Source organism: Planctopirus sp. SH287, assembly GCF_056500625.1.
The window spans coordinates 3823015-4053700 of sequence record NZ_CM151403.1 but is presented as its reverse complement, the minus strand read 5'-3'; the positions used below and the strand labels follow the sequence as shown (position 1 = coordinate 4053700).

Here is a 230686-nt window from a genome sequence, read left to right as displayed (position 1 = left end):
ACCTTGACCCCATGATGTTCAAAGACCTGGTCATTGGCCAGATCGGCAGCTTCTTCAAAGCCAAAGGCATACTTGAATCCGCTGCAACCACCGCCAGCAATGCCGACACGAACCAGAGTTCCGTCAGGCATCTGCTGCTCGGAAATGACTCGCTGGATTTCCTTCGCTGCGTTTTCAGTCAATGTTACGGACATCTCTTCAATTCCTCTCAAACGACCCACGGCCATCCCGTCAGTCTGATTGCGGGATTGTCATTGGTTAATTATACGGATCACCGGCCCAGAGCAATAGGTAAGTCCCTGATGTGAGCACGATCATTCCCAATTAGCATACCAATCAGAAAGCAGAATCCAACACGACGACGATTCCACGACCTGGCAGCTATTGTCATTCTCGCTTTCATCTCATGGTTGATCGCAAGGAAAACACGGCTTAAAGTAAATCTGTGAAAAGGTTTACGTCAGTAATTCAGAGGGGAAGCAGATTCTCAGCTTGAGAGAATCTGTTGTCGTTAGCGGCTGCCACTCTCAAAAGCCGCCTGCTGAGTTTTGATGGCCGACTCGTCGGTGGCGCCGTCATGAACCCACAATCCATAACGCAACGTCACGGTTTCGTTCTCTGATCCTTTTTTCAAAGTCACAGGGGCCGCTTTGCTGGCGTCATTCTGATAAGACCCTTGCCCAAAAGGACTTATCGTGAACAGTCCATAGTCGCGAACATGGTAGCGGCTGGGGCGAAAATTGGCAGGATCATCGAAGATCGTCATACCGAAAAGCTTGTCACCAACCGGCCCGGTATAATCCACCCATGCCGCTGGCTTCCCCCAAGCCTCTTTAGTCTTGGTGTCTCCATTTTTTGTCAGAATTTTGCCGCCTTGCAATTCTCGCATGGACTGAGCAATCCGAACCCCAAGAAAACCTTCCTTGGTGTCGCCAAAAACGACCGAGTCAACGAGGGGCTGCAACTTGATATCGGCAATGAACAGACGATCCTTGGTGATTGTCCAGAGTGTTGTTTCTTTCAGCTGAGCAACGCCTTCGCCGTTCAGCCATTCGTTTTCCAGCTGGATCTGGACTTCGTCACCAGAATCTTTGATCACAGTGGCTTTCCGGGTGACGATGGCTTCCCTTTCCATCCAGTGACGGGATCCATTGACTTCATCAATACTGATCCACAGTCCCTTGTGGTGAGGGTGATCTTTTTCGTTTTTTTCAATCGGCCGGGTCAGAATCGTTCCATCGCTGGCGAGAATCGGCCAGAAATAGGGCTTCTTCTGGTTAGGAGCCAGATGCAGCGTGGTGAAAGGACGCCCATCGATGGTGATCTCATAGCCTGAGTCAATCGCCTTGGCGACGACCGAGCCTTTGGCTTGAGAGACTTCCGCGTGTGCGATTACCGGAACCGGGCTTCCCAGCACACAAGCAGCGGCTAACAGCATCGCCCCCAGCCATGGTGAAAAAACGTGGGAGAAAAGAGGTTTCATGGGCCATTCCTTCGCAGCTCTAATGAAGTTAATCATGGTCTGTCATGATGGCCCAACATAAACCTCAGGATCGATGAAAGAAAGCCGCCCGATGAGATGGGCCACGATTCTACAGTTTTTCAGCCATGCGTTTGGCGATCGCTTTAATCCGGTTGGGGTCAGAAGACGAATTAAGCTGGGTATTTTCTTTGAGCAAGCTGGCCTTCAGGTTGGCGTCGGTCACGTTCTTTTCGATCGACTCCTGAATCCCCATCAAAGAGCTGCCCCCTTCACCTGAAGCAGCCACTTGCTCCAGCTTCTTTTTCAGTGCTGGTAAAGAGGAGGTCACATCTTCTGACACAACGTTGGCAGGGGATGGAATAATCACATCGCTTTTGCCGCATCCGACACTGGCCGCAGCCAGCACTCCAACACACATCATCAGAAACATGCGAGGCATGATGAGAATCCTCCGGGGGAGCCACCCCCATGATCAAATCAGGAAGTGAGAAGAATGAAGCTGAAAGAAAGACCGTCGGCCCAGGGGCAACCGACGGTCTTGGTTGTTTTTTACTAGTGAAAACTTATGGCGTGATTAGAACTCGCCCGTTGTCCGGCCGTCACTGACACCACCAATGGACTGCCAATTACCCAGATCAACATTGTCGGAGATAAACCGCACGGCTCCATCGCCCATCAAAGTATGAACGCCGCCTGTATGCCGACTGCGGGCGCCATAGACACCCTTACCATCCGTCACGCTACCTGTCGTGTAATTACAATCAGGATACTTCCAATTAGGTGGCGAAAGCGTGTTGAAAATCGTATTGCCTGTCAGGCCACTGGCCCAGTGTACTCGTCCGTTACTGTAATGGTTTGTCGCGCCAACAGTTTTACAGTCAAGCCCATAGGCTTCTACTTCCGCCGATGACCACAAGCCATTATCACCATTTGTCGTTGGCCATGCTGCTGTCCCCCCTTTAGTGATATCCGTGTTGGCATTAAAGATACTGCCATTACCGTCGCTGACGACAGACTCCATCATTGCTACTGTGTTGGAGGTTCCATCGACTACGTCACGAAAGCCAACCGAACGCAGCCGCTGAAACATCCCACGGGCATTCGCGGCACCTTGCCAAAAAGAGCATGGCCCGGCGCTGACGCCATAGTTGTTTCCCGGCCCAGACTCAAATTCACCTGTCAAGCTCGTGGTAAATGCGAGATCTGATGGGCACAAAAAAACTGCCAATTTTTGGCGAGCGTAAGTTAAATTTGTGGAATAATTCATCGTCCAGTTTTGATCAAACTTGCTATAGAGCGGAGCTTGATCCAGGAACGGCAGCATGGCCAGTAGCGCGCTGCGTGACTTGTAGTAATTGGCGTTATCGTTTCCGTTTGTGGTGACTCCTAAGGTTGTGATCCCCTGAGCCAGTGGGAACATGTTGTAGGTGTCATGATAGTTATGCAGAGCCAGCCCCAATTGCTTGAGGTTGTTCTTGCACTGGGAACGGCGGGCCGCTTCGCGGGCCTGCTGAACGGCCGGCAAAAGCAGTGCAATCAGAATGGCGATGATCGCAATCACCACCAGCAGTTCAATCAAGGTAAAACCTCGACGACAGACTGTGACGGTCGACATGGTAGAAACTCCGTGGAAAGCATAGAAAAAAGAATGGCCACTGGCCGGAGAGCAACGAATGAAAAAGAATCTTGTCTTGGGGGCAAGACCGCTGAAAGTTCTGTAAATCAGTGGAACCACTGACAAACACCCGAACAACACATGATAGATCAAACAGTTCTTATGTGCTAGTATGTTGTCGCGTCACGGCTTCAATTCCTTCAAAATATCTTCACCGGCTCTCTGCTGGTTTTTCGTAAAGAAAGAGGCTTCTATCTACTTGATCACTAGCTTTCACCGCCCTCCGAGTTCGGGGCGGCATATGCGAGCCGGTCGTTGATCCACGTTCGATCTGATACAGATCCCGGGATTTAACGGCGCTGAGTGTGCTCTGCCCACGGCCCGGAGCTGTCTTTTATCCACAACTTTTCCCAGATCAATTTGACCGTGGACGGTGTGCCGTGTTGGGAATTCAAGACTCTTCGTGTCCTACTCACCGGCTCTGAGTGAGCATGCACGAATGTGCGTTTGCGGTCGATCCTCACTCGTTTCAGAGGGCATGCTTGCTCTCAAAGCCGCAAGCATGGCACGAATGCCGCATGAATGCCGGGCACTCAACTTCTTCTCATCCCTGCTTTTTTGCTTCAAACCCGTCAAGGCTTATTGCCTTGAGGTGCCGGGCGATAAAGTGGCGCGACGCAAGAGATGCGGCTTGCGAGGACGGCGATCAAGCGTGCGGCGAATCGTTTCTTCACACAGCATGCCCAGGGATAATCCCATGCGCTGGGCTGCTTTCGGAACCAGGCTATGGTCGGTTAATCCGGGAACCGTGTTGATTTCCAAAACATAGGGTTCCCCCTGATGATCAAGCATTAAGTCGACACGGGCCAGGCCTGAAACTCCCAAAGCCTGCCGTGCCTGGAGACAGGCTGCTTCAAGCTTGGCATGAGTGACAGCAGCCAGCGGTCTGTCCAGAAGATATCGTGTGGAATCGTCTTCGTATTTGGCTGTCCAATCGAAGAATTCGCGGTCGGTCTCAATACAAATCGGCGGCAGGATCTCATCGTCGAGCAGACCGACTGTCCATTCCTGCCCGATAATGGCGGCTTCCATCAGCAGCGTGGAATCATAATGTCTCGCCTTGGCATAGGCCTCGAAGAGTTGCTCTGGATGACGAACAATTGTCACTCCCAGGCTCGATCCCTGCGATGCGGGCTTAATCACTAATGGCCAGCCGATCTCGGCAGCAATGGACGCTAATGACTGTGGTGTTTCATGTTCGGTGAGTTGACGCCAGCGGGGAGTAGGCACTCCACAGCGGTGAAAAGCCTGCTTGGACAGCGATTTATCAAAAGCGACACGAGAAGCTTCCGCATGGCTTCCGGTATAGGGAATTCCGGCCTGTTCTAGAAGTTCCTGCACTTGACCATCTTCACCAAAGCGGCCGTGGAGCGCAATGAAGACAGCGTCAAAACCATTCCAGTCAAGCCCTTGCAAAGAGACGACTGCCGGGTCAATGGGAAGGACAAAGTGGCCGCGATGACTGAGAGCAGCGGAGACGGCCTGTCCACTTTTCAGACTGATGGAACGTTCTTCGGACTCACCGCCCATGAGAACGGCAATTTTCCATTGTGGGGCAGGTGCTGTTGAGAGTTCAAACTTCTCGCGAGTCATAGCGTTACCTTCGAGACACAGCGATCAAAAAGAGCCAGCACCAAAAGGTTGATAGCGGAAGGGACGCGTTAATGTTGCTCTCGCTTTTTCAGATATTTTTCAAGGGCGTAATGGCCCGCTTCAGTCTGGCGGACGACCAGCGCCCCTGTTGAATGAAAGACACGGATGCTGCCGCTGATCGAGCCTTGCCAGGATTTGGGCTGAACCTTCGTCTGGATTTCGTTGACGAGCGCTTCAAAATCGGGCTGTCCATTGCTCAAAGGAGCGATCCCGGCCACTGGGTAAGTTCTGACGTAATAGTCTTCCGGTTTAGGCCTGAGTTGCTCAGCATGGCCAATCAGGATCACCTCATGCTTGATGGCATAGGTCAGTTCAGCGGCTGAGACCAGTTGCTCGATGACTTCATCTGCCGGTTGATTGGCGATAGCAAGACTCACTGGCAGGTCGAGGGCGGGACGTGATGAGACCAGAGCCGCGGGGTCAATAATGATGTTCACGCCAGCTTCTTGAGCAATTTTTCGCAGGGCAGAACGACGCGTCTCGTTAGAGATATTGACAGTGATCTTCCTGGACAAACGATCGAGCACCGATTCCACAACGGCCGGCGTTCCTGTGCCAATGGCTGCGGCATTGGAATTGGGTGTCAGTGGCGATGGTGTGGCTGGTAGGGTGGCATTGGCCAGTTTGGCGATTGGCTTGGCAGAGACATCGGGAAGCGATGGCATGGGCGGCAGTCCATCGACATCCAGCCGACGACTGTCACTGACCCCCGGAATTGTGGACTCCGGGGGTGCCAGGCTGCCAATTTGCGGCATGGCACCTGTTGATTCGGCAGCCTCGGTGAAGCGGTAAGGATTGGCAGCGGCGGTTCTCCCTTGAGGTGAGGGAGGGAGCGGCAGCGGATTAGCGACAAGTTCTCCTTGAGTACGGCTCAAGGAGTCAGAGATCGCCACATTGAACTCGAAACGTTGGCCGTTAGGTCGCTCCGAGACAAAACCTGCCGGCGTTCCCGTAGTCTGGATTCGCGGAGTGGCCACAACCGTCTGCACGCCCTGCTCATCAACTTCGATGACTTGCACCTGAAACAGATAGTATTTCACACGGTTAGTGGGAGTCCCGGACTGGCCAGCTGTCTGCACAATCGCTGATTTTTGTCTGTCGCCTGGAAGAGTATTTCCGGGAAGAGCCAGGGGAATGAGTCGATCCGGCTTAATGGCGAGATTTACCAAGGCAGGCGGCAACGCCGACTGATTTTCGGTACTGAGGGCGGAAACTGGCCCTTCATCCGCCATGTCGGCTGCGACGAGGGGACGGATCGATCCCCAGGACAGGGCCAGGAGAAGACCGCCAGTTGCCAGACCACAAGCCACCAGACTCGGCTTCTGAAAATGAAGCCTGGACTGCACCGTTTGTGGCTGAAAAACCGTCATTGTGACTCCTCCCTGAGTCGCTTTCCTGACGACACGATGCGCTGGCAAGTTCAAACGGCTGAAAACACCGTGATGAATTCGTCACATCCTGCCTATGGCACGGCCATCATTCCCAACCAACAACTTTTCTGCCCGGTTTTCTCCTTCATGGAGCCAACTGCGCAGCGGTCGACGGTCTCGTTGAAGCACGATTGGAAGGTGAACACGACGTCCACTTCCAGGAAATCGGCGATCTGAATGGCAAGGTCTACCAGATTTGGATTTCTGGCTCTAGATCGACCGCAAACTGTTCAGAAACCTTGCTTCGCACCAGATCCATCAGTCGTATCACATCTGACGACGTGGCGTTTCCATCCGATACGACAAAATTGGCATGTCGGTCCTGACTTCGGCCCCGCCAACCTTCGTTCCTTTGAGATTTGCCTGATCAATTAAAGATCCGGCAGACAATCCGCGAGGATTCTTAAAAATGCAGCCTGCTGATTGAGCAGCCAAAGGTTGGGACGACTTTTTCATGATCCAGGTCTTCCGGAGACGACGGACAATTTCGTCCGGCTCATCAGACGCCAGATCAAATGTTCCTTCCAGAATCACTAACTCGGTCAGGTTGCTCTGACGATATCCAAAAGAAAGTTCATCGTCGCTTCGATCAAGAACTTCACCATCGACCGTCAGCACTTTTACTGAGCGGACATATTGGCCGATATCGCCATTGCGTCCGCCCGCGTTGCCGCGAAGGGCGCCGCCAACGGTACCCGGAATGCCAGCCAGGTTTTCAAAACCAGCTAAACCGGCTTTGACCGCCAGAGAAATGGCATTGGAGAGCAGCGCGCCGCCACCAGCTACCAGCTGATTTCCCGTAATAGACACGTTCTGAAAGGCTTCGTGGGTCAACTTGATGACCGCGCCGCTGACGCCTTCTTCACGCACCAGCAGGTTCGAGCCACCACCAAGAACACGGACGGTGACCTTCTGGGCCGCGCAGGCCTTCACCACAGCCACGAGTTCTTCGAGACTACGCGGTTCGAGGAAGTACTGAGCTGGCCCCCCCAGTTTCATCCAGGTGTAAGGAGCCAGTGGCTCGTCGCGTTTGAGAATGTCTGGGAATTCGTCGAGAAAGCTCATAATGAATCCGGTCGATTTGGCCTGCGCCCGCAGTTAACAACACGTCCATCGTGCCGCGATTATGCTCTACGGCTGACCGCAGATGGTCAAGTGTCCCACAGATTTCTGTGGGAATTCCTTGTGTTTTCAACCGAGCTGCCAGCTCGGTCACCAACTGTTGTCCAGCCGCGTTTTCCCCTTCTCTAGCAGCAAATACCGGTGCGAGAAAGACTTGATCAGACATTGCCAGAGCGGTGGCAAAATTGTTCATCAAAAATTTGAGACGTGACGCCTGATGAGGCTCAAAGATCACCGCCAGACGCGAAGAACCAAACACCTGACGGACGGTTTTGATGGTTTCCCGCAGCGCGGTGGGGTGATGAGCATAGTCATCAATCATGGGAATCCCGCGCCAGACGCCCTTCCATTCAAAACGCCGACGAATGCCGCGAAATGTGCGGATGGCAGCAATCAGCGACTCATGAGGAACTCCGGTGGCGTGCGCAAGTGCCATCGCTGCCAAGGCATTGAGGGCATTGTGCTCGCCGGGAATCTGTAAAAAGACCTGTCCCAGGGAGTTTTCCTGATGGATGAGTTCAAACCTGCATCCTGATCCAAGAGGCTTGAATCCGTGGGCCTGCCAGTTCGCCTGTTGCCCACCATTGCTGCCGGAACCTTTGATCAATTCAAACGTTTCAACCGGACACGTCGCTCGAAGGGCGGCCTGCCGGGCACCTTCCGAGCCAGCAGGAATCAAAAGCTTTCCGTTGGATGCCACGTTGCTGGCAAAGCCGGAGAAGGCTTCGATTAATGATTCTTCTGTCGGGAAGCAGTCAAAATGGTCTGGCTCGCAGGAGAGGATCGCCGCAAGTTCTGGGTGATATTCCAGAAAGTGCCGACGGTACTCACAGGCTTCCGCAACCAACCAATCGCCCTCTCCGCAATGACCGGCCAGCGCCCCTTGAATGGGACATTGGCCTCTTCCCATCGCGAGATCTCTCCCCGCACCATGAGGCAGGCTGACATAAGAGGCAGAGCTTTCATTCGTGCTGTCATGCAGTGGGTCAATCAACTCTCCCCCCATGACAAAAGAGGGAGGCAAGTGGGAATTCCTGCAAGAATTGATGCCGGCGGAGCGACTGGTCTGCGACAACAGCCAAGCGACCATCGCTGTGGTCGTGCTTTTGCCGTGAGTTCCAGAAACGCAGATTCCTCTGCGTTGATTGATCAACCGGGCGAGTGCCTGATGATAACTCAAAACAGGGATCTGCTGTTCGCATGCGATCTGTAATTCGGGATTTGTCGCGGCCACAGCAGCGCTGTGAATGACGACATTCGCTGGAAGCAGTCCCGAGGATGCACAAGAGGGATTGCCGTAAGATTGAGAGAATGTTCGGGGATGAATGTGATGGCCACGGACATATCGCAAGCCGCGCGTCATCAGATTGCGGATGCCAGCTGTGGGAAGTTGCTCATCCGAACCACTGACCTGATAACCAGCGGAAAGCAGATATTCAGCAAGAGAGCGCATACCGGTGCCGCAGACGCCGACAAGATGTGCCTGGCGCTGTTGATTAGTATGCGGCCCAGGAGCAGCGGGATTCCTGAAAAGATCCCCTCCCTGGCCACTGAACGGAATGGATAGGCCGTCGAAAACATCATCCAAAGCGCACAGGTTCCTGCTAACTGTCATGAGAAGCGATGAAATTTGGCGGAGAATAAGCGGCGTAGTTATCTGCGAAATCAAATCTTTCGGCTAGCCCCGATTCAAGCCCACAACCCCTGTTTCAGCATTCGCCCTGCTCAGGCTAATCCTCGCTTGACGTAAGTCTTTTTAAGGTGAATGGTTACAGCGTGTTTTCGACTTGAACCGTGGCTTGGCGTCTGGCGAGGAATGCAAATCCGCTGGCCTTTCGCCATACTCAGTCTTCATCGAATCTGGTAAACCGAAGGAAGGCGACCGATGACCGACAGTTCCGTTTCCACAGCAGACCAGACCCCAGCGGAATGTTCACGAGCCGCCGTTGTCAGTGATCTTCGCTGGAAGAAGTTCCCGGTTCTCGATGACGGCTTTGTCTGCCTTGTGGATGTCATGGGCGATGACTCGTCGATCGTGCAAGCCGCCCGCGTCAGTTATGGCGAAGGAACCAAACGAGTCTCTGATGACCGGACTTTGATTCGCTATCTGATGCGGCACCGTCACTCGACGCCGTTCGAGATGGCCGAAGTGAAGCTGCTTGTCCGGGTGCCCATGGATTGCTGGCGTCAGTGGATTCGTCATCGCACCGCGAACGTCAACGAATACAGCACCCGGTACTCCGTCGCGATCGATTCAGCTCAAAGTACACCGATTAATGAATGGCGCAGCCAGTCGGTCTCCAACCGTCAGGGGAGTGCCGGATTCCTTCCCGATGAATTGGGAGCCGAACTGACGGCCGCTGAAACTGAGTTCCAGAATGCCGCACGTGAACTTTATGAAGCACGGCTGGCCAAAGGTGTGGCCCGGGAGCAGGCTCGCAAAGACCTCCCTTTGTGCACTTATACTGAAGCCTATTGGAAGGTCGATCTCCATAACCTTTTGGGGTTTCTCTCGCTTCGTATGGATAGCCATGCTCAATACGAGATCCGGACTTTTGCCGAAACGATTGGTGAAAAAATCATCCGGCCTCTCTTTCCCGTCGCCTGGGAAGCGTTTCTGGATTACCGCTATGAGGGGACTTTCTTCAGTCGGTTAGAAACCGGTGTGCTCAAACGACTCAACGAACAGGCAGCGACACAAAAACTGTCGCCTCCTTATTCTCATGACGCATTTCTGGCGGTGCAGGATCCCACCTGGGCAGGACTCACACGCAGCCGGGAACGGGATGAATGCCTGGCAAAGCTGATCGAACTGGGGATTGTGGAACCTCTGCCAATGTAGTGTGCATGCCAATGCTCCAATTCGATGTGAATTGCTAATGCTGGTGCATTTCACAGACTCCATGCACTCTTAAATAGCGGGAAGGCATCGCGAGGAAAGTGCGACATCCTTATCTCGACATCCCTGAACTGGCTGGGCTGCATGGCAGTGGGCCGCTGATCCGTATTCCGACACAGCAGGATGTCCCGTTTACTCCCCGCGTGCGGGCGTTAGTCGATACGACGGAATTTCAGCGGCTGGGACACATTTCACAACTGGGTTTGGCCTCACGCGTTTATCCGGGCGCCACGCATACCCGTTTCGAGCATTCACTGGGTGTTTTTCAGAACGCTCTGGAATACTTGTGGCAGCTAGGCCGCGATGAACGCTTTGCTGCAATCGTATCATCACGACAGGCTGAAATTCTGCTGGCAGCAGCCCTTTTGCATGATCTGGGGCATTGGCCCTTCTGTCATCCCATTGAAGATCTTGACCTGCCTGATGTGCCACATCACGAACATTTTGCGGCTCAGTTTCTTTCTCGCGACCGCGAAATCGGACAGGTTCTGCTGAAAGAATGGCAAATCGACCCCGATGAAGTGCTGGACTTGCTCGTCAAAAAAACGAATTCACCAGCGTTCAATCTGCTGAGGTCAATTCTTTCCGGCCCCGTCGACATCGACAAGATGGACTACCTCGAGCGTGACAGCCTGCACGCGGGTGTGCCATATGGAAGAAACTTTGATCGTCAACGGTTGATTCGCTCGCTGGTGGTGAATGAAGCCGGCGATGGTCTGGCGATCTCGGCTAAAGGACGGACGGCTGCCGAACTCATGGTCTTCGCACGCTATGTGATGTTCAGCGAAGTCTATTGGCACCACGCTGTCCGAGCCGCCACATGTATGTTCAGTCGCTCATTCTTTGAACTGCGGCAGCAGTTGGATCTGTCGGCCTTCTTTGAAAAGAGTGAGTGGGATGTCACGCAGGAGCTTCGCAAAAAAGCCCGTGGCACCATCGTCGAACCTCTCATGGAGGGGGTGTTCGGCCCTCAGCGAAAGCTGCATAAGCGAGTGGTCGAATTCAGTGAGCACCAATCGCCGGAGCTTTATCGCTTGCTGGCCGGTCGTCCTTATCAGGAACTGGTCGAGATTATGCAGCGACTGACCGAGCGAATGGGCCAGATCGCGGGCCTGAAACTCGATCCCACGGATCTCCTGATCGACGCACCGCCAGTGCATAAGGAAGTGGAATTCCGCGTGACGATCTGGTCGCCCAAAGAGAAGATCTATCAGCCACTTCGTGAAGTCTCGCCGGTGGTCGATGCTCTGGCACGCACCCAATTTGACGACTTCGTGAAGCGAGTTCGCCTGTTCGCCAAAGCCGAATGGAGAACCCCGCTTCAGGAGATCGAAGGGATCGAGACCGAACTTGCGAACATCGCCCGAGAGGTTTAAACCTAATCCCTGAATTAACACACATTCTAATTTGAAATAGCGCTCTGTGTGCCATGCTTGCAGCCAGCTTTGGGCAAGCATGTTTTTGCGATCATCAACGCGATATTTCAAGTTGCGATTCGTATAAGGAGTCGCGTTCTGGCGGCGTAAGCCCCATTCGATCCTTAACGACTGGCCCTCATACGCCGCCACAAACCCCGCAAGGGGCTGCGGATCATTAGCCCACATCCCTGCAGACAAGCCAAACCCCATAAGGAGTCGCGCTCTGGCGGCGTAAGACCCATTCGATCTTTAACGACTGGCTTTCATACGCCGCCACAAACCCCGCAAGGGGGGGGGCGCAAGGGGGTTAGAAGTCGGCGCTTTTGGGGGTGCGTGGGAAGGGGATACAATCGCGGATGTTCTGCATGCCAGTAATTAATTGAACGGTTCGTTCCAGGCCCAGGCCAAAGCCGCTGTGGGGGACGGTGCCGTATTCTCGCAATTCCAGATACCACCAGTAATCAGCGGGATCGAGGCCGCATTCCTGCATGCGTTGGATGAGGACATCATGCCGTTCTTCACGCTGGCTGCCGCCGATGATCTCGCCAATGCGAGGCACAAGCACATCCATCGCACGGACGGTCTTGCCGTCGTCATTGGCCCGCATATAGAACGATTTAATCTCGCGGGGATAGTCAGTCAGGATCACAGGTTGCTTGAAGTGCTGTTCCGTCAAAAAACGCTCATGCTCGGATTGCAGGTCTTTCCCCCAGGCGACGGGAAATTCAAATTTTTGACCCGATTTCAGCAGAATATCAACCGCTTCAGTGTACGTCAGCTTGATGAAGTCATTACCGGAAATGTTCTCTAGCGACGCCAGCAATGTCGGCTCGATCCGATCATTGAAGAACTGAAGATCATCGGGGCACTTGGCGATCACCTCTTTAATGATCGTCCGGACAAAGTCCTCGGCCAGCGCCATATTGTCTTCGAGTTCATAGAACGGCATCTCAGGCTCGATCATCCAGAACTCTGCCAGATGCCGGGTGGTATTACTGTTCTCGGCCCGGAAAGTCGGCCCGAAGGTGTAGCAGTCTCCAACCGAACACGCGAAAATTTCGGCTTCAAGCTGACCACTGACCGTGAGGCCGGCCTTCTTGCCAAAAAAGTCTTTCGTGTAGTCAATCTCCATCCCGGCAGGTGAGGCTGATGTTCCCTTGGATTGCTGAAGCTGTGATAGCTTGGCCATGTCCAAAGTGGTGACCTGGAACATATGCCCTGCCCCTTCACAGTCGCTGGTACTGATGATCGGGGAGTGAACATAAAGAAAACCACGTTCCTGAAAATAGCGGTGAATGGCATAGCAGATCGCATTTCGTACGCGAGCCATGGCACCGAAAGTATTAGTGCGGGGTCGCAAATGGGCCTTCTCGCGCAGAAACTCGAAGCTGTGTCCCTTCTTCTGCAATGGGTATTTGGCTGCGTCGGCCTGCCCCAAGACCTTCAGTGATTGAGCATGCAACTCGACTCTTTGGCCTTTGGCAGGAGACTCTTTCAGCTCACCAATCACCGCGATGCTGGCTCCCGTCTGTACCAGTTTGATCAGTGATTCATAGTCCGGAATCGACTTGTCGGCAACAACCTGCAATCCCTGAAAGGAACTGCCATCGTTGAGTTCAATGAAAGCGAATTCCTGCTTCGATTCTCGGCGAGTCCGCACCCAGCCGCGAACATCCACCACAGTCCCGGGCGCCACGCTGGTGAGGCAATCGACAATTCGAGTCCGCATCACTTGATTTCCTTCGATTGATCAATTGTCGGTGGTTCACCGAAAGCCATGGAGAATGGGCATCATGCAAAGGATGACAACTAATAGAGTTTAACTACTGATATATATCCAATCCCATTAAACCAGCGGATTAAGCACCAGGCCTGACCTTAATTTCGGATAGAAATAGGTCGATTTTGGCGGGAGCACTTCCCCTCCCTGTGCGATGACTTCCACCTGCGTCACTGTGGTCGCCGGCACCAGAACAGCCAGACCGGCCTGCTTTGTGGTAATCGCCTGAGCAGCCGCTTTGTCCTCATGGACATATTCGAGCACTGCGTCTTCTTTTTGTTCGACCAGAGGCGCCAGCCGTGGCAGGACAAGCTGATGCAGCACACTCACCGGGAGGCGGCACCAGTCCACGGATTTACCCGGTGAAGCCAAACGCATCGAGGCTTCATCTTTCAGTTCGGCAACAACCCATGTCTGGTCGGCAGAAGTGCCAATGGCCAGCGTGCAACCGTCGCCGCACGATCGCGCAAGATCCCAGGCATCTTCAGCAGCAGTGGAGTGGCTTCCCACAACATCGACTTCAAAAATCGGTGTCAACGCCATAGCCACCTGATCGGCAGTCAGACCATGCCAGTTGGATATGATGCGATGCGTAGGCAGCACCACCAACCCCGCGTCATCAGAAGAAACAAACATGCACATGACGTGATTGGCCGCATGCAGGTCGCTGGAAACGATTCCTTCGGCGATCAACTCATCGCGATAGGCCAGGGCCGTTTCATAACGATGATGCCCGTCGGCAATCACCAGTGCCCGATCCTTCATCATGGTAGCCACATCAGCCATCACGCGGGGATCACTAATTGGCCAGAGCTGATGCAGCACCCGGCGTTCATCAATGAGCTGCATGGCTGTCTGTCCCGCCAGAGCTTCTGTCAATCGATGTTCGACAGATCCTTGAGGGTCTTCATACAGGCCAAAGATGGGCGAAAGGTTGGTCTTCACCGCCTGAAAGAGTTTCAATCGATCAGCCTTTGGGGCCGCGAGCGTTTGCTCGTGAGGAAACACCTGCCCCTGGCCAAAGGCTTCCAGTTTTAACCGGCCAAGAAACCCCTTGCGAACATATTCAACGCCGTCCACCTGGAATGTCTGGTGATAGACATAGAACGCGTCGGCATGATCACGAGCAAGGATGCCATCCAGCTTGAACTGCATCAGCAGGGCACCGGCCCGCTGATACCGTTCGTCAGGCGATGGGTCATCAGGTTGTGATTCGGGCAAAATGAGGTGGACGATGTTGGCCTCGTGCCGCTGCCGGTACTTGACGAGTTCCTCCGGCCCGATGACATCATAAGGGGGGGCCGTCACGTCGGCGAGATCCCCCACTTGTCCCAATTGATAGCGCCATCCACAAAACGGGCTGACATCGACCATAACATCCTAACGTATCACACAAGAAAAAACGCAATCACCCGGCAACATACGGTCATCCGCACGTAGCCTTCTTTCCCGGAAGTGTCGCAGAAGGGAGAGAGAAGTTCGACCCTACCGAAGGGATCCTGTTCACGAGAGATGTTCCGGCGCTTTCCAAGTCCGGACATGAGCCGTCATTTTGAACCGATGGCGCACACTCTCACGTTTTTATGTTCGTGCGGCGGGGCTGCACATTTCGTTTTTCACGAACGGTGCCAGGACACCATGACTTCCCGGCGGAGTTATCTCAGGTTCTCGAACAATACCGTCGACAGATACCGCTCACCCGCGTCGGGAAGGATCGCTACGACAGTCTTGCCAGCAAATTCTGGCCGGGCTGCAACTTTCAATGCTCCCGCCATCGCGGCGCCGCAACTGATCCCGCAACTGATCCCTTCTTCCACAGCCAACCGGCGAGCCATCTCAATGGATTCTTCGTCAGTGACTCCCAGAATTTCATCCACAACCGAGCGGTCGAAAATCTCAGGCACGAACCCGGCTCCGATCCCCTGAATCTTGTGGCGACCGGCTGCCCCACCCGCCAGAACGGGACTGGCCGTTGGTTCAATGGCCACCACATGCACGGGATGCTTGCGTTCAAGTTTCAGATATCGGGCAACACCCGTGATTGTCCCCCCGGTCCCCACGCCAGCAACGAAGGCATCAATCTGGCCTTCGGTATCGTTCCAGATTTCCGGGCCGGTTGTTTTCACGTGGATGGCAGGATTGGCAGGGTTCTTGAACTGTTGAGGCATGAACCAGCCAGGTTGTGACGACAACTCTTCAGCTTTGCTGATGGCCCCTTTCATCCCATCAGCTCCCGGCGTGAGCACGAGATCGGCACCGAAGCTCTTGAGCATCATACGACGCTCAATGGACATCGTTTCCGGCATGGTGAGGGTGAGTTTGTAGCCGCGGGCCGCGCAAACAAAAGCCAGGGCAATCCCGGTGTTACCGCTGGTTGGCTCGACAACGTGCATGCCGGGCTTCAGTTTCCCCGATTGCTCAGCATCCCAGATCATCGCGGCGCCAATGCGGCACTTGACGCTGTAAGCGGGGTTGCGACCTTCAATCTTTGCCAACACCCGGCTGGAAAGCCCCTTGGAAATATGATTGATCTGCACCAGCGGTGTCCGTCCGATGGATTCAGAATTGTCCTTGAAAACAGGCATGTTGGATCCTTCCGGGGAGAATCGGGGCTTGTCTTGATGTTCGTAATGCCACATCCAGGACATGCGAGCGAAGAGCGTAGAACACGCGATGTGCTCGAATGGTTCCGATGCGGCTACAACAGGTGGGATCGATTATGGCGCATCTGTGCAAACCTGCAAAGCCCGTTTGCCAGAACTTGTTTACGGCGATTTTTTTCAATCCACGAGACGGATCAACCACCAATCGAATTCATCGGCCGAAGTGGCTGGATAAACCGGGCCGTATTGATCTCGTGCCCTTCTTTTTTTGCAGCCACGGATCGCTGAATGGCCTCAACAATTTGGCTGCCTCGATCAGAAGACGGTAGACCCTGCTGCCGAAGCAATCCCCGAAGATCCGTTTCATCCAGGCTGAATAAGCAGTTTCTCAGTTTCCCGTCAGCCGTCAGTCGCAGGCGGTTGCAACTGGCACAGAAAGGCTCGCTGACCGAGGAAATAAAACCGACCTGCCCAGTTTTCGACGGATCATCGGGAGCAGAAAACTGAAAATCTGTGGCGGGTGACCCAGGTTGAGCGACCCCAATCGGAGTGAGCGGCCCGAAATGCTCGGTAAGAGCTAACCGTATTTCTTCAGAAAACAGCACTTTTTCACGTTCCCACTGGTTCTCGGCATCCAGCGGCATGTACTCGATAAAACGGACTTCTGCCCCACTCTCAAGAGCAAAGTCACCAAAAGGAACGATCTGCTTTTCTGTCAATCCGCGAACGGCCACCGCGTTGATCTTGATTGGCCCCAGACCGGCAAGGCGGGCAGCTTCAATCCCACGCAAAACATCTTCCAGGCCATCTCGCCGGGCGAACTCGCGAAACCCTTCTTCGTCGAGCGCATCTAGACTGATATTCACACGTGATAACCCCGCATCTTTTAAGGCCTGAGCATGCTCCGCCAACAGAATTCCGTTGGTCGTCAGGCCAATATCGCGAATACCGTCAATCCGACGAAGAGACTCTACCAGTTTGGGCAGATCCTTCCGAACAAGCGGTTCGCCCCCTGTCAAGCGGATTCGATCAATGCCCAACGAGACAAAAATCCGGACGAGTTCCGCGATCTCTTCAAACGTCAACAATTCCTGCCTGGGCATGAACTTCACATGGCCAGCCGGCATGCAATAGAAACAGCGAATGTTGCACCGATCAGTCACGCTGATCCGCAGGTTGTTGTGAATTCGCCCAAAAGTGTCGATAAGCGGCATGATGCTCTTTGTTCCTCAAGCACCATGATACACCCATCCCATGCTTTTCTGTACCTGAACGCAAACGACCAGTATTGCGGCTTCTCCAAATCCCGACAGGCCCGCAACTCCAGACGAGTGAAGGTCGCAAGGATGACCCAGAGAGCAGAGCGGTGTTGAGGATGCCAGCACCAGCTCAGTGCTCTCCGGTAACGTCGGCCATAAAGTCAAAAAGCGGAACCGTTGAATGCCTCCAGAAGCCATGCAAACTTCCTGGCATATTCAGGACATTGCTATTCCAGTGATGGGGTTTCACCTGCCGCAATCGTGCTAATCGCGCGGACGACGCTGATATCCATGTTGTTGCTGAGAAATCGCACCGACCCGTCGCATAGAACCGTATGAGCGCCACCCGTGTGCTGGCTTCGCATTGAATAGCGGTAAGTCGAATTGTTCCCCTGATTTCCCTGATATCCCTGGCAGGGCATATCAACAGAATCAACACACCAGAACTGCGTCGTCGAACTGTTCAGCGGCATCTGATCTTTGAGCGGTGAATTGGGAGGAAGATTTCCCGTAAAACCGGTGGTGTGCGGGAAAAACGTCAACCCTCTAAGATCTTGATCTGCTTTACCGACTCGCAATTCGCCAAGCATCATGGTGTTGGACAGTCCGTCAGTGATGTCGGCAAATCGCGTGGAAAATCCTTCCGTAGTGACTGAATAGCGGAACGGGCCAGCGGAGTAATCGGCTCCATTAATACCGGACTGCCCTCCGAAATTGGTGTTCCCCATATTGAGAACATAATTATGTTGAGGAACCGCATTAAACCAGGCGACATCGATATCACTAGGGCACCGCATCACTGGCAACCGTGTTTTTGCCAGAGGAAGGTTAGCGGCGGATGTGTAACCTGCGTTTGAGTTCCAGGAATTCGCTAATGGCGTCTGGTCAATAAATGCATAGATATTGCGAATCCAGACATAACCTGAAGTGAGCGAGTTCACTCCTGTAAAAGCCCCTGACATACAGGCAATCGGCAATCGACCGTTCGCGTCGTGATAGTTGTGCATTGCCAATCCCAACTGCTTCAGGTTGTTGCGGCATTGAGTGCGTCTGGCAGCTTCTCTTGCCTGCTGAACTGCCGGCAGGAGAAGCGCAATGAGAACGGCAATAATCGCAATCACAACGAGCAATTCAATTAAAGTAAAACCAGCGCCATGCCGGCGAGATGGCGCGGCTGCCGATAGTTCACTGGTCGACACTCGATTAATGGGTTTCAGTGATTCCGAGTGAGCATGAAAAACCATAAAATTCCTTTGAAAGATAATAGCATCTGTGTTTCAGGAGATTGTGTTTTTGATTGATAGGGATGCGGCATCTTTTCAATCAGGCTGGCTTGTTGAATGAGCGTTAGCTACTGGGATGAGAGCATAAACGTGAATTCATTGGTGTCGTCATCAACGACCTCTGCAACCAACTCTGTTTTTTCATTATATTTTTCGGGAATCAGCGATTGCGTTTTCCATGATGAGTCCATGGACATGTCATCAACTGGCGGCGCGTCATTTCCCGGTGAATTGATGATGTAAATATAGGAGTTGACAGAGACACGATACTCTCCTTTAGGAAGTCCCTGGTCAGCAGTGAGCTGAAATTGCCCCTGCTTAATAGAAGCTCCCGACACCACAGGCCCACTTGACTTGGGGACGAACGTGATTTCGCCTTCCAGCAATGGTTGGCCATCCAGCATGACCATCCCCGAAACAGGCATCCTGTCGAAAGGATCGCCCGCTGTGCCGCACCCAGGAGAAGTTGCCAATACAACTCCTAAAACAAGGGCAGAGAATCGACCATAACACTGCAAACAAGAGAACATCATGGAAACTCATCACCGGAAATTGAAATCGAACCGAATTGTGCCGCCCTCTCTGTCGTGAAAAGGGACTGATCGTTACAGCGAACAAACTGAAATTCACCGAAACTTCATCAATCAGGCAGATCTCCTATTTCCTTCAAGTGAATTGGAGAAAAGTGGGGCACATTTCTACGATTGCTGGCGTACGAATGGCACACTGGTATTTCCCTCAACCGATATTCAGTCTGCGGCCTGCAATCTCTCTGAAGTCGACGTTTTTAACTTGCAAATATGCAAAGATTATAAATTCACCAATTCTCCACAAAGCGCACTCGCTACTCTCATCGTGAATGCCACATGTCTGATCTGCCTGATCCCCATGACGCTGAAGCAAGCCTGACACCCAAGCCAGTCAGCGGTATGTCACGTGCCGAGTCGCGTGAATTGCTCACGGTCAATTGGATGCAATCACAGGCAGCTATCACAGCCATCCTGCTGGCGACGTTACCTCAGTTTTCTGATGCCGAAGATCTCTTGCAAGAAGTCGCAGCCGAAGTCGCACGACGATTTGATGATTTCGACACCAACCGGCCATTCCTGCCTTGGGCGATCTGGGTTGCCCGGCTGAAAATTGCAGATTTTTACCGTGCCCGTGAGAAGCAGCCCATGAAATTTGTGGGAGATTCCATCGACGCCTTGACGATGGTTGTCGACCGCATTCAAAGTACACTGGCAGAAGAACGTGTTGCCCTCGATAGCTGTCTTGCAAGCTTGCAAGGCAAATCTCGCCAACTTATTGAATTACGATACTTTGACGATCAGACACCACAAGAAATCAGCGGTCAGGTTGGGATGTCATCAGGGGCGGTTCGCGTGGCCTTATCGCGAATCCGCTCAGCCCTGGCAGAATGTGTCCGCTCTCAACTGAAGTCGCAGGTTCAATAATTGAAACAATACCTATTGCATTGTCAAAGTATAAAATTCGGGTCTCTTCTGTTGTTAAGTCCGACAACGGAGGACGTTGCGGCGACATCAACCCGAAGACAAAGCCGTGACACGGCACTATTCTGCTCACGCTCCAGTCCATGGATCACCGCAGGAATCTCAAGAGGTCTCCCGGGCAACTGGGATTTCCTTGTGATTTGTGTGAGACACCGCCTCTTATTGCCATCTGAAAAGCAGAGAACAGGAGACTTACAGGACAGGATCGAATTCCATGGAAATGGATGAAGCCAGAGCGCTCGAACTGATTGATGCCCATCTCGACCGGCAGCCAATCAGCGAGGAAGACTCAGACCTGCTTTCTGCATGGATCAAATCTGATCCTGACCATGCGGAAGTTCTCTTTCATCGCATTTTCCTGCACTCATTCCTTCGTCAACGAGTGCGTTCGTTGGTTAGCGCATCGCGAGTGGTGACTGACTCCTCGGCTGCATCCCTCAAAGCCATCGGAAGCACAAGTCTTGTGGTGCCATCACCTCAGGAAATCTCGATCCCACTGGATGATCTTCTCCCTCAGGCTCAGACAGCAGTACAAGCTGTTGTCAAGCAGCGCATTTCCAGGGGTTGGTGGCAACCATTGGTGGCCCTCTTGATCCTGGGGATGGCAGCAGTCATCTGGTTCCGTCCCACGCTTATTTTCCCACAATTGTCTGACCAACTCTGGGTCTATGAAGGATTCTCCTATCCGCCCACTCGTCCTGAGGTGCCTCCTGCCGACGTCAATTTGTGGCCCACGACTGGCGGAATGAATGGACTTGCCGGCGGCCTTGGTTGGATGGGGGCCTGGGAGGAACGCGGCCCTAAAGTCTCGGTCTTGATCAACGATCCATTGGCGAACGCCTGGCGCGCCGATGATCTTCGGCAGTTTCGCAGGCTCAGTTTCGTTGATTCAGAGGGGCTGGTTCTTGAATCCACGGGAATACAGCTTCGTTCCGCTGCTGGCCCTCATAGCGAGACTCTCCGACGATTATCACACTCCGCTTTCCCTGAATCGGTTCTGGATGGCAATCAATCGCTGGGCCGAGATGGGGCTGTCATTTGGCTTGGTTTTCTCGCGCAATCCTTCTCGGGAGATCCATCGACGGCCTATTTGCAACTTGGAACCCATGATGCCGGATTCCGCTTTGGAAAATTCGCAGCCGTGACTTCCGGAAACTGGGCTGCCGCGGGTGTCACGAAGAATGCAGTGATCAATCTGCGAACCAGCACCGTCTCTTCTGGTCAAGCAACCTTTGTCGCGATTCGCATGCTCTTCAAGAACGGAGCGGAACAGGCACATATCTGGCTTAATCCTGATCTGGACACAAGCCCGTTGCCTGAGCGAGCCGCCATGCAGCTTTCTGTTCCTGATTTCCGATTTGATTCTCTTTCGATCTACTCCCGTTTCAGCACTGATTTCGATGAAATCCGCTTCGGCAACTCATTCCGGGCCATCGCCCCGATCCGCTAACGATCTGTCAAAAAAATTTGTGACAAGCGAATTGGGACGCAGGGAGTGGTCGAAATTTCACGGCCAGTGAGGAAACTCGCCCGCTCAACCTGCGTTCCCAATCGGGCACAGCATCAAGTTCAACTTCCCGCAAAATTCCAGCTGTGAATCTCCGCCAACTGGCCTCAGGACACCTGATCCGACATAATTTCTTAAGTTTGCCTTCAGAGATCTCTTCCCGCCGATAGTTTTCTGCAACCATCCTCCCGCCAGCGTTTTGTTGAAGGTCTTTCCATGAACGTTGTTGATCGTCGTCAATTTCTTGGACTGAGTCTTGGTGCCGCCGCATGGGGAGTCGCATCAAACCTGTTCCCTGAGTTTGGCGGCTATCCTCACGGGACTGTCCTGGGAGCAGATGGCGTGCCGCTTGTGGCTGAGGTTGAAGGGCCTGAAACGCTCTTTCTCACATGGCCCGGTGATCCGACTTCCACCATTAGTATTCAGTGGATCGATCAGAACCATGGGCAGGAGGTCACGCTGGCTTATTCACCACTCGACAAAGAGGAATGGCAGGTGGCAAAAGTTGTCACCAAGCCTTTCCCAATGACCAATGACAAGGTGTACCGAGCCAGCCTTTCATCGCTGAAACCAGGAACCGAGTACCGGTTTCGCATTGATGCCGATGCCGCCACTTTCCGGTTTCGCACGATGCCTTCCAAAATCACCGACACCTTCCACTTTGTCACGGGAGGGGATGCGGGAACTGGCAGCCATGCCATCAAAACGAACCAGTTAGCGGCCCGGCAAGAACCTTACTTCGCTCTTATCGCCGGCGATTTAGCCTACGACAACGGCAAATCACCGAAAACCTTCGTCAAGTTTTTGAAGAACTACCGCGCTCATATGGTGGATCCCGCAGGCCGACTCATCCCGTTGATTGCCTGCCCGGGCAATCACGAGGTGAATGGCAGTTATCGGCAGCCACGCGAGAAGGCCGGATCATACCTTTCGGTCTTTGACGGCTTCTATCATGACACCACTTATGGCGTGTTCGATATTGGCGACAACTTCAGCCTGGTCTTACTCGACACCGATCATATTTCCACGATTGAAGGGGAACAGACTTCCTGGTTGGAAAAAACGCTCGCAGAACGACAGGAAAAGCAGCATCTCTTCGTTGCCAATCATGTGCCCGCATATCCTTCATATCGCAGTGCCAATATCGGCAGTGAAAAAGCGGGAACCGGATTCGCTCAACGAAAATTCTGGTGCCCGCTATTCGAGCGATACAACGTCGATGTGGTTCTGGAACATCACGACCATCTGTTCAAACGAACGCACCCCTTAACCAATGGCATGAAAGACAAGTACGGCGTCCCTTATCTGGGTGATGGCTCATGGGGCATGTTGCGACCTCTCAAAGAACCTGAAATGCGGCCTTATCTGGCCAAACTCAGCTCGTCCTATCACATGACGGCTCATCATCTGGAAGGCGAAGAACGATTCCATATCGCCCTTGAAGAGAGTGGCCGAATTGCTGACGTCTGCATGACCAGGAATAAACGGGCCGCCAAGAGAGGATAGGGTCATCGTGTAAAGGTGGAAAGCTGAACAGCAAAAAAGGGAGAGCTTTTAAGCAAAGCCGGACAACTCTCCTTAAAGTCGGCCACTGCGGAAGATGCCATAGACCAGCCAGAGTGCCAGTATTGTCGATGTGACATAGATGGGGATGCTGAACCAGAGCGATTCCATCCCCTGACGAATCACAAGTGCCGAAGCCAGAATCAGCGAAGAAACAACGACACCAACCACCAGTCGGTTACTGGCACGCTCCAGTTCCAGAATCAGTTGTCCTAACCCTTGATGTTCAAGATGGACTCTCAGGTCATCCTGGCTGAGCTTCGCAACAGCTTTATTAATGTGTGTCGGGAGTTCATGGGCCACGTTCCAGAGCTTACGGGCTTCTTCCTTGAATTCCGTTCGCATACGCCGCGGTGAAAACCGGGCCTTCACCACATTCTCAATATAAGGCTGAAGCACGGGCGCCAGATTGAATTCCGGATCAAGCCGCCGACCAATTCCTTCCAGCGTCACAATGGCACGAATCAACAGCATCAGGCTGCCGGGGCAACGGATTTGATGAGTTGTGAGCAGCGACATAAAATCGCCCAGCAATGTTCCGACGTTAAGCTTGTCCAGCGGGACGCCGTAGTAATTTCCCAGAAAGTCCCGCATATCCACTTGCAGTAATGGCTCGTCGATCGCTGTCGAACTTTCTCCGAATTTGAGCACGGCGCGAACAGCCAACGGGACATCCTGCCGACTGACGGCCACAAACAGATCGACCAGTTGCTCACGGATTTCTGCGTCCAGAATCCCAATCATGCCGAAATCGAGCAGCACTATCGTACCGCAAGGTCTCACTCTCACATTGCCGGGATGAGGGTCACCGTGAAACACTCCCAGTTGAAAGGCTTGTTTCATATAGAGCCGGGCACCACTGGCGGCCACCGCACAGGGATCGCAACCAGCAGTCACCAACGCTTCGCGGTCATCCACCTTGATTCCGTCGATATACTCCATCGTCAGGACAGCTTCAGTCGTCAGATCCATCCAGACTTTGGGAACATAAAGCGATGAATCATCGGCAAACAAACGCCGGAACTCATCCATCGTCCGGCCTTCGCGAGCAAAATTGACTTCGCGCCGGATTGAACGGGCAAAGTGTTTCACCAGCCCTGTTGGATCAAACACCCGCGTTTCTGGAACATGGGTCTCAGCCAATACCGCCATCTGCTCCAGCAACGAGACATCCCGTTCGATATCTCGCACCACATTGGGCCGACGAATTTTGACCACCAATTGAGAGCCATCAAAGGCAACAGCCCGATGAACCTGTGCCAACGATCCCGCCGCCAGCGGTTCCATGTCGAATTCACGGAAAAGCTCATGAACGGGTTTACCAAGTTCGCTTTCCACTTCACGAATGGCGGCTTCACTGCCGAAAGGCGGAACCTGCTCCTGGAGCTTTTTTAACTCCATGATCATGGCTTGCGGCACAATATCAGGCCGGGTGCTCATGACCTGACCAAACTTGATAAACGTTGGCCCGAGGCTTTCTAACGTGAGTCGCACCCGTTCAACCGTGGTACATTTCTGTAATGGCTTATGCCGTCTCCAGAAAAAAACCCGCCGGATACTATGATACCAGACTTCCCGAAGGCCAATCCGATCAACAAGATCCCCGAATCCATGGTTGAAAAGAACCGTCGCAATTTCTCGCGTGCGGCTTAAATTACGCAGAATTCGAAAGGGGCTACTGTCCAACGCCGGGGCTCCCGCACCTGATCAACGGTCTGGGGCAAGTCTATCCATTGCCATGAGCTTGAGCCAGTGGCGCTGCCAGAGACCTCACTTCAGAAGATGTCTCAACAAAAAATGAGATCACACGTGAAATCTTGCGGTGTCAATTGGCTTTCAGAGAAAGCGACCATCGACGCCTGTTCGTCAACTCCTCGTTTCACGTGCGACATCCTCTATCACCATTGAAAATATTTCACAAAGACTGGTGTATAGATCTGGTGGCCCCACAGATTGAACCACGCCGCATAGCTATAGCTGAAAATAACAACCAGATAGATCAATCGGGCATAGCGTTCAAAAGTGACTGTCACTGCCACAAGTGCGATCAGTTGAACAATCTTGGCCAGCAATGGCCCCGCCAGCGGCCCTAAACAGTAGGAAGCCAGACGAACAGCCGGATGCAACTCATCTTCAATCCGCCCACTGCTCATGAATAGCCATGTGGAAATTCCGTCAGCCGCAGCAGCAAGAGCCGCCAACAAAAACCAGCCCCCAAATCGGCTCCAGTAGCGGGGCCAATGATCCTTAAACTGTTCGTAGAGGGTCTGATGAATGGTTCGCATGCTTTGAAGCGACCTCACACTATTGGCAACATCAAGCGATGAACTTTCTCGTGTTGTCTGATGGCTTTTTTTGACGTCTGTGCGAGACAGCCTCAATTCTTACGGTAAACGATACCCGTATCAACCAGTTGAAAGCCTGCTGATATCAGGACAGCCATCGCTGCGGGGTCGTCCATGCTCGCATGAGCTTCCAGAAGATCAATCCTGTCATCCTTCAAGTGCTTGCTGACGTCACAGAGCAAGGCCTGTCCATACCCCTGGCGGCGATGCTCCGGATGAACATTCACTTCATGCAGCGAAATTGCCCGCTTTTGCCATTTCGTAGCGAAGAGATCTAACCCGCAGATAGTCAACCATCCGACCAGCACGTCGGACTTTTTCATGATCAACCCCAGGCGAGCTGTTTCCAGACGACCACGATGTGTCAGAGTCCAGAAATCCTCTGGGACAGGATCATCAATCAGGCGTAATTCGGTGCCTCGACGAACACGAACCAGACGCAGGCTGATCGGGTCACGCTGCCCAATCGGGCGTTGAAATACCCCGATCATACGGACAGGACGATACTGCAAGGCTGTCAGGAATGGCTTCGACAGGCTGTCAGACTCCAGAAACCCGGCGCACTCACTCCCCCCGTAGAGACCATTCCAGAAAGGATTGGCAGGATCTGATGGCCCTGCCAGAATAATTTGAGCACCACGTTCCCGCAGATAATTTTCTGCTCGTTGGATAAGCTCGCGGCCCAAACCACGACGGCGGTACTCGGGATGAACAACAACCGCACAGATCACACCAGTCTGGTAATCAAGGCGTTGACGGTCTGATGAAATACTAAATCCTGCATGCACAAAGCCCACAATTCGAGGGCCATCCGTCACCAGAATCAGGCCATGTCGGTCAAAGTGTGGCTGGGCAAAAACCAGATAATCCAGTTCATCCGTTCCCTGAAGAATCGCTGCACCACGACCAAGGCCAGCACTGTTCCACAGTTCGGCAATCTGCGGCAGATCTTGATTCTGGAACGACCGAAACTCCAAGGAACTACCCTTTATTGGATCTGGCTGTCTTTGTCACGGTCTTTTCCATCATCCAGCACTTTATTCCATCATGCAACAAGGTCGCGTGGATACTCCACGCGACCTTGAGAAGTTTCGATCAACTTTTCTCTTTTTACGGGTTAGCGGCTGCAAACCTTCTCAGCGGCTTTCACGATGGCTTCAGCGGTGAGGCCGTACTTGACGAGCAGGCCTTCGGGATCGCCACTCTCAGCATAAGTGTTGCCAATGTTGACGAACTCGATGGGGCAAGGAGCCAACTGAGCGGTGACCGAAGCCACTGCCGAGCCAACACCACCGTGCGGCAGGTGCTCTTCAGCAACAACCAGGCGGCCTGTTTCCTTAACGGCCTTGACGATGGCTTCTTCATCGATTGGCGAGACCGTATGGAGATCCAGCACGCGAGCTGTAATCCCCTTGGCTTCCAATGCCACTGCAGCATCAAGCGCAATACCAACCATCAGCCCGTTGGCAATGATTGTCAGGTTCTTGCCATCGCGAAGCTGGTTGGCCTTGCCAATGGTGAGAACTGAATCCGGGCCATAAATTTCAGGCACATCAATACGACCACAACGCAGATAGACCGGGCCAACATGCTCAAGCATTGCCTTAACCAGATGCTTGGTACTTGGGGCATCTGCGGGAACAACAACGGCCACGCCAGGCAAAGCCGACATGAGAGCAATGTCTTCAATCGCCATCTGTGAAGCGCCGTCTTCACCGATCGAGATGCCCGCGTGTGAGCCGACCATCTTGACGTTGAGATGAGGATAAGCGACGCACATACGAATCTGGTCGTAGGCGTTGCAGGTCAGGAAGGCGGCGAAGCTGGAAACAACAGGGATCTTCCCGGCGGCGGCGAGACCGGCGGCAATCCCCACCATGTTGCTCTCGGCGATGCCAACATTGAATCCACGTTCGGGGAACGCCTTGGCGAAGACTTCCGTCCGCGTCGAATTGCCGACGTCGCCGTCGACGGTCACAACGTCGGGAAAGTCGTTGCCCAGTTCCTTGAGGGCGACACCGAAGGCGTCGCGTACCGCTTTGCCGAGCTTCAAACCGGCCGCTTGTCCGATAGTCATGGCGAAAATCCTGATCTACAGGCTTGAACGTATAAAAAATAGAAATCTTGGGGAACAGGCCCGTTCGTGAAATCCAGACCGGGCCATCCACCGAGGTGATTGAGTGGAGAACTAATCCGCGAGCAGGGCCAAAGCCTTCTCGGCGAGTTCCTTCGAGAGTGGCTTGCCGTGATAGTTGAGATCACCCGTGGGAGCCAGGATCGGCAGGATGCCGAAGCCCTTCTGGGTGTGCGAGACAATGGCGGTGGGATTGTCCTTCACCGAGCGGGCCACCTTGAGGGCTTCGATGACTTCCTCGATCACGTTGCCGTTGATCGTCTGGACATGCCAGCCGAAGGCTTCAAGCTTGGGCTGGAATTCGGTCAGCTTGAGGACATCCTTGGTGGCGCCCGTCTGCTGATAGCCGTTCTGATCGATGATGGCGGTGATGTTGGCGAGCTTGTACTTCTCGGCGGAGGCGAGAGCTTCCCAGACCTGGCCTTCACCCATTTCACCGTCACCCATCATGACATAGGTGTGAGCGGAGAGTCCGTCCATCCGGCAAGCCAGAGCCTGACCGATGCCGACCGAAAGGCCTTGACCCAGCGATCCGGTTGAAGCTTCGATGCAATCGAGGCGCTTCATGTTCGGGTGACCTTCCAGCCGGCTTCCCAGCTTGCGGAGAGTCATCAGTTCTTCCACAGGGAAGTAACCAGATTCAGCCAGAGCGGCGTAAAGCACAGGGACTGCATGCCCCTTGCTGAGAATAAAGCGATCACGGTTGTTCCAGCGAGGCTGGGCCGGATCGTGTTCCATGAAACCACCAAAGAACAAAGCCGTCACCATTTCCACGGCAGACATACTGCTGCTGGGATGGCCGCTTCCGGCTTCAGTGGTCATGCGCACGATGTGGCGGCGCAGTACCTTGGTCATGGCTTTAAGTTGATCCAGCGACAGCGGCTTGGAAATGGCCACTCGGTATTCCTTCGATTGGAGTCAGGAAAACGGCGAAACAATCGGTTATGGCAGATCTCGCTCGACCAGCATCCATTGTTGATTGGATGCCAGCGCAAGCTTGATTCCATGCCCGAAGAATCCTAACGCTGAAGAAATCGACCAGCAAGCCTTCACGGATGAACAAGTGGAAAGACTTCGGGCTTCCGAAGAATCCTTCACACTTTTCTGGTCAAAAATGAAGATTTCCTGTGGACTTTGAAGCGGAAAACGTCTCGCATTCACAAAATCCTTCTGGAACCAAGCCCGAAGGCGTGATAGTTCTCTCTCTGGCTGCTCCTTTGCAGGATTTTTGACCATTATGCCAGTGAAACCAACATTGTCAGAAAATTTGGCATCTATCGACTTTACCGACGAAGAAATCCGGGCCTGGCTGGACGAAACCCTTCCTCAGGAGAAAAGCGTTCTGCTGGAATCGGCCGCCCGGCAATTTCCGGAAATCCTCGCCAGAATTGAAACCCTCACACACTCGCGCGACCAGGGAGGCCTCACTATTGGCGAAGTCTGGAGGCGGCACCGCATCGGCTGCTTCTCACGCGATGTGCTGGCACGCCACCTGCGAGGAGAGACCGGTTCCGGCCTGTCCGAGCAGATCCGATTTCATCTGGAAACCGTTCAGTGCGTCTGGTGCCAGGCCACAATCGACTCCATGTCGCAGGCCGACCTCTCACGAACAACACGCGTCTTTCAAACCTCTCTGGGGGGCTTGAAACCGTAGCGCATCGTGGCTTGGTCGATGTTCAACTTCTCTCGGAATGGCGATAATCACTTCAAGACGGGCCGTTCGGTATCGCTCTCCGCGATAGGGAACACTGAGTGTGTCTGTGGCTTTCTGTTTATTCTCTACTTATTCAAGCTGCCCTGAACGACGGAAGTATTTGTCTAGCACGAGCAGAGAGATCAAATCCTCCTGGCGTGAATTCTTGAACTGCTGAACATAGGCTTTCGCGTTTTGGATAATTGCCAAGGCTTCTTCCGGGTGTGCCGAAAAATGGTCGATCTTCTCTTCCAGGTCGCTGTAGTCATCTTTAACTAGCGCATAGTGGTAATTCGGGATCAGGCGTCCTTCCATGAACCACGTTTCATAGCAAGGCTTGCTCATCAGGCAAAGAGAATTGGATGACATTATCCATTTCAGGTTGGTCGCGACATCGTTCCCTTCCACGCTGATGATAAACTTATACTCCAGTTGCCCATCACGAGACATATAGTCCTTCTGCCACGGGACAGCCGGAGTGAGATGGTTGGTTTGTCCGATATTACAGCGGGGGTTGCTGTAGTGATTCTGGACAAAACTCAGTCGAGGTTCAATATAAGCGGCGCCACGCCAGACCGCCTGTGTTTTCTTTTGCTCGTAAGGAATTCGGTCATCGACAAACACGAAGTGCCGATTCCGATCAAGCTTCATCAGCACGGAATTGGCGTTATCCCCAGCGATTGGCCGGCTTTTCAGGAACATTGGCTGGTCGGGGATGTTCGTGATATCACCCATTAAGTACAAAAAACGGTAAGCCGTCGGATAGCATCTTAAATAACGCTGGAGATCAAAAAAATAGGAACTATGTTTCGTATCTCGATAGTTTCCTACCGTTGGGCATGACTCGGGTAACGTGAAAGGCGATTCGATTTTATTGCAATAGTCGACCCGTGAGTTCAGGTACTCTTGATCATAATGAGAAATCTGGCTCAGCAGTTTGCGGCGATACTGCTGCATGAAGATTCGAGGGATCAGCATGCGAATGATGCTTTTTGAGTAATAGGTAAACTTGCTTTCCTGCCCTCGCGACCTGACACGCATTTTAATTTCAATCCTTGGTCGTGGTGGAATGGGTGTTAGAGATATCTCTCTATAATTGACAAGGACGTATGATCGAGGTGTTTTGAGTCCGTGATGCGAAACCGCAGGCCATTGGCATCAGAGAGCAGAACTCCGTTTTCACCCAACCGGCGAACGTCATCAATGGAAACAACGTCAATTGCCGTTGAGCCAGCACTGGTTTCAACTACCCATCGGCAGGGAGGAGAGACTGGCTCTGAGGAGACGATCCTTAAAATCTCGGGCACAAAATCCCGTTGGGCCAGATGCTGCTCAATCACTTGCCGGGTGGTGGGTGACAGAACGGAGACTTCCGGAATCAGCGCCCATTCCTGCCCTCGCTCATCAAGCAGGACGATATCATTCTCCGGGGAAGACCAGGGGAAACTGCGAACAGCTTCAACCGACACACAAGCATGTCCCGGCCAGTGGGCGACGAGTTTTCCAAACGCATCAACCGTCACCTCCAGCAGGTTCCAGTCGATACTTGCACCACCGGGCACCGTCGTTGTCATGGGTCTCTCGAACATAGAAGCACTGAAGCCTGTGAGTGGCATCCCGTCGACAACCACTTTCAAGGGATGATGGGCCATTTCAGATGGCAATGGTACAGGATTTCCTTTGCTTTTATATCGTGTTGCGATCCTGTGCCCAGCCAGAAATGTCACGTTCTGTTTCGTGAGCAATCGCCGTTAGCTGCTTCAATCGGCCTGTTTGCTGGCGGTATTGACTAACTGCTCAAGTCGAGTCAGGCGATGAAGGCAACGATCACGGCCAATGAGAGAGATGGCATCAAACAAGCCAATTCCCGCACTGCGGCCTGTCACACCCAGCCGGAGAGGAGCCACCACCTGCCCGATTTTTAACCCTTGAGCTTCCGCCCATTGATGAACCAGGGCATCAATGGTGGCTGCCTCGGTATCAGATGCCTCAAGGAGCAGCCGTTTGAGCGATGCAATGATCTCGGGGGACTGTGCCTGAGCGCGAGTTTTTTCAAGGGCCTTGGCCTCAAAATTTAACTCGTCGTCTCCCACAAAAAACTCGGCATAGTCGAGAATGTCGCTGAACACTTTGAGACGGTCGCCAATCGCCGGTAAAATCAATTCGAGATAACCCTCATCGGCTGACCAGCCCACCTTTTCCAGGAAGGGCTTCACGCCGGCGATTTTTTCCGGCATCGGCAAGACATTCATCCAATGAGCCTGAAGCGACTGAAGCTTGTCGGCATCAAAACCCGCGGAACTCTTCACGATACGATCAAGCGTGAAATTCTTCACGATCGTTTCGAGATCCATGATTTCGGTCTTATCGTCAAGTGACCATCCCAACCGGGCCAGCGTATTGAGAACTCCGACAGGCAAATAGCCCATTTTTTCGTAATACTCGACCATCACCGGGCTTAGCGTTTTGGAGTCTCCCAGGCCCAACTTGGGGAAAACATCATCAGCCCGGTCAAAGAGCTTTTTAAGAGCCGGAGAGTTTCGCAGCTTATCAAGATCTCGCTTGCTGAGCTTCTTGGTTGAGCCGGGAGCGGTAATGAAAGGGATATGAGCGAAGACTGGCAGTTCATGCCCAAGGGCCTGGAATAGTAGAGTCTGCACACACGTGTTCGCGAGATGTTCTTCTGCCCGGATCACATGGGTGATTTCCAGATGAGCGTCATCCACCACCGAGGCAAAGTTATAGAGAAAAGTGCCATTGGAACGCATCAGCACCGGATCTGGCATCGAATGGCATTCCCATGTGACACGCCCTCGGACAGCATCGTCGATGGTTACCGACTGATCGCGTGGCACGAGCAGACGCACCACATAGGGGGTGCCATTCGTTTCAAGTTCCTGAATTTTTTCAGGGGTGAGATCCAGCGAGCGACGGACGTTGACGTAGTTTTTCTTCGCAGCTTCGGCCTCGGCGCGATCCTGCTGAACGACATCGGCAGCGTCAAAATCTTTGAACGCTTTGCCGCTGGCCAATAACTTTTCAATAGCCTGTTGATAGAGAGGTGTCCGTTGCGATTGATAATACGGGGCGTGAGGGCCACCTTGATCCGGCCCTTCATCCCAGTCCAGTCCCAGCCATTTAAAGGCTCGGAAGATCGGTTGGAGAGCCTCGCTGACATTCCGCTGCTGGTCGGTGTCATCGATTCGCAGAATGAATGTTCCTCCCGTGTGGCGTGCCCACAGCCAGCAGAAAAAGGCCGTTCGCATGCCGCCAATGTGCATGTAACCGGTCGGGCTGGGAGCAAAACGAGTACGAACAGGTCGCGTGGCAGTCATGCGGATTATTTCTTTGCTAACAGCTTGGAGCGGCCATCAACCGGAAAACAGCTTGTGTGTGTCTATCAATACAGCCAATATTTTAGTCAATCAAACATCCGAACCCCAGTCCGAACTCTTCGCCTGCTGATTGAAGATTCACAACAGGATATTCGCTAGTTGAAGGCAGCCTTATTTGAGCTGACCTGTTTGAACTGACCAGTGATGTCCATAGCCCGCCGTGGGGCGGGTTTTTGTGATCAGCCATTCTTTTTCGCTTCTAACTCATCCCATCGCGCATAGGCGTTGGCCAATTGTTCGTGCAGTAAGGCAAGCTGGCTGGTGGCTGATGCCACTTCTTTTGCCGCCTTTTTGAAGAACTCCGGCGAGGCCATCAGCGCTTCCAGCTGACCCTGCTCTCTCTCCAGGGATTCAATTTTTGCCGGAAGCTCGTCAAGTTCTTTTTGTTCCTTGAAGCTGAGCGGCTTCCCTTTCTTCATCGCGTCTTTAGAGGCTTCTTTCGTTGTCGCAGACTGGGGAGAGGAAGCCGTGGAGCGTGAAGGGCTGGCCTTGCTGGTCGCCTTTTGTGCCAACCAGTCGTCATAGCCACCGACGTAATCGTTGACGATGCCATCGCCTTCAAAGACGAGTGTCTGTGTGACGACGTTATTCACAAACGCCCGGTCGTGGCTGACCAGCAGAACGGTTCCGGGATACTCAACGATCAGATCTTCGAGGAGTTCAAGTGTCTCTGCATCAAGGTCGTTCGTCGGCTCGTCAAGTACCAGCAGGTTGGATGGCTTCGAGAAAAGTCGGGCAAGCAGCAGCCGGTTGCGTTCACCACCCGAAAGATATTTGACCAGTGTGCGTGAGCGCTCGGGTGAAAAGAGGAAGTCTTCGAGATAGCCGATCACATGCCGCCTGCGACCATTGACATCGATCATGTCGGAACCAGGTGAGACATTTTCCTGAACAGATTCATCATCGCTCAGTTGAGCACGCAATTGGTCAAAATACGCAATTTCCAGTCGGGTTCCCAGCCTGAGGGTTCCCGATTGCGGCTGCAATTCTCCCAACAGTGTTCGCAGCAACGTCGTTTTGCCACAACCGTTTGTGCCGAGAATCGCGATCTTGTCACCACGGGTAATGAGGATCGAAACATCCCGCAGAATTGTCCGGCCGCCAATCGCATAGTTGACGTTTTGAGCCAGCGCGACAATCGTCCCCGAGCGTTCGGCTTCCTTGTGAAGTTCCACCTTCACGTTGCCCACTTTGGCTCGTCGCGCAGCCCGTTCCTTGCGCATTTCCATCAGGGCTTTCACGCGCCCCTGATTGCGGACATTGCGAGCTTTGACCCCTTTTCTGATCCAGACTTCTTCTTGAGCCAGCTTTTTATCGAAGAGCGCCTGCTCGTGTTCTTCTGCGGTGAGGGCCGCTTCTTTGCGTTCGAGAAACGTCTGAAAATCACATGTCCAGTCGAACAATCGGGCACGGTCAATCTCAATGATCCGCGTGGCCAGACGCTGAAGGAACATGCGATCGTGGGTGATGAAGATCAATGTTCCCTGATATCGCATCAAGAAATCTTCGAGCCAGCGAATGGCGTCGATATCCAGATGGTTGGTTGGCTCGTCGAGCAGCAACACATCGGGTTCAATCACGATGGATTTCGCCAGCAGAACCCGGCGTTTCATCCCCGAGGACAGGCTGGCGAATGAGGTGTGGGGATCAAGCTGCATTTTTTGCAGAATCTGCTCGACCTGATGCTCCCATTCCCAGGCATGTGAAGGGTCCAGCGTGGCGGAAAGGGCTTCCAGCTTTGCCTGTTCTTCTGGGGAGAAGGGGGTGGTGGCGTGGTGCAGTCGATATTGGGCGGCCACCGCTTCCCCATGATCACCCAGTCCTCGGGCGACTTCGTCAAAGATGGTTCCTTGCACATTTGTGGGAACATCCTGGATTTGCCGGGCGATCTTCGCCCCTGCCTGTAGTTCCACCGAGCCGGTGTCTGGCTTCAACTCTCCTAGCATCAGCTTCATGAGAGTGGATTTGCCTGTTCCATTACGCCCGACCAGGCAAACGCGTTCTCCGGCTTCCACCTGGACAGTCGCCCCCTCAATCAGCGGCTTCCCTCCATAAGTGAAACTCAGATCTTTCAGACCTAACACTGCCATCCAGAAAACACCTTGAACTGAAGATCCTGAGAATCAAACGGGGCCATCGCAACCAGCCTGACGAGCCTTGATCTGAAGGTTATCAGGATCGACACCCGCCTGCATGCCAACCGAAAAATTGGAGCATTTATCAAAACTCTTCCCAGAAGCAGTATCCTTGGCGGTATAAACATGTTCTGATGCGTTGGTTGCTATGTGTTGACCTCTGTCCAGATCATCTCGACTGGCGACATTCAAGCTCCGTTCTGCACGTCAAAAATTGCATTTCATTTTTTCAAAAGCACAAAGCACCTTTGGCGTTTTGCGGAAACCGTCTGTCTGGATTGAAGGCGTATCTTTGAAGTCATTTGATCCGAAATCACAGAAAAATGGGATGTATTTCATTTTCTGAAAACACTGTCTCCGGGAGATGACCGTGAACACAATCAGCGCGGCCTGCGTCGACCCGGCGTTTCCTGCTTTGGCTCAGTTACAAAGTGTGCTGGAAACGGTGCCCATGGGGGCTGAGCTGATTGATTCGCAAGGCCGTGTCATTTTTGCGAACGCGAAATTCTTTCAGATGTACCGGTTCCCTCCTGAATACGCTCAGGGGACACAATGGGTCTCTCGCTTCCCTGACGCAACCCGCATGAATGCCACCGGTTTGAGTGCCACAGAGCAGTGGCTTGGCGCAAAGCTTGGCCGCCCGACTCATGGGGAACAGATTGAATATCGATCAGATGGCACCCCTCGAATGATCCGTTATCACTTTGAACGGATCATCAATGCTGATCTTCCCCCATTATGGGTTCGTTATTCCGAAGAGATCACCAGGACGTCACAGACAGAGACCGCGCCCGTCAGTCAAAATCTGCTTCCACGGGAAAGCATTCTTGAACAACTACCGGTACTTATCTGGCTGGCAGATGCTGAGCATCGCCGTATTTACAATAATTCCTATTGGCAATTTTTCACAGGGAAGTCTGCTGCCAGCTATTTAGGTCATGAATGGATCGAGCAGGTTCATCCCGATGATCAGGCACAGCTTAAAACACTCTCAACACACCAAGAGACCCAGGAACGCCAGTACCGCCTACGACGTCACGATGGAGCCTATCGCTGGATGATCGATCGCAGTCAACGATTGGCGGATTCTCAAAATGTCACCATCGGCTATACGGGGGTTTGTTTCGATATCACGGAGAGTGTTGAGCAACTGGAAGCCATTCATCGACGAAACAAACAACTCAAAGCCATTATTCATCTCGCTCCCACAGTGGCTATTCAGTGGCTCGATGAACATGGTTGTATTCTGATATGGAACGAAGCAGCAGAGACTTTGTTCGGTGTGGCGGCTTCAGAGGCCCTCGGAAAAAACTTTGATGAGGTCGTGCATACCCCACGAGAATTCCGCAACTTGTTTGCTACATTAAAACGGAGGTCAAATGGAAATGACGTTGTCGGGCCGTATGAGTTTCATATCCATCGAAAAAATGGCACTGGAGGAACAGTTCGTTCCACCATCTTTCGTATCCCCCGCGCGGACGGAGAACCAACCTATTGCTGCATGAACATTGACATTTCGGAACGCGTTAATATCGAACGGGCACTCACAAAAAGTGAAGCCAGTTTTCGTGAATTGGCCAACACATTCCCGGACGCGATTTTTATTCTTGATCCCGACATGTCAGGGGTAGAAAAAGTTCCTCTGCAAATCCTCTTTGCCAATAAATCTGTCAAAGAGGTCTATGGCTACCGTCCCGAAGAGATCATTGGGAAATCATTGCTGGCTGTGTTTGATACCCCTGAAATGGCGAGTCGCGCTGAAGGGAGAGTTCAGGAGATCCTGCGGGACAAATTTATCTGCTTTGAAGGGACACATCTTCACCGGAATGGCCATCTGGTTCCCATCAGTGTTTGTGCAGGGCACTTCCTCTGGGAAGGGCGACAGGTCGTTCTGAGTATTGTCCGTGATTTAACACGCCAACGATCTGCCGAAGAAGCGCTAAGGGAAAGTGAAGCCCGGTTCCGTTCCGCGTTTTATTCGTCTGCGATCGGCATGGCGATTGTCTCGCTAGAAGGATGTTATACTGAGGTCAACGACGCTCTCTGTTCAATGCTGGGGTATTCACGCGAGGAAATGAAGCAGCTTCGATTCGCAGCAATTACTCATCCTCGTGAGGCCAAGCGTGATACCGCCGCCATTGGTAGATTAGTCCGCGGTGAGATTCCTTATTATTCCACAGAAAAACAGTATCTCTGCAAAAACGGCCAATACGTCTCAATACAGCTCACAGCGTCTCTGGTGCGAAAGCAGGACGGAACGCCGGCCTACTTTGTCTCCCAGATCATTAATATCACAGAAAAGAAACGACTGGAGCAGGAACTCATTCAAAACCAGCGACTTTCTGTAATGCGGCAAATGGCCGCTGGCCTGACTCATGATTTCAATAATCTTCTTACCGTGATTCTGGGCTATTGCGAGACATTGTTATGTAGCCCTGAGACCACCGACGCGCAGCGAAAACTGCTCGATCCTATTAGCAATGCTGGCCAGCAGGCATCACGGATTATCCGTCAGTTACTTGCGTTTAGTCGCCGTCAGCCTCTGTCGGTTGAACGACTGAATCTGAATTCCGTGATCCAAAAATCGCACAGGATGATTCACGGTGTCATCCGGGAACAGATGCATCTCGAATTGAAGCTCGCTCAAGACCTTCCCGATATCCTGGCTGATCAACTCCAGATTGAGCAGATTCTCATTAATCTGGCGATTAACGCACGCGATGCGTCATCACCAGGCGGCCTGCTGATTATCGAGACGCAGCATGTTGAGTCGATAGATGCGATACCTAAAGGCGCGGTTCACTCGCGTGGCAACGAAAATCTCACGTTACACCCTCTTGTTCGCCTGCGTGTGACAGATTCTGGCAGCGGGATTCCCCCGGAGGTTCTCCCGCGTATATTTGAACCCTACTACACGACAAAAAGCGATGGACACGGGCTGGGGCTAGCGGTCGTTCACGGGATTGCCACTCAGTGTGGTGGTGTGATTCGTGTTTCCAGCCAGCTTCATCAGGGGACAACATTTGAAATTGATCTGCCTGCCCTCACGACACCAGAGAGTGATTGATCGGCATCTATTTATCGGGCATAGAGAGAGTGAACGGTTCCTGATGGTGACGCAACCCTCTTGCTCAGACTCTGACCGATCCAGGTTCTACTATCTTGTGTTTATCGCCTGTGACTGAAAGTAGCGAGTGATTTCTACTTCCAGCCAGCCTGGATCGACCTGGAGGGCCGCTTGAAATTTGTGCCGCCTGCGGTTGGCTGTTCTCTCTGATGAACCCTCTTCAATAGCGTCTTGTTTTGAATCGTTGATCAGGAGTTTTACATACTGCCTTGGACGTGTTTCCATCAGATAAAAAGTGACACCCCAGGCAATCGCATAAGCCGTCAGCGGGTCTTGTTCAAACACGTCGTCAGAATCAATGAACTTTGTTAGCCAACCTGTGGGCAACGACGGAAGAATCGTTTGGAGACGCTGCATTCGCTCCCGGTTCCAACGCTGTGACGAATTTGCAAACTGATTGCGTGTTCTGAGATTTTCATTCTCAAATGCCATCGCCAACCCCTCGACTAACCAGTGCGTGTTGCGATCCATCCGTGAGTGGATGCCGTGATTGAACGCCAGTTGATGAATGGCTTCGTGAACCAGAGTTGATCGTTGCGCATCTGTCGTTTCACCGGAACGAATGGGCGAGAGCAGAATTCGATTTGTGTCCAGAAAATAAGCCCCCACAAGAGTCTTGTGCGGAGACCCTCCCATTTTTTTGAGTGTTTGATCAAACTCCGAGCGACTGCCGGGCATGACCACGATCAACGGATATTCACAAGCAGGGAGTTCTTGACCATAGGCCCGGAACCAGGTGCAAAAATCACGGCGAACTTCCCCAAAAAGGTCTTTCAGTTCCGTGGCCATATCGCCCGAAGCTGCAACAATTAATCCCTCGGCGCTCGCAATTCGCAGGGAAGGCCACTCCCTGCTCAAATTGCTCCGCATTTCGACGGTTGAAAATGGCTGGAAGTTCCGTGCAAGAACTTCATATCTCGTGACATCTGAAATTCGCACCAACTGCTGTGAGCCATCAGGCTGTCGGAACCAGCAATTAGAAGGATCTTTTGCGACGACCTTACCTACGAGTTCTTCGCCCTCTACCGAAATTTTCAGGAGAGGATCAGCAGCCAGCACGGAAGACGCAGTCATCATCCACAGACAGAGCAGAAGAGAAACCCTCAGGGCAATTCCATAAGACAGATGCTGCCATCGAAAGGGGTTCCTCTCGAAAAATTGAGACTTCACGCTCTGTCCCTCCAACGGACACCACAAAGTCCGGCTATGATGATCTTCTCGCCCATGGCGTCGTCCCCGCAGGCAGATCCCTACTACAATTTCAGGGGCGTGATGGTCAGGCGAAACATCAAGGTTGAAGCCACGTTTTCCCCAAGTTGTTTGCAGATCCAGACAATCCGTGAGTCCAGCACATGTGCGTCTTTCCAGCTTACCTCACATCTTTAGCTAACTGCCGACGTTTTCGTGGGCCAGATCATCGATTGGCGATTCCTCAAAATCCCTCTCGGTGTGAACAGGAGACTCTTCCCACACAAGACAACAGTCAGGGTCTGTTTGTAGCAATCAAATGGCTTGTGATGGGCGGGGTGATGGTGTTGTTTTTGGGGGGGATGCCTGTAACTCAGGGGCAAACAACGCAGCAAGAGTCTGAACCGGTGCCGCTCACCCGGCAGGAGATGTCGGCTCAGGCAGCTCAGGCCATTCGCCAGCTTTCTGCCCGGCAGTTAGAGGTTCGTCAAGCGGCCGAACGCCGGTTGATTGCCCTGGGGCCGGAGTTGCTCCCCTCGCTGCCAGCGCCTGATGTCCTGGGGGAAAGTTCGAGCCGGGAAGCCCTGCGGCGAGTCCGCCGCCAATTAGAACTGGAATTAGCCAAACAAGCAGCAAAACCAACTCGCCTCACGTTGCAAGGAAAGCTGTCTCCTGACGAATTGTCAGCAGAGATGTTTCGTCAGACGGGAAATTCCGTGATCTTTCAACGTGAGCGTCTGGCGGAGGTCGAAGCATCATTCCCGAAACCATCCATCACTCTTCCAACTCCTGGCGGCGATCTGATCGATGTTCACTGGAATCACCTGACGTTTTGGGAAGCCATTCATGACTTGCAAGCGTCGACACGTTTTCGGGTAGACGCCACACAAACCTCCACGTCGCTGGTATTGAAAGAATATCCCGCAGGAGATGCCCCACCGATTCCGCCATCACAAGCGTCTGGGCCGTTTTTCTGGGATGTTGTCGGGATCGAGCAGAAGCCTCTCGTTAACTCTGACGACAGCTTACTACGCATCCAGTTACGCTTACGTGCCGAACCCCGGCTTGAATCGCTGTTTGTTTTTGTGGATGCCGCTGACTGGACGATCACTGCAGAGCCTGTTGTTCCAATTTCGAGTTCTGAAGACACCCGAACAGAGCAGCCGAACAATTCACACCCTTCGTTTACATCACTCCCTTTATGGAATCCGGCGGCCCGTTACGAATTGGTGGCTGGCCGAGTGAACGAGGGAACGTCATTCACCATTGATGCCATTTGCCCTGAAAGGCTGACTGGTCATTCGTATCAGATTTCTGGCAAAGCCCGCATCCACCTGGCACTTGTCCGTCAGGATTTTGACTTTCCATTGGCCGATTTAAAGCCGGGGAAATCGCTTCGTCGCGGAGGCGTGACAATCAGCATCCGTTCGCTCACGCCCTTTGATCAACGTCCTGGCATGGTGGGGATTTCTGTTGCCTACGACGTTAGCGGCCCGGCTTTTGAGTCCCACCGGGCGTGGGTCTTTCATCGACATGCCTGGCTGAAACAGACCGGGAGCGACCAGCGCGAACCGTTCCATCAATTGACGGTCAATCAGGTGACTCCCGGGGTCACCTCGGCGGAGTTTGAGTTTTCTCACGGGTTGAAAAAAGAGGAGACATTCATCTATTCAGCACCTCTCCTTCTGACAGATCTCATGGCCAACCTGAAAATCACTGTTCCTGCGACCGCAGAAACAAAAACGCCATAAGTCAATGGTGGAGAGATAAATCGAGATTTCCGGGTCATTGCATTGTGACACCACGCCTCCTTGTGGGAAGAAGGCTTCAGCGATCGGAAAATTCTCTTGACCCGACTGCGAGCCTGATTCAAAACTCCGTGTCATAATCACGTTCAGGGTGGCAGTTCCCGCTCACTTCGGGGACGATCTCACTGACAGCCATGAAACTGGCTCTTGAAGCCAGATTGATAATTGAGGACAAAGACCGGACGTCGCGCATTCTCGTTCAACCGAAATGTGACTAAGGCCATTGCCTCGCTTCACTTTTTTCTTACCAATCAGACAGACTTCAATGACTCAGCGAAACATGGACAAGATTGTGGCACTCGCCAAGCGGCGGGGGCTGATGTTCCAATCCTCCGAGATCTACGGCGGCCTCAACGGCTTCTGGGATTATGGCCCGCTGGGCGTTGAACTCAAACGCAATGTCCGTCAAGCGTGGTGGGAAGACATGATCACCCGCCACGATGAGCTGACGGTTCCCGCCGGTGCTCCCACGACATTCGATATGGTCGGCGTTGAAACCTCGATCATCATGCACCCACAGGTCTGGAAGGTCTCGGGCCACTTTGACCTCTTCTGCGATAAAATGGTCGACTGTAAGGAATCGCGCAAACGCTACCGGCTTGACCATGTGAAAGGTCGCTGGGTTGAAAGTGTGAAGCGCGTGCAGGGCGAGATTCCGGAAGGAGCCGCTCCAGAACGTGTCTTTATCACCAGTATGGCCGAACTCAATGATCGCGACGATGACATTGAAAAGAAGTCGCTCCAATACTTCGGTCTTCGCAGTAAAGATTCGGCCAAGTTGAAGTTTGTCGGCGATGTGGAAGGCTTGCCACCTTTGTCTCAGTTTGGAGATGTGATTGCTCCCGATGCGAAGACCAAAGGGACATTCACCGATCCCCGCGACTTCAACCTGATGTTCAAGACGACGCTGGGCGCCCTGGGAACCGATGACGATGCCGCCTTCCTGCGACCCGAAACGGCGCAGGGCATGTTCGTCAACTTCAAGAATGTCTGCGATTCCAGCCGCGTGAAGTTGCCTTTCGGTATCGCCCAGATTGGCAAGAGCTTCCGAAATGAGATTACGCCGAGAAACTTCACCTTCCGCTCGCGCGAGTTCGAGCAGATGGAGATGGAGTTCTTCTGTCATCCAAAAGATTCGCTGGCGTGGTACACCTACTGGCGCGACCGACGTTACAAGTGGTACACCGACCTAGGGATCTCGCAGGAGAATTTGATTCTTCGCGAGCATACTCAGGAGGAACTGGCCCACTACTCTGTGGGCACGGCCGACGTCGAATATGCCTTCCCATTCCTGGATGCTGGCGAATACGGCGAACTTGAAGGGGTGGCACATCGCGGAGATTTCGACCTGCGTTCGCACTCCCAGGGCAAGCTGCGCAAAGACGGTACTGAACTGGTTGTGGAGCAGGGAGCAGACGGCAAGCCCAAGTACGCAGGCAGCGGGAAAGATCTCTCCTACTTCGACGACCAGACCCGGGAACGCTTCTTGCCGCATGTGATTGAACCGGCGGCAGGTTGCGACCGCGCGACGCTGGCTTTCCTGTGCGAAGCCTATCACGAAGACAAACAGCCGGATGAAAAGGGGGAGATGCAGGAGCGTGTCATGCTCAAGCTTCACCCGCGGCTGGCTCCGGTGAAGGTAGCCGTCTTCCCGTTGATCAAAAAAGATGGCATGCCCGAGAAAGCGGCAGAGATCTATCGTGAATTCAAGCGAGCGGGCATTGCGGTCGCTTATGACCAGCAGGCCGCTATTGGCCGCCGGTATCGTCGCATGGACGAGATCGGTACCCCTTACTGCATCACCGTCGATGGCGACACAATGTCACAAGACACTGTCACCATCCGTAACCGCGACACTCTGGAACAAATCCGCCTGCCGGTAAAGGAAGTCATTGACCATATCGCCAAACTGGTGCGGTAGTCATATTACCACCCTGTCTTGACAGATAATTGAACTCGTCTGCGGGTGAAAGGCCTGCGGACGAGTTCGTAGCTAAACCTGTTATACATTTTTTGGTTAATACTATTGCTTTTGCATGACATTCCTTGCGGTCAGGCAAGCCATTCTCTTTTTAGCCATAGAGATGAGGAAGATCATCGTTTAGCAACGGCAGTGCTAAAACTAAGTCCAGTTTCAAATCGTGATGCGTACTTATCTCAGGGGAGCGACATCGCGAAATGTCCCGCCCAGGCGGATTTCGTCGAAATCTGTTGTATAGCGGCAGCTGACCGAGAGCTGATCGAACTGAAAATCTGGCAATGAGGTTTGAAACATCGCGGTCTCAAGAGATGGTTCTGTTTCCAGAAGTGGGTCAAACCAGACTGCGACTTCGTCTTTTCCCGGCTGAAACGTGATTCGTGCCACGAAAAAAACGGCTTTTCCCGACGACACTTCGCTGGAAATGGCCTCCGTTTCCTGGCCGTCCTGAAGAGAAGCCATCGACCAGTTTCCTGAACTGACAGAGGCAAGCTTCCCAAGGCGTAGCCCTGAGTGATCATTGCCCAATTGAAGAAAAGCAAAGTTGCTCAATCCTCGCCCATCAAATGACTGAGCCAAAAAACTGAGCCAGACCACGGAGCCATCACGGCCCACCGCCCGATCAACAATGAACGACTCGGGAAAATTCGCGACTGCCATGGAACGCACCGTTGTGCTCAGCGGGCCGGCAGCGCCGCGAAGCTGAATGCCAGTCGTCTTCAGACTATTTCCCTGAGCGTCGGTGTAGCTCAGCGGGCCAGATTTCCGCATGTCATTCGGTCGCCAGGCGTTGTTCAATACGTCGGCGATCAGTACCGACACCTTTGACGCGGTTTCGCGCCACGGTTCTGACCAGCCAATGCCGCCCGCGTGTCCCTGAATCCCTCCCATGGTCGGCCAGTAAATCTGATTCCCGACTGGAGGAGCGGGCGATGTCGGCGGATAGTCAAAACCTTCGTAAACCCATAACCCGGACGGTGCCGCTGGGGCAGTGATCACCGGCGGGGCGATGGCAGGAAGTGGCGTTTGTCGCCATGGGAAAAAAACGGCTCCCCCCGCGACAATCAACAGGATCAGCGAAACGAAAACCATGGTGAACCAATGACGATGGCGATGTGCTATGACGGAACCTGCGGGGGAGATCGGTTGCGCCTGAGGAATTGTTGTCAGCCCCTCTGGAGAAGGGAATGCCTTGGTTGGCCGGGTGATAGACAATAATCCCTGGGCATCGTCAGGAGTCGGTAGTTGGGCGTATTGCAGACGCTGTCTGAGAAACGCATGCAGGAAGATTCGGCGGAATGCGCGGTCGGCATGTTCAGGATGTTCTTTCAGCCAGGCCGCCAATGCTTCTGCCTGTTCCGGCGTAATCTCCTGCTGATCCAGGTGGGCGTCGACCAGTTCAAAGGCGTCTGATTCATCCATGGGAGACTGCCAGCCCTTGAAGTGATTTGCGTACGCACTCCGAGAGAGCCGTACGGATTCGTGATAGCGAGACGCGAACCGATGCTGACTCCATATCAAGTCGGACACCGATTTCCTGTGGTTTTAAGTCTTCAAAATACCGTAACTGAAGTAACGCGCGCGAGCGATCTGTCAGATGTCTTAAGCATTGTTCCAGTGCATGTTTTTCATCAGCCAATGATTCATGGACTCTGACACAAGCCTCTGACAGCGCCTCGATGGAGTCACCCAGAAAAACGACCTGCCCTCGTTGCCGGGCACGATAAAAGTCCGCAATTTTGACTTTTGCTATCCCTAGGGCCCAAGGCAAGAATGGCCGCGATGGGTCATAGTCGTCAAATCGCAGAGCAACGTCAGCGGCAATCTCCTGAAGCAAATCCTCGGCATCAGAGAACTGCGGCGTTGATGTCATTAAAAAAGCCATCAGCGGAGACTGGGCTTTCATCCAATTTCTGGCCAGCAATTCACGTGACCGAGATTGGGACAGGGCCTGCGACTGGGCCGTCGTGTCTTTGGGTGAAGGATCCGGGTTGTTGCTCACAATCATGCTGCCTCTTGGGGAGCAATGAGAGTAACCCGTATTGTGTGTCTCCGTCGAGGGCCAATTTGGCGTCGCAACGAGGCGTGCAGAGGCTTACCTCGTCAAGAACGCGACCTCTGATGAAACGCGTCTGAGCAGGCAAAACCGTTCGCCATGGCACAGCCTTTCCGGGAGACACTTCCCTGAAATGATCATTGCCATAAAAAACGATGCCCGCTCTTCTGGAATTTATCGCAAGAAGACAGCGGGCATCATTGGGGCATATTCTGCAAGCAGGCAGGCCGTACTACTTGGCAGCGGCAGCTTCGGCTTGCTTCAGACTTTCAGACATCACCCGAACCTGGTTGCGGAAGCGATTGGAGTGATACATGAATGTCGCGCGCTTCACCGAGCTGCCAGCAATGTTTGCGAGGTTCGCATACTTGGCTGAAAGAGCGATCTTCACTTCAATCTTGTGCTTGAGAACTTTGAGAGACATTGCATCAACCTGAAATTCGAGAGACCAAGGTATTTTTAGAGCGACTCGCTTTGGCGCTGCACTCTCGCGATGTAAAGCAAAAGTGAAGGAAGGATAACCACTCCATCTCCATCTGTCACGCTTCAAAACAAAACCAGTTGCAGGCAAAAAAAGATCGGACATGTGAAAGAGGGCCATCACAGTCCGATCAATCGGGTTTAATGCCGTTTGTGAGTGCACAAGTGATTTATGGAAAACAGTTTACGGCGTCATGACCACTGTTCGCACTTCAAACATTGGCAGCAGATTTGTCATGCGCAGCACTTCCTGAATGTCTTCACTCGGGTTGTACAACTCGACACGATCGACTTGTTTGCGAAGTGTGGTGAGCAGACCGAGCATGCCGCTGGGCATTAATTTCACTCCACTGCAATCAAAAGCAAGTACCGAACAGGTGTTCTCGGCCAGTAGTTTCGCCAGCTGTTCCCGGTAAGCCGCAATGCAGACTTCGTCGGGAACATCCTGTCCACCGAAACCAACGACGGTCAGTGGGCCAGTCTGATAAACCTGTAGCACTTCATTGCGATAGCTGGTCTGTCCGCACCCCTTGTTGGGACTGCAGGCGGTGTCACCATCGTCAAAGAAACCTTCCGCTCGTGATCCTTGAGAAAACGAACTTTCAAAACCAGAAACAGACGCCATGGGAGTCCCCTCAAAAAAGTAAATGGGGAAAAACAGGCCATTCGTGGCCAAGCAAGAAACAAAGCGGCCCAATCAGGCCAACGGAAAACGAGAAAGGGAAATGAAAAAGCTTGTCGCTAATGTAACCACATCGGGGGGAAGAGATTTGAGATGAGATAAAGCCCGCCGGTTACCGGATCAAAACGCCCGTTATCGTGACACTCCCGCTCTTGGCATGCAAGGGGTGTTTCATTGATTGAGGATCTTCCAATCAATTTGGCGAACTCCTGGTCGACAAAATCAAAAGCCAGAAAATGATCAAATCTGGCAATTCAGTGTCAGCCATTGTTGGTTCGTGGTCTGTCATGCTTGAAAAGTGGGGACTTCAGATAAATCCCATGTCCGAGAACGCACGACGTAACATGCCATCAAGCCAAGAGATAAGGCCAGGGCATGGCACTAACGCAGGTTTTTGGGTGGCTTGCGGCCAGTGATTTTGTACACATACGCCAGTATCTCGGCAAAGACAGCGTACAGGTCACTGGGGATCGGGTCGCCGACTCGTACGAGCTTGAAGAGTGCCCGGGCAACCGGCTTGCGCTCGATGATCGGCACGCCGTTTTCCGTCGCCAGCCGACGAATCTGGGCGGCCAGTTCACCGGCCCCTTTCGCAACAACAATCGGAGCGGGCATCGTCGCGACATCATATTTAATCGCCACTGCAATTTCCGTGGGATTCGTCACCACCACATCGGCGGTTTTCACAGCCTGAAGCTCACGTCCCTGACTCAGTTTGCGATGCGCTTCCCGCCGGCGCATCCGAGTGAGCGGGTCGCCATCCATTTCCTTATGTTCGTCGCGAACCTCCTGCTTGCTCATCTTCAGGTCTTGTTCGTATTTCCACCATTGGAACCCAAAATCAGCAGCGGCTGCCACGAAAATGGCCATCGCCATCCAGAAGATCAGGGAGACAAGTTCACTTCCCGCCAGAATCGCCACCATCGAAAGAGGCTGATAAGCGATGGCAGCAAATCGATGCAATCCGTCATAAACAAAATAGGCCGCAACACTTCCGAGCAGGATCAGTTTTGCAAGACTGGCACCCAACCGGGCCGCAGAGCTAATGGAAAAGAGTCGCTGAATACCGGCCAGCGGATTGATTCGTTCAAACTTTGGTTCCAGTACCTGCGGCGAAAACAGAAACCCAACCTGCATCACATTGATGGCGATGGCCGAAAGAGCCAACAAGGCCAGGATCGGCGCGATTTGCCAGCCCGCGACACCCGCTTCAGCCCACGCGCGATCCACGAGATCATTGCGGTCGAATTGAACCCAGGGGTCAGCAGACAGACTGCCTCGCATCAGACGAGCCAGATATTCTGCCACTGCTCGTCCATAAAACCACAACACACCGGCTGACCCCAGCATCAGCGCGGCGGCCGTGAGATCCTGACTTTTAACGACATTCCCCCGCTCGCGGGCTTCACTGCGCCGCCGCTCGGTGGGATCTTCTGTTTTGTCTCCGGAATCATCTTCAGCCATGACGTCTGTCTCGAGGATCTGCCGCCAGCATCATGCCAGACGACAGGGAACTGCGCGAAGATCAGTTCCTGTTGAGATCAATGAGGATGTCACAACGCAGGAGTTGATGGCGATTCGTTCTGCTTTTGGTCATGCTGACCTGGGAAAAATTCCTTTTTGAAAATGGGAAGCAACAGATGAATCCTGAGCCTTGGGTTCCTGTCAAACTCTGTCAGGTTGTCTCAGAGGGAGAAGCCTTACTGGTCATTGCGATGCTCGAAGCCGAAGGAATCAAGGCCAGGGCTGTGGGAGGATTCATTGCCGGGTTTCGTGCTGAAGCCCCTGCCAATGTTGAAGTGCTCGTTGATGAACAAGATCATCCCCAGGCAATTCAGTTACTGACCACCCATCAAAAACAGATCGAGACGATTGACTGGGATCGGATCGATGTGGGTGAACCACTCGATTAGGCACCGACAGATCTTGTCATTTCCCGGTGATTTCCTCAGCGTGATTTCATCTCTCATGCCACCTTTGTGAAGGACAGTATGATCTCTCCCTCACGTCGCCGGCTTCACTACAGATGTTGGCTTCACAACAGATGTCGCCACCAGACACAATGATGACGCCGCGAGTCAACGATTTGCATCAATTGTCGATTCTGTAGAGAATTCGCCTGGGGTGTGAATGCTCTCGGAAAAATCATTGAGTCATAAATCACTGTTGCACCCCTGTCCCCCGAGAAAACATCGCATGGATGACGTCTTTACGAAGGGAGTCGAATTGTGGCAGGCTCTCATGGCATTGGTTCTGGCGATTCTTCCTCTCCTGGCGACCGCTTTGCCCTGGGTTGTCTGGGGAGCCTTCTGTTTCACCTGCATTGACTGGCAGATTTCACGCCGCTTCCTGAATGCCCAAACGCTATTGGCCTGGCTGCTGCTCTTCCTCTTTGTCAGCGCGGCGATGGCAGCAACTCAGGGATCAGGTTCGTCTCTGGTTGATGCGACTTCAGTTGATATGACCCCGAAAGAGATGGGATCTGGCGGCCCGTGGCGATTGGCAGCCTGGACAGCTGCCATGATTCAATTGACGCTGATCCTGAGCGTGGCGATTGCAGCAGGAACTCTGCAACTCGTGATAGGGTGGCAACTTCCCAGACTCTTATCAACAGCCGACGTCTCTCCTCATGAATTGCCTCCAGGGACAACTCACTGAAATCAACTGACATTAAAAGCTCGGCCATTTCCATCGATTGGCACAGCACCTCGTCAGATTCTTCCTTCCTGATTTTTAGAGATCGACAGAAAGATCGACATGACATCAGACGCCAGGCGAAATGAAGCCCATCCAGAAATGCGGATTGAGCATGACCTGATCGGCCCCAGAGAAGTCCCCGCCAATGTCTATTATGGCGTGCAAACGGTGCGAGCCATCGAGAACTTCAGCATCTCGGGCGTCCCCATTAACCATTATCCCCACCTGATTCGGGCGCTGGCAATGGTGAAGCTGGCCTGTGCTCGTGCCAACTTTGATGTGCAGAAACTCCCCGCAGAAATTCTGACCGGCATTGAGCGCGCCTGCCGGGATCTCATGGAAGGAAAGCACCATGACCAGTTCGTACTGGATGTGCTGCAAGGCGGGGCGGGCACCTCAACCAACATGAATGCCAATGAGGTCATCGCCAATATCGCTCTGGAGCATATGGGGCATAGCAAGGGCGAGTACCGATTTTGTGACCCGCATGACCATGTCAACAAGTCACAATCGACCAATGATGTCTATCCTTCGGCTTTGCATCTGGCGCTGTTACTTGGGAATACCGATCTGATTTCTGAATTCCGCAAGTTGATCGATTCTATTCGTATGAAGGCCGACGAGTTTTCCGAAATTATCAAAATGGGCCGCACTCAACTTCAGGATGCGGTTCCCATGACCTTGGGGCAGGAGTTCCTGGGCTGGGCTAACAGTCTTGAAGACGAACTGGATGCCCTTCAGTTTGTCGAGCAGGTGCTTCATGAAGTCAATCTGGGCGGGACAGCCATCGGCACAGGCTTAAATGCCCCTCGTGGCTATTCGCAGAAAGCCGCCGAACATCTGGCTGAAATCTCCCAGAAACCGATGCACCTGGCAAGAAACCTCGTCGAAGCCACACAGGACACTCAGGCTTTTGTGCTCTATTCGTCGACACTCAAGAGTCTGGCAATCAAACTGTCAAAGATCTGCAACGACATGCGTCTGCTCTCATCCGGCCCGCGCACGGGAATCAACGAAATCAACCTGCCTGCGTTGCAGCCTGGCTCAACCATCATGCCTGGCAAAGTTAATCCGGTCATGCCGGAAGTCGTCAATATGGTCTGTTTCCGAGTCATTGGCAGTGACTTAACCGTCACGATGGCTTCTGAAGCCGGGCAATTACAACTCAATGTGATGGAACCTGTCATTGCAGCCTGTTTGCTCGAAGCCCAGACACTTTTCATCAACGCGGCCCGTTCACTCCGCGTTTTCTGCGTCGATGGCATTACCGCCAACCGGGATGTCTGTCAGCGTTATATCGAACAAAGCATCGGAGTCGTGACGGCTCTCAATCCTCTTCTGGGGTACGAAAAAGCCACCGTTCTGGCAGCCGAGGCGATGAGAACCGGCAAGGGGATCGTCCAGCTCGTTCGCGAACAGCAATTGCTGACCGAGGAACAGATTTCGCAGGTGTTGAACCCGGCTCATATGACGGGACGATCGTCCCATCGTGAATAGGATTCCTGCCGGTTCGCTTCTCAGAGCGTTAACGGTTTGAAATGATCGTTATCGAACGAACATTTCAAAGACTTCTCGAAGAATATTTCCGCATGAAGATCATCGAAGCGAGCCAACTGTCCAAGTCTTACCGTGTATTTCGCAAGAAGGACGGGCTGCTGGGATCTCTCAAGAGCCTGTTCCATCGTGAATATAAAACGGTGGAGGCTGTGCGCGATGTCAGTTTTTCCATCGACAAAGGGGAAATGGTTGCGTTTCTCGGTGCCAATGGTGCGGGAAAGACCACAACTCTCAAACTTCTCTCAGGGTTGATTCACCCCACTTCGGGAGAGGCCACCGTTCTGGGGCATATCCCCTGGAAGCGGGAAAACGCTTATCGGCGACGCTTTTCGCTCGTGATGGGACAAAAGAATCAGCTCTGGTGGGATCTCCCTGCGATCGAATCGTTTCGTCTTCATCAGGAGATTTATCGCATTGAAGGGGCCGTCTATCAACGACGTCTCGATGAACTGACGTCGCTACTTGAAGTGAGGCCCTTGATCACGCAAGCTGTACGGGAACTGTCATTGGGCGAGCGCATGCGGATGGAATTGATCGCCGCTCTGCTGCACGCTCCCGAAGTCTTGTTACTCGACGAACCCACGATTGGCCTGGATGTTGTCTCGCAGCGACGAGTGCAGGAGTTCCTGAAGCATTACCAGCAGACTCAGCAAATCACTGTCATTCTCACCAGCCACTATATGAAAGATGTGCAGGCGCTTTGCAAACGCGCCATCATCATCAGCGGTGGCACCCTCCGTTATGATGGCCCGCTGGGGGAACTCGTTGAAAAATTCAGCCAGTACAAGCTACTCTCTTTGCAATTTGCCGGGGATTTTGATGTCGCCGAAATGGCCAGCTATGGCCGAGTGATCGAACACGCTCCCCCTCGGGTCAAGCTGGAAGTTCCCCGTTATAATCTGCCGGAGCTTCTGTCGAAGTTGCTGGCGAAATACACGATCGATGATCTGGAAGTTCAAGAACGTCCTTTAGAAGACGTCATCGCTGAAGTTTTTATTGAAGCCAAAGCGGCCGGGCAAAGGAGCAGCGACCAGATCTAATGGTGTTTCAATTCTGGTTTGACAGGTTAAGCAGTAGGTGATGAGCAGGCCAGCGAGCCTGCGGACGAACTCAACAACCTGTCAGCACAGAGTGGTCGTACCATCTAGCCCACTGGTCGGCCCCGACTGGCGGTGAGTCCTGATAATTCGATCTGAACCTCCACGGACGTTTCTCATGCGAATCGGTATTTACGGCGGTACGTTCAACCCGATTCATCTGGCACATTTAGTTCTGGCGGAAAGTTGCCGCGAACAAATGAATCTGGATGAAGTCTGGCTGTTGCCGGCTGCACAACCCCCTCACAAACCAGGACAGATCATCCTGGATGCGAAGCACCGCATTCAAATGCTGAAGCTTGCCATCGCAGGGATGCCCAACTTCCGCGTGGAATTGATCGAGATTCAGCGGGGCGATGTCTCTTACACCGTTGACACCTTGCGTGCTTTACGAGAAAAGCACCCGGAGCACGAATTCTTTCTCCTCATGGGGGCCGATTCGCTGAAAGCATTGCACACCTGGAAAGATCCGGCAGCTCTTTTTGAACTGTCGACTGTCGTGGCCGTCAATCGTAGCCGAACAGCCTCTCCAGAACCGGACGACCTGACCGAACTGTTGCCACTGGTCGACATTAACGTTCTCAAGGCGATTCAATACGTTTCGATGCCAGGGATTGATCTCTCCGCGAGCGATTTAAGGGAACGCGTCGCTGAGGGGAAAAGCATTCGTTTTCTGCTTCCCCGCGCTGTTGAGGCGTACATCACGGCCAATCGTTGCTATCAGTCTTCATAAACCGGCGGACTGGGAAAATGTCGCCCACAAGTGAACTTTTTGCCACAATTAAGGCCGAATTGCCGAAACTTGTTGCTAACAACAAAGTTCCTTGTAAGGGTCAGCGAATCTCCGGTTAGACTGAGATGACAGGTTCAAGTCGCTGTTTTCAAAGGAAATCGTTGCTGAGCCTGATCGATTGCCCTGTTCCTGACCGCCGCCATTGCGAGTCAGTCACCTCCCGCCTTCTGCCAGACACCGGTGATGCCCTCCATGACAGCTTCCAGCACGCCCATCATTGAGACTCTTCCTGTTCTTTCGGCGCCCGCTTCACCGCTGCCAATTGCCGATGCCCCGAACTGTGACGATTCGTCGCCAGAAATTGCCAAGGCGCAGGCCACAGAAGTCGGCAGTTATTTTATCTCTAATTACCCGCCGTTTTCGCTTTGGAACTCGGAGAATCTGCCGCGTCTTCAAAAAGCGATGGAAGCTCCGCCATCGAACGATGTGCCATTGGGACTTTACCTGCATATTCCGTTTTGCCGTAAACGGTGCAAGTTCTGTTATTTCCGGGTCTATACGAATCAGAACGCCAAGGCCATTGAGCAGTATGTTGAAGCGTTGGCCCATGAAGTGGAACTGGTGAGCCAGCTTCCGTCGATTCGTGGCCGTAAGCTGAAGTTTGTTTATTTTGGTGGTGGTACTCCCTCTTATCTCAGCTCGAAGCAACTGCGATTTTTACGCGACAAACTCAGTGCCTATATCAGCTGGGACGACGCAGAAGAAGTCACGTTTGAATGCGAGCCAGGCACCCTGCATGAAGACAAAGTGGCCACGCTCAAAGAGATCGGCGTGACACGTGTTTCTTTGGGAGTCGAGAACTTCGAGAATACGCTGCTGGAAGAAAATGGCCGTGCCCATAAAGCTCCCGAGGTTTACAAAGCCTACGAGTGGATCAAAAACGCCGGCTTCCCGCAGGTCAATATCGACCTGATCGCCGGCATGATTGGCGAAACCGACGCCAACTGGCTACGTAACATCGAAGAGGCCCGGAAGTTCTCGGCTCAGAACGTCACTATCTATCAGATGGAACTGCCGTTCAACACGATCATTTCCAAAGAAATGAAAGAGCGGGGAATGGAATCGCCCGTCGCCGACTGGGCGACCAAGCGTCGCTGGGTCAGCGAAGCGATGGATGCTCTCATCGCCGATGGCTATCACATTTCCAGTGGCAATGAACTGGTGAAAAACCCTCAAGCCGATCGATTCATTTATCGGGATAATGTCTGGCGAGGCTGTGATCTTCTGGCCATTGGTGTCTCATCGTTTGGCCACCTGCAAGGGGTTCACTATCAGAATCTCGATCGTATTGAAGATTACCTGGCGACGGTGGAACGGGGTGAGCTTCCTGTTAACCGGGCCTTGGAACCATCGGCTCATCAGCGGTTAATTCGGGAATGGATTCTCCAGATGAAAGAAGGCCATATTGACGCGAAGCCTTTCATCGAAAAGTTTGGTGTCGATCCGCTGGTGGAGTTTGCCGACGCACTGGCTAATCAAGCTGCCAAGGGGTATCTCGAGATCGAGGGGACGACCGTCAAGTTGAGCCGTAAAGGACTGCTACAGGTCGACAGCCTGCTACCGGAATATTTTGAACCTGAGCATCGGGCAGTCCGCTATACCTGATGCCATCGACTCACTGGCGTATTTCATGGCGTGAGACGAGGGAGGGGTGAAGTAAAATCCCGGAAGCCCGTTCGATCCGTCAAACTCTCTCATCACGTGTCAATCACCATCAATTGCGGGATGATCGGCCTTCACGATGAATGCACTGCACGCTCTGGAGTCCCTGACCGCCAAGTTTCCCTCAGTGGCTCCCTTCTTTTTGAAGGCTGTTCATCAGCCTCAATTGCTCACCCCTGAGCCTTACGCCGGGCTGCTGGTGCACAATGAGCATATGACTGTGGCCATGGAGACGTACCATCATGCCTCGGTCAATGTCAACGTGCTCGACAGGTCGTTGGATGGGGACATTCTCTATCGCAAGATTATCCTGCGAAGCAGTGAGACCAATGCGGTCGTGCAGTTTGGTCTGGTTCGCTTTGATCTCAGAACCGTCTCGCAAACTGTTCGGGATGAGATCATGGCAGAAAAGACGCCATTGGGGCGCATTCTCATCAATCACAATCTGTTGCGTCAGGTCGATCTCGGTGCAATCCTCGAACTGACCCTGGGGCAGGAACTGGCAGATTTGATGCAGGTCCCGGTGGGCACCACGACATTTGGACGCCTGGCAACACTTTTCTGTGACCACCAGCCCGCCGTCGATCTGCTGGAAGTCTCCCGTCCACTCCATTCAGACAACGCCATGGATTAAGACACAACAACAGAACCCATAGGTGCTGACGCTTATACTGACTCGCTATCACCCAACCTCATCCTTCTAAATGGCGAAGAGCAACGCATCGTCATAGGCGATGCGTTGCTCTTGATGAAGGAGATCGTGTTGCTTTTGGTGAGAGGCTGTCGATTGCTATCAGAAACACGGAAGACTAAATACCCCTCACCCCGGCCCTCTTCCGCAAACGGGAGAGGGAGCTGACTCGGACTGGCGATTAGACCACTTTCGTGATACCGGGGGTCGCAATCGGATAGACGCCGTTGCTGTCGGGTTTGACAGGCATGTCAGCATCCCAGGAGAGTTCTTTCGGGAAGAGGCTGATCTCGGAGTTAATCGCATCGTTCCAGTCGATGACTTTCCCCGAGTAGGTCGCCATGCGCCCCAGAATCGAAGTCATGGTGCTGTAAGCGCCGTTGTCAGCTTCGTTGTATTCCAGGCCATTCTTGATGGCTTTGAGCAGATCGTCGTGCTCGACAACATAAGGGTTAGGCTTTGGCCCCTTATAACGCCAGTCGTTTCCAGTACCGGTGATGCTGCCCGCAGGATTGGAATTTCCTTTGGAACCATGGACAAATTCAGAAACCTGGTTCCAGGTGTTCGGGATATGGCGGCACTGTGAATAGGTGCGTGAACCGTCCTTGTACTCGAATTCGACAGCATGGTGATCGTAGATTTCACCATATCGCTTATCAACGCGAACCTGTCGGCCGCCCATGCCGTTGGCGCGAATGGGGTATTCGCCCTTGACCCAATTGCAGACATCGAGGTTATGAATGTGCTGCTCGACGATGTGATCGCCGCACAGCCAGTTGTAGTAGTACCAATTGCGCAGTTGGTACTCCATTTCGCTCTTGGCGTTTTCTCGCTTGAGAGGTGGTTCCCACACGCCGGCGCTGTTCCAGTAAGCCCGCATGGCGACGACGTTGCCGATCTCGCCATCTTTAATACGCTTGATGGTTTCGAGGTAACCGACATCATGATGACGCTGCAAACCACAGCCGACTCGCAGGTTCTTTTCCTTGGCAAGCTTGCTGGCCGCCAGCACCTGACGCACACCGGGGGCATCAGTGGCCACCGGCTTTTCCATGAAGATGTGTTTACCGGCATTGACGGCGTACTCAAACTGCTGAGGACGGAAGCCGGGAGGCGTCGCGAGAATGACCAGATCCACGCCGCTATCGATCACCTTCTTGAAGGCGTCGAAGCCATGGAAGACCTTTTCGGGAGCCACATCAACCTTGTTGCCTTTTTCACCCAGGCCACCCTTGATGCTGCCCACAGCCCGGTTGGCGCGGTCTTCAAAGACGTCGCCGACAGCGACCAGCTTCACGTTGTGATCTGTCGATAAAGCATCGCGGGCGGCCCCAGTTCCACGACCACCTGAACCCACCAGACCGATTCGGATCACGTCATCGCCTTGTGCATAAGCACGCGAGGCCAGCCCGACCTGAGCGGCGAGAATGGCACCACCGGCCAATCCACTGGTTGCCAGAAAATCCCGACGCGAAGTATTCACGTGATCCATTACCGTCTCCTCGGAAGTTCATCGAGTGCAGAGAGAATGCCATCGTTGATCACAAGCAGGGCAATAGCGCACAGGAGCCTCGAGACCCCTGAAAGCTTGTGCTCATTTTGCGTCACACGACACATCAATAGTCGAGCATGCTTTGCCACCAAAGGCAAGCCATAGTGCCAGCGAAATCCTGGCCATCACCATTTTGGAGAGCACATTTCCGATGAACTGATTCTCACCGGAAATGTGCGTTATCCGCGATTGTTCTTAAACGATTACGTGATCGAACAAGAAATCATCAATTATTTCTTGAGAATCCAGATGTTTTGGAAGTGAACCTTGTCGCCGTGATTCTGGAGGAAAATAGCGCCAGGTTTTTGATCCTTCTGGCCACCGCCAGGAGTGGGCTTGAGATCCAGATTCTCATGAATCACCACGCCATTGTGTTTGACGGTTGTGCGGGCAGGAGCCGTCACGTTTCCTTGATCATCAAATTTCGCACTGACGAAATCGACGTCATAGGTCTGCCAGGTCAGCGGCGGCAGGCACATATTAATGCGGGGCTTGGAGTTGATATAGATCCCGCCGCACTCATTGTCAGCGCCATCAAGGCCAAATGAATCGAGAATTTGCGTTTCATACTGATCACCCAGATACATGCCACTATTACCACGAGCCTGACCACGTGCGTAAGGCATAAATGGCGAGCGAAATTCCAGATGCAGCGTGTAGTCTTCAAACTTATCCTTGGTGCGGGTTCCTACATTCAGAAGATTATCTTCTGTCTTGGTCGCATTCACCCAATGATCAGTGTTGGAGCCATCAAACAGAACAATGGCACCCTGGGGGGCAGCGGCTCCCAGAGTCGGTGACTGGCGTTTCACTTTAGGGAGATCAACCGACTTCGTGCCGTAGCGAATGATCGTATGACCGTTTTCGATGACAGCCTCATAATCACTGCCCGAAAGCAGCGTCTTGCCATCTTTGGTCGAGCCAGTGAGCTTGAACTTTTCTGTCTTGCCTTCAAAGCCTGCGCCAGGAAGGCCTCCCTGGTAAAGCACACCACGGAACTTGGCATCGCCATCGGCGATCACCTGAAATCCCCAGCCCTCTGTCGCATATTCGCCTTGAATCTCAAAATCTTTGCCAGCATCCGCGCCATTGAGATAGGCCGTCTTGGGATTTGTCTTTTCCTGAGCGTGGGCCGTTTCTGCAGCGAAACCGAAACAGGTCAAGGCCAACGCCGTGGTTGCGAGTGAGTAAGTGGCCAGAGAACGCAATAGCATCGTGAAGGTTCCTCAGAGATCGTTCTGCGTGGATCGCGACATCGCTTGATGAATTCAATGTTCAGTCTCAGCGAGTGACGAGATACCAGCTTATCCGTTTATCTGTGGAGATGTCACGCATCGATTATGATTCATGTCAAATGGCGCGTTCAAAAAATCCGACAACGAGAAGACTCCGAGAGCGGTTTTTCCCGCTGGACTCGTAGCACGAATGATCGATGCCTCGCTCTCCAGCAAACGTGAATGATGATTCCGCCACGACAAAAAACGTCAGGCCACTGGCTCGGTCAGCTGCACGGGAAAGAAGACTTTCAAATGGCTGCTTGAGTTCAGGTCATAGCGTTCAAATCGCACGCTATCCAACAATTGAATCTGGGGGATGCCTTTCAACCACTGGCTGAAAGCCTGATACTCCTCGGCTGTCAGAATCTCCACATCCAGCGCCTTTGGAATGGCTGTGGCGGGGGGGGCGTTTTCGTCAGGAATGTCTCGTTCAAAGACAATATACAGGCCGGCAGCCGCTGGCCACTTGCCCATTCCTCCAGGCGTTGGCGTTTCGCGATCGACTTCGGCCCCGATCATGAACATGGGAGATGTGACCAGAGACTCTTCACTGGCGACAGGCGGTGAAGATGTTCTTGCCAGACAAATCACACGATCAGTCTGCTGGCCAGGGATCCGACGAAGCAACTGCTTTGCGGCAAACTCACCCCATGCCTTCCGGGTTTGAAGTGTCTGCTCGGCAACTTCATCAGGTAAGGCCAGAGCGTATCCCATGAGCCATACGGTCGGCAGCCGCGTTAATTGCCACCGGCCATGGAATTCTGGATCGAGGGAGCTTGTATAATCCCCGCTAAGATCCGGAAGCTGTGCGGAGTCCAGAAATTCTTCGTCGAGTAATTCGGAAGACGAATTATCCACGGTCACAGGCTTGGAATCAGACGGACGTTTCATGAGGCAACTCTTCGCGGAGATTTCTGTGCCGTGTCACGCTACTACTGGAGCTTAAATTCTCAATTGACAGCTTAAGCAGTGGGTGATGAGCAAGCCAGCGAGCCTGCGGACAAGTTCAACAACCTGTCGGGACAGAGTGGTCGTAACACTACTGAGGACGGGCACTTTCCAGCAGATCGTCCGATTGCGATGCCGTTCGATCTGGCCGAGCCTGGGGAATAAACAGCGGAGCCTCCCCGCCATCGGTGTCTTGTTGCTCCATCCCACCTTCCCGGAAACCGTCGGCCGAACGACGATCGTAAGTTCGCGACGGGAACTCCGGGGCATTCCGGTCAACATTGCGGTCGTTATTTGGGGAGGAATTGGCTGAGCCACCAAACGCATCATTCCAACCGGGAGCCGACTGTTCAGCAGCAGTCTCTCCGGGGGGTGACGATGAGGCCCGTTGCATCGTTCGATCAGTAGCCTGCCGAATCGCTGCCCGGGCCTGCAGGGTGTCTTCCTGTATCTTCTGCTTGTTGACTTCAAGCCGAACGTCCAGCTTGCCATCGGCGTGGCGTTCGCTGGTCGTTACGGCAAACCACTGCCGGTAAAAGCCGACAACAGCCAGAAGAACAACGCCAATCAGCACAAATTGAACCAAGCCCTTCATCATCAGGCTCCTTAATTTCTTTTTTTTGATCAGCGCTCGCCGAAATCATCATTTCAAAAATGGCGAGCATCGCTGAAGGAAAAACACCCTGCCCAAGCCTGTGACAGGTTGGCTCGTGGCTTATTGATCGTCATCACTGACAGGCCAGGCTCAGGGGCAACTCGCCATGAAAGACGAACCCACGCAATTCGCGCTCCATAACCCCTTCAATCACTCAGTCGCGCCAAGTGATCGGCACAATCTGCGCAAGAATTGAAACATGGCCGGATCACAGGCACTCAGGACAAGCAACTACCGGTCTGCGGGAGGGCACGCTGCGCGATCGCCAGACAATCCTCACTGATGCCGGAAAACTCAGGTTCCCAAGGAGGCCGGCGATTTGTCGAAGCATTTCCGGCTGGAGAACTTAACCACAATTCCGGCAGCAGCCCTTCAACAGGATTTCAGTCACGCTGCCGATTTTTGACCAGATCTCTTTGTTGAACTTGGGAAGCTCATCGCCATGCAGGCAAGTGACTTGTCCACAATTCACGCAGACAAAATGGGGATGTTGATCGCGATGAGGATTCTCAAGATCGTTAAGCTCAAATCGCCAGACATGATCCCCAAGCTCACTGCGGGTCACGAGTCCCGCATCGACCAGATCTGTCAGATTGCGAAAGACGGTGGCCTTATCGAATCCTGTGGGCACAAGATCCTCCGCCACTTCAGCATGAGTGACAGGGGAATTGGCCTGTTGAAGCCGACGGATGACGGCAATTCGCGCGGCCGTCGTCCGTAAATTGGCTTTACCAAGAACCTTGCGAATCTCGATGACCGAGCCCGCGTCTGTTTCAGGTTCTTTCGACATAAGCCGCCCAGCAGAATGTTGCCTATCAAAATCCCCGCAATCAATTGCAGAGTTATGCAACTATAGATCGATTAGCCCGTGGCCGCAACTTTGAGCGCTATGCCAGCTTTTTGGCGTTTGCGGCCGCTTTCTCAGCAAGAGCGCGCTCGGCCAGCCCTTCGGCAGAGATCAGTTCTACCAGATCCTGTGCTAACTGATCCATTTCAATCACCAGTGAGTCCACCCGGCCAGCGAAATACATGTACATGATCAACGCCGGAATTGCGATAATCAGTCCTGCTGCTGTTGTTAAAAGGGCCAGTCCGATCCCGGCCGCCAGATCTTCCGTACGCCCCATGGCCTGCTTGGCTGCGATGGTGTTGAAACTGACGATCATCCCCACCACTGTTCCCAGCAAGCCAATCAGCGGAGCCACAGTCGCTGCACCATTGAGAATGCGAATGTGTTTACGTAACAGACTGGTCTGACGTTCGCCGCCATCAATGATCGATTGCTCCATTTCGACACTGGGCTTCCCCCACTTTTTGACGCCATGAGCAAAAACGTCAGCGATCGGACTGCCATTATCTTCACACAATTGAAACGCCGTTTTAGGATCGAGGTTCCCTTCCTGAAGATGATCAAAGAAGCGTTTAACGAACGGCTTGGGAATCACACGACTGCGGCGTAACACCACCAGACGTTCAATCGTGACCCATAACACGATGATCGAAGTCAATCCCAGGGGATAGACAAAGATGCCCAACCCCTTCAAGACTTCTGTGGGGGATTCCGGAATATTGGTCATCTTCAGGGAAGAGTCATCTGGTGCCGCCCCCGAGGAATTGACCGGCACGGTATCACCTGGCACCTGAGTCACGCCCGGCCCCTGAGCCACAACCGGGCGGCTCACGACACCGATTGTCACAATTCCCAAGAGTGCCGCAATCGCGGCTAAACGCCACCAAGGAGCCTGGATTGAACGATTTTTGTGACGGATTTCCATAACCATCCCTGCCCCATCAGCCCGTTTTCAATCGGCGCACTGCGACGGAAGTCGTGCCGTCACTTGATTCTATCGACTCTTACCGATCAATCGGAGAGAGCTTTTCCTATTTTCCCGCCAACCCGATTCGCCAGTTTCGATCTTTGCGAAAATCCGTTTCCAACGTAAAAGACACATCATCAACGAAGGGCGATTGTCTCAAAAAAACTTTTAATATTCTCTCGGGAAGTCACTTGGACAAAGTCCGGAAGCTGTGTCACCGCTTTGTTTTATCGTTTCCTGATGGTGATATCTCCCCGGTAGATGCTGGCTGTACGAATCATGCCGCGAACTGACCATTCAATCCCTTCAGTAACACCTCTCCTCTGGTGGCCTGAAGCCGTCATGCTGCTGGCCATCGGGATGGTTCTGTTGTCTGTGGGGCTTCCAGCAATTCTTTCGGCACGGGAAAGCCAGCGGAAGCTCCTATGCCATAGCAGGTTGGAAAGGTTAGGCGTCGCCCTTTTCAGTCATGAAGCCACCCATGAGTCACTCCCTCCCGGCGTGCTGTGGGGGCGATTTCAATACGATGCACCACGCACCAATTACTATGCCCATCTGCTCCCGCTTCTGGGACAAACGGGATTGGCACCTGTGGCTGGTGTCAGTTGGTGTTCAAAGGAGAACGCAGCCATCACATCACAACCTCAACCGGAATTGCTTTGTCCTTCCGATGGTTGGGGTGGCTCGCTGAAAGACAATTTGCGATGCGGGCCACATGCCGTGACCAACTATATGGCCTGTTTTGGCCGTACGATGGCCGATGTGCTCCCCAGTCGCGGGCCGTTTTTCGCCAATTCTGGCTTAAAGCCTGGCACGGTGAAGAAAGGGCGGGCTTCCTTATTGCTGATGGCGGAATACATTTCTGGCACGCCCACTGACCTGCGCGGCGGGTTATGGGGTGATGAAGCGGGGATGAGCCTTTTATTCACAGGCTTACCGCCAAACAGCTCTCAGGCCGATTTGCTCTATCCCAATCCCCGATTGTGTGACCCGGCCAATCCTGTGCACAACAACCCCGCAGCGAACATGCCCTGTGCGATGGGAGATGGTTTTCTGCAAGACACTGTGGCAGCTCGCAGTCGGCATCACGGTGGTGTGAATGTGCTCTTTGCCGATGGACGGATTCAATTTGTCTCTAACACCATCGACCCAGCACTGTGGAGTGATTTTGGACTGGCTGCACCGGATCAATTCATGATCGGGCACGATGACGAAGCCAAGCCCGGGCCGCATTTCCTGCAATCGAACGTTCAAACATCGGCGCCGATACTTCCCACGCTCCTCACGGAGTTTCAGGAATGAAACGCGACTGTCGGAGCGAAAAAGCGAGAACATTTCTCGCGAGAACATTTCTCACAGGGCCGATTTTGATCGCAGGCTGGATGCTCGCCACGATCCCCATGAGTTCTTATCTGATCGAAGCCAAAAACCTTTTCGCTTCTGAGGTCGTAACCACCCTCACTTCAGAAAAGCCGACATATTACCGTGACATTGCTCCGATCGTTGAAAAGCACTGTGCCGAGTGCCATCGCGATGGTGGGATCGGGCCGTTCTCGCTCCAGAAATTTTCTCAGATCCGCCCATTAGCCCGCACCATGCAGCAGGTCATCGCAGATCACACCATGCCGCCGTGGCCACCTTCAGATCGTGGCCTGGAATTTCAGGGAGCACGCCGACTTTCCTTGCCAGAGAAAGAGTTGTTCTCACAATGGATCAGGAACGGCATGCCGGCTGGTGACGCCCCTGAAGACTCAAGAACTCTCTCCGATCCATCGCCAGATTCTTCAAGAGGAGCCGATCTGGGTGAACCCGATCTGGTTGTGGAAATGCCCACGGCATTTGAGGTCCCCGCTGATGGTGATGACATCTACCTTTATGTCCCGTTGCCAACGGGTTGGACAACTGACCGCTGGATTCGAGCCGTGGAATTTGTGCCGGGAGTGGCTGCGGCTGTGCATCATGCCAGCTTTATGGCTGACAACTCGGGGACAGCCCGTGCGCTGGATCAAGAAACGCCGGAGTTGGGATACCGCCGCTTTGGTGGCAGTGGTTTTTCCCCTTCCAGCACCTTGGGAGGCTGGGCACCCGGAGCCAGACCCGTCGCCTTCCCGACAGGTGTAGCCCGCAAGGTCAAAGCTCACGCGGATCTGGTTTTACAACTGCACTATCACCCTACGGGGCGTGTCGAACGAGACCAGTCAAAGCTCAAGATCTACTTCGCCAAAGAACCTGTCACACATCAGGTCATCGAACTTCCCGTCGCCAATTTTAATCTGCAAATCCCGGCGAATGCAAAATCGCATGTGCACGTGGCCGAATACCTTTTGCCAGTCGATGTGAAGGTCTATGGGATTGCTCCCCATGCCCATTTAATTGCCAGCCGTGTGGAAGTGGAGGCCGTCGATTTTGAAACCGGGACGAGCACACTGCTGGAAATTCCCCGGTGGAACATGAATTGGCAGCAGGTCTACCTTCCTGTCCAACCCCTCGCTTTGCGAGGTGGGACAAAGCTGCGAGTCACGTTTACTTACGATAATTCATCGGACAACCTGCGAAATCCGTCTTCCCCACCCCGAGATGTCGCCTGGGGCGAACAGACAGTCGATGAAATGGGCGTGGCCTTCTTCGACGTGACGACAGAAACGAGTGAGCAGCTCAAATTTCTGCAATGGCATTCTGAAATCCGTCTCAGCGAATCAGGCCATGAAGCCGCCAAGGCTCGCCGCTGACAGACATTCCATCAACAAGTGAAAGTCATCTGCCAGCTAGAAAACATCACCCGCTGTTCCTGCATCATTGGGGAAATGCAGGAAAGCGGGTGAGAAAATTCACGATGAATCGGGCCAGCGAATGAATCAAGCGCCCCAGGAGTCAAAGACGCGAACGCGCTTCCAGCTGGGCTTGTTCTCAGCAATGAACTCCAGATGCAGCGGGGCGGTCTGGTAGACGTCATGATCAGCCTTGGTCGCGAAGGCGACACATAGCGCGACCTGGAAGTCTCGCTGGTTGACGGGACGATCCAGCTCTTCCACCAACCCGCCAGCAGCAAAGTAGACCACGCCGGGGTGATCCTTCAGGTACTTGTGACAGGCTGCCACCAGTTTCTGGGTGTTCTCGGGAGTTGGCTCGTTCAATTCAAAGTAGACGACATGAACCAGAGGCGGCATGGTCATTCTCGTTTCATTTCACGAAGGTGCGGATCAGGTTTTCAGAATTCCGAGTGATACCATCCATGTAAAACAGTGGCGATTCATCGAGGCCAGATATTGTCCTCAGCGTCAAAAGTTCTTAACTGCTGTGAACTGTCTGCACCATCGTCCAGAGCCAGGTCGGCACAAAGAAGAGCGTGATTAACAGAGCCGTGCACGCAACCGAGGCAATGATCGGTGCCGGGGCATGAGAGCCGTGATGTTCGTCGAGTGGATCGCGGAGGTACATGGCTCCAACAACACGCAGGTAATACCACGAGCCAATCGCAGCGTTGATGACCATGAACAGGGCCAGCCAGCGATTCGAGACATCTCCCTGTGCCCAGGCTGCGAAGAAGAGGTTCAGCTTTGCCAGAAAGCCAGCGGTCGGGGGCATCCCCGCCAGACTGAACATAAACACCATGAGCATAAGTGCCAGACCGGGACGCACCCGGTGCAACCCTGCCAGCTGATCCAACGTTTCCAGAGGCTTGTTATCACGCTCGGCAGCAATCAGCACCGCGAACGCACCAATTGTCATGACGCCATAGACTGCGAGATAAAACAGCAGCGCTTCAATCCCATCTGGCGTGGAAGTCGTGTGATGCCCAACGATCAGGCCGACCATCATGTATCCCACATGGGCCACACCCGAGTAAGCCAGCATTCGTCGGAGATCGTTCTGAAGAATCCCGAGAAAGTTCCCCACAAACATCGTGATCACAGAAAGCCACCACAGCATCGGCAGCATGACATCTGCCAGAAGCAGACCGGGTGGTGCATCGACCACGGGTTCCAGCAGACGGATCAAAGCGATAAAGCCCGCCAGCTTGGGAACAAACGACAACAGCGCAGCACCACTGACAGATGCTCCCTGAAACACATCAGGAGCATAGAAGTGAAACGGAACCGCTGTCAGTCGGAAGGCCAGACCACAGACGATAAACACCATCCCCAGAATCGCCAGAACGGGTGTCTTGTTGCTATGGGACAGCGCTTCCTGAATGGCGGGCAGATCGGTGGTGCCAGCCATGCCGTAAATCATGCTGAAGCCGTAAAGCAGGATCGCCGACGAAAAAACGCTCAGCAGAAAATACTTAATCCCCGCTTCCTGCGTCGCGGCATCTTTCCGTGGCAGAAAGAGGAACAGATACGTTGGAATACTGATCAGTTCCAGCGCCAGGAACAATGTCGTCAGGTCGTTGGCGAGTGCCACCAGATTGACGCCGGCGGTAATCGCCAGCAGGCAAGCATGACTTTCCGCCGCCTTGCCATCTTCAATTTGCGACCAGTTCACCAGCACCAGGAGCGAAGCGGCAATCAACATTACGCCGCGAACGTACCAGACCAGGTTGTCGTGTCGGAACGGCCCGGTCGTGACGACTTCAGTTGAACCTGTCCACCACAAGTAGAGCGCGGTTGCCAGCGAGAAGATCGCAATCCCGCCCCAGCGATGACGCAGGCCAGGCAAGGCCCGCCCGGTGGGAGTCACCAGGAACGGCCCGATCAAAAAGTTCACGCACACTGTCCCCAGCAACACCAGTTCGGGAATCACCCGGCTGGCTGCACTGGTGATGGAGGAGATCATGGCGGCATCAGGCTGGCTCATGGACGCCCTCCTGTCTGATCAATGCGGGGAGTCGCCGCTTGTGGCATGGCTGTTTCAAATCTTTGTTCGGGATGGCCGATGGTTGCGGCAGGAAGAGTTCGTGAAGTCTCAGGAATTCCCGAGATCACGGGAGCATCAATGGTTGCGCTCGCCATCGTGATGGCGGGGGGACTCACATTCGATGTCGAGTCAGCCAGCATCTCATCCGGCGACTGGTAGAGGTCGGCCAACGCCTGAACTTCCGGTGCCACCAGTTCCAGCAGTGTTTGCGGGAAGAGACCAAGCCACAGGCAGATGAAGGCCAGAGGAACAATCGCCAGCCCTTCACGAACGGTGAGATCCGGAACATGGCTGAAATCCCCGGGTGGTTCACGAAGTGGGCCAAACAGACCCACCTGCACCATACGAAGAAGATACCAGGCACTGAGAACCACGCCCGTCGTCCCGATAACCGCATAGACGGCACTGACCTGGAACATTCCCAACAGCGACAGAATTTCACCGATGAAGCCGTTCAAGCCAGGAAGGCCGATACTGGCAAAGCTGACGAACACCAAGAAGGCCGACAGAACCGGCAGCCGATTGGCCAACCCACCAATGTCTGTCAGGGATCGTGTGTGATATCGCTCGTGAATCATCCCCACCAGCATGAACAGTGCCCCGGTCGAAAGACCGTGGTTAATCATCATGGCAATACCGCCACTTAAGCCTTCAGGGTTCAGGGCAAACAACCCCAGCATGCAGACACCCAGGTGAGCGATTGAACTGTAAGCCACCATGCGCTTGATGTCGGTCTGCTGATAAGCACAAAGAGAGCCATAAATCACACCAATCACCGCCAGCAGTGCGATGAGGGGTTGTCCCAGCATCAGGCTGGCATCGGGAAGCATGGGAATGGCAATTCGCAGGAAGCCGTAGCAGCCCAGCTTCAAAAGCACACCCGCCAAATCGACCGAACCAGCCGTCGGAGCTTCCACGTGAACCAGTGGCAGCCAGGTATGGAACGGAAACATCGGCACCTTGATGAGAAAGCCCGTGGCAATCAGGCAGAAGAGAATCGTCTGCATTTCAATAGGCATCGGGTTATCGACCAGAGCACGCGACATATCTGGCAATGAGAACGGCGTGCTGATGCCAGTGAGCGTCTGAGTTTCCACAACTAGCGAGACCAACCCGAGCAGCATGACCAGACTGCCAGCCAGTGTATAGATAAAGAACTTGGCAGCGGCATAACGTCGCTTTGGCCCCCCCCAGACACCAATCGTCAGGAAGAGCGGCAACAGCGTGAACTCAAAGAATGCGTAAAACAGGATCAGGTCATAGGCGAGGAATACGCCGATAAGTCCTGCTTCGAGAATCAGAATGCCAGCATAAAACTCGGCCGGGCGTTCACGAATTTCACTCCACGAAACCAGAATTGCAGAGACGCACAGAACCGTGGTCAACAGGATCATGGCCAGACCGAGGCCATCCAGTCCCAGATAAAATTCCAGATTGAGATAGTCAGCCGATTTCGGGGACGTTGTTCGGGCCGGAGCCGTACTCAGCACATCACCTGGAGCAGAAACAGCCGCGGGGGAGAGATCTGTTTCCGGTGTTTGACCGCGTACGACATTGTCTGCGGTTTCATCGTCCCTTGTCAGCTCAGTGACATTGGCAGGTGTGAAGACTGTTTTGGAGAGCGTCAGCCAGCTTTGCCGCCACTCCCAGCGCGTTGTGACAGGCCCTTCTTGCAGAGGCCGATCGGGCAATTGAGCCGCCACTCCCCACGAGAGGAGCATTGTCCCGAAGGTAGCCGCTAATGCAAAGCCGCGTGCTCGGGCCGCAGTCGCCCGCGCGTCGAGCACCAGCATCAGCACGGCGGCTAATGCCGGGAGCAAGAGCATGGCGAAGACCAGCGTCGTCATATCCAACTCACCTTCAACCAGTAATCACCTGCCGTAAAAGCGGGTGCTATCCATCGAACTCAAAAAACGTAGCAAACACAGGACTGTGATCAAACCGCAGCAATAGCACGCAAGACACTGATCAAGGCGACGATCACGCCCAGCAGCATCACGGTGGCATAGGAATTGACCAGACCGTTCTGAATCGGTCGGATCATGCCACCTGCAATCACAGGAAGCAGCCCGACAGCATCAACAATCTTGTCGAGGATCATGCGATCAATGAAGTCGGCAATGGCAGCAAGTGCCGCCATTGGTTTCACAATCAACCAGTCATACAGATCATCAAAGTACAGCCCTTTCAGGGAAAACTGTTCCCAGATGCTGATCGGTGTGCTGGTGCTGTAAGCCGTGCGAGTCACTGAACCATACAGGCCATAAGCTGCTGCAATCCCTGCCAGTGCCAGAATGCTGCTCACTGCCATCATTCCCAGGTTCATCCCGGCTGGCTCAGCCGCTGGAAAGCCGGGAGTCTTTTCAATGTAGTGGGCATAAATGTGGGTTGGCCCCAGGATGATCCCGGCAATACATGCCAGCAGAGCCAGTGTGTAGAGCGGAATGGCCATCGCTGGTGGAGCATCATGCGGATGATGCCCAGCGGCTTCCGGGAATCGCTCTGGCCCGTGGAAGGTCAGGAAGTAAGCCCGGAAAGTGTAGAAGGCTGTCAGCAATGAGGTGAGCAGACCAACGGCCAGGATCACCATAAAGAACGCGCCGAAGGGGCCAACGCGAGTGGCTTCAAAAATCACGGAGAGAATCTCGTCCTTGCTCCAGAATCCTGAGAGCAACGGGAATCCCGCCAGAGCCAATGCTCCGCAAAGGAACGTGATGTGGGTGATGGGGAGTGATTTCTTCAATCCGCTGAACTGGCGCATGTCGATCACATCACCCATCGCATGCATGACGCTGCCTGCCGCCAGAAAGAGCACCGCTTTGAAGAAGGCATGCGTCAACAGGTGAAACATTGCAAAGGTTTCGGCATGAGCCGCTAAGGCCGGGCTGGCGGCAGCGGCACCTAGCGCCATGAACATGTAACCCAGTTGACTTACTGTGGAGTAAGCCAGCACTCGCTTGAGGTCGTATTGAGTCAGAGCCGTGATGGCCGCCACCAGCGCGGTAATCGCCCCCACAGCAGCAACGACTAACTGAGCAGTGGGAGAATGCACAAACAGCGGCGTACAGCGGGCGATCAGATAGACCCCCGCAGTGACCATCGTGGCGGCATGGATCAAAGCACTGACAGGCGTCGGCCCTTCCATCGCATCGGGCAACCACACATGTAGTGGGAACTGAGCTGATTTACCAATGGCTCCTAACAGCAGCAGCAGGCAGATCGTCGTAATCAATGTGGGCTGGCTGGCGGCCAATTCCGACAACTTCACTGGGTTCAGCACCGTTTCAAAATCGACGGAACCAAATGTCTTGTAGATCAGGAAAATGGCTGTCATCAAACCGAAGTCGCCAATGCGATTGACAACAAACGCCTTGCGAGCAGCAGCGGCTGCTGACGGTTTGTGATACCAGTGACCGATCAGCAGATACGAGCAGAGACCAACGCCTTCCCAGAAGACAAAGACTTCAATGAAATTGCCTGCCAGAACGAGCATGTTCATGGAAAACACAAACAGTGCCATCGCTGCGAAGAAGCGGGGATAGCCCTTGTCGCCGTGCATATAACTTGACGCAAAAATGGCGACCAGCAGGCTGACAAAATTGACCATCACGAGCATCAGGGCTGTCATCGCATCGGCACGCAGGACGATCCGGACATCCAGCCCGCCCACCGCCATCCAGCGATAGACTTCCAGCACATAAGGTTGATGTGTGACACCATGCCCGCCGTGAGCTGCAGGATCGTTGGAAGCCTTATGCTCAGCGGTAGCGTGATCACTGCCAGCCGTATTATTCGTCGCATGAACCGCTGTTTCTGGCGTGTCGGCAATGGAGCCGGGAACCACGATCACCAGCAAAAACAGAGCGGCGACTAACGAAGCCGCCAGCGCCAGAACCACAGGCCGGTGGGCGGTAGTTCGCCTGAAAACCTGCGCGATCAAGCCGCACCAGACAGCGGCTGCCAGGGGCGCTGCAGGAATCGTTGCAAGGGCGATATCAGACCAGTTTGCCACAGCCAGGCTTCCTTACTGCATCCGCTCAATCAATCATGGACTCAATAAAACAAGACGCTTCAAAACCGCAGACCCACTAGGCTCGCGAACCTTTGCCAGCGGGTTTGCTCGAAGTCAGCACTGGGCTGGAAACCTCACCATTCAGTCCAATCGAAGGCTTTCGACCGGCAGGAACCAGTTTGGGCATCGGTTCAGCCTTTGGTTCAATTTCTCGAGAAACAGAGTCAGCCATTGGCGGCATCAGTTCCTCTTCGCCCAGCGTTGTCCAGAGTCGGATATCCAGCGAATGAGTCCGCTGATAAAGAGCCAGGATAATGGCCAGGGAAAGCCCCGCCTCACAGGCCGCAATTGTCAGGATAAAAATGGTCAATGCCTGACCATCATGCTGGCCATGGTATTGACTGAAGGCTGTCAGATTGACGGAAACACCGTGCAGCATCAGTTCGGTTGAGAGCATCATCAGAATCAGATTACGACGGGTCAAAAAACCAATCGCTCCGAGACCGAAGAGAATCGCTCCAACAACGAGATAATGAGAAGGATCGGGACTCATAAGCTCCCTTGTGGTCGGCGCGGAGCGATGGCAATAGCACCAATCGTCGCAACCAGAAGAATGGTGCCCGCCAGTTCAACGGCGAACAGATAATCAGTAAACAGCGTGCGGCCAATCCCGCGTGGCGAACCCAGGTCGTTCTCAAACGGAAGGGAAGAGACATGCAGGTTCGACCGATCAATCGCCAGCAATTGAGGCTCAGCTGAACCAAAAGTCTTATCAATGCCGAAGAGCATGGTGCCAATCAACAGACACCCGAGAACAGTGGCCAAAAGAGGCTGCTGTGGTAACCGGTCATATCCGGTGCTTTTCTCCTGCTGAGCCAGCATGATCACAAACACGAACGTCACCACAATGGCCCCGGCGTAGACAATAATCGTCACAGCGGCCAGGAACGGGGCTGAATTGATCACGAACAGTCCGCAAACCCCGAGGGTTGCCACTGCAAACCACAACGCCGCAAACACGGGATTACGTTCCGTCGTCATGAACAGGCCGCCTAGCACTGCCGTGCCTCCTGCGGCATAGAACAGAAGATCACGAACCAGATCCCCTGTGGGTTGCAGGAAGACCCATCCCAGTGCAGCGATACTGGCCAAACTCAACAGGTATCCGACGACCTTGGGCCGTCGTTTACCGGTAGGAAACAGCGTCAGGATCGTCGCCCCCAGCAGGACGAGCGTTCCGATCAGTGATGCGTTCTCGGAAACCCAGTTCATGGCGGACATTCGATCGGAAGGAACAGAACTCTTTTCGTCTTAACAACACTGCAGAATCGATCCCATCACAGGGACTGAACTGCCTCTGACATCAACTGATTTTTTTAACTCGACAGACCTTCATTTCTGAAACCAGGCGGGTTGACCGCAAGTTCCGTCCCTGAAGTACCCCATGCAGGGGGTTCCCGTCAAACGAGGTGCAGGAGATCGCGACCAAAATCATTCACGATATCACTTCAAAAACTCAATCTTGCCTCAATGACCAATCACTCCCGATGTTTCTGCATTCGCTGACTTGTCACCTTGGGGAACCTGCGTGGCAGGGCCAACGGTCGGAAGTGAAGCAAATTCAGAAGCCGGGCCTAGCACTCCCCGATGCGTACGAATCGGATCGCGCGGGTTATCTTTGGTTTTATCAAAGACTTCCAGCAGTTTTTCCTTATCGAACAACATCTCTGCGCGAGTCAGCCCTGTGAGATCATAAATGTGTGTCAGCTCAATGGAATCCACTGGGCAGGCTTCTTCGCACATGCCGCAATAAATACATTTGAGTTCATCAATCACAAACGATTTGGGGCGTTTATCACGATCAGCCCAGAGCGGATCATCTTTGGGAGCTTCTTCGGCCACGATGCTGATGCACTTGGCCGGGCAAGCCGTCGAACACATCATACAGGCGACGCATTTGACGCGGCCCTGATCGTCGCGGTTGAGACGATGAACCCCACGGTAATGCAGCGGCAGGTCGGGCTTTTCTTCCGGGTACTGCTGAGTCACAGGACGGAAGTCAGCCACATGCCGGAATGAATTTTTCAATCCGCTGAAAATCGCCGGGAGAAACGTGGACTCCCAGAAACCCATTTCGGGTTCTTCCATCCAGACGACATCGGCATCAGGAATCGGAGTTTGTTGTTCAGCCATTGGGCACCTGAAATTCTGTCAGCCAGACAAATAAAAATTGAATTCGTCGCGATCGTCATGAATGAGCGTGAGCATGACCTTCGGGGGATTCCCCGAAGGCGACGGTCTGATCACTGACAATAAATTTGCCGCTTGTCCCGATCAGGCCAGCCGCAATGAAAATCGCCAGTGACCCCACCGTCAACGACCAGACAGGCCAATCGAATTGACGTACTGTCATCACCAGCAAAATATTGAAAGCCGCCATGGGGATCAGTCCCAGCCACGCCAGATTCATCAATTGATCGAAACGGAAGCGGGGGATTGTCCAGCGAATAAACATGATCAGCAGAATCACGGTCAGCACTTTGGCGAGCAGAACCATCACCTTCACCAGAGTGGCTCCGAGATAGGCACTCTCCGCTTCCGCGATCAATGGGAACTGCCACCCCCCAAAGAAGAGAATCACCGTGAGGAAGCAGACCGTAATGATGTGGGCATATTCGCCAAGAAAGTAGAGAGCAAACTTCATCGAGCTATATTCGGTATGGAAACCGCCCACCAGTTCCTGTTCGCACTCGGAAAGGTCAAACGGCAAACGGTTGGTTTCTGCCAATGCCGAAGTAAAGAAAATCAAGAGGGCCAGAGGCTGCGTCCAGACGTTCCATCCGATGATCCCCTGGTTGGCCTGATGTTCCAGTAACGTGTTCAGATTCAGTGAACCCGTCATGAGAACCAGACCAATAATCGACATCCCCAGCGGGATTTCATAGCTCACCACTTGCGCACTGGCACGCATCGAACCCAGCGAACTGTATTTATTATTAGAGGCCCATCCTCCCAGAATCACGCCATAAACACCCAGACTGCCAATGCAGAAAATATAGACCAGCCCGATATCGACGTTGGGAGCAATCACAAATCGCATCCATGACGGAGCCTGGTCGACCGGCCCAAAAGGAACGATCGCAAAGCCGGCCATCGCGGTAAAGACTGCAATGCTCGGCCCCAGGATGTAAAGCACCTTGTTAACGTGACCTGGGATGACATCTTCTTTGAGCAGGAATTTTGCCCCGTCAGCAATCGGCTGAAGCAGCCCTGCCCAGCCGACACGGTTCGGGCCGTAACGATCCTGAATGAACGCGGCCAGTCGACGCTCTACCAGAATCAGATAAGCGATGGTGCCCATCAGGCCGCCAAAGGCGACGCCAACAGTGATCAACGTTGTCAGAAAGAAAGTCCAGGTCATTTATCGGGTTCCTCCCGCAACAACTGCGGCAGCGCCATCAGCCACACCATTCATCCCCGAATCATGAGCTGACTTCAGGAAGACCCCTTCATCACCCAAGTCGCCAACAATCAAAGCCGCGAGTGCGGGAATCTCTCCGGCGATTTCCTGGCGAATCGTCACCGCATGGAACATGCCACTTCGTCCCGCTAATTCATAAGTGATCCGGCCATCGGGCCAGGCATCTCCGGGGGAACGCAAGCCGCGATGAATGGCCTGAGCCAGGCCAGCGTGATTCACAAATGTCCCATCGCGTTCAACCCACGATGTTCCCGGCAAGACAAACGTCGCGTAAGGCAACGCAGGCGAGTCAAGCAGATCCTGCACAATCACCAGTTTCGCTGTTGCCAGCTTCTTGGCCTGATCGTCAGTCACCCATCCCATCGGATCGCCACCGACGAGATAAATGGACTCAATGGCACCGCTGGCGACTTGATCCAGCGTAGAATCCAGTGAAGACACCTCTCCGCCAAAGTGCTCCAGAACGGCCAGAACACCGATTCGATTCGGAGCCTTTTCTGCATGAATCGTGAACTTGGGAGTCCCTGTGGCGTTGCCGTAAAGGTCTTTCGGATAATTGTCGTCTTCACCGATAACGCGAGGCGGTGTCATCGATAACTTGATCTGCGGTGAAAGCGACTTGGCATACTTCGAGAGCAGGTAGGCTTCTTCCACGGTCATATAAGGGGAAAGCACCACAGCCATTTTTCCCGAAGCTCGCCTGGCAGCTTCAGTCAGTGCCTGCTTGATCGCAGGAAGAATCTGCGGCCACGAGACCGCCGACATCCCCGTGGGCAGCTTCTGCATTGGGAACTTGAGGCGATGCTCGGAATGAATGTACTTCCAGCCAAAGCGGCCGTCGTCACACATGAATTCGCTTTTGGCCAGCGGGTTGGAACGTGGCTTCAGGCGATAGACCACATCTTTGTTCTGATCGACACGGATGCTGCAACCTGTGCTGCATCCATTGCAAACAGAATTTTTCCCTTTAAGCCACCAGACCCGCTGCTCGTAGAGAAAGTCTTTGCTACACAGAGCACCGACAGGACAGAGATCAACGACGTTGCCTGCCAGTTTGTTGTTGCAGGGCTTGCCGGGGAAAATATCGATCTCTTCGCCCGAACCGCGACTGACGACCTGAAGTTCTGCCGTTCCGGAGATTTCGCGTGTGAACCGCACACAGCGAGTACACATGATGCAACGGTCAGTGAAAAGTGTGATCTGATCACCGATGTACGGCTTATCTTTTTTCTGATTCTTTGGCTCAGCCAGTCGGCTATAGGCGCGACCATAACGGTAACTGAAATCCTGCAAGCCACATTCACCGGCCTGATCACAGACAGGGCAGTCGAGCGGATGGTTCAGCAGCAGGAACTCCAGCGTACCGGCCTGGGCTGCTTTGACTTTGGGAGAATTGGTGACAATCACCGTGCCATCTTTTACTGGCGTCTGACAGCCTGGAACGACTTTGGGAACCATGGCCACTGTGCCATCAGGCTTCTTGTCGCCCACTTCGACCAGACACATGCGGCAACTGGCAACGACGGAGAGGCTGGGATGCCAGCAATAGTGCGGGATCTCGACGCCAGCCTTCTGTGCCGCCTGAATGCAATTCAGCTTCTCACCGGCACCCAGTTCGACGGGCTGATCGTTGACGTAAACTGTGGGCATGACAAGGGACTTGTTTTAGAAGGAAAAATTGTGACCCGGACGGTAGTGGAGCATTAGCTCATCTTTCAGTGCCATGGACTTTTAGGGACTGGCACCACCGGCCTGATTTTGATTCTGGAACTGGCTGTCGTTTCGAAACGGAACTCCCTGGACTTCTTCGACAATCAACTGGCAGATTGCAGCATTGGGATAGAGCATAACCGGCAATGGCCCAAGGTTAATCAGCTCCAGCGTGATTGTCCCGGCAAACCCGGAGTGAATCGTAGGTGCTGTGAAATGAACGAGTAAACCACAGCGAGCGTATGAACTCTTACCTTCGACTCGTGCTGCTAACAACGGTTTAGAGGAAACTCGGTGAATTGGCAATTCGACCCTTTCGAGTGTTTTGCCGAGTACAAATTTCCCAGGCTGTAAAGCATAGGGCTGCTCATCTGTAATCGTTCTCGATTCGGAATTGGGGCCAAACAGGTCAGAGAATTTTCCACGACGGAGATCAATGTTGAGCGGCAGACCATCTTTAAAATAAGAGATTTCATTCCCAAGTCGAAGGTCAACGGAGGTTGTCTGGTACGGACATGCGAACGGTTGCAGAACATCAGGACGCGCAGGACTTGGAGTCGGCTTGATAACTAGCCGACCATCTTCCAGCGCCTCATGAATCGCCACGTTCGAAAGGATCATTAGTTCGTCAATCTTTGCTGAGACACAGGTACTGTCTCGCGATACTCACTGGGAAGTACAACCCACGTCGCCCCATTATCCTGAAAAACATCGACCCGCACTTTGCCTTTTGTACCCAGTTCCCCACGAACAAAACTGGACGGGACAAATGTAGACGACTGATCGCCATTACTCATTTCGTACACGACAGCGCGTTCGTCACTGAACATGCCTTTGAGGACTTCGCATTCCAACCATTGAGATGTCATGATCTGTCACTCCTCTTTGGGTATTGGCGACACGAATGATTTAGTGACTACTAACCAATTCACACGGCTTGATCGTTGAGCGGCCGCTCTGGATATATTCTTCGAATTCACTACGGAACTTGCGAACTGCGTTCTTGATTGGCCAGCCGGCACCATCAGCCAGACCGCAGATGGTGGTGCCTGGCATCATGCCGATGCTGTTTGAGACTTCCAGTAGCAAGTCCAGGTCTTCCATCCGGCCTTGTCCGCTACGAATGCGGTGGAGAATCCGCTGCATCCAGTTAGTTCCTTCACGGCAAGGCGTGCATTGTCCACATGACTCGTGAGCGAAGAAACGGGCACAGTTGTAAACGACATCCACGATACTTGTCTGATCATCGATGACCACGACGGCTGCTGTTCCCAGACCCAGGCAGCCCACTTTGCCGGGGCCGTTGAAATCGAGTGGCGTGTCGAGTTCAGAGGGAGCGAGGAATCCCATGCTGATCCCGCCGGGGACGACGGCTTTGATCCCCCGGCCGCCAGGAACGCCGCCACCATATTCCTCAATCAACTGACGGGCGGTAATCCCCAGCGGGACTTCATAGCAACCGGGCTTATTGACGTGACCGGAAAGACAATAGAGCTTCGGGCCATAGCTCCCCGCATCGCGAGGGTTGTTTGGATCAGGAGGAACGCCAATCGACTTGAACCATTCGATGCCACGCTTCAGGATCTGTGTCACACAGGCCATCGTCTCAATGTTGTTGACGATTGTTGGCTTGCGGAAAAGACCTTCAATGGCCGGGAAAGGAGGCTTGATGCGGGGCCAGGCCCGCTTGCCTTCAAGGCTTTCAATCAGGCCTGTTTCTTCGCCGCAAATGTAGGCCGCTGCACCGCGATGCAGTCGGACATCGAGATCGAAGCCAGAGCCAAAAACATTCTTGCCAAAGATCCCTTTTTCGTAGCAGTCAGCAACTGCTTTTTGCAGTGTGCGCCAGGCCTGACCGTATTCGTAGCGAAGATAGAGATAAGCGGTATTTGAGCGGATGGCATAGCAACTGATGGCAATGCCTTCGAGTACCTGGTGGGGGTCTTTTTCGAGAATGACCCGGTTGTTGAATGTCCCCGGTTCACTCTCGTCACCGTTCACTGCCAGATAGATCGGGCCGGGGTGATCTTTGGGCAGGAACGTCCACTTAAGCCCCGTGGGAAAACCTGCACCGCCGCGACCACGAAGCCCTGAATCTTTGACAAGATTCGTGACATCGGCCGGAGCCATGCCAAGTGCCTTTTTGAAGGATTCATAACCTCCGTCGGCGAGATAACTGTCCAGAGTATGGCTCTGATCTTTGTTGATCCGGGCCAGCAGGACGGGTTCGTAGGTGGGCATGGGAAGCTTCGCTGAGGTGGCGTTGAGTGTTTGGTAGAGGGATGCTTGTTGGTTAGGAAGATTGGCTGGCGAGTTCGCGTTTGACTTGGTTGGCAATCATATTGTAGCAGGGAAAACGTTTGAGTTCTTCATCGGTCGGCCAGACGTCGATAACCTGCCCGTCACGCGAGGTGCTCGCTGGCAGGCCATGCAACCAGCTTTCCATCACGGCCTCTTGAGTCGCCTGCTGAGCAAGTTCAGTCAGTCGCTCGTCAGTTATGTGAAGAGTGTTGGCTTGCATGTTTCAATTTCCACCAGAAAACCGCATCAAAAATCTGTATCTCTGATCCGTTGATGTTTGCGATCAGTCTAGGAAATTCGATTTGACTATTTTCATACACTCGGCATTGATCAACCAGCGGTAGATACATCTCAAACAGGTTCTCTGCAGATCGAAGATATCGTCGACGAATATCTTTCTCAGGGATGTCATGGCCACCTTTGAGAACCCGATCGTGAACTCGCCGTAAAGCCAGTTCCACATGGGGCAACCAAACGTAGAACAATTCGATCCGAAAACCTTTCTCCTTATAACCTCCCCAGACGAACGGAATGAGTTCGACTCGAGAGCGTTGATTCAAACGCAAAACTTGATCTCGTTTCACTTAACTCATCGAGTCGCCGCAGCATGTGTCGACCGGCTTCCATTTGAACCCGCTCGTCAGGCTGCTTAGACATCCCTCTGGCAATCGTATCCGCGTTGACAAACTCCGTGATTCCTAGTGCTGGCAGTATCTTTTCAGCAACCGTTGATTTCCCGGCTCCATTCGGTTCCCCGAATACGACACAGAGCGGTTGGTCGGGTGGATTCATAACCTGATCATCCCGCTTAGTGTTTCATTTCAATCAAACTTTCAATTGCTCAATCATTTTGTCAGCCATTTCATGAGTCACGTTGGGCACGCAGTCTTCATCGACGAGAACGCAAGGCGCCCCATCGCAGACTCCCAGGCATTCCGCAAATTCCAGCGTAATCTTGCCGTCTTCGGTGGTGCCGCCCGGAGACAGATGAAGCTTTTCGCACATATGTGCCAGCAACTCTTCACCACCACGCAGACCGCAACTGATGCTGCGGCACACCCACACGCGGTGCTTTCCAAGAGGGTTTTCTTCGGTGCGAAAGAACTGATAGAAGCTCATCGTATCATGAACTTCTGAAGGGTGCAGTTCGAGCAGTGCGGCGATCTCTTCGATGGCACCCGTTGAGACATGACGCATTTCATCATGGACGAGATGCAATGCCGGCAGCGTCACAGCCCGCTTGTTGGGGTATTTCGGGAACTGGGCGGTGATCTTCTCCCGCAGTTCATTGGAAAGAACGGTCATCGATCAAGCTCCGCTGCAATAATGTTCAAACTCCCCAGAATCGCGGGCACATCGCTCAGCATGTAGCTGGGCATAATGTGCTGGAACGTGGCGAAGTGAATGAAGGATGGGGGACGGCAGCGAGCACGATAAGCCCGTGGTTCGCCGTCAGCGACAATATAGAAGCCAAGTTCACCATTCGGAGATTCAGTGCTGGCGTAGAGTTCTTCTACAGGGACTTTGAACCCACGATTGGGCATGACCATCTCAAAATGATGGATCAGCCCTTCGATGCTTCGGTAGACTGCGGGCTTGGCCGGGAGAACCGACTTGCCTTCCAGATCCACATTCACCGGGCCAGCAGGGATGTTCTCCACCGCCTGATTGATGATCTTGATGCTCTCCAGCATTTCCTGCATCCGCACCAGATAACGGGCGTAGCAGTCACCGCTTTTTGAAGCGGCTACTTTAAAATCCAGATCGGCATAAGCCAGGTAAGGTTCATCTTTCCGCAGATCACGCACCACGCCTGAGGCTCGGGCAATCGGCCCGGTACATCCCATGCTGATGGCATCTTCACGCGAAAGAACACCTACCCCCTTCACGCGATCCACAAAGATCCGGTTGCGGGTCAGCAGGCGATCAACTTCTGCATGAACTTTGGGGAAGCCTTTCGCGAAGGCTCGAACCTTGTCAGCCCAGACATTGTCCACATCGAACATCACTCCGCCGACACGGGTGTAGCTCGTATGGAATCGCTGGCCAGAGGCGTATTCAACGATGTCGTAAATCAATTCCCGCTGCTGGAAGAAGTAGAGAAACGCAGTAAACGCTCCAAGATCAAGGGCCACAGCTCCCAGGCACAGCAGGTGATCATGCAGCCGCATCAACTCAGCCAGGATTGTCCTCAGATAGGTGCAGCGGGGCGTGATCTGGATATCAAGGAGCTTTTCCACCGTATGATGCCAGGCGATTTCATTCGCCAGCGGCGAGATATAATTCATCCGGTCAACAATCGTGACGTACTGATTGAAGTCGAGTTCTTCCCCGAGCTTTTCAAAGCCGCTATGCAGATAGCCAATATCCGGCTCGGCTTTGACAACCCGTTCACCATCGAGCGTGAGCACCAAACGCAGTGTGGTGTGTGTCGCAGGATGCTGAGGGCCAAAGTTGAGTGTCCAGAGGAACTCCGAGTCGACAGGTTCGCGCAGATGTGAACCCGCTCCCCCTCTGGTGGAGTGGGACGCAGCCGGGTTGAGCGAAGAGGCGACAACAGGCATGGTCAACCTTCAGGAATGACGGACAGTTCAAAGAATCGTTGGTAGACAGCAGAGGGAATTCAAAGCCAGGTCAGCAGTGTGCCATCAGAGTTTGACCTCTGAAAGCAGTACAGGGAGTCACTTTCAGGGGCAGGCACGATCAGGATTAACTTTCCGCTCGAGTAATCACCGGGAAGTTGTGTCGCTCCCCGCGTCCCTTCAATGGATAATCCTTACGCAGTGCATGGCTTTCAAATTCTGGCGGGCAAAGAATCCGCTGGAGATTTGGATGGCCTGTAAAGTGAATTCCGAACAGATCGTAGACTTCGCGTTCCGTCCAGTCTGCTGTTTTCCAGAGGCTGTACATTGAGGGAAGTTTGGGAGCAGGCTCATTGACAAATGTTTTTACGATCAGGCGTTCGCGTGTGGCGGTATTCACCAGAACATAGATTACGCCAAACCGATCAACGGCACCTGGGTATTCAAGATAATCGCAACAGGTGACATCGCTCAGGAAATCGAACCCCTGGGCGTGCTTCAGATGCGACATCAGTTCTTCGAGACGGTCAGCCGGAACAATGACGCGATGGTTGTCACGAAAGGCTTCTGCCTTGAGGACGCCACCCATGTGTTCGTTGAGTGCTGCGAAGTCCACCGAAACCTACCCTTCTTGGGGAATTGTCTGCTACAACCGAACCAACGCACCAAATACCAGACTTGACCAGCATCAGTAGAAGCGACACTTTCAGGAATTGACTTGTGGCAAGCTGGCGGGACGCTTAAGTGACACGGGTAACTCCAGCGGCGTCAACTGCAACTGTCCTTCACGAATACGAATGATCTCGTCGGCATCGAATGGGGCAGGCCCGGTCGGTCGGGTGCGGTACTGAAACTCCGTCCCCTGCATGGTGCCAGTTTGCTGGACAATGTCCTGAAGCTGCATAATGCCCGCAATTAATTGCTCGGGGCGTGGTGGGCAACCCGGCACGTAGAGATCAACCGGGATAAAGCGATCAACACCCTGGACAACGGCATACGTATCAAACACGCCGCCCGTGCAGGCGCACGCCCCCATCGAGATGCACCATTTAGGTTCGGGCATCTGGAGCCAGATGCGTTGAAGCACGGGCATCATCTTCATCGCCACGCGGCCCGCCACAATCAGCAGGTCACATTGCCGGGGGGAAAATCGCATCACCTCTGCACCGAAACGGGCCAGGTCATATCGTGAAGAAGCGGTCGCCATCAATTCAATGCCGCAGCAGGCTGTTGCAAACGGCATGGGCCAAAGGCTGTTTTTGCGTGCCCAGCTCGAAGCTGCGTTTAACGTTGTCAGGAAAACGTTGTCAGGCAGTCCCTTCTGAGGATTGACAAACGGACTCGATGTTCCGGCTGTTCCGGAAGGTGGGGCTATCGCCATTTGAACACACCCTTTCGCCAGGCGTAAATGTAGGCAATTGCAAGAGTTGCAAAGAAAACCAGCATCACGCTGTAGACCGTGTTGCTAAGTGCCTGAGGAACGCCACCTTCGCCAAGATAAGCGGCAACGGCCCAGGGATACATAAAGAGAAGCTCAACGTCGAAAATCAGAAAGAGAATCGCGACGAGATAGAATTTCACATCGAATGGCTGCCGGGCATCCCCTATAGGATCCATCCCCGACTCGTACGGCATCTGCTTGACAGGCGTCCGGTTTTTAGGCCCGATGATATGCGTCAGAATCAGATTCGTGATCACGAATCCGAACAGCACCCCGGCATAAATCAGAACTGCGAATAAGCCGTCCATTCCGATCCGTTCTACTGGCTTGGCCCACAGAAAATTGCCTGTGAACGTTATTCTGGCTCCGTCTGCAATTCTTGTAAACGTCTTGCCACAAATACTTTAGTGGTCTTGTTGGAGGCTTGTTTCGACAGGATTTTCACTAAGAAAACTGGCGAGCGAAACCTCATGTTCATCGACGCAAAGCTGTAAGCCAATTCTAGTTCCACCCGCTCTTAACTTCAACCACTCCCCGAATTCAATGCCCACGTTTTCACTTCGGTGTTAAAAACACAACATAATGTGCGAAAAAGGCTTACAGCAAAAAGAGCTGGCCCCCCTTCGCTCTTTGACCCACCCTCACAAATTCGCAAGCGTGAAGCGGACTCCGCGATTCACCGGTTATTGCCAGTAGCAATCCCCGTTGTTCAAAGCCTGATTTCGTGTGACTCTTTGGATGAGGTGACTGTCTTGCAGGCCGCCCTCGATTGAAGTTGGCGCCAAGATACGGGAAACTGCCTTGCTGAGCAGCGTCAGTCACTATTGCTAACGCCTCATTGCTGACAACTCGAAGGCCACCGATCACATGTCATCTCCACGCGTCTGCATTCTGCGTGCTCCCGGAACCAACTGTGACCAGGAAACGGCCCATGCCTTTGAGATTTGCGGCGGGCAGCCCGAGGTTCTCCATCTCAACCGGATTCTGGAAAACCCTTCTCTGCTAAGCGGTTTTCAGATTCTCTGTATCCCCGGCGGCTTCAGTTATGGTGACGACATTGGCTCTGGCGTGATTTTCGCCAGTCAACTCCGAACGGCACTGGGTCAGGAGATCGGTGAGTTTCTCGCTGGCGATAAGCTGGTGCTGGGTATTTGCAACGGCTTTCAGACACTGCTGAAAGCCGGCATTCTTCCCGAGGGGGCCAACAGCTGGAATCATCAGGCCGAGCACACAGCTCCCGCTGACGCCACGCTGACATGGAACGCGAATGGTCGCTACACCGCCCGCTGGGTGCGGCTCAAAGCCACCTCCAGCAACTCTGTTTTCCTCAGAGGGATCGATGAGCTTGATCTGCCGATTGCTCACGCAGAAGGACGGATCGTCGTGCGTGACCTGTCGGTGCTTGAAAACTGGGAAGCCCGCCAGCAACTGGCGCTGACTTATCAGCCCTGGCAAAAATATCACAGTGCGGAACGAGTGGTTTCAACGGCTCAGGCGGGCGCTGCCGTGGCCACTCCCATCATGTTGCAGGCGAACCCCAATGGATCGGTTGCCGATCTTGCCGGGCTGTGTGATCCTTCGGGTAAAGTTCTGGGGTTGATGCCACATCCCGAACGCTTTCTCTTTGCGACGCAGCATCCCAACTGGACGCGATTGAACCTGAAGGGCGATGGCGCGGGGAAGCAGATCTTCCAGAACGCCATCGACTACTTCAGTTAGACCATTGTTCTTCCCTTGTGTCATACGCACGGGGCGATGGCGTGATTGGGATTGGAGTTCCTGTTCGATCAGGCCGGTTTGAAACAGTGCTGGATTTCGTGCTGATGCTCGAGCAGCCAGTCAATCGACGGCTCATGGTTCATGGCTTTCGCAATGGCTTTTGCCGTGGCCTGACGATGTGTGTCGAAGAGAATGTTATGGTCAATCTCGACCTCCGTCACACTGGGATCAAGCCAGACAGACACAATAATGCCAATGTCATTGGCTTTTTCTTTGGGGATATCTCCTTTGCGAACTGCGTCCAGCACGCCGTTTGCAATCGCTGCCTGTACTGTCCCCATGAGGATATTGGTGTAGGCCTCGCTCTTGACCGTCACCTTACTCACCATCAACGTGGCGGGACGTACCTGCACATCACAATTGAGAATCGCAAAAACTCGCGAGTGCCCCTTGATCTGGTCGCCGAGCAGATTTGCCATGGCATAACCGACGGGGCCGTCCAGTTCGCCAATGACGACTTCCGGCTCGGCTGCTGACCATGCCGGCTCAGCTTCGACAAGAGCTTCTCCGGTGCGCATGCCAATTCGAGGGAGTGCTGCCACGGGAGCGGCTGGCGCAGCCTTCTTCACGGTTTTGGCTGGAGCTGACTTTGCTGCTGTCGTTTTCCTGGGTGCTGCTGCCTTCTTCTTGGCCATGGATGTCACTTTCTGTGAAGAATGCGGTCGATGAAGCTGGAGTTGAAAAATGATCCCTCTGGGCAGGAAATCCTGTGATGAGAGAATCAACGAGACGTCTTTCCAGAGTTTCTCTGACGAGACGCAACCCGCGCGATGAAAGCATGCGAATCGGCAATATGAGTTGTCAACCAGTGGTTAAGGAAGAAAGCCACAGAGCCGGGTTGAGGCAGGCGGTTTCGATGGTTTTGATGCAGAAACGCAACAAGCCAATGTGGCTTTAAGAGGCTATCCGAAAACGCTCAAACCCTTCTCCGTCGAGGGAGAAGGTGGCCGTAGGCCGGATGAGGGGATTGGCATTGGCTTTGAAAAACACAGCTGGTTCATCGGCCCTCACCCCGGCCCTCTCCCGCAAGCGGGAGAGGGAGCCTTCCCGGATAGGCTTTAAGAGGCCTCAAGCGTCACGGATCAGAATTATCCGACACTCACATTCTGCATTTGGATCAGCTCTTCGTGAGCTTGTAATTCCAATAGTTTGCGGTGTTGCAGTCGTCGATATTCAGCCAGTCGGTGAACGGCATCCCGATACTGTAATGCCGCCCGATGCAATGCCAGACCAGCCTCTCCTTCAGCTACGAGATGGTGCAGCGTTTCATAAACAGGAAGAAACTCATTGCGAAGATATTCCAGCAATTCATACGTGGCGGCTTCTGTCTGTCGTGATAACTCACGCACAGCCAGCCGATCCTGGTGGCGCTGGATATGCGACATCTGCCGCATCACGCCCGAACTGTCAGAGGTGGGCTGCTGAGTTGTCGTTGTGGGATCAACCAGCCGACCAAACGGGCTGACCTGGCTTTTTTGCTGCTGCGTTAACTCTTCGGCTTTTTGCAGGCCGGCTTCGGCCTTGGCAAAGTCAGGCTTGACATCCAGTGCTTTCTTAAAGTTCTGAATTGCCAGAGGGTAGTTCTTTAATTCAATATAGACATTGCCCAGGTTCTGATAAGCTTCGGCAAATTTGGAATCCAACCGAATGGCTTCACGGTAAGCCGAGATGGCCATTTGCCATTGAGACAGCTTTCGATGAGCAATTCCAAGATTATAATACCCTTCGGCACAGCGTTTATCGCGAGCCAGCCCTTTACGGATCGTGTCGATCGCGCGCTGGTATTCGCCCATCCGGTTATAGATCGCGCCGGCATTGAATAGCGGTTTCCCATCAGTCGGCTTGAGTGCCCCGACTTCGAGAAAACTGTTGACCGCCTGGGGGTAGTCTCCGAGGCGAAAGCAAACAGAAGCCAATCCTTCCAGCGCTGCAATCGAAGCGGGTGTCTGAGCCAGAATGGACTGATAAAGGCGGATGGCTGATTGATAATCGCGGCTTTGAATCAGGTCGCGGGCCTGTTCCAGCAGTTCATCCTGTGAGGTGTTCGACATTTTCTGAACTCTCCAGAAGAACAGTCACGATCACATCCCGCTGATGGTACTCATCTGGCGAATGGCTTGCTCCTAGTATTCCAGGCATGGGCATTCCAGACCTTGGCATTTCAAGCATGTGAGTACAGAGGAAACCTGATTTGACTATAGACATTCTCTTCTCTTAGTCAGAAAAGAAATCCGCAGCCAAGTCATAAAATCTTCACAGTCATTCAAAAGAACGGCACAAAAGAACAGTGTGGCTTCTGCCGGAAGCGTTTATTCTTTCGCAGATTGTTCGGTGGAAAAAGGGCCTGAATCGTCACCATGGTCGGCACCATCGATGGCATCATCGGCCTGTACGCTTTTGGCAATGGCTTCCAATAATGGGCTGATGTCTTCCAACTCTTTATCCGGCCCCTGCACCAGTGTCATTAATGTTCTGTCTCCCGTGCGAAAGGCGTGGACGCCGACTGTCGTCACAATGTCCAGGCAGACGAAGTCCAACTCACGAGCGGCATGCAGGCCAGGAGCACCAGCGGCAATAAACTGAGGATACTCGTCCATCTCTGGATAGATGTCACGATAAGTCTCGACAATCTGCTCAACGACATCTTCCGGGTCTTGGGGCGGATCCATGATCACAAGTGTGAAAAAGGAGCAACCGTTGGAATTCACGGTAATCGTGATCGCATCGTCGTTGGATTCTTCCGTCAGTGCCCAGCCGCGAGGATAGCTGAAAGAAAGTCCATGACCTTCAAAGCGGGCCAAATCTGCAACCATCAAAAAAGATCCTTAGTCATGCTCCGTCGGGAGCTGTGATCTTGACTCAACGATGACCTCACGGCGAATCACCATTACGAGATACCCGGCCACATGCCACCCGATCTCGTTTCCCCGGAACAGATTCACCATTCAACGAAGGAATCTTTCGCGTGGAGTCGAGGCACCTCACCTCAGAGGATAGGATAACTGGTTGCGGTTTCGCTGAGGAGTGACCACGAGATTGTCGGAGCCACGGTCTGTGAGTGGGAAAAAAACGGTCAACGCTGAAATTCGCCAGGCCTCTTTATTGAGGTTCTGGCAAAGCCTGCAAAATTTTCTGCGAGTTCATTGGCCAGGATGCGTGCTGGGAATGGTGGCCACGCTGTGGGTTCTGTGCCAGATCGATGCCGGTGGACTGCATCCCGGTTGGCCACAAGGGCCGGGGGTGACCATTGATGAATCGTTCAATGTTCAACAGGGCGTGTTTTTGTGCAGGGCTTTTTCGGCCTATGGATTGGCGGTCATCGATCCCCGTAGCCTGCAGGAAATTTTTCAGCAGGAGGTTTACCTTCCCGATCATCCCCCACTCGGGAGAATCTGGTTGGGGATTCACCATGAGTTTCTCAGGCACATCGTTGGTATTAAGAGCCTGGGCCAAGGGCCGGCAGGGATTGACTTCACGCTGGCACGGGCTGGTTCAGCGACGGCTTTTGGCCTGACCATTGCGCTGATGACGATCTGGGGAACCTGGTGGGGAGGCCGGATTGTGGGCCTGACAGCCGGGCTGGCGCTGCTGACGATGCCGCGGGTTTTTGCTCATGCGCACCTGGCGTCTCTGGAAACCACGACGAATCTCGCATGTACCGTTTTTTGTCTGGGAGCCGCCTGGGGGCTGGTGGTGAAGCCGGTTGCTGCCACTCATCAGCCTTCGGTTCCTCTCCCCCCGATTTCTACTGGTCGGCTCCTCTTTGTCGGCGCGCTGTATGGTTTGGCGTTGTTAACCAAGATTCAGGCGATCCTGCTGATCCCGCCGGTGGTGGTGTGGCTCGCTTATGTATACCGGTTGCGATCCGCCCGCGCGATCGGGTTAGCCGCCCTGGCCTCGGCCATTGTTTTCTTCAGTTGGCCCTGGCTCTGGAGTGATCCCATTGGTCACACAATGCAATACCTGGGACGAACAACGAACCGGGCCGAGCTATCGGTCTGGTATCTGGGACGTGCTTTTTCTGATCGCGCGGTTCCCTGGCACTACCCGCTGGTGACCAGTGCCATTGTGGTTTCGCTGCCCGTTTGGCTGTTGGGGTTTTATGGCTGTTGGCTGGTCTTTCTGGGGAAACTGCCGCAAGCCATGACTGATCCTCAGACGGCTGTTGTTCGCGGCCGCATGCTGCTGCGTTTCCTGCTGGTGCCGTTAATTGTCTTCAGCTTGCCGCATGTGGCTGTTTATGACGGAGAGCGGTTGTTCCTTATTATCTATCCGATGTTTGCCCTGATGATTGGTGTGGGGGCGGCCACATGCTGGGAACAGCTTTCTCGCATTGGTTGGCTCCCCCCGATCGCCATTCGCCGGGGCATCCAGATCGCCACAGGAGCGTTACTCCTTTGGCTGGTTGTCATTCAGATTCGCAGCAGTCCTTACTGGCTGTCGAACTACGGCGGCATGGTCAGTGGTGTGCGTGGAGCGAGGTTTCTAGGGATGGAAACCAGCTATTGGGCTGATGGGCTGAGCCGCAAGTTCTGGGAAGATTGCGAAAAGACCATCCCTCGCGGTGCAACTCTCTGGGTCGCCCCTGTGCTGCATCAGTTCCAACTGGATGACTGGAAATCACAGGTTCCGTCAATTGCTCGCAATGATTGGAAGCTGATCCCCTGGTCAATGACTGAGAACTCCCCTCGTTCAACAGATGAGAACAGCTATCTGGTCGTCTTCTGGAGAAGAGCAGATCTCCCAGTGGATCTTCAACAAGCACTGGCAAACACAAAGCCTTTGGTCGTCAGCTCTTTGGCAGGAGTCCCTCTTGCGGGACTTTATCCAATGCCACAGCTTTCTTCTGCGACTGAGACAACTGCGACTCAGACAACTGACAGCGAACAGTCATCGGGGAAGTAATCTCTCGCTGATCAGTTTATACAAACAAACAGACTCACGATGCCTGTTGAGCATCGTGAGTCTGTTTGTTTGAGCTTTGAAGATCGGTCGATGGACTCACGGAGCCATGGCAGGCCCGGCACAGCGGATCAGGTGGTCATGGTCGACATAGACCACTTCGATCGATTCGTCTTTGTGCGAGAAGGGAACTGGCCATCCCGAACGGATCGTCTTATCGAAGTAAATCGTGGCTTTGTAGTGGCAGTGCTTCAATCGAGCAGGGCCGACCATGGGGAAGAAGCGGCAATCGTCGATCCGGTCGACAATTGGTTCAACCACAATGCGAACATTGTTCATGCTGGTTTCCGCCAGGAAGACCCATCCCCCGGAGGTGATGTTCGGCATGGCCCGCATCACTTCATCCTGTGAGGGGGGATCCTGACAGAAGAGAGGAGCATGCTCCCCTTCAACGGGATCCAGAACGGGCACCTTTTCATAGCGTTCTTCGCGGACATAAGCGTCCTCGATCAGTTCGCTATAGTAAGGACTGACGGGGATGATGGGTGTGGTATCCCAGAAACCGGCAAACTGAAATGCGGTTCCCAGCAAGCCATCCCACAGAAGGAGCTTGCACCCGCTGCTGGATAGCGTCGTCATGCCAATGACAGCGACGAGCGCGAGGCGCTTAAGCCATCCGTTCTTGGGCATTTTCTCACTCCGATGGAACTAACTGACGATGTAGTGGTTTGAAGTCGGTGCCCCTCGCAATCGCAAGGGATCTACCGATTGCACTTTCTGTATCGATCGTCAGGCGTGTGAAACTGTGGGGATTTTTCGGATTTAACGGCTGTGAGGCCTCAGTTGATCTTGACCGGGTCATCAATCGGCGGTCATTGCCGTAGCATGATTGAAGATGATTAAGCCGTTGAGAACGCAGTGACATCCCTGTTCTCTAACGAATCATCAGGCGGGATGGTTCTGGCCACACTTAAGAATTCACCCTCTTTTGAGGCCGGATTACAGAGTTCTGGTGGACTCTGTCCTTATATACCCGGAATAGGTCTTCAGAAAATATGCCATGACATTGTCCATTGCTGGCCGTTGCTCCCGGTGAATCTCGATGACTATTACGTTTCTCAAAACATCGAATCCAAAGCCGGACTTTCTGGCAATAACTCGAACAAGAAAACGTCAGCGTGGCACACAGGCGGTGTTGAGAACGAACCCTTTCTGAGGGAGCGGCATGAACATCGGTGCTACAGCCGGCAAACCCATGACAATGTTTGTGCCTTATCTAATGGAAGAGACAATCGTTGGTCATTGGAAAGTCGCAGTAGGGCAGGCTCCCGCCTGCCTTTTCAGGTGCCGGAATTAATTCAGGAAGGCAGGCGGGGGCCTGCCCTACTTTTGATTGCTTTGGCAGAAAGTGCGTCAGTGTGGGTTATGGGCTGTCACTTCAGCCTACCTTTTAGGTGCTGGAATTAATTCAGGAAGGCAGGCGGGGGCCTGCCCTACTTTTGATTGCTTCGGCAGAAAGTGCGTTAGTCTGGGTTATGGGCGGTCACTTCAGGTCGAAACCGGCGGATTACGCAGGCGACATAACAGGTACTCCCGAAAAAATCGGAATAGTCTGTGCCTTTGGAACGTTTCCACCCGATGTAACAGGACAGGTGGAAGTCTTGCCCGCAGGGAATGCGAAGCAGACTTCCTCGAATCATGACAGAGGCGAACTCGATCGCCTTTCCGCCAGCAGCTGAATTCGACCGAAGGCCATTCTCGGTGTGTTCCGTCTGCACGGACTTTTGAGATCGAGACATCCCGGCAGTCAGATCACAACCGGTAAGGAGACCAGTTCATGCGTAAGTACGGTCAGTGGGTGTTGACGCTGGGATTGCTGGCCAGCATCCCGAATGTCGGCACTGCCGCTCCCTGGTCGTCGAAAGACGAACCAGCGCCGACAAAGTCTGCAAACAGCAATCAGAAGATGGCCGAAGACGTTGCCGCTGCCCTGAAACAGGCCAGGCTGCAAGGTTACGACATCGAAATCGCCTGTAAAGGTGGTGTGGCGACGCTGAAGGGGAAGGTCACTGACCCTAAGCAACGCGATAAAGCCAGCCAGGTCGTGGAACGTGTTCCCGGCGTCAAGTCGGTCAACAACGAATTGATCCTGGTCGATGCCCGTGATGCGAAGTCAACCGCTGGTGCCAAGGCAGCTGCCACTGCTGCTGCCTCACGTCAGCAGGTCACTCGCAACGAAATGCCACGCGAAGAAATGGGACGTGGAGTTCAGCAGGCTGGCGGTTCGATGAGTCCTGCCCGCCGCGATATTCAGCAAGTCAATTTTGAAGCGGGTGTTTCTAACCAGCAGATGGCTGAGCAGATCGCTCAGTCACTCACATCGGCTCAACTCGATGGGTACGATATTGAGATCCGTTACCAGAATGGCGTTGTGACGCTTGATGGTTCGGTTCCGACGTCAGCTCAGAAGGCAGCCGCTTCGCGTGCCTGCCAGTCCACAGCCGGCGTCTCCCAGGTTCAGAACAACCTGGTCTGCACCGAAGAGCGTGCTCCCATGGCAGGCCCAGGCCCTGCCGGCTATCCACAGATGGCTGGTGGCCCGATGGGCGGTCAGCCAATGGGTGGTGCTCCTATGGGTGGGCCACAAGTTTATGGTGCCGCTTTCCAGGGTGGGCCACAGCCAACACCAGCCATGGGAATGCCACCAGGTGGAATGCCACCCGCCGGCATGATGGGATCAGGAGGGATGCCTCCTGCCGGTATGCCAATGGGCGGTATGGGCCCAGGGATGCCCGGCGGTGGTGCTCCAGGTGCCATGTTCAACAATGCTTCGATGCCAGATCATGCCTGGCCAAGCTATGCCCAGTATCCGAACTATGCTGCTGTGACTTATCCCCAGCAGTACAGTGCCAGTGCCTTCCCTTACATCGGGCCGTTCTATCCGTATCCTCAGGTTCCGCTCGGTTGGCGTAAAGCCAGCCTGGAATGGGATGATGGATACTGGAACTTGAAGTTCCGCTCACGGACTGACAAGTGGTGGTGGTTCCTCAGCCCGAATAATTGGTAACGACTTGATTGACTCCCTTCACCGGGAGAATCCGAGAATGGCCGGCCCGCATCAGTGATTCACTGATGCGGGCTTTTCTCGTAAATACATGCAATTTTCCGAAGCTTTGCGTCCCGTTGTAACGATTATCTGGGTCATCTTGATGGGCTGCCGATTGGTCACGTCGATTCTGGCTAGATCCTTACGAAAACGAAAGAATAGATGCTCCTATCCGACATACTTATGTCATCACAGCGTGTGATCGCCACTGATCACACGGCACAGTTGACGTATTGGGAGACGCAAGATGTCGACAACGCTCGAACCACGACCAACGATGACAAAATCCACCGGGACAGCATCTCAGGTGAAACCAACTGGTGTGGCGACAGAATGGTGGGATCGGGCTTACTTTGAACAAGGCCCGACCTCGATGGATAAACTGATCTCACGGGATGCGACGTGGGAGGAAGTGATTGGATCCGCCGAGAAAGACCTGATTGACGCGTTTGCTGTGGGCGGGATGAACCTTCTGTCAACGGGCAGCGTGGTTGAAATCGGCTGCGGAATAGGACGCCTTTCCCACGCGCTGGCCCGTCGATCCTGTTATGTCTATGGGCTGGATATTGCTCCGCGTCTGCTGGATGAAGCACGGGCCAAGCAAACATACCCCAATATCCGCTATCACCTGCTGGATGGTACGGGCCTGATCACACCAGAACTTAACGAGTCGATCCGGCTTGATGGTCACTCGGGGGGGATTCAAACAGTTTTTTCTTATGAAGTCCTCTACTACGTTCCGGCCCCATTGCTGAAAAAATACTTTTCTGATGCTCACAAACTCCTGGCTCCTGGAGGAGAACTCGTCTTTCAACTGAATTGCGAGCCGATCAGTCGGCGTACAAAACTGGGATTCAAGTTACGTGATGGCTTGTATGCTTGCGGGATCACTCAATGGCGTGGTTGGCCAACTCATCCCGATTTTCGCCGGCTGGTTCATCCCGAATTAGAAGTTCGCTCCTGGCTGCTAGATGCAGGATTTGAGAACATCACCTCTTGCGGAACTTTGAGGCAAAAATGGTTCCGTGGAATCAAGCCCTGATTTTTAACTGTGGCAATGCACTAATTCTCAATTTTTCAGACGAAGTCGATTTGAAAAACAAAAGCTGAAAGCATTGTCGAACAGGGTGGCTATCCCGGATTTCTCACAGCGCAGCATAAACGAGACGCCTGGATTTGCGTAAAGTGTTGTTACCACACAACTCACCACGCCAGCACAAGGACGTCTCGTCATGACAGAGTGTAACACGCAGCAGCTGCTCTTTCAGCACCACGATCGCCGGGAAGTGGTCGCTGATTTTGACGGCGGGAAGATCACTTCCGATGCCGGGGGGCTCTTACTCCGCGAAGTCGAAGAGCGGTTCGGCATCGTCCGCCAGTTGGCCGGGTGTTTCACCGATCATCGCGATGAAGAACTCATTGAATTCACCGTGGAAGAACTCCTGCTCCAGCGGGTGATGGGGCTGGCTTTGGGGTATGAAGACCTCAACGATCACGAACAACTTCGCCATGATCCTCTCCTGGCGCTGCTCTGTGGACGAAAGGATATCACTGGCCACAATCGCCTCCATCCACAAGATCACGGCAAGCCGCTGGCGGGCAAGAGCACGCTCAACCGGCTGGAACTCACACCGCCCGGAGCCAGTGCGAAAAGTCGCTACAAGAAGATTGTCGCCAGCATCGACCAGTTGCAGGAAACGCTGGTCGATATCTTCATTCGGATGAAGGCCAAACTGTGCGTACCGCCAGAACTGATTCTCGACTTCGACGCCACAGACAACCCCATTCACGGCGATCAGCTTGGCAAGTTCTTTCACGGGTACTACCAGAATTATTGCTACCTGCCGCTGTACTGTTTTTGTGATGGCTGGCCGCTCCTGGCCTTACTCAAACCCTCGAATATCGACGCCTGTGCGGGCACCGTGGAGGCCTTGGCGAAGATCGTTCCCAAGCTGCGTGCTGCCTGGCCTCAGGTGCGGATCATTGTGCGTGGAGACAGCGGCTTCTGTCGCGAAGCGATCCTGCACTGGTGTGAACAAAACCGCGTGGATTATGTCTTCGGCCTGGCCAAGAACAAGAGATTGCTGAACATCATCGGGAAAGAATTGCACGAGGCGCAAGCTCTGTTCGAGCAGACTCAGGCCTCTTCCCGGGTGTTCAAAGACTTTGAGTATCGCACCCGGAAAAGCTGGTCGCAGGCCCGCCGGGTGGTGGGCAAGGCTGAGCACTTATCGAAAGGGAGCAACCCCCGGTTCGTGGTGACGAGTCTGCCGGAAAGACGCATGGCTGCCCGGCCGCTATACGAGGATCTGTATTGTGCTCGCGGCGAGATGGAGAACCGGATTAAAGAACAGCAGTTGTTCCTGTTCGCCGACCGCACGAGTACCCACGCCATGCGCAGTAATCAGTTGCGGGTGCTGTTCTCGACCATGGCGTATGTGCTGCATAAAGCGCTCAAGGAGTTCGGCCTGAAAGGCACGTCGCTGGCGACAGCTCAGGTCAACACGATTCGGGCCAGGCTGCTCAAGATCGGTGGACGAATCAGTGTGAGTGTGCGACGGGTGGTGCTGTCGTTGTCGCAGGCGTATCCGTATCAGGCGCTGTTCCGAGAGATCCTTGGCAACCTCCGGCGTCAGGAACGGACACCTCTGCGAGTGTAACCAGCCTATGGCTTAGAAATCAGGAGTTTGCCAAGGCCTCTTCGGTCGAAGACCTGTTTCGACAGCGAAGAGCGGGGAGAAGTTCTGCGCTGAGCAGAGTAAAAAACCATGAACCCGCCGGAAATCCGTTGCAATTCCGCTCCGCGATCACGAAATCCCCAACGATCGGCCCCCACCAGCCCTCCAACCGATTACCAACCAGCAAAAAAACACCACCCCCACGCCCTGGTGAGATATCCGGGCTATGATCGTGTAAGGAATGTCGATGGGCGACGCTCGAACTGTGGACAGTTGAGCAGAGACCAGTGGCTTTCCTGCTCAAAGCAATCTTCTCTGAAGATTTGCATGAACTCGTTTCTGAGGGAGTGTGTCACTTTCGGGAGTGGGTCGGGCGGGAGCAGAGCCTTTCGATCGTTGTTTACTGGAAATGCTGTGCCTTATTTGCTGTTCATGCTGATTTGCACCGTCTGGGGTGGCAGCTTCATTTTGATGAAGAAAGCGAACCCGGTTTTTGACATGTTCACAATTGGTGCGTGGCGTGTCGCTGGCGGAGCGATCGCGCTGGCTTTGATCTATGCGGTGCTGGCTCCCCAGCGAACAATGAAAAAGGAGCATTGGAAGCCCTTTGCTGTTGTCACGTTCCTTGCCTTCACGTGGCCATATGTCATTCAGCCCTGGCTCGTCGAACGGAATGACAGTTTTATTGTGGGTGGCTGCGTCAGTCTCAATCCGCTGATCACAATGTTTATTGCCATCCCTATTCTGGGGGTCTGGCCTAGCCAGCGGCAGTTTGTGGGTGTGCTGGCTGCCCTGCTTTTTCTGACCATTCTCTTTGCTGGCGAAGTTCAGAAGAGCCTGCCGCTGCTGGATCTGATGCTGCTTCTCTCGATTCCTGCAGGGTATGCGGTGGCGAATGTCATTATCCGTCGCTCGTTGAAGACTGTGAATCCTCTGGAATTGACGCTGGGAGCGCTGGTTTGCTCGTCAACGGTTTTGCTTCCATTGGCTGGGTTCACGGAATCTGTGGCTGAAGGGGCGACTTTGGTTGACCTCTCCCTGGCCATTGGCTCGATCGCCATTCTGGGTGTTGCCGGCACGGGCCTGGCCATGTATGGCTTTAATATTCTGATCCGGGATCAGGGGCCACTCTTTGCGGGGATGGTCACAAATCTGGTTCCACTCTGGGCTTTTTTCTGGGCCTGGATGGACGGCGAGATGTTGACCGCTCTCCAATTTACTTGCCTCGTGGGAGTGCTGATTTCCGTGCTGGTGGTGCAGTATCGGGCCGCTGAAAAGCCGGTATTGTCACCGATCATCCCGACACCCGCCTCTCAGCCACTGGCAGGACGGGAAGCCATTAGCGAACAAGCCGAAGGGGTTGATTCTTCAGGAGCGCTGCCTGAGGTTTCCCTGCCGATCGATTCAAGAACAGAGTTGCGACCAGAGAGATTGGTGAGAGCTAAAGTCACGTCGTGAATTCCTGTCTGACAGTTCCAGCGATCTTGCCGGTTGGTTGCAGCCATTTGATGGAACTGGCAAGAAGCTCCCCGACTGCTCCACGTGAAGCAGGCTTTGGGCGGAGAAACTTGGCATGATGGTTCCACAAAGTTCCCTCAGCTTTTTGGCCAAAGTGGTGCTGTTATGACATTCCCAATGCTTCCGTTGAGTTATTGCACGAACGTCCATCCTGCCGCCACGTTGCAGGAAGTGATCAGCGGCCTCGACACGTTTGCGCTGCCGATTCGTGAAGCCAGCGGGAACGAGCTGGCTGTGGGCTTGTGGTTACAAAACTCGGTAGTGACGGAACTCATCGAAGATCCCGAAGCGGTCAGCACGCTGAAAGAGGCTTTGAGCAGCCGCCAGCTTGTTTGCTATACATTGAATGCTTTTCCGTATGGAGATTTTCATTCGGAGCAGGTCAAGGATCAGGTTTATCTTCCGGACTGGTCGTCGCCGAAGCGATATCAATACACGCTGGCCTGTGCCAAAGTGCTGGCCGAGTTGCTGCCTGAAGATCTTCAGGGGAGCATCTCAACGATGCCATTGGCTTATAAGCCTCATGAGCCGACGGGCGATTTTGTCAGCATCTGTATTCGTCAGTTGTTAGATCTGGCAGTGGCCCTGGATGATTTGCATGATTCCAGCGGTCGTCTGATTCGGATTGCCATCGAGCCTGAACCGCTGTGCCAGTTGGAAACCACCGACGAAGCAGTGCAGTTCTTTGGCCAATTGTTTACACAGGCAGAAGCGAGGGGCATCGAAGGGATCGCGCGGCAGCATCTGGGATTGTGCTACGATGTGTGCCATCAGGCTGTTGAATTTGAGGCCGCTGGGCAGGCCATTGGTCAGATTGAGCGGGCAGGGATTCGGATCAATAAAGTTCATCTGAGCTGCGCCATTGATGTTCGTAATCCCCTTCAAGCCGACGTTCAAGAGGCTCTCAAAAGCTATATTGAGCCGCGATATATGCACCAGACCATCGCCCGCTGTGTTTCGGGAGATCGGCAGGAGAGTGGTTTTGTGAGGTTCAGTGACCTGTCGGAAGAATTTCTGGCGTCACCGCCCTTAGAATTTAAGGAAGCGAACAGTTGGCGTGTGCATTATCACGTGCCCATTTCTGAAAAAACGCTGGGGCCGCTTTTTACCACACGAGCCGACCTGGATGACGCCTTGTCTGCGGTGAAGCAATTGCCCTATGCTCCTCATCTGGAAGTGGAGACATACACCTGGAATGTCATGCCCGGCCAACCACGAACAGAGGCCGTCATTGCAGGTCTCGCCAGGGAATTGCAGACCGCCCATACGCTGATTAATCCGTCATAAATTCGTGGCGTTGCAGCTATTTCCCCAGCCAGGCATGCCATGTACGAGCGTTTGGCTGAGAAGTGGCGAGAACAGTTGTGTTCTGCAAGTCGAGGGCTGGATTGCTCCGACTGACAACATGGCACGCACATGACCACAGCCGCTTTGGCCAGTGCAGCGTCACATGAAGATGTGCCAGAAGTGTGCCCCGCCCAGTAATCCTATTCGGGGAAACAAGGCGCTCGTATCTTCCTGTTTCATCGGCAATTATCATCAAATTTTAATCATATGAGATCGTGTTGTCAGGCAAGATTTGTATATTCAAACGTCCCAAAGGCATGCCATTGCCTGCCGGTGGATGTTCAAAACGTCCTTAGCTTTTAAAAATTGATTCGACTTTATTCAGAGGCTGACAGGTTCGTTCGATGCCAGTTTCAGCACCAGAAGCGAACATTACATCCAGCAGTACCGAAGCCGATTCAAATTACTCTTCGCGTCCTCGGGCATTGGTTCTGGCCAGCCTGTTTGCCGGTGTCTGTGTCATTCTTCATTTTTTCTGGGTGAGTGAAGGCTGGTACAAGCCTTTGGTGGATGGCCACGCGTTTCGTGAAACTCAAACAGCACTCAACGCACAAAGCTTGAAAAATGGTGTTCCCCTGGTGGAATACGAAACCCCAGTGCTGGGGCCGCCATGGCGAATTCCCTTTGAGTTTCCACTCTATCAGTGGTGCGTCGCCTGGCTGAGTCAAACGACGAACTGGCCCCTGGTTTCATGCGGCCGAATCGTAGGTTTGGCTTTTCTGTGGTTAACCGTTTTGCCACTTAATGTTGTACTACGCCACCTGCAAGTCAAACTGACATGGCGTATTGTCACGCTGGGACTCTTTCTCGCAAACCCATTACATTGTTACTGGGGCAAAGCCTTTCTTATTGAATCCACCGCACTATTCCTTTCGATTTCCATGTGGGCAATGGCACTCCTCGCGTTACGCAAGCCGCACTGGTTGTTATTCGCTGGTATCGCTAGCAGTATGGCTGGTGCTGTCAAGTTAACAACGGTCGCCGTTTATGTTGTCGCTTTAAGCTTAACATTACTGATGGATTACATCCGTAATCGCCCACACTATCGACAATGCCTCTGGCCACTATTTATCTTGGCAATTGTAGCAGTAAGTGCCTACTTAACGGGAAAATGGTGGACAAACTATTCCGACCTCGTTAAATCCCGCATGTTGATTTCCAGTTTGTATACATCAACGGCCCTGGAAGGGTGGAACTTCGGCACGTTGGATCAGCGGTTATCTACGGCAACATTTCTCCGCATCTGGTGGTTCAATATTGAATTTGGGATTGGCAGCCCTGCATTAGTCACAATGGTGGTACTGCTGCTGGTCACTCGCCAGTCTCGCCTGACAGGATTAATATTGATTATGGCAGCAATGTCTGGCCACATCCTGTTTACGAATCTGTATTTCCAGCACACGTACTACTGCATGGCCAGTCAAACGTTGCTCGTGATGGCTTGTGGGGTGGCGATTGCTAGTGGTTTCTCGTTTCCCTCAAGATGGCGATGGTGCGGGCCTGCGGTTGCCCTTGTGACACTCATGTCATTCGTGTTTGTGCAATTGACTGCCTATCGACCGATCATCGATCAACTGAATGAAGACTCTCTGTTGACTGCGGAATCTTGCCGCGATTGCTGCGAAGAAGACAAGCTGATTGTTCTCACGGGAGTCAATGGGTGGGATCCAACGATCCCGTTTCACGCAGGACGCCGTGCCATCTGTGCTGTTAATGCACCTGATGAAGCGTATGACCAACTGTTCGGGCAACTCAAGGATCATTCCGTTGGTGCTCTGGTACTTATCGATAGCTCGTTGTCATCACCGCATGTCAATGGATTAAAATGGTTGAAGGCTAACTTTGAGGAAATCGCGAAGCACCATGCAATCGATCAGGCCCCAGTGATCGGCCCGGGGCCACTCACGATCTACACGACTCGGGAGCGTGCTCAGTTAATCGATCTCATGCATACGGCAGAAAAACAGATTGAACAACGGAACTATAGCAAGGCCAGCCAGCAGCTCCAGGCTGTTATTCAAGTGATTCCGAAAAGTATTCGTGCCCGCAGGCTACTCGCATTAGCGGCCATGGGGTCAGGGCAAGCCGACGAGGCTCTGGAGCACATTCAAGTCATGCGCACTTCTGACACCAAGATGCCGTCAGTTTTCATATGGAATATCGAACAACTGCTGGCAATCATTCAAGCGAAAACAACACGCCAGGAGTCCATCCAACGGTTTGCAATCGAACTGGAGGACAATCTTGCTGCCTGGAAGTTACTGACACCCAATAATAGTCAATTCTTGATGGTTCAAGAATATAGCAGGCCATTTCTTCGACATTAAATATGATGTACCTGAGTGAATCGATACTGCTGACTACTTAAAGTCACGTTTTGATAGATCCCGGTGAGTGCCGTATCACGGGACTTGCAAAGCATGAGTGTCCTCTGGTGATTTCAGCTGACGCTGCCTTAGAGTTTTTTTGCTCCCGGCCAACAGATTCTCACCATCCGGCGACTGCACCACTTTCGCCATCAACATCATTCAGGAGCGACGAATGATGTTGATGGCGGTATCATGGAGGAGGTTTTCAACCTGGTGGGGAGAGTGTGGGAATGCACGCAACGGAGTTTCTGGCAGAGAAAGAGGTGTCGCCTGCTCCCGTGGTGATCATCACCGGGACACAATGGAAATTGCGGCAGAGTGTGCTTTCACGGATTGTCGATGTCGCCCTAGGGGGCGACGATGCGTCGCTGATGAAGGTGGCGGGCAAAACGGCTGATTGGCCGAACGTTCGCGATGAGCTTTCCCTGGTTTCGATGTGGGGGGATAAGCGACTGGTGCTTATCGAAGAAGCCGATGACTTCGTGTCAAAGTTTCGGGCGCAGATTGAAAAATACTTTGACCAGCCTGCGAAAAAATCGATTCTGCTGCTGGAAGTCAAAACTCTTCCCAAGACCACGCGCATTGCCAAGCTGTGTGCCGCTAAAGGGCTGGAGATTGATTGCAGTGAGCTGAAAGGGATGGCTCTGACCAAATGGCTCACCGCCACTGCCAAAAACCAGTACGGCAAAACGATTTCTCGTGATGCATTGGCTCTGCTGGTGGAGTTGGTTGGAGACGATTTGGGGACTTATGAACAGGAACTCAGCAAGCTGTCTTCCTTTGTCGGTGCTCGTCCGCAGATCGAGCTGGACGACGTGAAAGGGATGGTTGGTGGCTGGACGACTGAAACCACCTGGAACATGACCGATGCGGCCCGCGATGGGAATCTGGCTCGTGCTCTGGCGTGTCTGGAAGATCTTTTGCGGGCCAATGAAGCACCACAAAAGCTTCTGGGGGGGGTGACGTTCGTTTTTCGGAAGCTGGCCGTTGCCGCCGAGCTTTCCCGCAATATGCCGCTGGGTCAGGCCATGAAAGAGGCCGGTGTGTTCCCCCGCGACCAATCCGCCGTCGAAGCCTATTTTCGCAGGATTGGTCGACCGCGAGCCGATCAGCTCTATCAAATTCTGCTTGAAGCTGATGTGGGGTTGAAAGGGGCCAGTAAGCTGCCTGATCGGGTTCAGATGGAAAAACTGCTGGTTCAACTCGCGGGCAAGTAATCGTTTTGTCCTGATAGATCTGATCGGTGGGAGATCGTGACCAAGGCAAGACTGATGGCCTTTGCGGATCGCGAAGGGTGCTGTTCCTTCAGAGACAAGTTACCATCGTGGGGACAAGAATCCCTCGAAGCGCTGGTGAGGAAAAGTCATGATGGCAGGGCGGTTGAAGATTCGCGGGGCAAAATGCGTGCTTCCTTCAGGAACACGACTGGCCGATGTGCTGGTTGAGAATGGCAAGATTCTTGACATTGATCCTCCCGCGACCGCTGCGGCAGAGCGTGTGATTGATGCTCAGGGGCTGCATTTGCTTCCCGGTGTGATTGACGATCAGGTTCATTTCCGTGAGCCTGGGCTGACACACAAGGAAGATCTGGCCACCGCTTCGTGGGCCTGTGCCAAGGGGGGGGTGACGACCTTTTTTGAAATGCCCAACACGAAGCCGACGACGACGACGGTTGAGCGTCTGCATGAGAAATTAGCCCTCGCGGCGACCAAGTCGGTTGTTAATTATGGGTTCTATCTTGGCGCCACTCCAACCAATCTGGACGAACTGAAAGCGGCTCGGCGAACTCCGGGCATCAAGATTTTTATCGGTTCCAGTACGGGCGATCTGTTGGTGGATGAGCAGGCGGCTTTGGAGCAGATTTTCGCGGAGACCACGCTTCCTTTGTGCGCTCACTGTGAAGATGAAGCGACAGTTCGTGCGAATGCGGCTCGCCTGAACGGTGGGGCACAGATTTCCGATCATTCGCTGATCAGAGATCATAAAGCCGCCGAGATTGCGACTCGTCGCGCGCTCGATCTGGCATTTCGTCATCAGCATCGGTTCCATGTGCTGCATGTTTCCACGGCGATTGAAACTGAAATTGTCCGCGATCATCGCCAGCTGATTACGGCAGAAGCTTGCCCGCATCATCTCTTTTTCACGGTGGATGATTATCCACGATTGGGTTCGTTGATTCAGATGAATCCTTCGATCAAGACGAAGGACGATGCCGCTGCACTCTGGCAGGCACTCAACGATGGACGTATTCAAGTGATCGCTACGGATCATGCTCCGCATACGCTGGAAGAGAAGCGGCAACCTTATCCCAAGTCGCCATCGGGATTGCCGGCGGTGGAAAATTCACTGGCCCTGATGTTGGATGCTGCTCATCGGGGATTATGCACGGTCGACCAGGTGGTGAGCTGGATGTGTGATGCCCCTGCCCGAGTGTGGGATGTGGTGGGGAAAGGCCGTATTTCGCCGGGGTATGATGCGGATCTGGTGCTGGTGGATCTTCAAAAATCACAGACCATTCGGAATGAAGACCAATTGACCAAATGTGGCTGGAGTCCCTGGGCTGGCACCACACTGACCGGGTGGCCTGTGATGACGTTTGTTGGTGGAGAGCTGGTTTTTGCTGATGGCCGGGTGGATATTGAGCATCGCGGCTGTGAAGCCACCTTCGATCACTCCCGCGGCGGTTACTGGGGGAACCGGTAAAATTCTTCACTGCCCCTGTCCAACACAATTGAGTCAGAGACGGTCTTGCCAAAGACATACTGATCATGAGTGATCAATTGGTGTGCTAAGTGGTCAATGATTCGCCTGTCAGTCGCTCGTAGGCTTCGAGATACTTGTCTCGAGTTTGTGCGACCACCGTTTCGGGCAATGGGGGCGGGGGAGAATTTTTATCCCAGGGCTGTTGTTCCAGCCAATCACGGACAAACTGCTTATCGTAGGATGGCTGGTTTTTTCCGGGTTGATATTGATCCAGAGGCCAGAAACGCGAACTGTCTGGAGTTAACACTTCATCGATCAAAATGATCTGGCCTTCGAGCAGTCCAAATTCAAACTTGGTATCAGCCAGAATAATGCCTCGGGTTCTGGCGTAGTCAGCGGCACGTTGATAAATCGACAAGCTCAGGGTTTTGAGTTTTTCTGCCAGGTCATTCCCAATCGCCTGCTGCATCTGTGCGAACGAGATGTTCTCGTCGTGCCCGCTTTCCGCTTTTGTGGCTGGTGTAAAAATCGGCTCGGGAAGCTGGTCGCATTCCTTCAGGCCGGCAGGAAGTGGAATTTGACAAACGGTTTGTGACTGGCGGTATTCTTTCCAACCACTCCCCGCCAGATACCCTCGTACCACACATTCGATAGGGACAACCTGCGTTTTCTTGACGACAAGGCTCCGTCCTTCCAGTGATTTCAAATCTGTTCCTTCTGGAAGAGGCAATGAACCCGGATCAGTGGAAACCAGATGATGAGGGACTCCCAGAAAATCAAACCAGAAGCAACTCATCTTTGTTAGCAGCTTGCCTTTGTCGGGAATGCCTGTGGGAAGAACCCAGTCGAAGGCGCTGATGCGATCGGTGGCGACGAAAAGGAGTTGATCGCCAAATTCGTAAACATCACGAACTTTCCCCTGGCGGGGCTTCAATCCGGGAAGATGGCTCTCCAGAACGGGCTGAGACGCAGAAGAGAGGGAATTGGGGTGATGGGTCGTCATATTTGCGGCTTTTTTGAAGGACGTGCAGCGAGGATACGAGGGTTGTGACCAGTTAATTTTCCACTTGCGGTGAGAAATGACTCTTACATCACTCCTTGTCAGTCCTGCGAGGCAGAACATCTCACTTTCAATCGGGCAGGGTACAATCGATCATGGTCTGGCATTCAGCAGACATTGGAAAGTCTCCGTCAGCATGGCCACTGCTTGAACCGTCTGCCAGCGAGGACTAGACTTTTTAACGTGGTCTGGAGTTTAGGAAAAAACATGGGATAGAATGAACCTGGTGGAATCATGCCATTTTATCCCATGGGTTATTTGTTCTGGCGAATTCAAAAGTACCAAATCGTTCTTGCCCCCATTTCAAAGTTCCCTGCCGAGCTTCGTTCAAAAGCAGCATGCAGAGCGAGATTCAGCCAGTAGAGGATGATTGATGGGGTTGATGCGTTTTATTGTTTCCTCTGAAGAATTGCTTAAGGACTGGCCCGAGGTTTATCGCGGGTTCCTGGCAGGGGCTGATGGTCGGATCTTTCCTTCGCGTATGGAGATCGATGGCCAGATCGTCGGCTGCCGTCGTAATTCCTCGGAAAGTGGAAAGTTCCACGTCGCCTGGCCTGTTGAAGGGCATGGTCGCCAGTTGCTGGCCACGGGATCACTTCCTGAGAGAAATGAACCCTACAATCTGGCACTGGAACTGGCTCGCGGGAAGATTGTGCAGATTCGAGATCAAGCCGCTCAGTGGGAGCTGGTCGGATTGCGCATTCCCGATAAATACCGGGGATTGCTTCGTAACGCCCAGGCCCTGTTTCGACAGGCGGCACTTCAAGACGATGTGTCGACAGTTTCTTCAATCGCGACGGAGGCTATTAACGCCGCTTGCGATGCGGCATTAGAGTTGAGCACCAGTTATTCACGTCAGGCTCTGGCCAGTCGCCAGCAACGGTATCCTCATTTACCCGCTGTGCTGGGTGTTGAACTTGAGCACGCGGCCCCTTCGGAGAGCTGGTCTCAAATTGTCAGTCCGTTTCGGTCAGCCAGTTTGCGGGTCTCCTGGAAAGAAGTCGAACCGACTGAAGGAGAGTATCTTTGGGAGTTGTCTGATCAGCAGCTTGCCTGGTGTGAAGAACGGAAGATGGTCGTACGTGCCGGGCCGTTGCTGGATTTTGGCAACGATGGTTTGCCACGCTGGCTGGTGCCCTGGGAACACGATCCCTTCAATCTTCAAAGTTTTATCTGCGATTTTATTGAAACTGCCATGCTGCGTTACCAGGGGCGGGTGCGTCTTTGGGAAATTGCAACGCGGATCAACACCGGTGGCGCGATAACCCTTCCTGAGGATCAACGACTGGCACTGCTGGCGAGGGTACTTGATATTGCCCGTCAGGTCGATGAAGAAAGTCAACTCATTCTGCGTGTTGATCAACCTTGGGGCGAGTATATGGCCAAGGGGCAGCACCGCCTTTCACCGATTCAAACGGTCGACGCACTTGTCAGATCGGGTGTGGGATTGAGTGGGGCGAACCTTGATATCTCGATTGGATATCATCCTTCATCGACCATTCATCGGGATTTGCTCGATTTTTCGCGGCTGATTGATCAGTGGGGAGCGCTCGGGATTCCGCTCTACGTGACGTTGTCCTGCCCGTCTTCCACGACGAAAGATTTAGAGACTACAACCGAGATCGAGGTGGATCAGCGGTTATGGAACAATGGCCCCAGCGAAGCCCGGCAAGCTCAATGGGCGATGGAGGTCATCCAATTGCTGATCGCCAAGCCAGCGATTGTGGGAGTGACCTGGCGACATCTCAGCGATGCGACGCCTCATTCTTTACCACATGGCGGGTTGTGGAACAGCGAGGGCCAACCCAAAGAAGTTTTCAAACAGCTTCTGACCCTCACGTGACAAGCCTTTCTCTTTCGCGATTGTTGGAGAGAGCAGCAGTTTCTGCAGATGCGATGAAACCGATGGCTCTTATCGTGAGCCATGTCGCATGTCCATCAACCGGTAATTCTTGCGACTGCCAGGCCATGAGAAATTGGTAGCACGCCCGCGTTTTGGCAGTTTTTGCCACAATTGTCGGGGAGCACATCCAGATATTTTTTCCTTGGTGTGGCTTCTATTAAAGACGGTGAACGCCAAATTGGCATCGCGCAGATCTCACGGGTTTCCCCCTGTTTGAGTTTTCCGGATGTGTCGAAATGCCTGATATTGACGTCACAAACTCTCAACCCGCTGTCGGGTACAGGCCGAATAAACAGGACAAGTGCGAATAGCGTCAAAGTCGCTACGCCCGATACCAAAGGTCGCTTTGGTCGATCGCACGTGTTGCAGCCATGAACGACGACTCGATCTGGCAGGATGCTGGAGCAGCCGATGAACGTTTTAACGAAACGATTCCTGTGTGGTTTGGCAGTGTGCGGCGCCGTAGCCGGACAAGCCCAAGCGCAGGAGACCGGAACTGTCCGAATTTCGGATGATTTTTCACCCGAGGTTCGTGATTCAGAAGTTCCGGGGGTGGCCACATTCTCGGCTCCCAGTCCCGAGCCTGCCCCTTACGGGGTCGCCCGAACACCTGGAAATCAGGTGCCTCCGGGGTTCCGTACCGTTGATGAGATTTTCAATCCCATCTTCCGCGTTGATGCCCGTGGTGGCCAGTTATATGGCTATGACGAAGGCTATACGAGCATCAGTGGGTTTCTCCCCTACTTCACCGATGAAAACTCGTTGATCTTCACCGACATTCGCGGTCTGATGACCAATGGCGGCAAAGGTGGTGCCAACGTCGGTGTGGGTTACCGCAAGTATGTCCCTGAATTCGACCGGATCTTCGGTGTTTCGGGTTGGTACGACTTTGACAACGGGCATCGTCAAGCCTTCAATCAGCTTGGTATCAGCTTTGAATCGATTGGCCGTTACCTTGACTGGCGCGTCAACGGTTACCTGCCGGTTGAAGACAATGAGCTGATTTCGGATTCCATTATTGGTGCAGGCGGATTCCAGGATAACTTCATCCTGTTGAACCGCGGCCGTCAATTTGACAGTGCCTATAAAGGCTTCGATACCGAAGTCGGGGGGCCATTCCCGATTCTTGGCCGCTACGGAATGAGCGGCTATGTCGGGATGTATTATTACGCGAACACCGATGTCGGTAGCTTTACCGGCGTGAGCGGTCGTTTCCAGCAGCGTGTGAATGAAGATCTGACGATCAACGTCACGATCACAGATGACCATACCTTTGGAACGAACGCTCAGATTCAGATCATTGCCGATATTCCCAATGGCTTCCCCAGCCGCTGGGCACGGGAAAAGCCGGTTCGTCAGCGACTGCGTGATCCTGTGATGCGTAACTATCGCGTTACAGTTGAAGAACGACTGATCGTCACTCAAGAAGTTGCGATTGATCCCGAGGATGGTAATCCCTACTTCGTGGCTCATATTGATCCCAATCTGATCGGCCCCGGAGACGGTACGTTCGAGAATCAGTACGGAAGTCTGCTCGATTACACCAATCTCCAGGCAAACAAAGGGGATGTCGATTTCATCTACGTCCGCCCTCGAGCTGATGGCACCAGCACAAACCTGGACACCGGCATCACGCTGATTAATCCTGTTGCAGGAAATGACACTCAGCGGCTCTGGAGCACCAGTGTCGAGCACACGGTCGCCATTGATGCTTCTCAGGGCGGTGGAACATTCATTCTTCCCGGCTACACAGGCCCTGGGAGTGTACTCCCTGTGCTGACTAATACAGCACCGGGGAATGTTGTCACGCTGACCGCTGGTGATGGCGAGTTCGATATTTCGGGCTTCGACATCCAGTCCCGGCCCGGTACCAATGGCATTGCTGGCCTGAATAACTTCGACGTTCGCATTGATCGCAACGTGATCAGCGGCGGCGCCAACGGTGTCTTTCTGGATAATTTGACCGGAACGGGTGACTTCGGTAGCCAGTTCACTGAGAACACCTTCCGCAATAATTCGGTCGATGGTGTGCATGTCAGATCCAATGGTGCGCTGGAAGTTGCTGTCTCGGACAACTTTGCTTTTGGCAACGGCGATGATGGTTTTGAAATGGTTTCCACCGCTGGCGGCACCATTTCGGGGTCATTGGTCAATAACAGCACGGTGGGAACCACTCGCAATGGTGACGACGGATTTGTGCTGAGAGCCGAAGGCGGAAATCTCAATTTCAATAATCCTGCCAATGGATTCCTGATTACTGACAACATCTTCTCAGAAAACAACGGCGACGGTCTGGCGATTGAGATCTCAGCTGCTGGGGGAAATGTTGACGCCGGGATTTATAACAACACGTTTGCCAACAATGGCGATGGGGTGCCAGCGACTGATTCCAATGGCTTGCACTTTGAAGCTCTCGCGGGGACTGCCAACCTGATTATCGGGGCCACGGATGCCAGCAACCAGTTTACGGGCAACGAGAATGCTGGTCTGTTCCTGGAGACCGCCGGTTCTGCGGACCTGACTGCGGTTGTGGTTGGAAATACGGCGACGGAAAATGAAAACGGGTTCATGTATTCGGCCGGAGGTGCCGCTGGCTCGCCAGTGATGCAGGTGAGTTCTGCTGACAACATTGCGACTCAGAACTCGGCAGCCGGGATTGCGATTCGGGGCAGCAACGAAGGGCAGATGGACTTCCTGAGCAACCGTGACAACACGGGCAGTTCCTCCGGCTTCAATACCGGTGACGGGGTCAATATCGCTCTTACTAATAACTCAATTGTGGATGCCTGGTTCAATAACCTGACCAGCAGTTTCAATCAGGGTGATGGTCTGGACGCAAGTGCCACAAACACCTCGTTCCTGACATTGACTGTTGCCAGCCCGGATGACCCGAACTTTAATGAACTCCCACAGCCGCCTGGAAACCAGTCGACATTGGATAACAATGCCAATGGTATTGTGCTGAATTCAAGGATCAACTCGCGTATCCTGGCCAACTTCGATCAAGTGGCGGCTCGTGTGAATACCGGGGATGGTCTCCAGGCCAATCGGTTTGATGCGTCACTGATGACGGTGAACGTTACTGACTCCAATACTGCGAACACCCGACTGTCGACCTTTTCACAAAACCTGGATGACGGTATTTCGTTCAACTACACTGGTAGCGGCCCCGGAGATATTAACCAGCCACTTTCGGGCACGCCGAATGAGCTGTACATCAGCGATACGCAGGTCAACAGCAATACTGGAAATGGTCTGGAGACTGTCGGCAATGCCGATGCGATGCTGATTGCCACTGTCATCTCCTCGACATTCAATCAGAATATCCAGAACGGCGTGAGCGTCACCACACTCAATGGTTCGCAGTTCGGTGATTCCCTGGGACTGAACCGCTCGGTGTTTGATAATGTTGACGTCAATGGAAACGGCGTCAACGGCATCTTCTTCTTCGCAGAAGATGGCATCGGTGTTGAATCCGATATCTTTGCCCAGATCTCTGCAATCGATGGTGCCACAAACATCTCGAATAACCTCACCGGTTCCGGGATTGCTGTCGAAGCCTTGGGTTATGCCGATATTCTTGTGGTCGGCGACGGAGCATTGGGCGGCCCAGAAACGCTTATCCAGAACAACGCGCTGGATGGGATCGGTGCTGATGTTGACACTGGTGGTGTGATCATCAGTGTCTACGATGCTACGATCGGTGGGTCGACTCGGGCACTAGGTAATAAGCGAGATGGTATCCGGGCCAACGTGATTGCTGATGGCTATGCGGTCATCAATGTTGGTGTCGGCGGTCTCGACACTGTCGTTCAGAACAACCTGGGTGACGGTATCAATCTGGTTGTGGGGCAGGACTTGCCGGAGGGTAATGATCCAGTGGTCACAGGAACCCTTGGTTCCGGGGGCCTCTATCTCAACAATGCCGATATCCTTGACAATGGTTTAGACGGTATTAACGTTACGACCAGGGCTCGTGAAACTTCAACCGCCCCCTTGTTGCCGAATGACCTCGAAGTCATTATCGCCAACGGCAGTGTGATTGGAGGAAATGGGGACGAGGGGATTGAATTCGATCTTCGCGGTAATAACGAAAACTTTATTGTCATCGATAGTTCAACGATTCAGAACAATGGCGGGAACGGAGTCCTGTTCAACGCTGATGCAGGTGCTGGCGATTTCCGCAGGCTGCAAGGCAACTTTGCCGATGCACCGCCAGCCACCGTTTATAACCCGAACAACGTGCTCCCCGGGCAAAATAATGCTAACGGTGTCTATAACCCCGCAGGAGGTGGCAGCGCCATTGGCACGACGATCGATAACGTGATTTTCAGCCCGTTCATGAATCTGGAAACACGGAACAATACTTACTTCCAGTTCACGAACAATACCGTTCAGTTCAACGGGGCCGCTGGAGACGAACTGGCTGGAGGCGATGGTCTGTTCATGCGGATCAGCACCTCGTCTTATGTGCAGGCTGATGTCAGCGGGAACACCTTCACTGGCAACCTGTTGTCCGACTTCCGAACGGCGTCGTTCCTACGAACGTCATCTGTCGGCGGGGGGGCAGTCGACAAACCGGCCACTCCGCCTCCTGTCACAGCCCCAGCACTTGATACGGTCTATCTCGACGACACGGCTCAACTTGATCTGCGGTTCTTTGGAAACACTGGAAGCAGTATCAATAATGGTAACCCATTGTATCCATCTGAGTTTGCGATCCAGGAATACGAAGCGACACTTGATCCGTTCACTGGCCCGAATTACAACCCGAATCGACTGGTGCAACTGTTCCAGGTCAACGAAGGTGGCAACAGCTTTAATGGCACCTTTGGGCCTCAAAACGTTCCGCTCAACTTCTCGCTGGCGAACTTCAGGTTCAGTTCTGGCTGGCCGAATCCTACGTTTCCACTGGACTACGACGCTTCGCCAGGCAACCCGTTTACGCCATAACCAGTTGGCGGTATGAGTGCAGTGCAAGGCCATCGGGAGTGAGTCCCGGTGGCCTTGTGCCATTTTTGAGGTGCTGTGTTTCTTGAAGCGATGTTTTATACGAATCGCCACTTGAAATAGCGCGTTGACGATCGCAATAACATGCTTGCCCCCCAAAGCTGCAAGCATGGCACACAGAGCGCTATTTCCAATGGGAATGCGTATTACTGGAAAGCAGATTACGGTCGATGTTCTGCCAGAACTTTGGCTTTGAGTTCCTCTGCTTTGGCAATCGTCTGGTCAGGGTTGGCCTTGGCTTTTCGTTCGCAGCTCTTACAGCAGATGAACACCGCCTGATCATTGATCATCAACTTGGGAGGTGTGCCCATTGATCCCAGTGGTTCGCTGGAAACGGCACAGTAACCCTGAGCTTCAGCTAAGAGGCGGTCTTCAGCACTCAGCGAAGCCAGGCTCGTTTCGATTTCTGAGGGATCGTTACTGATGATGGCATGAGAGTTGGCGGCGGGCATTGTGGGGGCAGGGCTTTGTGCCGCACCACACCCGAAGCTGAACAGGGACAACGCTGCCAGCAGTCCCCGTGATTCGATTTTCAAGATTCTCATCATCGTTCCTTCAAGAAATGGGGACGTTGTTATTGGGCTGGTACACTACACCGGAACAGGCTTGCTCAAAGCCGCTGTCTTTTATCCATCACTTACCTTGAGCCGTACGACTTGGCTCAATGAGTCAAGACTTTTCAGATCGTGAGGATGCGGCCCCTCCCACCATTTCCACAATGTTGCTTGAAGTCGATTCTCTTGCAAGTCGTGGTTGTGATGCCCGGGAATGGCTATCATCGGGGGATGAAACGCTCCTTGTTTGTTCATCTTGTGCCGCAGTTGTTTGCTCCTTCCGAAGTGGCTGGGGGGATCGTCGTCGTTCTCGACATTCTGCGTGCCTCCACCACGATGGTGCATGCTTTGGAGAATGGTGCCAAAGCGATTATCCCGGTGGCGGATGTGGAACAGGCACGGGCGGTGGCAGCGGCCCTGCCCCAAGGAAGCTCTCTGTTGGGAGGTGAGCGCGAGGGAGTGCTCATCAGCGGTTTTGATCTCGATAACAACCCGTTTGCTTATACTTCTGAAAAAGTGGCCGGCAAGACCATTGTCTTTACGACTTCCAATGGAACAGCGGCTCTTGAACACTCCAAAGCGGCTTCCCGGATTCTCATTGGTGCGTTTGTAAATCTCTCGGCGGTGGTGAAAGAGTTGCTGGCTGTGGACGCGCCTGTTCATCTGGTTTGTGCGGGAACTCGCCGTAAAGTTTCGATGGAAGACGCACTGTGCGCGGGAGCCATCGCTCAAAAGCTGCTGGAGTTGTCTCCCTCCGGAACCTTTGATCAAACAGACGATCAGTTGCAGTTGGTGTTGCCTGCTTACAGAAATTGCTCTCAAGACTCAGCGACATTCAACCAGGCGGTTCGCGGCAGCTTCGGTGGACGCAATTGTCTGCGGCTGGGATTTGAACAGCAGGTCGACCGAGCCGCGATGCTGGATTTGTTTTGCTCAGTCCCGGAGTTCAATGCGGCTACCGGCCAGATTACGATTGAGTGACTTTGGTTGATATTCTGTGGTCGATGGGAATTTCAATCCCGCTGGCAGTGACTTCAGGGGCGGCCTGCGGCTTTGGTTGAAGTGACTTATGTCATGAGAAAGTCGAGGAAAAGGGTGGCTGGCTCTGGACTCAGGTTTTTCGCATCATAGAATGTGAAAAACTGTTTGTGCTTTTTATTCTGAGGATGGATTGTGAGCGACCGACTCGACGAGCTGTATGACGATTACATTCTCGACCACTTTGAGTCGCCCTACCATAGCGGGAATCTGGACTGTGCGACTTGTTCACATACAGATCGTAATCCGCTCTGCGGTGATCAGGTGACGCTGCAATTAAAACTCAGTGGTGATGCTGTTGAAGAAGCGTGGTTTCATGGGAGAGGCTGTGCCATCAGCCAGGCAGGCGCTTCGATTCTCTGCGAGCATATCGAAGGGAAATCAGTTGATGAACTGCGACAGATGCAAGGGCAGGACATGCTCAATCTGCTGAAGGTGCCTTTGACGGCGAGTCGGCAGAAATGCGGATTACTGGCTTTCAAGGTCCTGAAGACGCTGGTTTACTCCCATGAAGAAACTGCCAAGTCTGGGGAAACACAGGCGCCGTCTTCTGCACCGGTCAACCACCCCCGCTAGTGCCGTGTCACGGCTTCGTCTTCGGGTTGATGTCGCCGCAACGTCCTCCGTTGTCGGACTTAACAACAGAAGAGACCCGAATTTTATACTTTGACAACGCACTAGTGGTACGACCACTTTGTCCTGACAGGTTATTGAACTTGTCCGCAGGCTCGCTGGCCTGCTCATCACCCACTGCTTAACCTGTCAAATCAGGATTGAAGCTCCACTAAGATTGGCAGAGATTGCGCAACACGTCGGGTATTATTGGCCGACATGATTCACTCCTGCCGACAGACTTTCGACGATTAGGCACTGCATGATGACGGAAATTCCTGCCGACACTGTTTCCGGCCCCGGGCTGACGCAAGAAGAGGTCTGCCGTCTGCGACAGGATTTTCCGATCCTGCATCAGAATGTGCATGGTGATCAGCCGCTGATTTATCTGGATTCAGCGGCGACTTCGCAAAAGCCGCGTCTGGTCATTAACAAGCTGGTGGAAGTCTATGAACAGTATAACTCGAACGTCCATCGCGGCATTCATGCTCTTGGCGACCGCATGACGACTGAGATGGAACTCGCCAGGGAGAAAATTGCGAGGTTCATTGGTGCTGCGACTCCTGATCAGGTGATTTTTACATCGGGAACCACGATGTCAGCCAATCTGGTGGCACATGGCTGGGCGGCCCGAAGACTGCGTCCTGGCGATGAAATTTTGCTCAATGAAATGGAACATCACGCCAATCTTGTTCCCTGGCAGATGGCGGCACAGGCCTCTGGAGCAACGATCCGTTATCTGCCACTCACTGCTGATTGGCAGTTGGATATTTCCCGGCTGGGAGAATTCCTCACGCCTCACACGCGGCTCGTCGCTGTGGCGGGGATGTCGAATGTCACCGGGACGATTCATCCGCTCCAAATTTTGACGGAAGCGGCCCATCAGGTGGGCGCCCGGATCTTTGTTGATGCGGCTCAAAGCGCGGCTCACAGCTCGATCAATGTTCAAACACCGGCGGTTGATTTCCTGGCGTTTTCAGGTCACAAGCTGCTTGGGCCAACGGGTTTAGGGATTCTTTACGGCAAGCTGGATGCTCTCGAGGAAATCGAGCCACTGTTTGGTGGTGGCCATATGATTCGAGAGGTCACGAAGGCAGGATCCACATGGGCGGATCTGCCAGCACGGTTAGAAGCGGGGACGGCTCCGTTTGTGCAGACGGCGGGCATGGGAGCCGCGGTGGACTATCTTGAAGCGGTTGGAATGGAGAATATTGCGGCCTATGAGCACACGCTGCTGACGTTAGCCCGCAAGCGGCTTTCAGAAATCCCTGGCGTGAAAATTTATGGCCCCGATTCTCAGTATCAAGGGGCAATTGTCAGTCTGACAATTGATGGGGTTCATGCCCATGATCTGGCTGATCTGCTGGATCGGCAAGGGGTTGCGATCCGTGCAGGTCATCACTGTACGATGCCGCTGCATGAGCTTTTTGGTGTTGCGGCCACTGCTCGCGCCAGTTTTGCGTTCTATAACACACCCGAGGAAATTGAGCATCTGGCGGTCGGCATGGAAAAATCGATCGAGGTCTTTCAGCGACGTTCCCGGCCCCGCTCCCGAGAAGCGAGATCCTCTTGAAATCTGCCAGTGAGAGGGCGATCGGCTTTTTCTTTGAAGCCGTTCTGTCGTGACATTTTCTGCAATCACAATCTCAGCTGACTGGATTGGCCCTGACGTTTTTCCCCGTTAGGATTCCTTTTTCTTAGTTTCCGAGACTGCGAACAGACCTCGGAGTGGGAAGCTGACCTTTTAGTGCAGGGTCACCTCTTTTTGACCCATGCAAGGAATCTGTGCATGAACTCTGATCCCACGCCTGAAGTCGGCGTCATTATGGGGAGCAAGTCGGACTGGGAGACCATGCGTCACGCCACCGAAATTCTGGCGCAGTATGGTGTGGCTTTTGAGAAGAAAATCGTCTCAGCTCATCGGACTCCCGAGTGGATGTGCGAATACGCCCGATCGGCTGAAGAGCGTGGCCTGAAGGTGATTATTGCTGGCGCGGGGGGAGCGGCTCATTTGCCGGGGATGGTGGCCAGCCAGACGATCCTGCCGGTGCTGGGAGTTCCTGTGCAGAGCCGGGCCTTGCAAGGATTGGATTCACTCCTTTCGATTGTGCAGATGCCCGGTGGTATTCCTGTTGGCACGCTGGCGATTGGTGAAGCGGGCGCCAAGAATGCGGCTTTACTCGCTTTACGGATTCTGGCGATTAACTCTCCTGATCTGGCCCGGCAACTTCATCAGTTTCACGACGATCAACGCAATAAAGTCCTTTCCGAGACGCTTCCATGAGTGGGATTCAACGCCCTCAACCCATTCTTCCCGGTGCGACTTTGGGCGTTCTTGGAAGTGGTCAGTTGGGCCGCATGTTTACGATTGCTGCCCGCAGGCTGGGCTACCGGGTTCATGTCCTTTCGCCTGATGACGATACACCCACGGGGCAGGTGGCTGATGTCGAAATTCAAGCGGCATATGATGATCTGGATGCTGTTGCCCGGTTTGCACAGAGTGTCTCTGTTGTCACCTTTGAATTTGAGAATGTTCCGTCTGCTACGACAAACATCATCGACCGGTATTGCCCTGTGCGGCCGGGTGGCAATGTGCTGCATACGACTCAGCATCGGTTTCGTGAGAAGTCTTTTTTTGCCTCGCGTGGGCTGCCTGTCACTCCCTTTCGCCGGGTGACAAGTCTGGAAGAACTGGAGTCGGCGCTGGCGGAGCTAAAGACCCCTGCCGTGCTGAAGACCGCGGCCTGGGGATATGATGGTAAAGGCCAGGCAATCATCAAGTCTCCCGAGAGTGCGGCAACCGCCTGGGAAAGTCTGAAGACCGATGAAGCGATTCTGGAGGCCTTTATTGACTATGAATGTGAGGTCTCAGTCATCGTGGCTCGTGGGCCATCGGGTGAAACGGCGACTTACGGGCCATTTCGTAATCAGCACTCGAACCATATTCTCGATGTGACCACGTTCCCGGCAGGCTTGTCTGAGAAAGTTGAGCAAGCCGCTCTTGAGGTTTCGCGTCAGGCGACGATGGCGCTGGATGTTACGGGAGTTCTTTGTGTGGAACTGTTTGTGACAACCTCGGGCGAGGTCATGATCAATGAGGTTGCTCCCAGGCCGCATAACTCGGGACACTTGACGATTGACGGCCATGTGACCTGCCAGTTTGAGCAACAGGTCAGAGCGATTTGCGGTCTGCCGCTGGGATCACATCAGTCCCATGGCCCGTGCGCTATGGCGAACCTGCTGGGTGATGTCTGGATGGCTCCAGGACTTGGAGGGGTTCCCAATTGGGCTGATGCCTTTCAACTTCCGAGTGTCAAACTGCACCTTTATGGGAAACAAGAAGCTCGTCCGGGGCGGAAAATGGGCCACTTGACCTCATTGGGAGAATCGCCGATTGTTGCCGAAAAAACCGTCAGGGAAGCCCGGATACGCCTGATGACCCCTGCCGATTAAGTGGCAGGCCGATTGAGAGATAGTGGGGGTAAGTCAAATGCAGGGATGAAGCCCTCTGGCTTCAATTCTGCTTGCCATAGCGGCTGGCTGTATTCAAGTGGGTGTTAATCGTGTTTGGCGATGACAAGTGCCGTGTCACGGCTTTTTTTCGGGTTGATGTCGCCGCAACGTCTTTTGGTATTGGACTATACAACCTGTTCAAACTCTGCTTTTAAGCATTTGACAATGCCCAGGTTTCAAGCTGCCTGGCCTATGGATACAGTGGCGTGCCGTCATTTTGAACATATGGTGAGATCATTCGGCGACGCCTCCTGTGATTTCGTGTGGATGTTTGGCTGGGCGAAGGCCATGAAATCCTGATGTTCGTCATTTGCCCGGATTATTGGTACGACTTCTGCTGTAAAGTCGCCAGTAGGGAATTGACATGATGAAGATCTCATCTTCTAATGCCGATGTCGTGTTTTGCGGCTGAGTGTCCAGAGAAGTTGAGAGACTTAAGAAATCCTTCCAGTTGGCGACGGTCTGGTCGCCGATGGTTGCGAATTTCGATGGAGTTTCTCAGTTTGATCTGGTGCTCATTCACTTCCGCATTCGACCAATGCTGATTGCTTCAGCCATCGGTTCCTGCCAGAGTCCGACCAGCCATTTTCGTACGAGAGGAAAGCATCAATGCGTTCGACGTGGATCTCCTTGGCCAGCTGTGCCGCCCTGACAGCCGCTCTTGTTTGCAGCAGTACGGCTGAAGCCCGCCCGCCTTACCTGACTGCCTTCAAGGACACTTACGTCAAGCTTGCTGATAAGGCCGGTGGTGTGAAGTGCGGGGTTTGTCACTTTGGTGAGAGCAAGAAAAACACCAACGATTTCGGCACAGCCATGAAGGATGCACTGGGTGCCAAGAACGTCAAGGACGCAGAGGCCATTAAGGCTGCGCTCAAGAAGGTTGAACCTGCCAAGAGTTCCACTGAAGGGAAGACTTTTGGTGATCTGATCAAGGCAGGGGAACTTCCCGGCAAGAACCCTGCTTAGTTACAATGATGATTGAAGAATTGACAGCTCCCAAAGGCTTTGGCGATTGGGGGCTGTTTTTTTATACGTGGATGCAGCGGACTTTCACTTTGTAAAGTCTTTGCAAAAACAATCTTTATCAAATTCCGATGAATGTCCTGACAAGTGCCGTGTCACGGCTTTGTTTTCGGGTTGACGTCGCCGCAACGTCCTCCGTTGTCGGACTTAACAACCTGTTGAACCCTACTTTTAAGCTTTGACAATGCACTAGGGTTTTCTTTGCGGGGGATTTGGGGGATTGTTTTTTGACAAAATGATCAGAGCGAGAACCAGAATTCACAACAGATAAACATCTTCAGATTTTCCGTGGGACGGTCGTCGTTTGCGTTAACCGCGATGAGTGAGCCTCTCATTTCGTGGGCCATGTTTATAAGGAACCTTGCGGTTCATGGCATTAAAACTCAGGTATTGGCTGTTCAAGTCAGAACCCAGCGCGTTCTCCATTGATGATCTGGCGAACTCGCCCCAACAAACGGCTTTATGGGATGGCGTGCGCAATTATCAGGCGAGGAATTTCCTGCGTGATGATGTGCGTGTTGGGGATCTGGTTTTGTTCTATCACAGCCGTGAGGAACCACTGGGTGTGGCTGGCAGTATGAAGGTCGTTCGAGCGGGCTATCCTGACCCAAAGCAGTTTGATCCTCAAAGCCCTAATTTTGATGTCAAAAGCCCGCAGGAGGCCCCTCGCTGGGTGGGGGTTGATGTCCAGTTTTTACAGAAATTTCCGGAAGTGATCTCCCGTCAGCAGTTAGCCTCTGATCCGACCTGCGCCGAAATGCTGGTGATGAAGCGAGGCATGCGACTTTCCATTCAACCAGTCACTAAAGCGGAATGGTTGGCCGTTCATCAACTTGCGGGAGTTCGCCCGTGAAGTGGCTGCCGATTCACTGGTTCAAAACCCATTGGTTCTGGCTGAAATGGTTGTTGGCCGCCGCTCTGATGACCTGGCTGGTGCGTTCCAACTGGGAGAATCTGTCAAATCTCAGTGAGCGGACAATCCGCTGGGATTTTTTTGTGCTGGCGTTAATCACCAGTGCGAGTGGTGTTGTGCTGACATTTCTTCGCTGGCATCTGCTGGTTCGAGCCGTTGACCTGCCGATGAATCTCAAAGAAGCCTTTCGCCTGGGGTCGTTGGGGCTGATGTGCAATTATGTCGGGCCAGGTGCTGTTGGGGGGGATGTCATCAAGGGGATGATTCTTGCGAAAGATCACCCCGAGCGTCGCCCAGCCGCTGCGGCGTCAGTGATTTATGATCGCATTCTGGGGTTGATTGCGCTGACCATTGTGGGTGCGGGGGCGGCCTTTCTTCCGACGGAAATTCCTTTTAATCCCCAGTTACAACTGATTATGACGCTGACCTGGGTCGCCGCTGCTGCCGGTGTGCTGGGACTTCTCGTCATTCAGCTTCCTTATCTTCACTATTGGAAATGGGATGTCTTTTTCAGCAAATTTCCGGTGGGCGGGAATCTTGCTCACCAACTCTTTCAAGCCGCCACGCTCTATAAAAATCAGACACCGACGATTATTGCGTGTGTGATCATCAGTATTTTTGGTCATCTGGCGATGCTGCTGTCGTTTTATCTTTGCGCGGAAACCATTCGGGGAGACGACCCGATTCCTGATCTGGTCGCGCACCTGCGGTTTATCCCTGCGGCAGAAGTTTTTGGAGTCCTGATTCCCACGCCCGGAGGAATGGGTGCCTTAGAGGGCGCGATCAAGGCGTTTTATTCGTTGACGGTCGACCCTCACGATGTCGAGGCGATTTCTCGAGCGGCTGGCAATGGATTGCTGATGGCCATTACCAGCCGGGTGATTCAAGTGGCCATCGCTGCGGTGGGTTTGATCTATTATTTTGCGGCCCGGAAAGAGCTGAATTCTTTAGCTCCAATCGAAGATCCGGAAACTTCAGACACAATAAGACCTGCCGCGCCACCACAAATGTCAAATTCCATAAGCCCAACGGAATCCCCCTCGTTGACAGGGCCGTCAACATCACGCTAGAACGGATGTTTGAGATTGCGGCCCTTGGCGGAGCTAGGGGCGTCTGTGGGAGTTACGGACACGCGGCTTGCGTCAGGGAACTGGGTGGACGCACCATATGCCGTTCGCGGTTTCAACAACCGGGATCGCGATATGAATTTTGTTCGACACCCATGGGCCATGGTGACTGCTTGCATTTACAGTGTGATGGCTATTGCCTCACCAGCTGATGCAGGCCAATACTATGGAAGTTACCGTACAAGTTATGCACCGAGTTATTCCTCGGTTCCTGGCGATGGCGGCTGGGCCACATATTACTTCGGAGGGCCACAGAGCTATCCGACAACAAGTAATTACGGCTGGGTAGGAAATTCCTGCAACAGCTGCCAGACCGCTAATTATGCCGTGGCTTCCTGCGATACTTGCAGTCCCTGTGGGAATGCCTGTGCGGGAGGCTGTTTCAATGGGAATTGTGGAACCAACTGTCCCAATGGCAATTGTGCCAACGGTAACTGCACCACGAACATGGCCCCCTCAGGCACTCCCACACCCATTGCTGATCCTAATCCGCCACGTGCCAATCCGACTCGTCCCAACCCTGCTCCGCCCGTTCGCGATGATCGCCCCAGCACTTACGAACCGATCACTCCGCGAGACAGGTACACGCCACCAGCCCGCAATACCTTTGAAGACCCCATGAGCGGGAGCACACCGATGCCGCCGGTTCGCTCGACACCTGAACGCGACGGCTTTGTTCCACGTGACCTTGGTACTGATCCTCCCATGGTGGATCCTGCGAATGGTTCTCAAAACCGTTTCACAGCCCCAGTCGGCCGTGACCCCATGGGGCGAGAACCAATGGGAAGGGAATTGTTCACTCCCTCACGAACGACAGAGCCTGCTGCTGGTTCAGGAGCATCGACCCCCATGCCTCCCATGAGGCGGCCTGCTCCCACGACAGAGCCAGGCACAGGTGGAAGTGATTTTGGGGGATCTTTACGCCCGAATTACGAGACGCCAGCCGCTACTGAGTCCGGGAACTCGACTCCAAAGCCAACGCCTCCTGCCGATGCAGAAAAGGTCGCCCCGGACACAGGGAACAGCTCGATCAAGACACCAGCCCCTACGGAATTCACACCGATTCATTCGATGGAAAAGCCATTAGCCCGGCCTCTGAACCTTGACCAGAAGTTTGTGTCTTCTGGTGTCCTTGTTCGCGAACGCAAGTCTGTGAATGTCACCCGAACTTTGCCTGCTCTCGTCCGCACAGTCGTTCGCCCCCAGAACGACTGGGAACGCGACTTAGCCCCTCAAATGAGCCTTGCCGCCTCCACCCTCCAACACTAACCCCCCTATCGGGGCTTGTGGCGGCGTATGGGGTCAGTTGTTCATCCACGTTTGGGTCTTACGCCGCCCCCTCGCGGGGTTTGTGGCGGCGTATGAAGGTCGGTTGTTGATATACGAATGGGTCTTACGCCGCCAGGGCGGTGGTTCTTGTTGGGGGTGGGGGTGATTGATTTACTCCTTTCTCATTCCGATGGGAGAGGCTGGGTGAGGGTGAGCCGAAGCTTAAATAGCGATCACTACATCTGCGATGCGATATAGTTACCCAGGCACGCTTCTCTACTGATAACGTCCATTGGAAAATCCCTCACCCGGGGCACTGCGTGCCACCCTCTCCCGCCTGCGCGGGCGAGGGTTTCCCCTTGCGTCCCCTTGCGGGGCTTGTGGCGGCGTATGAGGGTCAATCGTTCATCCGCGAATGGGTCTTACGCCGCCAGAAAGCGGTGTTTCTGATACGCTTTCCAGAAATCAATGGCGCGTTGAGACATGCGTAAGGCATGTTTACTCTCAAAGCCGCAAGCAAGGCATACAAGGCTCCGTGAAAACCTGGGATCCGTATCAGTCGGTTGGCGGTGTGATGGCCAGGTCATGGCGGCGTTGTGATTTGTCCCGCACAAAGATAGGCCCCAACTTGACGACGCAATCGCTGCCACTTGCGATGACATTCGCGCAGTCCGGGCTGCCGGTGGGCTTCTTGTTGGGATAAAAGGCATGCGCCCGCTTGAGCTTAACGGGTTGACCGTTTATGCGTGGCCAGCCAAAAGTCACTTCGACGGCGGGAATGCGCGAACGAGGAATCTTTCGTGTGCTATAAACTTCAACAAAGGCCGATTGCCGTGGCCAGAATTTGAACGTCTCTCCTTCAAACCTCAAGCTTCCAATCGTTGTTGAGCAGCAATCTTTGGTCTCGACTTCGCAGGTGAACCATGTGTGTGGTTTCTCGTCGATGACTTCTGTCTCGCCCTTCTTGATTCGGTAGGTATAGGTTCCCTTTGTCCATTCCAGAGGGCGGCGGACACTGGCGAACTCTCCTTCATACCCGGCACTTTCCACGAGGCAGTTCTCACCCGCCACACGCACGTGATCCAGCCCGATCGGTGTTTTTTTGTCATTTGACCATCGCGAGAAGATGGCTCCCTTTCCGGGGAAGACCCGCTCGCGACTTTCCTTACTGGCCCAGCCATTGATGTTTGTTTGAATGCCGCCGTAGCACTGCATTCCACTGATCATCGCCACTCCCATTGGGGCGATGTAAAGATTCATCGTTGAGGGTACATCCCGATCAATCGTGACCGTTTGCTCCAGTATGGTGAAGTCATCCGTCTCGTGATCGAGTTCCCACCAGATGTTGGCCGTGTGCCAGGGAAGCGAAGGAAGAGTGACCCCTGCCGCTTTGGCCATTTCATCGGAACCGGGTTGCTCGGCGGAGAGAGGAGTTTTTTCGGCTGAAGTCTGGAGAACGCCTGGCCCGTCTTTGGCGAATGACAGACCCGTCATCAATAGCCAGGCAGCAGTGCATCGAGTCAGCAACTGATGAGAAGAACACAACCGGGCTATTATGAACGTCATCACCGAACCTCAACGCGAGTGGGAAATCAATCTCAAAATCACTCTGGTCGCACAGGCGCAGGATGTCAATTGAATTGTCGTGGCGTTCATGTCAGATCAACGGCAAAACGGAGACAGAAAACAGATGAGGAGGGGTGTTTTCGCACCGAGATCCCCGTAGATTGATTTTACTCAGAAATTCTACCGGGCTTTACTGCTAAAACTTTTGAAGAGGTCGCGTATGTCAGTTGCTCGAGTTCTCACTCTCCTGATGACCGCCATGGCTTTGGTCGTTGCGGATAGATTGGCCCTGTCGTCCGCTTTGGCAGCGCCGGAGGTGAAGGCCACTCCAAATATTGTGCTGATTTATGTGGATGATCTGGGCTTTGGCGATATTGGCTGCAACGGCGCCACGCGAGTTAAGACGCCGAACATTGATCGGCTTGCTCAAGAAGGATTGAACTTCACCGATGGTCATTCCCCCTCGGCGACGTGCACCCCGTCCCGCTATGCCCTGTTGACAGGAGAGTATGCCTGGCGGAAAAAAGGGACAGGTGTCCTTCCCGGCGATGCGCGACTGATCATTCAACCGGGCCGCCGGACGCTGGCAACGACATTGCAGAATGCGGGATATCACACTGGTGTTGTTGGGAAGTGGCATCTGGGTCTGGGTGACGCCGATCTCAACTGGAACGGCTCCATCAAGCCGGGGCCACTGCAGGTTGGCTTTAATGAGTCGTTCATCATGGCTGCGACGGGTGACCGTGTTCCCTGCGTCTATGTGGATCAGGATCGTGTACTGAATCTTGACCCGAATGATCCGATCACAGTGCAGTTCGGCAAACCCATTGATCCCAGCCTTCCCACCGGAAAATCGCACCCTGAATTACTTACGGTGATGAAGCCCAGTCACGGCCACGACATGACGATTATCAATGGCGTCAGTCGCATCGGCTATATGACCGGAGGAAAGTCTGCGCTGTGGAACGATCAGGAGATGGCGGATGTCTTTACCAACCGGGCGTTGAAATTTCTGGACGACCATCAGGCTAAAAAGAGTGAACAGCCTTTTTTTCTGTTCTTTTCACTGCATGACATTCACGTTCCCCGGTTGCCGCATCCCCGGTTTGTGGGAAGCACTGGCATGGGGCCGCGTGGTGATGTCATTGTTGAAATGGACTGGTGCGTTGGCCAGGTGATGGAAAAGCTCAAATCACTGGGAATTGACAACAACACTCTGGTGATCTTCACCAGTGATAACGGCCCGGTCGTGGATGATGGTTATCTTGATGAAGCCGTTAAAAAACTGGGTGATCACAAACCGGCTGGCCCATGGCGTGGGGGTAAATACAGTGCATTCGAGGGAGGGACGCGTGTGCCGTTCATCACGCGCTGGCCCGGTGTGATCAAGCCGGGAACTTCGCAGGCACTTGTCTGCCAGATTGATTTTCTCGCGTCTCTTGGGAAGCTGGCTGGACAACTTGTTCCTGTTGAAGAACACGGGGATAGCGAAAATGTTCTGCTTGCCCTGCTGGGGCAATCGCCGACAGGGCGGCAGACACTGGTGGAACACGCCGGTGTGCTCAGCTTGCGACAAGGCCCCTGGAAGCTGATTGAACCCGGAAAAGGGCCAGCCCGCACTGCGGCTACCAACACCGAAACCGGCCAGGCTCCCCAATACCGGCTGTTCAATTTGAACGACGATCCGGGGGAGACTCATGACGTTGCCAGCCAGTTCCCTGAGAAGGTCAAGGAGTTGGAAGCGGCTCTGAAACAGATTCGTGCCGCCTCCTGATTTTCTGATCACGTTGCAATACGGCAGCTTCCGCTCCCGTTGGTTAACTCTCCAAAGACCTGAAAATTAAAACCAGAGGCGAATGCCGTGTCACGGCTTTGTCTTAAGGGTGATGTCGCTGCAACGTCCTCCGTTGTCGGACTAAACAACAGAAGAGTCCCGAATTTTATACTTCGACAATGCACGAGGATCGCTATTTGATCCTCGCCTCTGGTTTTGAGTGACGCGAATTCGAGTCGCGTACTTATCACAAGTCTCTTCTCAAACGGCCAGTGATCGAAAAGAGGTTGTGAGTTAAGGCACCAGAATCCCGTTCACGCGAATCTGACCTAACGCATTTCCAGAGATAAACTGGAAGGCACTCCCAGGTACAGACGCATTTCCAAAGGTCACGGTGTTGTTGTTGCTCAGGTCGTCACCGCCAACAAAGGTGATGAAACCAGCCCCCGTGACGGCTTCAAAGACGATCCCTTCTTCAAAGAAGAGGCCTCCGTTATTCGTGAAATTGATATCGTTGCGAGCAATAAAGAACCGACTTCCCACACCCACGGTTTCAAACAACATCCCCTGGGAACCATCATCACTGTCGGTGGTGAAGTTGTCGGTAATATCCAGAATGGAGTTGTTACCGATATTGAATCGCATCGCGCGATTGAAGTCAGTAGCGAAGCCATTCGTTGATGTAAATTGCTCGGTATTACGTGCAATCGTGGCGTTTAATGACCCCGCATGAGAGAAGTCAAATCCGGTGGTGTTTTCCCGAGTCGAGATCAGCCGATTGTCGAGCACCGAGATCAAGTGTGGCTGCGTGGTATTGTTTGAGGCGAATCGCATGCCGATCCGCTCGTTACCGTTATTAGTCCCGGTAATCGTAATGTCGTTCCATTGAGCGTTGGCCGACATCGCATTATTCCACTGAACATTCACAGCGGCGGCACCGTCAATGTCCGAGTTGAGAGTGATCGTGTTACCTTCGCTGAACAGTGCCCCCGGACGTTGTGGAAAGAGGGTATCAAAGTTATTGGGGCCACCGATATTCAGGAACAATCCACCAACATTGGTTGCTTCCGAAACAACACGAATGGCGTCACCACCCTGTTCTGTAATGACGTTTCCTGCAACGCTCCATTGGTAAGCAACGGTTGACACTCCGGTGGGGATGGTCGTTGATGCGGTGTTAGCTCGCAGCAGAATTTCCGGTGTGTCGGTTACTCCACCGTTAGCCTGGAATAGCATCCCTCCAATTTGGACGATATCGACATTGAGAGCTTCAACCCCGTTGCCACCGTTGCCGGTGATCGTTCCGCCAATCGTGTTTCCAAACACGTCGAGCTGAACCATGTTCTGGGCATAGATTCCGTCACCAGCATTATCATTGATCGTCATACCGTTCAAACTGACGATACCGGTATTAGAAAGATAGATACCGTCTGAGTCACCATTCTCAATCACACCACCGCCAATGGTGTTTGTGTTTCCCGTGATTGTGAAAGAGGCATCGGCAGTGCCATTAATTCCTGTATTGTTTATCAATCGGATCGCGGCTTCGTCAGCACCATTGGACGAGACCGAGTCGAATGTCACACTCATGCCCGTGTTGGTAATCACTACCGCTGAGCGACCATTAGCTCCGGCACCGGAACTTTCGGTCGAGTTGATAATGCCGCCGCCGATTGCCAGGCTGTCCGCATTATCAACATAGACGGCGATACCGTCGACGGTGATAACATTCAGGGAGTTAAATGCAACGTTACTTTCGTTATTGATCAGATTTAAACCGGCTCCACCAGTGACCGGACCGGGGAGAAGGGGGCCGCCTGTTGCATTTGTGATCGATACATTACTGAAGAGAATGTCTGCGGTGATATTGTCCTGAATATCGATGGCAGGGGCCGCGCTGCCACTGGGATTATTAATGGAAATTGCGCCCAGGAATGTGACATCAGCATTGGTGTCGGTGATGCTGATGCCCGACAATCCTCGACCAGAGATATTTGTGATTGATGCGGCGGTACCGATCGTGACTGCTGCATCATCATCAGTGATTACGATGCCATGGCCAGCGATCGCTCCTCTGATATCCGTGTTCCCCGAGATGTTAAAGAGGCCTGTATTATTGCTTCCCGCCGCTGTTGAACCGATACGGATGCCGTCACCGCCACTGTCTTGAATGGTGACATTCTGGAACGACGCATTTCCAGAGTTATTTTGAAAGTCAATCCCTGCGTCGCCCACAGCTCCGCTTCCCGACATGCGGACTTCATTGAAGAAGGTTACATCACCCGCATTATTATTCAGGTTAATCCCTTGTCCACCGCGGCCGGTGATAATCAGGGATGTTCCATTGGTGCTGTTGTTGCCGGTGAATGCCACTGTGGTTCCCGCGGCGGTGTTTTGCACCACGACCGCATCATCACCAGGGTTTGTAATGTTCAACGGCCCACGGAATGTCACATTGCGGGTGACGTTGTCGACCAGCACGCTGGTGCCGGTGCTATTTGTGATCGTGGCTTCATCGACGGTCACCACGCTACCGTTGTTCAGAACTTGTACGCCCAGACCGTTGTCGTTCTGGATCTGCGAGCCTGAAAGGTTGACAGAGCCGCCTGTCATCCCCTGAACGAGCAAGGCTGCTCCGCCGGTGCTGGTGATGTCGTTCGCACTGGAATTGGCGTTTCCGGTGAATGAAATGCTGGATGATCCACCTAACACTTCCAGGGCGTTGGCATTCCCATCGGGATCACCAATCGTCGAGTTTTGAATACTCAATGCGCCCTGAGTATCCTGGAGAGAGATTCCTGCCTGACCGCTTCCCGTAACAGAGGTGTTACGGATAAATGACGCTCCCAGATTGCCTGTTCCATAGATCCCGAAACCGCTGGGGTTATCGACGAGGAAGCCGCTGAATTCCGAATTCGCGGCGAGCACGACACCATTGCCCACGGTGTTCTGGATGACAGGCCGGTTCACGCCCGTTGTGGCGTGAGGCATGAGGATATTGCCCAGTCCCTGGACGTTGATCAAATGATCAATCGTGCTGGCTTCACCCAGGACACGAATTCCGGGATCCAGATTGATCGTGCCAGGGTTATTGAACACGCTGTCGGCGTGAACGAAAATGATATCTTCGTTAAGGGCTGCCTGAGCCTGGGCAATTGTCGTCCAGGGGTTTTCTACCGTGCCATCAGAGACCCCTACAAAGTTGCTGTCAACGTGCTGGATGTTGTAAAGGTTTCCGTCTGGGTCGCGGGCCTCGATATCTTCATCAATAACTGTGTTGCGAGCGACCACGACGTTATAGCTACGCCGGACGGGGGTCGTCATGCGGTCGATTTGTGTTTTGCGTTCGCTGTCTCCCTGGCGGAAACCACCAAAAGTCCACTGCACGTTAAATGCGACGTTCGTTTTGAAAACCGCGTCGTTGGCGACTTCTAAACCGACATTAATACTGGGGATCACATTGGCAGCAAGCCGCCCTTTCCAACCCCAGATACTATCAATGCTCTCGTGCTGATAATGATAAAAACCGCCATAGGCACGAACATCATGTCGTTCAAAAAAACCATTGAAGAAGAGCGGAACCCCGACTTCGGCATCAAATCCTTTCGGAGCAATACCCACCACGCGCTGGCGATCAAACAGAATCCGGTAGTCCTGGAATTTCTGGCTTCCATTCACCACATTCTGGCTGATCATTTCCTCCGTTGAACCCACAGGGATGTAGGCATTGACACGGGCATCCCAATAACGGCCCAAAGTTTCCAGGCCAAAACCATAGTCGCTGAATTTCGCGCCGCTGGTTTCGTCATAGTCAAAGTAGGCATTCACGCCAATGATGCGGTCGATGCCTTCAATGTAGTACCTGGCACCACCGCCGACATTAGCGCCGTATTTATCAGAGTTCGAGCGGAAACCACGCAGGTCACCGAACACCATGAAGTTGTCGATGAAGCCGTAAGGCATGATTTCGACGGGAGTAATGGACTCCTGGCGGCCAATCCAGGGGCCGGTGAAGTGTCCAACCCGGAACGCGGTTCCCATGGCTTGACCACTTTGCGTTGATGCCCCTCCCTCATAGAGCGAGGAGCCAACATTCATCGTGGAGTCAGCCAGCCAGTCCTGGGCGGCAGCAGGAGTCGAAGTGGCGACCGTTACAGGAACGGTACCAGCAAGACAAATTCCAGCCGAAAGCCAGCTTGTACGGTGCTGGATCGCATGAGCAAACAATCGGCGCGCAAAATGAGACATCGAGACACCTCAGGTGGTGGCGAAGGGCAGGCTCGAACAGGTGAGACAGTTCGGACAGGGATCGAAAATCAGGAAAACCTTCATTTCGATTGTTAAGGCAGGAGATCAGCCCCAAGGCTGTGACAGGCAAGGAGAGATGTGGAAGCAATCAGGCAGAAAAATCGAGAAACAGAAGACAACCGACAATCACATTCTGCTCATGATCAACACGAGCCGACTGACGTTTGGTTTTTTAACGGGCATGAAATAAATGGGGCAACGTCAATCAGGCAAGAACGGAGCCGGAATTCAGGATTCTTGAGACCTGAAGTTTCATGACTGAAGCGATTTCGGCGTTTTTAGCCGATGGCATGCCCAAAAAGCGAAAACAGGGCCACATTTGACCCTGTTTTGCTCAGAAATCACTCATCAGCGTGACGGCTATTTCCAGTCTGCATCCAGCACAATGCGATACCGTGCCTGCCCTGATTTGAGATGATCAAAGGCTTGATTGATCTCACTGAGAGGGAATGCCTCGGTCACTGGAGCAATCTGGTGACGCTCGCAGAAGTTCAGCATCTTGGCCATGGAAACAGGGCTGCCTGTGGGAGATCCTGAGAAGGATTTTTGACCCATAATCATCGGAAAGGCAATCAGGCCAATCGGTTCGGGAACGGCGCCCACGGTGTGCAACCGTCCCCTTGGGGCCAGCAGATTGATATAAAGGGGCCAGTTGAGTGACACGTTCACCGTCGAGATGATGAGGTCAAACGTCCCCTGATGCTTGGCTAATGCCGCATCATCACGCGAATTCAAAACCCGGTGTGCTCCCAGTTCCATCGCTTCATCACGCTTGGAATCACTGGAGGTAAAGGCGACTACTTCGCAGCCCCAGGCACGGGCAAACTTCAACGCCATATGCCCCAAACCACCAATTCCAACCACTCCCACACGGTCAGTTGGCTTAATCCCAAACTGGAGAAATGGGTTAAATACCGTAATTCCCCCACAAAACAGCGGCCCGGATGTCAGAGGGGCGAGAGCTTCCGGCAGCGGGAGTGCCCATTCGGCCTGACAGTGAACTCGTTCAGCAAACCCACCATGCCGGCCAACAATGGTTCCTTCAGCCGTTGCGCACATGTTGTGATCGCCACTCAAACAAGTTGAGCATGTCATGCAGCTGCGGGATGTCCAACCCACGCCCACTCGCTGGCCAATTCGTGATGAATCCACGCCATCGCCCACGGCCACGATTTTCCCGATGGCTTCGTGCCCACCGACAAACGGGAATTGAGTCATGCCCCAGTCATTCTGAAGCATCGAGAGATCCGAGTGGCAGATGCCGCACGATTCCACCTGCACTTCCACCTGCCCGGGGGGCAGTTCTCCGAGCTTGATTTCAATCAGTTCCAGGGGCTGGCCAATCGCTGTTGCGGCATAGGCTCTGACCGTCGATGTCATATTAACCCTCGATGTTAAGGACACTTCCGTCACCATTGTCTGCTGGCGAACTCATCACAGGCAGCCATTCTTTCACAATCAAGCAATCCTGCAACTCAAAATTCTTTTACAGAGAGTGCTTTGTCAAAGTCAAAACTTCAGATTGAATCGGTTGTTAAGTCTGACAACCTAGGACGTTAAGGCGACATTAACTCCATAACATCGCCGTGATACGCAGGACTCAGCCCCTGAACCTTCTTGTGGAAAAATCCTCAAACAAAGCGATGTACTCAAGATACTCAGTAGACAAAACTATGCCTGATCCGAGAAAGCTCAAAGTGGGTGATCTGGTGCGATTCATTTCGCTGCCGGAGGAATGGCAACGCCTAGGCTATACGCTCCATCGCGAAAGTTTGTCGTTCATGAAAATCCTCATCGAAAGGCATTTTCCCTCTCGCGTCTATGAGATCGACAAATACGGAACACCGTGGATTGCCGCCCGTATCCATGGCAGAGGAAAAATCAAACATCACTCGTGGGCTATTGTCGAGTCAACGGGTTGGCGTCTCGTACGTAGACGTGTGAGCTAAATGCCACCGCATCCCAGGTGGTTTTCAAAATCATCACAAGAAAGCCCCCGCATGTGCTTCCTTCTTTATCTTGCTGCTCAGCATATCCAATCTGAGATTCCCTGGAACGAATCTGAACCTGCGCTGCATACAGCTTCGCGACTAAATCATGATGATCTTATTTGCACGGCTTTTTCACTGTCCAATGTTCGTTACATTGGATCTTCCAAACACTGTGGATGTGGTTTTCGCCATCTCTCATTTCAAAATGGAGATTGGCCAGAAGAGTTTCTCATAGGAACGGATCCCGACTTTGGAGCCGACACACAGGCTGACCATGAGTCGCTGCATCAGTTTCTGCTCAGCCTGTTTCATCAGAACGACAAGATTGAACTGTATGGCTACTGGGATGGTAATTGCCAGTCCCCGCCCGCACGCTATGAAACTATTCATGCAAGTGACATCATTCATCACGATTTTTTCTTTCGAGAACGCTGTCATTACACAGTGATGCCGGATGAAGTCCTTGCGATTTAGAGAAGAGTCGCCCCTTCTGACTTGTCCCTATTCTGATCGGCATGAGTTTTTTGATGTGGTGATTGGTCGAACCAGTCGTGAAGGAAGTCCGGGTGGAGTGGGATTGGGCCAAGCCAGCAGAGGCATCCGAAATTTCTCTTCTGTTATTGATACGTTTCACAACAAGAGATGGCGATCAGGTGTGGCCTGTCTGCAGCTTGGGAGTCAGGCAGGCTTGGCTTCTTTCAACTCACCATTCCAGATAACGATCTGAAATAAAACGACCGAAAGAGTCTTCTTCATTGGTTGTTCTTTAAAAGTCACGCTGTCATCACATACACCCTTTCGCATATGATGTGGACTCACGTGTTTGCACCAGAGGAGAGAAAGCCATGCCGCAGCGTTTTGTCACTTCGCCCATCAGTACAACTTCCCGTCGCACTTTTCTTCAGACCAGCACAGCCGCCATTGCTGCGGCGACAATCCTTCCCGCGCATGTTCTGGGGCGTGAGCAAGCCACGGCCCCTAGCGAGAAGATCACGCTGGGAGTGATTGGCATTGGCCCGCGTTGTACTTACGACCTGAAAGCCATGCTCCAGTTTCCCGATGTCCAATGTGTCGCGATTGCCGATGTTCAGGCCAAGCGGAGGGATGCCGGTAAGAAACTGGTCGATGAGCATTACAAAACCAGCGATTGCCGACTTTACAGCGACTTCCGCGAACTCCTGGATCGTAAGGATATCGACGCTGTCATTGTGGCCACGGGTGACCGTTGGCATGCGGCAGCTTCGATCCTCGCTGCCAAGGCCGGGAAGGATGTCTACAGTGAAAAGCCCTGTGGCATTACCATTCAGGCATGTCAGCAACTGGCCGACACCATGCACAGCCAGCATCGTGTCTTTCAAGCGGGAACCCAACGGCGAAGCGTTCCCAATTTCCAGAAGGCCGTTGAATTTGCTCAGAGCGGCAAGCTTGGCAAGCTCCATACCATGCACGCATCGGTCTATTTGCCGGTGCTCGAGAACAGCTGGCTTCCTGCCGAGACCACGCCTTCCAGAAAGGATGTCGACTGGAACCTGTGGCTGGGGCCAGCAGCCTGGCGGCCGTTCAATCAGAAGTATGTCGATGGCGGCTGGCGCGGTCAGTGGGATTTTGACTCCGGTGCCCGCCTGCTCGATTGGGGCGCTCACACCATCGATCTCTGCCAATGGGCCAACCAGGCCGACGACACCACGCCAATCACCTATGAACCCCAGGAGAAGGCCATCCTTTGTACCTATGCCAATGGTGTGAAGCTGATTGTTGATTTCCTGGAAACCCCCTTTGGTGAACGCTCACCTCAATACATCACCCGCTTGGGAACCTGCCCGGTTCGCTTTATCGGAGACGAAGGTTGGGTTGAAACGGGTGACAGTGGCGAGATTGTCGTTCAACCAGAAGCTCTTGCCAAAGATCAACCTCCCGCCGAAAAACGTGTTCGCGGGCTGGATGTCTCGACACATGCCAGAAACTTTTTTGATTGCATGCGAACGCGAGAAAAAACGACGGCCAATCCCGATGTTATGCGGCGGTCACACATTGCCAGTCACGCGGCAGCAATTGCCTGGATTCTGAAACGCAAGCTCACATTCGATCCCAAGAATGAAACCTTTGTGAATGATCCTGAGGCAAACCTGCTCTGTTCACGCCCTGAGAGAAACTGGGCCGTCTAAATCTTGGTGCGTTCCATGGCTCCTGCTCGATTGCACAATCGCCATCGAGCAGGCTGCCATGATGACGCGGGAGAATTGGGACTATTTCCCGACGAAATAAAGCCGATTCAGGAATCTCTTGTCGGCAGCTCAACAAGGCTGCCGGTGAGTTAAGGAATCGGCTAAGATTGGGTTGACGCCAGCATCTCTGTCACACTGTGGGTGCAGGTTCGCGCCATGGACTCCTGGTATCCTCAGTCGTTGGATTGACCCACATGATCTTCTCACAGAAGAGAATTGAAGCATTCCGTTCATCATGCGAGCCGAAAAGTGTTAACAAAAGCTTGCCAGTCCGCCTGATTGCGGTATTGACAGTGGCGATGGCAATCGGTCTTTGCAGTGGTTGTCAGGACGAGCCTCAGTTTACCCGTGAAGATCAGGAAAAATTACCTGATCACAGCTTTCGCAAATTTGTTCGCCCTCCCCATGAACCGCCACCTGCTCCCCTTGCTTTTGATACCCCGGTTTTGCCTCGCGGGGCCACGGCTGAAGAAACAGCGCAATACCTGGTTGATGGTGTCCGTGAGCGTCAACCAGAACGGTTTATTCTCTTCATGCCGGAATCCTGGCAGAAGGATCTCAGTGAGGTCATGCGCGGCGCCGTCTGGTCAATGGATAGCCGTGTCTGGTCTCGGTTGCTTCATCTGACAGGTCGCTTCAGTTCGGCACTTGAAACCAAGTTAGATTTGTATGTCCAGACGTTGAAGCCGGCTTCACCCTCATCAGATACCAATGTCGCTCTCGTTAAACAAAATTTGAACGAAGCGTTGAGCTTGATTCATGTCGTGACATCCTCGCGCATGATCGATCTGGAACATCTTCGCCGAAGTTCATTTGCCGAACTATTGCGAGAATCTGGTCGGCGAATCATGGGCCGCATTGCCTATGAAGCCGAACTGCGCGGTGAAATTCCCTTTGAATTATTCCAGCGACTGGAGGTCAAGGCTCGAGATGCCGCAGAGGGGGCGTCCAATGAGAACACCTCTCCCCAAGCGGTTGTGATCAGTCTACATGACCCTCAAAGTGGCCACACGCAGGAAGTGGAAATGGTGCAGGTGGAAGGAGCCTGGGTTCCTCGCACCATGGCAGAGGCATGGCCCGAATTTCTGCGGTCTTCACGAGAGTGGGCAAAGACATTCGACAAGATTGACTGGGAGCAACTGAGGCCTCTGTTGAACACTCATCTTGATTTACTGGAAGAGAACATTGCCAGGTTGGAACAAGCTGGCACTCCAGATGATGTCGCCAAAAGTGTGTCTCAGGTGGGTCATGAATACGCCCAGATGGCACAGGTGCTTGCCACTCAATCCATCCGCCAGTTACCCCAAGTCGGCCCGCAGGGAAAAGTGACGATCATTTTGAATCGTCCCCTTTCAGGCCGTGAACTCACGCAGATTCTTGAACGGGCTGTCGGTGCCTCGCCTCGTCCCGATTTGACAGAATATGTCAGCAGCCTGACGAACGGGGAAACGGTCATTGAACTGGGGCCAGTGGATAATCTGGAGACATTCGTCCGAAAGCTTTCGGAATTGAAAGGTTCCTCAGTCGATGATATGTCGCTGGACAAAGAGTCTTTTCAAATCAATGCCGAGAAGCGGGAGATTCGTTGGACATTCACCACGCCTTGATTCGGTGCTCCGCGCAATTGACACTTCCACAAAAATCAACCTACACTCTCAGGTTTTAGCGTCGAGTGCTTATTTTTTGATAAGTGCTTAGAGAGCTTCTCCCAGCGGTGTATCTCGCAAGAATCAGAACGTTGAAAATGACCGGGAAACTCCGCCAGGGCGGCCGGTCATAAAAAAATCAAACGCCATGATTCTTCAGAGATGGCCAACAGATGAGCTTTCCGGGAACGCATGAATCTCGACATTTTTCGTATTTTCCCGCGACCGATAATTCATTGGCCAGACAGACTTTCAACCCCCAAAGATTGGCACTCACGGAGCGACCGTATGACGACCGCAGGCAGTATCGAAAGTTCGCTCCAGGAAACTCGCAAGTTTCATCCCTCCTCTGAGTTCACGGCCGCTGCCCATATTTCCAGCGAAGAACAGTATCAGTCGATGTGGCATCGGGCGAAAGATGACCCCGCGGGTTTCTGGGGAGATCTTTCTGCCGAACTGAAGTGGATCAACCCCTGGAGCGAAGTCCTGACAGGCCAGATGCCTGACACGCGCTGGTTTACCGGTGGACAGATCAACGCCTGCGATAATTGCGTTGATCGGCATCTCACAGGTTGGCGGAAGAATAAAGCCGCTATTATCTGGGAAGGGGAGACTGGCGAAACCCGCGTGCTCACTTACAACGATCTCCACCGGGAAGTCTGCAAGTTTGCCAATGTTCTGAAAAAGCTGGGCGTGACCACCGGTGATCGTGTCACGCTCTATATGCCCATGATTCCCGAATTGACCATCGCCACGCTCGCCTGTGCACGGATTGGCGCCGTCCATTCGATCATTTTCGGCGGCTTCAGTGCCGATGCCGTTGCTGACCGTAATAATGATGCTCAGGCCAAGGTGATCGTCACCGCTGATGGCGGTTGGCGACGTGGGAAAGAAGTCGCTCTCAAAGCGGCTGTTGATGAAAGCCTTGCCAAAAGTCCTACGGTCGAGAAAGTCGTTGTGGTTCGCCGTACCGGGCAGCAGGTGCGCATGCAGACCGATCGTGACTATTGGTGGCATGATCTGATGAGCGATGTCGACCCTTATTGCGACATTGTGCCCGTTGACAGCGAACATCCCCTGTTCATTCTATATACCTCCGGCAGCACGGGAAAACCGAAGGGGGTTCTGCACACCACGGCGGGTTATCTGCTCGGCGCAACAATGACCAGCAAATGGGTCTTTGATCTGAAAGAGGACGATACGTACTGGTGTACCGCTGATATTGGCTGGATCACCGGACATAGCTATGTCGTCTATGGCCCTCTTTCTAATGGGGCCACGGTCGTTATGTATGAAGGGGCGCCGAACTGGCCAGATGAAGGCCGCTTCTGGGAGATTATTGAAAAATACCGCGTCAGCGTTTTCTATACGGCTCCAACCGCCATTCGCGCTTTCATCAAGTGGGGGGATCATTGGCCGCAGGGGCGGGATCTTTCCAGTCTTCGATTGCTAGGCTCAGTGGGAGAACCGATCAACCCCGAAGCCTGGATGTGGTACTACCGTGTGATTGGTGGCGAACGCTGCCCGATTGTTGATACATGGTGGCAAACCGAAACGGGCGCAATCATGATCAGCCCCTTGCCAGGTGTTTCAGCTACGAAGCCCGGAAGTTGCACCCGACCACTCCCCGGCGTGGTTCCCGAAATCGTCAATAAGGATGGAGAAGCTCTCGGCCCGAACGAAGGAGGACTACTTGTCCTCAAGCAGCCATGGCCCAGTATGCTGCGAACGCTCTACGGCGACCATGATCGCTTCAAAGAGACTTATTTCAGCACTATCAAGGGGGCCTACTTTGCCGGTGACGGCGCTCGCCGGGATGCTGATGGTGACATCTGGATCATGGGGCGCGTGGACGATGTTCTCAATGTCTCTGGCCATCGCCTCAGCACTATGGAAGTAGAAAGTGCCCTGGTCGCACACCCGGCTGTCGCAGAAGCGGCTGTCGTGGGCTTCCCGCACGAAATCAAGGGAGAAGGGATCTGTTGCTTTGTCACGTTGAAGTCCGCTGATCCCGAAGGATCCGATTCTCTGACGGCGGATTTGACTCAGCATGTTCGTAAGCACATCGGTGCCCTGGCGACACCTGACAAGATCCGCTACACCACGGCGCTGCCCAAGACGCGTAGCGGAAAAATCATGCGTCGCTTGCTCCGCGATATCGCTGCCGGACGTGAATCGACTCAAGACACGTCAACTCTGGAAGACCTTTCAATCCTGGCCAAACTCCGCGATAGCGACGAAGCCTGATAACGCCTGAGCTTGTCGGTGAAAAAGCTCAATGACGTTGTCAATTTCAGGGCATTAAGGTTTCTGCGCGAGCTGATCTAAGAATGACCTCCTTGATTCCCGGCTTTCAACCGAACGCCGGGAATCAACTTTTAACCAGCTTCAGAACAATCAACTCTGTCGACGACGAATCGTCCTGCCTGTCAGTTCACTGAACCCATTCGTCTGAATGAGCGGTACGTGAATGAGCGATAGAAAATCCATTCCGAACTTCGGGTCACAGGATGTGATTTCTCAGGTGATACTCACTGGGCGTAACTCAGATTCCCGTTGTCACTTTCTGCGACTCTGTCGACAGAACCGACATCGGATCGTTGCAGATTGCCTTCTCGTCACTTTGAACTGAGCGCCAATCCGGGTTGATAGGGCGGCCAGCACTCTGGCATACCATTTGCCTCTTAAATGGTGAAGAGGTCCATCGGCTGTTGCCCATTCAAATCGCGGCTGGCTGACGGCATGCTCCGAAACACGGACTCGACTCTATTGATATGACCTGACGACCCAGAACTGGGCCCGTCATCCGGCAGACATTTTCTTTATCAGTCCGCTTGGGAAAATCGCCATCACATGATGTTCAACCAAATTAAATCGTCGGACATCTGGTCGTTTCTCACGAGTACAATGCTCCATTCTGTTTTGCTCGTCTTGCTCGCGCTCGTCACATTTGCCCCGAATCAATCAGAAGAGCAGATCTCGGCTCTTTTCACGATGGCCTCTGAAGTACCGGCAGCGGAAGACGACCTTGAGATGATTGAATTCGATCTTTCCACACGAGAGCCCGAAGTCGCGAAGGAAGAAGTTCTCGATGCTCAGGCCACAGCAACAGACAGCCTTCTGAGTCTCACAGAAATCCTGGAGCCAGGCCCCACTAAAGAAACAATACAAAGCCTGGGGATGGATATCGGTGAGGACGGGGGAAGTGGGGCATTAACGACAGTCTTTGGGATGGGAACAGAGATTCTCGAAAAAGGATCGCTGGAAGGGAAAGGACTCATCGGAAAGTTCTATGACTTTAAGCAGGATTCAAATCGAAAAAAACTTCCTTACTCGGGTTCTTTCCTTGACTATATGGAAAAAGTGAACCGTATTGCGAATGCCAGATTCTCGGAAGTTTCGACCAGACAGTATTATCAGGCTCCGACGCAACTTATTTTTTCTCAATTACTTATCCCGGCATCGACGAACGCTAACGATGCCCCAAAGGCCTTCAAAGTTGAAAAAGTGGTCGATCCCAGAGGATGGATGGTTCATTATTCCGGGACTGTCATTCCTCCCCGAAGTGGGGAATGGCGATTTGTCGGCTTCTTTGACGACTTGCTCATTGTCTATATCAATAATCAACCGGTTCTTGATGGGTCGTGGGTGCCGATGTGCAATGTCGGAAAAGGCGAGTACGACAAAACACTACGGCAGGAATTCGGTGGCCCAGGGGTTTCTGGCAACCGAACAGCATATGCAGGGAAATGGATCAATCTGCGTGGGCCGACGAAAATTGACATTCTGATCGGCGAAACACCCGGCGGGCTTGTCGGTGGTTTGCTGATGTGCCAGAAGAAGGGCGTGGAGTACAAACTCCGGCCAGATGGGACACCCATTCTCCCACTCTTCGCGACGTCTCTGACAGGCTATGAACGTATCTATCGCGATGCCTTTGCGAATAAATACCGCCTGCTGGATGACCCTCCTCTCTGGAAACCCATTCGCAAGTAAGTTCTGAACTTAGCCAATAGTGAATTTGGCAAGCATTGAACGTCATCTCTATCACTAAGCAAGCATCAGACTGAGTTAAGCTGCTACATAATGGCACGCTAAGCAATAATGTCGTGTGTCACGTGGCCGAAGACGTCTGTTAAACGCATATCCCGGCCACCAAAACGAAGCGTGAGCTTCGTATGATCCACGCCCATCAGCCAGAGCATGGTGGCATGAAGGTCATGGATCTCGAGCTTTTTATCGATAGCGTAGTAGCCATATTCATCGGTTGCGCCATAAGCCAATCCCCCTTTGACGCCACCGCCAGCCATCCAGACAGTGTAACCAAACGGGTTATGATCACGGCCATCGGCTCCTTGTGCCATCGGCGTCCGGCCAAATTCCCCGGCAAAGACAACCAGTGTTTCATCAAGCAAACCACGACTCTTGAGATCCGTCAGCAGTGCACCAATGGGTTGATCAGTCGCTTTGCAATTCAGTTCATGGCCGTTCTTTAAGCCACCATGCTGATCCCAGCGATCCACGCCGACACCGGGGCAAGTCAGTTCAATGAACCTGACGCCACTTTCCACCAATCGACGGGCTAGCAGGCATTGCCGGGCATATGTCCGGGTGCCTGCAAATGGGGAGTCCATGCCATAAAGCTTCTGAGTCGCCTCAGATTCCGTGGAAAGATCCACCAGTTGCGGCACTGTCGTCTGCATTCTGAAGGCTAATTCGTAATTCGCAATGGCTGATTCCAGAGCGTCGGGTCGGCCTGCTTTTGCCGAAGCCGCCATATCGAGCTGTTTCAGAAGATCGAGTTTGCGCCGCTGCGCAGAGACCGGCCCCGGCGCGGGTTCAAGATCAGAAATGGGCATCTTCTGGGTTTTGAGTATTGACCCCTGATGCGTTGCCGGCAGAAACCCATTGTGAAAACAATCTAATCCGCCAGGCGGAATCAACCCTCCGTTTAACACGAGAAAGCCGGGAAGGTTGTGGCACTCGGTTCCCAAGCCATAGGAGACCCAGGCTCCCATGCTGGGGCGGCCCTGAAGTCCATGGCCGGTATGAAGAAAGTAGTTGGCGTTCGTATGCTCAGAAAACGCCGACGTCATCGAGCGAATGACGCAGAGATCGTCTGCATGTGAAGCAATATGCGGGATCAGAGAACTGAAAGGTAAGCCGCTTTCGCCATGGTTCGAGAACTCCCACGGCGATTTCATGATCTTGCCGTTGTTGTCGAATTGGGTGGCCTGCACCTTCATCTTCATGGGTTCGCCATGCTCTTTGGCAAGGCGTGGCTTCGGATCAAACAGATCCATCTGTGAGGGGCCACCATCCATGTAGAGAAAGATGATGTTTTTGGCCTTGGCCGGATGGGTCAGTGCCAAAGCAATTTGTGCTTCTTCAGTCGCTTCCCCTGCAAACGCATAGCGGGGATCGGTCGCGAGGCCAGCTAAAGCCACCCCGCCAAATCCACAGGCGATTTGCGCCAGGGCATCACGACGCGAGGCAGGACGTTCACGAAATTGATGGCAGTGCTGCATGGTGGGTTCAGCGTCGAGTAGAAAATTCTGGCAAGTTAACCGACCTTCCATTCAACCATTGACCGCCGTGAGATGCCAGAGGAAGTCTCTCCACTTTGTACAGTTTGATCTCAAAGAGCCTTATTTAGGGCTTATTGCTGTTGCCATTCACGACCTTTGCAATTTGGGGAGCGAAAGAATCATTCCCCAAAGACCTAATGCGGGGATGTGCCTCGCTTCGGGGAACTCGTCCGCAAGAATCCCGGCACTTCCACCCGTCAGCAGTATCAGAGGTGCGATATTCCCTGTTGCCATCCGTCGCGTTAGTTCGTGAATGGCGCCGACATGTCCCCAATACAGACCACTCGACATGGCGGCTCGGGTATTGCGACCAACAACGGGAGGATGCGGCGCGCTCAGTTCCTGTCGACTGACCAGAGGCAAAAGGGCGGTGTATTGATGAAGTGCCCGTGCCCCTAATTCGATTCCGGGGAGAATCGCCCCGCCCGAAAAGTGACCCTCTTCGTTCAGCCAGTCAATCGTTGTCGCGGTTCCGGCATCGATTAACACTACTGGCTGGCCTGGCTGACGGATCGCGTTACCAGCCACGGCATTAAACAATCGGTCAAGCCCCACTCGTTCAGGAGCATCGACATTGATGATGAGCGGGAGTTTCAAGCCGCTGCGAACCACATGCGGTTCCGGCCAGAAATTGGCATCTGAAGGCGATCCTTCCGTTGGTCTCGGCCATTCCGCCAGCAGACAATCCAGCGCTTTGGGGTTCGATCCTCCAGCAATCACATGCAGGCAGACATGCTTTGCCTGGCTGGCATTTTTCCACCACTGACCCAAAAGTTTCACAGGGAGCGGAGCCTGAAGATCATGCGCCACAAATTCGACAGGCTCGTGGAATAATTGCCCCGGCTGACCGAGAAACAAACCGAACTTCACTCGGCTGTTTCCCGAATCGATCGCCAGAATCCATTGTTCCGGCTCGGGATGAGTCTCCCCGGCAAGCGATTCAACGGAGTCATGTTCATCGGGCGGCAGACCATCGCCAGCGTGAGGCAAAGAGGAAGACAAACCGGCCATAAAACTCTTCTTGAAAAACATATCCAGAAACAGAATTGACCCAAACGGGCAATCGCCCGATGATCCTGTCAGAATCGCACCATGGCAATCGCAGGGTGCCAGTTCTGTCAGTTGTTCTGATCAACGTCCAGAATAGTTATTTGTTTGCCTACACGGAAGGATGCCACATGGCCGAAGGACAGCCCGCAACCAGTTCTAATGGTGTTGCACAGCCTCAAGTTCAGGAACCCGCCGACCTGAAGCCGCTCTACTCGAACTTCGCACGGGTTGCCGGGACACCTGAAGAAGTTGTTGTCGATTTCGGTCTTGATCCGATGCCGTTCTCCAATGTGGGACGGAACATCAAGATTTCCGAGCGAGTGGTGATGAATTATTACACCGCCAAGCGCTTATGGGCCGCTCTGGGAGTTTCGCTTCAGCGCTATGAACAGAACTTTGGTGTCTTGGAAACCGATGTCACCAAGCGAGCCAAGCCACAAGCGCAAGCCGAAGCCAGGTAGAAGGGCATCAATCGGAGCAAAATGCACTCAGAGCCTACTTGAGAAAACGTCCTTTCCCTGCAAACGGGAGAGGGAATTTCAGGGGCTAAAAAAAAGACTGACGGCCCAGAGAAGATCTCCGGGCCGTCAGCGTGATTTCACATGAAGACTACCACTCCCGAAGGGTGGCGAGTGAAATTAGATAGCGCCGCCTTCTGTTGCTGGGATGCCGCCAGCACCGCAGACGATTTCGCAAGTTGCGTTGACGTCGCAGTCATCTGGGGTATCGAAGTAACGGCTGCCAGGTGTTGAGCTCTTCAGCTTGTCGGAGTTGGCCTTGAATCCGGTGAAGTAGTAGCTCTGGTCAAGACGACCGATAGCGTTCGAGATGTCGTTCAGTTCGGTGTTGATAGCAACAGCGACTTCGCTGAGGCCAACGATCACGCCGATGACGAGGATGGTGAGAACGAGGACGAGCTCGGCGGAGATGATCGCACCGTTTTCATCGTTGAGCAGGTTACGGAGCATGTGAGAGACTTTCTGTGTGAACTGTTTAATGAGACGCAAGGCACAGTGCGTGGCGGCACTGCCGCTTTCCCTGATGATCAGGTGAAGGCGATCCCTGAGGGCACAACCTCAAGGACAAACGAACGGGGTGCGTGATTGCCGGCCGACAAATCACACGCTGCGCAGCTGAGGACAAAAGAGAGCAATCGCTCTCGGAAGTCTGAAAGAGGCTCGTGAAAACTCATGTGCTGAGTGATTCACAGAGGTTTGCATGAAGACTCAAGAGGCTTCACACGCTTGTCAGGTGTGGCGTTCTGACGGGATGCTGGTATTGCACGGCAGGTGCCACCGCGTTGAAGTTCAGCAACGGCTAGGGGTGTTTCGTGGCAGGAGGCTCGCGTTAACCCGTTGACTTTTAACATATTAGGCCGTTGTTGAGAAAAAACGACGCTCGCCTCAACACAGGTTTCCTGAACGAACCATGCTCAAGTGATGAAACAATCCGCTAACCCGCCTGTTCAGGTTGGCAGACACCTGGTTGACAAAAAACGTGACCCAGGCAGCAAAACTAAGTTAGTGCTCGTGCCAAGGGGCATGCTGGGGTGGTGATTCGCAGGTCTTCCGGGTGAAAATGAGTGATCGCGAGGGTGGGATAGGGCGTGGAGATATTGCCAATCTCAAGAAACTGGATTGAAAGGGATATTCCTGGCGTAGGTTCGGCGTGCCAGTTTGGTTTATAATCAATGGCTGATGCGTCGCAGGGCAAAGTCTTTGTGTGGACGTGTACCGCACCAGCGGCCGCTGCCTGAGATGCCTTGCTTTCCCGCCTCCAACCCCGCAGTTCACGTTCTCATAAACATTCCCGCCTGATGACATTGTTGCCTGACAATCGAACAGGTCAGCAACAAGAGTTGCCCTGAGACATTGCTTCCAAAGATCAACTTCTATGAAACCAGCTCACTGGTCTGTCTTGAATGTGACGTGCTTGAACACAGCGTTTTCCAGAACCCTGATGGTGCTGGGGATGCTGTGCGGTGTCACAGGTAGCATTACGGGTTGTGGTGAAGGGCCGGTGATCCGGCAATACACCGTGGTTAAGCCGGAATTTGTCGAACGTGGCAGCGTGGAAATTGCAGAAGCGCCGCAAGTGGCACTGGAGCCTGCGGTGACCTGGGGAGCCATCTGGCCGCATCAAACACAGGCATGGTTTTTCAAAGCGACAACCACACCCGAAGTGGTGGATCGCTGGAAAGAGCGCTGGAAAGAGTTTGTTCAGCAGGTCAAGTTTTCTGAAAAGGGATCGCCAGAATGGGCACTTCCTGAAGGTTGGAGCCAGAAGCCGGGTGACCAGTTCCGGTATGCGACGATTGTTGTGCAGGATGAAAGCTCCGGGCCAGTGGAGTTGACAGTCTCCATGCTGCCTCGCGATGAATCGCAATGGGATTCACAGCTTGAAGCCAATCTGGCTCGCTGGAAGGGCCAGTTGGGAATCGGGCCGATGAATCGGGCTGCTGTCGTTCAGTCGACAGAGAAACTCGGGGATGATGACGTCGTCTTTGTCTCGATGACGGGTTCACGCGCTCCTGGTCAGCCTTCCATGGGGATGGGAAGACCTGCGTCTGGAATGAGTTCTTCTGCTCCGCCCAGAACAGCGCCCCCTGCGGGAAATGTGGCGATGCCTGAGAAAGCGGCTGGTGATGAGTCGTCGGTCGCCTCAGGAGTCGAGTTCAAAGCGCCCGCGGAATGGAAGCCGGGAAAAATGAACGCCTTTCGCAAAGCGGCGTTTGAAGTGACCCGTGGCACGGAAAAAATCGAGATCACATTGATTGATCTGGCGGGAGAATCGGGCGGGATTCTGGAGAATGTCAATCGCTGGCGGGATCAGGTGGGTCTGGCGGAAATGAAACTTGCCACTCTCACTTCTGAATTGAAAAACGTAGACACAGCCAGCGGGCCGGGACAAATGGTGGAACTGGTGGGGCCAGCCGGGCAAACCATTCTGGGCGTGATTGTCCCGCGAGAGGGGCGAACCTGGTTCGTTAAGCTTCAGGGAGCGAGTGAGCTGGCCCAGGCCGAAAAGCCAAGGTTTCTCGAATTTGTCTCGACTCTGAAGTTACCTCAGTAAGAAGCGGCTTCAATAAACCGGTTTGACTCACGTGACAGCAACGTGATACGCAGCAGAGAATTCATCGTCTTTACCGTTTGATCGCGCCAATACTGGCGATGTCAGGATAACGTGCAATATGGCCACAGAAGTGATTGGTCGCTCCGCTCCACTCTCCGCAACACCCGCTCTTCCTCGCAGTGGGCTGAGCCTTGTTCGTGACTTGTTGCTTCCGCTGGCCTCTTTAAAGCTGACGGTTGTTCTGTTCGCGATGGCCATCTTCATTGTGCTGGCGGGAACTTTGGCACAAGTGGAAGACGATATCTGGGTGGTGATCCGCGACTACTTCCGGACTCCTGTGGCCTGGATCAAATTTCAGATCTTCTTTCCCCCCTCATTTTTCCCTGGCTTGCCGAGAGTTCCCGGCGGTTTTTATTTCCCCGGCGGCTGGCTAATCGGCACGTTAATGGCCATCAACCTGGTGGCCGCGCACGCCGTGAGATTTACGGTTCAGGCCAAAGGAATTCGCCTGTTTTCGGGAATGGGATTGTTGCTGATCGGCGCTGCGATGACCTGGGTGGTTGTGGTCAGTGGCGATACCACGAATGGAATTCTGCCTGAAGACAAATCGCTCTATGACTTGCTATGGCTGACCTTGAAGGTCTCGGTCTACTCCATTTTTGTCATGCTGTTTGCCTCTCTGTTCTGGGTTCCCGTCTCGCGTCGTGTGACCTGGGGGCTGTTGGCCCTTGGTTTCGGAATTGCGCTGGTCGCCACGATCTGGTTGCTGATTCCCGGCAACGGAGCCACGCCCAGTCCTTCCGCCATGCGAATCCTGTGGCAATTGACCAAAGGGGGGATGGCCGGTGGATTGTTGCTCATTGGATGCCTGTTCGCCTTTGGTCAACGAGCGGGAATTGTCTTACTGCATGGCGGCATCGCGTTGATGATGCTGAGTGAAGTGCTGGTCGGGACAAAAGCTGTCGAAGCCCAGATGACACTTTCAGAAGGCCAGACGCAAAATTATGTACAGGATGTGCGGACCGTCGAACTGGCTGTCAGTCATTCTGTTGATGACAAAAATGAATCTGTGACGGTCATCCCTCGCAAGGTCCTGCTGGGAGAACCTTCTGGCTGGCGGCAATATCTTCCGGCTTTTCTGGGAGGCGGCAGCACAGGCGGTGCCAGAACACAGGTCTTTTCTGATGAGCGTTTGCCATTTCAGATTGAACTGCCGGAATTCTATGAAAACTCGAACATCGTCGAAGTGAAGTCACTGGAGAAGAACCCCGCGACGGCAGGGCAAGGTTTGAAGATTGGCCTTGTTCCCGCCAAGCCATCCGCCGGGACAGATACGGGGGGGAAAGTCGACATGCCCGGTGGGTATGTCAAACTCATTGGTAAAGATGGAACCCCGCTGGGAACCTATCTCATCTCGACGCTGCTGTCTGAAAGCGGACAAAACGATACCGTGAAGGTCGATGGCAAGGAATACACGATCGCCTTGCGCTTCGAGAGGCACTACAAGCCTTACTCCGTCACATTGAAAGACGTGCGGCGTGAGCTATATATTGGAACTACGACGCCCAAAGATTTTTCCTCGGATCTGCACATCTACGATGACTCCCGCCATGTGGATCGTGATGTGAAAGTCTGGATGAACAATCCGCTGCGCTTTGCCGGCGATACGTTCTATCAGACAGGTTACTTTTCCAATCCACAGACAGGTAACGAGTTCTCCACCATCTCTGTGGTGGCCAACGAAGGCTGGATGATTCCCTATGTCAGTTGCATGATTGTCGCGATTGGTATGCTGGCCCAGTTCACAATCACGCTGCTCCGATTTTTGAACCGGTTTCAGAAGCCCGAACCGATGCCGATGATTGACGCGGCTGAAGTTTCCGACCCGCGCCGTCGCCCGGCCAATCGTTCCCAATCCCCTAAAAATGCGAGCCAGACCAAAAATTATGGCGTCTGGGGATGGGTGCCAACAGTTCTGGTACTGCTGATTTTTGGCGGTTATGTCCTCCGCGCATCACTTCCTGCCAGAGTCGCTGAGGGGGCTTTTGACCTGCAGGCATTTGGTGAGTTGCCGCTGGTGTCACAAGGACGAACCAAGCCGTTTGATACGCTTGCGCGGACAACACTTCAGGTACTCAGCGGGAAATCAACTTATACGGATGCCAATGGAAAATCTCAGCCGGCAGTCCGCTGGTTGCTCGATCTGATTGCACAGCCTCAAGTGGGCGGGAAGCATCAGGTTCTGAGAATTGAAAACTTTGAGCTGCTGTCGCTGCTCGGTTTGGAGCGTCGACAAGGCTTCCGCTACAGCCCGATGGAAGTCTTCCCCAAGATCCAGGAGTTGGGACGTCAGTCCGATCTGGCACGTGAAAAGTCGGCTCATGAAAGAACGACCTTCGACAAAAAATTGTTGCAGTTCGAGTCGCAAATCGGGCTGTTCGATACCGTGCTTTCTTCGTTCGCGCTACCTGAAATTGGCGAAACAAATCCTGCAGAAGATCTCCGTCGGGCCATTGCCAAACAACGGGAACTGAAGAATCGAAAAGTTCCTCCTCCGCTCGTGGTTCCCCCTACGGCAGAAGACGAGGAATGGCAGACATTCACCTCAGCCTGGACGATGGAAACGATTCGGATCGCCTTGTTACGAGAATCAGACGAAGACCCGGCATTGAAGCACATGGTCTCGATTCTCTCAGCCTGGGCCAGTGATAAGCCGAAGGAATTTAACACCGCCGTCTATCAGTACCGGGATTGGCTGGCGACACAGAACTTCAAAGATTTTTCGTTTAGCAAAGTTCGGTTTGAAGCCAATTTTAACCGAGTCGACTGGTTTACTCAGGCCGCTGTGATCTATCTGGCGGGATTTGTGATGGCGGTCCTTTCCTGGCTCTTCTGGCAAAAGCCATTGGGCCGGGCCGCGATGGCGCTGCTGATTCTGGGCGTGATCCTGCACACCATTGCACTTTTCAGTCGGATGTATATTTCGGGTCGACCACCCGTGACAAACCTGTATTCCTCCGCAGTGTTTATTGGCTGGGCAGGCGTGCTGCTGGGAATTCTGCTCGAAGCAATTTATCGCAACGGGGTCGGGAATGTGATCGGTGCTGTGGCGGGTTATGCCACATTGCTGATTGCCTGGGGACTGGCGGCTGATGGCGATACGTTTGATGTGCTGCAGGCGGTGCTCGATACGCAGTTCTGGCTGGCCACCCATGTGACGTGCATCACGTTGGGATATGCAACCACATATATCGCGGGACTCCTGGGGTTCATTTATCTGGTGCGGGGCGTGTTGACACCTTCGCTGAATCCCACCATGCACCGTGAACTTTATCGAATGACCTACGGCGTACTGTGTTTCTCGATCTTCTTCAGCTTTGTGGGAACCGTGCTGGGTGGCCTTTGGGCCGATGATTCCTGGGGCCGTTTCTGGGGTTGGGATCCGAAGGAAAACGGGGCGTTGATGATCGTGCTGTGGAATGCTCTGACATTGCACGCACGCTGGGGTGGACTTGTGAAAGAACGTGGGTTGGCTGTGCTATCTGTCGCGGGGAATATTGTCGTCAGCTGGTCATGGTTTGGTGTGAATGAACTGGGTGTAGGCCTGCATTCTTATGGATTCAAAGAAGGCACACTCTTCTGGCTGGGTCTGTTTGTGCTCAGCCAGCTGGCGATTATTGCGATGGGCTTACTTCCGAAACGCTTCTGGTGGAGCGCTCATCGCTATCCTGAACTGATCAGCTATTCTGACAGAGGATAGGTCGATGGTGGGTTGCGCAAAGCCTTAACCCACCCTACTAGCTTTACAACCTGTTTAACCCTACTTTTAAGCATTTGACAATGCAGTAGTGTGCATGAAGCAAAGCGTAATGCGCCAGCTCTATGGTAATTCCGTTTAACTGGTGCATTAACATGCACCCTACTTTTCCCGAAGCCAGAATTTATTAGCCCAGATCAATCCCCATCGTTCCAAAGAACCATTTCATGTCCTGCCAGACATCTTTCTTGGCAGGCGGGTTTCTCAGAAGATAGGAGGGATGATAGGTACAGCAGACTTTGGCGCGGCCGTACTCAAACAACTTCCCTCGCAGCTTCCCAATGGCTTCCGCCGTTCCCAAGAGATTCCTGGCTGCGGTGGATCCCCAGCAGATGATGTAGTCAGGGTTCACAATCGCAATCTGCCCATCCAGCCATTCCCGGCAATTGCTCGCCTCTTCCGGAGCGGGCAGGCGGTTGCCCGGTGGTCGGCAGCGAAGGATGTTACAGATATAAATGTCTTCCCGTTTCAACTTGCAAGCCGTAATGATGCCATCCAGAAGTTGCCCGGCACGTCCCACAAAGGGGACACCGGTGGCATCCTCGTCTGCTCCTGGCGCTTCCCCAAGAAACAGGATCCTGGCCTGAGGATTCCCGACGCCAAAAACTGTTTGTGTCCGGGTGCGTGCCAGTTCAGGACACTTCACACAACCGGCAACGCACTTCTGGAGTTTTTCCAGCTGTTTCACCCGCTCGGCAAGGGACAGATTGTGAAGCTTCGGAGGTTGAGCCGCCCCCGCGACAACAGAAGCGGTCATACTCATGGCGGCAGATTTGGTGGCTCGTTTGGCCATCTCGGTGTCCTGTTCTCCACGACGCTGATTCGTGCTGACTTGTGACTCCCGCGACAAATTCTCGTGGGGGGCACGGATGCGGGTTTGTTCGATCGGAGCTTCAGCCGGACTGGTCAATAGTGGCAAAAGCTGGGTAATGTCTTTGCTCCAGTGAGTGACACCGCTGCGTCCCAGCGACTCCAGTTCTTGACGAATCGCTCGTCGCAGCCGATCGCTGGCATCGCCATGGTCGATCGTCATGCGGTCTCTCCTGTCGTGGCAACCTGAGGGATCGTCTCACTGACAGAAGAATCTATCAATGGTTCTGGCTCAGGATGCTTTTCGAGATCACTCAGATTAACGGTTGGTGGCCGGAAGATGAGCACGAGCGGCAGAAGAATGGCAGCCCCCACCCAGAAGGTGTACTGTTCGCTCAAGTTGTACTGTTTCAGCACATTAATGGAGATGATATAGATCACGCCTGCCAGCGCGATGCCAATCCAGTTGACGAGATTCATCACACCAATAATACGGCCCTTTTGCCCGGCGCTGGCCATTGCCTGAAGGAATGTTTGCAACGGAACACTGAAGAAGCCCGCAAAGAGGCCCACGCCCACCAAAGCGAAGCTGGCCGCTCCTGGGCCGAGAAGTGGTGGCCCTTGAAATCCCGCTGGCCCAGGCATTCCCAGTAACAGCAGGCATCCCATCAGCCCCACGAGGCCCACGGTCACTAGCCGGCCGCGAATTTTATCGCGGCACCACAACCCGGCAGAAACGCAGCCGACAGCAATCCCTAATCCCGTGGCAGCCGCCATCAATCCCGTCTGGGTATCTGACAGCTTATAAATGTTTTTGCCCACCGCATTGATGGCGCCAGGATAGATCATCCCCGCGACCATCCAGAAGACAGATGATGCCATCAGCACCGGCAAAAGTCCTTTTTTCTGACGGATCAGCTTCCAGGTCGATCCGGAAACGAAGATGGAACTTGCCGTAAACTTTAAGCCAGGATCAGCCACCCCCGGATCACGGATCAACAACACGGTGATCGTCCCGATTCCTGCCACCACCAGGCAGGCGAGACTGGCCAGCCAGAGTCGACCATGAAAAATATCGGCCAGGAACCCGGCAAGTGCCAAGCCAAAGATGATGGCCAGAAAGGTCGTCATCAGCAGCAGGCCGTTGGCTTTAGGGAGATCCGGCTTGTGAAAAATTTCGGGGAGAAGACCGTATTTCGGAGGGCCGAACATGGCACTATGAGCTCCCATCAGTGCCAGCACACCAATCAGCAGCGGAAGAGAGCCGATCCAAAAACCGACCAACCCCGCAAGCACCAGAAAGACTTCAGCAATTTTGCACCAGAACGCAATCGTCCGTTTGCTGAAACGATCTGCGACGAAGCCCGCAAAGCCCGACAGAAAAATAAATGGTACCGAGAACGCGATCGTCGCGAGGCCCTGGTAATCGGGTTGATTGGCCGCCTGCATGGCGACGCAAAGCAACATGACCAGCTCTTTGAAGAGATTGTCGTTAAAGGCTCCCAGAAATTGTGTCGCGTTGAGGCCCCAGAAAGCATGGTCTTTCAGCAGAGGTTTATTGGACAGTGCCGTCGTCATGAAGAAGCCCCGTTATGCGAATTTCAGAACGTGGCGAGCCACATCTGGCAGAAGTCTATCGCATCTCACAAACGATGTCTTCCCCCCCCCCCCTTGCGGGGCTTGGGCCTATCGGCCGGGACTTGTGCGAAGACCCGCAGCCCCGTTGTGGCCGCTCCCCTTAATGCCCTTACGGGCTTCGTGGCGGCGTATGGGGGTCGGTTGTTTGTTCACGTTTGGGGCTTACGCCGCCAGGACGCTGGAAGGGGAATGGGGAAGAAGAATACTGTTTCGCGCAACAAAGGGCCTTAGGGTAGAGAGGCTTCGTTTTGGGTGCACCTCGCAGGTTGAGGTCTTTTTCGCCTGTGATTCCGGACAGAAGGCTCTCCATCGGCTCGGTCAGGGCCACCCTTTGCCAATGGGGAGTCATTCCCATTGGCGGAAGCGCCGATTGTGGACGCTTCCCTCGAATTCGAGACTGACAAACAGTTCATCAAAGGTGAGTTGCTCACGCAAAACACTTCTGATCAAAACTGAATGTTTTTTATTGGCACTTATTCATTCGCCACTTCTTGTGACGAGGGAATGCCAACACAATCCCGTTTGATTCAGCAAAACTGAATCAGACAGGCCGACGGCATCATGCCAGCGAGGGTGACTTCGTGGAGTGATGTTTCGTGGTGGCCCTGATCGGCCCCCTTGCGGGGTTTGGGGCGGCGTATGGGGGGCAGTTGTTCATCCACGAATGGGTCTTACGCCGCCAGAGTGGTGGTGTTTAGTGATTGATGAGGTGGGTTGCGGGATATATGCCGAGTTGGTGCATTGCGCTGCGCTTCATGCACCCTACTTAAATGCTTACGCCGTCAGAGAAATGGTTGGTTTTCAACACAACCGCCCTCCCATGATAGCGTGAAACAAGGAGTTTGCTCCCTCGTCCCATTCTGATGGGAGAGGGCCGGGGTGAGGGCGAACCGAAGATTAAATAGCGATTTCTATATATTCCAAATCCATAGGCATCCCAGGCAAGTTGCTACACCGGGAACGCCCATGGGGAATTCTCTCACCCGGCACTGCGGCCACCTTCTCCCTCAGGGAGCATTGGTCTCTACACATCTCTGAGTCAAGATTGAACTCGAAAAAACATCCTCTGAAAAAGTAGAAAAACGTCCTCAAAGAGATCGTTAGATTCACAGAATAGGCAAGACAGGATGGCTGGGTTTCAGGTGATGTCCCTCTACGCTTCGTGTTTTATCCTATTATTTTGGGGTTTTTGAGATGTGTAGAGACTAATGCTCAGGGAGAAGGAGTTAGGTGCTTGCTGATAGTTCTTTTAGAGCAAGCTTGCGGCCCAGTCGAATGCCAGATCCAGTTGTGGCGCACTGTGAGTCAATGCCCCGACACTGATGCGATCCACACCTGTGCCTGCAATCTCCCCGACGGTGGTGAGTGTTACCCCGCCCGACGCTTCCAGTAAAATTTCTGGAGCATGGCAATCGCGATAGTGAACTGCTTCGGTTAATTGGGCGACTGTCATATTATCGAGCAGGACAATTTGCGGCTTTCCACTGAAGGCATCGATCATCTGCTCCAGTGTATCGACCTCAACTTCGACATCGATATCCTGCGAAAGAGTTTGGCGCAGATGCGTGATGGCTTCTGCAATTGACCCCGAGGGTTTCCAGGCGGCCAGATGGTTGTCTTTGATTAAAACCCCATCGTATAGCCCCATGCGATGATTGTGCCCACCTCCACAGCGAACCGCATATTTGGCAAGACTGCGGTATGCGGGAAGTGTTTTGCGGGTATCAAAGATTTTGGCTTTGGTGCCACTGGCGGCTTTGACAAACTGGCTGGTCAGCGTGGCGATCCCGCTCAAATGCGTGAGAAAGTTGAGCATGGTTCGCTCGCCGGTGAGGAGCGTGCCAACCGGCCCGGTGACATTCGCCACGACCTGCCCAGCCGCCAGCTCATCGCCATCATGGGCCAGAGCGTTCCATTCCACCGCAGGATCGATCTGTTGGTACATCAACGCGCCAATCGGCATCCCGGAAAGAAATCCGGGCTTCCTTGCCACGACCTGAACTGTGGCTTGGAGGCGCGGGTCGATCAGTCCCTGGCAGGTGAGGTCTCCCCGCTCGCCCAGATCTTCCTGAAGTCCCAGTTGAATCAAACGCAGTGCTGCGGCCCGTTCAAGTGGGCCAAAAGATGCCTCGGACATAGTGCGTCGCCAATAAAAATGAAACGAAGGAGATGCCCCTTCCAGTCTAATCGATCTGGTCATTCGATGCCGTGCCTGCGTCCAAGGGGCAACTGACCTCCCGGTTGTCATCAGCAAATTCTGCCAGAATGACCTTCTGATTCTCTCTTGCCTCTGATCCTTTTCTGAAATACACCACGTTACCGGACGTGCGAGTCCGCCAATTTCATCCTGCAAAAAAATGGCTTGTATGGGACAGTTCCACCCTCTTTTCCTGTTGGCTCTCTGCCTTCACATGACGGCTGCCTCCGTCCAGAGATGCCACGCGCAGTCTGGCTCACTCTTTACTGATGTCGATGAGAGCCAGGTGATTGTTCTGGAATACGAGGCTCTTTCCACCTTTCCCACAGACTCGATTAATCGCACGCAATTCAACAGTGCTGAACCCGATCCGTTGGAAGCATCCTTACCCGATTCAGGCGACTGGCTTCCGCAAGAAGAAAATCCCGGCCCTGGAGTCAACAGTTTCGGTAACTCTCCAGATCCATTCCGGTCTCCTTATCTGTTGTGGAAGACCGTCACACCCAGGCGGTTTTCAGCCACCACGACCTGGCTGAGCGGTGGAGGTGATGAGGGATTGGGATCTCTTGAAGTGGATCTTTCCGCCACCTGGCTGGCTCCTTTTCCCTGGTCAGAGAATTCGATTGTCAGCGTGACACCCAGTTTCAGCATCCAATCCCTCGATGGGCCAACCGGTGTTCCGCTTCCTTCTGAGTTGTATCAAGCCTCGGTGATGTTCTCCTGGGCGAAGCCGCTCAGCGAACGAACTCAAATCGCTTTTGGATTTGCGCCAGGCGTTTTCAGTGATTTTGATGGCGGGGGGAGTAATGCGTTCCGCCTGGTCGCCTTTGGAACACTGACCTGGCAATCTTCACCGACCAAGAAGTGGTCGCTGGGTGTCGTGGCAACCGGACGTGACGACATCCCCGTCTTGCCGATGGCCGGGATGATCTGGACGCCGAACGATCGATGGATCATCGAACTGACGGCTCCTCGCCCACGAATTTCTTACCGTTTGCGTGGCAGCGAAGGTTGCTGTAGCCATTGGATCTATCTGGCTGGTGAATTCGGTGGGGGAACGTGGGCTGTCAATCGCAATGGTCAGAGCGATGAACTGACTCTACGAGATTTCCGATTCATTCTTGGCTGGGAAGTCAAAGAGAACAAAGGAATCAACCCGCGTCTTGAAGCTGGTTATGTCTTTGGGCGGCGTCTGGAATACCAATCAGACAGCTATCGCTTTGACCCTTCAAACACCTTGATGGTTCGAGGCGGCTTTTCCTTCTGAAAGTCCTCTTTTTTCGTCTCTGTTGCGTTCATTTGACGACCCTTCCCTTCATTTTTCTCAGTCGCTGCTACAATCGATGCCGCAACATGGCATTAAGGCGAGACGGGAAGAGTGCATGGACAGGTTGTTAATGGGGTATCTTCAACGGATTTTGACGGCTCGTGTCTACGACGTGGCCATCGAAACGTCCTTAGACGTTGCCACCAAGCTTTCGGCGCGGACAGGGAATCGGATTCTCCTCAAGCGGGAAGACACCCAACCCGTGTTCAGCTTCAAGCTGCGTGGGGCCTACAACAAAATGGTTCATCTGACTCAGGCTGAGCGTGACCGCGGAGTGATCTGCGCCTCAGCGGGGAACCATGCGCAAGGGGTCGCGCTGAGTGCACAGCGGTTGAACTGCCGCGCCGTGATTGTCATGCCGCTAACCACCCCTCGCCTCAAGGCGGAGGCCGTTAAGGCCTTAAAAGGTGAAGTGATCCTGCATGGTGACAGTTATTCCGATGCCTATCTTCATGCACGTCAGCTCGCCGATGATCAGCAATTAACGTTCGTCCATCCGTTCGATGATCCTGATGTGATTGCCGGGCAAGGGACTGTCGGGATGGAAATTCTCCGGCAACACCAGCATCCCATCCACGCCGTTTTTGTCGCGATTGGCGGCGGAGGTCTGATTTCTGGTGTTGCTGCTTATATCAAAGCGGTTCGTCCCGAAATCAAAGTGATCGGCGTACAGATGGCGGACTCTGATGCCATGCTGCGCTCGGTGCGGGCGGGCGAACGAATCACTCTGCCTGAAGTGGGACTTTTCTCCGATGGAACGGCGGTCAAACTGGTGGGCGAAGAGACCTTCCGCCTGACGCGCGAACTGGTCGATGAGTATCTGGTGGTTAATACGGATGCCGTCTGTGCAGCCATTCAAGACGTCTTTGAAGACACACGCAGCATCCTTGAGCCAGCGGGGGCGATGGGGGTGGCTGCCGCCAAGCAATATGTCATGTCGCATGGAATTACCGATCACACGCTGGTGGCGATCACCTGCGGAGCGAACATGAATTTCAATCGGCTGCGTTTTGTTGCCGAACGGTCAGAGGTGGGTGAGAAACGCGAGGCCTTGTTTGCAGTCACGATCCCGGAGGAACGAGGTTCTTTTAAGGAACTCTGCAAAACCATTGGTGTTCGCAATGTGACCGAATTTAACTATCGAATTTCGGATAGCCGGGAAGCCCATGTTTTTGTCGGTGTCGCTATTGCTAATAACGAAGAGGCGATAGAACTGGGCCGCCAGTTTTCTGCCAGTGAATTCAAGGCCGTCAATCTTGTTGAGGATGATCTTTCTAAAGACCATGTTCGCTATATGGTTGGCGGGCGGAGTGGATTGTCTCAGAATGAGCGGATTTTTCGCTTTCAGTTTCCTGAGCGTCCGGGCGCACTCATGAAGTTTCTCTCCAGCATGCACGCGGACTGGAACATCACCTTGTTTCATTATCGGAACCAGGGTGCCGACTATGGCCGGGTGCTGGTGGGCATCCAGATTCCTCAGGACAAGACCTCAGACCTGCAAGCGTTTTTTGAGTCACTCGGATATCCCTGTGTCGAAGAAACGGAAAATCCTGTCTACCAGATGTTCCTGAGATAGATCACGTCGTGCTTTTCTGGTGGGAGACAAAAGCAGGCCAGGTATTTTCCGCAGCAATAGATGGCCTGACACAAGGATGCTATGCCTCTGTCTGGTGTCGACACTGTTTTAAGCCGAGATCTCCCGACAGGGGAAAGCGAGAGGAGCAAAATCAAACGTGCTTCCAATTCCTGCTCGGCGGTATTGCCACGAGATATCAACACTCATTGTTAGCCACGCAGCATAAATGAGTCAGAATGTTTCTCGTGCTTTGTCAACATGAAAAACATGGGTGAACCATCACGTAAGCCCGGCAACAACGGGTACTTTCGTCACAACGTCCCCGTGGATCAAGCCCTGACAGGGCCTCGACGGTTACGGGATTTCATCCCGCCAATTGGTCGTGGGCCTATCAGAGTTTAGGCTCGTTGGAATGAGCGTCCCGCTTGTCAAAAAACTGAGCTAGGCTCAATCGGCAGATTCGGCTAGTTTCTCGCGGTGCGTTGTATGAGGTGATTACATTTCAGAAATAAACTGGAGAATTTCTCCAGCAGTTTTGTCCGTTCTTTGCTGGCCACTCATACGGCCTCTGCTATTCAGCATTGTTCATTCCTGCTTCTCGAAAGGATTCTGAAGCATGGCTTCCGCAGCGTGGACTATTCCCCAAAATCTTCAATCGCCAAAACTCATGTCACGATGCAGAAACCTCCTGCTGAGCGCTGGAGTTGTCAGTGCTGGCCTGCTTGTCGTCAGCGGCGACGCGCTGGCCCAGACTCGAACAATTCCTGCATCCATCAGCCGGGAAGAACGTGCTCGTCTTCTTGATGATCTGAGCGCGCCCATGATGGAGTTTGATCGCTCCAACTCACGCCTGCGCCCTCCGACGAACTCTGATCTGACCAGCCCGACAGCTGAACTCGAACGTCTGCGGCCTCTGGTGGCTGATGCTCAATCGGAACTCTCGAATCTGATCCTTGACCTGGGTGATGAATCGGCCCGCCGGCCCGCCTTGCGGACACTGCTGGTGGATGCCATGAATCTGCAAGCCCGGCTCACTTCGATTGTGCAGCAGGCACAGCGAACCAACGATCACCGTTACCTCACGGAAGATTTTCGTGAACTGGATGCCCAGTGGCGTGAACTCTCCTACCGCATGAGCCTGACTCGTGACCTGAGTTCTCGCACTCAGCAGCGCGTTCAGGCACTTGACGAAATTGCCAAATCGATTGGCAAATTGCTGCTCATTCAGCCACAGGTCAATTCTCGTGCTCTGATGGAAAAAGCCATCCAGATGAGCACCGATTTGCGGAATCTGACCGACGATGTTGCTTATGAAGTGACTGATCGTCGCCTGCGTGATGAACTGACGTTTGCTCTCAACCGTGTTAACCAGCAGATGCGCACGCTCTCTCTGGCGGTGCAGGATCGTGCCGATCGGGCCGTGGTCGTTGATCAGTACAAGCGATTCCAGGAATTGTGGTACCCGGAAGCAGCCAAACTTCAGACTTACACCGGTTCAGCCATGGATCGGGATCTTCGCCGCATTGCTCAGACAGACAGCGAAATCCGCCAGTTGCTGATGATGCCTCAGCAACTCGACAAGCAGCAACTCGTCTATCTCACCAACTCACTGAAGAAGGATATCGACGAATTCTTTCAGCGGACACCGTTGCTACTTTTGGTGCATCTGCCCAAATCAAGTAACGTTTTGGCGACGGCCGATGAGTTTTATGGCGTGTGTGAATACTTCGTTGACATTGTGAATCGCTCGAATACCGCCAACATGGAGGACGTTGTCGACGCATTCCACTACATCGAAAACGCCGAACGCAACTTTGCTTCGACCTTCCGCCCGATCCAGAGTGAATCAGCTCAGGCCATTCTGCGTAAAATCGAGCAGACGATTGGAACGCTCCGTTCCACATTGATGGTTCAACGTGATGACCTGAGTCGTCAGTCGGCCGTGGATCTCGCCGCTGAAATTGATGGTTTGTCTTACAACCTCCAGTTGGTCAGCCAGCGTTGGTTACAAGCCGAACGACCATCGTTTGCCAATGAATGCCAGCGGGAAATTGCTTCATTCAGTGACCAGGCCATGCGTCTGCACGACAGCCTTGTGCGTGGTTCCACTGCTGCTCAGGCCCGCCAGCAGACCGAACAACTTTACGATAGCTGGCGACGCGTCTATAGCTATCTGGTTCAATGCCGTACTGAAGACCGTACTCAATTGGGGCGAACGGCTTCGCGGATGACCCCCGCTCTGGTTGAGTTGCGAACCATGCTCTCTCAATAGTGATCGAACAGGATCGCAAGCAGGTTAGTATCAACCTGCCATTTATACGCTGATTAATAACAACGATCCCTTGGTAGAGGTTCTGCCAAGGGATCGTTTTGTATTTAGCGTATCATACCATTCACAAGAAAAAAATGCGCGGTGCGTTGTTCCGAAGTCCAGCCTGTGAAAAGACATGTGGAATTCGAGCAGCGCAGTTATTTCATGGAAACCGTATCAGGTTCTTCAATGAAGATCTGAAAGAGCGAAGATCTGCCGGAGCGATAATCTTAAGGGACGATGGAAAGATGAGGTTAACGGCCCTTCTTTTTGGCTGGTGGCTCCTCGTCTTCATCAAAGGCGTCGAACACGTCATCGGACAAGGTTTCCAGGGCTTCCATCGAATCGTTGCTTTCCAGGAACATCTCGTCAGAAGCCGCATCAGCGATAAGTTCCTCATCATCGTCGATGACCGGTTCAAATGAGGATGTGGCTTCCATGTCGTCTTCGACTTCCAGAACACCAGATTCACCAACTTCTTCCGCATCAATGGCTGAGGCGGGTTCTTTCCCCTTCTTTCCACTCGATTTGGCTGACGCTGCCGCTGATTTTCGGGCACTCTTGCCACCGAAAATCAAAATCCCAACCGGCATGAGGGCGATCACAGCTCCGCTTAGCAAGGTGAGGCCCACAAAAATCTGGGACATCAACTGCAAATTGGCCGCATGGCTGACAAAAGCCATCACCAGCAAATAGCACAGAATTCCTGCTGGCACCGCAGCGACCAGCGAAGTTAATGCAAAGGACACTTTGCCCATCACGACTCTCTCCCACCTTCATAATACCGACTCAAGGCATCTCGTTCGCTTGATATTCCAGAGCTTAAAGGTGCAAGGAAGCCGTAGACAAGCCCCTGTTGCGTGCGGCCTGGATCTTCACGTGGATGATGTCCATTCCTGACGTTTGTTCCAGCGTGTGCCAAAAAAGAGACGATCAGGTATTCCTGACCTGAAAAACAAGCGGCCTGATGCCCCATGAGAACATCAGACCGCTGGAAAACTTGTGCCGGTCAACCGGATTAAACGGACTGTGACGTCAGCCAGGGCAATGGAGTACCGGCTTTGGGTAAGTGGATAATCTGCACACTGGTGACCGCTTCGTTCGCCTGGACAGCAGCGACTGCTTCGGCTGATGGCTCGTTGTCGAGGTTCAGAATCGCGAGAGCTTCCCCACCCGGTTCATTTCGTTCACGTCCCACGGCCATGTGCGCGATGTTGACATTGAACTCCCCGCAGGCGGTGCCGATGGTTCCGATCACGCCGGGACGGTCAATGTGACGGTACAGCAGCAGCGTGCCGTCAAGATACGCATCAAGATGGAACTGGTTGACGCGCACCAGTCGCAGGAACTGGCGGCCAAAAATAGTACCGGCGACGCTGATTTCGCCTTCATCGGTCACCACGGTCGCGCTGACCATGGTGGAGAAGTCGGAGACTTCTGACGAAAGTGATTCCGTGATTTGAATTCCGCGTTCGTGGGCCAGCATTTCGGCGTTCACGATATTCACGTTCTCGGCCAATGCGGAAGAAAGCAGTCCGGCAGCGAACGCACTGGAGATCAGCTTGGTCTTCTTGGTCGCGGCTTCTCCCCGGAAAGTGAGCTTCGCACTGCGAACGCCACCCTTATTCAACTGAGCCAGAACCAGACCCAGACGCAGTCCCAGATCCAGATAAATCCGCATATCAGCCATTTCTGCCGAAGAAATCGGAGCCATGTTGACTGCATGGCGGACTTCGTTGCGAACAAGGAAGCCAGACATGATTTCTGCGGCTTCGACAGCAACCAGTTCCTGGGCTTCATCGGTAGAAGCAGCCAGGTGAGGCGTGCAGAGCACCTGAGGAAGCTTCAGCAGCGGGTTATCGGGCGGAGTTGGCTCTTTGACAAAAACGTCCAGGGCCGCGCCACCGATATGCCCCGATTCAATCGCAGCAGCCAGTTCGGCTTCGTTGATGATCCCGCCACGAGCACAGTTAATGATCCGTACGCCTTTTCGCATTTTTGCGAGACGTTCGGCATTGATCAGGTTGGTGGTTTCAGGTGACAGCGGAGTGTGTACCGTCAGGTAATCGCATTTCACGATCATCTCATCGATATCGCGATAGAGTTCGATCCCCTGCTCTGCCGCTCGTTCAGCCGACATGAAGGGATCGAATCCCAACACTTTCATTTCGAGGCCAATGGCTCGTCGGGCCACGGCCAAACCGATACGGCCAAGACCAACCACGGCAATCGTTTTTCCAGCCAGTTGGGTGCCGGTAAAGCTTTTGCGATCCCAGATACCATCCCGCAATTTGGAAGCAGCCGGAGCAATGTTACGAGAGAGAGCCATCATCATGGCAATGGTGTGTTCTGCGGTACTGGTGGTGTTTCCGGCGGGGGTGTTCATCACCACAATCCCTTCGCGGGTCGCAGCCGGAAGGTTGATATTGTCTGTCCCCACGCCAGCTCTCACAATCGCTTTGAGTCGCGGCTGGTCTTTGAGGAGTTCGGGAGTGAGCTTGGTTTCACTCCGAATAATAATGCCATCAGCCTCATGAAGTGCGAGGCGAACTTCCTCGGGAGTGAGTCCCTTGCGAAGGTCGACTTCGATGCCGGGCGTTTCGCGGAGAATTTTCAAACCAGCAGGTGACAAATTGTCTGTAATTAAAACTCGGTACATGAAATCGCCCGAAAATTGAGGGGTCAACATTTCAGAAACTCAGGCCGTATTCCATCACAAGGACACCCAGGCCAGCGCAAACCATGGCCACAGCATAGCCCTATTGCCGATCACATCAAGGCGATGCACGGAACATTTGTCCCGGTGGTGGTGTTGTGAGGAGTCAGGATGCCATACGGTTTCGCCCGGTTCGCCCAGAATTTCAGGACATCTTCAGGAAACGAAAGGTTCACTGATCTGGTATACTCGGTGACGTCTGAAAGAGTTGCAATGTGAACTGCCTGGAGTGAATGGAACGTGAGTTCAGCCGCAGTTAGTGCTCCCACTGCCGATTCGGGATACCTCCGGGATCCTGATGTTCAGCTGATGCTCCGCGCCAAGCAGGGGGACGATCATGCGTTTTCCCAATTGGTCGCCTCGTATCAGGATCGTCTTGTGGGGATTTTGAACCATCTGGTTCAGGATCAGCAGACGGCCGAAGATCTTGCGCAGGAAGTCTTTCTGCGAATTTATCGGGCGCGTGAAGGTTACGTCGCCACCGCCCGATTTTCGACATGGCTGTTCAAAGTGGCCAACAATCTGGCAAGTAACTCACGGCGGAACAAAGGGCGACGGAAGGAAATTTCGCTGTCTCCCGGTGAGTCCGGGCCGATGGGTGCACGGCCTGAAGAACAATTGGCCGTTGAAAAATCGGCTCTCATGCCTGCCCGCCAACTTGATAAGTCGGAATTGCAAGCCGCCGTGCGTCAGGCCATGGAGCAACTCAACAGTCGCCAACGGATGGCTGTGTTGCTTCATAAATTTGAAGGCATGAGCTACGCGGACATTGCCGAAACCATGGATCTGACACAACCCGCCGTCAAATCACTCCTCGCCCGCGCCCGCGAAAACCTGCGGGAACAACTGGAACGGTATGTGTCGTAAATTCGTTAAAATCTTCGTCGGGTTTTGTCAGATTGTCTGACAGGAATACCTGCCGAGTTCTATATCAAGGTGGTTGCGATGTTGACGTGGGATCATGTTCTTGTGTTTGCTCGCGAGGGGAATCCTCAGCCAACACATCGGGTCGAGAAAAGCGAAGCGGAGTGGTTGGCTCTTTTGACTCCCGAGCAGTTTCATATTGCACGGGAGAAAGGAACAGAGCGGGCACATAGCTCATCGATGTGCAATTTGTTTGAAGCCGGGCGCTATGCCTGCGTGGCTTGCCAGACCGTTCTGTTCGATTCTTCTGAAAAGTTTCAAAGTGGAACAGGTTGGCCCTCGTTTACCCAGCCTCTGGATGAAGCCGCAGTCGCTTATCATGTCGACAATAGCTACGGCCGCGAACGAGTCGAAGTGACCTGTAATATCTGTGATGCCCACCTGGGCCATGTCTTTCCTGATGGGCCGCCTCCTTCGGGGCTTCGCTATTGTATTAACGCGATTTCTCTTCAAAAAGTTGTTGAATAGTTGATTCTGTTTGCCAGGGAGAATATCAGTCCTGCGATATCAAGAAGGGGAGAGATGCTCGATCCTCAGATTTCCCTGAATTTCGTTGAGCGTATCGAACGCGAAATTGAGCCGGGTGAAAAAATCGTCTGGAGTGGAATGCCCACCCCTGCCTTTTTTACCGGGGCCAGTATCGCAGCGTTTTTGATGGGAATCCCGTGGACGGCATTTGCCATTTTCTGGACAGTCGCGGCTGCCTGGGGCACCTGGAATGTCAACAAAGACATTGGCCTTTTCAGTCTCTTCCCTCTCTTCGGAATCCCTTTCGTATTGATCGGCTTATTCATGCTGTCCACACCGATCTGGACATACTACCAATCGTTTTACACGGTTTATGTGATGACCAATCGTCGTGCGATCATCATTGAAGGGAAATTTGTTTCAACGATCCGCAGTTTTTTCCCCGAGAATATGAGTGAATACTTTCGCAGAGAACGCCGGGATGGATCCGGTGATCTGGTGCTGACGAGGCAGTATGTCCCGACGAGGCGTCGCTCTCGAAATGGACTGAGGCTGGAAGAATCCGGCTTCTTTCGTATTGCCGATGTTAAAGATGTCGAGTTGTTGCTTAAGTCTCTTATCGAGTCGTCTCGTAGCAATGCGGTATCGATCACCCGATAAGCCCCTGGCGTCATCGTGTCGTCGCGTTGATAGGTGATGACTGTTAATGTCCGAAAGTTAAAGCACGGGGCCGGGGGTCCACGGGAAGAATTCGTCGTCACCAAAGCCTTGAATTTCGCTTGCGGTACGGGTGCCACTGGCAGTGTCGAGAATTTTTTCGAGCAGTCGTGTTCCCACAGCATCAAGAGACTCACCGGTGATCACAGGGCCGGCATCAAAGTCCATTTCATCGGGCATTCTCTGAAAAAGACCGGTCGTTGACGAAATTTTCAGCGTGGGGGCGGGTTTTGAGCCATAACAACTCCCGCGGCCTGTCGTAAAGCAAACCAGATGGGCACCACTGGAAATCATCCCCGTGACGCTCGCGGGGTCGTAACCGGGGGAATCCATGAAATTTAAGCCGCGGGTGGTGACCCGGGCGCCATAATCAATGACATCAGACAGGGGGGCAGAACCCGCTTTGGTAATTGCTCCCAGCGATTTTTCTGCGATGGTGGTTAATCCCCCCTGCTTGTTCCCAACTGAAGGATTGCCATCGAGCGTGGTGCCAAACTTGGCGACATATTCTCGCCACCAGTTGACCTTGTCGAGAAGCTTTCTTGCCACGTCGCTGGAAGTGGCTCTGGCTGCCAGCAGGTGTTCCCCACCAAAAATTTCAGGGGTTTCTGCAAAGATGGTTGTGCCCCCCTGATCAATCAGCAGGTCACTGGCAATACCCAGCGCGGGGTTGGCTGTGAGACCGCTGTAGCCATCACTGCCGCCGCATTTCAGACCCACAATGAGTTCGCTGGCCGGGAGAGATTCTCTTGAGACGCGATTGGCTTCGGGAAGTAATTCACGCAGTGCGGCTAATGCACGTTCGGTCGTTTTTTTCACGCCTCCCGCTTCCTGAATGTTGATGAGCAACGGGCGTTGAGTCGGGGATTGGGGGCCATGAGAAGACGGCTGGAGTTGCACCAGATTTTCATTATCAATGAGAAAGGAACCTTGTCCAGTCTCACATCCCAGACCCATGAGCAGATAGGCTCCGATATTGGGATGCCGAGCGTATCCCGCGAGAACTCGGGCCAACTGGCGATGGTCGTGACCTCCAAATTCCATGGCACATCCGCCGGTATGAACCAGCGGGATCACCCCATCAATCTGAGGGTATTGAGCCAGTAACTCGGCGGGAATGGATCTGACAATCTGGCGAACCACGGTCGAGGAGCAGTTCACAGTGGCGATGATGGCGACATAGTTTCTGGTCGCGACTCGCCCATCACTCCGGCGGTAACCCTGAAAGGTCAGTGGCTGAGATGGTGCAAAGGTCTTTGACGTGGGCAAGCCCGCGAAATCGCCCTGATTGTTTGTGGGTGATTGAGAGGGATCGCCTGGCAGATCCTGCGATGTGATGGCCCGGACGTTATGGACATGGACATGGCATCCCGGCTGGAGATCTGTTTTCGCAATCGCGAATGGCTGGCCATATTTTTTTAACCAGGTTCCTGCGGGATAGGCCGCAAGAGCCAGTTTGTGGCCAGCAGGAAGCGGTTCGGGCAGGCACAGAGTTCGTCCTGCGATGGTGATTTCACCTGAAGGAAGATCCTGTAGCGCCACCGCCACATGGTCATGTGGCGAGAGACGCAACACCGGAGCACGCTGTGTCATGCTAGTCATCGCCCAATCCCTGAAGGAATCTGCATGTCACGAAAAGCACCTTGCTTCAGTGTGCTGACAAGTTGTCATCCACCCAGCCCAATCAAAGACAACAGCTTCCCGAACACAGCCGTAATTTTATTCCACTCGGCATAGGTCGCCAGAATGGCAATGAAGCTGAAGAAGAAGCCACTGATGCTCAGTCCAATTCGTATGCCCCAACCCGGACGAATGGGTTTAGGCAACAGGACAGAATTAACAAAGAGAGTATGAAAGCTGCTGAAGCCCAGGGCATAGTTGTAAAGCATGCCTGAAAGAACCAGCAGATCTGAGCCGTTGACCGTCATCAGCATGACAATGCCAATGCCGACGTAAGCCCATAACACGGCGAAATAGAGGGTGCCGATATGCTTGGGATCAATCTTGCGCATGTGAGCACTGGCCGTCCAGGTGACATCGACCCAACGGCGCAGGGTTCCCTCCGCCGTTGAAGCACAACTGGTGGCTAGCACCAGAAAGCCGCAAAGCAATGTCATTGTCCAGAAGATTTTTCCCCAGGTTCGTTGGCTGGTGGTGATGGGTGGCAGGTTCTTTTCAGCTTCCGCTTGTTGTTCGGGAGTCAGTTCCGTTCGATCCCCACCTCGGACAATTCGGGCTGAATCAGGGAAAAGCCGCTCGGCAGGCACGCCACTGACGGCTTCTGCCACGCCATTGGCTGTCATGCCGGCCGCTGCCCAGTTGTTTTCCAGCACTGTTCGTCGAGGCAGGAACTGCACGGAAAGCATGCTGGGAAGTGCGAGGCCAATGAAGCAGGCGGGCATCCAGATCATCAGCTGCTCACGCCGCACATGTTTTAACCACCCTGTCCAATGTTCGAGGTTTTGTTTGGTGGCTCGAAAGACCATGCCGACGTGTGACAAGGCAATTTCATGGCCGCCGACAAAACTGGGGATGGCTCCGACATGTCGGCCCATGCCCCAGCCCTGGTCGCGGGTGTAGTTGCTCATGGGGGTGTTCGTGAGGCCGCCATTGCCAGAGATTGCGGCCATCGTGGCCAGAATGCCGATCACGCTCAGGTCGATCAGCGGGAAGTCTCGTCCACCGAAGAATTCGGTGAAAATGTTCTTAACGTTGTCTCCCAACGGCTTTTCATCGGCGTCTTGAACCCCGTTTCCGTTGAGATCATTTTCTGCAACGACGGGAATGTTCCCAAACTGGAAGAAGCCTGTCCCGATCTCTTTCCATGTGTCAAAGGTCGAGAACATAAAAGCCAGAATCAACAAGAAGCCCACGACAAAGCAGAGCTTGAAAACCATGATGGCTTTCAGAGAACTATAGACCTTTCCGCCGATACTCAGGGGGAGCATGACACCCACCAGAATGACGCAGCCAATCAGACGGAGTGTGAGATCGTATTTTTTGGGATCCGGGACATATCCCAGATAAAGCCCGAGCAAGGGGATGGCGGCATTCGACGCCAGGTAAGGGAGAAATGAGCCGAAGTCGAGGATCAGATAAAACGTGAGCCAGAACATGGGGCCGGGAAAGAGTCGGAACTTTCCGGTGAAAATCGGCTCGCCGGAGTAAAGCGTGTACCGGCTGATTTCTATGTTGTAGAGCGTCTGGCAAAGGATGCTGATCGTGGAGAGCCACAAGAGGGCGCCACCAAACCGGGCCGTGTTTAACGGGCCTGTCAGCCATTCACCGCCACCAATTGCCGAAGCTCCCAGGACAATCCCCGGCCCGATGAACCAGGCGATATTTCGGAGCTTGAAAACCGGGGGAGCGGGAAGATCTCCGAGATCCCACCTCGGCATGGAGCTTACGCCGGGATGAGGAGCCAACTCCGCTGAAGAGTCCGTCGCGGAAGTGGAATTGGAAAGGTCTGGTGCCTGTGGTGAAGTCATGCAGAAGAATCTCCGTCTCAGCGTGGCCAGTTTTCAAGAGATTTTCCAGCCAGCGCAAAATACGCAAAACCAGTCAAATCCTCTCCAAAGGTGCTGTTGCTCAAGGGAAGGCTCCGTTCCTCCCTCCGCTCAGACACAAACTTATCAACGCATGAACCTAGACGAATGCGACAAGGGCTGCAATCGCACGCCCCAGGATTTGGCCATCTTGCACAGAAGCCAGGCTGCCAAAGGCCAATCGCCATCGCTCATTCAGGTTGTGACTATTATTCGTATGGCGGCGATTTGTCGGGTTAACACGGCGGCTGAGCGTTGAGAAAATATCAACAATTCTGAGGCAAACACGCTGCAGTCAGGTCGTCGGTTCCTTGATCAGCGGCAACATTTGGCATGGAGAAACCGGCCCTTGGCATAAAACTCGATAATCGATCCTTGGGGCATCTTTGTTTCGCGAGAGATTTTGATTACGCTCGCGGTGCAATTTCGGCCACCAGTGACCATTCACCCATTTCATTGTTGTTGAAAGACGTGAATGATCTCTGCGTCCTGGCCGGCGAGTCGCTGCCTGTTTGTGAATCTGGCCACCAGCTGTTGAGATCCCCGATGCATTGCTTCGCTCCAGTTACTTTTGCACGGTTGATGGCGGTTCTGATCGTTCTGTCGTCGCTGGTCTACTGTGAGCGGGAAACCTTGGCACAGGCTGGTGCTCCTGTGGTGGCGGCCCGTGCGCCGGATTCTTTTCCACCAGTGCCGGGAGGGATGTTCTACCGTGGGAATGATCCCGGGAACCCTCGTGCTGCGGGGTACTATCTCAGCCTTCCTTTGCTCGTCTTTTCGATTGCGCTGGTGACTCTTTTCGTCTGGACATTGGGTTGGATGGCTGAAGATGCCCGCAGCTTGAAAGTTCGCCCGGACTTCTGGAATACCATGGGTCTGCTGGCAAGTACCGTGGCTGTGGTCGGGCTTTATCTTTCTCCAGCGTTTGTTGTTGGCCTGCTGATCTTTGCGCTGATCTATGGGGTTGTGGTTGGCACTTATGCTGCCGAACGCAATCGCAAGGTGCCAGAGAATGCCCGCATTCTGACCAGGCGACATTTGGAAACTCTCGGGGTTCGGACACTGGCCCGACTGGGTATTCAAGTGGGAGGGGAAAAGGCTGTTCATGCTGCGATGGGCCCACCGATTGTCTTTGTGGGAAAGTCGGGGAAAGGGGCGGGAGAAGTCGATCGTTCCCGTCAAGTTGAAAGCAGTAAAGGCTATCTGTCCGCAAAAGAGCTTGTGTATGACGCCATTTTGCGACGGGCCACGGATATTCACCTGGAACCGAAAGAAGACGAATTCGCCATCCGCTTGCGTGTGGATGGTGTGATGTTCCCTGCCGAGCCGTTTGATCGTTCCACGGGCGAAGCGGTTGTGAATATCTTCAAAGTGCTTGGTGCGATGGATATCACCGAACGCCGCAAACCTCAGGACGGAAGTTTTCGTGCTGAAGTGGAGGGCCGGGATATTGACTTCCGCGTGGCGACACAGGGGACGCAATTTGGCGAAAAAATGTCGCTGCGTGTTCTGGACGGTGGCTCAAAGGTTCGCCGTCTGGCAGATCTGGGCATGCGGAAGCAGATGATCGAACAGATTGTCGAAGTGGTGAAACAACCTCACGGCCTCTTTCTTTCTTGCGGCCCCACCGGTGCTGGTAAGTCGACGACTCTGTATGCGTCACTCCAGGAAATTGACCGTTACGAAAACAACATTATCACGGTCGAAGATCCCGTCGAATACAAGATGGAAGGTGTGACTCAAATCGAGATCAACACCAAGGCTGGGCAGACATTTGCCGGTTCGCTGAGAAGTATTCTCCGGCAAGACCCTGATGTGGTGATGCTGGGGGAAATTCGTGATGGCGAGACTGCCAAAATTGCCTGCCAGGCAGCGAATACCGGTCACATGGTCTTCTCCACAGTTCACGCCAACGATACGGTCACTGCCCTTTCCCGGTTAATTGATCTGGGGGTTGAACCGTTCCTTCTTTCCGATTCGCTATCAGCGATTCTGGGGCAGCGTTTGTGCCGCAAGCTGTGTGATGATTGTAAGGAATCGTACAAGCCTTCGGCCGAACAACTGGAAAAGATTGGGCTTCCCGCAGAAAAGGCCGGGGTGTTTTATCGACCTCCCAAGGATGGCACCGATGCGTGCCCGACCTGCAGCGGCATGGGCTATATGGGGCGTATGGGGGTGTTTGAGTTGCTGGTCATCAACGACCGCATCCGGGATCTTCTGAGAGAATCGCCGAATATGACGTCGATTCGTGCTGAAGCCCGTAAACAAGGGATGCTCTATATGCGGGAAGAAGGGTTGCGGCTCGTTCTCAAAGGGGTCACCAGCCTGGAAGAATTACTGCGAGTTGTGAAATAGTTCTGTGTCATGAATGTCGGTCTTTATTTCTGATTTTTGCTTCTTCTGTTTTCGATTCTGACAAGGCTTTCTTTATGATCGATATTCTTCTTCTGGCGATTCTCGGCGTTGTCACCTGGTGCGTGGCCAGCGACGGTGCGTGGTCTGCTGTGGTGACGTTCTGGTGCACTTTGATTGCTGGTCTGGTGGCCATGAATTTCTTTGAGCCGCTGGCCATGCTGCTCGACGGTCTGCATCCGTTCTTTTCCAATCGCTCGGACACGATCGCGATGGTGGGGATTTTCATTGCTGCCGTCTTTGCGCTGCGTGTGGGTTTTGAGCAGATTGTCAAGCTGGATGTTGAAGTCATCCCCATGGCATATGACCCTCTTCGCTGGGCCTTTGGATTTCTGACCGGATATCTGACGATGGCCTTTTTGTTGACGGCATTGCATACCACCGCGTTGCCACGAGAGTTTCTGGGTTTTCGGGCTGAACGTCCCAACCTCTTCGGGATTGCCGCCCCTGATCGTCAGTGGCTGGGATTGACGCAATATGTTTCCGAACATGCGCTGTCACGTGGTGGAAATCATGCCTTTGATTCCATCAGCATGAAGCTGGGGGATCACCCGAATACCGAATGGGCTTCGTTCCCGATTCGTTATGCGACGCGTCGTCAGCGGATTGGTTCTGGAGGAATGGCCGGTGCTCCGGCGGCTGCACCCGTCCAACAGGGAAGTGGACAACCCGTTTCCACCAATCCCGGCTTCTAATCTTCCGGAATGCGCTCGGGGTTGTTGATCCGCTTTTTAGAGATCAACTGCGTGTTGAAGGAAACGTCATTTGATGCTTGCGACAAAGCTGCGGCTTTGTGTGAGCATGCCGAATGTCGATCCTCCCTCGTTTCGCAGAGCATGCTTGCTCAGTGCCGCAAGCAAGGCACGAATGCCATGGTGAGGCCAATTGCCATCTGGCCTGAGAAATAACGACCTGAGAGACGACTCAGCAACGCATTCACATAGGCTGCTGTATTTCGTCAGTCATGCTGATGATTTGTTGTGCAGAGATCGCACACCAATCGGGCATGTCATCTTGCCTTGTTAAAGATGTGCAGGGTATTTCAGTACAGATTGTGGATTGCGCATTTCTCTGATGAACCCGTCTGTGTGATCACGTTAGGGTCAGCGCTTTCTCAAATCTCTCCAGAAACGCGTGCGTATAATCAATTGTTAGATTTTATCGCCCCAGCGGTTTCATATTTGCTGAGTAGAGATACGGGGCCGAAGAATGAGTTCGCCCGCGCAGAGATTCTCTCTTTTTATTTTTCTTGGCAGGAAGTGGCATGGTCATGAACAGACGACAAGGCTTCACACTGATTGAATTGCTGGTGGTGATTGCGATCATCGCGATTCTGATTGCCCTGCTTCTTCCGGCTGTGCAGCAGGCTCGGGAAGCGGCCAGGCGTACGCAGTGCCGCAATAATCTGAAGCAGATTGGCTTGGCACTACATAACTACCACGATGTGAATCGCCAGTTTCCCATTGCCTCATTTCCACAAAGTGCGGTGGTGGCCACACGCAATCGATCCGCATCGTGGATCGTGCGAATTATGCCCATGATGGATCAGGCGCCCGCTTACAACACACTGACATTCAACGGCAATGACTTCAGTGCCCAGGATGGAGTGGCAAGGAACTGGGTCACGATGACCACAGCCCGAATTGCCGGTTTGAATTGTCCCTCCAACCCGTTGCCATCCACCCGCCCCCACACCATTAACGCCCCGACAGCCACGGCTCTTGGCATCGCGACAGGAACTTCGGCGAACATTCAGATCTCCGACTATGTCGGCATTTCAGGCTCGAACAACGACCCTGCCAACAGCAATAGTTGCTGCCCCGTTCCCTCGCATTGGAGTGGTTCTATGGGCCGGGCGAATTGGAATGGCGTGATCATTACCGCCACGGCCTACGATTCCGCAGGGAATCAAACCAGCGTACCACCCGTTGACATCGCAAAAATCACCGATGGTACCTCGAATACGGTCATGGTGGCTGAGCAGTCAAACAGCGATCCGACGTGTACTCCCACCACAAAAGATTGCCGTGCGTTTGGATACATGGGTGGACTGTGGAACGGCGGGTCAGCAGGAACAGCCGATTGGTGGCATGGAATCACAGTCACTCACGGCCTGATTAACGACAAATCAGCCGTTTCCCGCAGCACTTACCCTTATTATCGGAATACAAAAGTGCTGTCTGCTCATACCGGCGGCGCCCACGTTCTGCTGGCCGATGGCTCGGTGCGATTCGTGTCAGAAAACATGAATGAACCAACCTGGGCCAATATCTGCTCAAAGGCAGATGGCGTGACTGTTGGCGAGTTCTAAGCACCCATTACAGGGCTTACAGAAAAGCCGTCCCGCCTTTGGCTCGCTGAAAGCATAATTGCCTCAAGCCAGTCATCACACAAAATAGAACGGGGTAGCCGAGTTGAAACGTCTCTCGGGCCGACTTCTCACCCCGGTGTTTGCGGGCAAAGGCGATTGTTTGACTCTCTCAGGAAACTTGAACGATATGAAGTTTACTGTCCGTTCGATGTGCGTGTCTCCGCTGATCATTGCTTTGTGCATGATGGGATGCGGCAGTTCTGAGTCCCTTCCTCCGATGTCCTCCGTCAATGGTAAAGTTACTCTGAAGGGTGAGCCTGTTGCCGATGCGAAGGTTATTTTTAATCCCGGTAGCGGGCCAAGTTCCACAGGCATCACCGCGACTGATGGCACTTATTCACTGAAAATCACCAGCGGGCACTTGGGGGCCGTGATTGGAACCCACACGGTTAAAGTTGAGATGCCCTTGCGTCCCGATCCGAAGGCGAAGCCGGGAAACACTCCTGAAACTCAAGATGCAGGATTCTTACCCCCTGAAAACTATCTGTTTCAGGAGGGAGTCCCTGTGAATGAAGGACAGAATTCCATCGATCTTCTTCTGGAGAAGGCCCGACGAATCGTCGGCTGATCTCATGAAAAACAGGATGGCTTTCCCTCTCTGCGCGATGAATAAAGCCCGATCAACAACGACACGACTCTCGGAGCGATGAGGCGTGTCGTTGTTGATTTCTTGAGCATCAGCGAAATGCACCAGTGTGAATCAGTTTACTCCAGGCAATAGAGCCATTCCTGACGGTTGCCGCCCGCCTCTTCACCGACCCGCAGGAAGATCTCTTTCCCGACGATGGCGGGGCTGGCAAATGTGCTGTTGCCCAGTGTGTTTCTCGCCACTTCCTCATACTTTCTGGTGTTGGGCTTAAAGACATACATGGTGCCTGATTCATTGGCCCAATAGATCACGCCTCCGGCATAAACGGGAGAGGCACTGACGGGGCCGGTTAATCGCTGCTTCCACATTTCTTTGCCCGTTCTGGCATTCCAGCAGAACATGATGCCGTTATCGGTGAAGGCATAGACAAAGCCATCAATGAGAATCATCGATTGCTCATAGCACTTCTGGTTGTTTTTCCAGAGAACTTTGCCGCTGCCATCGGCTTTGATCGCGATGGTTTCCGCTTTGGGATAGCCGCCGCTGCCCACGACCAGATCATTGTCCCAGATGATTGTGCCGCAGGTGGCTGTGGTGGTTCCCGGCGTACTCCAGAGAGGCTTCCCGCTGGCGGGATCATAGGACGAGATTTTGTCTTGCCCGCTGATCAGTAACTGATCTTTTCTGGCCACATGAGCAATGACCGGCGATGAGAATGTGAGCAGCCCTTCTCGAGGTGTTTTCCAGAGCAAGCGACCTGTGGCACGATCAAACGCGGTGATGAAGCTGTCGCCTTCCCACTCCGCTGAGAGGATCACCGAGTTCTGATAGAGCAGTGGCGAGGGAGCGTAACCATACTCAAACCGCTGCGGTTTAAAGCGACCGGCGAATTTCCTCCACACGACTTTTCCCTCAAGATCCAGGGCAATGATTTCAACCTGATCGTGATGATAGAAAGCGGCAAAAAGTCGTTCGCCATCACAGGCAATCGTGGGCGACGCTTCTGTGTTTTTCGGGTGATTATTTTCAGGAAAACCACCGCGATTGATCTCGGTTTCCCAGAGCTTTTTGCCTGTCTTGCGGTCGAAAGCCAGAACGTAATGCCCTTGCTCCGACTCGTTCGCCGTCGGCAGATAGACGCGTTCTCCGACGATGATGGGTGAGCCGTGGCCGCGACCGGGAACGGCGGTTCGCCACTTGACAGCCACTTCGCTCCCGAACTCCACCGGTGGCTTGGCAGTCTTCACGGCGTGGCCATTGCGCTGTGGCCCGCGCCACCAGGGCCAGTCAGTCGCACTATTTAGTCCGGGAAAGTCATCAATGGCTTTGTCGGCAGCTTTTGCTACAGCAAAAAAAGAGGCTGCCGAGCCAATGAAAACCGTGAGAAATGCGGCAAGAACCTGAATAGTGAATCGGCGAGAACCTGTCATGAAAATGGTCACCCGTAATGTTCGCAAAAAAATCAGGCCAATGGTGTGAACGCAGAAAACAACAACCGCATGAGTTCATGCGATGAAGCTTACCTGATCAAACCGGCGCTGTTTGCTCAGAGTGCATCACGTTCCTGAGAAGATCATATGGCTTCTCTCCAGGAAAACGACATTGATTTTTTTCGTTTCATTGTGGCCTGTATTGTTCACCATCGATCATCAGTTCTGACTTGTCGAACACATCAGGATCTGGGCACTTACGTTTTATTCAGGCATCTCGACAGGGCGTTTTTGATTGGCTTGAAAGATTGCTCAAGCTGTCCGGTATTCACCCTCAAGCCGGCGCGGTGTGGTAAAGACCGAGATTGGCGAGGGGCGGCCTGTGCGTCTGACTTTGGGACGTTTCCTGTGCTCGGAACATCTGCGAAGAAGCGGTCTCCAGCCGTATCTCCTGATTTACTTGAGAGATGCACCCGTCTCTCGAGAAGGAAACAACGGGTTGCCAAGCGGCGAAGTTTCCTGCTACGTGAACTTTTCCTGAAGCCGCGAGTCCATTGAGTGAGTTGGTGGGTTGGATCAGCAGTTCGCGAATGGAGATGAGGGGTTGGGAGGGGGCCAGTGGTTCTCAACGCAGAAATCTGGAGTTGAGTGCCCGTGTGAAAAACGGTGAGGCTGACGGTTCGGCGATGCCGAAGAAGGTGCTCATCGGTTGACTTTGTACTCGGATGGAAAATGGAAACGAATACCACATTGCTATTGAGCGACACCAAGTCGCGGCTGCCAAACTGGGTGGCGACTCGGACAGATACCTGGCAAGCGGCACAAAGCCTTGAGCTTGCGGCACGGCGTGAAGTGATTGGCCAGATCCAGGAAGTGAATACGCGTCGCCTGCAGCGGGTCGCAATTTTTGCATTGGCTGCATTGGTCATGCTGGCTGCCGGCGTGTGGCTGTCGGTTCCCCATGCTTCTGTGGCATCAACAACGGGAACTGTGGCCATTCAAACAGAGCCGATTACTAACATCTTGCCATAAAAAGACTTGCGCATAAAGAGTGGCGGTGGCCCCACGTTTCGTGGCGTTGAGCAGCTTTCGCAGCCGAAAATTTTGTTAAGTGTCTCATTGGGAATGACTTAATGAATTTTTCGGCTGTGTTCTTTTTTGAAAAGAGCCTCTCTTTTTGATGGGCTTCGGCGTAACAATTCTTTGAGACAATCACCGAATCTTTGGGTCAGTCATCGATTGTTGATGGCATTGACCATAGAATCGGTCGCTCTGGTGGCGTCGATCTGTCTCGGATCGAGCCAGCCAACATCTTTGAGGGATGTGCCGGGTGCTCCAGAATTCTCCATTAACACGCGTCAGCCTGTTGATTCGTTTACGTGATACCGCCGATCGGACAGCCTGGCAGCAGTTTGCCGAGTTGTATGGCCCCGTCATTTATCGTTTTGCTCGCGGGCGCGGGCTTCAGGATGCGGATGCGGCTGATGTGATGCAGGACACGCTCCGGTCGGTTTCTTCGGCAATTGGTCGATTGGACTACGATAGCGCGAAAGGAAGTTTTCGCGGATGGCTATTCACTATTGCCCGCAACAAAGTGTTTAACTTGTTGGCCTCACGGAAGAATAAACCGAAAGCGGCAGGTGATACAGCAGCTCACGAGATGCTTCAGGCGACGCCTTCGGACGACAACACGCTCGAAGAATCCTGGGAAGACGAGTATCGACGGCGGCTGGCGGGCATTGCGATTGAGAAGATCAAAGGCGAGTTTCAGCCCAATACCTGGGAAGCATTCTGGGGAACGGCTGTGCTGGGGGAATCCGCAGCAGATGTCGGCGATCGGCTCGGAATGTCGAGTGGCGCGGTCTATGTGGCAAAAAGCCGGGTGCTCGCTCGCCTCAAAGAGCAGGTTCAGCGACTGATTGACGAAGAGGAAGCGTAAGCATGTCAGCACAACCTACAAATCATCCAAAGCAGAATCTGACCGGGGATGGTTCGTCGGTCTCCGTTCGATCCACATCAAGCACCAACGTGAAGACCTGCGATTCCCCTTGCCCTTCAATCGAGCAGCTTCGTCAGGTCATGCTGGGAACACTTGATTCGCAGCAGCAGGAAGTCTGTATTTGCCATCTGGATCATTGTGTCCATTGCCAGAACGCGCTGGAAAAGCTGGCGACGGGCGACTGTGCTCTTGGCCGAAAAATGGGTCGCATCTGTCAACATGTTGATCAAGCCGTTCCTGAATCGGGATCGGCCTATTGGCCTGCGCTGCGTGAAGTGGAAGTCGATCTGGCTGAGACGTTCATTCCCGAAATCAGCCCGCTTCCCAACCCATTAAGCAGCTTGAACGGCGAGAGTTCCTCAACGGCGTCAGGGAACAACTTTTCCCATCCCAGTCGTGGAGAATTAAAACTCGATTTTCTGTCACCACCTGTTGACCCGGCTTATCTGGGCCGGTTGTCGCATTTTGATATTTCCCGCGTGATCGGTCGAGGCGGGATGGGTGTTGTTCTGGAAGCGTTTGATACGCGATTGCAGCGAGCGGTCGCGATTAAGGTACTTGATCCTGAACTGGCCTCGAATGAAACCGCCCGTCTGCGCTTCTGTCGAGAAGCCCGAGCAGCCGCTGCGATTACGCACGAACATGTGGTTTCCCTGCATCATGTGGAAACATCCGCCAATAGTGACCTGCCATTTCTGGTCATGCAGCTGGTTCAGGGAACCACGCTGGAAGCACGAATTGCTAAAGAGCATCGACTCCCCCTGCGAGACATCGTACGGATTGGCATGCAGGTGTCGGCTGGCCTGGCGGCGGCGCATGCGGAGGGCCTGATTCACCGTGATGTCAAACCAGGAAACATTCTTCTGGAAGGCCCCAGTGGTCGGGTCAAATTAACCGACTTCGGTCTGGCCCGGTGCGTTGAGGATGTGAAACTGACCCAGACGGGATTTGTGACTGGGACACCGCTTTACATGGCGCCTGAGCAGGCACTGGGTGAAGAGGTCGATGAACGGTCAGACCTGTTCAGCCTGGGGGCGGTGATGTACGAGATGTGCACGGGTGTGCCACCGTTCTCGGGGACGACGCCCCTGGCGATTCTGCGTAAAATCACCGAAGAAAACGCACGGCCCATCAGTCAGCTTAATGCGGATATTCCTTCATGGCTGGTTGAAGTGATTGGAAATCTCCTCAAGCGGAATCGTGATGACCGCTACAGCTCGGCGGCTGAAGTGGCCCATATTCTGGGATCAAAGTACCAGCAGTTAGAACACCTTTCGCCGCTTCAATTACCCTCTGTGGCAGGAGATGCGTTCAATGAGACTTCGTTGACCTGCCGGCAAGCAGAGCGGCGGCATGCTCGCAACCGATTGCTGGCGTTGATTGGCGGCATTGTGGGAGGGATGATGCTGACTCTCTCTGCTGTCAGTTTCTGGTACTGGCAGTCTGGAAGTGTTGGTTCGGGGGGGACGCAATCGGCGAGTATTCTTCCATTAGGATCGGCCGCGGGAGTCCCTGCCTCTGAAGCTGGTTCTGACATCAGTGTTACTGGCACTGCCAATGGTCGGGCGATTCGCACGAAGCCCGCGCAGACTTACACCACGAGTGCCGGGCCAGTCTGGGCATTGGCTGTGACGGCTGATGGAAAACAACTTCTCACAGCGATTGATGACGGCACCATTCGGATCTGGAATCGCGATCAGCATCGTGTTCTCGGCACCGTTCAGGCTTTCAGTGGCCCGGTGTGGGGCGTGAGCGTTTCCACGGATGGGAAGTATTTTGCCGGCGGTGGCGATGATGGCAGCGTCAAGATCTTTGATCTGGCCACGCGTCAGTTAAAGGAAACATTGAAAGCCTCGGGGCCGGTCAGAACGTTACAGTTTGCACCCAAGGGGCATCGTCTGGCCGTGGGAACACGGACGGGGCAGGTCGAGATCTGGGATGTCGATACCAGGGAACGACTGGCCATGACTCCCGGCCATACGAGTGGCGTGGTCTCGGTGGGGTGGTCGCATGATGGCCAATATCTGGTTTCCGGTGGCGGTGACAAGAATGTCTGTCTGTGGGATGCCGCCAGCGGTTCGTTACTGCTGGAAATGACGGGCCACACAGGTGGTGTCTACAGTGTGGGCTTTACAGCCGACGATCAGAAAATTGTGACTGGTGGCTGGGACAAGCGGTTACATGTCTGGGAGACTTCAACCGGTGCCAACCTGGGCAATCTGGAAGGGCATACTGCCGACATCTGGTCGTTGGATTGTTCTCCTGATTCTCATCTGGTGGCTTCGGTTGGCGAAGACCGTGTTCTGCGGTTGTGGAACCTGGACACGATGACTCCAGTGGCCACCTATGACGATCAGTCGGGGACCATGTACTCAGTCAAATTCACGAGTGATGGGAAGTCCGTCTTAGCGACAGGTCGAGATGGTATTACCCGTGAATGGCCTGTCCCTTCTGTGCTGCCTCCAGCCGCTGGGGAGTAACTCTCCTCTGATGAGGTCGCCAGTGGCTTTTCGCAAATTAACAGTGGCCAATCACAGGGTAAGTAAGAACCTGTTGCTGGAAAAACACGGTAAAATGCTGAAGACAGTCATCTGTTCTGTCCCTGATCCCAGGGACAAAGGCCGGGTTGATTGCTGAAATGAGACGGGAGGTGTACAACGATTTCACTCAAGGAGTGGGTCTTGTATGCAGCCCTCAACACCATTCAGCACACAGCACGTCGGACAGACTTCGCTCATCCGATGGTCTGTATTCGCCGGGAATGTTTCTGAAACAGGCAGAACACGCTTCTGGTGCGCGCCCTCTGAGCTTTTCGTTTCGTCCCTGATGAAGAGGTGGGCGGAATGAAGTCGACCCGCCGGACACCTCGGATCCTCTTTGCGGGGGGTGGAACAGGCGGGCATCTGTTCCCTGGAATCGCAACCGCTCAGGCCATTGAGGCCATGTGCCCCAAGGCCCGTTTTTTGTTCGCAGGAACCGAACGCCCTCTGGAGCGGGAGATCCTGGCTTCCAGTCCCTATGAGCAAACGACGCTTCCTTCAGAGCCGCTTCGTAATTTGTGGCAATCCCCGATTCGCTTTTTGAGCCGGAGTTTTTCCGCCTGGCGTTCTGCCTTACGGATTGTCGATCAGTTCAAGCCGAATGTGGTTGTGGGGCTGGGTGGGTATGCCAGCGTCCCCATGATTCTGGCGGCTCGTCGGCGTGAGATTCCTTATCTTTTATTAGAACAGAACACGATCCCCGGTCGGGCCACGCGGTGCATGGCACGCCGGGCGCATGCGATCTGCGTGACCTTTGATGAAACCCGGGCCATGCTGCCTCGGACAGCAAAAGTCATTGTCACAGGCAATCCGCTTCGTCCCGAGATCCAGGCACTCGCCGGCACCCCTTATAGCGAAGAACGACGAACGCTGATCATTCTTGGCGGCAGTCAGGGAGCCGACCGACTGAATGAAGCGGTGGCACTTCTGTTTGAACAAAACCGTGACTTGCTGCAAGGGTGGGACGTCATTCACCAGTCAGGCCCGCGTCAGGAAGTGGCACTGAAAGCCCGTTATGCCCGTCGTTCGCTGCCTTGTGAAGTGCATGCGTTTATGAAGGACATGGTGCCGGTCTATTCCCGTGCCGGTCTGGCGATTGCCCGCTCGGGAGCTACCACGCTTTCCGAATTGGCGTGTGCCGGGATTCCTTCGATCCTTGTCCCTTATCCGGAATCATCTGACGGCCACCAGTTGAGAAACGCTGAAAGTTTCGCCAGGCGTCACGCGTCACTGGTGGTGGAACAAGCCGCTGATGTTCTGGAAACAACCCGGCAACTTGAGGCTGCACTGACGTCACTGATTGGTGATTATGCCAAACGGGAAACGATGTCTCAGGCAGCACGCAGTTGGGCCAGGGGCAGCGCCACCGAACGGATTTCCCGCGAGATTATCGAAGTCACTGAAATTGCCAAGGAAGCTGCCTGATGGATCAGACAACTGGAAAAACACTGCTCGTCACGGGGGCCACCGGACTGGTGGGTCGTCATGTGATCTCGTGGGCCTTCTCACGCGGTTGGAATGTGCGGGCGCTGGTGCGGGATGAAAATGGCGCCCGGCAGATTTTCTCCCAGGCAGAGTTTCCGACGCTTCAGTTCGCCCGGGGTGATATGGAAAACGCCGCCAGCCTGCAAGCGGCGGCTCGAGGCATCACGTCGGTTGTGCATTGTGCGGCCAAGGTGGGTGACTGGGGCGCGACCGAAGATTATCGTCGGGTGAATGTCGAAGGGACTCGTGTTCTCGCTGAAGCCGCTGCCAAAGAGCCTGGCTTTCAAAAGTTTGTGCATATCAGCTCGTTGGGCGTTTTTCCTGCCAAAGACCATTACGGCACCAATGAAGAAGTGCCGGTCTCTACCAGTGGGATTGACGGTTACACACTCACGAAAATTGAATCGGAGCAGTTGGTCTCCGGGATGGCCAGCCGGGAGAACTTTCCAGCAGTCATTTTGAGGCCGGGTTTCATTTATGGGCCGGGGGATCGCTCCGTCTTACCGCGACTGATGGAGAAGCTGGCGACTCGACAGTTCGCTTATCTGGGAACACCAGAAAAGCTGATCAATAACACGTCGGTTCACAACCTGACACAGGCGATTGACCTGGCATTGGAGCAGACAATTCCGCCCGGACGAATTTTTCATGTGACCGATGGTCGGCTGGTGACCAAGCGGGAGTTTGTGGAAACCGTTGCCAAGGCAGCAAGTCTGCCACTTCCCAAGAAAGTGGTTCCGCTGGGCGTCGCCAAAGTTTTGGCTCACACGTTAGAAACCGTGTGGCGATGGCGTGGAATGAAGGAGGCCCCCCTGCTCTCCGGCGCACGCATCAAATTTCTGGGCTTGAATCTGGACTTCAGTTCTCATCGTGCACAGATGGAGTTGGGTTACCAGCCTCAGGTCGATTTTCAGGAAGCGATGCGAGAGGCTGTCGCAGAGTATTTGGCCAGCCATCCGTCTCAATCAGCCCAATTATCACCTGAGCGAAAGTCTGCCTGATGCTGGCGTGGTATCGCTCGTTGACAAGAAAGTCTGTGACGGACTGGGCCTTTTCCTGGGAAGGGATTCTGGTCTGGGGCTTTATTCCTTATGCGTTTTCGCTAGGCCCGTTTTTCTGGTCATGGTACGGCGCACTTTGGGGCTTGCGGTCGCCCTGGTGGCTGGGAGTCTACGTGCCACTTCAAGTTCAATGCCAGCTCTGCCCGATCTATGGCGAACTGCTGGATTGGTATCTGACCTGGTGGCATTAGACCTGGTGGCTTAGACCCGTTTCCAAGTCAGTGCAGAGGCAGAGGCTTACGGCTGAGTCATGTAGGGATGCGGCTGCTGAGCGGCTTTTTTGTAGACTCCGAAGTCATTGAAGAAGAGTCGTTTGGCGATCCGGTAGGCCCAGCTTTTTTCCGGGATCAACTGATCCGGTGTGGAAGTCCCTTGCGAGGGAAGTTTCTGCATGGCTTCCAGCTCGGCCAGCGCTGTTTTGCGAACGGTTCCATCGGGCGCCTGATGATCTTCTACCAGGCGTTTGAGCAGATCAGGCCGCTCAAGCACAATGCAGCCTCGTGTTGAAGAGGCTGCCAGTTTGCGAAAATCCTGAAGGAAGACCGACTGACGAAAGACTTCCCGAATCGGGCGTTCGTCATGGATGGAGTCCTTGGCAAACTGCACGATCGGGCAAGGCTCAATCCCGCCCCAGGGGCTGATATGGTGCGAAATTCCCGTGGCGGCCGGGCAGAGCGCCTGGCCTTCTCCATCATAATATGCGTCGACCACTCCGATGGGCTTGGTCGCCCGGATATTCACCACAAACCGACGGATCCGCAGTTGTTCTTCCTGTGACAGGCAAAGCTGAGGCTGTGGGTCGGGGCCCATGGGGCGATACACATGAAACCACGTGTAAAGCACACCCATTTCAATCAACCGATCGACCCAGGCTTCCGTCAACAGGTCGTCGATGTTCGTTTTGCAGATGCTCGTGCAGACGCCAACCACCAACCGCTGTTGAAGGCAGTTCTCTAACCCGGCCATGGTCTTGCTGAGCACGCCCGTCCGTCCGCGACGTTCATCGCTGATAATTTCTGTTCCTTCGACGCTGATCAGAGGGGTCACATTTCCCATCTGCCTCAGCTTCCTCGCGACCTCTTTAGTGATGAAGTGGCCGTTGGTGAAGACCTGGAAATAGCAATCAGGATGGCTAGCCAGAATTTCCAGAAGATGCGGGTGCATGAACGGTTCGCCCCCCACAATCCCAAAGAAGCTGTTCCCTTCTTTCTTGGCATCGTTAATCAGGCGGTTGGCGGCTTCAACACTCATAGCCTGCTGCTTGGCGGCCACATCCACCCAGCACCCCTGACAACGAAGGTTGCAGCTATTGATGATCGAAATATAAAGGAACGGAGGAAAGCTCTCTCCCTGCTTCAGCCGTTGTTTGAATCTGAAAACGGAGAGTCCTCCTTTGACTCCCATGTTCCACGCCAACTTCCAGGCGAGTCGTTTATCAGTCACGGTCAGTAATCGTGCGGCAAATTCGAGATACATAGGATGGCCTGAAAAACGATCGGATCAGAGTCTTTCTCAAGCAGTGATTTTCATCAGTGTTCTGAGGAAGGTTTTTTCATATACAAGCTCTCGCAAAACTGCTGCTGATGCTACTGAATCTGACGAAGCAAACAGAGTTTTCAAACACACAAACACAAATACAACAGGCTTTGTGAGGGGGATTAAACACTTGTCGCCAGCCGATGGGTCGGCTGGGGGCGGCCGGGACGAAAACTTTGTGTTTGCCTTAATTCAATCGCGATTCCGAATTCTTCCGACACACGGGCCAGGCTGTTGGTCACGCAGCTTTGCAGGTCTTCTGGATCAATCGCGACTCGTGCATTGATGACCACTTCGGCTTGCTGCACCTGACAATTCGATGGCAACGAGAGTTCCACGGAACCGTCACTACTTGTGAGATTCGCCACGCCAAAAAAGCCTTCCCACAGTCCAATCGCTTTAAGGTGAGCCGTCTCTGCTCCGGCTGTGGCAAACTGAACTTTCAACAGGTTGATAATCGCCAGCAAAAGCGCATCGAGAGCAACAGGCCGGGGACTGGAAATGGTGACGCTGGTGTTGAGCCAGCCCAGTTCGGCTTCTCCCTCGGCGTAGATATCATAGTCGATTTCCAGAATCTTTCGTCCAAAAACGCCATCCTGTTGCAGGAGTTCGTGGTAAGCGTCAAAACCTTCTCCGGTCTTGGCACTGACTCGCAACACGGGCGTTGCCGGTGTTCTGGCTTTGACCAGTGTCATTAATTCCTGCAGTTGGTCTGGGGAAAGCTCATCACAGCGATTGACCAGAATGGCGTCAGCCTCTTCCAGTTGCTTTTCCAGGATATAGGCCGCTTTCGGAGAGAAGCCACCCCCTTCGCCGCGAAGCACTTTCAGGCCATGAGAGGGTTTCAGCAAAACGGCATAAGGGGCGATGGAAAATTTAGCGGCGTACAATTGCTTCAGCGGTTGCACCACTGTGGCCACGAGATCTGTGCAGCTTCCCACGGGTTCAGCCAGAATGATCTCCGGGGCGTTCGATTGATCGAGCCGGCCCAGCGTGGCAATCAGTTCATTGAAATAGCAGCAGAAGCAGGCCCCTGCGACTTCTCCCACGTCAAAGCCTTGCGACCTCAACGAGTTGGTATCCACCAGATCTGTCGCCTGGTCATTGGTGACAATCCCGACGCTCTTCCCTTCGCTGATGAACTGGCGAGCCAGCCGGGCCAATGTGGTTGTTTTTCCCGCCCCCAGAAACCCGCCGACCATGATGAACCGGATTGTCCGGGGAGGTTCCGCCGGAGCGACTGGGGGACAAGGCATGGGCGTGTCTCCGAAGCATGTTGGTCAAGCAGGTGTCAGTCTGAGAGAAGCGTCTGACGCAAACTGAAATTTCGTATGAGGTGCGAAAGGCATGCCTGTGAGAGCCACAGGCATGCCACGCAAAAACATCGCGAATTGATGATAAAATGGCTCAGGTATCTTCTTCGGCTGGTTGGCCAGTTCTGCCCTGATTCATCAAACCATTTTCACGGTGACCCGGCTGGAGGTTTATTTTCCACCAGCAGCGGCAAAGCGAAGGGAGACTTCTGGCCAGTTCACCACATTCCAGAAAGCGCCGATGTAATCTGGCCGGCGATTCTGATATTTGAGGTAGTAGGCGTGTTCCCAAACGTCCAGCCCCAGGATCGGCGTGCGACCTTCCATGAGTGGGCTGTCCTGATTGGCGGTGCTTTCAATAACCAGCCCGCCCTTGGAATCAACACTCAACCAGGCCCAACCGCTGCCAAAGCGGGTCGTGGCGGCGGCAATGAACTTTTCCTTGAATGCGTCAAACGTTCCAAACGTATGATTGATCGCGGCTTCGAGAGCTCCGGTTGGCTTTCCGCCACCTTCAGGAGAAAGCACCGTCCAGAAGAGTGAATGATTGGCATGCCCCCCCGCATTGTTACGGATGGCAGTACGAATCCCTTCGGGAACTTTGGCCAGATCGGAAATCAGTTGTTCAGCCGTCAGCGATCCCAATTCGGGATGTGCTTCCAGGGCCTTGTTGGCGTTGTTGATATAAGCCTGATGATGTTTCCCATGATGGATTTCCATCGTCTGGGAGTCAATGTGCGGCTCAAGGGCACTGGGGGCGTAGGGCAGCGCTGGTAATGTGAAAGGCATCAAAGAATCTCCTCAGTTGACAGTTTCTGTGAACGAGACATTTCGGTGAAGGCCCGAGAATTGGCTCATTCCCACGGGCAAATTGACAAGGCAGTCAGAGTGATGTTCTCTTTGGGTGAACCCCGAAGGCTGTCGATGAGCGGTCAGCATCAGTTGCGCATCGACTCGTTCATTCTATGGCGCCAAATTTTCCGAACAACCAACATCAGGGGCATTGTCGCGAAACGGGGATCTTCTCTGTTTCCGGGATCATTCGCCACAATCGCTTTCCGACGATATAGTCCATGGTCAGAAATCAGGAGTCAGGCAACACCGTCGAATTCCTGTCAGTCGATATTCATCACGCACATCACAAGTCGTTTGGCAACGTGTTTTCTCACGGAGTCAAACTTGATCACAGGGAGACAATCAAGCATGCGACAAGTCAGGGCGTGCGGAGTCATCCTGTTTCGTAAATCTCCTCATTTAACCTTTCTGCTGCTCAAGCACCGCCATCGATTCGATCTTCCCAAGGGCCACCTTGAAGAAGGCGAAGACGATCTGCAATGTGCTCTGCGGGAAATGGAAGAGGAAACAGGCATCCCGCGAACGGACGTGGCTTTAGACCCGACGTTCTGGTATTCCGAGACTTATCATCCTGTTGAAGCCCGATTCGGCCCGGAGCCAGTCGAGAAGACGCTCATGATTTATCTGGGGTGGTTGAACCGTGATCGTCCCCTCAAGCTCACTGAACATGTTGGCTATGAATGGCGGCTCTGGACGCCACCGCATCACATTCAACGATATACGATCAACCCTTTGCTGAGCAAAATCGAAGCCCACTTCGTGGAAAACCCCCACGTTCTTCGCGTTGACCCTCTAACCCCTTGAATCCGGGACAGATGTTCTGTCCTCTCACCGTTCTCGTTGGTGAAATCCCGATGTCGGCACATTCAACAATTGATCCGCTTTCCATGATTAAGCCTCGCCGTACTCTGAAAGGGGCGTCGGCGATTCTCCTGCCTATGCAGGATGAACGAACCGTTGACTGGCTGGCGTGGGAGGCGCACCTTGTCCGTACTGCGCAAGCGGGGCTGACTCCCGCAGTCAATATGGATACGGGGTATGTCAACCTGCTGGGCGTGACGCTGGAAGAGGAAGTGCTCAGTCGCACAAAGGCGATTCTGGGAGGCAAGCCCTTCATTGCTGGTGCTTTTGTTGGTGACGAACCCGGTGCGGCTTTTCAGCTTGCTCACTATGCGGAACGCATGGAAAAGATTGCCCATGCGGGCGGCTTGCCCATTGTCTTTCAATCGTTTGGTCTGACCAGTGGTACGGGCGATGAAATCCTGCCCCGCTATGAACAACTGGCTGCCCGGTGCGATCAATTTCTGGGGTTTGAGCTGACGACCGATCTGGCACGCTTCGGCAAGGTCTATGACCTGGAAACGTTCGGTGAGCTGCTCAAAATCAGGCAATGTATTGGTGCGAAGCATTCGTCATTTCATCGATTGCCAGAATTTGAACGACTCATTGTGCGCGATCGTGAACGTCCCGACTTTGTGCTATACACGGGGAACGATCTTGCCATCGATATGGTCATGTATGGCAGTGATTACCTGCTGGGTTTGAGCACTTTTGCGCCCGAACTCTTTGCTCAAAGAGACGAATACTGGAGGACGGGTGATCCCCGTTTTTATGAGCTGAATGATCAGTTGCAGTATCTGGGGGCGTTCACTTTTCGTTCTCCCGGAGCCGCTTATAAGCACTCGGCTGCTCAATTCTTCAAAATGCGAGGTTGGGCAAAAGCCGATCTGGCTTATCCTGGCAGCCCCACTCGTCCGGAAACAGATGTTCCTGTTTTAAGGGAAATTGCGTTGATGATGGGGGTCTCTCTGGTAGATGAATAATCACCTGCTGGTTGAAAAGCGGCGATAAAGGTCGCGCTTCATTCAAAGGAAAGTCTTAGTTCCTCGCAAATTTCCGGGTACAATGCGGGTTGATCTCTCTTCCCTTCCCGATCGAAGACCACTTCTCATCTCGCGTCGCATTGGTTTTTTGCGAGAGGACTCTCGCAACGGGCAAACAAACTTCTGAATCACTGTGAGACATGATCATGAACGAAGAACTGCCATTGGAAACCAATTGTGCTGAAGTCCATCAGTGGCTTAATCAGGGACGGGAATTCCTGTTCATTGATTGCCGCGAAATTGACGAGTGCCATATTGTGAAAATCGATGGCACACTGCTGCTGCCGATGAGCGAACTTCAAGACCGTGTGGGGGAGTTGGCGGGTCAAAAGGAAAACGACATTGTGGTTCACTGCCATCACGGTGGCCGAAGTCTGCGCGTTGCGAAATGGCTTCGCCAGCAGGGATTCCCGAAAGCTGTCAGTATGGCGGGAGGGATTGATCACTGGGCCACCACGATCAATACGGATCTTCCCCGCTATTAACCCCTGCCCGAGATGCTCGCTCTCCCGCTTGCGGGAGAGGGCCGGGGTGAGGGGTATTTAACTATCCGTGTTAGATAGCTATCGGCAATACTTTGTCGATAGCTGTATGCTCCCTTTTATCAAGAGTCACGCGTTCCCCCCCCCCTCATCCGGCCTTCGGCCACCTTCTCCCTCAGGGAGAAGGGTTTGAGTGCTTTCTGACGGATCTCGGGCAAGCTTCAGAAGGCTTACGTTTCAGTGAGGTCTTCTTCCTCTGAAGCATCGGCTTCCTCAGGAAGAGATCCAGCCACTTTGCGAATGAGAGCCAATTGCATACTGCCGACACGCAGGACACGCTCGACATTCCAGCAGTCTGGCAGCGTGTAAACGGCATCTTCTGGCCCGCGAAGCACCATCAGGACATCGTCTGTCGTGAGTTCTGGCCGCGCTAATCGCGTCAGCATGCGATGCAGCGGAGTTCCCGGCTTGAGATCCTTTAGCATAACGTAAGGAGGGTCAAAGAAGACCAGCCCATAAGGAAGCCAGTCACTGCCTCGCGGTTTCAGAGACGACTGGAGCGCGCTGACCCGCCAGGGGATTGAGATTTCCGTGGCGCCGACATGCTCGATATTTCCTTTGAGCAATTCAAACGCGCGATGATCCTGCTCGATGAAAACGCAGGTTTTCGCGCCGCGGCTCAACGCTTCCAGGCCGAGTGAACCGGTGCCGCAAAACATGTCGAGGACGCGTCGGTCTTGAAAATGCCGCTCGATGTTATCGAAGAGAATCACTTTCGCCCGGTCGGTGATGGGCCGGGTGGTGTTTCCCGGATTGGCTTCGAGTTTACGCCGGCGGAAGCGTCCAGAAATAATTCGCATAGCAGATAAGAGATCCGTGAAGCCGATTGACAGAGGATGTTTTTACGAAGTGTATCAGGTGCGTGGATTTCATGGCTGAAAAATTGTGAAAGTAGCCGCTGAAAACGCTCTGTTGTTGTGTCGTGGCTGTCATGTGAGAACAGCAGGTTAGGGGCGGATTTTCTTTTCCCAATGTTGCCGGATAATTTCAGCCGCTTCGATTGTCCAGCGATTGGGAGGAAGCTGCCTTTCGCCTGGAGATTCCGTCATTTCCGGCACCGTTAATTGCGAGGGATTCTGGGGGGAAGTGGTGACGCTGGAGATTTCCGAGCGATCGCGTGACTTGGTGGAGGAACTCGATTGGGCGACGGCCCGATTGACCGCTTCGAGAACTTCAATCCCCAGTTCCGCAGTATCCTGCTTTGAAAGCCAGTCGTGAATTTCGCCTTCGGATGGCTGCTGGTTGGCCGACTTGGGACGGCTGAATGCTTCTGTCGAGATGGCTGCCCGGCTTCGGGAAGGTGTTATTTTTTCATTGGGGGCGACCAATTCAAAGACCATGGCCCCGACGCGCAGACGATCACCCGGTTCGAGCACGGTTTGGCCGGAAATCACGGCTTCGTTGATGAATGTTCCATTCTGGCTGCCAAGATCTTCCACCACCACCGCTTCCACACCAGGACGGATGTTGACCCCCGGTTGAATGCGGCAATGCTTCCGGCTCACCAGTGAAGAACTCAGCTTGATATCCGCCAGTTCGTCGCGGCCGATCAGCAATGACCGCGCGGGGAGGTTTAATCGTTGTCCTTGAGATGCCCCCGTGCAGATGAGTAATTCGGCCATGATGAATGATGTCTTTCTTGCCAACCTTTTCTTGCCAGCCCAGCCCTGTCAATTCGGCCCTGTCAATCCGGCGATTACTGAGGAGGTTAGCGTAATCTCCACAGAGGGTTGAGGGGAAGTGCCAATCAATGAACAGGGGCGACCTGCAATTTCTGGGCAACACCGTTTCCCTGGTCATTCTGACGGGTAGGGCATTCACTTTGGGATGACAGGAAGGCGATTAAAGCGAAAATCGGCTGTTTTCAGGGGTTTGAAAGGGGGGAATCAAAAAAAACTCCTGAAAAACAGGGGTTTAGGGGTCGAGGCGTCATTGACATTCAATTTTTGCGACAGTTAGATACCTGATCGTACGGGGTTTGCAGCAATGCCCTCGCATTATGAGCCAATTGCTTCCCGGAAGAGCGTGCGTCAATTGACAGACCGTTTTTCTGGAATATCACTGGCGCGTCCAAATCTGACTGCCATCAGGAGAATCGAATGACAACCGAAGAGAAGAAGCCACTGTCCAAGACCGATATTTTCGCATCGATCGCGGAAACCACCTCGCTCACCAAGAAGGACGTGCAGGCTGTCTTCACGGCGCTGAACGAATTGATCAGCAAGCAGATCGGCAAGAAAGGCCCAGGCGTGTTTGCCGTGCCGGGACTGCTCAAGATCCAGGTTGTTCGTAAGCCAGCCACCAAGGCCACACAACGGGCCAATCCGTTCAAGCCGGGCGAAATGATGGTGGTGAAGGCCAAGCCTGCCCGCAACACCGTGAAAATCCGCGCTCTGAAGAGCCTCAAGGACATGGCGTAACCTGCCTGATCACTCTCAACCCCTTCTCCCTCATGCATTGGTCTCTACACATCTCGGAAGCAAAATTGATCTCGATAAAAACGACCTCGAAAAAGGCAGAAAGATGCCATCGAAGGTGTTGTTAGATAACGCGAATTAGGTGAAACAGAGCAAATGGATGGTTGCTGATCTTGCTCTGCGATTCCGTATTTCTCTGTTATCTTCAGTTTTTTGAGATGTGTAGAGACCAATGTCTCCCTGAGGGAGAAGGATTTGAACGCTTCCGGACAGATTCTTAGCTCTTGCAAGACTCGTTCATTCATGGGGCGGGTGGAGAATTTCAATGCCATAAGCCGGAGCAATGGCCAGTAACTTCTCAATATCTGCCAGTGTGGCAGGCACAGGGATTGTTGAGCCTTCTTCCAGAGGATGCCCGACCTCGTAGAACATCTCTTCCAATCCCGCAGGAGCAATCGTGACCAGCATCCGGGCAGGTTCGTCGCTTTCATTGCTGAAACTATGCGCCGCCCCACGAGGAATGTTAATAAACATTCCCGGCCCAGCGACAACCTGCTCATCGCCGATGGTGAAGGTGATCTCTCCTTCGATAATAAAGAACCCTTCTTCCTCACGTGAATGAATGTGCGGCGGTGGCCCACCACCCGGCGGAACCGTCGCTTCCCATTGGGTGTAAGCCCCCGCAGTCTCCTTGCCTGTGGCCAGAAAGCGAAAGACGTCGCCCACCACGCTGATCGTCCGGCCTTCCCAGACATGTCGTCGAATCGCTTCACGCATGATGCCGCTTTCTGTTCATGGCTTGATTGAAAATCATTGATTGTAAACGCGAGATCATTTGTTCCGAGAAAATCCCCGGCCGAATTATGTCGGGCTTTGTCGGCGAATCATCCACGTGTGATGGGGGATTTTTGCCTTTTCGACGACAAAGCCAGGTGAAGCGGCAAAACGGTCATACGTCGTCGCCGAGCGTGCATGGTCATACTCTCCGGCATGAGCATGCAGCAGGTAACGGACGGTCAGCGGCTTGGCCTGTGTGATCAAGCGGGGTTGAGTAAAGCACAATGAGGCATTCATCCAGCCATCATTGCGGACATGCCAGTGAGCCGGATGATCAGGGTTCGACGGATGATCGAAATAGGTGATCCCTTCCATCACATCAGAGGCCGATGGATCAATGCCCGGCATGACGGGGCCGGAGTAGTCCATCCATCGCGCGGGCTTTCCAAAAATCGACTTTTCCCCTTCAGCCTGTTCGCTATTGGTCAGTTTCCCACCACCAAAAACGGCCGAAATGTTTTTGGCAACGCGAACCGCCATCAGGCCAAAGTTCGTCTTCCCCAATTCCAGTTGGGGAGAAGTCGGTGTCAGTGTGGTCTGAATTTCGACCAGCGTTTCCCCTGCGGGAAGTTGAAGGGAGTTGTCATCGCTAGCAACCGGATAAGGATGAACGGAGGCAATCACTTCCTGCTCCATCAGCGGAGCCGGATTATGGCCATCGAACCACTCAAGTTTGACTCCCATGATGGCTTCGTCATCACTGTCCATATAAGCCAGCCATTCTTTCTGACGAATGACGGGAGTCCCCCCATTGAGCCAGAAGTCGACCCCGGTCACGTTCATGTGAGCAAACCAGATCGATTGATGATGATCGTGGTTCGGAGCACCGGGATGCCCCATACGTGTCAGACTCTGGCCAGAGGGGCCAATCAGCGGGTCAAAGTAAGGGCGTGGATAATCTGTCCCAAAATGCCAGGAAAGACGATGCCAGCTATCGACCAGAAACTTCACTTCATGCCCTGAGACGGGAATCGCCTGACAGCGTGGAAACAGCTTCGACATGGTTGTATCCCGGTTGATCGTCTCAAGATCCTGTAAGTAATATTGAGACTATCAGATCATTGAGCCGAGAGCAGTGCATTGACCAAGTATAAAATTTGAATCTCACCTGCTGTTAAGACCCACAACAGAGGACGTTGCGACGATCCCCCCCCTCAAGACAAAGCCGTGACACGACAGCCGTCGAGGAGTGTCGGCCAGACTTCAGGCAACGAAAAGAAATCTCTCAGGAGAGTGGCTTGTTCTGGCTGTCAACAAGAACCACCTTCGGGGTATAGACTTTCCCTTCATCGGTACTCATGGGGGAATAGGAGCAGATAATGACCAGATCCCCCGGTTGAACAAGCCGGGCACCTGCGCCATTGATGCAGATTACCCCCGAATGAGCTTCTCCCTCAATGGCATAGGTCACAAACCGTTCGCCATTGGTAATGTTATAAATGTGAACTTGCTCATGGGGGAGAATATCCGCCATTTCCAGAAGCATGCGATCAACCGTAATGCTCCCTTCATAGTGGAGCAGTGACTGGGTGACCGTCGCACGGTGGATTTTTGACTTCAAAAATGTTCGCTGCATCGCCCATGTCCTTGCACTCCCATTGTTGTCGGGAGGGGCTTTGAAGTTCCGGGAACTCCACGTGTGAAAGATCTGGTGTGAAATTTCGTGTCGCATGTCGGGGAGGGATCATCACGATTCCCCTCTGCCCCTATTCTCGCAGATTGATGCTCTGACCGGAAAGGGATTCCACGAAAAAACTTGCTGCGATTCTCAAGCTCTGAAAAATCAACAGGGATGAGTGCATCACCGCGAAGGATTTTCTGAGGATCCTTTCCGTGGATGATTCCGTGATCCCTGTGACTGAAACGAATAATTCCCTTTGATCTTTTTTGACAAATTTCACGTATTCATGATTTGAGCGCGCCATTTGCTGGAGACAGATTCTGGCGTTCCCGACGGCCATTTTTGCAGTTGCCAAACGATCAGCGATCACTTCCTCGCCACCAGTGGCTCGTGCATTGTCAAAGGATAAAATTCGGGTCTCTTCTGTTGTTACGTCCGACAACGGAGGACGTTGCGGCGACATCAACCCGAAGACAAAGCCGTGACATGGCACTCGTGTGTTAGCCGCTGATTTGTGGTTTTTGCACTCACAGAGTCCTGTGTTTTTGTGAACCAAGAGGTTTAAGGAGAGGAGTTTTCCGCCATGATGGGTTTCGATCCGGTTTACTTCATTTTTGTGATCCCTGCCTTCTTGCTGTCATTGTGGGCGCAGCATCGGGTGAAGTCCGCATATGCAGCCGGGATGCAGGAACCGTCAAATCTGTCTGGTGCCGCCGCCGCCCGCCAGATGCTCGATGATGCCGGCCTCACCGATATTCCCATTGAGGAAACACCGGGCGAGCTTTCCGACCATTATGACCCTGGCAGTCGGGTGGTGCGTCTGAGCAGCGATGTCTATCGCTCACGAACGCTGGCCGCTGTCGGGATTGCCGCTCACGAAGTCGGGCACGCGATTCAGCATGCTCGAAATTACGCACCACTGGTGATCCGAAATGCCGCCGTTCCAGCGGCAACGGTCGGCCCTATGTTATCCATGGGCTTACTGATTCTGGGGGCGATCTTCGCTTCTCAGGGTTCGCCGTTTGGCAAATTTCTGATTCTGGGTGGCATTGCCGCCTTCGGGGCGATCGTCTTCTTCCAACTGGTCAACCTGCCGGTCGAGTTCGACGCATCGAATCGAGCCAAGCAATACCTCAACCAGATGGGTGTCGTCGATCAACGGGGAGCGGTCGTCGTCAAGCAGGTTCTCGACGCTGCCGCACTCACCTATGTGGCAGCCACGTTGCAATCATTGTTGACGCTGGCATATTACATTTTCCGTTTCAGTGGATTCTTACGATCCAACGACGATTAAATCGCAATCCGTCCTTCTCCTGCGTGGGCCAAGATGAATCGCCAGGGTGAGTTTCATCTGGCCACGCAGGAAAATCTCTGGGTGATGAATTCGCGTTAAGGCAGAAGAATCGCACGGAACAGCAAAGGAAATGTCCCTTGTGACCATGCCCGATAATGCGGGCGGAAGGCGAAGAGGTCAATCCTTCCCGCGTCTACGCGAGCCTGTACCCAGGCAGCCCGATCTGACAGAACTTCAGGCTTCGCAATAAATCCGGAAATCAGAATGTTATTGGGAGCATAGGTCAGCAGCTTGGCCATTGTGACCGGTGAATCTTTCCTCCCTTTCGCGTCACTGAATGACCATGCCATCGATCCAGAAAACATCATCGGTATCGAATCGGGCAAACCCGCTGTAAACGGGGAATCCATCGGAACGACCCGCAGGACACTCCCCGGACAGGAAAAGCCTTCGGCATCCTTTGAAATCGCGACATTCTCCAAAGGCAACTGAAATTGCTCAATCGCCCAGGCGGCTGAGCCTTCCGTCGTAATCAGCCGGCCCCCACGCCGGACAAACTGATCAATCGCCAGAACGCCATCCGCTCCCAGGCCGCCAGCAAAACGATCTTCAATCGTGCCCGGCGCACGGCCATCATTAATCGTCTTGGAAGTCACGTCGGGAAGGATCAGAACGTCCAGAAACTCGCCTAACTCACCGGCTTTCAACATTTCATTGCGGACCGTCACATAAGGAATCCCCGCGTCTTCCAGGACCCAGCGGAGCCAGCCTTCATCCATGCTGGCAGTCCAGGGAGCATAGAGTCCCACACGGGGCAACCCGCGAATTGTCAGCGTGGATCTGGCATTGGCTTTATCAAAAGGCGTGGATGAAGGTGTCAGCAACCCCTCCGCATTTCCATAAGTCGCAAAGTCCCACGATCCCCCCCGTGCCAAGCTCTGAATCAATGGTTTCCAGCTTGACGCATCACTGAGAGACAACGTTTGCGTCTCACCGACAGGAATCCGGGGATCTCCCTTGAAACCGCGCACCGCGTCATCAACAGTGGTGATTCGAGTCAGGTTGTTGGGAAATTTGCCATAGACTTCAACCCGGCGGAGACCAAACAAATGGGCGAGCGCCCAGCCGGAAACATCATAGGGCTTCTCCCCAGCCGGAAAGTTTTTAAGCTCCAGCAGATCCTTGGCATGGCGACCATAAGGCTGCCCGCGAAGCACCACTAAAGAACCCGCAGGATACTCACGGCCATCCATCTTCAATTCGGTGGGGGTGACATGCAGTTCAATTCCAGTCAGCAGCAGGATATCGGCCATCCGGCGGACGGCATGACGATCAATCTGGTTTGCGGGAACAATCCAGCCAGTCACGCCTTGAGAATCACCCTCCGCGATTGCTCGCTGGGCAGCATCAGAGGTGCCTCGCAGCCAGAAGGCTGGCTCACGACTGACGCTGGAAAGCAGCGATTTGGCAAACGACAACTGGTCATCCATGATGTCGCGCAGTCGCCACCAACCCCCGCGCCAGGGCTGAATAAACTGGTTTGATGGCTGATAGACCGGTCGGGCCAGTGGGTCTTTCAATTCCGAGGGCTTGATGAAGATGGGGGACGCCAGATTGACGGACGCCGATTCCGTCAGAATTCCCACCATATTATGGCGAGCCGGCACCGAACGGTTTCCTCCGTTCCACCAGTTGTCGTACCCAATCCCTGTCGCAATGCCCGAACGGCCATCGCGCATCATGTCAGCCACAGCTCTGGTGCCCATCACGTTGATTCCCGCCACGATATCCCGATCCAGGTTAGGATTCAGCGGATCGCGGTAAGGGGGCACAAAGAAGCGTTCGCGGGTTCCTGCTCCGTATTGATGAGCATCCCACATCACTTGCGGCTTCCACTCGTGATAAAGCAATTGGGTCATCAACCGAGCTTCTTTTTGCGTCAGAGCAAAGAAATCGCGGTTGTTGTCGTGCCCGGTATACAACTGATAGAGCTTGTTCAGCGAGGCTCCTTCATAGGGCGTTCCCACACGTTCACGATAGAACGAGACGACATGATCGACACCATCCGGATTGAGTGACGGGATCAGCACGACGACGACTTTTTCGCGAATATCCGCCCAGGGGGCCTCATCAGAGGTCGCCAGCAACCAGGCCAGTTGCATCCCCATTTCTGTGGAAGCCGGTTCATCCGAGTGCATGCTGAGCGAAATCAGCACGATGGGCTTTCCCTGTGTCACAGCCAGGTGGCGCTGCTCGGCAGTCCCCATTCGCGGATCAGCCACCAGTTGCGCATCCCGTTTGATTTCGGGAAGCCGAGCCAGATTGGCCGGGCTGCTGATCACCGCCGCCAGCAGATCGCGACCTTCCGTGGTTTTGCCCACGTTAACAAGTTGAAGAGAGTTAGCCGCTTGATCCAGTTTCTGATAGTAGCTCGCAACCTGCTTCCAGTCGGCTAATTGAAAGTCTGTCCCGATTGGCCGGCCCAGGTGAGCGGCGGGGCTGCTCGCAAAATGGAGCTGGCCTTGGGGAAAGACAACTGTGTCCTCTTGAGCAATTGCCGCTTCGTTCCCAAAGCAGGCAAACGTGACAATCAGGATGAGAGACAACCACCGAGGCAGAACCCGTCGAGACTCCATGACATCAAGGCTCACCGCACGTACAGACAAAGGCATCAACGCATTCCCTCAAAGTGATCGTGAAGCAGTACGGAACCTGGGATTCATCAAAAAAAACCAGGCAATTCCGTCAATGATCCGTGAGCGCGGTTCCCTTCTGGGATAACGCTCTCACCGGGGCATTGTCCAGCTTTAAGAATTGCTTCCAGAAAATTGGTCGCAACAGACCTGCGATGCGAGAGTCTCTCCGGGAAGACGCCCTCTCCCACCTGCGGGAGAGGGCCGGGGTGAGGGGCATTTAGTATTTCGTGTTTTTATAGATCTCTATAACACTACGTCGATCGCGATGTGCTCCCTTTCATCGAGAGCCACGCGTCCCCCTCATCCGGCCTGCGGCCACCTTCTCCCTCAGCCCCTTGCGGGGTTCGTGGCGGCGTATGAAGGTCAGTTGTTTATTCACGAATGGGGCTTACGCCGCCAGAGGACACGTTTGCGGGAGAGGGTTGGGGTGCGGGGCATTGGTCTCTGCATTTGAGATGGCTATCGATATCACATCCTCGATTGCGATGTGCTCCCTTTCATCGAGAGCCACGCGTTCCCCCCTCATCCGGCCTGCGGCCACCTTCTCCCTGAGGGAGAAGGACTGATAGAGGTCCCTCAATCAAAGAAGGAGTTGATCGCTTTCGGATCGCCTCTTACCGTGAACCGGCAGGCTTCTTCCGGGCCGACTGAAATTCCAGCGTGATGGCTGATTTTTCTTTCGGGAGATTTTGCTCGATCGTCACTGGGGTAAACTGGGCTGCGACAAGTTCCGCGGAACTGCCAGCTTCCAGTGGTTTGGGGGATAGCCGAATCCGGTGAGGCCCTCCCACGGTTCCTGAACCAGAGAGCGTGGCAAACCGCCCCTCCTGAACATCCGCAAGAACGCCCGGCCCCTGGTTTCCTTTGGTCCCATCAGGCTCAAACGAGAGGTCGGCGGACTTGACCGGTTGACCATCGAGAGTCACCGTGCCGCTCAGAGGATAGAAGACGGTTCCATCCCCTGTTCCGGAACAGCCAGCGACATAGAATCCAAGTCCCATGATGGCAAGAAAAGACCAGTATCTCATGAGTTTACTGAACGCCTCCCACAGGCAGACCATCCGCTTTAACTCCCAAAGCCCGATGGGTATCAAGATTCATATTTTCTGACATGAACTGAACGCTGCCATCTGCCATCAGCATGTGGCAACCACCGGTATGGTGGCTGCCGAAGGCGCGGCCGGGACGATCCCCCCCGCAACTGGGAGTCAGGTCGGTTTTATAGAAGTTGATCGTATCGACCGCGGCAGCCAGAGTGAAGTAGCGACGCCAGGCAGAATCAAAACGGGCGCCACCCGACCAGAAGCTCGATTTGATGGGATTTGAACATTTATCGGTCTGCATATACTTGGTCTCGCCCATTAAATAGGTATTGCTGGTACCGTCAGTAATGTCGGCCATACGGGTGCGCGAGTTCACGAAGAAAATCCCGTTCGTGTAGAGGAAGGAAGTCGTCCCGCTGACACCCGTGCAGCCGGAATTATCGACCGGGCCTCCTCCAGCACAGGCCAGATAGTTGGTATAAGGCCCAATGGCATTTGGATCCGAAGGACACAGAAACGCATTGACCTGCGTCGTGCTCTGGATCACGTAGTTCGCAGTATTGGACGGAATGAATTCGCGATCCGGGGCAAACGCAACACTGAAGTTGAAACGATTGTAGAGAGGCCCCTGATCCAGATAAGGAAGTATCATGACAGAGTAAGGAGCCCGCATGCCGGCCCGGTTTGTATCATCGTTCGGGAACCCCGGACAAGGCCCCGATCCCGTCACTGAGATGCCACACGGAAAGGTCATGTGGGTGTCATGATAATTGTGCATCGCCAATCCCAGTTGTTTGAGATTGTTCTTGCACTGACTACGGCGGGCAGCCTCACGAGCCTGCTGGACGGCGGGAAGCAGGAGCGCGATCAGAATGGCGATAATGGCGATGACCACCAGCAACTCAATCAGCGTAAATCCCTGCCTCTTATTACCAGAGTGTCTATCCGCAGAGAGTTTCGGAAAGGCCATGGTCAAACTCCTTCAAAGGCAGGGATAAATTCAGGGGGGAAAATGTGCAGAAACCAGCAACAAAGCAAAAAGTGATTATATGTGGTTTTGCCGATAATTCTATTAGTAAGTACACCTCTTTGTGTTGGTGAAATCGCCTCTCCGAGATCCCTGTGAACCCCTTCGCCATGCCCAGCATGTACAGGACGTTGAAGGCTCGACAACTTTTCAAAGCATATTTGCTCACAGCCGCATGCCTGGCAGGAAAGCCATACGGTTCACCAGGTTCTCAGCCATGAAAGAGAGCATGTTGCTTTGAGGGACCAACAAAGTGATTTGCACTTGTCGGGAAGTGAGCTTGGCATCACTTTTTCCGGCGATTCCTGACGAAGCAAGGCCATTACAATCCGCACGCCACGCACACCCCGCACAACACGCAGAGTGCTCTTTGATTTACGCAAGATCCACACTTTACGTCATCGCTACCTCTTAACACGCCTGCCAATCGCCGATTCATAGGGTGTCGCGGCGGTGACAGCAAATCTCGGCAAGTCTGCCAGCAGAGAAGCTTGCTCGTTCATTCGCCAACGGTTCCGGTCTTCCCACAGTCCTTGTGACGCTCTGCTGATGATCAGCAATCGCCATCCATGACGGATGGGGCCTATGACGGGCAACGTCACAGGACGAGGGAAGATCTGGTGCCGGAATTACCAATCATTTCGCAGAGCCACACCCCTCCAGCATCTGCAACGGACGCACATGGCCGTGCTCGATCTGGACAGCACACAGGAGAAATTCGATGCTCGTCCTCTCACGTCAACGCGATGAAAGCATTTTCATCGGAGATAACATCAAGATCACCATCGTCGATATTCGCGGCGATAAAGTCCGGCTGGGGATTGAAGCTCCCACCGAAGTGCCAGTTCACCGGCAAGAAGTTTACGAAGCGATTCAGCGAGAAAATCAGCGTGGAGTCGAAAGCGTCACCAAGCAATAAGCATCCATCGTTGGTCATCATAACATTCCGTCGGAGACCAACGATCGATTTTGGCATCCAATGATTGAGGTCAGGAGGAATCGCTTTTGAGGGGAAGCGATCAGTCTCAGTGGGAACAACGTCCGCTGGCATTCTGCCTGAGATGCCACAGGACATGACCGGACGAATTTCTTGGCCAAATTGGTCAAACGCACATTCGCCCAACACAATTGTCCCTGAGCGGGAAAGCCCGGTGTTAAACAATCCAACTCGGAACAATTCGCCCCACAAGAATTCCTGACCTGGCGATGCCATCGCTTCGACAAACCCTGATTCCCGATGCTTCAGAAGATGAAGGCGGGAATCAGGGTTTGTCGTTTTTATCTCCTCAGATTTATCTCATCAGAACCCAACGATATATGTTTTCAGTGAGCACCGTCGATCTTCACCACGGCCCTGTTCAGAGATCTCAAAGAAATTCCAGTAGTCCAGACGGGCAGAACTCTCCATAATTAAGTGTTGACCTGCCGTCCCTGAAGGAAAGGGCGTGCGTGTTCTCTTTAACCATGCGAAAATACTGCCGTGACTCTCTCTGAGTTCGGTCGGAACGCTTCAAGTGGGAGTCATTGGCTCCCAGGGAACTGATCGAAGGAGGGGTGATGTTGCCAGAATTTTTCTTACGAAAAGAGCCATCGATTCTGGCAGAGAACAATCACAAAGCGATTCAACCATCTGCCTCACAACAGAGGCCTCGATGCGATCCTCCCCTTTTCTCTTCGGGACTGATCTGGGGGCTTGCCTGGAATCTCTTTCCCATGATTCCGATTTCCTTATTAGCGATCACCATGACGTCGTCTGTCATGGCTCATCCTCAGCCTCCCTTGAAGGTGATTCAAGAATCAGAGCATGAACCGGCGGTCTCGGCACTGGCCCCCTCACAGCCTGCGATTCGTGTTCCTCAACCACTTTCTCCCGAAGTTCAGGCCGAGTTGACGCGAACCATTAAAGCTCTATCAACACAACTCGATCACCCCGATTTTTCGACTCGTGAGTTGGCACAGGATCAGTTGAGCAAAGTCACTCCCGCAGCAGTCAGCCTGATTGACCGAAATTGGCCGCAAAAGACATTAGAGCAGCGCGTGCGATGGGCTGGCATTTTGCGGGAGTGGTTTATCAAAGCCGACGACCAGATGGCCAGCGACATCAGCGATGTCATGGAAGAACTGTCCGAGACCAGCGAAGGGAGCACCAAAGACCAGATCACGGCCAGTTTCCGGGAGTTTGAAGGGCGACGCGCCGAAATTGCGACGAAGCAGTTTCAACAACTTGGCGGAGTGATCGAAAGTCAGGCTGTCGATTTCGGCGTCGCCGGGAGGCCTCTGGCCAGACCGGGAAAGAATGATGACAACGTCCGGAGCCATGCTGTCATTGGCCGACAGTGGACTGGTGGTGACGAGGGGATCAAACACCTGGCCCGTATTCCTCGCCTTGACCTGCTGTATCTGGTCAAGGGGGCACCCGTTTCACCCGCCGGGTTAGCGCGGCTGCAGGCTGCCGTTCCCGGGCTTCAGGTGCAGGAGCGCGGCGCCGCTTATCTGGGAATAACAGCCACCCAAGGGGTCACTCCTCTGGAAATTCGTGGCGTCAAAGAGGATAGCCCCGCAGCCAGAGCCGGGTTGCGGTCCGAGGATATTGTGGTACGTTTCGGCAAAGACGAAGCGGGAACATTCGAGAATCTTGTGAAGCTGATTGGAGAGAAACAACCAGGCGACAAAATCGAAGTTGATATATTACGTAACGGTCGACGTCTCATGCTGACGGTTGAATTGAGTGAATGGGTCAAATAGCCGTGATTTCAACCCCTTGAATACGACAGGGAAAACATCTCTCTCAGAATATCAAGCGTCTTAAAGGCAAGAAGGTGACTCAGCGGGAGATCACGCCCGACATGACCAGAAAATTGCGGAGAAGCTCTGTGCCGCTTTCGGTCAGGAAGCTTTCCGGGTGAAACTGGACTCCATAAATCGGATACCGCTGATGCTGTAGTCCCATGACTTCACGGGGATGGCCAGGATAGTCAACCCAGGCTGTCACGTTGAGATCAGGGCTAAGTGTGGCTTCAGGCACAATCAAACTATGGTAACGGGTGCAGGTCATCGGCTGGGGCAATCCTGCGAAAACCCCCTCACCTGTATGCTGTACCTGTGAAAGTTTGCCGTGCATCAAGCGCGAAGCCCGAATAACTTCAGAATCGAACACCTGGGCAATCGACTGATGCCCCAGACAGACTCCCAATGTGGGGATGGTCGGCCCTAACCGGCGGATCAACTCCATGGAAATCCCGGCCTCAGTCGGTGAGCAAGGCCCAGGAGAGACAACAATCGCTTGCGGCTTCATCGCAGCGACTTCATCAACCGTGATTTCGTTATTTCTCGCAATCTGCATTTCAATGGCGGGATCAATTTCCCCGAATCGCTGAACCAGATTGTAAGTGAAAGAATCATAGTTATCGAGCACGAAAAGCATGCGGTAAACCCATTCAATCCCGGACGGGCGGCTCGCGGTTCACTTTTTCCGAACATCACGGAACCAGTGGTTAGGCAATGACCTGTGAAATCTGCTTGAGAAAGCCACCCACCCAACTGTAGCGATGTTGATGAGATGCGGATACCGTCAGGCAATTCACAACATCGGCTTCATGACGATGCGGAAAACAGGACACTTCATTTCAGCAGCTGGTTCCCTCCGAGATGTGATCCACATCCCGGATTTTAAGAAATCCCTCACTATGGCTACGCCGCCTCTGACACTTGATCAATTTTTGAAACAGCAGGGATGGGTCGCCACCGGTGGCCACGCCAAGTTTATCATCCAGGAGGGTGAAGTCCTGGTCAACGGAGAAGTTGATCTTCGCCGCGGAAGAAAGATGCGCGTCGGGGATCACGTTTCATGGAACGGTGAATCAGCCATTGTTCCCCCCGATTCTGGCGCACTTCCCCCTTTGATCACCAACGAGGAATAAGGTTGATGCCTCCCGTTTTTCATCGTTCGGCATGAAAGCGAGGGTGAACAAAACGAAAAAATCCGTTGCGAACACTCGGGCCAGCAACGAATTCTTTGAGACATGACCGCAGAAGTTTTCTCTCCGGCAAGAGAGGCTGCCAACAAGACAACAGCATTCGCAGCCACGCTTCCACAGAGGCAACAAACAATTCGCACGGAAAGTTTCTTCTGCTGAGGGCCTGTCGAGAATACTCATGCCCTTCTCTCTCAAGGACAAAAGGGCGAACTCCCTCTCCCGTTGGGAGATGACTGGGGTGAGGGCCAATGAATCACCAGTGTTTCCATCCAGACCACTCTCATCAATCATAAAAGATGTATAGAGACCAATGCGCAGGCGGGAGAGGGAGTTTTTTCGATCGGGGTTTTACTGGATTTCATGATGGTCGAAGTTGACCAGCATGTTGTTACGGAAGAAGAGAATAATCACGCGGCCGTTTGCATCCGGCCCCCAGCGGTAGCCATCGTCGGTGACGAGGTAGTTCCCGCCTTTTTTGTAACGCTCTGTCTGATCGCCGGCGAACTCTCCTTCTGTTCCCAAAGCCTGATTCACATCGGCGACGGTCATGCCGTTATCAATCATGTTTTTGAGTAGCCACGAAAGGGCCTCGGGGCTTTGCTGCTCGCGCCATTCCGTCTGGCACTTTTCCTTTTTGGCTGCCAGTTCTGGATTGGCGCGGTAATACTCCATACCGGGAATGTTCAGTTTTGTGATGGACTCACATCCTGTGATGAGCACCATGGCCAGGCAGCAAACCAGGCCAATGGTCGTCAGGAGACTGGTGTCAACCAGACGACGATTCCGGGGAAAATTACGCCCGCGCATGAGGAGGCTCCTCTGGGATAAACCAGTTTCAAAAGCGGAGGAAGGGGAAATGGGAGAGGATGGAAAGGGAGAGTGAAAGTCAGGCAGGAGATTGAGGACGAGGTTCTACGAGAAGCGTTTCAAAGAGCGGGGGCATTAACGGAATGCGGAAGGAGTGCTAAACGTTTGATGACGGGCTGGAATAATGGCTTGGGTGCCAGATCGTGACTTCTGTTGTGAGCGCACCACCGCTTCGTATTGCTTGAGTAGGCTGTTGTTATTGGGCTGTTGATCCAGGCACCAACGCAAATGGGCTTCTGCTGAGTCCCAGTTTTCGAGGCGGGTATAGTGAGTGCTTAAATCCCGCCGGTGAGCGATTAATTGTGGCTTCAATTCTTCAATGCGTGTGACGACCGATTGCAGGGCATTCAGATTTTTCACCGCCCAGTATTGATGTGCCGCTGCAAGCAATTTCGAGATCGCCATGGCATGAGGTGCCTCTTGAGCTTCGGTCACATAGGCCGCAGCGAGCGCGTCAGTGACGACGGGAATATCGTTTTCGCTCTTCAAACTGGTATAGGCCGCCAGCAGATTGACCAACGCCTTACTATCAGGTTGAAATTGGAGAATCATTTGATCAGCGGGGGTCGATGACGCCAGCATGGCGATGATCTGCATTCGGATACCGGAGTGATTCGCGAAGAGGGGTTTCCAGTACTCCATGGCCTCGGGAATTTTTCCTGCCAGCAGGAGCGATTTTCCCCGCTCCAGACGCAGGACTGGTGAATGCGGCCGAACAGTCAAGCCTTGATCAAGCATGCCTTCGCATTGCTGGCCGGAAAACCCACGAACAAATCCCAGATCGTGCATTTGCAGATAAGCCATCCCTTGCAGTGGCAGGGAGAGTGTGGTTCGGCGAGCTAATTGGTGAGAAGCGTCGAGGTATTTCAGTTGTGGCCCGACCGCACGATTCAACCATTCCCGAACTTCTGCGACCGACTGAAAGCCACCCACTAAGGCCGCTTCTCGTAATTGCGAGAGTGGCATGCCATTTTCCGAGTCTTGAGTCTGGGCTAATTCAAAGGTATCCCGCAAAAAAATTGATGCCAGCAGCGCATAGCGGCCATCTTTAGGATCAGCCTTGGTGGCCGCCACGATGTGCTTCAATTGCAACTGCCTGGACTCTTGAGGCTCGATATCTGGGCGTGGCTTGAAGATCAGCAATTGGAACTGACGAAAGTGATCATAGGCCAGGACAACGGGCTTTAACTGCCACGACCAATATCCTCCCAGAAAGATCAGCAAGCCGAGGGGAACCGCATAACTCCATTGTGGCAATGTCCATCCCGGCAGCAGAGGCGTTGCGGTGCCACTCGTGTTTTGGGATGTGGCCAGCGACTCGTCTGTCGAGCGCCCCGAGGATGCTTCAGTCGATGTTGATTCGGTGGAGATGAAAGCGGTCGCCCGGCAGGCAATCGCCGCCAGTATCGCGAGAATCACCGTATTTCCAGGAGCATACCAGGCAAAATCCGTGACCGAATGGAGGGCCGTTGCGACTGTTGCCGAGAGAATCGCGGCCCCGAGCAATTGATGATCCGGGTGAGAGGTGCGAAGCAATTGAATCGAGGCCACGCTGACAAGCACTAAAGCAAACAAAGCACAGAGAAGGCCGGGAATTCCGAGTTCGACGGCAATCTGAAAATAGCCACTCTCCGCATGGGTGTATTCGGCTTCCCCTTCTTTCATTTCCAGATAGCTGGGGTAAATCTCCCGGTGGCTTCCCATGCCTGTACCGACCAGCGGAAAATCCTGAACAACCTGTGTCAGTGCGATCCAGAGTTTTCGCCGGCCATCTTCGCCGTCGATTTCGTCCAGATCCCCACCGAGAGCGATTTCGACCTTTTCATCCAGTCCCATCGTTTCCGGCTTAAAGACCACCATTCCCATCGCCACGATGGCACAACCCACCACGCCACTCAGGATCAAACGTGATGAGACGACCCGTGCGAGGCCACCGGCGACAAAAAACGTGACCGCCGCAACGACGGTGGCAATCGTTCCCATCCGGGAAATTGAACGAAGCGAAGCAAAGGCGATGATCGCGACACAGGCCATCAGGGCAAAAGACAGAATGGTTTCGAGAGAGAATTCGGGGTTTGAAGCTGTGCGTGTCCCGAAGCCAACAGCCTTTGGACGTTGTGACGATCCTTCACTGGAACGTTCTTTCAAATAATTCCAGCGGCACATCCAGGCCAGAACCGGCCCCAGGCCGATGGCCATGAAATGAGCAAAGTTATTTCGGTTTGTAAATGCCCCTTTGACGACATCCTGTGCGACACCAAAGTGATGTTCATACCACCAGAAGAACTTGCCATTGGAGGTGAAAAACTGCAGGAGGGCGAACATGGCCATGACAATGACCGAGGCACAGACAATGGCCAGCATGCGCCAGGCATCATCAGTGTTGCGGATATGCTGAAAAGTCGCTGCGAAGACGATCACTGTCGTTATAAAAAGGATCGTCCCGACTTGGGAATCATGTGGACAGACCGTCAACAGGTTCCAGGCGATCAAGCCTTGCTCAACGTCTGCGATGGGGACGAATGAGGCGAGTTTCGGGGAGATTGTCTGAATCAGACCCGCAGGGAGCGGGGTTAATTGCAACAGCAGAATCCCGATCACCACCAGAACAGGAAGATACATCCACGACCAGGCCAGCGGTGTGGGTTCATCAGTGACGACTTGGCGCAGGCACCAGATGGCCCCCAAGAACGGGCCGAGAATGGCCATGGCCATCCAGCCGTAAGGCTCGCGACCTCCCATGATCATGGGAATGCAGAAGGCCAGCAGGATGACGGCAAGATCAACCAGCGTCCAGTGTCTTGAGTTCGCGAGCAATGACGGCGACGTCTTGACAGCATGAGACGATGAACGGCTACGTGAGCGATGCCGCCTGCGAGGAGATGTCGATTGTTCGTCTGTGATGCTCGCCATCAGGCTGCCATTCGCGATGAATGTCCGGAATTGTGATAATCGACATGGTCGTGGGTGTCATCATGATCGGGTTCGATATCGCTATGACCATAGCCATAGCCGTATCCATACCCGTAGCCGTAGCCTCCTGCCCGATCATTCGACATGTTGTTGAGGACCAGCCCCAACAAGTTGCTGCCCCACATCCGGAGAGTTTCGACCGCACGGATGACTGACCGCCTCTGGTTTTTATCGGGACGAACAACAAGCACAACGCCATCAACCATACGTCCCAGAACGCCGGCATCACTCACCGCAAGAATTGGCGGTGCGTCGATGAGAATCTGGTCATACTGAGTTTCGACATACGCCAGTAATTCACTGAAACGTGTGCTGGTCAGGAGTTCGAGAGGATTGGCCGGTCTTGGGCCGGCAGGGATGATATCCAGACCGGTCAATTCGGAGACAACAATGTTTTCCCGGAGAGCTTCTTCCATCGAATCATTGCTGCGGAGAATTGTTGAAAGCCCGTAGGAACCACGGAGTTTCATGGTTTTGGAAAGTCCCGGACGCCGCATGTCACAATCGATGATCAATGTGCGTCGGCCCGACTGTGCATAAGCGACAGAGATGTTTGAAGAGACGGTGGTCTTGCCGTCGCCGGGTTCCGTGCTGGTAATCACCAGACGTCGGATATCGTCACCGGCAAACTGAATGGCTGTTCGGAGAGTTCGGAAGGCTTCTGTCGAAGAATCATTGGGTGCCATAAAGGCGTGAATCGATTCCATCCCATTGCCATCATACACGGGGAGTGTCGGAATCAGAGAAAGCACTGGTGATCCCAGTTGCAGGCTGATTTCCTCAGGCGAGCGGAATCGATCGTCGAGCAGATCCATGAGATAGACCAGTGCCAGTCCCAGAGAAACCCCCGCCATTAAAGACATGGCGACAGTCAGGGATAGCTTGGGATGCACCGGACGAGGATTGACTTTCGGTTCCCCCACCACTGCGGTTCGAATCCCTTTATCTTTTCCGAGATCGATGCCGCGAATTCGTTCGAGCACCAGATCATAGAATGACCTGAGCCGCTTGGTATCCATCTGGAGAATTTCCAGTTTGGCCAGTTCGCCATTCAGAGCCAGTGCACTTTGACGTTCGTGATCGAACTGAGTACTGACGGAATTTTCATGCTGTTGGGCATGCTGAACACGTTGTGTTGCCATTTGAAGCAGACGCGGGGTCAGTTCCTCGGTTCTCAATTTCTTGAGTCGTTCATTGTTGACTTGCTGTCGGCTGGACATCCAGAGTTCCTTAGCCGAGATGGCGTCGCGAAGCTCTACGACTTTGGGATGATTGGGGCCGTAGGTTTCCAGAGCCGACTTGAGCTTGGCCTGTTCTCCGAGAAGCTGCTCCGTCATACGTGAGACGGCATAACTTTCCTGCGAATCAAGCCCCAGTTCCCCCATGAGAAACTGCTTGCCGACCACGTCCATGCTGGCCATGGCAAACTGAAGGACATCTTCGCCACGAGAAATGGCCTGTTCGAGGGCCATCAATTGAGCACTGGCACGCAGGGTTTCCTCTTTGGCTTTCATGTACTCTTCGTTGAGTCTGACCACGCGAGCGACAGCCACGTTGGTGGCTCCGTCGTTGCCGTTGCTGACAAACGTGAGGGAGCGACTGCGCATCTCGATCAACTCGGCTTCACGAATCGCCAGCCTCTGTTCCAGTTCCAACTTTTCTTTAGAGAGAATCTGCAGGATTTCTTGCGATGTGCCTTGATGGTTCTTGTTGAGAAAATCGATTGAAGCACCAAGAACAGCATAGAGAATTGCTGCGGCGGCTTTAGGATCCTGAGACCGACAATTCAGCTCCAGCACATTGGTCTGACGCGCTGAGCGAACCGTGATCATCCTCTTCAAAACAGAAGGCCAGTCCTGGACTGCTGCTCCTTTGAAGTCTGTCCGATACTTGACGGGAAGCCTCTTGGCGGCCTCTGCCAGGACAATTTCGCCCTGCATGATACGTTCATAGGTGGGCATCAAATCTTTCATGGCGGCTCCTTCGGGAGCGCCATCCAGAACTTGTCCGCCAGTCTGAAGAATCAGCAACTCGGCTTTTGATTCATAGAAACGGGTTGAAATCAGAAAATAGATCGCGCCCAACGTGCCACAGAGTAGCACGGAAAAGATAATCAGGCCTTTCCGATATTGAATGCTCCGCCAGAAACGCATGAGCGTCTGCATGGTATTCGCCTCCGGCATCATCAGGGACGAAGACCCTGGCAGACCAGATTCATAATCGGGCGATGCAGACATCAGGGGCGGGCTTTCTCACAGTTAGAGCGAATGGGAAGATCTCGTTCTGGCCCGTTAAAGGTCTTCCCAATGCGTGTGGATGTTGATGGTCAGCAGTTTGAAGGTCTTGTTGAACCGTATTAAAAGGAGTTGCTTTAATAAGCGTGAAGCAACTTCTGTCATTAGAAAATCGCAGCACTTCCCCCAACGGTGAATCGAATCACTTGTGTAACCGTATCGAGCATGATTGTGGCGGCGGTCTGTTCGACGGATATCACATCACCGGGTTGCAACAGCAGGTTCTCCTGCCCGTTGGATTTGGCTTTCTGCATGCTGACGGTCACGACGGCCGGGTCGGATTCACTCGTACGCTTCCGGATGACATAGACCTTATTGGCCGCTTTTGAGGAAACGCCACCTGCCAGGGCAATGGCATCAAGAACATGAACATCTTTCCCGACGGGGAAGTCAAATTTGCCAGGCTTGGTGACTAATCCGATGACTTGAAGTGGCTGATAATCATGCCGTTCGACGTTAATGACCGCGCCGTCTGACAGTTTATATTCAGTCCCTCGTCCTTCTTTGACGGCTGAGACCAGATCGATTTGGATGGCCTTCTTCGCACCAACGCCTGGAGCAGGGTTTCCCAGTTCCGGGCCATCGTTGTCTGTCATATCAGAGTGCCCACTCAAGCGGGCGATTGGATCGCTTTGTGGCAGCTTTCCGGGAGCGGTGGATTCTGGATTACGAATCTCGACGTGTGTTCCTGCAACTGGTGAGAGGTTTCCAGCCGCCACAATCGCTGCCAGAAGATCACTGGCATCACGTGGCAATTCCACGACGCCAGGCTTATTGACGGCTCCCAGAACCGTGACGCGATTGAGCCTGCGGCGCTTCATGGTCACTGTCACGTGAGGTTGACGATAGAGTCCCCGGCTGACAGCAGCAGCGGCAATGACTCCTTCGGCATCAACAAGCTCAATGCCTGCCAGTTCGACCGGCCCCACAATCGGGATGTTCGCTTGTCCGTCTTCACCCACACGCGTGGGAAAAATCACCGCCTCGGTCGCACCCAGGCCAGCAGCAATGGTGACTTCCACCACATCGCCCGTGCCGATCAATTCATTGCTGGGATACTGTGTCGCCAGTTTGGAGAGATCAAGCGTCTGAGCGTTTTGAGCCTTCTGAGCAACGAGCTGCGGAGGAAGAGTCGTGGCCGAATAATGATTCGGTGAGCTGCAACCGGAAATAAAGCTCAGCACCCCCATAATCAGGATGATGGCCTTCATCGGTATTTGTTTTTCAAGCCTCATGTCGCAGTTCCATTGCGGCAATCGAAAGCGCGGCGATTCATTGCCGAGGGCATCCTGCCCACGCATACAGCGGGTATAGGTCATGCCCAGAAATTGGTCAACCCGGATTGATTTTGGCTTAAGTCTTGATCGCGTTTGGACGACATGTCAACGATCTCTATCCCAAACTCTCCATCTCGCGCAAACGACGATGCCTATTAGAAAGGTGGGAAGGACAAGTCGTTTGGGTTGGTGGGGATGACGCATGGAGGTCACGACCCACTGCGAAGTCCAGCCTGAAATTGTGATGGCCCATCCAAAACGGTGAAGGCCAGCCTAAAAAGAGTGCAAAAAACGGCCTGAAAGATCATTCTTCTCCGAAGGTCGATTTTTTTCGCAGCAGGTGGTGGTACTGCTGAGCAAAGCGGTGTGACTCATCACGAACCGATTGAAGCAAACGTAACGCATACGAATGTTTGCTGAGCACCCGTGGCTCACTTTCTCCGGGCACAAAGATTTCTTCTTCCCGCTTGGCGAGCGAGATCGTGAGCGGAGGAGTGACGCCAATCGATTTCAATGCCTCCATGGCGGCCCCTAATTGTCCTTTGCCTCCATCAATCAAAAGAATGTCAGGGAAAGGTTCGCCTTCCTGATCGAGCCGGCGAAACCTGCGGCTGACCACTTCTCGCATGGAGGCGAAATCATCGATGCCATCGACCGTACGGATTTTGAATCGTTTATATCCGTGCTTAAACGGGACACCGTCAATAAACTGCACCAGGCTGGCAACCGTTTCCCCACCCTGAAGATGGGCAATATCAACCCCTTCGATCCGTCGTGGGAGGGAACTCATGCCAAAGACTTTTTTCAGGCCTTGTAACCCTTTCTTGGGATCAACATAAAAAGCTTCAGGCTGAGCGTGATCTGCCAGATTTCCCCGTTGTTGCAGAGTCTCCAGAGCTTTGACCTGATCACGAATACGGGCGGCCTTTTCAAATTTCAATTCTTTTGACGCTGCCAGCATTTCAGCGTTCATCAGCTTGATCAAACGGTCTTTCTTGCCTTCCAGAAACATGATCAGCCGACGGACATCGCGACGGTATTCCTCTTTAGTGATCCGCTGATTGCAAGGCGCACTGCACTGACCCAGCGTGGCCAGCAGGCAGGGTCTGAACCAACGCCACTTTTCGTCTTCAGGCCGAATATCTAGCGTGCAGGTGCGAAAACGGAAAATCTTCTGCACAATCGCGATGGCCCCCCGTAGCTTGCGGGCACTGATAAAAGGGCCATAGAGCTTGACGCCACGCGAGAGCGGTTTTCGCGTAAACTCAACACGTGGAAAGGGTTCCCGTGTTGTAATCTGCAAGTAGGGAAAGGTTTTGCCATCTTTGAGCGCGGTGTTGAATCGCGGCTGAATATCCTTGATCAGCCGGGCTTCCAGCAACAACGCGTCGACCTCTGAATCAGCTGAGAGGTAGTCGATATCATGGATTTCCGGGATCAGATCGATGGTTCTCAGGTCTTCGGCTGCAATTTTTGTAAAATAGCTTCCCGCGCGATTTCGCAGATTGATGGCTTTCCCGACATAGATCACACGTCCCAGGGCATCTTTCATCAGATAGACGCCGGGAGTTGTGGGAAACTGCCTGACCTTTTCTCGTGGTAAAACTCTGGCAGGAACCAGAATTTGTTCCTCGGCTGGCAACAGTGGGAGCAAGTTCAGCCCGTCAGCCGGTAAGGGAGGGTCATTTTGTAAGTGGTCTTCTTGTCTGTGTTCGTCTTGTCTGTGGTCGTCATGATTGGGCATCGGTCATCATTCCCTACGGTGAATACCCTTATTGTAGACGGCTTTCTTTGAAATGGGATTCCACCTGGCTAACGAATCTGACGAATCTAACGAATGGATAAAAACGTCTGGGGGGCAAAACACCCAACTCTCCAACTTGATGTTGTCAACGCCCTGGCTCCAGAATCTGATATCACGAAGATCGTTTAACGTCCCGATTGGCGGCGGCGTGAGAAGATGAGATGGGATGCTGTATGTCGTTTTGGTTGTTGACGGTCAAAGATCTGAAACTGTTGCTGAAGGATCGTCGGCCTCTCGTCACTTTGTTGGTTCTCCCGATGGTTTTCATTGCCATTGTCGGGATGTCGACAGGGCAACTTCTGACCGGTGGAGATGCTCGTAAAGCTCCTCGCCTGGCGATTTCCAATGAGGACACCAGCGAATATGGTGCGCAGTTGGTGGAACGCTATCAGTCTCGCCCGAATCTAGACGTCCGCATGGTGAAAAACGCCTCAGAAGCTCTGAGCATGGTTGATCTTGGTCGTGTTGATGCAGCTCTGGTCATTGGCCCCGACTTCACCACGCGCATTGATGACCTGGGGTTAAAAGACGTGCTGGATCCTGATCATGGCCAGCTTTCTTCCGGGCTGAGTGCCATCGATTTGACGCTGGATATCCGTCAGGGACTGGTCGATGCCGACATGTTTCGCGCGGCGCTGCTTTCCGACATGCTCAAGGTGATTGCCCCCATTGTTGGCAAAAGAAACGCGCTCACCCGGCGATTCTTCATCAAGAATACTGCCAATTCTGAGGATGAAGCCGTTGATCAGCCAGCAACATCCAGCGATGGCACACCAGCGACCGAATCCTCTTCAACCGAGAATCCCTCATCCGACCCAACTGTGTCTGCTGACGAAGAAAAGTCTGCGCCACAGGCCACGGATAAGCCCACGACCGAAAAGCCGAAATCCAATTCTGCCGCGAATGTTTATCTGATTCTGGTTCCCGGCTTCACGGTGATGTTCGTCTTCTTTGTGGTGAACGTCATGGCCCGTTCATTTTTGGCGGAGCGCGACCGGGGAACGCTGGATCGCTTACGCATCGCGCCCATCCCGATTCTTGGTATTTTGCTGGGAAAAACGCTGCCATACTTTATGGTTTCGCTGGCACAGGTTTGTCTGCTTTTTGTGGCGGGAAAACTCTTCTTTCAAATGTCCTGGGGGCCAGATCCTGTCTGGCTGATCCCGATGATTCTTTGCACGTCCCTGGCAGCAACGTCTTTGGGATTGTTGCTGGCCACGGTTGTTCAGACAGACCAGCAGGTGGCGGCTTATGGGACTTCGCTGGTGATTCTTCTTGCAGCCATCAGCGGCTGCTTCATGCCACGTGACTGGCTTCCACCGATGATGCAAACCATCAGTCTGGCCACACCTCATGCCTGGTCACTCATTGGATTTGATGTGGTGCTCACACGGCGAGTTGTCGACACTCCCGTGGTTCTCCAAAGCTGCGGCATGCTGCTTGCATTTTCCCTGTGCTTTTTTTCGCTGGGCTTTGTGAGATTCCGAAGCATGACCAAAATCTGACGACGTGCTTCATGAAATCATGCTTTTCTCGCCCTGCTCTTTCCGTTCAGCGGGTAGCCCAGGTTGCTTTGCAACCTGGGCCGGCAAAGCCGGTGAGAGGTCGCAGTTTGAGTCAACTTGGCGAGGCCTTACTCGGTCAAACAAGAAACGTTCTGCCTCGCGCTAGCCTGGATGATTCATACTTCTCCGGAATTTCGACAAAACCCTTTGTTTCATTAACGCCTTCTGGAGACAACCTCCTACCCCGGATATCTCACCAGGGCGTGGGGGTGGTGTTTTTTTGCTGGTTGGTAATCGGTTGGAGGGCTGGTGGGGGCCGATCGTTGGGGATTTCGTGATCGCGGAGCGGAATTGCAACGGATTTCCGGCGGGTTCATGGTTTTTTACTCTGCTCAGCGCAGAACTTCTCCCCGCTCTTCGCTGTCGAAACAGGTCTTCGACCGAAGAGGCCTTGGCAAACTCCTGATTTCTAAGCCATAGGCTGGTTACACTCGCAGAGGTGTCCGTTCCTGACGCCGGAGGTTGCCAAGGATCTCTCGGAACAGCGCCTGATACGGATACGCCTGCGACAACGACAGCACCACCCGTCGCACACTCACACTGATTCGTCCACCGATCTTGAGCAGCCTGGCCCGAATCGTGTTGACCTGAGCTGTCGCCAGCGACGTGCCTTTCAGGCCGAACTCCTTGAGCGCTTTATGCAGCACATACGCCATGGTCGAGAACAGCACCCGCAACTGATTACTGCGCATGGCGTGGGTACTCGTGCGGTCGGCGAACAGGAACAACTGCTGTTCTTTAATCCGGTTCTCCATCTCGCCGCGAGCACAATACAGATCCTCGTATAGCGGCCGGGCAGCCATGCGTCTTTCCGGCAGACTCGTCACCACGAACCGGGGGTTGCTCCCTTTCGATAAGTGCTCAGCCTTGCCCACCACCCGGCGGGCCTGCGACCAGCTTTTCCGGGTGCGATACTCAAAGTCTTTGAACACCCGGGAAGAGGCCTGAGTCTGCTCGAACAGAGCTTGCGCCTCGTGCAATTCTTTCCCGATGATGTTCAGCAATCTCTTGTTCTTGGCCAGGCCGAAGACATAATCCACGCGGTTTTGTTCACACCAGTGCAGGATCGCTTCGCGACAGAAGCCGCTGTCGCCACGCACAATGATCCGCACCTGAGGCCAGGCAGCACGCAGCTTGGGAACGATCTTCGCCAAGACCTCCACGGTGCCCGCACAGGCGTCGATATTCGAGGGTTTGAGTAAGGCCAGGAGCGGCCAGCCATCACAAAAACAGTACAGCGGCAGGTAGCAATAATTCTGGTAGTACCCGTGAAAGAACTTGCCAAGCTGATCGCCGTGAATGGGGTTGTCTGTGGCGTCGAAGTCGAGAATCAGTTCTGGCGGTACGCACAGTTTGGCCTTCATCCGAATGAAGATATCGACCAGCGTTTCCTGCAACTGGTCGATGCTGGCGACAATCTTCTTGTAGCGACTTTTCGCACTGGCTCCGGGCGGTGTGAGTTCCAGCCGGTTGAGCGTGCTCTTGCCCGCCAGCGGCTTGCCGTGATCTTGTGGATGGAGGCGATTGTGGCCAGTGATATCCTTTCGTCCACAGAGCAGCGCCAGGAGAGGATCATGGCGAAGTTGTTCGTGATCGTTGAGGTCTTCATACCCCAAAGCCAGCCCCATCACCCGCTGGAGCAGGAGTTCTTCCACGGTGAATTCAATGAGTTCTTCATCGCGATGATCGGTGAAACACCCGGCCAACTGGCGGACGATGCCGAACCGCTCTTCGACTTCGCGGAGTAAGAGCCCCCCGGCATCGGAAGTGATCTTCCCGCCGTCAAAATCAGCGACCACTTCCCGGCGATCGTGGTGCTGAAAGAGCAGCTGCTGCGTGTTACACTCTGTCATGACGAGACGTCCTTGTGCTGGCGTGGTGAGTTGTGTGGTAACAACACTTTACGCAAATCCAGGCGTCTCGTTTATGCTGCGCTGTGAGAAATCCGGGCTACGGCTCTGCCGCCCAGGTTGCAAAGCAACCTGGGCCACCCATGTCAATTTCATGGTGCGATTCAGGAGGCGAAAAAGTTGTGTATAAAAGACAGCTCAGAGCCGTGAGCATGGCACGAAGCGGTTTTCTTGGCCACCTGATGCCAACAGCGAGAGAGCCATTTCATCGTGTCTCCTCATCATGTCTAAAACGGCATGCCGCGTGGTTTTGCGCGACCCGCCTTCCGTTGAGGTGGTGTTCAACAAGATGAACCAGCCCATTCACTGAGTTCTACTGAGTTCTTTTGGCTGCGGACTGAGATTTCACGTCCGATTGATGCGCACCGCTTGTTCCTCTGATGGGGTGACAGCTAGAACTCACTGGGAGAACTCACTGTGGCAACCACTTCGCCGTCAGTCTGTTTGTCGGTAGCATCGTGGCGCTGGCCGAATAGAATTGAGTATTTGCCCGTCATCCCCTCTGCATTGTGAATTCCATCATCCGGGACAGTTTGATCATGTCACACGGTTCAGCATCGAAACCACCTGCCGAAAGTTCCTGCCGCTGGGGCATTCTGGGTGCCGCTGCGATTGCTCGCAAGAACTGGCAAGGCATTCGTTGGGCTGAGAACTCACGGTTGGTGGCGGTCGCCAGTCGCAGCCTGGATCGCAGCCAGAAATTCATTGCCGAGTGCCAATCCAGCGTGCCACAACCACAGCCTGTTGAGGCGATGGGAAGTTACGAAGAACTGCTCGCACGGCCAGATATCGACGCGGTTTACATTCCCATCCCCACGGGGATTCGCAAAGAATGGATTCTCAAAGCGATTGCTGCGGGAAAACATGTCTTGTCAGAAAAGCCTGTCGCGCCGCATGCCCGTGATGTCCGGGAGATTGTGGAAGCTGCTGCCGAGGCCAAAGTGCAGTTCATGGACGGCGTGATGTTCATGCACAGCGCCCGCATCGCTCCGATGATTGCCCACTTGCATGACCCGGAGGCGATGGGCGCCATTCGTCGCATCACGTCGCAATTTTCCTTTAATGCCCCTGACAGTTTTTTCCAGGATAACATCCGGGGAAGTCAATCATTGGAGCCGCTGGGCTGCCTCGGTGATCTGGGTTGGTACAACATTCGACTAACGCTGTGCGCCATGCAGGGCCAGATGCCACAGATGGTGCGCGGCCGTACGTTGCGAGCCACACGCGACGGAATTCCGACAGAGTTCTCAGCAGAGCTTGATTTTGACGGGGGAGCCACCGCAAGTTTCTATTGCTCATTCCATGCCGAAACTCAGCAATGGGGGCATTTCAGTTGCGAGAAGGGGTTTGTCGCGCTGGATGATTTTGTCTTGCCCTGGTATGGCGCCGCCAGCCGTTGGGAAACCCACCGCCCGGCGGTTGTCAATCAGGGCTGTTTTATGCGGATGGAAAATCATGCGCGATACCATGCGGTCGATGAACTTGCGACGGCTGGAGAATCGGCTCAGGAAACCGTCATGTTTCGGACGTTCTCCAAGCATGTTCTGGAAAAATCCCCGGCCTCCTATTGGCCAAGCATGTCTCTCAAAACACAGATCATTCTGGATGCCTGTTTGAAGTCAGCCCACGAAAAAGTGCCTGTGGCCCCCGAGCCTCTTTAAGCTTTTGATTTTCGTTTTGACATCACGAACAGATCTCGTGTTCAACTTGCCACTGGTGTTGAGCACAAGTTTATGACTGCGCGAGGCAAGGTGGGAATGTTCGTCTTGGATGCCTGACGAGCCGTACGTTGCTAAACTCTTCCAGAGCCAGTGAGCACAAAGGAGTTCCGTGCTCGCGCGCCACTTCAGGAGGAGAAACCATGCACGCACCGCAATTGGCTGTCGAATATCTGAATATGAGTGTTTTTGCGCTTAAGAGCTATCTCGATGACCTGAGTGATTCGGAATTTCTCATTCCGCCTGCACCGGGTTGCCACCCGGCTGCGTGGCAGGTCGGACACCTGATTGTCTCGGAAAACAGCGTGATCCGTCAGCTTCGTCCCGGCTCGGAGATACCTCTTCCTGAAGGTTTTGAGCAACGGCATTCCAAGAAGGCCGCCGCTGATCACGAACAACCTGGCTTCCTCAACAAGGCAGAATATCTCGAACTGTTCGATCAGGTGATCGTCGCGGTGAAGAAGGTGATTCTCAGCGTTACTGAGGACGAACTTGATCAACCGGCCCCACCCGGTTTTCCGGCCATGTTCCCCAAGATGTCCTCGGCCGTTGTCCTGCTTGCCAGTCATCCCTTATTGCATGCCGGTCAGTTTGTCCCACTGCGTCGCAAGCTGGGCAAACCCGTGAAAATCTAAGAAGTTCATGGTGCTGGCGCTCTCAACAGTTCATCGCTTTTCACTCGAAAACGGATTTCGCATGACTCCACAATTTGCCGTTGGTATCGATCTGGGAACAACGAACAGCGTTGTGGCTTACGTTCGATTGAGTGATGAGAAGCCCGTCGTCAATCTGCTTTCCATTCCTCAGTTGGTGGCTCCGCAGACCATTGAAGAAAAATCGTCTCTGCCTTCGTTCCTCTATTGTGGTGGGCCGCAGGATGCTCCGGGTTCACTGGATGTTCCCTGGAGCCAGGAACGGGATTTTTCAGTCGGTGAAATGGCTCGCCGGCAGTCGGCCAATTTTCCGGATCGAACCGTGGTGGCTGCCAAGAGTTGGCTGGGACATAGCAAAGTCGACCGCCATCAAGCATTTCTTCCACTGGGAAGTGATGACTCTGAAGCCGCTGGAACGATTGCCAAAGTCTCCCCCGTCACAGCATCCCGGCGTTACCTCGAGCATCTTGTCAGTGCCTGGAAAGCGGCTTTTCCAGACGCGCCGTTGTCAGATCAACTGGTGGTGTTGACAGTCCCGGCCTCATTCGATGCCAGCGCTCGCGAGCTGACTCGTGAAGCGGCCTTTGCGGCCGGGTTGCCCGATTCGTTGATTTTGATAGAAGAGCCTCAAGCCGCTGTCTATGCCTGGCTGACAAGTCAGGGTGAAAAGTGGCGAAAGCAGTTGAAAGTCGGTGAAACGCTTCTTGTCTGTGACGTCGGCGGGGGGACAACTGACCTGACCATCGTGCAGGTCAACGAAGAAGATGGCGAACTGGCATTGCAGCGAGTGGCAGTTGGTAACCATCTGCTCGTGGGCGGTGACAACATGGATCTTGCCCTGGCGTTTCATGTTGCTGAACTGTTCCGCGAGAAGGGCACGAACCTTGATCCCTGGCAGTCGATCTCTCTCTGGCATTCGTGCCGGCAGGCCAAAGAAACCCTCTTTGCCCCCGATGGCCCGAAGTCACACACCATTTCCATCAAAGGACGCGGCAGCAAACTCATCGGTGGCTCGGTGAGTGTTGAGGTCGAGCGAACGGCTCTGGCAAAACTCTTGACCGATGGTTTCTTTCCCGAATGTGTGGTTGATGCCAGGCCCGAACGTCGGCGGCAATCAGGCTTTCAGGAACTGGGTCTGCCCTACGAAACTGACACGGGCATCACGCGGCATGTGGCCGCTTTCCTCGCGACACATTCCAGCGGCGACACGACTGGCCCGACGCATCTGCTTCTCAATGGAGGTGTTTTCAAAGCGCAGCCGCTTGTGGAACGGCTCATGAATGTGCTCACGAGCTGGTATCCCGAAACACCGGTCAAGCTTCTCTCGGGTGAGGCTGATCTGGATCATGCCGTCGCTCGTGGTGCGGCTTATTACGGCTGGGCGAAGCAGCATGGCGGTGTGAGAATTCGCGGTGGAACAGCCCGGTCGTATTATGTCGGAATCGAGACCGCAGGCCTGGCGATCCCTGGTGCTCCCCGACCATTACGAGCCTTGTGCGTGGTTCCTTTCGGCATGGAAGAAGGAACAGATGTTGACATTCCTTCAGACGCCATTGGTTTGATTGTCGGTCAGCCCGCGCAGTTCCGCTTTTTCAGTTCTTCGACGAGAAAAGAAGACCGCGCCGGGAGTCGGCTAACGGCCTGGTCAAATGAAGATCTCGCCGAAACCGATTCGCTGGAAACAATGCTCACCAGCGAAGCTTCCAATGAAGAACACTACGTCCCAGTGAAGTTCCACTCCAAAATTACCGAATTAGGCGTTTTGGAACTCTGGTGCGTCAGCACACGCGGCGAAGGCAAATGGAAACTGGAATTCAGCGTCCGCGATGATGAGTAGCGGCAAGACCCGCATTGTCCCGATAAGCGACTGATCTTATCCGCAGGCTTGTTGTCCTGCTCATTGCTGATTGTTCGACCGAATCTGATCAGAATTAAAGCTTCAGTCGCCTGAGATTCAGCTTGTCGTAAAAAGAGTTGCGTCTTGGGGATTGGTGGCGTATGACGGAAGGTTCCCGCCGCTCAGATTTTGCGCCCGGCTGTGGCGAAATGATCGCAGCCGTTGCCTGGTTTCTCGTTCCCTCCGAGATGTGACATGCCGCAACGAGCTTTCTCGTCAACCGTATACTCTCTTCATTCACACCGCTTGAAAACGGTTGTATTGTGTGGGGCAATCATTGTGGCATGGGGCTTCACAACAGTGGCGTGGGCTGACGAAGTCTCCGCTTTTCCTCCTGACCAGATTGAGTTCTTCGAGAAGAAAATTCGCCCTGTACTGATTGAACATTGCCAGAGTTGCCATGGTTCCCGGCAGCAGAAGGCGGGGCTGCGGCTGGATTCCCGCGCGGGCTTTCTGGCTGGCGGAGAATCGGGCGCCTCGGTGGTGGCTCACAAACCCAATGAGAGCCTGCTGATCGAGGCGATTCGGTATGAAGCCGACGGCTATCAAATGCCGCCCAAGGGCAAGCTCCCGTTAGATGCGGTTGCCGATCTCACGCGGTGGGTTGAACTGGGAATGCCCTGGCCCAAAGAAGACAAAGTCGAGACCTCGACAGGATCAACGGGAGAATTTCCCTTTGAAGAACGGGCCAGGCATTGGTCGTTCCAGCCGATTGTTCGACCTGATGCCCCTGCTGTCAAAGAAGGCACCTGGGCCAAGGCGGCGATTGATCCTTTTATTCTTGCTCGGCTCGAAGCGGCTAACCTTCCGCACGCTCCCGAAGCTGCTCCTCTAACACGACTGCGCCGCCTGGCCGTTGATCTGACGGGCTTACCACCGACCCAGACCGAGATTACCGAGTTTCTGGCTGACCAGCGTGCCGACGCCTGGAAACATTGGGTCGATCACTACCTGGCCTCGCCTCAGTATGGTGAGCGGTTCGCACGCCATTGGATGGATCTCGCCCGCTATGCGGAAACGCACGGCCATGAGTTTGACTACCCGATCCCTCATGCCTGGGAATACCGCGATTACCTCATTCGAGCCTTCAACGCGGATGTCCCTTACGACCAGTTCCTCACGGAACATGTGGCGGGTGATCTTCTTCCTGAACCACGGCTTGATCCCGCCACGGGATTGAATGAATCTGTCGCAGCAACGGCCTTCTGGTGGCTTTCTCAAGGAAAACATTCGCCCGTCGATATCCGTTCTGAAGAGTGCGATACCGTTGATAACCAGATCGATGTCTTCAGCAAAACCTTCCTTGGTATGACTGTGGCCTGCGCACGTTGTCACGACCACAAGTTCGACCCGATCCGGATTCGCGATTATTACGCACTGGCCGGCTACCTTCAGAGCAGTCGACGCGATGTGGCGAATCGGGTTCCTCCCGAGGCTTACAAGTCCATTCTCGAGGATGCCATGCGGCATCATGATGGTCGGTGGAAAGCCATTATGGACATTAATCCGGTGCTGTTCTCGAATCCGGAAAAATGGCTGAATGCGATGGTTTCCACGCACCAGAAGCGAACTACCGCGAACCCTACCGACTGGCTGTCGGCCTGGTTACATCTGGGAGCCATCAAAAACAAAGACGATTTTGCAGCGAAGAAACAACAGGTCGCCAACACTCTTTCAGCACAGCAACAGCAGGCTCAAGCGGCCCGTGCTGCGGCGACCGTCATCGCGAATTTCAATCCTGGAACTTACAAGGACTGGATGAGTTCAGGGATGGCGTTCTCCCTTTTGGATCAGTCAGGACTGGTCGATGATCCCCAGCCAGGAGTCGGTGAAGTCTCGATGCAAGAGGCGGGGACGGCCCACTCAGGAATACTCTCTCAGAAGCTGGTGGGGGCTTTGCGTTCCCCCACGTTTGAACTGAAGCATCGCTATCTCGACCTCCACGTGGCACGCCTAGGCGGGCCAGCAAAGCCGGGGCTGGACATCAAAAATGGACAGGTTCATGTCATCATGGATGGTTTCCAGCTCATTAAGGAACCGCTGTATGGCCCCTTCACTCTCAATGTGCCGAATGATGGTCAGTGGCGATGGTTCCGGCTCGATTTGCACCGGGCGGTGGGGGCCAACGTCTATCTGGAAGTCATTGACGATATGGCCGATGGCTGGATCGCAGTCGATGAAGTGCGGCTGAGTGATGGCCCGCGACCTGTTGATGACGTTCCTCTTCCCGTTCTAACATGGCTGAATGATCCGACAGTTCTTGAGCCACGAGATCTCGCCAGAAAATATGGGGAGTGGTTTCATTCTGGAGGAGTGAATGACGCCCAGCCAGACTTCCCTTCAGGCGTTTTTTCCCAGGCCTTGCGAGATCTTTGGCAAGCGGCTGTGAAGCATGAAGATCTTGTTCCTCCAGATGCTAATTGGAAATCAAAACGAAAGAATGTGGAGCAGCAGCAAGCTCGCTGGCGTGAAGCGCTGCAAAAACTTCCCAAGCCACAGTTCGTCGTTGCGATGACCGATGGCATGGCGGAGAACGAACATGTCCTGCTTCGCGGTAACCACAAGAAGCCCGGGCCAGTGGAAGTCCGTCGCCCACTGGAAGTGCTGGGTGGTTTGGCCATCACGCCCCCTGAGCAGGGAAGCGGTCGGCTGGCACTGGCCCAAAGCCTGACCGACCCGAAAAATCCGCTGGTGGCGCGCGTCATCGTCAATCGTTTGTGGCACTATCACTTTGGCCGGGGGCTGGTTCCCACTCCCGATGATTTCGGCAAGATGGGGCACCCCCCCTCACATCCTGAACTTCTTGATTGGCTGGCAAGCGAACTCATTTCGTCCGGTTGGTCGTTGAAACACATCCATCGATTGATCCTCAACTCGGCCACCTGGCAGCAATCCAGCCAGTTGGCCTCTCCTGATCTGGAATCGCTCGATCCGCAGAACATTCTGCTGCACCGACAAAATCCGCGCAGGTTGGAAGCCGAGGCGGTTCGTGATTCGATTCTGGCGTATTCCGGACGATTGAATCTGGAGATGTACGGCCCCCCCGTGGCCACACATCTGACGCCATTTATGGAGGGGCGCGGACGTCCTCGACACTCTGGAACCCTGGATGGTGATGGACGACGCAGTCTCTATCTCTCGGTTCATCGAAACTTTCTCAATCCGCTCTTTCTGGCATTCGATTTCCCGACCCCTTTCACCACGATGGGACGACGATCAACCAGCAATGTCCCTGCACAGGCTCTGGTGCTGCTGAACAATCCGTTCGTGCTGGAAGAAGCCAGACGCTGTGCGGAGCAAACGGCGTCACTGGAAGGGACAAACCGTGTTGATGCCCTCTGGATGAGAGCTTATTGCCGCCCTCCTACCAAGGAGGAACAGGAACAGGCTCTGGCGTTTGTCGATGCTCAATCCCGCGAATACCCCGACCAGGAAAAACCACTCGCCTGGCGCGATCTGGCCCACGTGCTGATCAACAGCAAAGAGTTCTTCTTTGTACCATAGCGCCGCCGTGCCATAGCGCCCACCGCATCCCAGCATTTCAATAAAGAGCGAAGGCCATGCGTCTGACCTATCGCTTACGGAAGACGTACACGACGTCTTCCGTATCGCCGGAAATCACGATTTCTCCGTCGATATCATATCGGAAATCATGCACGGCGATGAGTTCCAGTTGCGGAACCTGCAACAGCAGCATGGCCATCTGTTGTGCGGTATAAGTCCGGAAGGTGGTCTCATCGGCAATGCGGAATTGCTTCGTCGGTGTATAGACATCGTAGTTCATCCCGATCCGTTCAATACGGGTTTTGGGGTTCACATCGATTGACCACAAACGCGAGTTCACGGTCAGGCTCCCTTTGGACGCTGACCAGCATTCCTCAGTACAGACCTGAGGCGTCAGGGGCGTCAGGTGTAGACCCAGCAGATAGAGTCCTCCTTTGACCAGATGATCGGCGACGCATTTCAAGTGACTTTCCGCAGCCGCCTCGTCGGGAAGATGGCGGAAGGTGTTGATCATGTTGAACATGGCATCCACCTTCTTCTTCAGTTTGAAGTTGGCCATGTCTCCCACGGTTGCCACCGCCTCAAATCCTTTACGGACAAAGCGATCATTACAGAACTTGACGGCATGGGGATTTAAATCGTTACCCGCCACTTCATAGCCCGCTTCGGCCAGTTTGATCAGAAGCCGACCTGTGCCACAGGCCGGTTCATAGAGGCGTGTGACAGTCTTCTTGGAGTAGCGTTCAAAGGCAGCCTGAAGAAAATCAAACTCGGCCTTCCAATCCGAACCGAAAATCAGGTCATAATACTTGGGGAAGTCGTAAAGATGCCCTTGAATCGTTTCCATGAACCTTGAGTCTGCTTTCTTGCGGCCTGACCTCACCCGGGAAAATGGATCGTGAGGATCTGTCATGCTGTCCAACCGGCGGCACTTCCGCCAGAACCGTGGCGATTGTATCGCTGGTTTGCCACGAATGTGAGCGCTCAGGTGGGAACACCGCAAATAATGGCCGTGAAGTGGAGTCAGTTTGCTGACTTTTTTCGCTCGGCCAGTTTTGCAAGCCAGCGCTCGGGATCATCTTCAAAGGCCGATTTACAGCCTGAACAGCAGACCCAGTAACTCTGTCCTTTATAGGACACACTGATGGTGCCCAGCCCTTGGGAGATAATACATTCCTTCTCGCCGTAATCGCTGTCGTTCAAGGCAAAGCTGGTTCCTTCCCGCTGCGTGTTGACGGTATCGACACGAACAAACGGGCCGGAACCTCTCTGCCGATCCAGCTCAATCAGATAGCGGTTATTATCCTGCTGGCTGAGAGCCAGTTTCCAGATTTCATCCGATGTCTGAAGGGGGATTTCAAGAAATTCCAGCTTATAAGTCCGCTGGAGTTTGTCGTCATCACCGGCCACATCTTCCACTTCCCGAGTGAATTTCCCACGCCACGAGCGAGTCTGTCCCTCGGCATCAGTGGTGGTCAATTGATAGGCTTGATCGCTCACCAGAAATGTCAGTCGACCTTCGCGGATATATTTCCCATCGGGAGATTTAATCACGAGAGCAGGCTGCCTGGGTTGACTTGTCAGATCCCAGACCCACTCAGGTTGATCGAGCAGCGCTTTGCGGGCGTTCCCTTTCCAGCGACCCAGCAGAACCTGCAATGGGCGTAAAGCCTCCATGACAGAGTCGAGCTTGTTCTCATCAGAGGTCTCTGTTTTCTGATCAGAAGAGGTGGCTTCCAATTGAATGGGCTGGAATTTTCGCCGGGGGGGAGTCGCTACGGTTTGAGAATCAGTCGATGTTTGCGAAGGCTTGATTGAAGCGGCGGCAGGCATCTTTTCCGCTTTAGAAGCAGAGGTTTCAGATGTTGGAGTAGCCGCCGGCGTAGAGGTCACAGGCGGTGCAGACGGGCCGCAGCCCCCCATCACAAACAGAAGGCCCAGCACGCCAGCATGGAAAACAGAAGAAGACTGAAAACAGGTCAACATAGGGACTCCGAGAAAATCATGCGCGAATTCCATCGCTCATGATCTTCACCTCTTAGTTAACAAAAAGCGTCGTCACAGAATCCGGGAATGGCAAAGAAATTCGGAGAAGTCTTGTGGAAATCAGGAGGGTGTCATCATGGCATCAAAAGCTCTGCATATCAGAACAACGACAGCATCCTGACGCGACAGTCTTAAAACGGATTCTTGCGAGTGCCGCTGCCTGCGGGTGAGGTTGTGGGAGTTGAAACAGAAGAATTGGGGTTCTGGGCAGGTCCCAGCCGCAATACGGTGCGGAAGCTGACATCAGGGAATTTTTCTGACATCAGGCGACCTTCTCTGGCTGTGACATTCCAGTCGGTGAGCACTCCCTTGACGGTATGCTGGTTGGTGATTTTTGGCTTTTTTGCACCAGTCCAGTTTCTCACATTATCGCGTGCCTTGGCAGCTTCAGCATGGCTGGCATCGTCGTGCCAGTCGGAAACCCATTCATGGGCATTCCCCGCCAGGTCATACACGCCATAAATGCTCTGATCACTGGAAAATGCACCGACATGAGCAATGGTCGCAGGGGTGCGAGGTGCGGGCCAGACAGCGCGAGAGTTTCCCCAAGGGGCCCGAAAGCCATCCGGGCCACGAGCCGCTTTTTCAAATTCGGCTTCTGTGGGAAGTTCCCGACCAGACCACTTGGCATAAGCATTCGCCACGCTCCAGGGAACACCCAAAGCCGGACGACGCTCGTGATCGCCCTCGTTTAACGCGGCGAAACTGTTCCTCTTTTTGGCTTTCATATCTTCCCGGTAGCGTTTGTATTCGCCAACGGTCGTTTCATAGACATTGATGTAATAACCATCCAGCAGGACAAGCACCTCGGGGCGAGCGTTGACTGGCCCTTCATTGGAACCCAGCTTGGCAGGGCCAGGAGGGACATAAACCATCAGGCTTCCATCCAGTTGACAGAGAATGCGTTGCGGCCAGCCATCGGGAGAGATCTCTGTGCCTGGTGCCGGAATAAAACCTGCTGGTAAAGGGTTCATCGTTGACGATACAGAACCCCGCGCAGTTCCAGGATTCGCAACAATCGTGGTCGCACCCTGGCGTAGCGGCACTTCGGTCACAAGAAAGTCACTAGAACCGTTGGCAGTGGCTCCATGAACGACCGCAAACTGATCTTCAACACGAGGAAGCGGAGTAGCAGAGACAACCGTTTGAACAGAACCGGGGGCGACAAACTGGAAGACGTTGGACGGATGTTCTCCCGGAGGAGCCATCGTCGGGTCAGCAGCGCCTGATGAGGCTTCCGTTTCCAATTTCGAGGCAGGGATTTCATTGGCCGCAGGAACCGGCTTAATCGTTTTGATGGCCACTGGCGGTGGCGGGGCGGGAGGAGTTGCCGCAGGTGGTGGCGTACTCCCTCCGCAACCGGAGATCATTCCTAGAATGCTCATCAGCCCAAGAATCAGCAGTGTTGTCCTGAACCACCGTCCTGCTGCCACAGAGTGAAATGGGCGGGGTCTTTGACGGCTGAATAAAAATGTCATTGCAATCACCCGGCAGCCTGTGTCAACAATTGAGAGAGACTTGTCGCCGCAGAACTCCAACGGCCGGCATGGACGATGCACTTGTCCCCTCCTCCAGTCTGATGACGCGAGAGGCGAAAGGCAATCAGCCAGACTTCGACCATCAGCTTCATGAGGAAAAGTTCACGGTCTGTGCACGAAATCGTGACGAGACTTGCCCGAGCGATTTCTCGGAGACTGTACGAAAACTCTCAAATCCTTCTCCCCGTGGGAGAAGGTGGCCGCAGGCCGGATGAGGGGATTGGTCTTGGCTGTGGAAACACTGAAGGTTCATCGGTACCCTCACCCCGGCCCTCTCCCTGAGGGAGAGGGAGCCTTACCAGACAGGCTCTCGGAGATCGCTGTCACCGAACGGAAAGGTGAGACACACTTCATAATGACTGTGCCGCTATTGAAGCAGCCAGCTCATTTGCAACCAGTCTTTGAACAGGAACTCCAGCCGCATAGTCAGCAAGGTGATTCGCCCCATGACGGTATAGGCAAAGGAGGCACCGAAAGTGATCATTAACACGAAGATCCCCATTTTCGAGACACGACCAAATGTCCCGCGATGAGCAATGGAGAAGATGAAATAGCTGAGACTGCTGATCACGCACACCACAATGGCGCTATTTTTTAACGAGAGCAGCCATTGGATTTCGAGTGGCGCCCCTTTTTGCTCACTGTCAGCGGCCACAACAATCAGAGGCAGAATCGTGCTGCGAACCTGCTCGACAAAGTCTGATTGAATGATCAAGACCAGTCTCAGGCCAGCCATGGTTCCCACAACCAGAGCCAGTGGCCAGCGAGCCAGCCAGCCGACAGAAGGGATGAGCCGGCTGAGAAGCATCGCTCCCAGCAACAAAGGAACCAGTGCCGAAATGTCCGGCTTTGTCAGCCCGCCAATCCAATGGGAATTGTCAGCAAGTTGTAATCCCGGAAGCACCGTGGCTTTGGCAAGATCCGGGAGAAGTTTCGCAAAGACCAGCGGGATCAGGCTCGACCAGAAAGCCACCACAAACCAGTAACCTGCCGACACCCCCACCATCAGGGCTTCGGCCAATTTATAAAAAACATTATCGCGAAAGATGGAGGAAAAGACGGAAAGAGTAATCGCCGCCGCCAGCCAGACACCCAGCGTCCGTTGCCACGAAATAAAAGCACCAGCTTTTTCACTGGCTTCTGCCACAGGACTGACCACAGAGAATTGTTGCAGCAAAACGCCATCATCAGTGGTGATGGTTCGCTCTTTGATCAGAACGGTGCCGTAAAAGCGTTTTTGGTAGACACCCCAGCCGATCAGAAAACTGATCACCATCCCAATGGCCAGATACTGCCCAATTTTCTTCCAGGGAATGCCCGAACCATCAGGGGCTGGCAACTCTTGATTCTGCGAGGGAGAAACGGAAGCTGAGTTCATAATTGCTCCCCTTCTGGGGACATCCCGCTATTGGCCGCTGCTCCTGAGATGGCCAGTTGGCCAACGTCACCCGTGGGAATATCTTCGGGTCGCAGGGGGAAAAACCGGGAGAGTGCAAACAGGATATTGCCCAGAACAATCAGGCCAATCATCAGCAGATGCGCCCAAAGTTGTGGCCCCATTCGCCGAAGACCTTCGTTCTCCGAAGGGGCTGCAAACTGTGGGTATTTGTCACCCAGCGCCGCTTCATATTCAGCAGCCCCCTTGATAGCAGCGAGAATTCCTAACACACGGTCGGGAATGTAAGGATAAAGCTGTGGCCCCTGGACTCCGGTACAACCCACAGCAAAGGGCGTGCGTGTCGTGGTGGTGGCAAACTGTACCCACTCCTTGGCACCGGGATAGCCGGCAGAGACATTCAACAGCAGGTCAAAGTCTCCTAAGGAACGAACCCCTTTCATCATGGGGATATTCGACAGGCTGGTTCCGCGGCTGTCAGTCGGGAAAAGAGAACTGATGTTGCTGGCCACCTGCTTGATCGCCACCTGCTCCCCCGCCTGGTAACCCAGAAACATCCAGTCCGTTCCGTAACGGAGATGCTTGTCGGCAAATTCCCCTTCGATGACCTTGTCAATCTGCCGTTCGATTAAAGGCGAAGCGCCCGGCCAGGTGGTCATCAGATAGATGCGTTGCCCTCTCAGCGCAAGGTGCCTCAGGAAGGCCGTCGCCATGGGTTCCAGTTCCGCAGCCGATGAGGGGTCATAGTCGAGTGAGACCAGAACCTTGGAGCCAGGTGGCAGGGATTCAATATAATTGAAAACCGCTTTGACATTGGCGGTAGGAATTTCCGGAAACGACGCCTTCGTGAGGACAGGAATCCCGACGGCTAAAAACATCAGCACGAAGATCCAGCGACGATCAGGATTTGATGCGCCAATTCGTGCCAGGATGCTTCGACAGCTCAGCGACGGACGAGGATCGTCAGCCGGTAAACGGGAGAGCAATTGAGAATCGTCAGGTGGCATACCGTCTACCTGTCGGTGATACATCCCAAGCCTGCGTGGCGCTCAGACTTGGGGACAATTGACGAAGCGTTGGAAGGTAATCAATCCCGGGGCCGCCCGCCACCTGAGTGATTTTTGCGTTCCCGAAGATTCTTTCAAAGCAGAGCCTGCAAGCTGCTTTCAGGTCGCCCGCCCGCGGTTTTATGGTCGCTCACCTGTGAGATCCGGGATCTCACGAATCCAGATATTCCGGAAGCGAACAGGGTTGCCATGAAACTGAAGCTGGAGCGGCGCGCGTGTGGCGTGCGGCTGATACTTGGGCGGGCTATCCCAGGCTGTCGTGCCCAGAATCTCTGTGTGATTCTGCAAAAGGACGCCGTTGTGGAGCACGGTCACATACCCGGGCTTGAGGAGGGCTTTTTCTTTGCTGAAGCGCGGTGCGGTAAAGATAATGTCATAAGTCTGCCATTCCCCCGGCTTCTTCGAGGCATTGACCAGTGGTGGCCTGGACTTGTAAAGCGACCCCGCTTGCCCATCGAAGTAAGTCGGGTTTTCATAGGAATCGAGAATCTGAATCTCGTATTGCCCCATGAGATAAACACCACTGTTGCCACGCCCCTGCCCTTTTCCCTCAACCTTTTCAGGAGAGGCCCATTCCAGATGAAGCTGGCAATCACCGAAGCTTTCTTTGGTCGTTAGCCCGCCTCCCTTAGCCGTCGCAAAACCATCCTCGATCACCCATTTCTCACCCCCTTTGAACTGGCTCAAATCTGTCCCGTTAAACAGAACCTTGGCATCAGAAGGCGGATCTGACGGTGTCGCACCGGGTGTGACCACAGGTGGTTCCTGCCACTTAATACCACTGACCCATTCGCCAGTGAGACCAACGCCGGCCATGGCCACAAGTACCACCAGACTTCCCCAGCCGATTCGTGCCAGTTTCATCGAGAAACTCCCTGTAATTATTCTCTGTGATGATTCATCTTGTTTGATAAGTCGGAAATATGTTTCGAGTGCGAATGCCGGATAGACTTTCAGAAGACAATCCGGTGTTTGTAAAGTCTCGAATGGCAAAACTCTCACACATGGTCTTGATCGTCCGCCATCAGAAGAATTGTGAGAAGCAGTCTGACATGCCCACGACCAACTTTTCAATATGCTCCGGGAAGTTCTCACCAGAAGAAGGGTTTGTTCACCGGCGATAATTCGAGAAATCATTTCTCTGGTTGCCGACAAAGCCAACGCTGCTCAGAAAAACGAGTTCTGCTGTCATGATTTATCTCGACCATAATGCGACGACTCCCCCACTTCCTGAAGTGATTGAGGAAATTGCGCGTTGTCAGCGGGACGCCTGGGCCAACCCCGGTTCACGGCATGGCCTGGGACGGAAAGCCCGCCGGGTGCTGGATGACAGCCGAGAGTTAATCGCCCGCCTGATCGGGGCCAGCCCCAACGAGCTGATTTTCACCTCAGGCGGAACCGAGTCCATCAATCTGGCGCTGCGCGGCCTGGTCGGCACCCGTCCGGGAGTGATCGTGCATGGAGCCGGCGAACATCCGGCGACGATTGAAACCTGCCGCTGGTTGGCCATGGCCATGGGCCATCGGTTAATGGAAATACCGGTCAATGCCCATGGAGAATTCTTGGTGCCGGAACAGGTCGAGATCCCTTGGGATGACGTGCGTCTGGTCACTTTATTGTGGGGCCATAATGAAACCGGTGTGGTTCAACCGGTAGAAAACTGGAGCCGGGCCTGCCGTGAACGAAATGTTCCACTTCATCTTGATGCCGTCCAGATGGTGGGGAAACTTCCCGCGAGGGTGGTCAATTTTAAGGCGACAGGCGCCACTGCCATGAGCTTCGCTTCTCATAAATTCCACGGGCCGCGTGGCGTGGGCGGGTTGGTCATTTCGTCAGCCGCACGACTGACGCCACAACTGACGGGCGGTCATCAGGAGCAGGAGCGTCGGGCCGGGACAGAATCGGTTCCCCTCGTCGCGGGGATGGCACTCGCCCTGAAATCATTTATGGATGTCGACGAAGTGGCAACCGGTCGGATGCTGGGATTGCGAGAAACTCTGGAACGGCGCCTGATCGAACTTTGTCAACCGGCTCTGGTCTTCGCCCAACGGGCATCACGACGGCTTCCCAATACCACGCAGATTGCTTTCCAGGGGATCTCTGCTGAAGCGCTGCTGGTGAATCTTGATCTGGCAGGCGTGGCCTGTTCTGCCGGCAGTACGTGTGCCAGCGGGTCAATGGAACCCGCACCGATTCTTCTGGCGATGGGCGTTCCTGGTGAGCTGGCCCTGTCGTCAATTCGTTTAACTCTGGGCCGATTGACCACGGAAGAGGAAATCAATTGTGCGATAGCGATCATTACGGAAACCGTCGCGCGACTTCGGACACTCGCCCCGTCTGTCAATGCCTGAAACATCCCAGATCAAGCCCTGTTTCCGCCGATCTCCCAGAAAGTCTCCAACGTAGGGAACATGAACCCTCGCCCGCGCAGGCGGGAGAGGGTGGCACGCAGTGCCGGGTGAGGGATTTTCCTGTGGTCGTTCCCAATAGAGAAACGTGCCTGGGTAACTATATCGCATCGCAGATGTAGCGATCGCTATTTAAGCATCGGCTCACCCTCACCCAGTCTCTCCCATCGGAATGAGAGGAGTCAATCAATCAACCCCAACGAGAACCACTACCCTGGCGGCGTAAGCCCCATTCGTATATCAACAACCGACCCTCATACGCGCCCCAAACCCCGCAAGCATTTAAGTAGGGTGTATGAAGCGCAGCGCAATGCACCAACTCCCAACGTTCAAGTAGCCGGAGACCGTTATTAAACAGTAGGGTGGGTTAAGGCTTTGCGCAACCCACCAGCTCTACTAAAAACACCTACCAACCACGAACCGCCCCCGCAAAAAACACCACCACCCTGGCGGCGTAAGACCCATTCGTGGATGAACGACTGGCCTTCATACGCCGCCCCAAACCCCGCAAGGGGGCCGATCAGGGCCACCACGAAACATCATTCCACGAAGTCACCCTCGCTGGCATGATGCCGTCGGCCTGTCCGATTCAGTGTTATCTGAATCAGACGTGATTGTGTTGGCATTCCCCCGTCACAAGAAGTGGCGAATGAATAAGTGCCAATAAAAAACATTCAGTTTTGATCAGAAGTGTTTTGCGTGAGCAACTCACCTTTGATGAACTGTTTGTCAGTCTCGAATTCGAGGGAAGCGTCCACAATCGGCGCTTCCGCCAGCAGGAATGACTCCCTGTTGGCAAAGGGTGGCCCTGACCGAGCCGATGGAGAGTCTTCTGTCCGGAATCACAGGCGAAAAAGACCTCAACCTGCGAGGTGCACCCAAAACGAAGCCTCTCTACCCTAAGGCCCCTTGTTGCGCGAAACAGTATTTTTCTTCCCCATTCCCCTTCCGGCGTCCTGGCGGCGTAAGACCCATTCATCAACAAACAACTGGCCATATACGCCGCCCCAAACCCCGCAAGGGGGCCACAAGCCCCGCAAGGGGTAAGGTTTGCCATGTCGAAAAATCTTTGCCAGTCTGCGCTGTCGGCAGGAGGGGCAATGTCGTCTGCCCATTTGGTGAGATTCTCTCAAGTTATGAACCGTCTCTTTCCCTGGCGCGGCTAGAGTCCCAAGAGAGAATATGTGTGAGGCATGAATAAAGTCATTGGGCCAGAAATTGAGTTCTAGCGAGATGGCTTTCATCGATTGCCGAGTCGCTTGGGAATAAGAGGGATCAGGGCATGCGATACGACGAGTTCCTCACATCGCTGATTCATCAGGCCATGCACGACCTGACCAAGCTGAAACGAATCAGCACGGCTCATCGTCTGGCGATGTGGGGGCTGGTGACGCCGCTGGTGTGCCTGGGGTTGGCGTCGGAAGGGTTATCCCAAGAGCCTTTTTATGGGCAGCCCCAACCCGTGGCGCCTCAGCAGCGCCAGCCGCTGCCTTATCAATCCTGGCCTTACCGATCTGCGGTGCCGCCAGGCCAACACTCTGGTCAATACTCATCTGGCCAATATTCTGGGCAGGCCCCCAATAGCCCGCAAGGCAACCCTCAAGCACCCCAGCGCGGGCTTTATCAATATCAACCTGCCAACGGAGTTCCGCCGACAGGCAACCCCTCAGCCAATGGAAATCCGCAGGCGGGTTATCGTTCAAACTACGCACCGGCTCCTTCACAGCATTATGGTCATGCCCCCTATGGGCCAAACACGCCTGCCATGCCATCGCGCGAACCGGGCTATTCTTCGATGCGATCACCGGCCTATT

The 230686-nt window shown here is 53.6% G+C and carries 177 protein-coding genes and 1 pseudogene (2 of these 178 running past the window's edge); 80 read left to right on the top strand and 98 right to left on the bottom strand.

The features are described 5' to 3' along the window. The 8 genes and pseudogenes from SH287x_RS15020 to SH287x_RS14985 form a co-directional block, all read right to left on the bottom strand. Positions 1–194, bottom strand: partial view of a HesB/IscA family protein gene (locus SH287x_RS15020; RefSeq protein ID WP_479515178.1) — the 5' portion only. 139 nt of this gene lie to the left of the window's left edge; 194 of the gene's 333 nt are visible here — the first part of the coding sequence; it begins with the start codon at positions 192–194; its stop codon lies off the left edge, out of view. Positions 195–511: 317 nt separating this feature from the next. Beyond that, the gene (locus SH287x_RS15015) at positions 512–1483 is read right to left on the bottom strand and encodes a DUF6807 domain-containing protein (RefSeq protein ID WP_479515177.1); all 972 of its coding nucleotides are present in this window, start codon (positions 1481–1483) and stop codon (positions 512–514) included. 109 nt (positions 1484–1592) lie between these two features. Continuing rightward, entirely contained in the window at positions 1593–1922 is a 330-nt protein-coding gene (locus tag SH287x_RS15010) for a hypothetical protein (RefSeq protein WP_479515176.1), read from the bottom strand. Positions 1923–2057: 135 nt separating this feature from the next. Further along, on the bottom strand, positions 2058–3098 hold the full coding sequence (locus tag SH287x_RS15005; RefSeq protein ID WP_479515175.1) for a DUF1559 domain-containing protein: 1041 nt from the start codon (positions 3096–3098) through the stop codon (positions 2058–2060). 639 nt (positions 3099–3737) lie between these two features. Beyond that, entirely contained in the window at positions 3738–4751 is a 1014-nt protein-coding gene (locus tag SH287x_RS15000) for a D-alanine--D-alanine ligase (RefSeq protein ID WP_479515174.1), read from the bottom strand. Between the two features lie 68 nt (positions 4752–4819). Next, positions 4820–6181 (bottom strand): hypothetical protein, encoded by a 1362-nt coding sequence (locus SH287x_RS14995; protein WP_479515173.1) that lies wholly within the window; start codon positions 6179–6181, stop codon positions 4820–4822. A gap of 247 nt (positions 6182–6428) precedes the next feature. Continuing rightward, a pseudogene (gene murB, locus SH287x_RS14990) lies at positions 6429–7240 on the bottom strand (UDP-N-acetylmuramate dehydrogenase). Further along, a complete protein-coding gene (locus SH287x_RS14985; RefSeq protein WP_479515172.1) occupies positions 7197–8951 on the bottom strand; it encodes a UDP-N-acetylmuramate--L-alanine ligase in 1755 nt (584 codons plus the stop codon). The pseudogene murB and the gene SH287x_RS14985 overlap by 44 nt, the downstream one beginning before the upstream one ends. A 297-nt stretch (positions 8952–9248) precedes the next feature. Here SH287x_RS14985 and thyX point away from each other — a divergent pair, with 297 nt between their 5' ends. Together thyX and SH287x_RS14975 are read left to right on the top strand one after the other, a co-directional pair. Then, positions 9249–10205 (top strand): FAD-dependent thymidylate synthase, encoded by a 957-nt coding sequence (gene thyX, locus SH287x_RS14980; RefSeq protein WP_479515171.1) that lies wholly within the window; start codon positions 9249–9251, stop codon positions 10203–10205. A 98-nt stretch (positions 10206–10303) separates the two neighbouring features. Continuing rightward, entirely contained in the window at positions 10304–11638 is a 1335-nt protein-coding gene (locus tag SH287x_RS14975) for an HD domain-containing protein (protein WP_479515170.1), read from the top strand. A gap of 349 nt (positions 11639–11987) precedes the next feature. On the opposite strand, the gene asnS is transcribed toward SH287x_RS14975, so the two are convergent. The 6 genes from asnS to SH287x_RS14945 form a co-directional block, all read right to left on the bottom strand. Beyond that, a complete protein-coding gene (gene asnS / locus SH287x_RS14970; protein ID WP_479515169.1) occupies positions 11988–13409 on the bottom strand; it encodes an asparagine--tRNA ligase in 1422 nt (473 codons plus the stop codon). A gap of 117 nt (positions 13410–13526) precedes the next feature. After that, complete coding sequence (locus tag SH287x_RS14965) at positions 13527–14834, bottom strand: DUF1015 domain-containing protein (protein ID WP_479515168.1); 1308 nt, start codon at positions 14832–14834, stop codon at positions 13527–13529. Between the two features lie 281 nt (positions 14835–15115). Then, entirely contained in the window at positions 15116–16045 is a 930-nt protein-coding gene (gene cysK / locus SH287x_RS14960) for a cysteine synthase A (protein WP_479515167.1), read from the bottom strand. A gap of 212 nt (positions 16046–16257) precedes the next feature. Further along, positions 16258–17277: a GTP 3',8-cyclase MoaA gene (gene moaA / locus SH287x_RS14955; protein ID WP_479515166.1), complete on the bottom strand. Its 1020-nt coding sequence runs from the start codon at positions 17275–17277 to the stop codon at positions 16258–16260. Positions 17278–17549: 272 nt separating this feature from the next. Further along, a complete protein-coding gene (locus tag SH287x_RS14950; protein WP_479515165.1) occupies positions 17550–18566 on the bottom strand; it encodes a DUF1559 family PulG-like putative transporter in 1017 nt (338 codons plus the stop codon). 107 nt (positions 18567–18673) lie between these two features. Next, positions 18674–19078, bottom strand: coding sequence for a hypothetical protein (locus SH287x_RS14945; RefSeq protein WP_479515164.1), 405 nt, complete (start codon positions 19076–19078; stop codon positions 18674–18676). Between the two features lie 393 nt (positions 19079–19471). Between SH287x_RS14945 and SH287x_RS14940 the strand changes: the two genes are divergently transcribed. The 3 genes from SH287x_RS14940 (at position 19472) to SH287x_RS14930 (ending at position 23129) form a co-directional block, all read left to right on the top strand. Beyond that, positions 19472–20059, top strand: coding sequence for a sigma-70 family RNA polymerase sigma factor (locus tag SH287x_RS14940; protein WP_479515163.1), 588 nt, complete (start codon positions 19472–19474; stop codon positions 20057–20059). A gap of 271 nt (positions 20060–20330) precedes the next feature. After that, entirely contained in the window at positions 20331–21566 is a 1236-nt protein-coding gene (locus tag SH287x_RS14935) for a hypothetical protein (protein ID WP_479515162.1), read from the top strand. Between the two features lie 273 nt (positions 21567–21839). Next, on the top strand, positions 21840–23129 hold the full coding sequence (locus SH287x_RS14930; protein ID WP_479515161.1) for a purple acid phosphatase family protein: 1290 nt from the start codon (positions 21840–21842) through the stop codon (positions 23127–23129). Positions 23130–23201: 72 nt separating this feature from the next. Here SH287x_RS14930 and SH287x_RS14925 read toward each other — a convergent pair whose 3' ends face one another. The 6 genes from SH287x_RS14925 to SH287x_RS14900 form a co-directional block, all read right to left on the bottom strand. Next, positions 23202–24872 carry an ABC1 kinase family protein gene (locus SH287x_RS14925; RefSeq protein WP_479515160.1) on the bottom strand — a complete coding sequence of 557 codons (1671 nt, stop codon included), beginning with the start codon at positions 24870–24872 and terminating at the stop codon, positions 23202–23204. A 212-nt stretch (positions 24873–25084) separates the two neighbouring features. Then, positions 25085–25471, bottom strand: a complete 387-nt coding sequence (locus SH287x_RS14920; protein WP_479515159.1) for a hypothetical protein — start codon at positions 25469–25471, stop codon at positions 25085–25087. A gap of 92 nt (positions 25472–25563) precedes the next feature. Beyond that, positions 25564–26508, bottom strand: a complete 945-nt coding sequence (locus SH287x_RS14915; RefSeq protein ID WP_479515157.1) for a GNAT family N-acetyltransferase — start codon at positions 26506–26508, stop codon at positions 25564–25566. 140 nt (positions 26509–26648) lie between these two features. Continuing rightward, positions 26649–27608 (bottom strand): transketolase family protein, encoded by a 960-nt coding sequence (locus tag SH287x_RS14910; protein WP_479515156.1) that lies wholly within the window; start codon positions 27606–27608, stop codon positions 26649–26651. A gap of 111 nt (positions 27609–27719) precedes the next feature. Further along, positions 27720–28562 carry a transketolase gene (locus SH287x_RS14905; RefSeq protein WP_479515154.1) on the bottom strand — a complete coding sequence of 281 codons (843 nt, stop codon included), beginning with the start codon at positions 28560–28562 and terminating at the stop codon, positions 27720–27722. Between the two features lie 45 nt (positions 28563–28607). Further along, a complete protein-coding gene (locus tag SH287x_RS14900) occupies positions 28608–28826 on the bottom strand; it encodes a hypothetical protein (protein WP_479515152.1) in 219 nt (72 codons plus the stop codon). Positions 28827–28902: 76 nt separating this feature from the next. Here SH287x_RS14900 and SH287x_RS14895 point away from each other — a divergent pair, with 76 nt between their 5' ends. Next, entirely contained in the window at positions 28903–29319 is a 417-nt protein-coding gene (locus SH287x_RS14895) for a hypothetical protein (protein WP_479515150.1), read from the top strand. A gap of 129 nt (positions 29320–29448) precedes the next feature. On the opposite strand, the gene SH287x_RS14890 is transcribed toward SH287x_RS14895, so the two are convergent. From SH287x_RS14890 to SH287x_RS14875, 4 genes are all read right to left on the bottom strand, one after another. Next, complete coding sequence (locus SH287x_RS14890) at positions 29449–30399, bottom strand: glycosyl transferase family 90 (protein ID WP_479515148.1); 951 nt, start codon at positions 30397–30399, stop codon at positions 29449–29451. A gap of 35 nt (positions 30400–30434) precedes the next feature. Then, on the bottom strand, positions 30435–31022 hold the full coding sequence (locus tag SH287x_RS14885) for a DUF1854 domain-containing protein (protein ID WP_479515146.1): 588 nt from the start codon (positions 31020–31022) through the stop codon (positions 30435–30437). A 96-nt stretch (positions 31023–31118) separates the two neighbouring features. After that, positions 31119–32693, bottom strand: a complete 1575-nt coding sequence (gene gltX, locus SH287x_RS14880) for a glutamate--tRNA ligase (RefSeq protein WP_479515144.1) — start codon at positions 32691–32693, stop codon at positions 31119–31121. A 239-nt stretch (positions 32694–32932) separates the two neighbouring features. After that, positions 32933–34843, bottom strand: a complete 1911-nt coding sequence (locus tag SH287x_RS14875; RefSeq protein ID WP_479515142.1) for an ATP-binding cassette domain-containing protein — start codon at positions 34841–34843, stop codon at positions 32933–32935. Positions 34844–35258: 415 nt separating this feature from the next. Here SH287x_RS14875 and SH287x_RS14870 point away from each other — a divergent pair, with 415 nt between their 5' ends. Beyond that, a complete protein-coding gene (locus SH287x_RS14870) occupies positions 35259–37955 on the top strand; it encodes a PAS domain-containing sensor histidine kinase (RefSeq protein ID WP_479515140.1) in 2697 nt (898 codons plus the stop codon). Between the two features lie 90 nt (positions 37956–38045). Here SH287x_RS14870 and SH287x_RS14865 read toward each other — a convergent pair whose 3' ends face one another. Further along, the gene (locus SH287x_RS14865; protein WP_479515138.1) at positions 38046–39185 is read right to left on the bottom strand and encodes a DUF1570 domain-containing protein; all 1140 of its coding nucleotides are present in this window, start codon (positions 39183–39185) and stop codon (positions 38046–38048) included. Positions 39186–39367: 182 nt separating this feature from the next. Between SH287x_RS14865 and SH287x_RS14860 the strand changes: the two genes are divergently transcribed. After that, a complete protein-coding gene (locus tag SH287x_RS14860) occupies positions 39368–40954 on the top strand; it encodes a hypothetical protein (RefSeq protein WP_479515136.1) in 1587 nt (528 codons plus the stop codon). A gap of 322 nt (positions 40955–41276) precedes the next feature. Continuing rightward, entirely contained in the window at positions 41277–42932 is a 1656-nt protein-coding gene (locus SH287x_RS14855; RefSeq protein ID WP_479515135.1) for a glycine--tRNA ligase, read from the top strand. A gap of 231 nt (positions 42933–43163) precedes the next feature. Here the strand turns inward: SH287x_RS14855 and SH287x_RS14850 are convergent, their stop codons facing one another. From SH287x_RS14850 to SH287x_RS14830, 5 genes are all read right to left on the bottom strand, one after another. Next, entirely contained in the window at positions 43164–44411 is a 1248-nt protein-coding gene (locus SH287x_RS14850; RefSeq protein ID WP_479515134.1) for an anti-sigma factor family protein, read from the bottom strand. Further along, the gene (locus tag SH287x_RS14845; protein WP_479515133.1) at positions 44404–44997 is read right to left on the bottom strand and encodes a sigma-70 family RNA polymerase sigma factor; all 594 of its coding nucleotides are present in this window, start codon (positions 44995–44997) and stop codon (positions 44404–44406) included. Before SH287x_RS14845 ends, SH287x_RS14850 begins: the two co-directional genes overlap by 8 nt. A gap of 280 nt (positions 44998–45277) precedes the next feature. After that, positions 45278–45631, bottom strand: coding sequence for a hypothetical protein (locus tag SH287x_RS14840; RefSeq protein WP_479515132.1), 354 nt, complete (start codon positions 45629–45631; stop codon positions 45278–45280). 78 nt (positions 45632–45709) lie between these two features. Then, complete coding sequence (locus SH287x_RS14835; RefSeq protein WP_479515131.1) at positions 45710–46150, bottom strand: STAS domain-containing protein; 441 nt, start codon at positions 46148–46150, stop codon at positions 45710–45712. A gap of 438 nt (positions 46151–46588) precedes the next feature. Then, complete coding sequence (locus SH287x_RS14830; protein ID WP_479515130.1) at positions 46589–47671, bottom strand: EscU/YscU/HrcU family type III secretion system export apparatus switch protein; 1083 nt, start codon at positions 47669–47671, stop codon at positions 46589–46591. Positions 47672–47847: 176 nt separating this feature from the next. On the opposite strand from SH287x_RS14830, the gene SH287x_RS14825 reads away from it, so the two are divergent. The 7 genes from SH287x_RS14825 (at position 47848) to SH287x_RS14795 (ending at position 54647) form a co-directional block, all read left to right on the top strand. Beyond that, positions 47848–48120 carry a hypothetical protein gene (locus SH287x_RS14825; RefSeq protein WP_479515129.1) on the top strand — a complete coding sequence of 91 codons (273 nt, stop codon included), beginning with the start codon at positions 47848–47850 and terminating at the stop codon, positions 48118–48120. A 283-nt stretch (positions 48121–48403) separates the two neighbouring features. Then, a complete protein-coding gene (locus tag SH287x_RS14820; RefSeq protein ID WP_479515128.1) occupies positions 48404–48865 on the top strand; it encodes a hypothetical protein in 462 nt (153 codons plus the stop codon). A 99-nt stretch (positions 48866–48964) separates the two neighbouring features. Beyond that, the gene (locus tag SH287x_RS14815) at positions 48965–50401 is read left to right on the top strand and encodes an aspartate ammonia-lyase (RefSeq protein WP_479515127.1); all 1437 of its coding nucleotides are present in this window, start codon (positions 48965–48967) and stop codon (positions 50399–50401) included. Between the two features lie 92 nt (positions 50402–50493). Next, complete coding sequence (locus tag SH287x_RS14810; RefSeq protein ID WP_479515126.1) at positions 50494–51501, top strand: ABC transporter ATP-binding protein; 1008 nt, start codon at positions 50494–50496, stop codon at positions 51499–51501. A 175-nt stretch (positions 51502–51676) separates the two neighbouring features. Then, positions 51677–52291: a nicotinate-nucleotide adenylyltransferase gene (nadD, locus tag SH287x_RS14805; protein WP_479515125.1), complete on the top strand. Its 615-nt coding sequence runs from the start codon at positions 51677–51679 to the stop codon at positions 52289–52291. A gap of 252 nt (positions 52292–52543) precedes the next feature. Beyond that, complete coding sequence (locus SH287x_RS14800) at positions 52544–53956, top strand: coproporphyrinogen-III oxidase family protein (RefSeq protein WP_479515124.1); 1413 nt, start codon at positions 52544–52546, stop codon at positions 53954–53956. A 136-nt stretch (positions 53957–54092) separates the two neighbouring features. After that, positions 54093–54647, top strand: coding sequence for a hypothetical protein (locus SH287x_RS14795; protein ID WP_479515123.1), 555 nt, complete (start codon positions 54093–54095; stop codon positions 54645–54647). A gap of 238 nt (positions 54648–54885) precedes the next feature. On the opposite strand, the gene SH287x_RS14790 is transcribed toward SH287x_RS14795, so the two are convergent. From SH287x_RS14790 to SH287x_RS14765, 6 genes are all read right to left on the bottom strand, one after another. Beyond that, positions 54886–56196 (bottom strand): Gfo/Idh/MocA family protein, encoded by a 1311-nt coding sequence (locus SH287x_RS14790; protein ID WP_479515122.1) that lies wholly within the window; start codon positions 56194–56196, stop codon positions 54886–54888. 290 nt (positions 56197–56486) lie between these two features. Further along, on the bottom strand, positions 56487–57470 hold the full coding sequence (locus SH287x_RS14785) for a 3-keto-disaccharide hydrolase (protein WP_479515121.1): 984 nt from the start codon (positions 57468–57470) through the stop codon (positions 56487–56489). A gap of 270 nt (positions 57471–57740) precedes the next feature. Continuing rightward, the gene (locus tag SH287x_RS14780) at positions 57741–58424 is read right to left on the bottom strand and encodes a hypothetical protein (protein ID WP_479515120.1); all 684 of its coding nucleotides are present in this window, start codon (positions 58422–58424) and stop codon (positions 57741–57743) included. 148 nt (positions 58425–58572) lie between these two features. Further along, entirely contained in the window at positions 58573–59079 is a 507-nt protein-coding gene (locus tag SH287x_RS14775) for a hypothetical protein (protein ID WP_479515119.1), read from the bottom strand. Between the two features lie 403 nt (positions 59080–59482). Further along, positions 59483–59926 carry a Fur family transcriptional regulator gene (locus SH287x_RS14770; RefSeq protein WP_479515118.1) on the bottom strand — a complete coding sequence of 148 codons (444 nt, stop codon included), beginning with the start codon at positions 59924–59926 and terminating at the stop codon, positions 59483–59485. Between the two features lie 97 nt (positions 59927–60023). Continuing rightward, positions 60024–60911 carry a MotA/TolQ/ExbB proton channel family protein gene (locus SH287x_RS14765; RefSeq protein ID WP_479515117.1) on the bottom strand — a complete coding sequence of 296 codons (888 nt, stop codon included), beginning with the start codon at positions 60909–60911 and terminating at the stop codon, positions 60024–60026. Between the two features lie 321 nt (positions 60912–61232). Here SH287x_RS14765 and SH287x_RS14760 point away from each other — a divergent pair, with 321 nt between their 5' ends. Together SH287x_RS14760 and SH287x_RS14755 are read left to right on the top strand one after the other, a co-directional pair. Next, entirely contained in the window at positions 61233–62255 is a 1023-nt protein-coding gene (locus SH287x_RS14760; RefSeq protein WP_479515116.1) for a DUF1559 family PulG-like putative transporter, read from the top strand. Then, entirely contained in the window at positions 62252–63682 is a 1431-nt protein-coding gene (locus SH287x_RS14755) for a hypothetical protein (RefSeq protein ID WP_479515115.1), read from the top strand. The genes SH287x_RS14760 and SH287x_RS14755 overlap by 4 nt, the downstream gene beginning before the upstream one ends. Before the next feature lie 126 nt (positions 63683–63808). Here SH287x_RS14755 and SH287x_RS14750 read toward each other — a convergent pair whose 3' ends face one another. From SH287x_RS14750 to SH287x_RS14665, 18 genes are all read right to left on the bottom strand, one after another. After that, the gene (locus SH287x_RS14750; protein WP_479515114.1) at positions 63809–64126 is read right to left on the bottom strand and encodes a Dabb family protein; all 318 of its coding nucleotides are present in this window, start codon (positions 64124–64126) and stop codon (positions 63809–63811) included. A gap of 115 nt (positions 64127–64241) precedes the next feature. After that, positions 64242–65750: an NADH-quinone oxidoreductase subunit N gene (locus SH287x_RS14745; RefSeq protein WP_479515113.1), complete on the bottom strand. Its 1509-nt coding sequence runs from the start codon at positions 65748–65750 to the stop codon at positions 64242–64244. Continuing rightward, entirely contained in the window at positions 65747–67657 is a 1911-nt protein-coding gene (locus SH287x_RS14740) for a complex I subunit 4 family protein (RefSeq protein ID WP_479515111.1), read from the bottom strand. Before SH287x_RS14740 ends, SH287x_RS14745 begins: the two co-directional genes overlap by 4 nt. Before the next feature lie 89 nt (positions 67658–67746). Beyond that, positions 67747–69822, bottom strand: coding sequence for an NADH-quinone oxidoreductase subunit L (gene nuoL / locus SH287x_RS14735; RefSeq protein ID WP_479515109.1), 2076 nt, complete (start codon positions 69820–69822; stop codon positions 67747–67749). A 76-nt stretch (positions 69823–69898) separates the two neighbouring features. Further along, positions 69899–70375, bottom strand: a complete 477-nt coding sequence (gene nuoK / locus SH287x_RS14730) for an NADH-quinone oxidoreductase subunit NuoK (protein ID WP_479515108.1) — start codon at positions 70373–70375, stop codon at positions 69899–69901. Beyond that, a complete protein-coding gene (locus tag SH287x_RS14725) occupies positions 70372–71094 on the bottom strand; it encodes an NADH-quinone oxidoreductase subunit J family protein (RefSeq protein WP_479515106.1) in 723 nt (240 codons plus the stop codon). The genes nuoK and SH287x_RS14725 overlap by 4 nt, the downstream gene beginning before the upstream one ends. 255 nt (positions 71095–71349) lie before the next feature. Then, on the bottom strand, positions 71350–72015 hold the full coding sequence (locus SH287x_RS14720; RefSeq protein ID WP_479515103.1) for a NuoI/complex I 23 kDa subunit family protein: 666 nt from the start codon (positions 72013–72015) through the stop codon (positions 71350–71352). Positions 72016–72070: 55 nt separating this feature from the next. Continuing rightward, the gene (gene nuoH, locus SH287x_RS14715) at positions 72071–73243 is read right to left on the bottom strand and encodes an NADH-quinone oxidoreductase subunit NuoH (RefSeq protein WP_479515101.1); all 1173 of its coding nucleotides are present in this window, start codon (positions 73241–73243) and stop codon (positions 72071–72073) included. Beyond that, positions 73244–74953 (bottom strand): NADH-quinone oxidoreductase subunit G, encoded by a 1710-nt coding sequence (locus tag SH287x_RS14710; RefSeq protein WP_479515100.1) that lies wholly within the window; start codon positions 74951–74953, stop codon positions 73244–73246. Positions 74954–75034: 81 nt separating this feature from the next. Then, on the bottom strand, positions 75035–75634 hold the full coding sequence (dcd, locus tag SH287x_RS14705) for a dCTP deaminase (RefSeq protein ID WP_479515099.1): 600 nt from the start codon (positions 75632–75634) through the stop codon (positions 75035–75037). Continuing rightward, positions 75634–75882: a hypothetical protein gene (locus tag SH287x_RS14700; RefSeq protein WP_479515097.1), complete on the bottom strand. Its 249-nt coding sequence runs from the start codon at positions 75880–75882 to the stop codon at positions 75634–75636. Before SH287x_RS14700 ends, dcd begins: the two co-directional genes overlap by 1 nt. Positions 75883–75922: 40 nt before the next feature. After that, complete coding sequence (gene nuoF / locus SH287x_RS14695) at positions 75923–77254, bottom strand: NADH-quinone oxidoreductase subunit NuoF (RefSeq protein WP_479515095.1); 1332 nt, start codon at positions 77252–77254, stop codon at positions 75923–75925. A gap of 52 nt (positions 77255–77306) precedes the next feature. Further along, positions 77307–77534: a hypothetical protein gene (locus SH287x_RS14690; protein WP_479515094.1), complete on the bottom strand. Its 228-nt coding sequence runs from the start codon at positions 77532–77534 to the stop codon at positions 77307–77309. A gap of 605 nt (positions 77535–78139) precedes the next feature. Next, the gene (locus SH287x_RS14685; protein ID WP_479515092.1) at positions 78140–78619 is read right to left on the bottom strand and encodes an NADH-quinone oxidoreductase subunit NuoE family protein; all 480 of its coding nucleotides are present in this window, start codon (positions 78617–78619) and stop codon (positions 78140–78142) included. Then, entirely contained in the window at positions 78616–79878 is a 1263-nt protein-coding gene (gene nuoD / locus SH287x_RS14680; protein ID WP_479515090.1) for an NADH dehydrogenase (quinone) subunit D, read from the bottom strand. The genes SH287x_RS14685 and nuoD overlap by 4 nt, the downstream gene beginning before the upstream one ends. A gap of 145 nt (positions 79879–80023) precedes the next feature. After that, positions 80024–80512, bottom strand: coding sequence for an NADH-quinone oxidoreductase subunit C (locus SH287x_RS14675; RefSeq protein ID WP_479515089.1), 489 nt, complete (start codon positions 80510–80512; stop codon positions 80024–80026). A 90-nt stretch (positions 80513–80602) separates the two neighbouring features. Further along, positions 80603–81277, bottom strand: coding sequence for an NADH-quinone oxidoreductase subunit B (locus tag SH287x_RS14670; protein WP_479515087.1), 675 nt, complete (start codon positions 81275–81277; stop codon positions 80603–80605). Next, positions 81268–81645: an NADH-quinone oxidoreductase subunit A gene (locus SH287x_RS14665; RefSeq protein ID WP_479515085.1), complete on the bottom strand. Its 378-nt coding sequence runs from the start codon at positions 81643–81645 to the stop codon at positions 81268–81270. The genes SH287x_RS14670 and SH287x_RS14665 overlap by 10 nt, the downstream gene beginning before the upstream one ends. A gap of 559 nt (positions 81646–82204) precedes the next feature. Here SH287x_RS14665 and SH287x_RS14660 point away from each other — a divergent pair. Further along, entirely contained in the window at positions 82205–83056 is an 852-nt protein-coding gene (locus SH287x_RS14660) for a phosphoribosylformylglycinamidine synthase subunit PurQ (protein WP_479515083.1), read from the top strand. Positions 83057–83124: 68 nt separating this feature from the next. On the opposite strand, the gene fae is transcribed toward SH287x_RS14660, so the two are convergent. From fae to SH287x_RS14645, 3 genes are all read right to left on the bottom strand, one after another. Further along, positions 83125–83751, bottom strand: a complete 627-nt coding sequence (fae, locus tag SH287x_RS14655) for a formaldehyde-activating enzyme (protein WP_479515081.1) — start codon at positions 83749–83751, stop codon at positions 83125–83127. Positions 83752–84204: 453 nt separating this feature from the next. Continuing rightward, positions 84205–85167, bottom strand: a complete 963-nt coding sequence (locus tag SH287x_RS14650) for a tetratricopeptide repeat protein (protein WP_479515080.1) — start codon at positions 85165–85167, stop codon at positions 84205–84207. Between the two features lie 258 nt (positions 85168–85425). Then, positions 85426–85929, bottom strand: coding sequence for a hypothetical protein (locus SH287x_RS14645; protein ID WP_479515078.1), 504 nt, complete (start codon positions 85927–85929; stop codon positions 85426–85428). A 223-nt stretch (positions 85930–86152) separates the two neighbouring features. Here SH287x_RS14645 and SH287x_RS14640 point away from each other — a divergent pair, with 223 nt between their 5' ends. Then, the gene (locus SH287x_RS14640) at positions 86153–88021 is read left to right on the top strand and encodes an ArnT family glycosyltransferase (RefSeq protein ID WP_479515077.1); all 1869 of its coding nucleotides are present in this window, start codon (positions 86153–86155) and stop codon (positions 88019–88021) included. Positions 88022–88117: 96 nt separating this feature from the next. Here the strand turns inward: SH287x_RS14640 and SH287x_RS14635 are convergent, their stop codons facing one another. Further along, positions 88118–88708 (bottom strand): hypothetical protein, encoded by a 591-nt coding sequence (locus SH287x_RS14635; RefSeq protein ID WP_479515075.1) that lies wholly within the window; start codon positions 88706–88708, stop codon positions 88118–88120. Between the two features lie 1147 nt (positions 88709–89855). Here SH287x_RS14635 and SH287x_RS14630 point away from each other — a divergent pair. From SH287x_RS14630 to SH287x_RS14595, 8 genes are all read left to right on the top strand, one after another. Continuing rightward, entirely contained in the window at positions 89856–91085 is a 1230-nt protein-coding gene (locus tag SH287x_RS14630) for a BON domain-containing protein (RefSeq protein WP_479515073.1), read from the top strand. 286 nt (positions 91086–91371) lie between these two features. After that, the gene (locus SH287x_RS14625) at positions 91372–92166 is read left to right on the top strand and encodes a class I SAM-dependent methyltransferase (RefSeq protein ID WP_479515072.1); all 795 of its coding nucleotides are present in this window, start codon (positions 91372–91374) and stop codon (positions 92164–92166) included. A gap of 190 nt (positions 92167–92356) precedes the next feature. After that, positions 92357–93784, top strand: coding sequence for an IS1380 family transposase (locus SH287x_RS14620; protein ID WP_479515071.1), 1428 nt, complete (start codon positions 92357–92359; stop codon positions 93782–93784). A gap of 432 nt (positions 93785–94216) precedes the next feature. After that, positions 94217–95260 (top strand): DMT family transporter, encoded by a 1044-nt coding sequence (locus tag SH287x_RS14615; protein ID WP_479515069.1) that lies wholly within the window; start codon positions 94217–94219, stop codon positions 95258–95260. 165 nt (positions 95261–95425) lie between these two features. Next, entirely contained in the window at positions 95426–96607 is a 1182-nt protein-coding gene (gene eboE, locus SH287x_RS14610) for a metabolite traffic protein EboE (RefSeq protein ID WP_479515067.1), read from the top strand. Positions 96608–97011: 404 nt separating this feature from the next. Next, complete coding sequence (locus SH287x_RS14605) at positions 97012–98994, top strand: hypothetical protein (protein ID WP_479515066.1); 1983 nt, start codon at positions 97012–97014, stop codon at positions 98992–98994. 272 nt (positions 98995–99266) lie between these two features. Further along, positions 99267–100253 (top strand): DNA polymerase III subunit delta, encoded by a 987-nt coding sequence (gene holA, locus SH287x_RS14600; protein WP_479515065.1) that lies wholly within the window; start codon positions 99267–99269, stop codon positions 100251–100253. Positions 100254–100404: 151 nt separating this feature from the next. After that, a complete protein-coding gene (locus SH287x_RS14595; protein WP_479518712.1) occupies positions 100405–101739 on the top strand; it encodes a dihydroorotase in 1335 nt (444 codons plus the stop codon). An 85-nt stretch (positions 101740–101824) separates the two neighbouring features. On the opposite strand, the gene SH287x_RS14590 is transcribed toward SH287x_RS14595, so the two are convergent. Then, complete coding sequence (locus SH287x_RS14590; RefSeq protein WP_479515064.1) at positions 101825–102742, bottom strand: phosphoribosylaminoimidazolesuccinocarboxamide synthase; 918 nt, start codon at positions 102740–102742, stop codon at positions 101825–101827. A 430-nt stretch (positions 102743–103172) separates the two neighbouring features. On the opposite strand from SH287x_RS14590, the gene SH287x_RS14585 reads away from it, so the two are divergent. Then, positions 103173–104642, top strand: coding sequence for an endo-1,4-beta-xylanase (locus SH287x_RS14585; RefSeq protein WP_479515063.1), 1470 nt, complete (start codon positions 103173–103175; stop codon positions 104640–104642). Between the two features lie 471 nt (positions 104643–105113). Beyond that, a complete protein-coding gene (locus SH287x_RS14580) occupies positions 105114–109655 on the top strand; it encodes a hypothetical protein (protein ID WP_479515062.1) in 4542 nt (1513 codons plus the stop codon). Between the two features lie 218 nt (positions 109656–109873). On the opposite strand, the gene SH287x_RS14575 is transcribed toward SH287x_RS14580, so the two are convergent. Next, complete coding sequence (locus SH287x_RS14575) at positions 109874–110260, bottom strand: hypothetical protein (RefSeq protein ID WP_479515061.1); 387 nt, start codon at positions 110258–110260, stop codon at positions 109874–109876. 177 nt (positions 110261–110437) lie between these two features. Here SH287x_RS14575 and SH287x_RS14570 point away from each other — a divergent pair, with 177 nt between their 5' ends. The 9 genes from SH287x_RS14570 to SH287x_RS14530 all read left to right on the top strand — a co-directional run bounded on the left by SH287x_RS14570 (position 110438) and on the right by SH287x_RS14530 (position 119761). Beyond that, positions 110438–111247, top strand: a complete 810-nt coding sequence (locus tag SH287x_RS14570; RefSeq protein ID WP_479515060.1) for a 2-phosphosulfolactate phosphatase — start codon at positions 110438–110440, stop codon at positions 111245–111247. A 192-nt stretch (positions 111248–111439) separates the two neighbouring features. Further along, positions 111440–111880: an iron-sulfur cluster assembly scaffold protein gene (locus SH287x_RS14565; protein ID WP_479515059.1), complete on the top strand. Its 441-nt coding sequence runs from the start codon at positions 111440–111442 to the stop codon at positions 111878–111880. A gap of 298 nt (positions 111881–112178) precedes the next feature. Continuing rightward, positions 112179–113489: an aminotransferase class V-fold PLP-dependent enzyme gene (locus tag SH287x_RS14560; RefSeq protein ID WP_479515057.1), complete on the top strand. Its 1311-nt coding sequence runs from the start codon at positions 112179–112181 to the stop codon at positions 113487–113489. 216 nt (positions 113490–113705) lie between these two features. Further along, positions 113706–114200: a 5-(carboxyamino)imidazole ribonucleotide mutase gene (gene purE / locus SH287x_RS14555; protein WP_479515056.1), complete on the top strand. Its 495-nt coding sequence runs from the start codon at positions 113706–113708 to the stop codon at positions 114198–114200. Continuing rightward, a complete protein-coding gene (locus SH287x_RS14550; RefSeq protein WP_479515055.1) occupies positions 114197–115369 on the top strand; it encodes a 5-(carboxyamino)imidazole ribonucleotide synthase in 1173 nt (390 codons plus the stop codon). Before purE ends, SH287x_RS14550 begins: the two co-directional genes overlap by 4 nt. Before the next feature lie 669 nt (positions 115370–116038). Continuing rightward, positions 116039–116395 (top strand): hypothetical protein, encoded by a 357-nt coding sequence (locus tag SH287x_RS14545; RefSeq protein WP_479515054.1) that lies wholly within the window; start codon positions 116039–116041, stop codon positions 116393–116395. A 427-nt stretch (positions 116396–116822) separates the two neighbouring features. Then, on the top strand, positions 116823–117305 hold the full coding sequence (locus SH287x_RS14540) for an EVE domain-containing protein (protein WP_479515053.1): 483 nt from the start codon (positions 116823–116825) through the stop codon (positions 117303–117305). Then, entirely contained in the window at positions 117302–118435 is a 1134-nt protein-coding gene (locus tag SH287x_RS14535) for a lysylphosphatidylglycerol synthase transmembrane domain-containing protein (protein WP_479515051.1), read from the top strand. Before SH287x_RS14540 ends, SH287x_RS14535 begins: the two co-directional genes overlap by 4 nt. Positions 118436–118519: 84 nt before the next feature. Continuing rightward, on the top strand, positions 118520–119761 hold the full coding sequence (locus tag SH287x_RS14530; protein ID WP_479515050.1) for a hypothetical protein: 1242 nt from the start codon (positions 118520–118522) through the stop codon (positions 119759–119761). A 555-nt stretch (positions 119762–120316) separates the two neighbouring features. On the opposite strand, the gene SH287x_RS14525 is transcribed toward SH287x_RS14530, so the two are convergent. Beyond that, positions 120317–121327, bottom strand: a complete 1011-nt coding sequence (locus SH287x_RS14525; RefSeq protein ID WP_479515049.1) for a DUF3472 domain-containing protein — start codon at positions 121325–121327, stop codon at positions 120317–120319. Between the two features lie 220 nt (positions 121328–121547). On the opposite strand from SH287x_RS14525, the gene SH287x_RS14520 reads away from it, so the two are divergent. After that, positions 121548–123101, top strand: coding sequence for a sulfatase family protein (locus tag SH287x_RS14520; protein WP_479515048.1), 1554 nt, complete (start codon positions 121548–121550; stop codon positions 123099–123101). Between the two features lie 294 nt (positions 123102–123395). Here the strand turns inward: SH287x_RS14520 and SH287x_RS14515 are convergent, their stop codons facing one another. Next, complete coding sequence (locus SH287x_RS14515) at positions 123396–127349, bottom strand: inverse autotransporter beta domain-containing protein (RefSeq protein ID WP_479515047.1); 3954 nt, start codon at positions 127347–127349, stop codon at positions 123396–123398. Positions 127350–127769: 420 nt separating this feature from the next. Beyond that, on the bottom strand, positions 127770–128789 hold the full coding sequence (gene ahr / locus SH287x_RS14510) for an NADPH-dependent aldehyde reductase Ahr (protein WP_479515046.1): 1020 nt from the start codon (positions 128787–128789) through the stop codon (positions 127770–127772). Between the two features lie 293 nt (positions 128790–129082). Here ahr and SH287x_RS14505 point away from each other — a divergent pair, with 293 nt between their 5' ends. From SH287x_RS14505 to SH287x_RS14480, 6 genes are all read left to right on the top strand, one after another. After that, entirely contained in the window at positions 129083–129358 is a 276-nt protein-coding gene (locus SH287x_RS14505; protein WP_479515045.1) for a hypothetical protein, read from the top strand. A gap of 51 nt (positions 129359–129409) precedes the next feature. After that, the gene (locus SH287x_RS14500) at positions 129410–129874 is read left to right on the top strand and encodes a hypothetical protein (protein ID WP_479515043.1); all 465 of its coding nucleotides are present in this window, start codon (positions 129410–129412) and stop codon (positions 129872–129874) included. A gap of 371 nt (positions 129875–130245) precedes the next feature. Next, positions 130246–131565, top strand: a complete 1320-nt coding sequence (locus tag SH287x_RS14495; protein WP_479515042.1) for a Gfo/Idh/MocA family protein — start codon at positions 130246–130248, stop codon at positions 131563–131565. Between the two features lie 323 nt (positions 131566–131888). Then, entirely contained in the window at positions 131889–133232 is a 1344-nt protein-coding gene (locus SH287x_RS14490; RefSeq protein WP_479515041.1) for a hypothetical protein, read from the top strand. A 327-nt stretch (positions 133233–133559) separates the two neighbouring features. Next, positions 133560–135518 (top strand): acetate--CoA ligase, encoded by a 1959-nt coding sequence (gene acs / locus SH287x_RS14485; protein ID WP_479515040.1) that lies wholly within the window; start codon positions 133560–133562, stop codon positions 135516–135518. Positions 135519–136178: 660 nt separating this feature from the next. Beyond that, entirely contained in the window at positions 136179–137267 is a 1089-nt protein-coding gene (locus tag SH287x_RS14480) for a PA14 domain-containing protein (protein ID WP_479515039.1), read from the top strand. Positions 137268–137365: 98 nt separating this feature from the next. On the opposite strand, the gene SH287x_RS14475 is transcribed toward SH287x_RS14480, so the two are convergent. Both SH287x_RS14475 and SH287x_RS14470 read right to left on the bottom strand, forming a co-directional pair. Next, positions 137366–138799 (bottom strand): DUF1501 domain-containing protein, encoded by a 1434-nt coding sequence (locus tag SH287x_RS14475; RefSeq protein WP_479515038.1) that lies wholly within the window; start codon positions 138797–138799, stop codon positions 137366–137368. Positions 138800–138946: 147 nt separating this feature from the next. Beyond that, positions 138947–139870: a type III pantothenate kinase gene (locus SH287x_RS14470; protein ID WP_479515037.1), complete on the bottom strand. Its 924-nt coding sequence runs from the start codon at positions 139868–139870 to the stop codon at positions 138947–138949. A gap of 167 nt (positions 139871–140037) precedes the next feature. Here SH287x_RS14470 and SH287x_RS14465 point away from each other — a divergent pair, with 167 nt between their 5' ends. Beyond that, on the top strand, positions 140038–140370 hold the full coding sequence (locus tag SH287x_RS14465; RefSeq protein WP_479515036.1) for a DUF3467 domain-containing protein: 333 nt from the start codon (positions 140038–140040) through the stop codon (positions 140368–140370). A gap of 177 nt (positions 140371–140547) precedes the next feature. Here the strand turns inward: SH287x_RS14465 and SH287x_RS14460 are convergent, their stop codons facing one another. Then, on the bottom strand, positions 140548–140877 hold the full coding sequence (locus tag SH287x_RS14460; RefSeq protein ID WP_479515034.1) for a hypothetical protein: 330 nt from the start codon (positions 140875–140877) through the stop codon (positions 140548–140550). A gap of 925 nt (positions 140878–141802) precedes the next feature. Between SH287x_RS14460 and SH287x_RS14455 the strand changes: the two genes are divergently transcribed. Continuing rightward, the gene (locus tag SH287x_RS14455) at positions 141803–142981 is read left to right on the top strand and encodes a hypothetical protein (RefSeq protein WP_479515033.1); all 1179 of its coding nucleotides are present in this window, start codon (positions 141803–141805) and stop codon (positions 142979–142981) included. A 118-nt stretch (positions 142982–143099) separates the two neighbouring features. Next, a complete protein-coding gene (locus tag SH287x_RS14450) occupies positions 143100–146741 on the top strand; it encodes a cytochrome c biogenesis protein (protein WP_479515032.1) in 3642 nt (1213 codons plus the stop codon). A 184-nt stretch (positions 146742–146925) separates the two neighbouring features. On the opposite strand, the gene SH287x_RS14445 is transcribed toward SH287x_RS14450, so the two are convergent. From SH287x_RS14445 to nadC, 3 genes are all read right to left on the bottom strand, one after another. After that, entirely contained in the window at positions 146926–147831 is a 906-nt protein-coding gene (locus tag SH287x_RS14445; RefSeq protein WP_479515031.1) for a uracil-DNA glycosylase, read from the bottom strand. Continuing rightward, entirely contained in the window at positions 147828–149186 is a 1359-nt protein-coding gene (locus tag SH287x_RS14440; RefSeq protein WP_479515030.1) for an MFS transporter, read from the bottom strand. Before SH287x_RS14440 ends, SH287x_RS14445 begins: the two co-directional genes overlap by 4 nt. Positions 149187–150495: 1309 nt before the next feature. After that, on the bottom strand, positions 150496–151446 hold the full coding sequence (gene nadC, locus SH287x_RS14435; RefSeq protein WP_479515029.1) for a carboxylating nicotinate-nucleotide diphosphorylase: 951 nt from the start codon (positions 151444–151446) through the stop codon (positions 150496–150498). A 166-nt stretch (positions 151447–151612) separates the two neighbouring features. On the opposite strand from nadC, the gene SH287x_RS14430 reads away from it, so the two are divergent. The 3 genes from SH287x_RS14430 (at position 151613) to SH287x_RS14420 (ending at position 156618) form a co-directional block, all read left to right on the top strand. Further along, positions 151613–152710, top strand: coding sequence for a DUF6268 family outer membrane beta-barrel protein (locus tag SH287x_RS14430; protein ID WP_479515028.1), 1098 nt, complete (start codon positions 151613–151615; stop codon positions 152708–152710). 115 nt (positions 152711–152825) lie between these two features. Beyond that, complete coding sequence (gene ilvA / locus SH287x_RS14425; RefSeq protein WP_479515027.1) at positions 152826–154346, top strand: threonine ammonia-lyase, biosynthetic; 1521 nt, start codon at positions 152826–152828, stop codon at positions 154344–154346. Between the two features lie 616 nt (positions 154347–154962). Next, positions 154963–156618: a hypothetical protein gene (locus tag SH287x_RS14420; protein ID WP_479515026.1), complete on the top strand. Its 1656-nt coding sequence runs from the start codon at positions 154963–154965 to the stop codon at positions 156616–156618. Between the two features lie 293 nt (positions 156619–156911). On the opposite strand, the gene SH287x_RS14415 is transcribed toward SH287x_RS14420, so the two are convergent. Continuing rightward, complete coding sequence (locus SH287x_RS14415) at positions 156912–157406, bottom strand: hypothetical protein (RefSeq protein WP_479515025.1); 495 nt, start codon at positions 157404–157406, stop codon at positions 156912–156914. Between the two features lie 269 nt (positions 157407–157675). Next, entirely contained in the window at positions 157676–159316 is a 1641-nt protein-coding gene (gene serA / locus SH287x_RS14410) for a phosphoglycerate dehydrogenase (protein WP_479515024.1), read from the bottom strand. Positions 159317–159613: 297 nt separating this feature from the next. On the opposite strand from serA, the gene SH287x_RS14405 reads away from it, so the two are divergent. The 3 genes from SH287x_RS14405 (at position 159614) to SH287x_RS14395 (ending at position 161425) form a co-directional block, all read left to right on the top strand. Further along, a complete protein-coding gene (locus SH287x_RS14405; RefSeq protein ID WP_479515023.1) occupies positions 159614–160240 on the top strand; it encodes an RNA polymerase sigma factor in 627 nt (208 codons plus the stop codon). Between the two features lie 78 nt (positions 160241–160318). Beyond that, complete coding sequence (gene msrB / locus SH287x_RS14400) at positions 160319–160765, top strand: peptide-methionine (R)-S-oxide reductase MsrB (RefSeq protein WP_479515022.1); 447 nt, start codon at positions 160319–160321, stop codon at positions 160763–160765. 54 nt (positions 160766–160819) lie between these two features. Beyond that, on the top strand, positions 160820–161425 hold the full coding sequence (locus SH287x_RS14395) for a hypothetical protein (protein ID WP_479515021.1): 606 nt from the start codon (positions 160820–160822) through the stop codon (positions 161423–161425). A 57-nt stretch (positions 161426–161482) separates the two neighbouring features. On the opposite strand, the gene SH287x_RS14390 is transcribed toward SH287x_RS14395, so the two are convergent. Then, entirely contained in the window at positions 161483–163084 is a 1602-nt protein-coding gene (locus tag SH287x_RS14390; RefSeq protein WP_479515020.1) for a UxaA family hydrolase, read from the bottom strand. A 65-nt stretch (positions 163085–163149) separates the two neighbouring features. Continuing rightward, positions 163150–164970, bottom strand: a complete 1821-nt coding sequence (locus SH287x_RS14385; protein WP_479515019.1) for an Nramp family divalent metal transporter — start codon at positions 164968–164970, stop codon at positions 163150–163152. Positions 164971–165609: 639 nt separating this feature from the next. On the opposite strand from SH287x_RS14385, the gene SH287x_RS14380 reads away from it, so the two are divergent. The 4 genes from SH287x_RS14380 to SH287x_RS14365 all read left to right on the top strand — a co-directional run bounded on the left by SH287x_RS14380 (position 165610) and on the right by SH287x_RS14365 (position 170378). After that, positions 165610–167382, top strand: coding sequence for a GspE/PulE family protein (locus SH287x_RS14380; RefSeq protein WP_479515018.1), 1773 nt, complete (start codon positions 165610–165612; stop codon positions 167380–167382). Between the two features lie 74 nt (positions 167383–167456). Further along, positions 167457–168134: a CvpA family protein gene (locus SH287x_RS14375; protein ID WP_479515017.1), complete on the top strand. Its 678-nt coding sequence runs from the start codon at positions 167457–167459 to the stop codon at positions 168132–168134. A gap of 575 nt (positions 168135–168709) precedes the next feature. Then, the gene (locus SH287x_RS14370) at positions 168710–169750 is read left to right on the top strand and encodes a DUF1559 domain-containing protein (RefSeq protein WP_479515016.1); all 1041 of its coding nucleotides are present in this window, start codon (positions 168710–168712) and stop codon (positions 169748–169750) included. 187 nt (positions 169751–169937) lie between these two features. Then, the gene (locus SH287x_RS14365) at positions 169938–170378 is read left to right on the top strand and encodes a carboxypeptidase-like regulatory domain-containing protein (RefSeq protein ID WP_479515015.1); all 441 of its coding nucleotides are present in this window, start codon (positions 169938–169940) and stop codon (positions 170376–170378) included. A gap of 137 nt (positions 170379–170515) precedes the next feature. On the opposite strand, the gene SH287x_RS14360 is transcribed toward SH287x_RS14365, so the two are convergent. After that, positions 170516–171829 carry an outer membrane protein assembly factor BamB family protein gene (locus SH287x_RS14360; RefSeq protein WP_479515014.1) on the bottom strand — a complete coding sequence of 438 codons (1314 nt, stop codon included), beginning with the start codon at positions 171827–171829 and terminating at the stop codon, positions 170516–170518. Between the two features lie 732 nt (positions 171830–172561). Here SH287x_RS14360 and SH287x_RS14355 point away from each other — a divergent pair. The 6 genes from SH287x_RS14355 to SH287x_RS14330 all read left to right on the top strand — a co-directional run bounded on the left by SH287x_RS14355 (position 172562) and on the right by SH287x_RS14330 (position 179105). After that, positions 172562–172861 (top strand): hypothetical protein, encoded by a 300-nt coding sequence (locus SH287x_RS14355; protein WP_479515013.1) that lies wholly within the window; start codon positions 172562–172564, stop codon positions 172859–172861. A 298-nt stretch (positions 172862–173159) separates the two neighbouring features. After that, positions 173160–173768 carry an RNA polymerase sigma factor gene (locus tag SH287x_RS14350; RefSeq protein ID WP_479515012.1) on the top strand — a complete coding sequence of 203 codons (609 nt, stop codon included), beginning with the start codon at positions 173160–173162 and terminating at the stop codon, positions 173766–173768. Between the two features lie 2 nt (positions 173769–173770). Continuing rightward, positions 173771–176308 carry a WD40 repeat domain-containing serine/threonine protein kinase gene (locus SH287x_RS14345; RefSeq protein ID WP_479515011.1) on the top strand — a complete coding sequence of 846 codons (2538 nt, stop codon included), beginning with the start codon at positions 173771–173773 and terminating at the stop codon, positions 176306–176308. 363 nt (positions 176309–176671) lie between these two features. Then, a complete protein-coding gene (murG, locus tag SH287x_RS14340; protein WP_479515010.1) occupies positions 176672–177793 on the top strand; it encodes an undecaprenyldiphospho-muramoylpentapeptide beta-N-acetylglucosaminyltransferase in 1122 nt (373 codons plus the stop codon). Next, positions 177793–178854: an NAD-dependent epimerase/dehydratase family protein gene (locus tag SH287x_RS14335; protein WP_479515009.1), complete on the top strand. Its 1062-nt coding sequence runs from the start codon at positions 177793–177795 to the stop codon at positions 178852–178854. The genes murG and SH287x_RS14335 overlap by 1 nt, the downstream gene beginning before the upstream one ends. Further along, a complete protein-coding gene (locus SH287x_RS14330; RefSeq protein ID WP_479515008.1) occupies positions 178854–179105 on the top strand; it encodes a hypothetical protein in 252 nt (83 codons plus the stop codon). Before SH287x_RS14335 ends, SH287x_RS14330 begins: the two co-directional genes overlap by 1 nt. 46 nt (positions 179106–179151) lie before the next feature. On the opposite strand, the gene SH287x_RS14325 is transcribed toward SH287x_RS14330, so the two are convergent. From SH287x_RS14325 to SH287x_RS14315, 3 genes are all read right to left on the bottom strand, one after another. After that, positions 179152–180390, bottom strand: a complete 1239-nt coding sequence (locus tag SH287x_RS14325) for a radical SAM/SPASM domain-containing protein (protein WP_479515007.1) — start codon at positions 180388–180390, stop codon at positions 179152–179154. A 182-nt stretch (positions 180391–180572) separates the two neighbouring features. Beyond that, on the bottom strand, positions 180573–181706 hold the full coding sequence (locus tag SH287x_RS14320; RefSeq protein ID WP_479515006.1) for a GTP-binding protein: 1134 nt from the start codon (positions 181704–181706) through the stop codon (positions 180573–180575). Between the two features lie 228 nt (positions 181707–181934). Further along, on the bottom strand, positions 181935–182552 hold the full coding sequence (locus tag SH287x_RS14315) for a superoxide dismutase (protein ID WP_479515005.1): 618 nt from the start codon (positions 182550–182552) through the stop codon (positions 181935–181937). Between the two features lie 414 nt (positions 182553–182966). Here SH287x_RS14315 and SH287x_RS14310 point away from each other — a divergent pair, with 414 nt between their 5' ends. The 3 genes from SH287x_RS14310 to SH287x_RS14300 all read left to right on the top strand — a co-directional run bounded on the left by SH287x_RS14310 (position 182967) and on the right by SH287x_RS14300 (position 184986). Then, positions 182967–183422: a bis(5'-nucleosyl)-tetraphosphatase gene (locus tag SH287x_RS14310; protein ID WP_479515004.1), complete on the top strand. Its 456-nt coding sequence runs from the start codon at positions 182967–182969 to the stop codon at positions 183420–183422. Between the two features lie 50 nt (positions 183423–183472). Further along, the gene (locus SH287x_RS14305) at positions 183473–184441 is read left to right on the top strand and encodes a dihydrodipicolinate synthase family protein (RefSeq protein ID WP_479515003.1); all 969 of its coding nucleotides are present in this window, start codon (positions 183473–183475) and stop codon (positions 184439–184441) included. Positions 184442–184647: 206 nt separating this feature from the next. Further along, the gene (locus SH287x_RS14300) at positions 184648–184986 is read left to right on the top strand and encodes a rhodanese-like domain-containing protein (protein WP_479515002.1); all 339 of its coding nucleotides are present in this window, start codon (positions 184648–184650) and stop codon (positions 184984–184986) included. A gap of 227 nt (positions 184987–185213) precedes the next feature. Here the strand turns inward: SH287x_RS14300 and rsmD are convergent, their stop codons facing one another. Beyond that, positions 185214–185843: a 16S rRNA (guanine(966)-N(2))-methyltransferase RsmD gene (rsmD, locus tag SH287x_RS14295; RefSeq protein ID WP_479515001.1), complete on the bottom strand. Its 630-nt coding sequence runs from the start codon at positions 185841–185843 to the stop codon at positions 185214–185216. Between the two features lie 147 nt (positions 185844–185990). After that, the gene (locus SH287x_RS14290; RefSeq protein ID WP_479515000.1) at positions 185991–186665 is read right to left on the bottom strand and encodes an FHA domain-containing protein; all 675 of its coding nucleotides are present in this window, start codon (positions 186663–186665) and stop codon (positions 185991–185993) included. Positions 186666–187142: 477 nt separating this feature from the next. On the opposite strand from SH287x_RS14290, the gene SH287x_RS14285 reads away from it, so the two are divergent. Next, positions 187143–187463, top strand: a complete 321-nt coding sequence (locus SH287x_RS14285; protein ID WP_479514999.1) for an HU family DNA-binding protein — start codon at positions 187143–187145, stop codon at positions 187461–187463. A gap of 294 nt (positions 187464–187757) precedes the next feature. On the opposite strand, the gene SH287x_RS14280 is transcribed toward SH287x_RS14285, so the two are convergent. The 3 genes from SH287x_RS14280 to panD form a co-directional block, all read right to left on the bottom strand. After that, positions 187758–188237, bottom strand: coding sequence for a cupin domain-containing protein (locus SH287x_RS14280; RefSeq protein ID WP_479514998.1), 480 nt, complete (start codon positions 188235–188237; stop codon positions 187758–187760). A gap of 84 nt (positions 188238–188321) precedes the next feature. Next, the gene (locus SH287x_RS14275) at positions 188322–189299 is read right to left on the bottom strand and encodes a DUF6807 domain-containing protein (RefSeq protein ID WP_479514997.1); all 978 of its coding nucleotides are present in this window, start codon (positions 189297–189299) and stop codon (positions 188322–188324) included. Between the two features lie 223 nt (positions 189300–189522). Then, on the bottom strand, positions 189523–189873 hold the full coding sequence (gene panD, locus SH287x_RS14270; RefSeq protein WP_479514996.1) for an aspartate 1-decarboxylase: 351 nt from the start codon (positions 189871–189873) through the stop codon (positions 189523–189525). 628 nt (positions 189874–190501) lie between these two features. Between panD and SH287x_RS14265 the strand changes: the two genes are divergently transcribed. Further along, a complete protein-coding gene (locus tag SH287x_RS14265; RefSeq protein WP_479514995.1) occupies positions 190502–191212 on the top strand; it encodes a zinc metallopeptidase in 711 nt (236 codons plus the stop codon). A gap of 95 nt (positions 191213–191307) precedes the next feature. On the opposite strand, the gene SH287x_RS14260 is transcribed toward SH287x_RS14265, so the two are convergent. The 3 genes from SH287x_RS14260 to SH287x_RS14250 all read right to left on the bottom strand — a co-directional run bounded on the left by SH287x_RS14260 (position 191308) and on the right by SH287x_RS14250 (position 195921). Further along, positions 191308–193884 (bottom strand): M14 family zinc carboxypeptidase, encoded by a 2577-nt coding sequence (locus tag SH287x_RS14260; RefSeq protein ID WP_479514994.1) that lies wholly within the window; start codon positions 193882–193884, stop codon positions 191308–191310. Positions 193885–194522: 638 nt separating this feature from the next. After that, a complete protein-coding gene (locus SH287x_RS14255) occupies positions 194523–194936 on the bottom strand; it encodes a hypothetical protein (RefSeq protein WP_479514993.1) in 414 nt (137 codons plus the stop codon). A 4-nt stretch (positions 194937–194940) separates the two neighbouring features. Then, entirely contained in the window at positions 194941–195921 is a 981-nt protein-coding gene (locus tag SH287x_RS14250; RefSeq protein ID WP_479514992.1) for a DUF1559 domain-containing protein, read from the bottom strand. A gap of 778 nt (positions 195922–196699) precedes the next feature. Here SH287x_RS14250 and csrA point away from each other — a divergent pair. Further along, positions 196700–196897 carry a carbon storage regulator CsrA gene (gene csrA, locus SH287x_RS14245; protein ID WP_479514991.1) on the top strand — a complete coding sequence of 66 codons (198 nt, stop codon included), beginning with the start codon at positions 196700–196702 and terminating at the stop codon, positions 196895–196897. 638 nt (positions 196898–197535) lie between these two features. Then, positions 197536–198723, top strand: coding sequence for a PDZ domain-containing protein (locus tag SH287x_RS14240; RefSeq protein WP_479514990.1), 1188 nt, complete (start codon positions 197536–197538; stop codon positions 198721–198723). A 79-nt stretch (positions 198724–198802) separates the two neighbouring features. Here SH287x_RS14240 and SH287x_RS14235 read toward each other — a convergent pair whose 3' ends face one another. Continuing rightward, positions 198803–199402, bottom strand: coding sequence for an anthranilate synthase component II (locus SH287x_RS14235; RefSeq protein WP_479514989.1), 600 nt, complete (start codon positions 199400–199402; stop codon positions 198803–198805). Between the two features lie 262 nt (positions 199403–199664). Between SH287x_RS14235 and SH287x_RS14230 the strand changes: the two genes are divergently transcribed. Beyond that, positions 199665–199898, top strand: a complete 234-nt coding sequence (locus SH287x_RS14230; RefSeq protein WP_479514988.1) for an RNA-binding S4 domain-containing protein — start codon at positions 199665–199667, stop codon at positions 199896–199898. Positions 199899–200303: 405 nt separating this feature from the next. On the opposite strand, the gene SH287x_RS14225 is transcribed toward SH287x_RS14230, so the two are convergent. From SH287x_RS14225 to SH287x_RS14205, 5 genes are all read right to left on the bottom strand, one after another. Next, positions 200304–200762 (bottom strand): EexN family lipoprotein, encoded by a 459-nt coding sequence (locus SH287x_RS14225; RefSeq protein WP_479514987.1) that lies wholly within the window; start codon positions 200760–200762, stop codon positions 200304–200306. Between the two features lie 135 nt (positions 200763–200897). After that, on the bottom strand, positions 200898–203735 hold the full coding sequence (locus SH287x_RS14220) for an O-antigen ligase family protein (RefSeq protein WP_479514986.1): 2838 nt from the start codon (positions 203733–203735) through the stop codon (positions 200898–200900). Next, on the bottom strand, positions 203735–206032 hold the full coding sequence (locus SH287x_RS14215; protein ID WP_479514985.1) for a polysaccharide biosynthesis tyrosine autokinase: 2298 nt from the start codon (positions 206030–206032) through the stop codon (positions 203735–203737). Before SH287x_RS14215 ends, SH287x_RS14220 begins: the two co-directional genes overlap by 1 nt. Before the next feature lie 161 nt (positions 206033–206193). Next, positions 206194–207324, bottom strand: coding sequence for a polysaccharide biosynthesis/export family protein (locus SH287x_RS14210; RefSeq protein ID WP_479514984.1), 1131 nt, complete (start codon positions 207322–207324; stop codon positions 206194–206196). A gap of 346 nt (positions 207325–207670) precedes the next feature. Beyond that, entirely contained in the window at positions 207671–209110 is a 1440-nt protein-coding gene (locus SH287x_RS14205; protein ID WP_488199490.1) for an excinuclease ABC subunit UvrC, read from the bottom strand. A 233-nt stretch (positions 209111–209343) separates the two neighbouring features. On the opposite strand from SH287x_RS14205, the gene SH287x_RS14200 reads away from it, so the two are divergent. After that, positions 209344–210675, top strand: coding sequence for an ABC transporter permease (locus SH287x_RS14200; RefSeq protein ID WP_479514983.1), 1332 nt, complete (start codon positions 209344–209346; stop codon positions 210673–210675). A 485-nt stretch (positions 210676–211160) separates the two neighbouring features. Here the strand turns inward: SH287x_RS14200 and SH287x_RS14195 are convergent, their stop codons facing one another. Then, entirely contained in the window at positions 211161–212588 is a 1428-nt protein-coding gene (locus SH287x_RS14195; protein WP_479514981.1) for an IS1380 family transposase, read from the bottom strand. Positions 212589–213184: 596 nt separating this feature from the next. Between SH287x_RS14195 and SH287x_RS14190 the strand changes: the two genes are divergently transcribed. From SH287x_RS14190 to SH287x_RS14175, 4 genes are all read left to right on the top strand, one after another. Continuing rightward, positions 213185–214306, top strand: a complete 1122-nt coding sequence (locus SH287x_RS14190) for a Gfo/Idh/MocA family protein (protein ID WP_479514979.1) — start codon at positions 213185–213187, stop codon at positions 214304–214306. Between the two features lie 200 nt (positions 214307–214506). Next, a complete protein-coding gene (locus tag SH287x_RS14185) occupies positions 214507–214998 on the top strand; it encodes a DinB family protein (protein WP_479514978.1) in 492 nt (163 codons plus the stop codon). A gap of 61 nt (positions 214999–215059) precedes the next feature. Then, positions 215060–216853, top strand: coding sequence for an Hsp70 family protein (locus SH287x_RS14180; protein WP_479514977.1), 1794 nt, complete (start codon positions 215060–215062; stop codon positions 216851–216853). Between the two features lie 339 nt (positions 216854–217192). Then, positions 217193–220417: a PSD1 and planctomycete cytochrome C domain-containing protein gene (locus SH287x_RS14175; protein WP_479514976.1), complete on the top strand. Its 3225-nt coding sequence runs from the start codon at positions 217193–217195 to the stop codon at positions 220415–220417. Positions 220418–220484: 67 nt separating this feature from the next. Here SH287x_RS14175 and SH287x_RS14170 read toward each other — a convergent pair whose 3' ends face one another. From SH287x_RS14170 to SH287x_RS14145, 6 genes are all read right to left on the bottom strand, one after another. Next, a complete protein-coding gene (locus SH287x_RS14170) occupies positions 220485–221264 on the bottom strand; it encodes a class I SAM-dependent methyltransferase (protein WP_479514975.1) in 780 nt (259 codons plus the stop codon). Between the two features lie 176 nt (positions 221265–221440). Further along, a complete protein-coding gene (locus SH287x_RS14165) occupies positions 221441–222436 on the bottom strand; it encodes a hypothetical protein (protein ID WP_479514974.1) in 996 nt (331 codons plus the stop codon). Between the two features lie 158 nt (positions 222437–222594). After that, the gene (locus tag SH287x_RS14160; protein ID WP_479514973.1) at positions 222595–223833 is read right to left on the bottom strand and encodes a formylglycine-generating enzyme family protein; all 1239 of its coding nucleotides are present in this window, start codon (positions 223831–223833) and stop codon (positions 222595–222597) included. A gap of 535 nt (positions 223834–224368) precedes the next feature. Further along, entirely contained in the window at positions 224369–225379 is a 1011-nt protein-coding gene (locus tag SH287x_RS14155; RefSeq protein ID WP_479514972.1) for a hypothetical protein, read from the bottom strand. Further along, a complete protein-coding gene (locus tag SH287x_RS14150; protein ID WP_479514971.1) occupies positions 225376–226404 on the bottom strand; it encodes a hypothetical protein in 1029 nt (342 codons plus the stop codon). The genes SH287x_RS14155 and SH287x_RS14150 overlap by 4 nt, the downstream gene beginning before the upstream one ends. Positions 226405–226584: 180 nt before the next feature. Continuing rightward, positions 226585–227328 carry a 3-keto-disaccharide hydrolase gene (locus SH287x_RS14145; protein ID WP_479514970.1) on the bottom strand — a complete coding sequence of 248 codons (744 nt, stop codon included), beginning with the start codon at positions 227326–227328 and terminating at the stop codon, positions 226585–226587. Between the two features lie 326 nt (positions 227329–227654). Here SH287x_RS14145 and SH287x_RS14140 point away from each other — a divergent pair, with 326 nt between their 5' ends. Together SH287x_RS14140 and SH287x_RS14135 are read left to right on the top strand one after the other, a co-directional pair. Further along, positions 227655–228815 carry a cysteine desulfurase family protein gene (locus SH287x_RS14140; RefSeq protein ID WP_479514969.1) on the top strand — a complete coding sequence of 387 codons (1161 nt, stop codon included), beginning with the start codon at positions 227655–227657 and terminating at the stop codon, positions 228813–228815. Positions 228816–230154: 1339 nt separating this feature from the next. Then, a protein-coding gene (locus SH287x_RS14135; RefSeq protein ID WP_479514968.1) for a hypothetical protein crosses the window boundary here: on the top strand, positions 230155–230686 show its beginning. The gene runs 1388 nt beyond the window's last position; the window shows 532 of its 1920 coding nt (coding positions 1–532); the start codon lies at positions 230155–230157; its stop codon lies beyond the right edge, outside the window.

What these genes read in the sequence shown, in the direction of transcription:
- SH287x_RS15015 (WP_479515177.1), bottom strand. Translation starts at nt 1,483, where the DNA reads ATGAAACCTCTTTTCTCCCACGTTTTTTCACCATGGCTGGGGGCGATG.
- SH287x_RS15010 (WP_479515176.1), bottom strand. Translation starts at nt 1,922, where the DNA reads ATGCCTCGCATGTTTCTGATGATGTGTGTTGGAGTGCTGGCTGCGGCC.
- SH287x_RS15005 (WP_479515175.1), bottom strand. Translation starts at nt 3,098, where the DNA reads ATGTCGACCGTCACAGTCTGTCGTCGAGGTTTTACCTTGATTGAACTG.
- SH287x_RS15000 (WP_479515174.1), bottom strand. Translation starts at nt 4,751, where the DNA reads ATGACTCGCGAGAAGTTTGAACTCTCAACAGCACCTGCCCCACAATGG.
- SH287x_RS14995 (WP_479515173.1), bottom strand. Translation starts at nt 6,181, where the DNA reads ATGACGGTTTTTCAGCCACAAACGGTGCAGTCCAGGCTTCATTTTCAG.
- thyX (WP_479515171.1), top strand. Translation starts at nt 9,249, where the DNA reads ATGACCGACAGTTCCGTTTCCACAGCAGACCAGACCCCAGCGGAATGT.
- asnS (WP_479515169.1), bottom strand. Translation starts at nt 13,409, where the DNA reads ATGCGGACTCGAATTGTCGATTGCCTCACCAGCGTGGCGCCCGGGACT.
- SH287x_RS14965 (WP_479515168.1), bottom strand. Translation starts at nt 14,834, where the DNA reads ATGGTCGATGTCAGCCCGTTTTGTGGATGGCGCTATCAATTGGGACAA.
- cysK (WP_479515167.1), bottom strand. Translation starts at nt 16,045, where the DNA reads ATGCCTGTTTTCAAGGACAATTCTGAATCCATCGGACGGACACCGCTG.
- moaA (WP_479515166.1), bottom strand. Translation starts at nt 17,277, where the DNA reads ATGCCGCTTATCGACACTTTTGGGCGAATTCACAACAACCTGCGGATC.
- SH287x_RS14950 (WP_479515165.1), bottom strand. Translation starts at nt 18,566, where the DNA reads ATGGTTTTTCATGCTCACTCGGAATCACTGAAACCCATTAATCGAGTG.
- SH287x_RS14940 (WP_479515163.1), top strand. Translation starts at nt 19,472, where the DNA reads ATGTCTGATCTGCCTGATCCCCATGACGCTGAAGCAAGCCTGACACCC.
- SH287x_RS14935 (WP_479515162.1), top strand. Translation starts at nt 20,331, where the DNA reads ATGGAAATGGATGAAGCCAGAGCGCTCGAACTGATTGATGCCCATCTC.
- SH287x_RS14930 (WP_479515161.1), top strand. Translation starts at nt 21,840, where the DNA reads ATGAACGTTGTTGATCGTCGTCAATTTCTTGGACTGAGTCTTGGTGCC.
- SH287x_RS14920 (WP_479515159.1), bottom strand. Translation starts at nt 25,471, where the DNA reads ATGCGAACCATTCATCAGACCCTCTACGAACAGTTTAAGGATCATTGG.
- SH287x_RS14910 (WP_479515156.1), bottom strand. Translation starts at nt 27,608, where the DNA reads ATGACTATCGGACAAGCGGCCGGTTTGAAGCTCGGCAAAGCGGTACGC.
- SH287x_RS14895 (WP_479515150.1), top strand. Translation starts at nt 28,903, where the DNA reads ATGCCAGTGAAACCAACATTGTCAGAAAATTTGGCATCTATCGACTTT.
- SH287x_RS14890 (WP_479515148.1), bottom strand. Translation starts at nt 30,399, where the DNA reads ATGCGTGTCAGGTCGCGAGGGCAGGAAAGCAAGTTTACCTATTACTCA.
- gltX (WP_479515144.1), bottom strand. Translation starts at nt 32,693, where the DNA reads ATGACTGCCACGCGACCTGTTCGTACTCGTTTTGCTCCCAGCCCGACC.
- SH287x_RS14875 (WP_479515142.1), bottom strand. Translation starts at nt 34,843, where the DNA reads ATGGCAGTGTTAGGTCTGAAAGATCTGAGTTTCACTTATGGAGGGAAG.
- SH287x_RS14860 (WP_479515136.1), top strand. Translation starts at nt 39,368, where the DNA reads ATGTGCGTCTTTCCAGCTTACCTCACATCTTTAGCTAACTGCCGACGT.
- SH287x_RS14855 (WP_479515135.1), top strand. Translation starts at nt 41,277, where the DNA reads ATGACTCAGCGAAACATGGACAAGATTGTGGCACTCGCCAAGCGGCGG.
- SH287x_RS14850 (WP_479515134.1), bottom strand. Translation starts at nt 44,411, where the DNA reads ATGGATGAATCAGACGCCTTTGAACTGGTCGACGCCCACCTGGATCAG.
- SH287x_RS14845 (WP_479515133.1), bottom strand. Translation starts at nt 44,997, where the DNA reads ATGATTGTGAGCAACAACCCGGATCCTTCACCCAAAGACACGACGGCC.
- SH287x_RS14840 (WP_479515132.1), bottom strand. Translation starts at nt 45,631, where the DNA reads ATGTCCGATCTTTTTTTGCCTGCAACTGGTTTTGTTTTGAAGCGTGAC.
- SH287x_RS14835 (WP_479515131.1), bottom strand. Translation starts at nt 46,150, where the DNA reads ATGGCGTCTGTTTCTGGTTTTGAAAGTTCGTTTTCTCAAGGATCACGA.
- SH287x_RS14830 (WP_479515130.1), bottom strand. Translation starts at nt 47,671, where the DNA reads ATGGCTGAAGATGATTCCGGAGACAAAACAGAAGATCCCACCGAGCGG.
- SH287x_RS14825 (WP_479515129.1), top strand. Translation starts at nt 47,848, where the DNA reads ATGAATCCTGAGCCTTGGGTTCCTGTCAAACTCTGTCAGGTTGTCTCA.
- SH287x_RS14820 (WP_479515128.1), top strand. Translation starts at nt 48,404, where the DNA reads ATGGATGACGTCTTTACGAAGGGAGTCGAATTGTGGCAGGCTCTCATG.
- SH287x_RS14815 (WP_479515127.1), top strand. Translation starts at nt 48,965, where the DNA reads ATGACATCAGACGCCAGGCGAAATGAAGCCCATCCAGAAATGCGGATT.
- SH287x_RS14810 (WP_479515126.1), top strand. Translation starts at nt 50,494, where the DNA reads ATGAAGATCATCGAAGCGAGCCAACTGTCCAAGTCTTACCGTGTATTT.
- nadD (WP_479515125.1), top strand. Translation starts at nt 51,677, where the DNA reads ATGCGAATCGGTATTTACGGCGGTACGTTCAACCCGATTCATCTGGCA.
- SH287x_RS14800 (WP_479515124.1), top strand. Translation starts at nt 52,544, where the DNA reads ATGACAGCTTCCAGCACGCCCATCATTGAGACTCTTCCTGTTCTTTCG.
- SH287x_RS14795 (WP_479515123.1), top strand. Translation starts at nt 54,093, where the DNA reads ATGAATGCACTGCACGCTCTGGAGTCCCTGACCGCCAAGTTTCCCTCA.
- SH287x_RS14790 (WP_479515122.1), bottom strand. Translation starts at nt 56,196, where the DNA reads ATGGATCACGTGAATACTTCGCGTCGGGATTTTCTGGCAACCAGTGGA.
- SH287x_RS14785 (WP_479515121.1), bottom strand. Translation starts at nt 57,470, where the DNA reads ATGCTATTGCGTTCTCTGGCCACTTACTCACTCGCAACCACGGCGTTG.
- SH287x_RS14780 (WP_479515120.1), bottom strand. Translation starts at nt 58,424, where the DNA reads ATGAAACGTCCGTCTGATTCCAAGCCTGTGACCGTGGATAATTCGTCT.
- SH287x_RS14775 (WP_479515119.1), bottom strand. Translation starts at nt 59,079, where the DNA reads ATGATGAAGGGCTTGGTTCAATTTGTGCTGATTGGCGTTGTTCTTCTG.
- SH287x_RS14770 (WP_479515118.1), bottom strand. Translation starts at nt 59,926, where the DNA reads ATGTCGAAAGAACCTGAAACAGACGCGGGCTCGGTCATCGAGATTCGC.
- SH287x_RS14765 (WP_479515117.1), bottom strand. Translation starts at nt 60,911, where the DNA reads ATGGAAATCCGTCACAAAAATCGTTCAATCCAGGCTCCTTGGTGGCGT.
- SH287x_RS14760 (WP_479515116.1), top strand. Translation starts at nt 61,233, where the DNA reads ATGCCGCGAACTGACCATTCAATCCCTTCAGTAACACCTCTCCTCTGG.
- SH287x_RS14755 (WP_479515115.1), top strand. Translation starts at nt 62,252, where the DNA reads ATGAAACGCGACTGTCGGAGCGAAAAAGCGAGAACATTTCTCGCGAGA.
- SH287x_RS14750 (WP_479515114.1), bottom strand. Translation starts at nt 64,126, where the DNA reads ATGACCATGCCGCCTCTGGTTCATGTCGTCTACTTTGAATTGAACGAG.
- SH287x_RS14745 (WP_479515113.1), bottom strand. Translation starts at nt 65,750, where the DNA reads ATGAGCCAGCCTGATGCCGCCATGATCTCCTCCATCACCAGTGCAGCC.
- SH287x_RS14740 (WP_479515111.1), bottom strand. Translation starts at nt 67,657, where the DNA reads ATGACGACGCTGGTCTTCGCCATGCTCTTGCTCCCGGCATTAGCCGCC.
- nuoK (WP_479515108.1), bottom strand. Translation starts at nt 70,375, where the DNA reads ATGAGTCCCGATCCTTCTCATTATCTCGTTGTTGGAGCGATTCTCTTC.
- SH287x_RS14725 (WP_479515106.1), bottom strand. Translation starts at nt 71,094, where the DNA reads ATGAACTGGGTTTCCGAGAACGCATCACTGATCGGAACGCTCGTCCTG.
- SH287x_RS14720 (WP_479515103.1), bottom strand. Translation starts at nt 72,015, where the DNA reads ATGGCTGAACAACAAACTCCGATTCCTGATGCCGATGTCGTCTGGATG.
- nuoH (WP_479515101.1), bottom strand. Translation starts at nt 73,243, where the DNA reads ATGACCTGGACTTTCTTTCTGACAACGTTGATCACTGTTGGCGTCGCC.
- SH287x_RS14710 (WP_479515100.1), bottom strand. Translation starts at nt 74,953, where the DNA reads ATGCCCACAGTTTACGTCAACGATCAGCCCGTCGAACTGGGTGCCGGT.
- dcd (WP_479515099.1), bottom strand. Translation starts at nt 75,634, where the DNA reads ATGATCCTTTCGAACGTGGCGATTCATGAGGCGCTGGAAGATGGTCGG.
- SH287x_RS14700 (WP_479515097.1), bottom strand. Translation starts at nt 75,882, where the DNA reads ATGACATCTCAATGGTTGGAATGCGAAGTCCTCAAAGGCATGTTCAGT.
- nuoF (WP_479515095.1), bottom strand. Translation starts at nt 77,254, where the DNA reads ATGCCCACCTACGAACCCGTCCTGCTGGCCCGGATCAACAAAGATCAG.
- SH287x_RS14690 (WP_479515094.1), bottom strand. Translation starts at nt 77,534, where the DNA reads ATGCAAGCCAACACTCTTCACATAACTGACGAGCGACTGACTGAACTT.
- SH287x_RS14685 (WP_479515092.1), bottom strand. Translation starts at nt 78,619, where the DNA reads ATGACCGTTCTTTCCAATGAACTGCGGGAGAAGATCACCGCCCAGTTC.
- nuoD (WP_479515090.1), bottom strand. Translation starts at nt 79,878, where the DNA reads ATGCCTGTTGTCGCCTCTTCGCTCAACCCGGCTGCGTCCCACTCCACC.
- SH287x_RS14670 (WP_479515087.1), bottom strand. Translation starts at nt 81,277, where the DNA reads ATGGCGATAGCCCCACCTTCCGGAACAGCCGGAACATCGAGTCCGTTT.
- SH287x_RS14665 (WP_479515085.1), bottom strand. Translation starts at nt 81,645, where the DNA reads ATGGACGGCTTATTCGCAGTTCTGATTTATGCCGGGGTGCTGTTCGGA.
- SH287x_RS14660 (WP_479515083.1), top strand. Translation starts at nt 82,205, where the DNA reads ATGTCATCTCCACGCGTCTGCATTCTGCGTGCTCCCGGAACCAACTGT.
- fae (WP_479515081.1), bottom strand. Translation starts at nt 83,751, where the DNA reads ATGGCCAAGAAGAAGGCAGCAGCACCCAGGAAAACGACAGCAGCAAAG.
- SH287x_RS14650 (WP_479515080.1), bottom strand. Translation starts at nt 85,167, where the DNA reads ATGTCGAACACCTCACAGGATGAACTGCTGGAACAGGCCCGCGACCTG.
- SH287x_RS14645 (WP_479515078.1), bottom strand. Translation starts at nt 85,929, where the DNA reads ATGGTTGCAGATTTGGCCCGCTTTGAAGGTCATGGACTTTCTTTCAGC.
- SH287x_RS14635 (WP_479515075.1), bottom strand. Translation starts at nt 88,708, where the DNA reads ATGCCCAAGAACGGATGGCTTAAGCGCCTCGCGCTCGTCGCTGTCATT.
- SH287x_RS14630 (WP_479515073.1), top strand. Translation starts at nt 89,856, where the DNA reads ATGCGTAAGTACGGTCAGTGGGTGTTGACGCTGGGATTGCTGGCCAGC.
- SH287x_RS14625 (WP_479515072.1), top strand. Translation starts at nt 91,372, where the DNA reads ATGTCGACAACGCTCGAACCACGACCAACGATGACAAAATCCACCGGG.
- SH287x_RS14620 (WP_479515071.1), top strand. Translation starts at nt 92,357, where the DNA reads ATGACAGAGTGTAACACGCAGCAGCTGCTCTTTCAGCACCACGATCGC.
- eboE (WP_479515067.1), top strand. Translation starts at nt 95,426, where the DNA reads ATGACATTCCCAATGCTTCCGTTGAGTTATTGCACGAACGTCCATCCT.
- SH287x_RS14605 (WP_479515066.1), top strand. Translation starts at nt 97,012, where the DNA reads ATGCCAGTTTCAGCACCAGAAGCGAACATTACATCCAGCAGTACCGAA.
- holA (WP_479515065.1), top strand. Translation starts at nt 99,267, where the DNA reads ATGCACGCAACGGAGTTTCTGGCAGAGAAAGAGGTGTCGCCTGCTCCC.
- SH287x_RS14595 (WP_479518712.1), top strand. Translation starts at nt 100,405, where the DNA reads ATGGCAGGGCGGTTGAAGATTCGCGGGGCAAAATGCGTGCTTCCTTCA.
- SH287x_RS14590 (WP_479515064.1), bottom strand. Translation starts at nt 102,742, where the DNA reads ATGACGACCCATCACCCCAATTCCCTCTCTTCTGCGTCTCAGCCCGTT.
- SH287x_RS14585 (WP_479515063.1), top strand. Translation starts at nt 103,173, where the DNA reads ATGGGGTTGATGCGTTTTATTGTTTCCTCTGAAGAATTGCTTAAGGAC.
- SH287x_RS14580 (WP_479515062.1), top strand. Translation starts at nt 105,114, where the DNA reads ATGAACGTTTTAACGAAACGATTCCTGTGTGGTTTGGCAGTGTGCGGC.
- SH287x_RS14575 (WP_479515061.1), bottom strand. Translation starts at nt 110,260, where the DNA reads ATGATGAGAATCTTGAAAATCGAATCACGGGGACTGCTGGCAGCGTTG.
- SH287x_RS14560 (WP_479515057.1), top strand. Translation starts at nt 112,179, where the DNA reads ATGATGACGGAAATTCCTGCCGACACTGTTTCCGGCCCCGGGCTGACG.
- purE (WP_479515056.1), top strand. Translation starts at nt 113,706, where the DNA reads ATGAACTCTGATCCCACGCCTGAAGTCGGCGTCATTATGGGGAGCAAG.
- SH287x_RS14550 (WP_479515055.1), top strand. Translation starts at nt 114,197, where the DNA reads ATGAGTGGGATTCAACGCCCTCAACCCATTCTTCCCGGTGCGACTTTG.
- SH287x_RS14545 (WP_479515054.1), top strand. Translation starts at nt 116,039, where the DNA reads ATGCGTTCGACGTGGATCTCCTTGGCCAGCTGTGCCGCCCTGACAGCC.
- SH287x_RS14540 (WP_479515053.1), top strand. Translation starts at nt 116,823, where the DNA reads ATGGCATTAAAACTCAGGTATTGGCTGTTCAAGTCAGAACCCAGCGCG.
- SH287x_RS14525 (WP_479515049.1), bottom strand. Translation starts at nt 121,327, where the DNA reads ATGACGTTCATAATAGCCCGGTTGTGTTCTTCTCATCAGTTGCTGACT.
- SH287x_RS14520 (WP_479515048.1), top strand. Translation starts at nt 121,548, where the DNA reads ATGTCAGTTGCTCGAGTTCTCACTCTCCTGATGACCGCCATGGCTTTG.
- SH287x_RS14515 (WP_479515047.1), bottom strand. Translation starts at nt 127,349, where the DNA reads ATGTCTCATTTTGCGCGCCGATTGTTTGCTCATGCGATCCAGCACCGT.
- ahr (WP_479515046.1), bottom strand. Translation starts at nt 128,789, where the DNA reads ATGACATCGACGGTCAGAGCCTATGCCGCAACAGCGATTGGCCAGCCC.
- SH287x_RS14505 (WP_479515045.1), top strand. Translation starts at nt 129,083, where the DNA reads ATGCCTGATCCGAGAAAGCTCAAAGTGGGTGATCTGGTGCGATTCATT.
- SH287x_RS14500 (WP_479515043.1), top strand. Translation starts at nt 129,410, where the DNA reads ATGTGCTTCCTTCTTTATCTTGCTGCTCAGCATATCCAATCTGAGATT.
- SH287x_RS14495 (WP_479515042.1), top strand. Translation starts at nt 130,246, where the DNA reads ATGCCGCAGCGTTTTGTCACTTCGCCCATCAGTACAACTTCCCGTCGC.
- acs (WP_479515040.1), top strand. Translation starts at nt 133,560, where the DNA reads ATGACGACCGCAGGCAGTATCGAAAGTTCGCTCCAGGAAACTCGCAAG.
- SH287x_RS14480 (WP_479515039.1), top strand. Translation starts at nt 136,179, where the DNA reads ATGCTCCATTCTGTTTTGCTCGTCTTGCTCGCGCTCGTCACATTTGCC.
- SH287x_RS14475 (WP_479515038.1), bottom strand. Translation starts at nt 138,799, where the DNA reads ATGCAGCACTGCCATCAATTTCGTGAACGTCCTGCCTCGCGTCGTGAT.
- SH287x_RS14470 (WP_479515037.1), bottom strand. Translation starts at nt 139,870, where the DNA reads ATGGCCGGTTTGTCTTCCTCTTTGCCTCACGCTGGCGATGGTCTGCCG.
- SH287x_RS14465 (WP_479515036.1), top strand. Translation starts at nt 140,038, where the DNA reads ATGGCCGAAGGACAGCCCGCAACCAGTTCTAATGGTGTTGCACAGCCT.
- SH287x_RS14460 (WP_479515034.1), bottom strand. Translation starts at nt 140,877, where the DNA reads ATGCTCCGTAACCTGCTCAACGATGAAAACGGTGCGATCATCTCCGCC.
- SH287x_RS14455 (WP_479515033.1), top strand. Translation starts at nt 141,803, where the DNA reads ATGAAACCAGCTCACTGGTCTGTCTTGAATGTGACGTGCTTGAACACA.
- SH287x_RS14450 (WP_479515032.1), top strand. Translation starts at nt 143,100, where the DNA reads ATGGCCACAGAAGTGATTGGTCGCTCCGCTCCACTCTCCGCAACACCC.
- SH287x_RS14445 (WP_479515031.1), bottom strand. Translation starts at nt 147,831, where the DNA reads ATGACGATCGACCATGGCGATGCCAGCGATCGGCTGCGACGAGCGATT.
- SH287x_RS14440 (WP_479515030.1), bottom strand. Translation starts at nt 149,186, where the DNA reads ATGACGACGGCACTGTCCAATAAACCTCTGCTGAAAGACCATGCTTTC.
- nadC (WP_479515029.1), bottom strand. Translation starts at nt 151,446, where the DNA reads ATGACCAGATCGATTAGACTGGAAGGGGCATCTCCTTCGTTTCATTTT.
- SH287x_RS14430 (WP_479515028.1), top strand. Translation starts at nt 151,613, where the DNA reads ATGGGACAGTTCCACCCTCTTTTCCTGTTGGCTCTCTGCCTTCACATG.
- ilvA (WP_479515027.1), top strand. Translation starts at nt 152,826, where the DNA reads ATGGACAGGTTGTTAATGGGGTATCTTCAACGGATTTTGACGGCTCGT.
- SH287x_RS14420 (WP_479515026.1), top strand. Translation starts at nt 154,963, where the DNA reads ATGGCTTCCGCAGCGTGGACTATTCCCCAAAATCTTCAATCGCCAAAA.
- serA (WP_479515024.1), bottom strand. Translation starts at nt 159,316, where the DNA reads ATGTACCGAGTTTTAATTACAGACAATTTGTCACCTGCTGGTTTGAAA.
- msrB (WP_479515022.1), top strand. Translation starts at nt 160,319, where the DNA reads ATGTTGACGTGGGATCATGTTCTTGTGTTTGCTCGCGAGGGGAATCCT.
- SH287x_RS14395 (WP_479515021.1), top strand. Translation starts at nt 160,820, where the DNA reads ATGCTCGATCCTCAGATTTCCCTGAATTTCGTTGAGCGTATCGAACGC.
- SH287x_RS14390 (WP_479515020.1), bottom strand. Translation starts at nt 163,084, where the DNA reads ATGACTAGCATGACACAGCGTGCTCCGGTGTTGCGTCTCTCGCCACAT.
- SH287x_RS14385 (WP_479515019.1), bottom strand. Translation starts at nt 164,970, where the DNA reads ATGACTTCACCACAGGCACCAGACCTTTCCAATTCCACTTCCGCGACG.
- SH287x_RS14380 (WP_479515018.1), top strand. Translation starts at nt 165,610, where the DNA reads ATGGCGGTTCTGATCGTTCTGTCGTCGCTGGTCTACTGTGAGCGGGAA.
- SH287x_RS14375 (WP_479515017.1), top strand. Translation starts at nt 167,457, where the DNA reads ATGATCGATATTCTTCTTCTGGCGATTCTCGGCGTTGTCACCTGGTGC.
- SH287x_RS14370 (WP_479515016.1), top strand. Translation starts at nt 168,710, where the DNA reads ATGAACAGACGACAAGGCTTCACACTGATTGAATTGCTGGTGGTGATT.
- SH287x_RS14365 (WP_479515015.1), top strand. Translation starts at nt 169,938, where the DNA reads ATGAAGTTTACTGTCCGTTCGATGTGCGTGTCTCCGCTGATCATTGCT.
- SH287x_RS14360 (WP_479515014.1), bottom strand. Translation starts at nt 171,829, where the DNA reads ATGACAGGTTCTCGCCGATTCACTATTCAGGTTCTTGCCGCATTTCTC.
- SH287x_RS14355 (WP_479515013.1), top strand. Translation starts at nt 172,562, where the DNA reads ATGGAAACGAATACCACATTGCTATTGAGCGACACCAAGTCGCGGCTG.
- SH287x_RS14345 (WP_479515011.1), top strand. Translation starts at nt 173,771, where the DNA reads ATGTCAGCACAACCTACAAATCATCCAAAGCAGAATCTGACCGGGGAT.
- murG (WP_479515010.1), top strand. Translation starts at nt 176,672, where the DNA reads ATGAAGTCGACCCGCCGGACACCTCGGATCCTCTTTGCGGGGGGTGGA.
- SH287x_RS14335 (WP_479515009.1), top strand. Translation starts at nt 177,793, where the DNA reads ATGGATCAGACAACTGGAAAAACACTGCTCGTCACGGGGGCCACCGGA.
- SH287x_RS14330 (WP_479515008.1), top strand. Translation starts at nt 178,854, where the DNA reads ATGCTGGCGTGGTATCGCTCGTTGACAAGAAAGTCTGTGACGGACTGG.
- SH287x_RS14325 (WP_479515007.1), bottom strand. Translation starts at nt 180,390, where the DNA reads ATGTATCTCGAATTTGCCGCACGATTACTGACCGTGACTGATAAACGA.
- SH287x_RS14320 (WP_479515006.1), bottom strand. Translation starts at nt 181,706, where the DNA reads ATGCCTTGTCCCCCAGTCGCTCCGGCGGAACCTCCCCGGACAATCCGG.
- SH287x_RS14315 (WP_479515005.1), bottom strand. Translation starts at nt 182,552, where the DNA reads ATGCCTTTCACATTACCAGCGCTGCCCTACGCCCCCAGTGCCCTTGAG.
- SH287x_RS14310 (WP_479515004.1), top strand. Translation starts at nt 182,967, where the DNA reads ATGCGACAAGTCAGGGCGTGCGGAGTCATCCTGTTTCGTAAATCTCCT.
- SH287x_RS14305 (WP_479515003.1), top strand. Translation starts at nt 183,473, where the DNA reads ATGTCGGCACATTCAACAATTGATCCGCTTTCCATGATTAAGCCTCGC.
- SH287x_RS14300 (WP_479515002.1), top strand. Translation starts at nt 184,648, where the DNA reads ATGAACGAAGAACTGCCATTGGAAACCAATTGTGCTGAAGTCCATCAG.
- rsmD (WP_479515001.1), bottom strand. Translation starts at nt 185,843, where the DNA reads ATGCGAATTATTTCTGGACGCTTCCGCCGGCGTAAACTCGAAGCCAAT.
- SH287x_RS14290 (WP_479515000.1), bottom strand. Translation starts at nt 186,665, where the DNA reads ATGGCCGAATTACTCATCTGCACGGGGGCATCTCAAGGACAACGATTA.
- SH287x_RS14285 (WP_479514999.1), top strand. Translation starts at nt 187,143, where the DNA reads ATGACAACCGAAGAGAAGAAGCCACTGTCCAAGACCGATATTTTCGCA.
- SH287x_RS14280 (WP_479514998.1), bottom strand. Translation starts at nt 188,237, where the DNA reads ATGCGTGAAGCGATTCGACGACATGTCTGGGAAGGCCGGACGATCAGC.
- SH287x_RS14275 (WP_479514997.1), bottom strand. Translation starts at nt 189,299, where the DNA reads ATGTCGAAGCTGTTTCCACGCTGTCAGGCGATTCCCGTCTCAGGGCAT.
- panD (WP_479514996.1), bottom strand. Translation starts at nt 189,873, where the DNA reads ATGCAGCGAACATTTTTGAAGTCAAAAATCCACCGTGCGACGGTCACC.
- SH287x_RS14265 (WP_479514995.1), top strand. Translation starts at nt 190,502, where the DNA reads ATGATGGGTTTCGATCCGGTTTACTTCATTTTTGTGATCCCTGCCTTC.
- SH287x_RS14260 (WP_479514994.1), bottom strand. Translation starts at nt 193,884, where the DNA reads ATGCCTTTGTCTGTACGTGCGGTGAGCCTTGATGTCATGGAGTCTCGA.
- SH287x_RS14255 (WP_479514993.1), bottom strand. Translation starts at nt 194,936, where the DNA reads ATGAGATACTGGTCTTTTCTTGCCATCATGGGACTTGGATTCTATGTC.
- SH287x_RS14250 (WP_479514992.1), bottom strand. Translation starts at nt 195,921, where the DNA reads ATGGCCTTTCCGAAACTCTCTGCGGATAGACACTCTGGTAATAAGAGG.
- csrA (WP_479514991.1), top strand. Translation starts at nt 196,700, where the DNA reads ATGCTCGTCCTCTCACGTCAACGCGATGAAAGCATTTTCATCGGAGAT.
- SH287x_RS14240 (WP_479514990.1), top strand. Translation starts at nt 197,536, where the DNA reads ATGTTGCCAGAATTTTTCTTACGAAAAGAGCCATCGATTCTGGCAGAG.
- SH287x_RS14235 (WP_479514989.1), bottom strand. Translation starts at nt 199,402, where the DNA reads ATGCTTTTCGTGCTCGATAACTATGATTCTTTCACTTACAATCTGGTT.
- SH287x_RS14230 (WP_479514988.1), top strand. Translation starts at nt 199,665, where the DNA reads ATGGCTACGCCGCCTCTGACACTTGATCAATTTTTGAAACAGCAGGGA.
- SH287x_RS14225 (WP_479514987.1), bottom strand. Translation starts at nt 200,762, where the DNA reads ATGCGCGGGCGTAATTTTCCCCGGAATCGTCGTCTGGTTGACACCAGT.
- SH287x_RS14220 (WP_479514986.1), bottom strand. Translation starts at nt 203,735, where the DNA reads ATGGCGAGCATCACAGACGAACAATCGACATCTCCTCGCAGGCGGCAT.
- SH287x_RS14215 (WP_479514985.1), bottom strand. Translation starts at nt 206,032, where the DNA reads ATGTCTGCATCGCCCGATTATGAATCTGGTCTGCCAGGGTCTTCGTCC.
- SH287x_RS14210 (WP_479514984.1), bottom strand. Translation starts at nt 207,324, where the DNA reads ATGAGGCTTGAAAAACAAATACCGATGAAGGCCATCATCCTGATTATG.
- SH287x_RS14205 (WP_488199490.1), bottom strand. Translation starts at nt 209,110, where the DNA reads ATGCCCAATCATGACGACCACAGACAAGACGAACACAGACAAGAAGAC.
- SH287x_RS14200 (WP_479514983.1), top strand. Translation starts at nt 209,344, where the DNA reads ATGTCGTTTTGGTTGTTGACGGTCAAAGATCTGAAACTGTTGCTGAAG.
- SH287x_RS14195 (WP_479514981.1), bottom strand. Translation starts at nt 212,588, where the DNA reads ATGACAGAGTGTAACACGCAGCAGCTGCTCTTTCAGCACCACGATCGC.
- SH287x_RS14190 (WP_479514979.1), top strand. Translation starts at nt 213,185, where the DNA reads ATGTCACACGGTTCAGCATCGAAACCACCTGCCGAAAGTTCCTGCCGC.
- SH287x_RS14185 (WP_479514978.1), top strand. Translation starts at nt 214,507, where the DNA reads ATGCACGCACCGCAATTGGCTGTCGAATATCTGAATATGAGTGTTTTT.
- SH287x_RS14180 (WP_479514977.1), top strand. Translation starts at nt 215,060, where the DNA reads ATGACTCCACAATTTGCCGTTGGTATCGATCTGGGAACAACGAACAGC.
- SH287x_RS14170 (WP_479514975.1), bottom strand. Translation starts at nt 221,264, where the DNA reads ATGGAAACGATTCAAGGGCATCTTTACGACTTCCCCAAGTATTATGAC.
- SH287x_RS14165 (WP_479514974.1), bottom strand. Translation starts at nt 222,436, where the DNA reads ATGGAATTCGCGCATGATTTTCTCGGAGTCCCTATGTTGACCTGTTTT.
- SH287x_RS14160 (WP_479514973.1), bottom strand. Translation starts at nt 223,833, where the DNA reads ATGATCTCCGGTTGCGGAGGGAGTACGCCACCACCTGCGGCAACTCCT.
- SH287x_RS14155 (WP_479514972.1), bottom strand. Translation starts at nt 225,379, where the DNA reads ATGAACTCAGCTTCCGTTTCTCCCTCGCAGAATCAAGAGTTGCCAGCC.
- SH287x_RS14150 (WP_479514971.1), bottom strand. Translation starts at nt 226,404, where the DNA reads ATGCCACCTGACGATTCTCAATTGCTCTCCCGTTTACCGGCTGACGAT.
- SH287x_RS14145 (WP_479514970.1), bottom strand. Translation starts at nt 227,328, where the DNA reads ATGAAACTGGCACGAATCGGCTGGGGAAGTCTGGTGGTACTTGTGGCC.
- SH287x_RS14140 (WP_479514969.1), top strand. Translation starts at nt 227,655, where the DNA reads ATGATTTATCTCGACCATAATGCGACGACTCCCCCACTTCCTGAAGTG.